We start from the raw sequence: 229927 nt of genomic DNA, 5'->3' as shown, positions 1-229927 counted from the left end.
GGCCTGAAGTTCAAGTTCGGCTACGACGACTCGCTCGACGTCGTCGGCGTCCACCTCGTCTCCGGTGTTGTCGGCACCGTGGCAATCGGCTTCCTCGCCACCCCGACCCAGGGCACCGCGGGCCTGTTCTACGGCGGCGGCACCACGCAGCTGGTCGCCCAGACCCTCGCGGCCCTGATCGCGATCGCCTTCACCGCAGTGATGACCTTCGTCATCGCCTTCCCGATCCACAAGCTCATGGGCTTCCGGGTCTCCCAGGAACAGGAGGTAGTCGGCGTGGACCTGAGCCTGCACGCCGAGACGGCGTACGAGTTCGGCGTCGGCGGCCACGGCGGCAGCTTCCAGCCGCTGCACGAACTGATCACCGGCAAGCCGCAGGAGGAAACAGTCTCCGCAGCTCCGGTGGACCCAACGTCCAACGGCAAGACGAACGCAACGGGTAAGGAAAGTGTGGGGGCATGAAACTGATCACGGCAATCGTCCGTCCGGAAAAGCTTGAGGCTATTCGCGAAGGCCTGGAAGCCTACGGTGTGCAGGGCCTCACGGTCAGCGCGGCCAGCGGCTACGGCCGGCAGCGCGGTTACACCGAGGTGTACCGCGGGGCCGAATACAACGTGGACCTCCTGCCCAAGATCCGGGTAGAAGTACTGGCCACCGACGAACAGGCGGACGACATCCTCGATGTCATCATCGCCAGTTCGAACACCGGCCGGGCCGGCGACGGCAAGGTCTGGACGATGGATGTGTTCGAGGCTGTCAGGGTCCGCACCGGAGAGCGCGGCTCGGCAGCGATCTAGCGGGCTCCCCGCTCCGGCCCCGGAACGGGAGCCGGGCACAGCGGGACCAACACAGCGGGGCCAACACAGCGGGCCGGATACCTGAAAAGGCATCCGGCCCGCTGTGTCGTTCGCGCTCAGTCGTTCCTGCTCAGCCCGGCGCCTACGCCGGCCAGTCCTCCGGGCCGGACGTCCCGGCAGGATAGTCCTCCAGCGGAACATGTCCGGCGGCCCAGGACTTCAGCACCGGCGCCAGGATGCGCCAGCAGTCCTCGGCTGTATCGGCACGCACTGACAACAGGGGATCGCCCGTGAGGACCCCTTCCAGGACTTCGCCGTACGGCAGGAGCTCGGAGGCGCTCAGCTCGGCCTGCAGCATGGCCCGGTCCAGGCGCAGAACATCGCCCGGACCGTTGACGTCGACGTCGAACTGCAGCGTGTCCGGTCCGAACCCGATCCTGAGCTGGTTGGGGGAGTCCACCCCCGTGAATCCCTTGGGCAGGTGCGGCACCGGCCGGAACGTGACCACGGCTTCCTTGCGCTTTCCGCCGAGGGCCTTGCCCGAGCGCAGGATGAACGGCACGCCCGCCCAGCGCCAGTTGTCGATCTGCACCTCGACCTCGGCCAGGGTCTCCGTGTTCCTGGCAGGATCCACCCCGCTCTCTTTGACGTAGTCGGGGATCTTGCGGCCGTCGATGGTGCCAGCGGTGTACCGGGCGCGGCGGGTGCTCTTGGCGTAGGGCGCCTTGATGCTGCTGGCACGCAGCACCGTGGCCACCGCATCACGCAGGTCCCGCTCGTCCAGGGATGCCGGCGGCTCGATCGCCAGGAGGGCCATGATCTGGAGCAGGTGGCTCTGGATCATGTCGCGGAGGGCGCCGGCGCCGTCGTAATAACGGGCGCGACCCTCCAGGGCGAGATCCTCGTCGAAGATGATCTCCACTTTTTCGATGGTCGCGCGGTTCCAGACGGGTTCGAGGAAAGCGTTCGCGAAGCGCAGGCCCAGGATGTTCAGCACCGTCGCCTTGCCCAGGAAGTGGTCCACCCGGTGGATGTGGTCCTCCGGGACCAGCGACGCCAGCGTCCTGTTCAGGTGCCGCGCGGACTCCTCGTCCGAGCCGAACGGCTTCTCCATCACCAGCCGGGTCCCGGCGGGCACGTCCTCCGGTGCCAGCGCCTCGCACGCCAGCTGGCTCACATGCGGCGGAAGGGCGAAGTAGACGGCCACGGGGCCCTCCAGCTGCGCCAGCAGCCCGGCGAGCTGCCCCTCGGCCGTGACATCGAGCTGGTGGTAGGCGCTGTCCTGGCGGATCCGCTTCAGCTCATGCTTGCCGTAGACGTCGGCCTGGGAGTTTTCGTCCGCGAAGGACTCCTCGATCCGGTCCGACCACTGCTCCGGCGTCCAGGGGTCCGATCCCGCGCCGGCCAGGGTGAGGCCATCGGCGCGGCCCCGGCCCACCAGGCGGGCCAGCCCGGGCAGCAGGAGCCTGCCGGTGAGGTCGCCCGAGGCGCCGAGGATCAGTAGGGTTTTTACAGTTGTTTGGCTGGTCACCTACGCCAGCATGCCATCTTGAAGGCGCATCTTGGTACCCTAGATAGTCGAGTCCCGTTGTCGAGGCGGTTCGTTCAGGCGAACACCAGTCACGACGCTGGCGAGCCGGACCGGCCGCCACCTGTAGATCCACTGAAAGAAGTGCACGGCGCGTGTTCAATTCACTCTCTGACCGGTTGACAGCAACCTTCAAGAATCTTCGTGGCAAGGGCCGCCTGACCGAGGCGGACGTTGACGCCACAGTCCGCGAAATCCGGCGTGCCCTCCTGGACGCCGACGTCGCCGTGCCCGTGGTCCGGGAGTTCACCGGCCGGGTGCGCGAGCGTGCCCTCGGCGCCGAGGTCTCCGGCGCGCTGAACCCGAGCCAGCAGATCGTGAAGATCGTCAACGAGGAACTCGTCGAGATCCTCGGCGGCGAGACCCGCAGGATCCGCCTGGCCAAGACTGGCCCCACGATCATCATGCTGGCCGGCCTCCAGGGCGCCGGTAAGACCACCCTGGCCGGCAAGCTGTCCAAGTGGCTCAAGGCCCAGGGCCACAGCCCCATGCTCGTGGCCTGCGACCTCCAGCGCCCCAACGCCGTCACCCAGCTGCAGGTGGTCGGGCAGCGCGCCGGCGTACCCGTGTTCGCCCCGCACCCGGGCGCCACCTCCACCGAACTCGACCGCCCGGCCGGTGACCCTGTCGAGGTCGCCCGTGCCGGTGTCGAGGAAGCCAAGCGCACCCTCCACGACGTCGTGATCGTGGACACCGCCGGCCGTCTCGGCATCGACGCCGACATGATGGAGCAGGCGCGCCAGATCCGCCGGGCGATCGTCCCCAACGAAGTCCTGTACGTGATCGACTCCATGATCGGGCAGGACGCCGTCAACACCGCCATGGCGTTCGACGAGGGCGTCAACTTCACCGGCATCGTGCTCTCCAAGCTCGACGGCGACGCCCGCGGCGGTGCCGCGCTTTCTGTCACATCGGTGACCGGCAAGCCGGTCATGTTCGCGTCCACCGGTGAGGGCCTGGACGACTTCGAGCTCTTCCACCCGGACCGCATGGCCTCGCGCATCCTCGACATGGGTGACGTCCTGACCCTGATCGAACAGGCCGAGAAGTCCTGGGACAAGGACGAAGCCGCCCGGATGGCGAAGAAGTTCGCCGACCAGGAAGACTTCACCCTGGACGACTTCCTCGCCCAGATGCAGCAGATCCGCAACATGGGCTCCATGAAGAAAATGCTCATGATGATGCCCGGCGCGCAGAACATCCGCCAGCAGCTCGAGCAGTTTGACGAGCGCGAGATCGACCGCGTCGAGGCCATTGTCCGGTCCATGACCCCGCACGAGCGCGTCGCGCCGAAGATCATCAACGGCTCCCGCCGCGCCCGCATCGCCCGCGGTTCCGGCGTGCACGTCTCCGAGGTCAACGGTCTGCTGGAGCGCTTTGCCCAGGCCCAGAAGATGATGAAGAAGATGGCCGCAGGCGGCGGCATGCCCGGCATGCCGGGGATGCCCGGCATGGGCGGCGGCGGGCCCCGCAAGGGAGCCAAGGCCGCACCCAAGAAGAAGGCCCGCTCCGGCAACCCGGCCAAGGCGGCACAGGAACTGCGCGACGCCGAGGCGCGGCGTGCGTCCGGCGCCAAGGCCCTGCCCACCGGAGCGTCGTTCGGCCAGCAGGGCGGCGACTTCGATCCGTCCCAGCTGAACCTGCCCAAGGGCTTCGACAAGTTCCTCGGCGGCAGCAAGTAGCCACAGCTGCTGGGGGCCGCCGGAACTGTGTCGCCCGGCGGCATCAGCACCGACGTGCCATAGGGTTAGACCATGTTCAAGCAGCGCGTAGTCTTCGTCCATGGGGATGGCAGTTTCGGCGCCGCCGCGTGGCCCCGGCAGCACGGGATGGCGCTTGAATACGATGCGCTGTTCCTGCGGCGGCACGGCTTCGATGCTGTCGCGGAACCGCTCGCAACCAACTTCGCCGCCGACGCCGCAATCGTGCTCGCATCGCTGGCAGATGACGGCCGCGGCGAGGCCGGCGGCCATGTGGTGGCCCATTCGCAGGGCGCCATCGCCGCGATGATGGCCGCCGTCGAGCGTCCCGACCTGGTCCAGTCCCTGACCCTCGTGGAACCGGCCTGCCTGTCCCTGACAGCGGAGCTCCCGGCTACCGCCGCGCACCGGGCCCTCATGCAGCCGCTCTTTGACGTCCGGCACAACCTCAGCGACGACGACTTCCAGCGCGAGTTCATCCGCCGGGCGTTCTCGGCCGACGCCCCGGGGGCCACCACGCCGGAGGCCCTCCGCGCGGCGCGCCGGCTCCGCCTGCAGGCCCCGCCGTGGGAGGCCCCGCTGCAGATCGTGCCGGGCGTGCCGACGCTGGTCCTGACCGGCGGCTGGGAACCGCTGTACGAGGAAATCGCCGGCTACCTGCGCGAGACCGGCGCCCTGCACCGCACTGCGGCGGGAGGGCACCGGCCCCAGGATTCACCCGACGGGGACCGGGCCATCCGCTCGTTCATCGCCGAGGTCAGCCGGCTCCAGCACGCACGGGCGTCCTAGGAGCGGGCACTTCCGCCTGCGGCAGGTTCTCCCACGGAGGGCTCCGGCAGGTAGACCTTGCCGCCGGCCGCCAGGAACTCGCTGCTCTTTTCCCGCATTCCGGCCGCCATCTGCGCCAGGGCCGCCTGCGAGTCTGCTGAACCGTACTCATCCCGGATGTCCTGGCTGATCCGCATCGAGCAGAACTTCGGCCCGCACATCGAGCAGAAGTGGGCCGTCTTGGCCGGCTCCGCGGGGAGCGTCTCATCGTGGAACGCCTCGGCGGTCACCGGGTCCAGGGACAACGCGAACTGGTCCCGCCAGCGGAACTCAAACCGTGCCTTGGACAGGGCGTCGTCGCGTTCGTGGGCGCCGGGGTGGCCCTTGGCGAGGTCGGCGGCGTGGGCCGCGATCTTGTACGTGATCACGCCGGTCTTCACGTCATCCTTGTTCGGCAGCCCGAGGTGTTCCTTGGGCGTGACGTAACAGAGCATGGCAGTGCCGTAGCGGGCAATCTCGGTGGCGCCGATCGCCGAGGTGATGTGGTCATAGCCCGGTGCGATGTCCGTGACCAGCGGCCCGAGCGTATAGAACGGGGCCCCCTTGCAGAGTTCCTGCTGGCGCTCCACGTTCTCCCGGACGAGGTGGAAGGGCACGTGTCCCGGGCCCTCCACCATGACCTGCACATCGAACTCCCAGGCCCGCTGGGTGAGCTCGGCCAGGGTGTCCAGCTCGGCAAACTGCGCCGCGTCGTTGGCGTCCGCCGTCGCTCCGGGCCGCAGCCCGTCACCGAGGGAGAACGCGACATCGTACTTCGCGAAGATTTCGCAGAGCTCATCGAAGTGGGTGTAGAGGAAGTTCTCCTGGTGGTGAGCCAGGCACCAGCCGGCCATGATGGAACCGCCGCGGGAGACGATGCCGGTGACCCGGTTGGCCGTCAGGGGCACGTACCGCAGCAGTACCCCGGCGTGGATGGTCATGTAGTCCACGCCCTGCTCGCACTGTTCGATCACGGTGTCCCGGAAGATCTCCCAGGTCAGGGCGTTCGCCTCACCGTTGACCTTTTCCAGCGCCTGGTAGATCGGGACCGTGCCGATCGGGACGGGGGAGTTGCGGATGATCCATTCGCGGGTCGTGTGGATGTCATCGCCGGTGGAGAGGTCCATCACGGTGTCCGCGCCCCACTGGGTGGCCCACTGGAGTTTGTCGACTTCCTCGGCGATGGAGCTGGTCACGGCGGAGTTGCCGATGTTGGCGTTGATTTTCACCAGGAACGCCTTGCCGATGATCATCGGCTCGGATTCGGGGTGGTTGACGTTGTTGGGAATGATCGCCCGGCCGGCCGCCACCTCGCTGCGCACGAGCTCCGCATCGCAGTTCTCGCGCAGCGCGACGAACCGCATTTCCTGGGTGATCACCCCGTCACGGGCATAGCGCATCTGCGTGACGGTCTTGCCCTCGACGGCGCGTCGCGGCACCGGGCGCCCGCCCCGCCACTCGGCCGACGCCGCGCCCCGGCGCACGGCCGACTTGCCGTCGTCGAGCAGCTCCCGCTCCCGGCCGGCGTAGGGCTCGGTGTCCGCCCGCGCCTCAATCCAGGGGGCCCGGAACGGCTCCAGCCCGAGGACCGGATCGCTGCCCGGGCCCGCCGTGCGGTAGACCCGGAACGGCGGGTTTTCGACGCCGCCCGGAGACGGTTCCAGGGCAATCTCGGTCACCGGGACGCGGATGCCGTGGTCCGCGTCCGTGGTGAAAGCCAGGGAGTGGGACTTCAGCGACTGCGTGGTGGCCGCAGACTCGTTGAGGGCGGGCCGCTTTGAGACAGGCTGGCTGTGGACAGGGCTGTGCTGTGTTTCTGTGGTGCTCAAAGGATTACTCACTTCCTTCGCCGGCATTACCCGGACAGGTTCAACGGTCGCAGGCCGCGTCAGCCCGATCTCAGCCCCTGCAGGGGCACCCGTGTGGTCGTAGATGAAGCTACCACGTGCCGCCGGATGGCGGTCCAGTGTGACGCGGCGCATGGATTGCCGGGGGATTAGGCTTGATGCCATGACCGGCATCATCGAGTTCAGCGGCCCCGTCCTCACCGCGGCTGATCAGGAACGCCGCGGGCTCTGGTCGGTGGACGGCAGGCTGACGTTCCGCCGGCCTGCCGCGGCGCCGGACCTGGTCCTGGACGGCTGGGTCATCCCGGGACTGGTCGACGCGCACTGCCACATCGGGCTCGGCCCGGGCGGGGACGTCTCCGAGGACACCGCGGAAGCCCAGGCCCTGGCAGACCGCGACGCCGGGACGCTCCTGGTCCGCGACGCCGGCGCCGTCCACGACACCCGCTGGCTCCAGCGGCGCGCGGACCTTCCCCGGATCATCCGCGCCGGACGGCACATCGCCAGGACCCGGCGCTACCTGCGGGGCTTCGCCGTCGAGGTGGAGCCGGGGGATCTCGTCGAAGCCGTGCGGAAGCAGGCCCTGGCCGGCGACGGCTGGGTCAAGCTCGTGGGGGACTGGATCGATCGCGACGCCGGCGACCTCGCCGCCAGCTTTCCCGCCGGGACACTCAAGGACGCCGTGCAGGCCGCCCACGATGAGGGGGCCCGCGTCACCGCGCACTGCTTCGCCGAAGACACCCTGGATGACATGCTCGACGCCGGGATCGACTGCATCGAGCACGCCACCGGGCTGCTGCCGCGGCATCTCCCGCGTTTCGCCGGGCAGGGCGTTCCAATCGTTCCCACACTGATCAACATCGCCACGTTCCCGGACATCGCCGCCCAGGCGCAGGCCAAATTCCCCCGCTATGCGGCCCACATGCGCTCGCTGTGGGAGCGGAGGGCGGAGCGGATCCTCGAGGCCCACGAGTCCGGGGTGTCCATCTATGCCGGCACGGACGCCGGCAGCGTGATCAGGCACGGCCGGATTGTGGACGAGGTCCGGGCCCTGCACGCGGCCGGTCTGACCGCTTCGGCCGCCCTCGACGCCGCCAGCTGGTCTGCGCGAACGTGGCTCGGGACGGACGGCATCACCGAGGGAGCCGGTGCCGACGTCCTGGTGTGCGCCGCGGATCCCAGGCAGACCCTGGACACCCTCGCGGAGCTGCGGCACATCGTGCTGCGGGGCAGGCTCGTCCGTTAGGAATAAATTGAAGCTTCAAGTAATTTAATGAGTATGCAGAGTCACCGAAAGCCGGTGGCCACAGAACCCCGGAGCGTTTCAATGACCGCAGAAACCAGCACCCAGGATCTCCTTCCTGCCGAACTCACCATGGGCACGGTGATGCTCAAGGTCGGCGACATGAAGCTCATGACCGATTACTACCAGCGCGCCCTCGGCCTGGAGACTGTGGCCGAACAGGACGGCGGGCTCTATCTGGGCCGCCGGCAGAAGCCGCTGGTGCACCTCGCCCCCGCCCCCGGCTTGAACCTTCCGTCCCGCGGTGAGGCCGGCCTCTTCCACACCGCACTCCTTTTCGAGGACCAGCACTCCCTCGCGGCCACGGTTGCCACCGCGGCCCAGTATGAACCCCAGTCCTTCACCGGGAGCGCGGACCACCTCGTCAGCGAGGCCTTCTACTTTAACGACCCCGAGGGCAATGGCATCGAGCTGTACTGGGACCGGCCGCGGGAGGCGTGGTCCTGGGAGGGCAAGAACGTCGTGATGGACAGCCTGGCGCTGCCGCCGCAGCGCTACCTGCAGCAATTCCTGACCGAAGAATCCGTGACCGGCCAGCGCGACGCTGCCGCCGGCGTCGGCCACGTCCACCTGCAGGTGGGCGACGTCCAGTCCGCGCAGGAGTTTTACGTCGGCACACTCGGCTTCGAGAAGACCGCGGGCTGGCACGGCCAGGCGCTGTTCGTCTCCGCCGGCGGCTACCACCACCACATGGCCATGAATGTGTGGAACAGTCGCGGCGCCGGCCCCCGCCGCGACACGCTGGGCCTGGGCGAGGTGCTCATTGAAGTGCCGTCCGGTGACGACGTCGGAGCCCTGGCCGACCGCCTGAAGGTCGCCGGCGTCGCCGCGCACCACACCGGCGCCGAGCTGCGCTTCGAGGACCCGTGGCGCAACCGGATCCGCGTCGCCGTGCGCTAGCCCCAGCCTTCAGGGACATGCCCAGCGCGGCCGCCCAGCGATGGACATAGTGCCTTTATGTCCAGTGGCCGAGGCCAGGGGAGGGCATGTCCGCGGGCGGCGCGGGATGGCCGGGCTGGAAGTGGACATGTCCTTTCGTGGCTGACAGGGCCGCGGTGCATGTCCCTTTGGGGCGGCCAGCGTTGGACATGGCCTCTAGTTGGACATAGTGCCTTTATGTCCAGCGGGCGCGGCCACGGGAGGGCATGTCCGCGGGAGACGGCGCGGGATGGCCGGGCTGGAAGTGGACATGTCCTTTCGTGGCTGACAGACCGCGGTGCATGTCCATTCTTGGCGGCCACCAATGGGTATAGAGGCTTTATGTCCAGTGGCCGAGGCCACGGGAGGGCATGTCCGCGGGCGGCGCGGGATGGCCGGGCTGGAAGTGGACATGTCCTTTCGTGGCTGACAGGGCCGCGGTGCATGTCCATTCTTGGGGGCCACCAATGGGTATAGAGGCTTTATGTCCAGTGGCCGAGGCCAGGGGAGGGCATGTCCGCGGGCGGCGCGGGATGGCCGGGCTGGAAGTGGACATGTCCCCCTGTGGCTGACAGGACCGCGGTGCATGTCCCTTTGTCGCCGCCAGCGTTGGACATAGTGCCTTTATGTCCAGTGGCCGCGGCCGGCGGAGGGCATGTCCAGTCCGGGCGCTCAAGGCACGCTAGGCTGAAGCGACGCCAAAACCAGCGGTCCACGTGCCGCCGAACCCTAAAGGACTAGCTGCATGGGATTCACCGAAATCTTTGTGTCCACCCACGAAGACGCCCTCAAGCGCGCCGGCGCCCTCGAGAGCGGCGGCCCGGCCGCCCCCGGCGCCGTCCGCATCCCGGATATCAGCGACTTCGAGGTGGAACGGCTCGGCGACCTCGCCGGAGTGGCAGTGCACGCCCCGGGCGCGGACTACGAGCTGGCAATGGTGGACGTGGCCAGCGATTCGCTGCTCGGCGTCCCCGCCGCGATGGTCCGCACTCTGGCGGAACTGCTCAGCTACGAAACCGAAGGCGAGGGCGACGTCCTCGAGGACGTCGCAGTCAACTGGGCCGCCGAGGAGGACATGCCCTTCGGTCCCGACGAGGCCCGGGCCTACGTCCGCCGGATCGCGGAGCTCGCCGCCGCGGTGGACCCCGCCACCAGGTCCGGGCTCTACGTCTGGACCTCCTGAGCCGGCCTGCCCGGGTGTTCTGGGGTGCCCTGCCCGGGCGCCGCAACGGACCCGGATCGCCGTTCCCGGGCTGCGCCCTCGGCGCCGGGGCCGTGTCAAGTCGAAATCCCGCCGGTGATCTGGCACAATGAACAGGTACTCGATCTGCGTGGCCCCTCTCTCCGCGTCCGGATCTTGTCCTTTAGAACCCCCTAGTATGGCCCGCCCCACGGGTGCAGAACGCCGGGCTCGACCCCGTTTCAGAAACAGGAGTGACCACAAAAGTGGCCGTAAAGATTCGCCTTAAGCGCTTTGGCAAGATGCGCGCACCGTACTACCGCATCGTCGTCATGGACTCACGCTCCAAGCGTGATGGCCGTGCCATCGAAGAGATCGGCAAGTACCACCCGACCGAAGAGCCCTCGTACATCGAGGTCGACACGGACCGTGCCCAGTACTGGCTCGGCGTCGGCGCACAGCCGTCCGAGCAGGTTGCCGCGATCCTCAAGATCACCGGTGACTGGCAGAAGTTCAAGGGTCTCCCCGGCCAGGAGGGAACCTTGAAGACCAAGGCTCCCAAGGCTGCCTTCGTTACCCCGGAAAAGGGTTCCGTGATCATCCCGGAAGCCATCACCAAGAAGGCTAAGAAGGACGAAGCTGCCGAGGCCCCCGCCGACGCCGCCGAAGCAGAGACCACCGAGGCTGAGTAAATTGCTGGCAGAAGCGCTCGAACACCTGGTCCGCGGGATTGTTGACAGCCCCGAGGACGTCAAGGTCAGTGCGAAGAACAACCGCCGCGGGGAAACCCTCGAGGTGCGCGTTCATCAGGACGACCTCGGACGGGTGATCGGCCGGCAGGGCCGGACCGCACGCGCACTGCGCACTGTGGTTGCGGCGCTGGCGGACGGCGAGCCGGTCAGGGTCGACGTCGTCGACACGGACCGCCGCCGCTAAGGCGTTCAGCACTACTTGTCTTTAGCCCGGCCCCTTCACCAGACAATGGTGGAGGGGCCGGACTGTTTTCCACGCAAACAAGCCCCGACCAACCCGAACAGAGGACCAGATGCAGCTCCAGGTGGCACGAATCGGCAAACCCCACGGCATCCGCGGTGAAGTGACCGTCCAGGTGCTGACCGATGCGCCCGGCGACCGGTTTGTCCCCGGCACACAGTTCATCGTGGAACCCGCCTCCGCGGGGCCGCTGACCGTAATCAGTGCCCGGTGGAACAAGGACATCCTGCTGCTGGCATTCGAGGAGATCGAGACCCGCAACGAGGCCGAGGGCCTCCGCGGCGCCAAGCTGTTCATCGAGACCGAGGACATCGGCGCCGACGACGACGATGAGGGCTGGTACGAGCACGAGCTCGTCGGCCTGGACGTCCGCGTGGGCGGCAAGGTGGTCGGCAAGGTCTCCGCACTGCACACCCTGCCAGTCCAGGATCTGCTCGTGGTCACCACGGCCGAGGGCGCGGAAATCCTGGTCCCGTTCGTGGAACAGATCGTGCCCGAGGTCAACGTGGGCGATAAGTACGTCGTCGTCACCCCGCCGCCCGGACTCTTCGAGGTCAACGCCGACGAGACCCCTGAGCAGCCGTCCGCTGACAAGAAGGACACCGTGACCCCTGAGGCCACCGGCGCCCAGAATCGGGAAGAGCAGGGCAACGCGTAGATGAGAATCGACGTCGTCAGCATCTTTCCGGAGTACCTGGCCCCGCTGGAACTGTCCCTGATTGGCAAGGCCCGCCAGGACGGCCTGCTGGACCTGCGCGTCCACGACCTCCGCGACTTCACGACCGACCGGCACCGGACGGTCGATGACACGCCCTACGGCGGCGGCGCCGGCATGGTCATGAAGCCCGAGCCGTGGGCGCAGGCCCTCACCGCCGTGGCGGAGACCGGGGAACCCGGATCGGGCAAGCCGGTGCTTATTGTCCCGTCGCCGGCCGGAGAGCGGTTCACCCAGGCCACCGCGCATCAGCTCGCGGAGGAGGCCCAGCTGGTCTTCGCCTGCGGCCGGTACGAGGGTATCGACGAACGGGTCCTGGAATGGGCGGCGGAGCACTTCACGGTGCGCCCGATGAGCCTGGGGGACTACGTCCTCAACGGCGGCGAGGTCGCCGTGCTCGCCATGGTCGAGGCGATCGGGCGGCTGCTGCCCGGCGTCGTCGGCAACCCCGAATCCCTTGTGGAGGAATCCCACTCCGATGGGCTGCTCGAGTACCCCGTCTACACCAAGCCCTCCAGCTGGCGGGACCGGGACGTCCCGGCGGTGCTGCTGAGCGGCAACCACGGCAAGATCGCCCAGTGGCGGCGGCACGAGCAGTACCGTCGTACCGCCGAACGCCGCCCCGACCTCCTGGCGGAATTCGACGCCGGCAAGCTGCCCCGCGCGGACCGCACGGCGTTCGCCGACCTGGGGTACGACGTCGTCGACGGCCGGCTCAAGCGGCGTCCCGACGCCTAACCGCCGGGATTGAGCTAATAACCGCCGGGATTGGGCTAACCGGCACCGAATGTGGCAAAATTAGTCCTTGTGCCTGCTGGGTTGCGAACCTGCCACAGGGGGAGCGCCACCAACAGCCCGGCACCCCGGTCCCGTCTATTCCTGACAGGGCCGGATTGACAAACTTTCGGCGGAAATTTCCGGGCCGCATGCGCCCCCGGGCATGTCCGCCGTAACCCAACGTGAGTGACCTGTGGCGTTCACCAGGAGTGGATCAATGCATATCCTCGATTCCGTAGATGCAGCCTCGCTGCGCACAGATGTTCCCGAGTTCCGCGCGGGTGACACCATCAAGGTTCACGTGAACATCATCGAAGGCAAGAACTCCCGCGTCCAGGTCTTCCAGGGCTTCGTCCTGGGCCGCCAGGGCGATGGCGTCCGCGAAACCTTCACCGTCCGCAAGGTCTCCTTCGGTGTCGGCGTGGAGCGTACCTTCCCGGTACACTCCCCGATCATCGACAAGATCGAGCTCGTCTCCAAGGGTGACGTGCGCCGCGCCAAGCTTTACTACATGCGTAACCTGCGTGGTAAGGCCGCGAAGATCAAGGAAAAGCGCGACTTCCAGACCGCAAAGTAAGTCTTCCCAGACTTCCAACGCAGTCTTCCACCGCGGGTCCACGGACCGTACCCGGCGCGTCAGCTAACGCGGCGCCGGAACCATCCGCAACAGCGCACATTAGTTCACAACAGCGCCAAGGGATACGGAACATGGAACAGCCAAAACGCCAGCCCAGGAAACCGGGCTGGCGTTTTGCGTTGCCGGCGCTGGTCCTCGCGGTGGCCATCAGCGCCGTGGTCCGCTCGCTGTGGCTGGACATCTACTTCATCCCGTCCGCGTCCATGGAACCGCTCCTGCGCACGGGGGACCGGATCCTGGTGTCGCGGACCGGCTTCCAGGGCCAGCCATTGAGCCGGGGCGACGTCGTCGTCTTCGACGGCCGCGGCTCCTTCGCCCCGCTGAACAGCGGCAACGGCCCCGTGGTGGACGCCCTGGCCGAAGCCGGACGCTGGCTGGGCCTTGCCGGCAGCGACACCACGTACGTTAAGCGCGTCATCGGACTGCCCGGGGACCGCGTGGTGTGCTGCGACGCCGGCGGACGGCTCACAGTCAACGGCCAGCAAGTTGCGGAACCCTATGTGTATCCGGGGGACACCCCGAGCCAGACGAAGTTCAGTGTCGAGGTGCCGTCCGGGCGGCTGTGGCTCATGGGGGACCACCGCTCCATGTCGGCCGATTCCCGAAGCCTCCTCGGTGCCCCCGGCGGCGGCATGGTGCCGCTGGAACGCGTCATTGGCCGGCCGGTACAGATCATCTGGCCGCTTGATAGATTTGCAGCAGTAGCGCGGCCCGGACCGGCCGCGACAACGACGACGACGAACGGACAGTAGATGCCCGAGACAGAACCGCGCACTCCTGATCCGCAGGGCCAGGACCTGCCCCGGGTTACCTCCTCGGCGATTCCCGACGAGCGGCAGCCCGAGCACTCCACAACCCGGCTGCCCCAGGCCCGGGTCGATGACCCGCACGCCCACGATGCGGGCCGTCCTGCCGGGACCGGTGCGGGCGGTGCTGCCGGGACCGGTGCCAGCGCGGCGTCAGAGGGCGAAAGCGCCGCGGCATCGCGTGCCGACGGCTCCGACCGGTCCGGCCGGTCCGACCGGTCCGTAGGGGAGCGTTCTGCCGGGCCCGCCCACGCAGGCGGTCACTCCCGGCGCGCCAGGAAGGCCAAAGCCCGGGAAGGGCGCAGCCCGCTCTTCCTGTGGCTGAAAGAGGTGGCCACGGTGGTCATCGTGGCGATCGTGCTGTCCTTCCTGATCAAGACCTTCCTGTTCCGGGCTTTCTACATCCCGTCCGAATCCATGGTCAACACCCTGGATGTCAATGACCGCATCTTCGTCAACCTCCTCGTGCCGCAGCCCATCGCACTTGAACGCGGCGACGTCGTCGTGTTCAGGGACAGCCAGGGCTGGCTCGCCCCCGCCGAGCAGAAGACGAAGGGGCCGTTCACGTGGGTGCAGGACGGGCTGACGTTCGTCGGCCTGCTTCCGGACAACTCGGAACAGCACCTGGTCAAGCGGGTCATCGGTCTCCCCGGAGATCACGTGGTGTGCTGCGACGCGGGCGGGCAGCTCACCGTCAACGGCGCGCCGCTGAACGAGAAGTACATCAACTCCGCGGAGATTCCCCAGGTCCGCGACTTCGACGTCGTCGTGCCGGCCGGCAAGGTCTGGGTCATGGGCGACAACCGCAACCACTCCGCAGATTCCCGCGCACACATGGACACCAACGGCGGCTTCGTCGACGAGGCCGATATCGAAGGCAAGGCTGCCGTCATCGCGTGGCCGCTGAGCAGGATTTCGGCACTGGATAACTATCCGGACGTGTTCCGCGCCGTGCCGGCACCGGCCGGAAAGTAAGCTGCCCGCCATGTCCGATGCCCCCACCCTCGACTACGAACGCCGCTTCCGCCGCTCCGGCGCGCGGCTGCTCGCCGGCATCGACGAGGTCGGCCGCGGCGCCCTCGCCGGGCCCGTCAGCGTGGGGATCGCCGTCGTGGACCTGCAGCGGCAGAAGCTCCTGGCCGATGTCCGGGACAGCAAGCTGCTCAAGGTCGCGGACCGGGAGCGGCTGGTGCCGCTCGTCCGGGCCTGGAGTGTTGCCTCTGCCGTCGGTCACGCGTCCGCGAACGAGATCGATGAACTCGGAATCATCGGCGCATTGCGGCTCGCCGGCAACCGGGCCTGGTTCGCGGTGCTCGCCACCGGCGTCACGCCCGAGGTGGTCCTGCTGGACGGCAGCCACAACTGGCTCTCGCCCGATCTCCAGCCCTCACTGTTTGACGACGGACCCGCCGAACCGGGCTGCGACGCCCCGGTGCACACGCTCGTGAAAGCCGACATGCAGTGCCTCAGCGTCGCCGCCGCCAGCATCATCGCCAAGGTGGAGCGCGACACCATGATGAGCGAGCTGCACACCGAATACCCGGCCTACGGCTGGGACGAGAACAAGGGCTACGGCACCGCCGCGCACAAGGAAGCCCTCCGCGTTGCCGGGCCCACGCCGTACCACCGGGTCAGCTGGCAGCTGCTCTAGCCTGCCGCTGCTCTAGCCTGCCGCTGCTGGCAGAGCGGCACCGTCGCGCCGCCGGCCGGTCACGTGGCGCGCGGCCGGCGCCGGATGGTGCAAGATGGAACCATGAGTGCCGAGGACCTTGAAAACTATGAAACCGACATGGAGCTACAGCTCTACCGCGAATACCGCGACGTCGTCGGGCTGTTCAGCTATGTGGTCGAGACCGAGCGGCGTTTCTACCTGGCCAACCACGTTGACCTGCAGGCCCGCAGCGCCGACGGCGAGGTCTACTTCGACCTGACGCTCCAGGACGCCTGGGTGTGGGACGTCTACCGCTCCGCCCGGTTCGTCAAGAGCGTCCGCGTCATCACGTTCAAGGACGTCAACGTCGAGGAACTGCCGCGCAGCGAGGAACTCGCCCTGCCCAAGGTCGAGGACCTGGGCAACTAAACCCGGATTGCCAGCGTCGGTTCCTGGCGCCGTTTCCTGGGCTCCGTTTCCAGTCCCTGCTTCCTAGCCCCTTAGCGGCGCAGGATTCCCGTTGCGGTCCAGGGCAATGCCCTGCTGCCGCAGCAGGTCCAGCACACTCTCGGGATACGAACTGCAGCCATCCGGGCTTGCGGGTCCCCGCTCCGCCGCGTGGTCGGACGCTGTGTCGCTGATACCGATGGTTGCGACTGCCGCCTTCCATCCGCCGAGCACCTCGAGTTGCCGGGGGACCCACACATTGGCCGCACCGTTGACGTAGTCCCACACTTTGGGGTGGACGCCCGGGCCCAGATAGATGCCACCTTCCGCCGCCCGGGTGACGAGTGTGGGCAGCGGCAGGACCCCCATCAACTGCGCAGCCTGATGCTCGGACATGTTCCACGGCGCTTCGTCGAAGTAGTACCAGCTCGCTGCACAAATGCCATAGAGCTTCGGACCGAACTGCGCGTAGTTGAGGTAGAGCTCCATGATCCGTTGATGGGTCAGGGTGAGGCTGAACTCGGTCGCAAGGCCTGCCTCCAGGCCCTTCCTCAGGGCGTTCGGTTCGGGCCACAGGAAGATGTTCTTCACGAGCTGCTGCGGGACCGTGGAACCGCTCGGGTCATCCTTGCCCTGCAAGTAGGCGACGGCTCTGTCGCGGAAATCGTCCAAGGAGAACGCGCCAACCCGCGTTCCCAGCTGCTGGTCTTCGTGGGCGACGGCCGAGGCGATGACGTAGCGGCTGATGTGATCCAGGGACACGTACTGGTAGGCGATCGGGCCGCCGTTCTCCAGCATGTAGGCAGTCCGCGGGGGAGTGAACCAGATGAAAGAGACGGTGGCCAGCTCTGTGGCTACCACCATGGCGAGGGCAAGCTTGAGGATCCTGGCGAGGAGCCGTCGCACCCGGTGCCCGGGCTTCCTTTCCCGCCCTGCGGGCGCTTTTGGCTCGCGCCCTGCAGGCTCGCTCCCTAGTGGCCCGCTCGCTAGTGGCCCGCTCGCTATTGGCTCGCGGCCCAGCGGGTCGCGGCCTTGGGAGCCGCGCCCAAGAGGCCCGCGGCCTGCAGAATCGCGGGCTGCCGGAGGCCGGGCGGGGGCAGCCGGCCCATCCGGCTCGCGGGGCGGATCCGTGGCCTGCTCGGTTCCCGGCGGCGGGGCCTCCGCCAGCGGAGCCGCACGGTGTTCCATACGCCGATCCTTTGGGCCGATCCTTTGGAGCGAATGCGGGCGCCCCAGCTGAATGTGCGGGGGTTGGAAAAAGCCTAGGCGGCCCGGGCGGTTATTGGCTACGTTTCGTTGCCTGACAAACGCCTCAACACGTCCCGTCAATGCCGCCACGACTTTGACCACCGGCCGAGCTTGCCCAGCAGCCGCCCTGAGCCCACCCTGGATCCGCCTGACTGGCCGCCTCCGGCAGGATGGATTCGGCGAAGTTTCCCACATAGCCAAAGTCGTCCCTGTGCTCGTTCCTGGTGGCGCTTCACGCTGGAAGCATGAGAGCCAAGGATGTGCTGGGCCGGCGCGGGGAGGAACTCGCCGCCGGGTATCTTGAATCGCTCGGCATGCGCGTGGTGGAGCGCAACTGGCGCTGCCCGGAAGGCGAGATCGACATTGTCGCCCTCGACGGCGGCGCGCTGGTCATCGCGGAAGTGAAGACCCGGAGGTCCCTCGCGTACGGGCATCCCTTCGAGGCAGTCGGTGCGGACAAACTGGCCCGCCTCCACCGTCTTGCGGCCGCGTGGTGCCGCGTCCAGGGGCTGCGCATGCCGCCCTGCCGCGTGGACGTGATCGCCGTGCTTGACGACGGCGTCGGGGAGCCCGCAGTAGAGCACCTCAAAGGGGTGGGGTAGGTGGCTCTGGGCCGGACCTATTCCGTCGCCCTCGTGGGCCTCAACGGGTACATCGTGGAGGTCGAGGCCGACATCGGCCAGACCCTGCCGGCGTTCGTGATCCTGGGCCTGCCGGACGCCTCGCTCAACGAGGCCAAGGAACGGATCCGCTCAGCGGCCCATAACTCGGGGATCCCGCTGAGCCGCCGGAAGATCACCGCAAACCTCATCCCGGCGTCGCTGCCTAAACGCGGCTCCGGCTTTGACCTCGCTATCGCCATGGCCGTCCTGCTGGCGGCGAACGACATCCGGCCAACGGGCCGCACCGTCTTCATCGCCGAACTCGGGTTGGACGGCAGGCTGCGGCCCGTGCGGGGCATCCTCCCGGCCGTGATGGCCGCTGTACGGGCCGGTTACCCTGAGGTCGTCGTGGCCCGTGCCAACGTGGCCGAGGCCGAACTCGTCCCGGGCGCACAGGTCCGGGGCTATGCCACGCTGGCCAGGCTCGCCTTCGACTGCGGCGCGGATCCGCAGGACCTGGCGCTCGACTTCCAGCCCGAGCCCGAGGACGCCGATTTACCCGGCACCGGCGGCAGTCCCGCGCTGGCACCGGACATGTGCGACGTCTCCGGCCAGGAAGCGGCGCGCCGGGCCCTGGAAGTGGCCGCCGCCGGCGCCCACCACCTGCTCCTGACCGGACCGCCGGGTGCCGGCAAGACCATGCTCGCCGAGCGGCTGCCGGGCCTGCTGCCTGACCTGGGCGACACCGAGGCCATGGAGGTCACCGCCATCCACTCCCTGTGTTCGCTGCCGTCCGCTTCCGTGCAATTGCTGCGCAGGCCGCCCTACGAGAACCCGCACCACACGGCGACGGCGGTGGCCATCATCGGCGGCGGGTCCGGGCTGCCCCGGCCCGGGGCAGCCTCCCGGGCGCACCGTGGAGTGCTTTTCCTGGACGAGGCCCCGGAGTACGACCGCGGTGTCTTGGACGCGTTGCGGCAACCGCTGGAAAGCGGCGAGCTGGTCATCCACCGCTCGGCCGGAGCCGCGGCCTATCCTGCCCGGTTCCAGCTGGTCCTCGCGGCGAACCCGTGCCCCTGCGGCAAGGCGACGGGGAAAGGCGTTGACTGCATCTGCACCCCCACCATGCGCCGCCGGTACCAGGCCCGGATGTCCGGACCCCTGCTGGACAGGGTCGACATCCAGCTTGAGGTGGAGCGGGTCTCGCTCGCCGCCTTCGGCCAGGCAGCCGCCGAGGAAACGACTGCGGTCATTGCCGAACGGGTCCGGGCTGCCCGGAACCGTCAGCTGGAGCGGCTGCTGCCGTTCGGGATGGAGACGAACTCGCAGGTGCCGGGGCGGCTGCTGCGCGGAGTCCTGCGGCTCGATGCGCCCACGACGCGCATCCTGGACTACGCACTGGAGCGCGGTGTCCTGACCGCACGCGGCTACGACCGCGTGCTCCGCTTGGCTTGGACCCTTGCTGACCTGTCCCGTCGCGACGTGCCGGACGCGGACGACGTCGGGCAGGCGCTCGGCCTCCGTCAGGCCGCCGCGGCCTCCCCGTGAGTCCGCCGGCACCACCCCGCACCAATCCCACAACCGAACCCCGCACCCGAAGCCTGCCCCCGAACCCTGCACCCCGCGAAAGGAACCACGATGAGGGATGACGAACGGATAGCCCGGGCCGCCCTGTCCCGTTTGTTCGAGCCGCAGGATGCGGTGGCACTTGCACTGGTGCAGGCCGCGGGAGCGCAGGATGCCTTGCGGATTGTTAGCGGCGGCCTCACCGCCGGTCCGGAGCTTGAGCGGGAAATCACCGGAATCCTGGCTGACAGCGGTTCCGGCAGCAGCTGGTCGGGGCTAGGCGGGGCGCTGCGGCGCTGGGCGCCGCGACTGCCGGACCTCGCCCCCGAACGGGACCTGGCCACCATGCAGCGGCTCGGAGGACGGATCATCATTCCCTCGGATGAGCTGTGGCCGCGGCAGCTTGCGGACCTCGGCCTCCAGGAGCCCTTGTGCCTGTGGTGGCGCGGCGTGGAGCAGGAGCTGCCCACGGCGGCCCGGTCCATAGCACTGGTGGGCTCCCGGGACAGCACCAGCTACGGTGCTTCCGTGACGGGGGATCTCGCGTATTCGCTGGCCCAGCGGGGCTTTACCGTCGTCTCCGGCGGCGCCTACGGGATTGACGCCCACGCTCACAGGGCGGCCCTGGCCGGATCCGCCGGCGGCGTGCCCACCATTGCCGTGATGGCCGGGGGAGTGGACCGCTTCTACCCTGCCGGCAATGAGGACTTGCTCCGGGCCGTGGCGGACCATGGCGCCGTCCTGGCCGAGGTCCCGCCCGGCTCCGCGCCCACGCGTTACCGCTTCCTGCAGCGCAACCGCCTCATAGCGGCGCTGGCCGCCGTCACCGTGGTGGTCGAGGCCAGGTGGCGCTCCGGTGCCCTCAACACGGCCCACCATGCCGAAAGCCTGGGCCGGGCCGTGGGTGTCGTACCCGGATCCATCCATAGCGCCAACTCCGCCGGCTGCCACAGACTGCTCCGGGAAGGCGGGGCCGTCTGCGTCACGGATGCGGGGGAAATCGCCGAGCTCGCCTCCCCGAGCGGAGAGTCCCTGCCCCCGGACAAGCCCGGCAGGACGGAGGCCCACGACGGCCTCACGCTTGAGGACCTGATCCTGCTCGATGCCCTGCCGCTGCGGGCCACCAGTTCGGTCGAGAAGCTGGCGTCAGTGGCGGGCCTGAGCCCTGAGTCGGTCCGCGCAGGACTTGGCCGGTTGGGGCTGTTGGGTCTCGCCGAATCGCATCAGGGCGGCTGGAAACGCTCCGGGAAAGCGAGCTGACCCGATGAACGCTGCCGGCATGACGCGGCTCGCCGCCCGGCTCCTTGAATGCGGCCGGATTACTGCCAGAGTAAGAGCGTGTCTATCCAGAAACTCCCCACCGCGTTGGACGGCGCAGCCGCACGCTTCGGCCGTTATCTGGAGGCCGAGCGCGGACGGTCTGCCCATACGGTGCGCGCTTATTGCTCCGACATTGAAAGCCTGCTCGCGCACGCCGCGACCGAGGGGGTCCAGGACCTTGCCGGGCTGGAACTGGGAACCCTGCGACGCTGGCTTGGCGCCCAGAGCGAGTCCGGCAAGTCCCGCGCCACTCTCGCCCGCCGTGCCGCGACCGCCCGGGCCTTCACCGCCTGGGCTGTCCGCGAGGAACTGATCGAAGCCGACCCGGCCCTGCGCCTGAAGGCCCCGAAGCGGGAGAAGACCCTCCCCGGCGTCCTTCACCAGCAACAGGTGCAGCGGCTCGTGGCCGGCGCGGAAGCCGCCTCCGCCGAGGGAGATCCGCTGGCGTTGCGCAACCGCGCCATGCTGGAACTGCTCTACGCCACCGGTGTCCGGGTTGGCGAGCTGGCCGGCATGGATGTGGACGACCTCGATCCGGACCGCAGGACCTTGCGGGTGCTCGGCAAGGGCAACAAGGAACGCACAGTTCCCTACGGGCTGCCGGCGGCGCTCGCCGTCGACGACTGGCTCCGTCGTGGCCGGCCGGCCCTCGCCACCGGGACCAGCGGCCCGGCCCTCTTCCTGGGCGCGCGCGGCGGACGCATCGACCAGCGCCAGGTCCGCAGCGTGGTCAAGGACATGCTCGAGGGGCTGGGGGATACCGCCGCCACCGGGCCGCACGCCCTGCGGCACTCGGCGGCGACGCACCTGCTTGACGGCGGGGCGGACCTTCGTGCCGTCCAGGAAATCCTCGGCCACAGTAGCCTCGCCACCACGCAGATCTATACCCACGTGTCAGTTGAGAGGCTCCGCCAGAGCTATCAGCAGGCGCACCCGCGGGCCTGAGGATCGGGACGCAGCTCGCCCGCGGCCCCGGCCCGACAACCCGTGCGGCGCGCCGGAAAAGACGCGCCGAATCCTACTGGCGTAATTAGGAGGGGTAGGGCAGAATAAAACTCACGCCCGGGAAGTTTCAAGTTGAGCTTGAAGCTGGAATGCTTCACGTCCCAGCTTGGAACCCGGTTGTATATTTGTAGTCTGGCAGGGACCGCCGGCATGATTTCGGATCCGCGCAACAGACAGACATCCAGGCAGAGGTCGTTGGGGAAGACGTACCTACAGCTATGGAGGATGGAATGTCTGTTGCACTGACCCGAGGTGTGTTGTTCGTTCACTCGGCCCCGACTGCCTTGTGCCCCCACGTCGAGTGGGCCATAGGGTCTGTCGTGGACAAGCGGACGGACCTGGAGTGGACCGCTCAGCCTGCCGCGCCCGGAATGTTCCGGGCCGAGCTGTCGTGGACCGGAACCCCGGGCACGGGGGCTCAATTGGCGTCCGCTCTGCGCGGCTGGGCGCACCTGCGCTATGAAGTGACCGAAGAACCGAGCCAGGGCGTCGACGGCGGACGCTGGTCGCACACCCCGGAGCTCGGGATCTTCCACGCCACCACCGATGTCCACGGCAACATCATGGTGTCCGAGGACCGCATCCGCTACGCCTACGAATCCGGCGCCGGCGACCCCTCGGCCGTCTATCACGAACTCTCGCTCGCCCTGGGCGAAGCCTGGGACGAGGAATTGGAGCCCTTCCGGCACGCCGCCGAAGGCGCCCCCGTACGCTGGCTCCACCAGGTCGGCTGAGGCAGGCACCAGGGGCAAAATCGCAGCATTATCCATAGCTAGGCTCCGCATCGCAGATGGCGGCAGTGTTCACGAACGCTGCCGCCATCTGTCATTCCGGCAGCCGCCACACGATCTGCCGCAGGACCGTCCCAGCGCCTGGCCCCCATGATGGGTCCGATCAGCAGCTGCGCGGAAGACCCTGCCGGTGACGACAGGGCGCTCAAAGCCGAGCCCGCCGGTGCGGACATCTGCCGCTTCAGCCAGGCCTCAAACGAGCGATGGCGGCAATGTTCCAGGGAACATTGCCGCCATCGTTCTTGTAGCGGGGGGGTGCGGTGCGACTACACGCTGCGGACCGCGATCACGGCGTTGTGGCCGCCGAAGCCGAAGGAGTTGCTCAGTGCGGCGATGCTGCCCGCCGGCAGGTCCCGGGCGGTCGTGACGACGTCGAGCGGGATTTCCGGATCCTGGTTCTCCAGGTTGATGGTCACCGGCGCCTTGCGGTCGTAGATGGCCATGACGGTCAGCACGGCTTCCACGGCACCGGAGGCGCCGAGCAGGTGCCCCATCTGCGACTTGGTGGCCGAGACCGCAACGCTGTCCACGTGCTTGCCCAATGCGGCTTTGAGGGCCGCGTACTCGGGCTTGTCGCCGACCGGGGTGGAGGTGGCGTGCGCGTTGACGTGCACGACGTCTTCGGGCTGGATCCGGCCGTCGAACATGGCAGCCTTGAGCGCGCGGGTGGCGCCGAGGCCCTCGGGGTCCGGGGCGGTGATGTGGTACGCGTCGGCGGTTACGGAGGTGCCGGCCAGTTCGGCGTAGATCCGGGCGCCGCGGGCCAGGGCGTGTTCCTCGGCCTCGAGGACCAGGGCGCCGGCGCCCTCGCCCATGACGAAGCCGTCACGGTCACGGTCGTAGGGGCGTGAGGCGTGCTCGGGATCGTCGTTGCGGCGCGAGAGGGCCTGCATGGAGGCGAAGGCGGCGATCGGCATCGGGTGGATGGCGGCCTCGGCGCCGCCGCAGACCACGACGTCGGCCTTGCCGGCGCGGATCAGGTCCAGGCCCATGTGTACGGCCTCGGTGCCGGACGCGCAGGCGGAAACGGGGGTGTGGGCGCCGGCGCGGGCACCCAGGTCAAGGCTTACCGCCGCAGCCGGGCCGTTGGGCATCAGCATGGGAACGGTCATCGGCAGGACGCGGCGGGGGCCCTTTTCGCGCAAGGTGTCCCACGCATCCAGGAGGGTCCAGACGCCGCCGATCCCGGTGGCGAAGGCCACCGCGAGGCGGTCGTGGTCGATCTCGGTGATGCCGGCGTCGGCCCACGCCTCGCGCGCGGCGACAACCGCGAACTGGGTGGAGGGGTCCATACGTTTGGCTTCGACCCGGCTCAGGACCTCGAGGGCCGGCGTGGTGGCGCGGGCGGCGAAGTGGACAGGCAGTTCGTATTTTGCCACCCAGTCGTCCTCTAGGGTGTGCGCGCCGGAGACGCCCTTGAGCGCGTTCTTCCACATCGTGGGGACATCGCCGCCGATGGGTGTGGTGGCACCCAGACCGGTAATGACTACTTTGCGTGCCATGGGATCACTCTCTGTCGGTGCGCCTGCCGTATCCGGAACCGCGAACGGGATGGCCGGGGCCTGCGAGGGGAAAACTCTGTGGTGGTGCTCTTGGTGGTGGTGCTGGTGGTCCGGTCCGGGCGCTGCTGCAGCGCCCGGACCGGCCACCGGGTCCGCCGTTTTGCCGGCGGAAGCCAGACTTAGGCCTGGGCGTTGGCGATGAAGCCCACGGCGTCGCCGACGGTCTTGAGGTTCTTGACTTCTTCGTCCGGGATGCGGACGCCGAACTTCTCTTCGGCGTTGACGACGATGGTCATCATGGAGATGGAGTCGATGTCCAGGTCTTCGGTGAAGGACTTGTCCAGTTCGACTGCCTCCGGGGCCAGGCCGGTCTCCTCGTTGACGATTTCCGCCAGGCCGGCCAGGATTTCTTCGTTGCTAGCCATTGATGGCTCCTTTTCTAGTTGTTGCCCTCGGCTGCCGGTGGAATGCCGGCCGTCGTGGGCGGAAATGATTCAAACCGAGGGGTTCGGCTTGGTGCGGGAATGCGTGGTGTGCGCAGCAGGACCTCAAAACCAGGACATGCGGTGCAAGGGTGGAACAGGCGGAACGTATTTAGTTCGGGAAAAGGGGTGGCCGCCTAGGGAAGCACGATCACCTGGGCGCCGAAGACCAGTCCGGCTCCAAAGCCGATCTGCAGCGCCAGCCCGCCGCTGAGCTCGGGGTTTTCCTCAAGCAGACGGTGGGTGGCCAGGGGGATGGACGCCGCAGAGGTGTTGCCGGCGTCGGCGATGTCACGGGCAATCTTGACGGTCTCGGGCAGCTTCAGCTTCTTGGCCATCTCGTCGATGATCCGCATGTTGGCCTGGTGCGGGATGAAGGCGGCGAGGTCCTCGGCCTGGATGCCGGCAGCGTCCAGGGCCTGCTGCGCCACCTTGGCCATCTCCCACACGGCCCAGCGGAAGACGGTCTGGCCGTCCTGGCGCAGGGTCGGCCAGAGGGAGGCGTCAGTCACGGCGGCTTCCTCGTCGCTGACAGCGGCGCCGTGCTTGCCGGTCAGGGCGAGTTCGCGGATGTCCAGCATGGAGTGGGTCATGCCGATGGCATCCCACTTGCTGCCGTCCGAGCCCCAGACCGACGGGCCGATGCCCGGCGTGTCGGAGGGGCCGATCACGACGGCGCCCGCGCCGTCGCCGAGCAGGAACGAGATGGTCCGTTCGGTATTGTCGATGACGTCAGAGAGCTTTTCGGCACCGACCACCAGGACGTACTTGGCCGCACCGGAGCGCACCAGGGCGTCACCCTGGGCGATGCCGTAGCAGTAGCCGGCGCACGCCGCGGAGATGTCAAAGGCCGGGGCGGGCGTCGCGCCGAGGCGGTCGGCCAGGCTTGCGGCAGCCGACGGCGTCGCGTACGGGTGGGTGACTGTGGATACGATCACGGCGCCGAGCTGGGAGGCCTCGATGCCGGCCTTCTGAAGTGCCTCGCGGGCGGCGCCCTCCGCCATGTCGATCACGCTGACATCGGCGGGCGCGCGGTGCCGGGTCACGATGCCCGTGCGCTGGCGAATCCATTCATCCGAGGAGTCAATCCACTGGCACACGTCCTCGTTGGTCACGATCACGCTGGGCCGGTAGGCACCGACACCCATGATGCGGGTGTTTTCCTGAACGGGCGCCTGCTTCAGAGTGGGAACGCTCATGCCCCTCCCTCCAGTTCTGCAAATAGGGCCAGGGCCGCGGAAAGATCGTCCGGGGTCTTGACGGTGACGGTCTTGACCCCGGGCATGCCGCGCTTGGCGAGTCCGGCCAGGGTGCCGGCGGGAGCCAGTTCGATCACGCCGGTCACGCCGCGCTGCACCATCGTGTCCATGCAGCGGTCCCAGCGGACCGGGCGGGAGACCTGGGCAATCAGGCTGTCGACAACGGCGTCACCGTTGGTGACTTCCGCGCCGTCGAAGTTGGACAGCAGCGGCACCTGCGGGTTCCGGGGATGCAGCGACGGGCGCAGGGCCTGCAGGGCGGCAGCGGCCGGGGCCATGTGCGAGGTGTGGAACGCGCCCGCAACCTTCAGCGGAATGACCCGGGCCTTGGCCGGCGGGTTCTCGGCGAGGGCCTTGAGCTGGTCAAGGGTACCGGCGGCCACCGTCTGGCCCGCGCCGTTGACGTTGGCGGCGGTGGCCCCGGAAGCCTCAATGGCTGCCAGGACGTCCGCGGGATCGCCGCCGACGACGGCACTCATGCCGGTCGGGGTGGCGGCAGCCGCGGCTGCCATGCTGTTGGCGCGTTCGCGGACGAACGTCATGGCTTCAGATTCCGTCAGGACGCCGGCCAGCGAGGCCGCGGTGATTTCGCCGACGGAGTGGCCGGCGAGGAGCACCGGAAGCGAGCTGAGTTCGACGTCGAACAGGGACTTTGCGGCCACGAGGCCTGCGGCGACGATCAGGGGCTGCGCGACGGCAGTGTCCTTGATGGTTTCCTCATCCGAGGTGGTTCCGTGGGCGGTGAGGTCGATGCCTGCTATTTCGCTGAGGGAGGCCAGGAGGCCTGCGACGGGTGGCAGTTCCAGCCAGGGGGCCAGAAAACCAGGGGTCTGGGAGCCCTGTCCAGGGCAGACGATTGCAAGCACGTAACCAGCTTTCCAAATTACCGCGTGAAGATTCGTGTTTTCATGCACCAAGCTCACTGGGTCAGTTTGTAGGAAGTCTACAACGGATTATGACCCGTTGCGGGGAGGCTGACGCTCGGCAGGGGCCTTCGGCGGGGCCGAAAGCCGGCCCACCACGAGGGCGGTCTGGAGCACGAACGCCTCCCGCGGCAGGAGCGGATCCCAGCCCGTGACGTCACAGACGCGCTTGAGCCGGTAGCGCACCGTGTTGGCATGGACGAAGAGTTCCCGGGCCGTCGCCTCGAGTGAATGGCCCAGTTCCAGGTACGTGCCCAGGGTTTCCACGAGCCCGTTGGAGGCGGCCAGCAGGGGGCGGTAGATGTTCTTGACCAGGGAGCGGCGGGCCGCGTCGTCGCCGGAGATCACGCGCTCGGGGAGCAGGTCGTCGGCCGCCACCGGGCGCGGCGCGGAGGGCCACGCCCGGGCCGCGGTGAGGCCGGCGAAGGCCGACTGGGCGGAACCGCTGGCCTCCAGGAGGGACCCGGCCTCGGGCCCGTAGACCACCGGTCCGGGCGCGAAGAGCTCGCTGAGTTTCAGGTATGCGGTTTCCCGGTCCTGGACCCCGCCGAGGATCAGGATGAGGCGGTCGCCCTGGATCCCCACGAGGGCGTCCTCGGCAAAGCGTCCCGCGGTGCGGCGCAGTTCGCTGACGTAGCTGGCGCTTGGTTCGGAGGGAGAATTTCCGACCATCACGGTGAAGCGTTCCTGCGCTTTCCAGCCCAGGGCCGCGATCCTGGACCGCAGCGCGTCCGTGTTCTCGCCGCGGAGGATGGCATCGACAATCAGGGCTTCCAGGCGGGTGTCCCAGGAGCCGCGGGATTCCGCGGCGCGGGCATAGACGTCGGCGGCGGCGAAGGCGACTTCCCGCGAGTAGCGCAGCACGGCTTCGCGGAGGGCCGACTGGTCCGCTTCCGGGGCGATGACCGGGACCTGGTCCTCCACGACTTCCACGACGATCCGGATGAGCTGGAGGGCCTTCTGGAGGCTGATGGAGCGGGTGAGCTCGGTGGGCGCGGTGCCAAAGACATCGGAGAGGATCCACGACGGGGAGCTGGGCCGCTCGTACCAGGTGACAAACGCGGCGATGCCGTTCTGGGCCACCATGCCCAGGGCGGAGCGTTCGTCGGAGTTCAGCCGGCTGTACCACGGCAGTGATTTCTCCAGCTGGCGGAGCGTCGTCGTCGACAGCTGGCCCACGCTGGCCCGGAGTTTCTTAAGCGTCTCGGCCTTCTCTGGCGTCATCGCCCTCGAGGCCGGTTTGCGTTTTTCGGGAGTGGTGATCGGCTCTGCCATGCATCGAGCATACGGGGCGCGCCGTCCAAGCTCCATTTGTGCGAAGGCTACAACTGCCGTTGTCCTGCGTCACAGCGCCCCCGGAGGGAGATGGTGAGGCAGCGACGGCGGCAGGTAGTGCTCGATATGGGGAGCGGGATGGTGGGGGAGGCGGGAGGGAAACGGTGCGGTTAAACGCCCGACGGCGGTCCCCACTTTTCGGTGGGAACCGCCGTCGAACGCGGTGCCTGGCCTCGCAGCCCGGGCGGTGCCCCGGTTAGGAGTCGCCGCCCGCATTGCCGGTGGTGCCGGCGTTCACGTTGAGCAGACGGTACTTCTCGATCGCCTGGGCCGGAGCCTGGGCATCGACTTCGCCGCGGCGTGCCAGCATCTGCAGGGAACGGACCACTACCGAGTGGATGTCGTTCTTGAAGAAGCGGCGGGCTGCGGCGCGGGTGTCGGAGAAGCCGAAGCCGTCCGCGCCGAGCGAGGCGAACTCGTTCGGGAGGAACTGCCGGATCTGGTCCGGGACGGCTTTCATGTAGTCGGTGACCGCCACGATGGGTCCGGTGGCGCCGGCGAGCTGCCGGGTGACGAACGGGACCCGGGCGGGCTGACCGGGGTTGAGGAAGGCTTCCTCCTCGGCGGCCATGGCGTCGCGGCGCAGTTCGCTCCAGGACGTCACGGACCAGACGTCGGCGGAGACGCCCCAGTCCTCGGCGAGGATCCGCTGGGCTTCCAGCGCCCACGGCACGGAGACACCGGAGGCCAGGATCTGCGTGCGCGGGCCGTCGATTTTGGCCGGTGCGAGCAGGTAGATGCCCTTGGTGATGCCTTCGACGTCGAGCTCAGCCGGGGCTGCCGGCTGGGAGATCGGCTCGTTGTAGACCGTGATGTAGTACATCAGGTTCCGGTCGGTGGAGTCCGGACCGTACATCCGTTCGAGCCCGTCGCGCATGATGACGCCGATCTCGTAGCCGTAGGCGGGGTCGTAGGTAACGACGGCCGGGTTGGTGGCGGCGAGGATCGGGGAGTGGCCGTCGGCGTGCTGCAGGCCTTCGCCGGTCAGGGTGGTGCGGCCGGCGGTGGCGCCGATGATGAACCCGCGGGTCATCTGGTCCGCGGCGGCCCAGAAGGAATCGCCGGTGCGCTGGAAGCCGAACATCGAGTAGAACACGTAGATCGGCACCAGCGGTTCGCCGTGCGTGGCGTAGGACGTGCCCGCGGCCGTGAACGCGGCGACGGAGCCGGCCTCGTTGATCCCGGCGTGCACGATCTGGCCGGAGATGGACTCCTTGTAGGCCAGGACGAGGTCGCGGTCCACGGAGAGGTAGTTCTGCCCGTTCGGGTTGTAGATCTTCGCGGTCGGGAAGAACGCGTCCATGCCGAAGGTGCGGGCCTCATCGGGGATGATCGGCACGATCCGCTGGCCGAAGTTCTTGTCCCGCATGAGGTCCTTGAGCAGGCGCACGAAGGCCATGGTGGTGGCCGCCAACTGCTTGCCGGAGCCGCGGTTGGCGACTTCGTAGGCCTTCTCGTCCGGCAGTGTGATCTCAGTGTGCTTGGAGCGGCGTTCGGGGACGAAGCCGCCCAGGGCGCGGCGGCGTTCCATGAGGTACTGGATCTCGGGGGCGTCGGGGCCGGGGTGGTAGTACGGGGGCCGGTAGGGGTCGGCTTCGAGCTGGTCGTCGGTGAAGGGGATGCGCAGGTGGTCGCGGAAGGCCTTGAGGTCCGCGAGGGTGAGCTTCTTCATCTGGTGCGTGGCGTTGCGGCCCTCGAAGTGGGTGCCCAGGCCGTAGCCCTTGACCGTGTGGGCCAGGATGACGGTGGGTTTGCCCTTGAACTCGGTCGCGGCCTTGTACGCGGCGTAGACCTTGTTGTAGTCGTGCCCGCCGCGCTTGAGGTTCCAGATCTGATCATCCGTGAGGTCCTGGACGAGTTCCTTGGTCTGCGGGGTCTGGCCGAAGAAGTGCTCGCGGACGAACGCGCCGGACTCGGCCTTGTAGGTCTGGTAGTCCCCGTCGACGGTCTCGTTCATGACCTTGACCAGGGAGCCGTCCCGGTCCCGGGCGAGCAGGTCATCCCACTCCCGGCCCCAGACGACCTTGATGACGTTCCAGCCCGCGCCGCGGAAGAACGCCTCGAGTTCCTGCATGATCTTGCCGTTGCCGCGCACCGGCCCGTCCAGGCGCTGGAGGTTGCAGTTGATCACGAAGTTCAGGTTGTCCAGCTTGTCGTTCGCGGCGAGCTGGAGCAGGCCGCGGGACTCGGGCTCGTCCATTTCACCGTCGCCCAGGAACGCCCAGACCTGCTGGTCGGAGGTGTCCTTGATGCCGCGGTTGTGCAGGTACCGGTTGGACTGGGCCTGGTAGATCGCGTTCATCGGCCCGATGCCCATCGAGACCGTGGGGAACTCCCAGAACCCGGGCATCAGCCGCGGGTGCGGGTAGGAGGACAGGGCGTGGCCCTCCTTGGACTTCTCCTGCCGGAACCCGTCCAGGTCCTCCTCGCTCAGCCGGCCCTCCATGAAGGCCCGGGCGTACATGCCGGGGGAGGCGTGGCCCTGGAAGAAGACCTGGTCCCCGCCGCCGGGGTGGTCCTTGCCGCGGAAGAAGTGGTTGAAGCCGACCTCGTACAGGGTCGCGGCCCCGGCATAGGTCGAGATATGCCCGCCGACCCCGATGTCCGCCCGCTGCGCCCGGTGCACCATGACCGCGGCGTTCCAGCGCAGCCACGCCCGGTACTTCCGCTCGATCTCCTCGTCCCCCGGGAACGGGGCCTCCTGGTCCACCGGGATCGTGTTGACGTAATCCGTGGTGGTGACCATCGGAACACCCACGCTCTGCGCCCCGGCCCGCTGAAGCAGGCTGCGCATGATGTACCGGGCACGCTCCGTGCCCTGTTCCTGAATCAGGGTATCCAGGGACTCCAGCCACTCGGCGGTCTCTTCCGGATCACGATCAGGCAGCTGGTTTGTCAACCCGCTGAGGATATGGGAGGTATCTTCTCCTGCAGCCACGTCCAACCTCTCTTTGAGCGCATCTATCGGCACCCTCAGCTCCGGGCAGGGTGACTGCCTGGCGTGAACGCGACGTGTGCGACATATCGGTTACAACAGCCCGGTCGTATGCGCCGGGCAAGGTCCAATCACGGTACGCCTGCCTGTGTCAGCAGGGCGGTTGCCCGCGCAGGCGTAGTCGTCATCAGCCACTCTAGCCGTGCGAGCTGACGGATGCGTAGCCGCCGCATGGACCCTCCGTCGTATTTCACGGGCATACTGGTTGTGTGACCAAGCACTGTCCTGCAGCGCTTGGATCGCCCTGTGTGACGCAGAATATGGCGGATCGCGGGGCCAACAGCTTGAAGCGAGGGCTCAAAGGGTGTTGGCTTGGAGTAATGGAAATCACTAGTGCCGTTGAAAACATAAAGCACTTCACAAAGCATAGGAGCAACACGTGAGCGAGGCCGACGCCGCCACTTCGGTAAATGTGGCGGAGAAACTGGGTTTCAAAGACGGGGACCTGATTCAGGAATTCGGTTATGACGAGGACGTCGACTTCGACTTGCGTGACGACATCGAAGATCTCACGGGCTCTGAGCTTCTGGATGAAGATGATCACGAGGTTGTCGATGCCGCCATTTTGTGGTGGCGGGCCGGCGACGGAGACCTCGTCGACACCCTGGTCGATTCGCTGACCACTCTTACGGAGGGTGGCGTTGTATGGGTCTTGACGCCCAAGTCCGGCCGGGTCGGCTACGTGTCGCCGGCGGACATTCAGGACGCCGCGCCCACCGCGGGACTGCACTACACCACCTCCGCCGGCGTCTCGAAGGACTGGAGCGCCACCCGGCTGGTCACGCGGAAGAACAAGTGACTCAAGCGGTCCAGTACGGTGCCACTGCGGGGGCTGCCGATGCGCTGCCCGCCGGCGCGATCCCTGGTGCCGGCCGTGTGCCGGCCGTCGGCGATCCCGCACCGGACTTCGAGCTCGCCAACCAGTTTGGCGAACCGGTCCGGCTCTCAGACTTGCGCGGGCGCAACGTCGTGGTTGTCTTCTATCCCTTCGCCTTCTCGGGCATCTGCACCGGTGAACTGTGCGAAATCCGGGACAACCTGGGGCTCTTCGAGAATGCCGAGGCCACCGTGCTGGCAGTCTCGGTGGACAGCAAGTTCGCCCAGCGGGCCTACGCCGAGAAGGAAGGCTACAGCTTCGACCTGCTCGCCGACTTCTGGCCGCACGGCGCCGTCGCGTCGGCCTACGGGGTGTTCGACGCCGACAGCGGCATGGCACTGCGAGGCACCTTCATCATCGACGCGGCGGGAATTGTCCGCTACATCGTGGTGAATCCCCGCGGCCAGGCCAGGGACCTTGCCGAATACCGGGCCGCCCTGGCGGGACTCGGCGGGAACTGAGCCGTTGAGGCAGCGCAGACCAGGAATCGGCATGACTGGTTTTGCCAGCCTCCCGCCGGTCACGGCTGCCGGGACCGGCGGCGATACTTCAGCGGAACTCCGGTCAAGCGAGCTCGAGGTCCTGCAGGGGATCCACGGGCTCCTTGCCGGGGGACGGTTCGCGGTGCTGACCGGTGCCGGGCTGAGCACGGATTCGGGCATCCCGGACTACCGCGGGCCCGGCGCCGCCCCACGCGCCCCCATGACCTACCAGGAATTCATCGGCGAACCGGAAAACCGGCAGCGCTACTGGGCCCGCAACCACATCGGCTGGTCGCATCTGCGCCGTGCGGACCCCAATGAGGGCCACGCCGCGGTGGCCCGGCTGGAGCACCGCGGGCTGCTCACCGGACTCATCACCCAGAACGTGGACCGTCTCCACGAGGACGCCGGCAGCATCAACGTGGTGGACCTGCACGGCCGGTTCGACCAGGTGGTGTGCCTGGACTGCCACCGGCGGTACAGCCGCCGGCTGTTGGCCGGGGTCCTGGAGGAGCTCAACCCCGGGTTCCTGGAACAGGCTCAGGCCGCCGGGGTAATTGAAATGGCTCCCGACGCCGACGCCACAGTCGAGGACGCCGGGCTGATCGGGTCCTTCGTCGTCGCCCGCTGTCCCGCCTGCGGGGGAACCCTGAAGCCGGACTTCGTGTACTTCGGAGAAAACGTGCCCAAGGACCGGGTGGAACGCTCGTACGCCATGGTCGACGCGGCCCGGGCCCTGCTGGTCGCAGGCTCGTCCCTCACCGTGATGAGCGGCCTGCGTTTTGTCCGCCACGCGGCGAAACAGGGCAAAGCCGTGGTCATCATTAACAGGGGGGTGACCCGCGGCGACAATCTCGCCACCATCAAGCTTGATGCCGGCGTCAGCGGGGCACTGACCTGGCTCGCCGCCGAGCTGCCGCCCCTGTAGGGGCAGCGGGACGGGACGGGCGCTTGGCGATTGGCGCTGGGCCGGGGACATCCGGTACAGTAGCTGTTCGTTGGTTGAAGCGCTGAGGCGCGGATTCCACGGTTTGGGTCTTTAGCTCAGCTGGTAGAGCGCCACGTTTACACCGTGGATGTCATCGGTTCGATCCCGGTAGGACCCACCAATTTCTCTAACCCCGTCGGTCTGGATAATTCCCGGACCGGCGGGGTTTTTGCGTCCACGCCGGGCGTGTCGAATTCCGTAGAGTTCCGGCCGGGTTCCGTATTGTCATGGGCGCCCAGTTTCCGCTGATGCCGCTGCGCAGCGTCGTTGAGGGGCGACTCCGCAGCGTCACTGACGGCGAGGGCGTGAGCTTTGACCCGAAGGTTGAGCGGGTGATTCAGGGAACTCGGAACACTCTTGGGATCGGGGACGATGCGATCCTGAACCGGACGAAGATCACCATGCGCGGACGTAATCTGCAGCTGGTGATCGGGCGTAACGTCCGCTTCAAGAGCGGGGCTGTCTCCATGCCAGGCAACGGGTCCACCCTTGTCTTCGGGGACAACACCACGCGGGAATCCGGCTCGACCATCGTTGGCAGCGGGGAGTCCGTGACTATTGGACGGGACTGCATGTTCTCCAACGACATCATGATCCGCAACGATGACAGATGCGGCATATTCGATGCCGGCACTCAGCAGCGAATCAATGCTCCGCGGCCCTTCGTGATCGAGGATCATGTGTGGATCGGGAACGGCCCCCGGGTGATCAAGGGCGCCGTCCTTGGATCTGGCATGGTGCTCGCCCGGGCGTCAGTCCTCAGCGGGAAAGCTGAGCCCCGGGCGGTCTACGCGGGGTCCCGGCTCGCAAGCTCAGGGCCAACGTGAACTGGTCCCGCACGCCAGATTTCGGCGACATCCCCGAAGAGTACGCCGTCAGCGACCTGGGCTAGCGCACTAAGCCGAGCGGCAGGCTGGCGCTTGCCATGGGCGCTGCCGGCGTCACCCGCGGGGATAGCTACCGGGTAGAGTTAGGTGATTTGTTCAGCACCGAGAGACCCCTGGGGGATCACCATGTTCTACGGCGTCACACGCTACAGCCTCTTCTCGCCCGGATCGCCGTCGTGGAAGACGTCACGGAGCGGGGTATTCAAGACCCAGGAGGACTACAAGGACTATCTTTTCTCGGAACAGCGCCTGCAGATGCGGGCCGACGTGTTCTTCGGGAAGTCCGTGCCCGCGCTTGCCGCCATGGCGTCGAACCATGACTACAAGCACTTCGTCCTGTATTCCGAGCTGCTCCCCGAGCGCCACAAGCAACTGCTGTTCGCTGCCGCCAGTGAACACCCCTTCCTGATCCCCGTGGAGTGGAACAAATCCGTCCGCGGAACGGGGATCGAGGAGGTCACCCCCCTCATCGAAGAAGATCTTGCCGGCAAATTCGCGGCGGACGACGACGTCCAGCCGGTGATGTGGTTCCGCCTCGACGACGACGACGTACTCGCCGCGGACTACCTGACGTGCCTGGAAACGTACCGGTCCGCGAATCACATCGGAATGGCGATCTCCTTCGGTCTGGGTCTGACGGCGTACCGGGGGGAGCACGAGCTCGTGAATCTTCGGGAGTTCTATCACCCGAAGTCCGCACAGGGAATGGCGTTCGTGTCCGCCTTCGACCCGAGCCGGGGACGCTTCACCGCGACCAGGCCTGGCCATCACCACAAGGTTGATACCGTGATGCCGACGATTCTGGACTCGAGGGATCACATGTTCTTTCAGATCCGTCACGGGGACCAGGACTCGACGCTGAACGCGACCCCCCATGAACGCGTTGCGGACTCGCTGGCGCGTCTTGAGAAGCTGCCGGTGGTGCGGGCCGCGGACGTTTCCGCCGAAAAATGGCCGAGCCTGATCGGCGATATGGTTGCCGGCGAGTCTGTATTGCATGAGCTGTCGGCGCCTGGTGCTGAACCCCTGCAGCTCACGGCGGAGACGGTACTCAAGTTTCCGCTGAAAGCGGATGCGGGGCTGATTGAGTTTGAATTTGAGTTCGAATCGGCCGCGAACCTTCAGGGCGGCTTCGCGGAGGTCTCCTACCACCTCGAGGGCGCCGATGAACTGGATGAATCCACTCTGGGGTTGAAGCGGAATTCCAAGCTCGGTCTGAGCCGCCAGGCATGGTCCCGCAAATCAAACGGGCTGGTGCGCCACAGCATACTCATGCCCGAGGGCGTCAGCATCTCCGGTATCACGCTGACGGGCAAGAACCATCAGCCGGCAGACGTCTTCATCCGCCTGCGCCAGCCTCGCGTCGTGGCCGTGCACGCCGACTGAGGATTCATCCCGGAGTTACTGGCCCCGGGACTCCGCCGCCGGTCCGGGCTCCCAAAATGTCCGAGCTCCGCCCTAGTGTGACGGGAATGGAGCACGTGACAGTTAAGACAGGCCCGGACGGGCGGCCGCAGGCCGTCGTCCGCGGCGGCAGGGAATGGTTGATCGGGGCCGAGCCGGTCCGCTGGTTCGAAAGGGTCAGCTGGTGGGAGGCAGAGCGCCGGATGCCGAAAGGACTGAGCCGCGTTGACGTCGAGGTGTGGCAGGTCCAGGCAAGGCTTGGCCGCAACCGCGGATCGGCCCTCACCACCATGGAACTGATCCGGGACGGCCTCGGCGGCGGCTGGCGGCTCCGGGACGAAGTCGCGGACGCCGCCTAGGCTTCGGGCACCGGAACCGGGCTAAATCCGGGCATTGGAAAAGCCTTCCACCGCGACTATTGGGGGATGCCGCGGTGGAAGGCTTGTTATGAATATACCGTGAACATTTGGAAATGTGAAACACGCCAGCGGGGTTACGGACGGCCGAAATACCCCAATCGATGGCCTAATCACGGGCCCGGAGTCCCTTCCGCCTAGGATGTGTCCATGACCGCCACGAGTGCCCGCCGCATAGCCAGAGTCCGCCCTGTTGCCCCTGTTGCCGAGGATGAATATTTCTTCGTCGCCAACGACGCACCGGATTTTGACAGTGAGGCAGGCAAAGTGTGGACCGTGACCTGCACCCCGTTCCCTGCGTCCGCGGCCAACGCCGGCAGCCGGCCGCGCAGCGGATGGGAAAACGGCGCGAAGGTGAACGAAACATCGTTCACCTTCCTGGCGCCCAGCACCCCGGCCAACGTCCTGGGCATGGCGCACAATACCGGCCGCGCAGGCCGGGACCTTCCGCCGCAGGCTTTCCACAAGGCGGCGACAAGTGTGGTCGGCCCGGGCGATCCAGTCGAACTCCGGCCGGGCGTGGGCCGCGTCGAGCCCGAGGCTGAACTGACAATCGTCGTCGGGCGCAAGGCCCGCGGGTTGACTCCGGCCAACGCAACAAGCGTGATTCTGGGGTACACCATCGGCAATGATGTCTCCGCCAGGGACCTGCAGGAATCCGACGAGTTGTGGATCAGTGCCAAAAGCCAGGACACGTTCACGCCCGTGGGGCCATGGATCGTCACGGACCTGACCGGGGAGGACCTGGCGATCGGAATCCGGCACAACGGGGCGGAGCTTAGAGCTGCCAGTTCCGCCGATCTCGGCTGGAAGGTGGAGGAAATCCTTACCTATCTGACCTCCTTCATGACGCTTCACCCTGGCGATCTCGTGCTGACGGGATTCCCCGCCGCGTGCGCGCCAATCGTTCCCGGCGACACTGTCACCTGCCATATTGCAGGTATCGGCGAACTCACGAATCCCGTCGTGGGCGCCGCCTGACGGCCGGCGGTCCGGCCGGGAATGCTGACGTTCCAGCAGGGACCGGAAGTGGGCGGTCCGTTCGGGTCCGGAGTGACGGCACCAGCCATTATGATGGTTACTGTTCAGCTGACTGGACGGCATTCGAATGAGTGGCGCGGCGACTGGCGCGCGATACCTGAAGGAGAATCATGGCCGATTCCCGAGTTTCCCGACCCTCCGACGGATTGGGCAGCACATCGCCCGCACCGGCCGTCACCCGTGCCGCTGCCGTTCTGGAGGCGCTGGCCGCGTCCGCGACCGGACGCCTCACGCTGAGTGACCTGGCAAGGGAGCTGGGAATCCCGAAGTCCTCAACATCCAACCTCCTCCTCGCCCTCGAAGAAGCCAGGCTCATCCACCGCCAAGGCGCGGAGTTCACCCTTGGGCGCAAGCTGGTCGAGCTGGGCGCGGCGTACCTCAGCCGCCTCGACGAGGTCCAGGAGTTCTACCGGTTCTGTGAACAGGCACCGACGCTGTCGGGGGAGACCGTCCGCATCGCCATGCTGGACGGCACCAACGTCATCTATCTCGCCCGCTATGAAGGCCATCCGGCAGTCCGTCTGACATCCAACATCGGCGACAAGATGCCCGTGTCCCTATGCGCCGTCGGCAAGGCCCTTATTGCGCGGCTGCATGACCACGACGTCGACGAGATGTTCCCGGACGACGCCGAGCTGCCGGTCCTGACGCCGAAATCCCTGCGGACGGGCGCCGAGCTCAAGGCGCAGCTCGCCGTCATCCGAGAGCGCGGTTACGCCTTCGAGGACGAGGAGTCCACGACCGGCGTAGTCTGCCTGGCCGTGGCCGTTCCGACCCGCGGGGCCCACGGTCCAAGTCTGGGCCTGTCGGTGACCGCGCTGAAGGCGACCTACTCGGACGAGCAGGGCGCCATGATGGTGAAGGAACTGCAGGACCTTGCCAGGTCCCTCGGCAATCCCATGGGCTAGCAACCCCCTGAACGGCCACCCTGGGGCATGCAGTCTCAGGTGCTGGACCGGCATCACTGGCAGCCCTGGAGCGGGCCAAGAATAAATCTGATTACTCGTTGGCTAGTCGATCACTATGCTGTACGCTGTTCAACATAGTGATCGACTCTTTAGGGGTTGCTCACATCCCACCAGGCCAACGGGGGTCTGGAGTGTTCTTGAGGGAGTGCTTGTGACAACTAGTACTAATACACCGCTCGCTGAAGCGGACGGCGCCGTCGTCGATCCGGAGCAGCTGCGACGGGCAACGCTTGCCAGCTCTGTAGGCTCCGCGCTGGAGTACTACGACTTCTACATCTACGGCCTGGCCTCGGCCCTGATCTTCGGCCCGCTGTTCTTCAAGCCGCTCGGCGAAGACGGAGCCCTGATCGCATCGTTCGCCACGTACGGGGTCGGCTTCGCGGCCCGGCCGTTTGGCGGCATGGTCTTCGGGTACATCGGCGACAGGTTCGGCCGCAAAATGGTCCTCATCCTCACCATCGGCCTGATGGGGTCTGCCAGCTTTGCCATCGGCCTGCTGCCGACCTACGAACAGGCCGGCATGCTGGGCGCCGTTCTCCTGGTGACGCTGCGCATTCTGCAGGGACTGGGCGCCGGAGCAGAACAGGCCGGCGCCACCACGTTGATTTCCGAGGTCTCACCGCGCCGACGCCGCGGATTCTTCGCGTCGCTGCCGTTCGTCGGCATCCAGCTGGGCACACTGCTCGGCGCCGGAACGTTTGCCCTCATTGCCATGGCCGACAAGGCCGTGCTGGAGGGCTGGCTGTGGCGGGTGCCCTTCCTGGCCAGCGTGATCCTGATTGCAGTGGCCATCTTCATTCGGCTCCGGCTGAAGGAGACCCCGGTCTTCCAAGAGCTCGAGAAGCACAAGAATGTGGTCAAGAATCCCATCGGCCAGCTGTGGAAGCACTCCAAGAAAAACGTCCTGATCGGCATCGGCCTGCGGATGGGTGAGAACGGAAATTCCTCGATCTACTCCGCCCTGCTCATCGCATTCCTGGCGGCCAAGGACGGCGTCTTTCCCGGCGACAAGTTCATCGGCCCGGTGGGCCTGCTCATCGCCGCAGGCTTCGCCGCCGTCATGGTGATCACGTTCGGCGCGCTCTCCGACAGGTTCGGCCGCGTGCCCGTCTACCGCTACGGTGCGCTCTTCCAGGCTGCCATCGCGCTGCCGGCGTTCTATCTGGTGACGCTGGGCAACGTCACGCTCGTGTGGATTGTCATGGTGGTGGGCATCGCCCTCGGTGTTCAGTCCATGCTTGGCCCGCAGTGCCCGCTCCTGCCCGAACTCTTCGGCTCGCAGTACCGGTTCACCGGCGTGGCCATGAGCCGGGAGCTCTCCGCCGTCCTGGCCGGCGGCCTGGTTCCCCTGGTGGGCGCCGCGCTGCTGGCCGCCACGGACCACTCCTGGCTGGTGCTCGCCATCTACTCGCTGGTGCTGGCACTGATCTCGTTCGGCACCACGTTCTTCACACCGGAGACGGTGGGACGCAACCTCCTCCTGACGGAGGATGCGCACTAGAAGTACCCGCAGGACCAGCGCGACCGGCAAGTCCAAAGGCCGCGGCCCCTTCCGACAGGAGGAGGCCGCGGCCTTTTTGCGCTGCGGAGAGTGCCTGGCGACGCGCAAAATACCCAGCGCGACCGAATACGGGTGTCGCAGGGCGGGAAGTGTGTCGGCGGGCGGTGGGTGTGTCGCGGGGCGGGCGGTGTGTCGGCGGGCGGTGGGTGTGTCGGGTGGCGGGAAGTGTGTCGGCGGGCGGTGGGTGTGTCGGGTGGCGGGAAGTGTGTCGCCGGGCAGTGTGCGCGTCGCCGGGCGGAACATGCTCGCCCGGCAGGAAGCGCGCGCCGTGCACACCCCGACGCAAAGGGCGGCCCCTCCGTTTCCGGAGAGGCCGCCCTTTGCATGTTGCGTGGTGACGGTCGGTGGCTCAGTAGATCATTGACCAGGTCGGTTGGTGACTCAGTAGAAGTGGACCGTGTCCACGAGGTGGGGAAGTTCGCCGCCGTCGAGATGCGTCCGCAGGTTGCTGCAGAAGCGTTCGGCGATCAGCCGGTTTTCGGCCGCGCTGAGGGCCGAAGTGTGCGGGGACACCATCACCCGGGGGTGGTTCCACAGCGGGCTGTCCTGCGGGAGCGGCTCCACGGCAAACACATCGAGGCAGGCGTAGGACACCTGCCCGTTTCCGAGCGCTTCCAGGAGTGCCTCTTCGTCCACGACCGTCCCGCGGCCCACGTTGACGAACACCGTTCCGGGCTTCATGGAGGCGAAGACTTCGCGGCCGAAGAGCTTCTCGGTGTACGGCGTGCCGGGAAGGGTGTTGACGACCGCGTCGGCCGCGCCCAGCAGGCCGGCGAGGCCGTCATTGCCTGTGACTTCCTCGATGCCCTCGATGGGCTCCACGGTCCGCTTAGTGCCGCTGACATGCATGCCCAGGGCGCGGGCAATCCGTGCGGTCTCGAGCCCGATCTCGCCCAGCCCGGTGACCACCAGGCGGGAGCCGTTGACCAGCCGGGTGGGGGTGCGGAGCTCGGGCCAGACCCTGGCCGCCTGGTCCTGCGCCAGTTCCGCGCTGCGCTTGAAGCCGTTGAGGATGCCGAGGGCGGCGAATTCGGCCAGCGGCAGGGCGTGCACCCCGGCCGAGGTGGTGACCTTGAATTTCTGCAGCGTCGCGGCATCCAGGCCCGAGGCCTTCACAGCGCCGCCGGCACCGGCCGCCATGGCGTGGATCCACTCCAGCCGGGGGTTGCTGGCGGCAATCCGGGCAAGACCAGCCGGGCTTTCGTTGGGGAAACCGTAGAGGACCTGGGCCTTGTTGAGCATGTCCCAGTAGCGCTCTTCCTGTTCCGGAGTCCGGCGGAAGTCCGGATCCCCTGAATGGTCCGCGGGAAAGCGTTCCGGCGGCAGGAGCTCGGGTTCGTAGAGGACGGTTACGGAGGGGTCTACGGCGCGGATGCGTTCCACTAGCTCTGCTTCGAGCGGGACGGCGATCGCGACGGTGGTTTTGGTCGTCATGGTGTTCATCATACTGAATGGAGGCTAGAATGCTGAACAGATTTCCAAGATTAACCAGGACAGACCAGCCACGACGAAGTGAGGCAGCATGGATAGGAAGCGCAAGGAAGCCGGCTTTGTCGGCCTTGGGCTGATGGGCGCGCCCATGGCCGCAAACCTCCTCGCGGCAGGATGGGCCGTTAGCGCCTGGAACCGCTCACCGGCGGCGCTTGAGGAGTTCGAGGCCCTCGGCGGCTCCCGGATGGCCGGGGTCGCGGAGCTGCGGGACAAGCCGGTCATTGTTTTCATGCTCCCGGATCTGTCCTACATCGAAGACGCGAGTGCCGGGCTGCTTGCCTGCTGGACCGCGGAGCCGCCCGCCCCCGGAACCGCCGTGGTGGTCATGAGCAGCGTCTCGCCGTCGGCAGTGAAGAACTTCGGCGCGCGGGTCGCGGCGGCAAGCGGCGGCAACGCCGTCGTCGTCGATGCTCCCGTCAGCGGCGGCACCCAGGGCGCGGCGGACGGAACCCTCGCCATCATGACCGGCGCCAGCGAAGAGGACTTCCAGCGGCTCCAGCCGCTCTTCACCGCGATGGGCAGCACCGTGCGACGGCTGGGACCGCTGGGTTCGGGCTCGCTCGCCAAGGCGTGCAACCAGCTCATCGTGGGAACCACGACGGCGGCGCTCGCCGAGGCCGCGGAACTCGCCGAACGCTCCGGCATGGACGTCGCCGCCCTCTATGAGGTGCTCGCCGGCGGACTGGCCGGCAGCCGGGTCCTGGACATCGTGGGGCCGCGGCTCGCCGCGAAGGACTATGAGCCTACCGGCCCGGCCAAATTCATGCACAAGGACCTGTCCTTCGTGCTCGACAGTGCCGCAGCCGCCGGCGCCGCTGTTCCGATGGCCACGGCGGGCGTCGGGCTCTACGCGGAGCTGAAGCGTCAGGGACTGGGGGACCGGGACCTCGCCGTCGTGCGGCAAACCATCTCGAATCTCAGCGGCATCAACACAACAGACAACACAGCAGTCACGACCAATTGAGGATCAGCGAACCATGACTTCACTTTTTGACCTGACGGGGCGTGTGGCCCTGGTGACCGGTTCGAGCCGGGGGATCGGCAATGCGCTGGCCCGGGCGTTGGCGGATGCGGGCGCCACGGTGGTGCTGAACGGCATCGATCCGGAGCGGCTTAAGGCTGCGGAGGCGGCGATGGCGGCCGGGTACGCGCCGGGCCGGGTGCGCGGCTGCGCTTTCGATGTCACGAGCGACGCCGAGGCCGCCCGGGGTATCGCCTGGGTGGAGGAGCATGTGGGGCCGCTGGAGATTCTGGTGAACAATGCCGGGATCCAGCACCGGGTCCCGATGCTTGAGCTTGACGTGGCGGACTGGGACCGGGTGATCGCCACGGACCTGACCGGTGCCTTCCTGGTGGGGCGGGAGGCGGCGCGGCGCATGATTCCGCGGGGCCGGGGGAAGATCATCAACATCTGTTCGGTGCAGACGGACCTGGCCCGGCCCACGATCGCCCCGTACGTTGCGGCGAAGGGCGGGCTGCGGAACCTGACCCGGGCGATGACCGCGGAGTGGGCCGGGTCGGGGCTGCAGATCAACGGGATCGCGCCGGGTTATATCCACACCGAGATGACGCAGAACCTCGTGGATGACGAGGGGTTCAACGCCTGGATCCTGGGCCGGACGCCGGCGCACCGGTGGGGGACGGTGCAGGACCTGGCCGGGCCCGCGGTCTGGCTCGCCTCGGCCGGCTCGGACTTCGTGAACGGCCAGACGATCTTCATCGACGGCGGAATGACGGTGGTGGTCTGATGTCCAGCAGCACAGCCCGGCCCGAGCCGGTCCTGCCCGAGCCGGTCCTGAACTTTTCCGTCCTGCCCGAGCCGGTCCTGCCCGAATCTGTCCTGCCTGAATCTGTCCTGCCTGAATCTGTCCTGCCTGTGTCGGGCCCGGCGGTGGTGGCCCACGCCGCGGGCGACCTCCGGATTGAGGATGTCGCGCTGGCGGCCCCGGGCGCGGGGGAGGCGGTCGTCGAGGTGGCTTTCGGCGGTATCTGCGGCTCCGACCTGCATTACTGGCTGCACGGCGCAGCCGGGGAATCGGTCCTGAGGGCGCCCATGATCCTGGGGCACGAGATCTCCGGCACCGTGGTCCGGGCGGCCGCGGACGGCTCGGGGCCCGGCGCGGGGACCCCGGTCGCGGTCCATCCGGCCACGCCGGGCCCGGGTGCGGCACGCTATCCGGCGGACCGGCCCAACCTGTCGCCGGGCTGCACGTACCTGGGCAGTGCCGCGCGCTTTCCGCATACGGACGGCGCGTTCAGCCGGTATGTGAACCTGCCGGTGCGGATGCTCCGGGCGCTGCCGGCGAGCCTTGACCTGCGCACGGCGGCGCTGATCGAGCCCGCCAGCGTCGCCTGGCACGCCGTCGCCCGGGCCGGGGATGTGGCGGGCAAGACCGCGCTCGTGATCGGCAGCGGCCCCATCGGCGCCCTGGCCGTCGCGGTCCTGAAGCGCGCCGGGGCGGGCCGGATCGTCGCCGTCGACATGCACGACCGGCCGCTGGAAATCGCGCGTGCGGTGGGGGCCGACGCGGTCCTCAAGGCCGGTGACGCCGGGGCGATCGCGGCCGTGGAGGCCGACGTCGTGATTGAGTCTTCCGGCAGCCACCACGGCCTGGCCTCGGCCGTCCAGGGCGCGAGCCGCGGCGGCCGGGTGGTGATGGTGGGCCTGCTGCCCACCGGCCCGCAGCCGGTCCTGATCTCCCTGGCCATCACGCGGGAACTGGAGCTGGTGGGCTCCTTCCGCTTCAACGACGAAATCGACGACGTCATAGCGGCCCTTGCCGACGGATCCCTGCACATCGACCCGGTCATCACGCACACCTTCACGCTGGACCGCGGGCTGGAGGCGTTCGAGGTGGCCCGGAACTCGGCAGTGTCCGGAAAGGTGCTCCTGGACTTCAATCCGGTCCCGGCGTGAGGAGCACGGCTGCGGCGGGGGCCGCCGTCGTTGCCTTAGTGGCGCTGGAGCGGGACAAACACCCGGGGCTGGTTCTTCCAGCTCGGTTCCATCTCGGAGATGGTCTCCCGCATGATCCGGTTCGACGCCTCACGCGCGGCGGGGGCATCCCCGGCGGCGATGGCCTCGGCGACGTCCACGTGCCACTGCAGCGCCGTCTCCCGCGGGTGGTCCGGCATCAGGCCATGAGCGGTGCGGCCGGTCAGGGTTTCGGTCACCTGGCCCACCATGTTGGCGAACATCTCGTTGCCGGAGCCGGTCAGCAGCAGGGAGTGGAAGAGGATGTCCAGCTCGAGGAACCGGGGCACGTCCCCGGCCTGCCCGGCGTCGCGCATGGCGTGCGAGATTTCCACGAGCTCCTCGCGCAGTTCCTGGGGGGCGTTGGCCGCCGCAAGTTCGGCGGCTACCGGTTCGACGGCGGTACGCAGCTCGGCCAGGGAGCGCAGCTGCGCTCCGCGGCCTTCACCGGCCAGGCGCCAGCGGATCACGAGCGGGTCGAAGGGGTTCCAGCGGCTGGAGGGCAACACCCGGATGCCCACGCGCTTGATGGTCTCAACCAGGCCCAGGGACTGCAGCACGCGGACCGCTTCCCGGACCACCGAACGGGAGACCTTGAGCTCGTCCTCGAGGTGCTCAGCAAGCATGACGTGACCGGCCGGAAGTTCGCCCGCGACGATCCGGGTCCCGAGGTGCTCAACGGCACGGTGATGGAGGCTGGTTGACATAGTCGTAAGCATAATGCTGCAGGACACGTCCGGGCCGACCGGCAGGGCCGGGCCCGGTGATCATAGACTGTTTGTGACGCGCAGTATTCCGCTACGTGGGCGCTGCTTTCCCGCAGCCCGCGGAAATACATATGGTTTATAGACAGCCACTGATCCTCAAGAGCGGGTTCCGCCCCATGCGGCACTGCCTGCCCGAGTCCTAGATGAACGTCGTACAAGAAATCGCCGTGCATACATGGTGTAAAGAAATGAATTGGAGTTTTGATGTCAGCACACATCGGTGTCACCGGCCTCGCGGTGATGGGGGCCAACCTCGCACGCAACCTGGCCCGGAACGGCTTCACCGTTGCCCTGCACAACCGGTCCGTGGAAAAGACAGACGCCCTCCTGGCAAAGCACGGTGACGACGGCGACTTCGTCCGCACCGAGACGTTGCAGGAGCTCGTCGACTCGCTGGAGAAGCCGCGCCGGGTCCTGATCATGGTCAAGGCCGGCAAGCCGGTGGACTCCGTGATCGAGCAGCTCGAACCGCTGCTGGAGCCCGGCGACATCATTATCGACGCCGGCAACTCGCACTACGAGGACACCCGCCGCCGCGAGGCCGCCCTGGCGAAGAAGGACCTGCACTTCGTCGGCATCGGCGTCTCCGGCGGCGAGGAGGGCGCCCTCAACGGCCCCTCGATCATGCCGGGCGGTTCCAAGGAGTCCTACGACGCCCTCGGCCCGCTGCTGGAAAAGATCGCCGCCCACGTCGACGGCAAGCCGTGCTGTGCCTGGATCGGCACCGACGGCGCCGGACACTTCGTCAAGATGGTCCACAACGGCATCGAATACGCCGACATGCAGGTCATCGGCGAGGCCTTCGATCTCCTGCGCTCCGGCGCCGGCATCGAACCGGCCGATCAGGCCAAGATCTTCGAAGAGTGGAACAAGGGCGAGCTGGCCTCCTTCCTGATCGAAATCTCCGCCGAGGTCCTCGGCCACGTCGACGCGAAGACCGGCAAGCCGTTCGTCGACGTCGTGGTGGACGCCGCCGGCCAGAAGGGCACCGGCCGCTGGACGGTCATCTCCGCGCTGGAGCTCGGCTCCCCGGTCTCGGGGATCGCCGAGTCCGTCTTCGCCCGCGCCCTGTCCTCCCAGGCCGAGCAGCGCGTGCTGGCCCAGGAACTGCTCGCCGGCGGCGAGGCCGCCGTCGAGGTCCCCGAAAGCTTCGTCGAAGACGTCCGCCAGGCGCTCTACGCCTCCAAGCTCGTCTCCTACGCGCAGGGGCTGGACATGCTCACCTCAGCGGCCAAGGAATACGGCTGGGACCTGAAGCTGGATGAAATCGCCTCGCTGTGGCGCGGCGGCTGCATCATCCGCGCCGAACTGCTCAAGGAGATCACCAAGGCGTACGCCGCGGCGGAGAAGCCGGCCAACCTGCTCTTCGCGCCGGCCTTCACCAAGGCGATCGCCGAGGTCCTCCCGGCCTGGCGCCGCGTGGTGGCCACCGCGGTCCAGCTCGGCATCCCGGTGCCGGTGTTCTCCTCCTCGCTGGCCTACTACGACGGCCTGCGCCGCAAGCGCCTGCCCGCCGCCGTGATCCAGGGCCAGCGCGACCTCTTCGGCGCCCACACCTACGGCCGCGTCGACGCCGAGGGCACCTTCCACACCCTCTGGGGCGAGGACAAGTCCGAGATCGCGGCAGTCGACACCCACTAGCCCGTACCGTTTCAGACCCGACGGCCGGCTCTTCCCAGTTACTCTGGGAGGCGCCGGCCGTTCGTGTTTCCGAACGGCACCTGTCCAAGGCGTTAAGCGCTCAAGGAGTTCACCCCCATGCCCCAGCCAGTAGCGTTTGTCACCGGTGCCTCCACCGGGATCGGTTTTGAAACCGCGAAGAAGCTCGCCGCCGCCGGCTTCACGGTCTATGCCGGTGCCCGCCGGGTCGAGAAAATGGGTCCCCTGAAGGCTTCCGGCGTCAACGTGGTGGCCCTGGACGTGACGGACGAGGACTCGATGAGCGCCGCCGTCGGGGAGGTGCTGGCCGTGCACGGCCGCATCGACGTGCTGGTCAACAACGCCGGCTACGGGACGTACGGTTCGCTCGAGGAAGTGGAGCCGGCCGAGGGGCGGCGGCAGTTCGACGTCAACGTCTTCGGCCTGGCGCGCATGACGCAGCTCGTGATCCCGGCCATGCGGGCCGCCCGCACGGGGCGGATCATCAACGTCTCCTCGATTGGCGGGAAGATGCACGAGCCGCTGGGCACCTGGTATCACGCGACGAAGTTCGCCGTGGAGGGCTTGAGTGATTCGCTGCGGCTCGAACTCAGGCCGCACGGCATTGACGTGGCCGTCATCGAGCCCGCCGGGACGCAGACCGAGTGGGGCGCCATAGCGGCGCAGGGGCTGCTGGCCAGCTCCGGGCATGGCCCCTACGCGGCCCAGGCGAAAGTGGTGGCGGCGGCGCTGGGCACCACGGAGAATGCCGCGACGTCGACGCGGCCGGAGCTGGTGGCGGATGCGATCCTGCACGCCGCGACCGCGCGGCGGCCCCGGACACGCTACCCGGTGGGTGCCAGCGCGCGGGGGATCCTGCTGCTGCGCCGCCTGCTGCCGGACCGGGCGTTCGACGCCGTTCTCTGGAACATCTACAAGCGGTTCCCGGGGTAGATGTCCGGCGCGGCGGGACGGCCCTGGGCTGTCGGCGAACGGCGGGCAGCTTGCCTTCGGGAAAGCTGCCCGCCGCGCCGAGAGACCTAGATGCGGTATTCGATCAGGTATTCGGCCGGGTCGACGGCGGGCTTGGTCTCGCGCTGGGCGTCACGGTGCCGCCAGGTGGCCGGCACGCCGGTGACGATGGATTCGGCGGGGGCGTCTTTGACCACCACGGCGTTGGCCCCGATGGCGCTGTCGCGGCCGATCGTGATGGGTCCCAGGACCTTGGCCCCGGCGCCGATCACCACGCGGTCCTCGATGGTGGGGTGGCGTTTGATCTTGGCGAGCGAGCGGCCGCCGAGGGTCACGCCGTGGTAGATCATGACGTCCTCGCCGATCTCGGCGGTCTCGCCGATCACCACGCCCATGCCGTGGTCGATGAAGAAGCGCCGGCCGATCGTGGCACCGGGATGGATCTCGATGCCCGTGAGGAACCTGGCCAGCTGGGAGATGAGCCGGGCCGGAAACCGCAGTGCCGGGTTTTGCCACAGCCGGTGCGTCAGGCGGTGGAACCAGATCGCGTGCAGGCCGGAGTAGGCGAAAAAGTTCTCGAAAGAACCCCGCGCCGCCGGGTCGTGGGACCGGGCGGCGTCGAGGTCTTCCTTCAGTCTTGCGAAGAAGCTCACAAAGACCTTTCTGGGGAATCGTGGGGCAGCGGCCGGGACTTAGCCGCGGATGTCGTCGTACAGCACGGTGGAGATGTAGCGCTCACCGAAGTCGCAGACAACAGCAACAATAAGTTTACCGGCGTTCTCCGGGCGCTTGGCGAGTTCCAGGGCCGCCCAGACGATGGCGCCGGACGAGATGCCGCCCAGGATGCCTTCCTTGATGCCGAGTTCGCGGGCAACGCGGACGGAATCCTCCAGCGTGGCGTCGATGACCTCGTCGTAGACGTTCGTGTCAAGGATGTCGGGGACGAAGTTCGCGCCGAGGCCCTGGATCTTGTGCGGGCCCGGGGCTCCGCCATTGAGAATGGGGGAGTCCTTCGGCTCGACGGCGATGATCTGGACGTCCGGCTTGCGCTCCTTCAGGACCTGCCCCACGCCGGTGACGGTGCCGCCGGTGCCGACGCCGGCGACGAAGATGTCCACCAAGCCGTTCGTGTCCGTCCAGATTTCCTCGGCCGTGGTGCGGCGGTGAACCTCCGGGTTGGCCTCGTTGGCGAACTGCTGGGCCCAGATGGAGTTCTCCGTGTTGGCCACGATCTCCTGGGCCTTCTCCACGGCGCCGCGCATGCCCTCGGAGCCGGGGGTCAGGACGATCTCGGCACCGTATGCGCGCAGCATGACCCGGCGTTCCGTGGACATGGTTTCCGGCATGGTGAGGATGACCTTGTAGCCGCGGGCCGCACCCACCATGGCCAGGGCGATTCCGGTGTTGCCGGACGTGCCTTCCACAATGGTGCCGCCGGGCTTGAGGGCACCGGACTTCTCGGCAGCATCGATGATGGCGACGCCGATCCGGTCCTTGACGCTGTTGGCCGGGTTGTAGAACTCCAGTTTGACGGCCACGGTGGCGTCCAGGCCTTCGGTCAGCCGGTTGAGCCTGACCAGCGGAGTTCCGCCTACCAGCTGGGTTACATCGTCATAGATCGGTGCCATGTATGTATGCCTGTCTTTGAAGAGGGATAACTGAGGTCAGCCTAACGAGCGCGTACGGACCCTAGCTAAGCATTAAGCCATGCAGAGTAATATTTCCTCGCCTTGGCCAGCTTCGGATTGATGATCACCTGGCAGTAGCCTTGCTCGGGGTATTTGGCGAAGTAGTCCTGGTGGAAATCCTCGGCCACATGGAACCTCGGCAGCCGGCTGACCTCGGTGACGATCGGGTGCCGCCACAGGGCCTGGTTCCGTTCGATCGATTCCTCGAACAGGATCTTTTCCTCGGTGGTCTCGTAGAACATCGAGGAACGGTACTGGGTTCCGACGTCATAGCCCTGCCGGTTCAGCGTGGTGGGATCGTGGAGGGCGAAGAACATGTCCAGGATGACCTCGGCGGGGATGACGTCCTCGTCGAACGTCACCGCCACCACCTCGGCGTGTCCTGTGGTGCCGGAGCAGACGGAGTAGTAGTCGGGGTTGGGGTCGTGGCCTCCGGTGTAGCCCGAAATGACCGAGCTGACACCCTTGGTTTTCTGGTAGACGGCGTCGAGGCACCAGAAGCAGCCTCCGCCGAGGACAAAAGTTCTCATGATCTCTTCAATGGTTCGCCGGCCCCGATGATTCCCCCGTCCGTCTTACGAGATTCTTACAAGTGACGGGGCAGGCGGCGGATAGGGTAAAAATGGGGGTATGGAACCTGTGAACACCGATGTTTCAGCTGAGTCCGACGCCGCCGCTGCCGCCGCTGCCGCCGCTGCCGCCGTCGACGGCGATACCGGCACCGGGGAGGCCCCCGGCACCGCGACGCTGGGGATGATCCAGCTGGCGGTGGAGGAACTCTGGCCCGAATCACTGGCCGAGGACTGGGACGAGGTGGGCCTCGTGGCGGGCCACCCGGGCGCCGAGGTGCACCGGGTCCTGTTCGCAGTCGATCCGACCACCGACGTCATCGAAGAAGCCATCGAATTCGGCGCCGAGCTGCTCATCACGCACCATCCGCTGCTGCTCAAGGGCGTGACGAGCGTCGCGGCGAACACGGCCAAGGGCAAGGCCGTGCATCGCCTCATCGAGTCCGGAACGGCGCTGCTGACGGTGCACACGAACGGTGACTCCGCCGTCGGAGGCGTCTCGGACGTCCTGGCCGATGCGCTGGGACTGCAGAATGTGGCCCCGCTGACCCCCGCCGCGAACGGGCTCCCCGAGGAAGGCATCGGCCGGGTCGGTGACCTCGAGGAGGTGCTGACCCTGGGGGATTTCGCGGCCCGCGTTTTCGGGATCCTGCCCTCCGTGGCCGGCGGCGTCCGCGTATCCGGGGACCGGGACGGGCTGGTCCGGCGCATTGCCGTGTGCGGCGGCGCCGGCGACTCCCTCTTCGGCGAGGTGCGGGCCAGCAACGCGGACGTCTACCTGACGGCCGACCTGCGCCACCACCCGGCGTCCGAAGCCCGGGAGGCGGCCGTCAATGACCGGCCCTACCTGATCGACGTGTCACACTTCGCCAGCGAATGGCTGTGGCTGCCTGCCGCCGCCGAGGCGCTGGGCAATGTGCTCGCCGACCAGGGCCACGACGTCGAGATCCGGGTCAGCACCACCAACAGTGATCCGTGGGACTTCATTCTGACTCCGGGCGGGGACTAGAGTCTAGGAAGCGCCGGTACGGTGCCCGGCTCCGGCCGGATTGGATTTAGCGGAGGTAAATAGTGGCCAAGGCAGCACCGGCGGAACAGTTGAAGTTGCTCGAATTGCAGGGACTCGATGCCAAGCTCAAGTCCTTGTCCAACCGCCGACGAAGCCTTGAAAGCGACTCCCGGATCACCGACCTGGAAGCGGCCCTCAGCGTGGCCAACGGCGAACTTGGCGCTGCCAAGGTGGCCGTCCACGACGCCGAACTCGAGCTCAAGCGCTCGGAGGCCGACGTCGAGCAGGTTGCCTCCCGAATCGAACGCGACGAGGCGAAGCTCAACAGCGGCACGGGCCTGTCCAAGGACCTCGTGGCCCTGCAGCGCGACCTCGTGTCCCTGAACAAGCGCCGCTCCGACCTCGAGGACGTCGAGCTTGAGGTCCTGGAACGGCTCGACTCGCTCCGCGCCCGCCAGGCCGCGCAGCAACGGATCGTCGATGACATCCAGGGCTCCTTCGGCTCCATCCGCGCCGAACTGGACGAACAGCTGGCCGAGATCGACGCCGAAGCCACCGTGGTGCGCGGGCAGCGTGCCGAGTTCGCCGCGGGACTCGACGCAGGAATGCTCGCCGTCTACGAGAAGACCCTGGCCAGGCGCGGCGTGGGCGCGGCGCGGCTGTTCCACGGCACCTCCGAGGGCTCCGGCATGCAGCTCAGCCCGGGCGACCTCGCCGAGATCAAGGCCGCCGCCGAGGACGACATCGTCTTCTGCCCGGACTCCGGCTGCATCCTGGTGCGCTCCGCCGAGTGGGCCTAGCCACCCAACTGACTAGCAGCAGGGGCCGTTTTGAGGGCTCAGAACGGCCCCTGCTGCTAGCTAGTTGGGCAGGATGATGTTCAGGGTGTGCGGCTTCCGGGCCGTGCCCTCCACGAGCTCGGCGACCCACTTCTCGGCCGCCGCTTGTCCCAGCTGCGCGGGCGTCGAGGGCGCCTTGCCCCTGCGGCTGAGCAGATGCCGCGCCAGTTCGCCGCGGGTGTGCTTCGCGAAGTGGCTGACCACCTTGCGCACGCCGCCGGTCTCGGTGAAGACGTTCACGGCCACCGTCTGTTCCGGCGGGGGAGTCCAGGCCGCGGCGTAGGTGCTGGACCGGCAGTCCACCAGCAGCTCGCCCGCGGTGGCCGGCGCCAGGGCATCGTTCAGTTGCGGCTTCCAGAACGAGGCGAGCCGCCCGACGTCGGGCAGTGCGGTCCCCATCGACAGCCGGTAGGCCGGCACGCGGTCCGCGAAGCGGATGGCGCCCCACAGGGCGGAGATCACGAGCACGGATTCGTCGGCCTTCTTCCGCTGCGCCGGGGTCAGGGAGTCGTAGCCGAGGGCGTCGTAGAGCACGCCGGAATACACCTGATGGGCCGGGGCGGCGGGTTCGGCGTGCAGGCGGGTGTTGCGTTCGACGTCGGCACTCAGCGACGCGCCGACGCCCAGGAGCGCCAGGGCGTCCTTGTGGGCGCTGACTGTCCCGAGCGCGTCAAGGACCTTGGCCCGGGCGCTGTTGAGGTCCGGAAAGCTCAGGGTGGTCCAGTCGGCGGCGTCCCCGCCGGTAGCGGGGGTCTTGCCCTCGGAGGGCGGCAACAGAATTAGCACCGTACGATCTTACCGGCGGCCGCCTGGCCGGGACGTGGGGCCGATGTCCCGGGCACGGATCAGCCGAGATTCCTGGCCAGGAAGCTCACGACGTCGGGCAGGACCCGCCGCCAGTAGGCCGCCTCATGGGCGCCGGGCAGGAACCCGCCCTCGAGCGGACCGGGGAGGTCGCCGACGTAGTCCTGGACGGTGGGAAGCAGATCGTCTTCGGTGCCGCAGTCAATCCGTTTTGGCAGAGACGCCAGTTGCGGCCGGAGGGCGAAGACGTCATTGGCGGCAAAGTCATCCGGGCTGTCGAACGCATGCTCCCGGGTCGCGTCGTACCGGGCCCAGACGGCGGGGCTCATCGCCGCCACGGCGCGGAGGCCGGGGACCTTCCCCTGCGAGGCGAGCAGCAGCGCCCCGAATCCGCCCATGGACAGTCCGAACAGCCCCACCCTGGCGGTATCCAAGCCCGACCCGGCGAGGAGGGGCAGGAATTCGGTCAGCAGCATTGACTGTGTGTCGGTTCCGTCCGCCCGGGCGTGCCACCAGGAATCGCCACCGTCGACCGCCGCGATGGCGAACGGCGTGCCGCCTCCGTCCACGTGGCGCTGCAGGACCGCCTGGGCGCCGAGTTCGGCGAAGAGGAAGCCATTGCCGCTGCCGGTGCCATGCAGGAAGACGGCCACCGGAAGCTTTCCCGCGCCCGCTTCGGCGCCGGCCCCGGCTTCCGGGGAGGCGGACGCGGATGCCGGGGAGGCCGCGGCGGATGCCGGCACGGCGACGGACCAGCCCGTGGGAAGCCCTGGGCGGAACGCAGAGACGAACGAGCCCGTCCGGAGCCCCGCCTGCGGGCCCGCGGCGACGGTCCCGAAACTCACTCCGGGATCCGGCGTCCGGTGCCCGGCCGCCGGGGCGCAAGATGTCAGCGCTGCGGCGCCCAGCAGTCCGGCACCGAGTTCCAGCATCTGGCGGCGTCCCAGCCGCGGCCTCTCCATCGTCCGATCATAGGCGTCCCGGCCGGGGCTACGCGGCCTTGATCGGTGCCGCCGGCGTCGTTGACGGTGTCGGTTCCGTTGGCGTCGTCACCGGCGCCGCCGGCGCCTGAGCCGGGACCGTCGCCGCTGCTGCGGCCGCAAGCCCTGCCTTCGCCGCCTGGTCCTCGCGCGTCAGGAAGGCGCCCAGTTCGGCAATGGTGCTCATCAGGGGTGCGGGGAAGACGACGGTTGAGTTCTTGTCCACCCCGATCTCCACGAGGGACTGCAGATTGCGCAACTGCAGGGCGACAGGGTGGGCCATCATCGTGTCGGATGCCGCGCCGAGGGCCACGGCCGCGATGGCCTCGCCTTCGGCCGAAATGATCTTGGCCCGCTTCTCCCGCTCGGCCTCCGCCTGCCGGGCCATCGCCCGCTTCATGCTGTCCGGGAGTTGGATGTCCTTGAGTTCGACGAGGGTCACCTCGACGCCCCATTCCAGCGTCAGGGCGTCCAGGATTTCCCGGATGTCGCTGTTGATGCGCTCGGTCTCGGACAGTGTCTGGTCCAGGCTGTGGCGGCCGACCACCTTCCGCAGGGTGGTCTGGGCGATCTGGTTGATGGCCGCCCCCACGTCTTCAATCGCCACGACGGACTTCACGGCGTCGATCACCCGGTAGTAGGCCACTGCCGAGATGTCGACACTGACGTTGTCCTGGGTGATGATCCCTTGCGACTGGATCGGCATTGTCACGATCCGCAGGCTCACCAGCTGAAGCCGGTCCACCACGGGGATGATGAACCGCAGGCCCGGCATCCGGACTGCGACCACCCGGCCCAGCCGGAACAGGACGCCCCGTTCGTATTGGCGCACAATCTTGATCGACATCCTGGCCAGGACAAGCACCAGGACGATGGCGAGCAGCCAGATGATGACGGCGGTCCAGTTCATCGAGATCGTTTCCTTGACTAGCAGGAATCTTCCTCCAATTCTCCCACCGGCCGCCCCAAAAGGCCCCGGTGGGGCGGCGATGCCGGGGGAGACCGTAGAATGAACAGCGGATGGGTTGACCAGGCGGCCGCGCGTCACGCAAGTGGCTCGAGGAACGTCCGGGCTCCGCAGAGCAGGGTGGTGGGTAACGCCCACTCGGGGTAACCCGCAGGCCAGTGCCACAGAGAACAGACCGCCTGCGTGCGGCGTGTGCTTGCACAGGCCGCTGGGCAGGTAAGGGTGAAACGGTGGTGTAAGAGACCACCAGCTTCCCGGGTGACCGGGAAGGCTAGGTAAACCCCACCCGGAGCAAGGCCAGACAGGGCACGATTGAGGGCTGCTCGCCCGAGTGCCCGGGTAGGCCGCTGGAGGGCGTCGGCAACGGCGTCCGTAGATGGATGGCCGCTACTCCCGCGCCGGCAACAGCGCGGGAACACAGAACCCGGCGTATCGGTCAACCCATCCACCCACCGGCCGCCGGGAGTCCCCGTATTCGGAGCGCGATTCGGCCGACACAGGCTGCGGGCCGGGGGTCGCGCGCCTGCACGGATGCAACCTTGGGGAAACCTTGAGGCATGCTTGACTTCATCCCGGCGAGACCCGACACTTCAATGAACGCTTCAGGTAACGGTGCATTGAGCGATGGTTGAGGAGTCATAGTGCCGGACGATGCAGCATACGACTATGTGATCGCCGGGGGTGGCACAGGCGGCAGCGTCCTGGCCGGCAGACTTACCGAAGACCCTTCGGTGCGGGTGCTCCTGCTCGAGGCAGGAAGATCCGACCGCCATCCGTTCATCCACATGCCCGCGGGCTTCCCTAGATTAAAGGGAGGCCCGTATCAGTGGGCCTACAACAGCGTTCCGCAAAAGAACAACAACGGCCGCACCATCCCGCTCCCGCAAGGACGCGGTCTTGGCGGCGGCGGCTCCATCAACTCCCAGGTCTTCACGCGGGGCGTGGACGAGGACTACGACGGGTGGGTGGCTGACTACGGTTGCGAGGGCTGGTCCGCCGCTGAGGTGGCCAAGTACTTCGTCCGCTCGGAGTGCAACTCACGACTCTCAGGACCCCACCACGGAACCCAGGGGCCGCTCGGCGTCTCGGACCTCCTGAGTCCGCACACGCTCTCGGCGGCGTTCGTGCAGGCCGGCCAGGAGTTCGGGCTACCGTACAACAGCGATTTCAACGGCGCCGAACAGCACGGCGTCGGTTTCTACCAGACCACCACCAAGAACGGCCGCCGGTGCAGCGCTGCGGTGGCCTACCTGAAACCCGCGCGCAGGCGGCGCAATCTCACGGTGCGCGTGAACGTGACGGTATCGAAAGTGGTCATCAAGAAGGGCCGCGCCGTCGGCGTCGAGACGATCGAAGACGGAGTGGCGCGCACCTACAGCGCCCGGCGCGAGGTAATCGTCGCCAGCGGCGCTTTTGGATCTCCGAAGTTGCTCCAGCTTTCAGGCATTGGCGACCCCGCGGACCTCACTGCCGCCGGTATCGAGGTGATCCATGCGCTGCCGGGCGTCGGGAAAAACCTGCAGGACCACCTGGACCTGGACATCATCTACGAACTCACCGAGGACCACAGCCTGGACCGGTTCAACCGCGTGCGCCCGGCGACAGTCATGGCCGGTCTCGAGTACCTGGCCTTCCGCTCGGGACCGTTCGCGTCCAACCTGGTCGAGGCCGGCGGCTTCAGCTACGCCAACAAGGACGAGAAGACCCCGGACCTGCAGTTCCACTTCCTGCCCGCCGCGCGGTCCGAGACGGGCATAGCCACGCTGCAGCCCGGCTTCGGCATGACGCTGAACTCCTACTTTCTGCGCCCCCGCAGCCGGGGGACAGTGCGGGTCGCCTCGGCAGATCCCGCGCAGTTACCGCTCATTGATCCGAATTTCCTCGCCGACGACTACGACCTCGAGATGACAATCGCCGGCGTGCGGCAGAGCCGCGAGATCATGGCGCAGTCGTCAATGGTCCCGTTTATTAGGGCGGAGCACATCGGCGACGGGTCGCGGGTGGCAACCCGCGACGAGTACGTGAACTTTGTGCGCTCCTTCGGGCGGACCTCTTACCACCCGGTCGGCACCTGCGCCATGGGCGCCACCGACGATTCCGTCGTCACTCCCCGGCTGATGGTCCACGGGCTGGAGGGACTGCGGGTGGTCGACTCCTCGATCATGCCCCGCCTCATCAGCGCCAACACGCAGGCGCCCACCATCATGATCGCGGAAAAAGCTGTGGACATGATTCTGGAGGACGCAGCCAGGCTAATGCCCGGAGTGAGTGGTCTCGCCGGCTCCTCCGTGGGCCCGGACGGTGTGTGAGTCATTTCACGCACAACCGGGCACCGGACCCCGCCGTGCCGCCCTTAGAATTGATGGTGAACGTAGAAGTTCCGCCGCCGGGCCTGCGTTCGCAGCCGGCGGTTTTGCTTTGCGCTCATTGAGGCGCCCGGGGTGGACCGAATCCCCGCCGGCGCCCAGGTACCGGACACCCTCCGGCGGCCGACTTCCCCCTACGAGGACGTAGGGGGTGGATTCTAGGAAGGTAGTTCTGTGAGCCAGACGTCAGATTCTTGTCTTGATACGTGGATGGGCCGCGAGGCACTCGCCGAGGCCATGATCCCCGTGATCGGCCGGCTGTACCGCGAAAACAACGTGGTGACCTCCATTCACGGGCGCAGCCTGATCAACAAGTCCACCATGAACATCCTCAAGGCACATCGTTTCGCCCGCCGGATGAGCAAAGAAGAACTGCGCCTCGAGGAGACGGCCCCGCTGTTGGAGGCACTCACCAAGCTGGACCTTGGCGCCGCGGCGATCGATATCGCCCGCCTGACCGAGAAGTACCGCGCCGAGGGCGAGGGCGTGAGCCTGGATGAGTTCCTCCGCGAGGAACTCGCCGAGGTTGTCGGCAAGCGCGGCGGCGATGACCGCACCAGCACCGACGTCGTCCTCTACGGCTTCGGCCGGATCGGCCGGCTCCTGGCCCGCCTCCTGATCGAAAAGGCCGGCGGCGGCCACGGCCTGCGCCTGCGCGCCATCGTGGTGCGCCGCGGCTCGGACAACGACCTCGCCAAACGCGCCAGCCTGCTGCGCCGCGACTCGGTCCACGGCTCCTTCGAAGGCACCATCAAGGTGGACCTCGAAAACGACACCATCACCGCCAACGGCGTGCAGATCCAGGTCATCTACTCGGACAACCCCGCCACGGTCGACTACACCGCCTACGGCATCAAGGACGCCCTGGTGGTGGACAACACCGGCCGCTGGCGCGACGCCGAGGGCCTGTCCCAGCACCTGCAGAGCAAGGGCGTCTCCCGGGTGCTGCTCACGGCTCCGGGCAAGGGCGAGCTGAAGAACATCGTGCACGGCATCAACCACGGCACGATCACCGATTCGGACACGATCGTCTCGGCCGCGTCCTGCACCACCAACGCCATCACGCCGGTCCTGAAGGCGATCAATGACCGCTACGGCGTGGTCCACGGGCACGTCGAGACGGTCCACTCCTTCACCAACGACCAGAACCTGATCGACAACTTCCACAAGGGCGACCGCCGCGGCCGCTCCGCCGCGCTGAACATGGTGATCACCGAGACCGGTGCCGCCAAGGCCGTGGCCAAGGCGCTGCCCGAACTGCTCGGCAAGCTCACCGGAAGCTCCATCCGCGTCCCCACCCCGGACGTGTCCCTGGCCATCCTGAACCTGAGCCTGGAGAACGGCACCACCACGGACGAAGTCAACGACTACCTGCGGGAAATGTCGCTGCACTCGGACCTGCGCAAGCAGATCGACTACATCGATTCGCCGGACGTTGTCTCCACGGACTTCGTCGGCTCGCGCCGCGCCGGCATCGTCGACGGCCTCGCTACCATCTCCAACGACAAGAACCTCGTCCTGTACGTCTGGTACGACAACGAGTTCGGCTACAGCTGCCAGGTGGTCCGCGTCATGGAGGAAATGGCCGGCGTCAACCCGCCGTCCTTCCCTGCAAAGGACGCCACCTCCATCCTCGAGGCCGCCGGGCTGCCCGCACAGGTCTAGGTGCAGTAACCCGGCGGGGCCTTCGTCCCTGACCCGGACTTGTTCCTCCTTTCCCGGCCGATGTACTGGAATCGGCCGGGAAAGGGAACCACAATGGAGCCATGGAACAGAACCCGGCTATTGAACACGAGACCACCCTGGAACACGCGCTGGACGTCGCACGGAGCAACGCGAAAGAAGCGAAACGGCTCCTTGACGACGCCGTCGCCAAACGCCAGACCGGTGAGGTCAACGACGACCGGGTGAACCAGCTCCAGTCACTGCTTGATCTGGCCAACGAAGACCTGAAACGGGTCACGCGGGAACAATAGCCCGCGGCTGCCCGGCCACCGGTCCTCAACACTGTGGACAATGTCCTTGGTGTCAGAGCGCCGGCGTAGGCTCAGGACGTGCAACCGGATCGGTGTCCGCAGGTATTATCATGACCGTCACGTGGACGGAATTCCGCCGCGCCCGGCGCCGCTCCCTCCAGGCCTGGCTTCTCCTCGCCGTGGCCGGCCTGGCCGTCCTCGGCGGCCTGGCGTGGTTCTTCACGGCCGGCCAGTTTGCCGCCGCGGAGCCGCAGGTTGCCGGCCCCAGCGACGCTCCCGTGCTTGCGGGCGGGTGGATGAGCCCGGTCGACGCCGTCCGGACCGTCCCCGAGGCAAGCGCCGCAAGTCTGCTGGACACACTTCCGGTCAAGGGCCGGGCAGCCAGGGACACCTACGACCGGAGCGCGTTCGGCCAGGCCTGGCTCGACGCCGACCGCAACGGCTGCGATACCCGCAACGACATCCTCCGCAGGGACCTGGAGGCAGCCGAATTCGTGACCGGGTCAGGGTGCCAGGTGGCCGGCGGCACCCTCCGGGAACCGTACACCGGCCGGACGATCGCGTTCCGCCGGGGCGCCGAGACCAGCGCCGCCGTGCAGATCGACCATGTCGTGGCGCTCGGCGACGCCTGGCAGAAGGGGGCCCAGCAGCTCACCGCACAGCAGCGCGAACATCTGGCCAACGACCCCCTCAACCTGATCGCCGTCGACGGCCCCGCCAACCAGGACAAAAGCGCGTCCGACGCCGCCACTTGGCTGCCGCCTAACAAGGCGTTCCGCTGCCACTACGTTGCCCGCCAGATTTCCGTCAAGGCAGCCTACCTGCTGTGGGTCACGCCCACAGAGAAGGAGGCGATGAAGCGCATCCTCGGATCCTGCCCGCAGCAGCAAAGCATCGTTCCACGCTGACTGCACCGTGCTCCGTACACCCAGACCATGTATTGCCGTGCCTCTTGCCGCCATGCCCTCACTGGGTCAGGCACGGGCCTCGGTGCCGGCCGGCTGGAGTGCTGCCCGGGACGTTTTCCTCTGGCAGCCCGGACACGGCCGCGATGTGCTGGCAGTCCGGCGGCAGCAGCGCGGCGCTCAATGCGGGGGAGAGGCACAAGGATGACCGGGACCAAGAGGCTGGCGTTCGGACGGCTGGGGCTTCCGGGCACGAGCTTCGGGAGGCTGGCACTGGCGCTGGCAGTGTTAGGACCGGTCCTGATCATCGGGATCGGCTGGCTTGGCATTGTCCTGGGCGTGAACCTGGGCACGACAAATGAATATCACGCTTTGAACTCCGTCGGATGGTTTGTCACCGTCATGGTGACGGTGATCGCAGTGGTCCTATGGACCGACCTACTCTGGGGCCGCGAGGATTCCGCCGCCGTCGGAGTGGCCACTGTGCTTTATTCGATCCTGCTGATCATGCTCGTTCCCCTGGCAATAGATGCCGCCACCGGCGCACCTCTCCTCTGACGCGTCAGGCGTCTGACTCGGTCAACGGCTGCGGCCTACGGCTCGAATGGCCGGACCGCGAGTTCTGCCTCGAGCCGTTCGACGTCGTCGCGGCGGCACAGCTCTGTGGCCGTCGTCGTCACGGTGGCGGTCCCGGCGGCGACGGCGGCCCGGAACGCGTCCTCCAGGCCGCGGCCTTGTGCGAGCCGGAGCACGAAGGCCGCCAGGAAGCTGTCGCCCGCGCCCACCGTGCTCCGGACCCGCACGTGCGGCACCGGCAGCCTGAGGGTTCCGGACTTTGATGCCAGCACTGCTCCTTCTCCGCCCAGCGTCAGGGCAACGTGCTGCGCCGACCCGTCGGCCACGAGGGACGACGCGGCCGCGACCTGGCTCTCGTCGGTGTCCAGGGTCCCGCCGACGAGTGCGGCGAGTTCCCGCCGGCTCGGTTTGACCAGGAAGACCCCCTCTGCCAGCGCCGCGGCGAGGGAGGGCCCCGAAGCGTCCACAACGCACCGTGCCCCGCGCTCGTTCGCCAGCCGGGCAACCTGGGCATAGAAGTCGTCGGGAACGCCTTTCGGCAGGCTTCCGCTCGCGACAACATATCCGCCCGCCGGGACGGATTCCGCGACAATCGCCAGGCATCTGCGCCATTCCTCCTCGCTCAGTTCGGGACCCTCAAGGACAAAGCGGAACTGTTTTCCGGTCGTCGTTTCATCGACCGTGAAGTTCTGGCGTGTGCTGCCGCTGATTGGCACCAACAGAGTGGGGATGCGCTCGGCTTCGATCAGCCGGCGGTAAGCCTCGCCGGTCGGACCGCCGGCCGTATAGGCCGCGATGGTCTGCCCTCCGAGCCGGTGCACAACCCGTGCCACGTTGACCCCGCCGCCGCCCGGGTCCAGCCGGCTGGTGTGGCACCGGAGCTTGTGCTCGCCAATGACCTGGTCGGTGACCGTGCTGACGTCCAGGGCAGGGTTTACCGTGAGCGTGAGGATTGGCTGCATCGCCGTCGGCACCGGGAATTCCATGGCCCAAGCATAGGAGCTCCGCCGGTCCCGGCCCCCGGGCTGGAGGGCCCTTGTAGGCGTTGTGCTGTCCGGCGAGAATGGGCGCTGCGGGACAAGCCGCCACGCCGGAGCACGGGGACGGGAAACATGGCACATCGCACGGGTGATTCGGGCAAGGGGCGCGCCGGTCAGAAGAAGGGCTCCGGAGGTTCCGCGCGGAAGCGGGCCCGGCTGGCGGTCGGCCTCTACGAGGCTGAACTCCTGCGGCTCCAGGCCGAGCTGGTAGGTCTCCAGGAGTGGGTCCGGAGCACCGGCGCACGCGTCCTGGTCATCTTTGAGGGCCGGGACGCAGCGGGCAAGGGGAGCGCGATCAAGCGGGTCACCGAGTACCTGAATCCGCGGTTCGCCCGCATCGTTGCGCTGCCGGCACCCACGGAACGCGAACGCGGTGAGTGGTACTTCCAGCGCTATGTGGCGCACCTTCCCGCCGCCGGGGAGATCGTCCTGATGGACCGCTCGTGGTACAACCGCGCCGGCGTCGAACACGTCATGGGCTTTTGTACCCCGGCCGAACACAAGCGCTTCATGGCGCAGTGCCCGGTCTTTGAGCGCCTGCTCATCCAGGACGGCATCCTGCTCTTCAAGTACTGGTTCTCGATCAGCCATGCCGAACAGGAACGGCGGTTCAGGTCCCGCCTGGATGATCCCATGCGGCAATGGAAGCTCTCGCCGATGGACCGCGAGGCAATCCTGCGCTGGGAAGACTATTCGCGGGCCAAGGACGACATGTTCGTGCAGACGGACACGGCAGAATCACCGTGGTACGTGGTGGAAGCCGAAGACAAACGCCGGGCCAGGATCAACCTCATTGCCCATTTGCTCTCCAGCATCGACTACACCGAAGTGCGGACTGAACCGGTGACCCTGCCGGAGCGGCCGAAGGCCGTCAACTACACGCGGCCGCCGCGGGAGCTGTTCCACTATGTGCCGGACTACGCGGCGAGCCTGGAAAATCCGGGGGAGGCTTAGCCGAGCGCCCGTCCCGGAATGCGCGGCCCGGCAATTCGCGGTCTGGAAATTCGCGTTCTGGAATCACGGTCCGGAATCACCGTCCGGGGTCAGGGTCCGGACTTCACGGTCCGGTGCGTGCCGCAAGGCGGCGGGCCGGGTAGGGTACCGGCATGGATATCATTCTGGTTCCCGGATTCTGGCTGGACGCGACATCGTGGGCGGAGGTGACGCCGCCGCTGGTCGCGGCAGGGCATGCAGTGCACCCGCTCACGCTGCCTGGACTGGAATCGGTGGACGCCCCGCGGGCAGGCATCGGCCTGGCAACCCACATCGGCGCCGTCGTCGCCGCGATCGATGCGTTCGCCGACCCGGTTGTCCTGGTGGGACACTCGGGCGGCGGCGCCATCATCCACGGCGCGGTTGACGCCCGCCCCGGCCTGGTGGCCCGCGCCATCTATGTTGACAGCGGACCCCTGGGGGACGGCGGGGTCATCAACGACGAACTCCCGACCGACGGGGACGCCATCCCGCTGCCGCCGTGGGAACTCTTCGAGGACGAGGACCTCACGGACCTGACCGAGGAACTGCGGACCATGTTCCGCGCCCGTGCCATCCCGCAGCCGCGCGGGGTTGCCCAGGACAAGCAGCAGCTGCGTGACGAACGCCGCTACGACGTCCCGGCCACCATCATCGCCTGCGAATTCCCGTCCGCCCTGCTGACGGAGATGATTGCCGGGGGCCACCCCTACGTGGCCGAACTCGCACGCATCCGCGACGTCGACTACGTGGACCTGCCCACCGGGCACTGGCCGCAGTTCACCAAGCCCGCCGAGCTCGGCGCCGCGATCCTGGCGGCCGTCGAACGCACTTCGGGGAGCTAGCCGGCCGGGTTCACTTCCGAACTAGGGAAAATCCGCGGAGATTCCCCACCTTTGGACCCCGACGGCGGCCCGTCCCGCCAAACCGCCGTCGAATTCCGCCGCGCCGATGTCAAAGGTGGGGGAATCCGCGCACCCTGGAGCACATCCACGCCCTGCCTCCCGCCGCCTTCACTGTTGTCTGGTCGGGTCAGTGGCCGAACGGGTCCGGGTCCACGCCCGGCATCCAGGTCAGGCCGGGAACGCCCCAGCCGCTCCGTTTGGCCTGTTTCATGGCCTTGCGCGCATAGCGGTCGATGAGCCGGTCCACGTAGAGCTTGCCGTCGAGGTGGTCGTACTCGTGCTGGATCACCCGGGCAAACCAGCCGGTCGCCTCGAATTCCACCGGCTTCCCGTCGCCGTCGAAGCCCTGGACCCTGGCCCATTCGGCCCGCTTGAGCGGGTACTGGCCGCCCGGGAAGGACAGGCAGCCTTCCTCTTCATCGTCGGGGTCCGGCAGTGCGCCGGACACCTTGGAAAGGGTCAGCACAGGGTTGACCACGACGCCGGTGGGCGGGGCGCCGTCGTCGTTGTCGTACTTGTACACGAAGAGACGCTTGCCAACCCCCACCTGGGGGGCGGCGAGCCCGACGCCGTTGGCGGCGTCGTTGGTCTCGAACATGTCGGCAATCAGGGTGCGGAGCCCGTCGTCGAAGACTTCGACTTCCGCGGCCCGGCGGTGGAGCACGGGCTCGCCCCAGATTGTGATGGGCAGGACGGTCATGTCAGGAAGGTTCCTCGGGTGCTGTCGGAGAGGGGCGGGTCAGCCGGCGATGGTGCGGCCGACGACGTCACGCATGATTTCGTTGGTGCCGCCGAAGATCGTCAGCAGCCGGGCGGCGAGATAGGCCTGGGCCACCGGGTATTCCAGGATGTAGCCGTAGCCGCCGTGCAGCTGCAGGCAGCGGTCCGTGACGGACTTGGCGCGCTCGGAGGCCCACAGTTTGGCGCGGGCCGCGCCGGCGGCGTCGAGCTCCCCGGCGTTGAAGGCCAGGATGGCCTGGTCGACGTAGGTTTCGGTGACCTCGACCTCGGTGAGGATGTCGGCGAGTTCGAAGCGGCTGTTCTGGAAGTCGATGATCCGTTCGCCGAACGCGTTGCGGTCCTTCGTGTAGCTGACGGTCGCCTCGTAGACGGCGCGCACGACGGCGGAGCTGGCCACCGCGATCGCCAGGCGGCCCTGGGGGAGCTGTTCGGCCGCGTACTGCAGCCCCTTGCCCTCCTCGCCCACCAGGTCGGCATGCGGGACGCGGACGTTGTCGAAGAACAGTTCCGCCGTGTCCGAGGCCTTCAGGCCCATCTTGTCCAGCTGTTTGCCGGTGTTGTAGCCCTCGCCCTTCTGAACCATGAAGAGGGAGAACGAGTCGTGGTTTCCGCGTCCGGTGCCGCCGTCGGTGCGGGCCAGGACCAGGGAGGCGTCGCCGGAGATGCCATTGCCGATGAACGTCTTCTGGCCGCTGATCAGCCAGTCGTCGCCGTCGCGCACTGCCTTGGTGCGGATGCCGCGCAGGTCGGAACCGGCGCCGGGTTCGGTCCAGGCGATCGAGGTGACCTTTTCGCCGGAGACCATGGCCGGCAGCCAGCGGGCCTTGAGGTCATCGGAAGCGTAGGCCAGCAGGTGGGGGAGGACCATGTCATCATGCAGGTGGAACGCCAGACCGACGGCGAGGTGGTTGCTTTTGGCGAATTCTTCGTCGAGCACCGCGCGGAAACGGTAATCGCTCATGCCCATGCCGCCGAACTCCTCCGGCACGGCCAGGCCCAGCAGGCCCTGTTCACCGGCCGCAGACCACAGCTCACGCGACATCATGTGGTCTTCGTCCCACTGGGCGTAGTGGGGGGCCACCGCGCGCGCGTTGAACTCCGCGGCCATCTCGCGGAACATCTCGTGGTCTTCTTCAAAGAGCTTGCGCTTCACTGCGTTTCCTTCCAATGACAGTTCCTGGGACGACTGCGCCGAACGCCTGATCTTGCACAGCCGCTCTGCGCAGGCCGGCGATCCTGCGCAGAGAACGACAAAGACAAGACAACGGCACAGACAACAAAGGCCGCACCGGATATCCGGTGCGGCCTTTGAAAAGGTCGGACAATCACTGCCGTCCTTCATGAGGGTGAGCGACGGGGGTTGAACCCGCGACCTCCTGGACCACAACCAGGCGCTCTGCCAACTGAGCTACGCCCACCATGTGCCGTATCAGGCCCTCCGGCGAACCGGCTGACTGGAAAGGCAACGACAAATAGCTTACCTGTTGTTCGGGGGTGCTTTTGCCACTTTTGCGATTTTCACCAAAATTTCCGCGAAACGTGGCGCAGATTACTTTTCGGCAGGCTCGTTTTCGGCAGGCTCGGCTGCGTCGCCGCCCATGACGCGCTTGGCGATTTGCTGTGCCGTGGCACTGTCCGGTCCGGGCGCGGGGACGAACACGGCCTCCCGGTAGTAGCGGAGTTCGTCGATCGAATCCTTGATGTCGCCCAGGGCGCGGTGCCCGCCCAGCTTGGCGGGGGACTGGAAGTACGCCCGGGCAAACCAGCGGCGGGAGAGCTCCTTGATGGTGCTGACGTCGATGACCCGGTAGTGCAGGTGCTCCACGACGTCGGGCATGTCCCGGACCAGGAACACGCGGTCGGTGCCCACGGAGTTGCCGCCGAGCGGTGCCTTCTTGGGGTCCGGCACCCATTTCTTGATGTAGTCCAGCACGGCGGCCTGCGCTTCGGCCATCGTCTTGCCGTTCGGCAGCTCCGCCAGGAGGCCGGACCGCGTGTGCATGTCGCGGACGAAGTCGTTCATCTGGGCCAGCGCGGCGTCGTCGGGCTTGATGACGACGTCGACGCCGTCACCCAGGATGTTGAGTTCGGAATCCGTCACGAGGGCTGCCACCTCGATGAGGGCGTCGTTTTTGGTGTCCAGGCCGGTCATTTCGCAGTCGATCCAGACGATGCGTTCGTTAGTTATAGGCACCCGCCCAGCCTACCGTTCCGACGCCACGGAGCCGTCCGGTGCTAGGATTTCCGGTACGCGGCCGTCGATTTATTTCGTGAACGTATTTCGCAAACGCGGCGCCCCGGGCCGGATTGTTCGGCCGGCTGTGGGCGGAATTTTGACCCACAACAGATTGGACGATTCTGATATGACGGCGCCTGTGCCTGCGGCGGGGGAAACGGCTGCCGGTATCTCCCGCCCGTCCTTGTCCCGGAAGTCTGAGTCCCCCGCGTCGTCGTCCGGCCCTGCCCTGTCCGGCACTGCCCTGTCCGGCACCGCTGTGTCCGGCACTGCTGTCTCCGGAACTGCGCGGGTAGACGACGTCGACAATCCCCGGTCTCCGATCCTCGCCGGGTTCCTGGGTTCGCTGTTCATGACGATCGGTTCCATCGGCGTCGGTTGGCTCGCCCCGGTGTCCGAGCTCCGCCGCGTCCCGCTGTTTATCTGGATGCGCACTGAGGCCATTGGCGTGGCCTTGTCCATTGTGCTGCTGGCCTTTGGCGGCATGCTGCTGGTCCGCGCCTGGCTGCGGCTCGGCCAGCGCGTCCGCGTCTGGGGAGCCGGTGCCCGCAAGGCCACGCTCCAGGCGACGGTGGCGTGGGGCCTGCCGCTGATGTTCTCCGTGCCGCTGTTCAGCCGCGACGTCTACGCCTACATCGGCCAGGGCCGGCTCATGGTGGAGGGTTTCAACCCCTACGAGAACGGCATTTCGGCCCTCTCCAACTACTTCCAGCTCGGCGCCGACAAGATGTGGACCGAGGCTCCCGTCCCGTACGGCCAGCTCTTCCTGTGGATCGAACAGTTCGTGGTCTGGGCCACCAACGTGCACCCCGAAGGCAGCATCATGCTCTTCCGGTTGGCGGCGCTGGTGGGCATCGTCCTGTGCGTGATCTACGTGCCCAAGCTGGCCGAACTCCACGGAGTGAACCCGAACCGCGCCCTGTGGCTGACGGCGGCCAACCCGCTGTTCCTCACCAACTTCATCGCCAGCGTGCACAACGACGCGCTCATGATCGGGCTGGCCCTGGCCGGCCTGTATTACTGCGCCACGCGCCGGGTCATTCTCGGCATCGTGCTCGTCACGCTGTCCATCTCGGTCAAGCCCATCACGATCGTCTTCCTGCCGTTCATCGGCCTGCTCTGGGCGGGGAAGAACGCGAGCTGGCCGCGCAAATTCGTCTTCTGGGGCCTCACGGCCGGCATCAGCCTCGCCCTGCTGTATCTCATGAGCCGGGTCAACGGCTTCGGCTTCGGCTGGATCAACGGGCTGTCCGCCCCGGGCAGCATCTGGATCTGGTACGCGCCCGTCGGCCTGATGGGCCTGATCGTCGCCTCGATTTCCAACGCGTTCGGGCTTGACGGCTGGGGCCTCGCCAAGTGGGCATTCGACGCCGGCAAGCTGGTCGCCGTCGGGATCGTCGCCTGGCAGATCTTCCGCGGTGACTACGACCGCCTGATGCGCCGGCTCACCCTGGCGTTCGCCGCCGTCGTGCTCCTGTCCCCGATGATCCAGTCCTGGTACATCGTCTGGCTCATTCCGCTGTTTGCCGTCACAGGCATCCGCGACGACTGGCAGGTCAAGGCGCTCTACTTCATCGTGTCCTTCTTCATGGTCTACGCGATCTCGGACCAGCTGGATGTGTTCCCGTACCTGCAGACCGCGGACCTGGGACTGGCCCTGGCGCTGGCCCGCAACGCCGCGGCCATCATCGCCCTGTTGTTTGCCCTGTACCTGATCTTCCTGGATCCGAAGACCAAGCTGCTGTTCAGCAAATCGGACGAGCCCGTCACGACGCGGCCCATCATCTAGGCCGGCAGGTTCCGCAACGCTTCCTTGCGGGAGAGCGGGCTCAGCTGTTCCCCATGCCGCTGCACGAACGCCCGCACCCAGTCCGGATCGGTCCTGGCGTACTGGCGCAGCGCCCACCCGATCGCCTTGCGGATGAAGAACTCCGGATCGCCCAGATTGGCCTCGATCACCGTGGCCAGGAGGGCCGTGTCCGTGGCGGTTTTCGCCCCCAGCTGCGCCGTAATGGCGGCCCGCCGGATCCAGAAGTCATCATCCCTGCTCCAGCTCCCCAGCACCGGGACCAGTTCTGCCCGGTGTGCCTGCAGGAGCGCGCCCAGCCGGTGCGCCACCCCGTCCACGAGGTCCCACCAGGCCCCGGTGCGGATGATTTCCTCGTACAGGGCCAGCATGCTGAGCTCCCCGGCCGCGAGCTTCAGCCCGGTGAGCTCGATCGCGGCGTAGCGTTCCTCACGGCAGCCGGCGTTCCGCCACAGCGCGAGCACCGTGTCCTGCAGGTCCGCCAGACCGGCCGGCGGGTGCTCGGCGGCTGCGGCCTTGACGATCCTGCGGACCTCCGGAACCCGCACGCCCAGGAACGGCATCTGCGATTTCATGTACGCCTGCGCCCCGGCAGCGCGGCCGGGATCGGCCGCGGCCCGCAGCCGGCCGCGGATCGCTGCGATCAGTTCCGTGGTGGCCATAAGGCCACTGTAGACATCCAGGGGCGGGCCTTAGAGTTGAACCCAGCAACCCGTGGCGCCGCGCCGGAAGGAATCCCATGTCCATGATCAAGACTCCCGAAGAGATCGCACTCATGCGCGAGGCCGGCCGGGTGGTCGCCAACACGCTGGTCCGGGTCAGGGACGCCGCCGCCGTTGGTGTCTCGCTCAAGGAACTCGACGAGGTCGCCGCCGCCTCCATCGCCGACGCCGGTGCCACCCCGGCGTTCCTGAACTACCGGCCGCGCTGGGCGTCCGTCCCGTTCCCCGGGGTCATCTGCGCAAGCGTCAATGACGCCGTCGTCCACGGCATTCCCAACGACTACCGGCTTCAGGACGGGGACCTGCTAAGCGTGGACTGCGGCGCGTTCCTGAACGGCTGGTGCGGCGATGCCGCCGTCAGTTTCATCGTGGGAACCCCGGACCCGGTGGACCAGGCCCTCATCGACGCCACGGACGCCGCACTGGCCCGGGGGATCGACGCGGCGAGGATCGGGAACAAGATGGGGGATCTGGCCTACGCGATCGGCGGGGCAGCACGCCGGGCCGGCTACGGGCTGCTCGCCGACCACGGTGGCCACGGGATCGGCAAGACCATGCACGCCGAGCCGCACGTGCCCAACGACGGCCGGCCGGGCCGCGGCATCAAACTGACCGAGGGCCTGGTCATCGCCATCGAACCGATGCTGATTCTGGGCCGCAAGGACGACTACTACCATGATGACGACGAGTGGACCCTCCGCACCGCGAACGGGCGCCGCGCCGCGCACAGCGAGCACACCGTTGCCATCACGAAGGACGGCCCGGTCATCCTGACGCTGCCCTGAGCAGCCAGTCAGGCGGACGACGGCGTGCCGGTGCCGGCCGGGGAAGCCGTCAGGCGGACGACGGCGCGTCCGGGCACCGCGGCGCTGACCACGTCGAATCCCGCGGCGAGGAAGAGCCCCAGGGTGCCGTGATAGAGGTCCGCCGGGGCCGCCTTGGGCCGCTGTGCCGGATCGACCGGATAGCCCTCCACAGCCTTTGCCCCGTTGGCGAGGGCGTGCCCGACGGCGGCTGTGAGCAGCGCCCGCGCCACGCCGGTTCGGCGCTGGCCGGGGGCGACGACGAAACAACTGACGGCCCACACCTGGTTTGCGTCAGGATCCCGGACCGCCTCGGGGGCCGCCGCCAGGACCTTCGAGCGCAGGATCCGTGGATAACACCCGCGAGGCTCGACGGCGCACCAGCCCACCGGAGTCCCTCCCCGGAAGGCCAGGACCCCCGGAGGCGGGGCATCGCCGTCGAACTTGTCCCGCAGCTGGGCCTTCCGCTGCTCCGGGGTGGACTCGGACCACTGGGTTCCGGTCACGGCAAAGAAGCGGCACCAGCAGCGGGACGGTTCGCCGCGGATGCCGAAAAGACGCTCGACGTCGGGCCAGTCCGCCGCGGCGGTGGTGACGGCTGCCTGGCTCCGGGATTCCGCGTCACTCATGGAAAAAGGCTAGCGCCTGCCGGCGTCAGCGGGTGCCCGTGCCCGGGCTGGTCCGTCGGCTGACGCGCTGACGGTGTGCGGCGAGCCGCAGCTGAATGATCCGGGCGGCACCGGCGATCGCGACCAGCACACCGCCGCCGACCGCTGCGATGAACAGGGCAATGCCGAGCGGGACCGACCCCTGGAGGCCAAAGAACTTCACCAGCACATATTCCTGGTTCTGCAGGATGAAGGCGATGAGCAGGATCAGCACCACCAGCGCGCAGGCAACCGCGGCCCAGACCATCCCCGCGCGGGTGACCTGCCGCGTTTCCGGGGCGGGCGCGGGCTTGGGGGTTTCTGCGCGGGCAGTTTCCACCTGCGGCGGGGTCGTGCCGGCAGCCGGAGTGCCGGCAACGGGAGTCCCGGAATCCGGATCGGGGCTGCCTGGCACCCCGGCAGTGTAGCCGGGCCCGGCGGACCCGGGCGTGATGTCAGCGTCCCCCGGCTTCCGGGTGGTCATGTTCGGGGTGGTGATGGTGTCCTCGGGATTGCCGGGCTCGGAGCTGCGGGGTGTCTGGGTCATGGCGGCCGTACCTTTCGGTTGCGGGCAGGGCACCCGGGCGTTCCCGGGCGGCCTGCCTGTCCACTCAATACTAAGCGTGCTGATGGCTCGCGGGGCATGCGGGACATGCGGGACGCGGGCGCGTCCGGGCCCGGATGTGGCCCGGATCCGGCCCTGCCGGGGCTGCGGATGTGGGCCCGGATGTGGGCCCGGACAGCGCGTGGGTCAGGAGGGCCGCCCCGTCGCCGTGGCACGGCCTGGGCAGTCCTCGGAAATACCGACGGGCGGCCGCCTGGGCCGGCCAAACCCGCCGGGGGTTATGGGCGGCCCGGGCTGTTGGCACCGGCCCGGACTCGGTATAACGTCACAGCCAAGGGAAAGCCTTGATGAGGAGGCGCGGCCGTGACCATTATTGACAACGCCGTCTATGTGGACGGTCGCCGGACCGCCGATCCGGAAGACCTCGAGGAGACGTATTTCCTCCTGCGGCAGCGCCAGGGCATGGCCTGGATCGGGCTCTACCGGCCGGAGCCTGACGAACTGCGTTCGGTGGCGGAGGAATTCGACCTGAGCCATCTGGCCGTGGAGGATGCGCTCGCCGGCCACCAGCGGGCGAAGCTGGAGCACTATGGCGAGACGTTGTTCCTGGTGCTGCGGCCCGCCCGGTACTTGGATGATGTGGAAAAGGTCGAGTTTGGCGAGATCCATGTTTTTGCCGGCCCGGACTTCGTGGTTACTGTCCGCCGGGCCGAGTCGCCCGATCTGGCCAAAGTGCGCCGGCGCATGGAGTCCGAGCCGGAGTTCCTGGCGCTCGGACCGGATGCCGTGCTGTACGCCATTCTGGACCAGGTGGTGGATGAGTACGAGCCGGTGGCGGCCGGGCTGGAAAACGACATAGATGAAATCGAAGATGATCTGTTCGCCGCCGATCCCGGGGTGTCGCGCAGGATTTACGAACTGTCCCGCCAGGTCATCACGTTCCAGCGCGCGACGGCCCCCCTGTCCGGGATCCTGCAGACGCTCATGGCCGGCGGCCCGGACGGCGTGCCGGACCCTGAGCTGCAGGACCATTTCCGCGACGTCCTGGACCACGCCCTCAGGCTCGGGGAGCGGGTGTCAGCCTTCCGTGCGCTGCTTCAGAATGCGCTGGCCGTGAACGCGGCCCTCGTGGCCCAGCGGCAAAACGACGAAATGCGCCTCCTGACGGAGTCCAGCTTCGCCCAAAACGAACAGGTCAAGCGGATTTCGTCGTGGGCTGCGATCCTGTTCGCCCCGACGTTGATCGCGTCGATCTATGGCATGAACTTCCGGGCTATGCCGGAGCTCGACTGGATTTTCGGCTATCCGATGGCGCTGGGGCTCATGCTCGGCATGGGTGCGATTCTGTTCCTGGCGTTCAAGCACAACAAGTGGATCTGACGCCCGGCCGCCGGCGGCACAGCATGTTTTGTGACGTAGGGAGGCAAAGTCAGACCGGATCCGGCTGACACCACGAACCACATCAAGGAGAACGGAATGGGCGCCTCTGACGAACTCGCCGCCATCGAAGCGCGGCTCACAGAGGACGAGAACGAATATGCCGGCCGGGTCGTCGACCAGAACGTCCGCGACCGGCGATATCTCCTTGCCCTCGTCCGGGACCAGCAGGCCCGACTGGATGAGCTTACGGCCAGGCACAACGGGTGTGCCGCCGCCTCCGAGGGCTTGGACTGCCCGCCAGGCGCATGATGCCAGGTGCCACCGGCGGTGCACCGGCCCTGCGCCGTTTCCAGTGTGGGAGGTGGGTTCGGCGGCGATTCGGCGGGTTCCGGTGGAACGTACCCGAGGTTGGAGCAGGAAACGGCCCTGACCTTGCGTTGTCGCAGGTCAGAGCCGCTCTCTTGTGCCCCAGGAGGGAATCGAACCCCCGACCGGCGGATTAGAAGGCCGCTGCTCTATCCCCTGAGCTACTGGGGCACGCTGGATCCCGCCGGCTGCTGCCGGGGGACGCCTCCAAAAGTTTACAGTGCCGGACGGCCGGTGACGGTCAACACCGGCGGATGTCCTGTCCTGCAGGCGGGACCATTCCCCAACACATCGCCGGCACCGCCGCCGGCGGCCGGTTTTCCACATGGCACAGTCGGCCCCTCCCCAGCCGCGGTCCGCGGCAGGATGCTGGAACTGCCCGCCAGGGCACGACAATTCGAGACAGGACATGAGAATGAGCGACAACATTACGGTCCGTGGCTTCGTCGCCTCGGAGATCAGAAGTGCAACCACTCCCGGCGGGGTGGCCACGGCGTCATTCCGGCTCGGCGCCACCGAGCGCCGCTACGACCGCGCCTCCAGCACCTGGGTGGATGGCAACACCAACTGGTTCACTGTCCAGGGGTACCGGCAACTGGCCGGCAACATCGGCTGCAGCGTCCGGAAAGGCCAGCGCGTCATCGTTGTTGGCAGGCTCAAGATGCGGAGCTGGGAAAAGGACGGCCGGGTCTATCACGTCGCCGAGATCGATGCCGAGTCCGTCGGCCACGATCTCATGTGGGGCTCTGCCAACTTCACGCGCTCGGCAGCAGGAAACCTCTCAGCCGCCGGGTCGGGAGCCCCCGGTGCACCCGCGGCGCCCGGCATCGGGGATGGCGACGGCAGCGGGCTGCCGACGGATGCCGGCGACGGCGGGGATGCCGGCGCGGACGGTGGTGAAGGCGCGGACGGCGCCGGGCTCCACACGACGTTCATCAATGACGCGAACGGCGAGGAAGAGGAGGTGGACGAGCAAACCGGCGAGCTGAAGGAGGCCGCAGCTTGAATCCCGGGGAACTGCGGGACGACACTGCGGGTCGACTAGACGGACAACTGCGGAACAACGCTGCTGGCCAGGGTCCGGCTGCCCACCGGCCGGGCACCCACAGGTCCGGCTGCCGATGCTGCAGGTGCCGCCGGGCGTGACGGCGGCACCTGCGCCGTCGCCCGGACGCGCAACGGCCGCGTTACCGTCAGCGTGCTGCCGCCTGGCCTCAGGCGGCTGCCTTGTGGGCATCGAGGGCTGAACTGTGCCGTCCACGTCGGTCCGGGGCTGTCCGGCGACGTCAAAGGGCCGATCCCGGGCTTCCGGAATGTGAGTTATCCCGGCCGAACCACTAGATTTGTAGGCATGGCGGAATTTATCTACACAATGACCAAGGCCCGTAAGGCTGTCGGCGAAAAACTCATCCTCGATGACGTAAGCATGTCCTTCTTCCCGGGGGCCAAGATTGGCGTTGTCGGCCCGAATGGTGCCGGTAAGTCCACCATTCTGAAAATCATGGCAGGCCTGGACACTCCCTCCAACGGCGAGGCCCGGCTGAGCCCCGGCTACACGGTCGGCATCCTGCTGCAGGAGCCGCCGCTGAACGAAGACAAGACCGTCCTGGGCAACGTCCAGGAAGGCGTCGGCGAGATCTACGGCAAGATCCAGCGCTTCAACGAGATCTCCGAGGAAATGGCCAGCCCGGACGCTGACTACGATGTCCTCCTCGAGGAAATGGGACAGCTGCAGGAAGCGATCGACGCGGCCGACGCCTGGGACATCGATTCCCAGCTGGAACAGGCCATGGACGCCCTGCGCTGCCCGCCGGCCGATGCCGACGTCACCCTGCTCTCCGGTGGTGAGCGCCGCCGCGTCGCCTTGTGCAAGCTCCTGCTGCAGAAGCCGGACCTGCTGCTGCTCGACGAGCCCACTAACCACCTCGACGCCGAGAGCGTGCTGTGGCTTGAACAGCACCTCTCCAGCTACGCAGGTGCCGTCCTCGCCGTGACCCACGACCGTTACTTCCTGGACCACGTGGCCGAATGGATCGCCGAAGTGGACCGCGGCCACCTGTACCCCTACGAGGGCAACTACTCCACGTACCTGGAGAAGAAGCGTGCCCGCCTTGAAGTCCAGGGCAAGAAGGACGCCAAGCAGGCCAAGCGCCTCACCGAGGAACTCGAGTGGGTCCGCTCCAACGCCAAGGGCCGCCAGACCAAGTCCAAGGCCCGTCTGGCCCGCTACGAGGAAATGGCTGCCGAGGCAGACCGCACCCGCAAGCTCGACTTCGAGGAGATCCAGATCCCGCCGGGCCCGCGTCTCGGCGGACTTGTTCTGGAGGCCAAGGACCTCCAGAAGGGCTTCGATGACCGCACGCTGATCGACGGCCTGTCCTTCACCCTCCCGCGCAACGGCATCGTCGGCGTCATCGGCCCGAACGGCGTCGGCAAATCCACCCTGTTCAAGACCATCGTGGGTCTCGAACCGCTCGATGGCGGCGAACTAAAGATCGGCGATTCCGTCAAGATCTCCTACGCCGACCAGAGCCGCGGCGGCATCGACCCCAACAAGACCCTGTGGGAGGTCGTGTCCGACGGTCTCGACTACATCCAGGTCGGGCACGTCGAAATGCCGTCCCGCGCCTATGTTGCCGCCTTCGGCTTCAAAGGCCCTGACCAGCAGAAGAAGGCCGGAGTGCTTTCCGGCGGTGAGCGCAACCGCCTGAACCTTGCGCTGACCCTCAAGCAGGGCGGCAACCTGCTGCTCCTTGACGAACCGACTAACGACCTCGACGTCGAGACGCTCAGCAGCCTCGAAAACGCCCTGCTCGAATTCCCGGGCTGCGCCGTCGTCGTCTCGCACGACCGCTGGTTCCTGGACCGCGTGGCCACACACATCCTCGCGTACGAAGGCGACGAGGAGAACCCCTCCAAGTGGTATTGGTTCGAGGGCAACTTCGAGTCCTACGAGGAGAACAAGGTCGAGCGACTGGGCCCGGACGCGGCCAAGCCGCACCGCGTGACGCACCGCCGCCTCACCCGCGACTAAGCACGTCCCACAGCGCCACGACAAGGCCGGCTCTCCGCCCCCGGGGAGCCGGCCTTGTGTGTGCCGGTGGACAACCCGGAACCGGCCAGGGGAACGAAGCGTTGAAACCTGTTGCCTGCAGGGGGATCGTGTGGGAGCGTCGAAGTGATCCCGTCGCCCGGGCGACGACGGGCGACAGCGAAGGAGCACGGCATGGGACTGATCCATATCGACCTGTTCACCACGCTCGACGGCGTCGCGCAGGCGCCCGGCGGCCCGGAGGAGGACCCTGCCGGCGGTTTCGCATTTGGCGGCTGGCAGGCACCCCTCTTAGACGAGGTCGTCGGCGAGCAGGTCAAGTCCGGGATGGCGGGGATGGACGCGCTGCTGCTTGGCCGCCGGACCTACGACATTTTCGCCGGGTACTGGCCTCACGCGGACGGTGAGATCGCGCGGCTGTTCAACCGGCTCCCGAAATACGTGGCCTCGCACCGGACGCCGGCCCTCGAGTGGGCCGGCTCCACACTGCTGGGTCCTGATGTCATCGCCGCCGTACGCGAACTGCGCGACCGGCACGAGAACACCCATGTCATCGGCAGTCTCAACTTCGTGCAGACCCTGTTCGCCGAGCGGCTCTTCGACCGGCTCACGCTCTGGGTGTATCCGATCCTCCTCGGCAGCGGAAAGAAGGTCTTCGCCGACGGGGTGGTTCCGACGAACCTCAGACTCATCGAGCCGGTCGTCGCCTCGCCGAAGGGTGCGGTATTCCAGCGCTACGCGCTCGCCGATGGCACGCCCGGCGTCGGCGATATGTCGGCCGTCGGCCAGGAGGGCTAGGGCGCCCTAGCTGCGGTCGGCCTTTCGCATCTGGTGCTGCAGGACTCTGAACTAGATGGCGGTCTGGACGGCGCCCTGCGCTGTGTCCTTGAAATCGTCGTTCTTGAGCTCGTTCGGGACCCGGACCATGCCTTCCTGCGCCACCGTTGCCACGTGCCGGCCGTCCCGGCTGAAGATCCTCCCGGTGGCAAGGCCCCGCGCGCCCTGGGCGCTGGGGGATTCCTGGACGTACAGGAGCCATTCGTCGACCCGGACCGGGCGGTGCCACCACATGGCGTGGTCCAGGCTCGCCACGGACATCCCGGGGGTAATCCAGCTCATCCCGTGCCTGCGCAGAACCGACTCCAGCAGGGTGTAGTCGCTCGCATAGGCCAGGGCCGCCCGGTGCAGGCCGGCGTCGTCGGGCATCGGACCGAACGTCTTCATCCAGACGGCGTTGCGTGCTTCCCTGGGCCCCTCGGCCGAGACGTAGAGTGCCGGATCGACATGGCGGATATCGAAGGGCCGCTCGTAGGCCCAGTGCCGGGCCACGGGGTGATCGAACTTGCCCAGGAGGTCGGCCGTGCTGGGCAGCGATTCGGGGTCCGGGATGCCAGCCGGCATCTCGGACTGGTGCTCGATGCCTTCGTCCTCGGCCTGGAAGGAGGCGATCATGGACAGGATGGGCATTCCCTCCTGATAGGCATGGACCCGGCGGGCCGAGAAGGACCGGCCGTCGCGCAGGCGCTGCACGCCGAAGGTGATCGGCTTGTTGGCGTCTCCCGGCCGCAGAAAGTAGCCGTGCATGGAGTGCACGCTGCGGTCAGCATCGACAGTGCGGCTTCCGGCGACGAGGGACTGCGCCAGGACCTGGCCGCCGAAGACGCGGTGCCTGGGCTGCTGCTGCGAGGGACCCATGAAGATGTCCTCGTCCGTCCGTGCGCCCTCGAGCTCGCCGAGGTTGAGGAGCTGGATGAGCGAGGAGGTGGGGTCCTGCGTGGGGAGCCCCTGCAGTCCGGCTTCGGCTTCAGTCATGGTCTGACTCTAGACGGCCCCGTGACACTGCTCAAAAAGCCTCATGACACTGCTCAACAGCCGGCACCGCTGAAAGGAAGCGCAGCCGGTAGAGTCGGTGGTGTGTCTGATGTCCTAACCCAGCCCCTGCAGTTCACCGATCCCCGCGACCTCGCCGACCTGCGCACTTTCGCCACCCGGGCCAAGTCCATTGACGACGGCGCCATCAGGCTCCAGGCCGCGGGCCCGGTCCTGGCCGCCTACGTCTGCGTGCTGCGGCCCCGGCTCCTCGGCGAATCCACCCCCACCATCCTGGGCCTGCGGACCATGGCGCTGGCGCGGCCGGCGGACACCGACGTGACCGTGCCGCTGTCCGCGGTCCTGGACCGTCTGGCACGGGCGGGGGAACACGACGTCGAACTTCCCGTTCCGGCGGTGACCGTCAGCGAGTCGTGGGCCGGGATCGGCGCGCCGCGGACCGGCTGGGAGCTCCTCGGCACGCTGGGGGACACCGTCCTGCGGGACGCCGCCGAGACCGGCATCCGAGAGATCGCTGCGGTCATCCCGGACAAGCCGGGCGCGCTGATCGTCAACAATGCCCGGGCGGCCGTCTGGGGCCGGGAACTGCCCGACGCCGGCGGTCTTCCGGCCGGCGCCGCGTTCGCTGCACTGACCCTGGGCTTCCTGGCCGACGGCGAGCAGCGGCTCTTCCGGGCCGGGCGGTGGTTCCGCCTCAGCGGCACCCGCGGCCATGTACTGGTCCGGACAGGTTCCGGGCTCTAGGACCATGCGCCGGTGGAGGCGGATTTCCGGCCCTGCTCTTTCGGCTGTCCCGGTCCGGACGTCCCTGCCATACTGAGCGCATGAGCGGTCTATTGGTGCTGGATCCTGCGATTGAGCGACACGTCGGCTTTAATGACGCGTTGCATCCGGACCGCGCCTGGATCCGCATGCTCCGCTTCGCCGTCGGAGTCTTCGTGCTGATCGCCCTCGGCCAGAAGACCTATGACGCCACGCAGCCCGGCAACGACGTAGACGTCTTCCAGCTCTACTCGGAATTCACGGTCCAGTCGAACTTCGTCCTGGGACTCGTGCTCATCGCATCCGCCGTCCGGCCGCGGAGCCGGCTGCCGGGGTGGTGGGACCATGTGTTCGGCGCGCTCGTCTTCTATCTGGTGATGACGGGGATCATCTACGCGGTCCTCGTGGCCCCGCCGGGCGAGCCGTGGTGGAGCTGGGACATGTACTGGCCCCAGCTCGCGCACCACCGCCTGGCTCCGCTATTCGTCGCCCTCGACTGGCTCCTCGTGACGAAGACCGTGCGCGGCAAATGGTGGCGTCCGCTCCTATGGCTCGGCTACCCAGTCGCCTTCCTCGTTTTCTCCTGGGGGCGCGGGGCGATCGACGGCTGGTACGTCTACGACTTCCTCGATCCGACGCTGGACGGCGGGTGGGCAGCCGCGCTGGCGACGACGGCGCAGGTGCTCGTCGCGTTCCTCGTGGTCTCGGTCCTCGTGCATTTCACCGGCAACCGGCGGTGCGCGCTCGCCGCGGGCCGGGAACGGCGCCAGGCACCGGACCGCACTGTGGCGTGAGTTCGCCCTTGGGGTGCGGGCACCTGTTCTTCGGCATGGCCCCGGGCATCGAGGAGCCGCTGGAGCCGGGCCGCGCGGTGACGTAGGCGCACCGATCCGCCACGCAAATGCAGTTGCGATCAGCACCTTGCGAACCCATACCCGGCAGGGTATTCTTTCTCACAGAAAGACCCCGGAGACATTCCCCCAAGTGCCTCCGGGGTCTTTCCCTGTCCCGGTCGTTCCAGACCGCGCTCAGGCCTCCGAGGGGCTGTTCACCATGGAAAGGGCCGCCCGCTCCATGTAGTCCCAGAGCGTTCCCTCGTACAGCGGCGGCAGCTCCAGGGCATCCACCGCGGCACGCATGTGAAACAGCCAGCGTTCCTTGGCCTCCGGTGTCACCCGGAATGGCATGTGGCGCATCCGCAGGCGCGGGTGCCCGCGCTCCTCGCCGTACGTCGTCGGGCCGCCCCAGTACTGTTCCAGGAACATCAGGAAACGCCGCTTCGCGGGGCCGAGATCCTCTTCCGGGTACATGGCGCGCAGCAGCGGATCGGTCGCGACGCCGTCGTAGAAGACGTCGATGAGCTTCACGAAGGTCTCGTGGCCGCCCACGGCGTCGTAGAAGTTGTCCGTGTAGCCGGGCTGGCTGAACGGATCGTTCTGCAGCAGCTGCCTGGGCTGGCTTGGTTCTCCGGCGCTGGGAATCGTCATGTCTCTATTCTCCGGCCTGCTGCGGCGTGGAATCGGCCTCTGCGGCCGGCGGGGCAGACGGCGCGATGTAATTGCCCTGGGAACGGTTGCCCACCCGCAGGATTTCGCCGTTGCGCAGGTACCAGATGGTGCCGTCCTCGGCGCGGACCCGCGTGATCCGCAGGTTCATGGCCTCGACCGTGCCCACCACCTCGGAGGTTTCGATGACATCGCCGATCCCGTACTGGTCCTCGAGCGTGATGAAGATGCCGGCCAGGAAGTCGCGGATCAGCTGCTGGGCGCCGAAGCCGATGGCGATACCGAGGATACCGACGCTGGTCAGTAGCGGTGCAATGTCCACGTTCAGGTATTTGAGCACGTACACGATGGTGAGGACGGCCACCAGGACGCCGACAACGCTATTGAGCAGTGCACCAATAGTGTGGGCCCGCTGGACCCGGCGCTCGTGGTCCAGTGCCCGCAGAGCGGGAGACACCCAGCGGAAATGCCGCTTCTTGAAGAATGTGCTGCCCTCGGCGACACGCTTGGTGATACCGGCGATCACGAAGGACGCCAGCAGCCACACGGTGACGCCGATCCCCAGGGCTATCAGGGCGCCCGGCAGATTGACTGCCGAAATGTCCGGCGGAGTGATGGGATCTGCTGTTGTCATGCTGTACATCGGTGTGGCTTGCTCCTTGATGCTGTTTCCTGCGGGGCTGTTGTTTGCCCTGGGGCTGCTGTTAGCAACCTGCTGGCGTTCGCCGGCCGCATAACGCTCTGTTCTCTTTCAACATTAGCGCCGTACCGTGGCACCCATGCGCATCCTGGTCCTTGGCGGTACGGCCTTCCTCTCTGCCGAAATAGCCCGGTGGGCCATCATGGCCGGGCATGATGTCACCTGCCTGGCCCGCGGGACCCTCGCCGGCCCGCCCGCCGGAGCCACGTGGGTGCGGGCGGACCGCTCGCAGGGGACGGCCGCCTATGCGCCGGTGGCCGCGGGACCTTCAGGCCCGGCGCGATGGGACGCCGTGATCGACGTTTCGCGGGATCCCGTCCAGGCCCGCGAGGCGCTCGAAGTGCTGGCGGGAACGGCCCGGCATTGGACCGTCATCTCCAGCTGCTCGGTCTACGCGGACCATTCGGTTGCCGGCGCGGCCGAAGATGCGCCGGTGCTTCCGCCGCTGGCTCCGGGCACGGAACTGACGATGGAAAACTACGGCGAAGCAAAGTCCGCGATAGAACACTGGGCGCTCGGGCTGGCACGGGACAAGGCGCACCTCTGCCGCGCCGGGCTGATCGGCGGACCCGGCGACGGCTCGGACCGCTACGGATACTGGCCGGCCCGCTTCGCCCGGGATGACGGTCCCGTCCTGGTCCCGGACATCCCTGCCGACCCCACCCAGGTCATCGACGTCCGCGACCTCGCGGCCTGGGTGGTGGCCGCGGCGGAGACCCGCGTCACCGGGGCACTGAACGCCGTCGGCGAGATCGTGCCGTTTGCCGCCTATCTGGAGGCCTGCCGGCGGCTCACCGGCGCGAAGGCCACGGTGGTGGCCGTCCCCGGGGACTGGCTGGCAGGGCACGGCGTGAACTACTGGGCGGGCCCTGATTCGCTGCCGCTGTGGCTGCCGCCCGGCCACGACGGCTTCGCCGCCCGGAGCAACAGCGCCGCCCTCGCGGCAGGACTGTCGCTGCGGCCCTGGACGCAGACACTGCACGACACTCTCGAGGACGAACGCCGTCGCGGTCTGACCCGGGAGCGCAAGGCGGGCCTGGGGCCGGAAAAGGAGCGGACGGTCCTGGCCGCTTTCAGGGATCAGCCGGCCTGAGGCTCCACCGCTGCCGTGGGCTCGTGCAGCACCGGGAAGTTGACGCTGCGGGCGATAAAGCAGACCTTGTTTGCCTCGGTGTGGAGCTCCGCCAGGACGCCCGGGGCCACCGGCTCCGCCACCGTGACACGGGGCTTCAGCGTGACGGACTCAAATTGCCCGCTGCCGTCCCGGTTGGTCCGCATCAGCCCCTCGGCCCGGTCCTGGTAGGCCGTCACCACCACGCCGTGCTTCACGGCCACGTGCAGGAAGGAGAGCATGTGGCACTGCGAAAGCGCGGCCAGGAGCAGCTGCTCGGGGTTGTAGCGCTGGCGGTCCCCGTGGAAGGTCGGATCAGCCGAGCCGCGCAGCACCGGCAGTCCGGGGATCTCGACGTCGTGGTCCCGGGAATACCCGCGATACGAAGAGGTCCCGGCCCCGAGGTTCCCGGTCCAGCGGACAGTTAGCGCATAGCGGTGTTCGTCTAGGCTCATGACTCCAGCCTAGGACACGTCCCCGCCCAACTGGCTCGCAGCAAAGGCCGTTATGGGGGTCCAAAACGGCCCCTGCTGGTAGCTAGTTGGGAGGGCGTCCTATCGGGCGTCGGGGGAGTGTCCTAGCCGACGTCGGCCTGGCGGGCCCGCAGGGCGCGGACCACGCCGTCGCGGTTTTCCAGCATCATCCGGCGCAGAGCGGAGCTGTCCTCCGGCAGCGAGGCCAGGAACTCATCCGTGCGGTCCACGGTGGCCTGCGTGGTCAGCTGGGCCGGGTACAGCCCGACGACGATCTGCTGGGCCAGCGCGTGCGTGCGGTTGGCCACGATCCCCGGGACGGACTCGAAGTACTTCTCGGCGTACGGCTCCAGGAGGGAGGTGTCCAGGACCCGGGTGAAGCCGGTCACCGCGGAGCCCTGCAGGGCGTTGGACAGATCGCCCTTGACCACAATGGATTCCCAGGCCTCGGCCTTCGCCTCGGGCGTGGGGATGGCCGCCTTCGCGAGGGCCGCCGCGTTCTGGCCGGTTGAAGTGTTGTCGTGCGCCAGTTCCTCCTCGATCCCCTCCTGTCCGGCGCGCCCGCCGGCCACGAGGGATGTCAGCAGCTCCCACCGCAAGTCCTGGTCCACGGTCAGCCCGTCGAGGACGCGCGAGCCGTCCAGCAGCCCGGCCACCGTGTCCAGCTGCCCGGCGCTGCGGGCCAGCAAGGCGTAGGACTTCACGAACTGCAGCTGGGCGTCGGAGCCGGCGGCAACCGCCGAGGCGAGGTCCCAGAGCGTGTCGGCCGCGGCCACGGTGGTGGCTTCCTGGTGCTCCTCGGCCACGTAGAAGGTCAGCGTGGTGGCGAGCTGCCGAAGCTGGACCAGAATGACGGAGGAATCGGATTCCTCGGCAATGTTGGCGAGGATCAGGTCGACGTAGCCGCGGGCCGGGGTTTCACCGTCGCGTGCCCCGTCCCATGCCGAACCCCACACGAGGGTGCGCGGGAGGCTCTGGCTGAAGTCCTTCAGGTGGGCCGTTGCGGTGACGAGGGACGCCGGGTCCAGCCGGACCTTGGCGTAGGCGAGGTCGTCGTCATTGAGCAGGATGAGGTCGGGCCTGGCAAGGCCGGCCAGGGCCGGTACCTCGGTGCGCTCGCCGTCGACGTCGAGCTCCACGCGGTGCACGCGCTCCAGCTTGCCGGCGCCGTTGAGGTTGTAGAACCCGACGGCGAGGCGGTGCGGCCGGAGTGTCGGCTCGCTCTCGATCGCCGACTGCACGATGGCAAACGAGCCGATGGTGCCGTCCGCGTCCGCCGAGATTTCCGGAGTCAAAGTGTTGACGCCGGCGGTCTCCAGCCAGAGCTGCCCCCACTTTTCGAGGTCGCGGCCGCTGGCCTTCTCGAGTTCGGCCATGAGGTCGCTGAGCTCGGTGTTCTGCCAGGCGTGCTTGCTGAAGTACTCGCGCACGCCGGACATGAATTCCTCCGGGCCCACCCAGGCGACGAGCTGGCGAAGCACCGAGGCGCCCTTGGCGTAGGTGATGCCGTCGAAGTTCACCTCGACGTCCTGCAGGTCGTTGATCTCGGCGAAAATCGGGTGCGTCGTGGGCAGCTGGTCCTGCCGGTAGGCCCAGGACTTCTCCATGGAGGCGAACGTGGTCCAGGCGTGGTCAAACTCGGTGTTCTCGACGGCGGCCAGGTGGGACATGTACTCGGCGAAGGACTCGTTGAGCCAGAGGTCGTTCCACCAGCGCATCGTCACGAGGTCACCGAACCACATGTGCGCGAGCTCGTGCAGCACCGTGATGGCCCGCCGTTCCACCTGCGCGTCCGTGACCTTGCCGCGGAAGACATAGCCCTCCAGGATGGTCACTGCCCCGGCGTTCTCCATGGCGCCGGCGTTGAACTCCGGCACGAAGAGCTGGTCGTACTTCTCGAACGGGTACGGGCAGCCGAACTGGGCCTCGAAGAACTCGAAGCCCTGCCGGGTGAGTTCGAAGATGTTGTCCGCATCGAGGTACTGCATGAGCGACTTGCGGGCGAAGATGCCCAGCGGCGTGACCTTGCCCTGCGCCGACGTGACCTCGCTGCGGACCGACTGGTACGGCCCGGCGATCAGCGCCGTGACATAGGACGAGAGCCGCGGGGTGGGCGTGAACTCCCAGACGGAGCGGGCGCCGCCGTCGTGGCCGGGGATGGTCTCCACGGGCACCGGGGTGGGGGAGTTGGAGACGACGTCCCAGTGCGAGGGGGCAGTGACGGTAAACGTGAAGCTCGCCTTGAGGTCGGGCTGTTCGAACACGGCGAACATGCGCCGCGAATCCGGGACCTCGAACTGGGTGTACAGGTAGACCTCGTTGTCCACCGGGTCCACGAAGCGGTGCAGGCCCTCGCCGGTGTTCATGTACGGCGCATCGGCGATGACGAGAAGGTGGTTCTCGGCCTCCAGATCGGGCAGCTGAATACGTACGCCGTCGGAGACCTCGGCCGGATCGAGCTCCCGGCCGTTAAGGCTGACGCTGTGCACGGCGTGCGTCACGGCGTCGATGAAGGTCGAAGACCCCGGCTTGGCGCTGAACTTCACGGCCGTGGTGGATCCGAAGACCTTCTCGCCGCGCGTCAGGTCCAGGCTGACGTCGTAGGACTCGACGTCGATCAGGGCGGCGCGCTCGCGGGCTTCGGCGCGGGTCAGATTCATACCGGGCAAGGGGGCCTCCAGAAGAAGTCGGATACTGCCGGCCGGCCGCAGCCGCCGGCGATACTGTGAAATTATTCTTTCACGACACCGGCCCGTGGCAAGTCAGCCCGCCCACAAAGTCTTGCGCCGCGACGTCTCCGGCCACGGGTTCGCAGCTCCGGCCAGGGGCAGCCCGTCCCGCAACTGGCAGGCCCGCCGCACCGCCGGCCCGCCGAGGTGCAGGCCCGCCGCACTACCGGATCGCGGCACGTGCTGCCGGGGGTAGCGTTGGAGCATGGGAAAGTTCCGGGACTCAGTCGATGTCAGGGCGCTGCGCTTTGCCATCGGATTCCCCCTGATGCTGGCGGCCGGATTCGTGGTGTGTGCCTTTCTGGTGCGGCCTGATCTGCCCGAGCCGCTGGCCGTCCGCTGGACCGACGCCGGTGCCGCCGACTTCGCGCCGTTCGCCGCGGTCACGGGGGCCGGTGCCGCGCTGATCGTGGTGGTCGGCTGGGCGGTGCTGCTCCAAGCCGTGCCGCTGTCCCGGCCGGCGATGATGCGCCGCATCATGATGGGCGCCGGCTTGTCCATGAGCCTCTTCGTCACCACCGTCCTCGCCGCCATGCTCGTGGGCCAGCTGGGACTGTCCGACGCGCGGGGATCCCACGTGGATGCCTCCGTCCTGGCGCTCGGCAGCGGCGCGGCCGTCGGCCTGGGCTTCGTCATGGGCTTTGTCTTCAAGGCCGACGAGCGCTGGTCTGTCGATGACGACCTCGCCATGCGGCAGGCCCTCGAACGCGAACAGGACCCGGACCTGGCCCGGGACAGCGTCAGGCTCTGGGTCCACGCCCGCAGCTCGATCTTCGTCATGCTCGGCATTGCCACGCTCCTGCCCTCCGCCCTCCTCACCATTGCCGTACCCTGGCTGGCCGTGCTCCTGGTGACCGTCGGATTGCTGGCTGCGGCGTTCCTGTTTGCCCGGATCAGCGTTGACCGCAGCGGGCTGCGGGTCTTCGCGGCCGGGTTCGTCCGGGTCATGGACGTTCCGGCTGCGGCCATCGACGCCGCCACGCCTCGGGACGTCAGGGCCGGGGACTACGGCGGGTGGGGATACCGGATCCACGGCAACACCACGGCTCTGCTGGTCAGCAGCGGCCCCGCCGTGGTCATCGACCGCGCGGACGGGCGCCGTCTGGCGGTCAGCAGCGGAACCGCGGTCTCGGCGGACAACCTTGCCCGCACCCTTTCCCGGGTGGCGGCCAGGGCCCGGCGGAACGGGGAGACACCCGCTGTGTGACACCCGCCGTGTAACACAGGCGTGTAACACGGGCATGTAACACGACAGCCCGGTGGGGAGCCGGGTCCCGTGCGGCACCTTCCCGGAAGACCCGGCCTAGTAGGCTTGGACCAGCCCCCAACCGCCCCCGGCCGCCGCCCGGCGCCGCAACTGAACGGAATCGCCGTGACCACTTCTGACTTCCCGCGCGTGCACATTGCCACCGACCACGCCGGCATGGAGCTCAGCGCCCACCTCGTCAGCCACCTCAGCGCCAAGGGGTATGAGGTGGTGGACCACGGGCCCAAGGTCTACGACGCCCTGGATGACTACCCGTCGTTCTGCATCAACGCCGCCCTCGCCGTCGTCGCTGACCAGGAAGCCGGCACCCACGCCCTGGGCATCGTCCTCGGCGGCTCCGGTAACGGCGAGCAGATCGCCGCCAACAAGGTCAAGGGCGTGCGCGCCGCGCTGGCCTGGAACCTGTCCACGGCGCAGCTCGCCCGCGAACACAACGATGCCAATGTGGTTGCCGTCGGCGGCCGCCAGCACAGCGTGGACGAAGCAACCGCCATCATTGAGGCCTTCCTCACGGAGCCGTTCAGCAACGACGAACGCCACGTCCGCCGGATCGGCAAGATCGCCACCTACGAGCGCACCGGCGAGGTTGTTGAGTAGTGCCGGAAGGGCACTCCGTCCACCGGCTGGCGCGCCAGTTCGGTGACGTTTTCACCGGGGAGAGGCTGAGCGTCTCGAGCCCGCAGGGACGGTTCGCGCCCGGCGCCGCCCTGCTGGACGGCCACGTCATGGAGGCCGCGACCGCCCACGGAAAGCATCTGTTCCTCGAGTTCGACCACGGCGTGGTCCTGCACGTCCACCTCGGCCTCTACGGCGCCTGGGATTTCGGCGGGGATGCCACCTTCCGCGGCTCGTCCAGCATCGGCGCACCCCGGAAGGTGGGGGAGCGGGAAATGTTTGACGACGACGCCGAACCCGCCGGGGCCGTGCGTGCCGCCACATCGGCGGCTTCCCCTGCATATGCGGGGCCGCCGGCACCCGTGGGCGCCGTCCGCGTGCGCCTGGTGAGCGGACATGGCTGGGCGGATCTGCGCGGCGCCACCACGTGTGCGGCGATCACGGGGGCCGATGCGGCGGCAGTCCTGGCCCGCCTGGGTCCGGACCCGCTGCGCAACCTGCCCGGGGACCGGGACGCCTTCGCCGCCGCCCTGGGCCGAAGACGCACGCCCGTCGCGACCCTGCTCATGGACCAAAAGGTGATTGCCGGCGTCGGGAACGTCTACCGTGCCGAACTGCTGTTCAGGCAGCGCCTGAACCCCTGGCTCCCCGGGGCCGGACTGTCTCCGGAGGCCGCGCGCCGGCTTTGGGACGACACCGCGGCCATGATGTCCGACGGCGTCCGGGACGGCCGGATTATTACGACGCCGCCGCAGTACTGGACCGGCTACCCGGGCCCGCCGGCCGGCGTGCTTCCGGAACCGCAGGAGGCGCACTTCGTCTACCGACGGCACGGCCTGGACTGCCGGGACTGCGGGACCCCCGTGGCGCTCACGGAGCTGGCGGCGCGGAAACTGTACTGGTGCCCGCAATGCCAGCAGGCCTGAGCCGGCATGTTCCGCGGCATCAATCAGTCATGTGGGCAGGCACGGATGCCGATCATGGGGGCGGGGCCTGAGAAAGAGGAAGGACGCCCGGAATCCCAGGAAAAGTGCAGGAAAAGCGCATGAAAAAGCCCCTCCGGAGAGGGGCTTTTTTGTTGCCTCGCGGCTGTTGTGGAGGGGACGACGGGAATCGAACCCGCGTAATCAGTTTGGAAGACTGAGGCTTTACCATTAAGCTACGTCCCCAGGGTGATGCCGGATTTTTAGTCTTGCGACAGCAAGAGCATTTCCAGCAAAACTTCCGGGCGGCTGTTCAAGCCGGATACAACTAAACCTAATGCAGGGCCCCGGTGTCAAATGTGCAAATTGGCACAGTATGACCGTAGACTGTTCTGTGCACTTACGGGGTGTAGCTCAGCTTGGCTAGAGCGCCTGCTTTGGGAGCAGGAAGTCGCAGGTTCAAATCCTGTCACCCCGACTCTGCAAGCACTGCCAGCACGTGGCAATGCAGAACCCCATCCCCCCACACCAGGAGTACTTAGACTGTGAAGAGCGCTGTCGAGAACCTCACCCCCACGCGGGTCAAGCTCAATGTTGAGGTCCCCTTTGAGGAATTGAAGCCCAGCATCGCAGAGGCATACAAGACTGTTGCTTCGCAGATCCAGGTCCCCGGTTTCCGCAAGGGCAAAGTCCCCTCCAAGCTCATTGACCAGCGCGTTGGCCGCGGCTACGTCCTGGAGACGGCCATCAACGAAGGCCTCAACGGCTGGTACCAGGCCGCCGTGCAGGAAACCGGCATCCGCCCGCTGAGCCGTCCCGAGGTTGAGATCACCGAGGTTCCGGACCCGTCCGCCACCGACGGGGAGCTCAAGTTCCACGCCGAGGTTGACGTCCGCCCGGAGATCGAACTGCCCGACTACGCCGGCATCAAGGTTGAGGTGGCCGCCGCTGAGTCCTCCGACGCCGACGTCGACAAGGCCCTGGACGAGCTCCGCGGCCGCTTCGGCACCCTGAAGTCCGTCGACCGCCCCGCCGCCGATGGTGACTTCCTCACCATCGACATCGCTGCCTCGATCGACGGCGCAGAGGTCGACTCCGCAGCCGGCCTGTCCTACCAGGTTGGCGCCGGCACCATGCTCGAAGGCCTCGATGAGGCCGTCACCGGCCTCAGCGCCGACGAGGACGCCATCTTCGACACCACCCTGGTGGGCGGCGACCACGCCGGCGAATCCGCTCAGGTCAAGGTCACCGTCAAGGCCGTCAAGGAGCGCGAGCTCCCCGTCGCCGACGACGACTTCGCCCAGCTCGCCAGCGAATTCGACACCCTCGCCGAGCTCCGCGAGGACCTCGCCAAGCAGGCCGCCGAGTCCAAGGTTGTGGAGCAGGGCGTTGAGGCCCGCGACAAGGTCCTGGACAAGCTCGTTGAGCTCGTCGCGGTTCCCGTCCCGGAATCGATCGTCGAAGAGCAGCTGGAGCAGCACTTCAGCGCCGAGAACGCCCACGGTGAAGGCGAGCACGACACCGAGGAGCACCGCGCCGAGGTCAAGGCCAACACCGAGCGCGCTTTCCAGAACGAGATCATCCTTGACGCGATTGCCGAGAAGGAAGAAGTCAACGTCAGCCAGAACGAGCTGATCGACTACATCGTCACCACCGCCAGCCAGTACGGCATGGACCCGAACCAGTTCGCCCAGATCATCGACCAGAGCGGCCAGGTTCCCATGATGGTTTCGGAGGTCCGCCGCCGCAAGGCGCTGGCCGTCGTCCTGGGCCAGGCCGAGGTTACGGACTCCGAGGGCAACAAGGTTGACCTCAGCGACTTCGTCCGCCCCGGCGACGAGGCTGCTCCGGCCGCCGAGTCCGTTGAGGAAGAAGCTTCCGAGGAAGCAGCAGCCGCCGAGGCCACGCCGAGCGATGATCCCGCAGCTGTGAAGTTCTAGCATCACCTCTGACGGCCCCCGGATCACCGATCCGGGGGCCGTCTGTTTTAAGCCCGCTCGGCCGCTCCTCCGGGACCCGCCCCGCGGGGTCCGGCCAGTCGTGCGCCGTCAGCGAACAGCCCCGCGCCTGCGCACAAACGGTCCGTGAAAACCGTTAGTGTCCATGTAGGAAAGTTCAGTGATGTCGTTCAGTGACGTCACCGTCGCCAGCGAGAGGTAAGTACATATGTCACAGCAAGCAGGGGCACCCCGGATGGCCACGGTCGATCCGGCAGCCCAGGATAACTACATTTACAACCGCCTGCTGAAAGAGCGCATCATCTGGCTCGGCTCCGAGGTCCGCGACGAGAACGCCAACGCGATCTGCTCGCAGCTCCTGCTGCTTTCGGCAGAGAACCCTGAGAAGGACATCTACCTCTACATCAACTCGCCCGGCGGCTCCGTGACCGCCGGCATGGCCATCTACGACACCATGCAGTTCATCCCGAACGATGTAGTCACCGTGGCGACCGGCCTGGCCGCGTCCATGGGCCAGTTCCTGCTCTCCTCCGGCACCAAGGGCAAGCGCTACGCCACCCCGAACGCCCGCATCCTCATGCACCAGCCCTCCGGCGGCATCGGCGGCACGGCGTCGGATATCAAGATCCAGGCCGAACTGATCCTGCACATGAAGAAGGTCATGGCCGAGCTCACCGCGGACCAGACCGGACAGAGCGTGGCGACCATCCTCAAGGACAACGACCGCGACAAGTGGTTCACGGCAACTGAAGCCCTGGAATACGGCTTCTTCGACAAGATCGCCGCGCACGCGGGATCTGTGGCCGGTGGCGGCGGAACCAACGCCAACGGCAACGCCGGCGGTTCTGCCGCAGGCACACCCACCGAGAACTAACCGGCAGGTAGCGAGAAATGACTTCAGGAGCAATGAACATGAACTACAATTTCGGATCGACTGCCGGTAACCTGCCGAGCAGCCGCTACGTCCTGCCGCAGTTCGAAGAGCGCACTCCGTACGGCTTCAAGCGCCAGGATCCCTACACCAAGCTGTTCGAGGACCGCATCATCTTCCTCGGTGTCCAGGTGGACGACGCCTCGGCCGACGACATCATGGCGCAGCTGCTGGTGCTGGAGTCCACCGACCCGGACCGCGACATCACCCTCTACATCAACTCGCCGGGCGGCTCCTTCACCGCCATGACCGCGATCTACGACACCATGACGTACATCCGGCCCGAGATCCAGACCGTCTGCCTGGGCCAGGCGGCCAGCGCAGCTGCCGTGCTGCTCGCGGCCGGCACGCCGGGCAAGCGACTGGCCCTGCCGAACGCCCGGGTCCTGATCCACCAGCCGTCACTCTCCGGCGGCCAGGGTGGTCAGGCGTCCGACCTGGAGATCCAGGCCGCCGAAGTCATGCGCATGCGCGCCTGGCTTGAAGACACGCTGGCCAAGCACTCCGGCCGGACGCCGGAAATGGTCAACAACGACATTGAGCGGGACAAGATCCTCACTGCCGCCGAGGCCATGCAGTACGGCCTCATCGACCAGGTCCTGGATTCCCGCAAGATCAAGCCCCAGGCGATCACGCGCTAATCAACAAACTACGACGCCGGTGCGGCACCTTCACAAGGCCGCACCGGCGTCCGCTTTCCACCCAACAGGCCCAAAGTGACCTAGAGTGGAACATGTCACAGCCAGCAGCAAGCTACTAAAGGGGTTCACACATGGCTCGGATTGGCGAGAGCACTGATCTGCTGAAGTGTTCTTTCTGCGGAAAGAGCCAGAAGCAGGTTCGCAAGCTCATTGCCGGGCCCGGCGTCTACATCTGCGACGAGTGCATCGAACTCTGCAACGAGATCATCGAAGAAGAACTCGCCGAAGTAGCCGACCTGGGCAGTTTCGAACTGCCCAAGCCCCGCGAGATCTTCGATTTCCTGCAGGAATATGTGATCGGGCAGGAACCCGCCAAGCGTTCCCTCGCCGTCGCGGTGTACAACCACTACAAGCGGATCCAGGCCGGCCATGCGCCCAAGAGCGGCAGCCTCGCCGACGGCGTGCACCACGACGACGTCGAGATCGCCAAATCAAACATCCTGCTGATCGGCCCCACCGGCTGCGGCAAGACGTACCTGGCCCAGACCCTGGCCCGCCGCCTCAACGTCCCGTTCGCTGTGGCCGATGCCACGGCCCTGACCGAGGCCGGCTACGTCGGCGAGGACGTCGAGAACATCCTCCTTAAGCTCATCCAGGCCGCCGACTACGACGTCAAGAAGGCCGAACAGGGCATCATCTACATCGATGAGATCGACAAGATCTCGCGCAAGAGCGAAAACCCGTCCATCACCCGGGACGTCTCGGGCGAGGGCGTGCAGCAGGCGCTCCTGAAGATTCTCGAGGGCACCGTCGCCTCGGTCCCGCCGCAGGGCGGCCGCAAGCACCCGCATCAGGAATTCATCCAGATCGACACCACCAACGTGCTCTTCATCGTGGCCGGTGCCTTCGCGGGGCTTGAGGACATCATCGGCTCCCGCTCCGGCCGCAAGGGCATCGGCTTCGGCGCCCCGCTCAACGAGGTCAAGAACACCACGGATTCCTACGGCGAGGTCATGCCGGAAGACCTGCTCAAGTTCGGCCTGATCCCCGAATTCATCGGCCGGCTGCCCGTCATCACGACAGTCTCGAACCTGGACCGTGCGGCGCTCATCCAGATTCTGTCCACGCCGAAGAACGCCCTCGTCAAGCAGTACCAGAAGATGTTCCAGCTCGACGGCGTCGAACTTCTCTTCGACGAAGAGGCGCTGAACATGATCGCCGACCAGGCGCTGGAACGCGGCACGGGCGCCCGCGGGCTCCGGGCAATCATGGAGGAAGTGCTGCTACCGGTCATGTTCGACCTCCCCAGCCGCGATGACATCGCCAGCGTCGTCATCACGTCCGATGTGGTGGCCAAGAAGTCCCAGCCCACGATGATCGCCCACGACGTCGTGGCCAAGCGCCGGAATAAATCCGCTTAGTTAGTCGCTAGACACCAGTGGTGCGCCATGAGTGCGCCATGCCCCGAAGACTTTCCCGAGGAGACCACCTGTGTCTGAAACTGCTCCCAACAAGGCCGATTTCTGGTTCGACCCGATGTGCCCCTTCGCCTGGGTCACCTCCCGCTGGATCGGCGAAGTGGAAGAAGTCCGCGACATCAAGACCGAATGGCACGTCATGAGCCTCGCCGTGCTGAATGAGGGCCGCGAGGAGCTGCCCGAGCAGTACAAGGAGTTCATGAAGAAGGCGTGGGCCCCGGTCCGCGTCATCACTGCCGCTGCCGAACAGCACGGTGCCGAGTACATCAAGCCGCTCTACGACGCCATGGGCACCAGGATCCACAACGAAGGCATCAAGGACATCGACGAGGTCATCGCCAAGTCGCTGGCCGAGGCGGGACTGCCGGCCGGACTTGCCGCGGCAGGCCAGTCAGAGGACTTCGATGCTCAGCTGCGGAGCAGCCACGAGGCCGGCATCTCCCTCGTCGGCCAGGACGTCGGAACGCCCGTGGTGGCCTTCAACGGCACCGCGTTCTTCGGCCCCGTCCTGACCCGCATCCCGCGCGGCGAAGAGGCCGGACGCATCTGGGATGCCACCGTGACTCTGGCATCCTTCCCGTACTTCTTCGAAATCAAGCGCAGCCGGACCGAAAGCCCTGTTTTCGCCTGATCCTTCCGCCGCCGCCGGCACCCTCCACGGGCAGCCAAAGGCCGTCCAAAAGCGCGTCCAGGGGCCGGGAAGAATTACTGTGATGTAATTCTTCCCGGCCTCTTGCGCACGGCGTGGCCGAGGACCACAATTGAACTTACCCACTTCGAAAGAAGCGGGACGCAGGAACCAAAGATTCAGTGACACTCATCCGACGCAGCCTTCGGCAAAGTCAGATGATGGCTACCGGTGACGAGGTAGGAAGACCTGAACATCTAAGGATCCCGCCAGATTGTCTAAGACGTCACGTGGCAATCGAAAAGTCGAAGCCCCACCAACGGCTAACGCTGATGGGGCTTCCCCTTTGCCCAAAAATAGCTTGCCCCAATACGGCTAACCCCAAAAATAGTTTGCCCCAAAACAGCTTGCCCGAAACTGGTCAGGGTGTGCCTGTGAGTAGTGTCCAGAGTAACGAAGCCATTGCGGACTACGCCCTGCTCTCCGACTGCCGCTCCGCGGCCCTGGTCAGCGCCGCGGGATCCGTGGACTGGCTCTGCTTTCCGCGCTTCGACAGCCCCTCGGTGTTCGGACGGATCCTTGGCGAGGATGCGGGGTTCTGGTCGGTCCGGCCGGCGGGAAAACATACCTCAACCCGCCGCTACCTCGGGCCCACCATGGTGCTGGAAACCACCCACACTTCATCTGACGGCTGCCTGGTCGTCACGGATGCCCTCGCCTTGGGGGACGGAAGAAGGGGGCATGATCTCGGGGCCGATTCGCCTGGCACGTTGCTGCGTCAGCTGTCCTGTGTCCAGGGCTCCGTCGACGTCGACATTGTTTTCAGCGCCCGGCCGAACTATGGCCTGTCCCGGCCGCGCCTGAGCGCAGTGGACGGAGGCATCGAGATCAGCGCGGGGACGACGGTGCTGTCTTTCTCGACGGCGGTGTCCTTCTCGACGGCGGTGGCGTTCCGGCTCGGCGGGGACACCGCGCTGACGCGGGTGACACTCCACGCCGGGGACGTTCTTGGATTCGCCCTCCACTGCAGAGTTGCCGGGGACGGGGATCCGGTCTTCTGGAGCCAGACGGACATCGCCCGGCGCCTCGAGGACACTGTCCAGGGCTGGACCAGCTGGTCCGGGATGCACCAGAACTACCGCGGCCCGTGGCAGGACCTCGTCTCCGCGAGCGGACGGATCCTGCAGGCGCTGAGCTTCTACCCCACCGGCGCCATCGTGGCTGCCCCTACGACGTCCCTGCCGGAGGTGGCCGGCGGCACGCGGAACTGGGACTACCGGTACACGTGGATCCGCGACGCGAGCATGACCCTGCAGGCGCTGTGGGTGGCGGCCTGCCCGGACGAGGCGGGGAAGTTCTTCCAGTTCCTTGCGACGGCGGCAGCCCGCCAGCTGGCAGGCGGTGAGGAACTGCAGATCATGTTCGGCGTCGGCGGGGAACGGGAGCTGCCCGAACGGGAACTGGACCACCTGCCGGGCTGGCGCGCCAGCGCCCCGGTCCGGGTGGGGAACGGCGCCTGGAACCAGCGCCAGCTCGACGTCTACGGCGAACTGCTCGACGCCGCCGCCCGGCTGCCGGAATATCTCGCGGACCTGGCCCCGGAAACGCGCCGGTTCCTCGCGGACGCCGCGGATGCCGCCGCCTCACGCTGGCGCTCCGCCGACCACGGCATCTGGGAGGTCCGCGGCGAGCCGCGCCACTACCTGCACTCCAAGCTCATGTGCTGGGTCGCCGTCGACCGTGCGATCTCCCTCGCCGGGCTCCTCCAGGCAGCCGAACGGGTGCCGCGCTGGAAGGCGGTGCGGGCAGAGATCGCGGCGTCCATCCGGGCTGAGGGCTGGAATGAGGGAGCGAACGCCTACACCCAGGCCTACGGTTCAGAGGACCTCGACGCGTCCGCCCTGCTGCTCGCCATCGCAGGGTTCCTCCCCGCGGATGACCCCGGTTTCCTGGCCACACTTGAGGCGATCGAGGAGCGCCTCACGGACCGCCGCGGCCTCGTCTACCGCTACCTCGCGGACGACGGCATCCCGGGGGACGAGGGCACCTTCCTTCTGTGCACCTTCTGGCTTGCCCAGGCACTCGCTCTCGCCGGACGCACGGAACGCGCCCGCGCCGTCTTCGAGCGCGCCGCCGGTTTCGCGACGGACCTGGGCCTGATGGCCGAGGAAGTCGCGCCTGACAGCGGCGAGCTGCTGGGAAACTTCCCCCAGGCATTCAGCCACATCGGCCTCGTCAATGCCGCCTGGGCGATCAGCGAGGCGGAACGGCAGAGCCGGGGCTCCGGCGCCTAGCAGCGCAAGGCCGGCAGAGGAAGGGCGGCACAGGACGAAGGCCGGCACACGAAGGCCGGCACAGGACGAAGTCCGGCGGCACAGGGCCGGAGGAACAAGTCCGGCGGCGCAGGGCCGGAGGAACAAGTCCGGCGGCGCCGCTGTTGCCTTCAATGACAGGGCAGTAATCCCGGTGCCGTGATGTCCAGACATCCCGCCGGCTGTGTCCTGTGACCTGTGTCCACCACCTGCGACCATTGGAGCCCCATGCCCATCACGGCCCATCTTGACCTGAACCTCAAAGCGGAAGCCCTGTCCACGGCCCCGGACGTGCTCCGCGACATCCTCGCCGATACCCGGGCGTTTGAGGGCTGCCTCGGTGTCGATGTGCTGGTCGACAGCAAGGATCCGGCGCACTTTCTCGTGGTGGAACAGTGGGCGTCGCTGGAGCACGACGCCGCCTACCGCGCCTGGCGCGCGGGTGACGGAGCGAGCGGACTGGGAGACCTGCTGGCCGGACCGCCGGTGCTGACGCACTTCGAGACGTCCTTCGAGCTCTGAAGCGCCCCCGGAAAGCAAAGACCCGATCAACACACAGCGAGGGCCCTCCGCCCGGCATCAGTCGGGCGGAGGGCCCTCACGTGTTTACGGCAGCCGGCGGCCGTTACGCCCGGGCGGGCTCCTCGGGGGCTGCCAGCACCACGTCGCCGACGGCCAGTTCACCCTCGCCGGCCACGAGCGCGATGTCACGCGCATTGGCCGCAGCCTTGAGGTCGGCCAGGCCCGCCTTCAGCTGGGTGATGATCCCCTCCGGGGCCGTGATGACGGCGGAGAGCACCTCGGTGCGCTGCTTGACCTTGGCCTCGGACTTGGCCTTGCGGATGCCGCTGAGGGCGGTGCCGACCGTCGCCAGGAGGGTCGTGTCGCCGTCGGTCCCGACGGCGGAGGGCCACTGCGCGCGGTGCACGGAACCCGTGCGCCACCAGCCCCAGACTTCCTCCGTGGCGAACGGCAGGAACGGCGCGAACAGCCGCAGGAGGGTGTCCAGGCTGGTCGCGAGGGCCGCCAGCACGGACGCCTGCTGCTCCTCGCCGGCGGCACCGTAGGCGCGGTCCTTGATCAGCTCCACATAGTCATCGGTGAAGTTCCAGAAGAAGCTCTCCGTGATCTGCAGGGCCCGGGCGTAGTCGTAGCTGTCGAACGCCCTGGTGGCCTGCTGGACGACGTCCGCGAGCTGGGCCAGGACGGCCCGGTCCAGGGGGTTGCTCAGCACGGACAGGTCCCCGGATACCACCGAGTCCTCGGTGGCGCCCAGGTTCAGGACGAACTTGGAGGCGTTGAGCAGTTTGATGGCCAGGCGGCGGCCGATCTTCATCTGCGCGATCTCGTAGGCCGTGTCCGCGCCGAGCCTGGCCGAGGCGGCCCAGTAGCGCACAGCATCGGAGCCGTATTCCTCCAGCACGTCCGTGGGAACAATCACGTTGCCCTTGGACTTGGACATCTTCTTGCGGTCCGGGTCCAGGATCCAGCCGGAGATCGCCGCGTGCTTCCACGGAGCGGTCTTCTGCAGCGCGTCGGCGCGGACGGCGGAGGAGAACAGCCAGGTCCGGATGATGTCGTGCCCCTGCGGGCGCACGTCGAACGGGTAGACCTTGGCGAAGAGCGCCTCGTCGGTGCTCCACCCGCCCACAATCTGCGGGGTCAGCGAGGATGTGGCCCACGTGTCCAGGACGTCCGCGTCGCCGGTGAAGCCGCCCGGCGCATCGCGCTGGTCCTCCGCGTAGCCGGGGGCGGCGTCGGCGGCAGGATCCACGGGGAGCTGGGCGTCCGCGGGCAGGATCGGGGCGTCGTAGTCGGGGTTGCCGTCGGCGTCCAGCGGGTACCAGACCGGTACCGGCACGCCGAAGAAGCGCTGGCGGGACACGAGCCAGTCGCCGTTAAGCCCGGAGATCCAGTTCTCGTAGCGCGAGCGCATGAAGGCCGGGTGGAACTCGATCTCGTTGCCGCGGCCGATCAGCCGTTCGCGGCGGTCCTCGTCACGGCCGCCGTTGCGGATGTACCACTGGCGCGAGGTCACCACCTCGAGGGGCTTGTCGCCCTTTTCGAAGAAGTTCACCGGGTGCATGATCTTCTTGGGCTCGCCGTCGAGCAGTTCTGCGGCAGCCAGGCGCTCCACTACGCCTTCCTTGGCGCTGAAGACGGTCTTGCCGGCAATTGCCGCGAAGTTGGCGCGGCCTTCCTCGGTGGTGATCCATTCCGGCGTCTCGCCGATGATGCGGCCGTCGCGGCCCACGATCGCGCGGGTGGGAAGCTGCAGTTCGCGCCACCAGGTGACGTCGGTGAGGTCGCCGAAGGTGCAGACCATGGCAATGCCCGAGCCCTTGTCCGCCTTGGCGAGCGGGTGGGCCTTGACTTCCACCTCGACGCCGAACAGCGGAGAGGTGACCTTCTTGCCGAACAGCGGCTTGTAGCGCTCGTCGTCGGGGTTCGCCACGAGCGCGGCGCAGGCGGCCAGCAGCTCGGGGCGGGTGGTCTCGATGAAGATCTTCTCGCCCTCGGCGGTGAAGAAGGGGTAGCGGTAGTAGGCGCCCGCGACTTCGCGGTCCTCCAGCTCGGCCTGGGCCACCGCGGTGCGGAAGGTGACATCCCACAGGGTGGGCGCCTCGGCCATGTACGCGTCCCCGGCGGTCAGATTGGCCAGGAAGGCGCGCTGGGAGATCGCGCGCGACTTGTCATCGATGGTCCGGTAGGTCAGGTCCCAGTCCACGGAGAGGCCCAGGGTCTGGAAGAGGTGCTCGAAGACCTTCTCGTCCTCGACCGCGAGCTCTTCGCACAGCTCGATGAAGTTCCTGCGGGAGATGACGTCGAAGTCGCGCTGGTTCTTGGCGGGCTCGGCCGGCGGGCGGTAGCCGGCGTCATAAGCGATCGCCGGATCGCAGCGCACACCGTAGTAGTTCTGCACGCGGCGCTCGGTGGGCAGGCCGTTGTCGTCCCAGCCCATGGGGTAGAAGACGTTCTTGCCGGTCATGCGCTGGTAGCGGGCCAGGACGTCGGTCTGAGTGTAGGAGAACATGTGTCCGACGTGGAGGGACCCAGATGCCGTGGGCGGGGGAGTGTCGATCGAGTAGACCTGTTCCCGGGTGGTCTCCGGGTTGAACTTGTAGGTCCCTTCCTCAAGCCAGCGCCGCGTGAGCGCCTCTTCCAGCCCCTCCAGGGCGGGCTTGTCCGGAACGTTGATGGGGGCGGTGGTGGGCGTGTCTGTACCCTGATTGTCTTCAGCCATGGGTCAATTCTTCCACGGCACGCAGGGCTGACCTGCAGTAGCATGCGCAGATGGACAATTCGCCGGGAAGTTCGGCCGGAATCTTCGCGATCAAGCGCGTCTATGACGCCCCTTCCGACGACGACGGCTGCCGGGTTCTGGTGGACCGGCTCTGGCCGCGGGGCGTGAGCAAGGAACGGGCCCGGCTGGTGCTCTGGCTCAAGGATGTGGCGCCGTCCCCGCCGCTGCGCAAGGAGTTCGCGCACATGCAGGAACGGTTTGCGGACTTCCGCGCGGCCTACGAAGCGGAGCTGGACACCAATCCGGCCGTGCAGACGCTGTACGGCCTCGCGGCGGAGCACGGGAAAGTGACGCTGCTTTACGGCGCGCGGGACCCGGGGACCAACCACGCGCGGGTGCTGCAGGAGTTCCTGCACCACGAAAGGAAATGAGCCCGGCATTGCCGTTACTGTGGTGCCATGACTGAGGGAATCGGCAACAACGTAAAAGGCAACAACGCAGCAGAAGCCACCACAGAAGAAGGCACTGGAGCGGAAGCCACCGCAGCAGGAGTCAAGACTGCAGTCGTCACCGGCGCCAGCACCGGAATCGGCGAGGCTACCGTCCGTGCGCTCCGTAAGGAAGGCTGGACCGTGTTCGCCGTCGCCCGCCGCGCCGACCGGCTCGAAGCGCTGGCCGCCGAAACCGGCGCCGTCGCGCTTCCCGCCGATGTGACCGACGACGCCGATGTGACCCGGCTGCTCGACCAGGTGACGCGGGCAGGCGGCATCGACACCCTGATCAACATCGCCGGCGGCGCCCGCGGCGCCGACAAGGTGGCCGACGCGAAGACCGATGACTGGGAATGGATGTACCAGGTCAACGTGCTCGGCAGCATGAAGCTGATCCGCGCGTTCCTGCCCATGCTGCGGGCCTGCGGCGAGGGCACCGTGCTGAACCTGACCTCCACCGCCGGATACTCGGCCTATGAGGGCGGCGGCGGCTACAACGCGGCCAAGTTCGCCCAGCATGCCCTGACCGGCGCCCTGCGGCTCGAAGAGGCCGAACACAATGTCCGCGTGATCGAGGTGGCCCCCGGCATGGTCTACACCGAAGAGTTTGCGCTCAACCGCCTCGGGGACCAGGACGCGGCCGCCAAAGTCTACGCGGGCGTCGAGAAGCCGCTCACCGCCGGGGACGTCGCGGACGTGGTCCGCTACGCCGTCTCCGCCCCGCACCACGTCAACCTGGACGAGATTGTGATCCGCCCGGTCGCCCAGGCCTCCAACTTCAAGGTGATCCGCAAAAGCCCGTAGGGCTCAGGGCCAGGTGCGGGGGCCGGAACGTCCGCCGGCGACACCGGACGTTCATCGTGGCGTGGTGCGGCGCTCAGGATGCCCACGTTGGCCGAGGTCTTCGGGTTGGCTGACGCCTACCGGGCCGCACCGGTGAAGTTCAACATCGAAACCAAAGTGGAGGCCGGCGCGCCAGAGGAGACGGCACCGCGCGAGCAGCGCGTCGACGCCGCACTCCGCGAAATTATGGCGGCCCATATGCAGGGCCGTGTCTGAAGTGAAAGCTTCGACTGGGGTTCGTTGCGCCTGGTCCAACAGCGTGCTCCCCAGATCCGCACCGTGGCCTTGACCCACAAGGACTTCCTCCAGGCGGGCCAGCCCGGCAAATCGCCGTGGCTCGGCGGAATCGACGCCGACGACGTCGGCGGTGACCTCGTCGCGGCAGCCTCCTGGCTTGGCTTCGACGCCATCTCTCCGTGCACGGCACGCCGCGGAACGGCGCCGTGACCGATCCGGACTGCGTTCCCTACGTCACCGCCGAGATGGTCCGGCGTGCCCACGCGGCAGGCATGCAGGTCATCCCGTGGACCGTTGATGACAAGCCCACAATGCGGGCGCTTATCGGCGCCGGCGTGGACGGGCTGATCACGGATTACCCGGACCGCCTGCGGGACATGATGACCGAGTCCGGCATGAAGCTGCCGCACAGTTTCGAGCTCGAACCCGGTCACTGAGCCCGGGCCGGCCACGGGGGAGGGTGGGGTGCCGCGGCGCCCACCCACCTTGTGCGCTGTTGGCCAGGGCGGGTGGCGCGGCGATCTTTTGGGCGCGGAGCTCAGCCGCCGGCCGGCACGGTCAGCGTGGCCAGTACCGCGGCGTGGTCCGAGCCCGCCACGGGCACTACCGCATAGCCGCGGGTGGGCACCTGCGGGCTGGTCACGACGTGGTCGATCACCACGCCCGGCAGCGGCGGGCCGGCCTGGGGCCATGTCGGAACCAGACGCGCCAAAGCCGCGGCCCCGGCGTCGACGAGGGGGCCGCCGGGGACGTTCCCCCCGGGGCCGCCGGCCAGCATCTGGCGGAACTCGGCGTGGTCCAGGGTGGCATTGAAGTCGCCCAGCAGCAGCACGTTTCCCGGGCGGGCCGCGACGCGCCCCAGGGCCGCGAGTTCGCTCCGCCACTGCCCGGACCGGCCCCACACCGGAGCCTTGGTGTGCACGTTGGTCACGGTGAGGGAGACCGGCCGGCCGCCGCCGGCGCCCGGATCCCCGCCCGCTTCAACGCCCGGATCCGTGTTCAGACCGGTGCCAAGGTCCACCCGAACAGTGGGCATATGGAAGGCGGAACCGTCCACGGAGTCCAGCGGAGCGATCGGGCGGGAGGAGTAGACGCCGCCGCCGCCCGCGCCGTCAACCGCCCGGCTGACCCGGTGCGGAAGGAGCGTGCCCAGCCCCTGGGCATCCAGCCGTCTTTCCAGGGCGGGCGAGAGCTCCTGGACGGCAAGCAGTTCGACGCCGTTCTCGCGCACCAGGCGGACCACGTCCGCGGCGTCCGCCTGGCCCTTCCACGCGTTGAGCGTCATGACCTTCAGCTCGGCGGCGGGCAGCTGGCCTGTGCCCTGCCGCGTGCCGTGTTCCCGGCCCGAGGCCTGTTCCTCGCCCTGCGGCGGATCAGCCTGCCCTGCCAGGAACCTGTCCGCCACCCGGTCCGGCGGGAACAGCCACAGCAGCTGGAGGGCCAGAAGGGCGCCGGCCGGGAGCGCCGCCCAGGGGCGCCGTGCCGGCAGCGCCAGCAGGAGGGCCGCACCGGCAGGAAGCACGAACCAGGGCGTGAAGGCCACGAGCTGCACCACGGGTGCCGGCCACGGCACCGGGACGGCCCGGAAGACGGACACCACCGCCACCGGCGCGGCGCACAGGGCCGAGGACACCTGCCAGCGGCGGCTCGGGCTGCGGCGCTTCACGGGTGGGCCCGAAACGGCCGGGGGACGTTCATGGCAGCAGTCTATGCAGCCGGGGCGCCGGCGTCGCCCCTGGCAGCGGACTTTGGTGCGCTGTGAAACGCCGTATTTTCTCCGGTACCATCGACTTAGCAGCTTTGACCCGGCCATCACCGGTGAGCTTCCGGAAGAACACCCTCGCGTGCGGTGGAGACTCAGTCGCCACGTGCGCCTCGGCCAGTAGAACCGGACGGGTAAGCCCGTCACAGCAGTAATGAGCGGCCGACGCCGGTGCAGCCCCTTTCCCGAAAAGGTGCACATCCGGTGGCGGTAAGTGAGGTGGTACCGCGGTGCCGGTGCTGTCGCAAGACAGTGCAGGAGCCGTCCTCGCATCCTGAATGAATACATGTGTTCACCGCTCAACCCAGGATGTCGAGATGACTTATTACCCCAAGGCCTCCGCCGCAGGCGCCGGCTCCACCACCTCTGCCTCCACCGCCTCCGGTGTGTCGGCCTCCGTGAAGTTCCCGGAGATCGAAGAGCGCATCCTCAAGTACTGGGACCAGGACGGCACCTTCCAGGCCAGCATCGACCAGCGGGATTCTGACCTCCCCGGCGGACAGCCCGGCAGCAACGAATTCGTGTTCTACGACGGCCCGCCCTTCGCCAACGGCCTGCCGCACTACGGCCACCTCCTGACCGGCTACGCAAAGGACCTCGTGGGCCGGTACCAGACCCAGCGCGGCCGCCGCGTGGAGCGCCGCTTCGGCTGGGACACGCACGGCCTGCCCGCCGAGCTGGAAGCCATGAAGCAGCTGGGCATGACGGACAAGACCCAGATCGAGGCCATGGGCATCGACAAGTTCAACGACGCCTGCCGTGCCTCCGTCATGAAGTACGCCGACGAGTGGAAAAGCTACGTCACCCGCCAGGCGCGCTGGGTGGACTTCGAGAACGACTACAAGACTCTCAACGTCGAGTACATGGAGTCCGTGCTCTGGGCCTTCAAGCAGCTCCACGAAAAGGGCCTGACCTACAACGGATACCGCGTCCTGCCGTACTGCTGGAAGGACGAGACGCCGCTGTCCAACCATGAGCTGCGCATGGACGATGACGTCTACAAGAACCGCCAGGACCAGACCGTCACCGTCACCTTCCCCATCACGGCAGGAGAGTCGGAGCTGTCCAGGCAGCTCGCCGGGGTGCAGGCGCTCGCCTGGACCACCACGCCCTGGACGCTGCCCACGAACCTCGCGCTCGCCGTCGGGCCCGCCATCAGCTACGTGGTCCTGCCGGCCGGCCCGCACGGCATCAAGGCCGCCGCGGCCGATGCCCCCGTCACGGGCAGCTTCCTGCTCGCCGCGGACCTCCTGGGCACCTATGCCAAGGACCTCGGCTACGGCGACGGCGCCGAGGGCGCGGCCGCCGCTGAGGCTGCCGTCACCTCCCGCCACACCGGCGCCGAGCTCGAGGGCCTGGGCTACGAGCCGCTCTGGGACTACTTCCACGACGCCGAGAAGTACGGCACCGAGAACGCCTGGCGCTTCCTCGTGGCCGACTACGTCACCACCACCGACGGCACCGGCATCGTCCACCAGGCCCCCGCCTACGGTGAAGACGACCAGAAGGTCTGTGAAGAGGCCGGCATCCCCGTGGTCCTCTCGGTGGACGAGGGCGCCAAGTTCCTGCCGCTCTTCGGTCACGGCGACCTCGCCGACATCGCCGGGCTGCAGGTGTTCGAGGCCAACAAGCCCATCACCCAGGTGCTCCGCGCCCAGGGCCGCCTGGTCCGCCAGGCCAGCTACGAGCACAGCTACCCGCACTGCTGGCGCTGCCGCAACCCGCTGATCTACCGCGCCGTGTCCTCCTGGTACGTCGAGGTCACCAAGTTCAAGGACCGGATGTCCGAACTGAACCAGGAGATCAACTGGATCCCCGGCAACGTCAAGGACGGCCAGTTCGGCAAGTGGCTCGCCAACGCCCGCGACTGGTCCATCAGCCGCAACCGCTACTGGGGCAGCCCCATCCCGGTCTGGCAGTCCACGGACCCGGACTACCCGCGCACCGACGTCTACGGCTCCCTCGCCGAGATCGAGGCCGACTTCGGCCGCCTGCCGCTGAACAACGACGGCCAGGTGGACCTGCACCGCCCGTTCATCGACGAGCTCACCCGCCCGAACCCGGATGACCCCCGCACCCCGGAGGAAGGCCAGTCCGTGATGCGCCGCGTCGAGGACGTCCTGGACGTCTGGTTCGACTCCGGCTCCATGCCCTACGGCCAGGTGCACTACCCGTTCCAGAACGAGGAATGGTTCGACACCCACAACCCGGCGGACTTCATCGTCGAGTACATCGGCCAGACCCGCGGCTGGTTCTACATGCTGCACATCCTTTCCACCGCGCTGTTCGACCGGCCGGCCTTCCGCAACGTCATCAGCCATGGCATCGTCCTGGGCTCCGACGGGCAAAAGATGTCCAAGAGCCTGCGCAACTACCCGGACGTCTCCGAGGTCCTGGACCGCGACGGCTCCGACGCCATGCGCTGGTTCCTGATGTCCAGCCCGATCCTGCGCGGCGGCAACCTCGTGGTCACCGAGCAGGGAATCCGCGACGGCGTCCGCCAGGTCATCCTGCCGCTGTGGAACGTGTACAGCTTCTTCACGCTGTACACCAACGCAGCCGGTGGAACCGGTGGACAAGCGAAGGGCTATGACGCGAAGCTGCGCTACGACGGCTACGCCGACACCCTGGACCAGTACCTGATGGCCAACACCGGCGACCTGGTCCGGAACATGACCGCCCAGCTGGACGGCTACGACATCTCCGGTGCCTGCGACGAACTGCGCGGCTACCTGGACATGCTCACCAACTGGTACGTCCGCCGCAGCCGCCAGCGCTTCTTCGACGAGAACGTCGACGCCTTCGACGCGCTCTACACCGCCCTGGAGACCGTCTGCCGCGTGGCTGCGTCCCTGCTGCCGCTGGTCTCCGAGGAGATCTGGCGCGGCCTTACCGGCGGCCGCTCCGTGCACCTGGCCGACTGGCCGGACGCTGGGCTGTTCCCGGCCAACGCTGACCTGGTCGAGGCGATGGACCGGGTGCAGCAGATCTGCTCCACCGGCTCCTCGCTGCGCAAGGCCGCGAACCTCCGCGTGCGCCTGCCGCTGCAGGAACTCACCGTCGTGGCACCCGGCGCGGACGCGCTGGGAGGCTTCGCCGCCGTCGTCGCCGATGAACTGAACCTGCGCTCGGTTCGCCTGCTCGACGCCGGGAACGCCTCCCCGGAGGAGTTCGGCATTGAGCAGAAGCTCGTGGTCAACGCCCGGGCCGCCGGCCCGCGTCTGGGCAAGAACGTCCAGCAGGCCATCAAGGGCTCCAAATCCGGCGACTGGTCCATCAGCGAAGCCGGCGTGGTCACCGCCGGCGGCCTCGAGCTCGAGCCGCAGGAATACACGCTCGAAACCGTCGTGGCCGAGGCCGCAGCAGGCGAAGGATCACGCGCGGCCGCAGTGCTCCCCGGAGGCGGCTTCGTGGTGCTCAACACCGAGGTCACCCCCGAACTGGAAGCCGAAGGAACTGCGCGGGACGTAATCCGAGTAATCCAAGAGACTCGCCGCAAGAGGGAGCTATACGTCAGCGACCGCATAAACGTCACCGTGCTGGGTGATCAAAGCATCGGAGATTCAATCGCTGTTCACGGGCAACTGATCAAGACGGCTACGCTGGCCGACGAGCTCGTGTGGAAGTTCGGCGGAGGTGCCAACATGGACCTCGCGAAATTCGAAAGCCAGCTTCCTGGCGAGCCCGGCGAAATGGAACCTAGCCTCACCAATCCGTGGGGCGGACTGGACTCTGTACTCCCAGGCGGTCGCTCCGTTTCCGTAATACTTGAGAAAGTTGGAGCTTAAGCCATGACCGACGAATTCTCCGTAGAAAGCGTCTACGCCGAGCTCCTGGGCCGGGCCCCGGAAAACAAGATGGAGCCGCGGCTCGCCCCGCTGTACCGGGCCATGGAGATCCTGGGGGAGCCGAATAAGGCGTTCCCGATCATCCACGTCACCGGGACCAACGGCAAGACGTCCACGGCCCGGATGATCGAGGCCGGACTCCGCGCCCACGGCCTGAGCACCGGCCGCTACACGAGTCCGCACCTGTCCAAGGTCACCGAACGGATCAGTATCGACGGCGCCCCGGTGCCGGACGAGACCTTCGTGCGGATCTGGGACGAGATCCGGCCCTACCTGCAGATCGTGGACAGCGAACTCGAGGCCCAGGGCCAGCCCCGGCTGACCTACTTCGAGTGCCTGACCATCCTGGGCTTCGCGGTGTTCGCGGACCAGCCGGTCAACGTCGCCGTGATCGAGGTTGGCCTGGGCGGCATCACGGATGCCACGAACGTCGGCGACGGCCAGGTCTCCGTGGTCACCCCGATCTCCCTGGACCACACGGACCTGCTGGGCGACACCACCGGGGACATCGCCTACGAGAAGGCCGGCATCATCAAGCCCGGCGGCTTCCTCATCAGCGCGGCGCAGCCGGTCGACGCGGCCCAGGTCCTGCTGGAGAAGGCCAAAGAGCTCAACGTGCCGTTCCGCTTCGAGGGCGTGGAGTTCGGCGTCGAAAACCGCACTGTCGCGGTGGGCGGCCAGATGGTCACCATCCAGGGCATCGCCGGCCGCTACGAGGACCTGCTGGTGCCGCTGCACGGCGCGCACCAGGCCGAGAACGCCGCCGTCGCGATCGCCGCGCTGGAGGCGTTCTTCGGCGGGGAGAAAGCGATCGACGCCGAGATCCTGCAGGAGGCCTTCGCCTCCGTCACGTCCCCGGGCCGGCTCGAGGTGGTCCGCACCGCGCCGACCATCATCGTGGACGCCGCACACAACCCGGCAGGCATCCGGGTTTCCGCCGAGGCCATCCACGAGGCCTTCAACTTCACCAAGCTCGTGGTGGTGGTCGGCGTCCTGCGGGAAAAGGATGCGGAGGAGATCCTCCGCCAGCTCAAGGAATCCCTGGGCGGCCTCGCCACCGAATACTGCTTCACCCAGTCCAACTCGCCCCGGGCCGTCCCGGCCGAGGACCTGGCCGAGATCGCGGCCGACCTGGGCTTCGGCGAGGAGAACATCCATGTCGCGGAGAAGCTTGACGACGCCATCGAATGGGCCGTGGAACGCGCCGAGGCCGATGACGAGCCCGCCGGCGGGGTCCTTGTGACCGGTTCCATCACGCTCGTTGCCGATGCCCGGATCCTGCTCGGAAAGGCGGACGCGTAAGCGATGGCCAGACTCACCAAAGCCCAGCGCGAATGGCGCCCGGGCATGCCCAAAAAGCGGCGCTCCACCAAGGTCATGTTCGCCTCAACGGTCCTGCTGCTGGAAGCGTTCGTGGTGCTCTTCGGCACGCTGGCCGTCTTCGGACTGCACCGGAACGAATTTCCGCCGGCCGTGGTCTTCTCAGTGGGGATCGGACTGTGCCTCGTGTTCGTCTTCACCTGCGCGGTCCTGTCGAAACCGTGGGGAGTGGCCCTGGGCTGGATCCTGCAGCTCGTCCTGATCCTGTCCGGCATCGTGGAGCCGGCCATGTACCTCGTCGGCGCCCTCTTCGCCGTGGCCTGGTGGTACGGGATCCGGACCGGCATCCGGATTGACCGGGAAGCGGCCCAGCGGGAGCGCGAACAGGCCGAATGGGAAGCGGCCCACCGCGCCGACAACGGGCCCGACGCCGGTGCCCGGAACGCGTAGCCCGAACCCCGTAGACTTGACTCGAACCCCACCCCAACACATTGGAGCAGCTGTGAGCATTGAGCGCACCCTCGTCCTGATCAAGCCCGACGGCGTCGCCCGCAACCTGTCCGGCGCCATCCTCGGCCGGATCGAAGCCAAGGGCTACACCCTGGCCGAGCTCAAGAAAGTCCACGCGAGCCGCGAGCTGCTGGAACAGCACTACGAGGAGCACGTCGGCAAGCCCTTCTACGAGCCGCTGGTTGAATTCATGCTCAGCGGCCCTGTGGTCGCCGCGATCTTCGAGGGCCACCGCGTGATCGAGGGCTTCCGTTCCCTCGCCGGCACCACGGACCCGACGACGGCGGCGCCCGGCACCATCCGCGGCGACTTCGGCCGCGACTGGGGCCTGAAGGTGCAGCAGAACCTGGTCCACGGCTCGGATTCCGTGGAGTCCGCCGAACGCGAGATCAAGATCTGGTTCTAGGACGTCCGGTCCGGGGCTTCCGGACCCGCGCCTCACCGAGGCAACAGTTAAGGCCAATGTTCATGTTGAACATTGGCCTTAACTGTTGCCTCATCTCTCACTGATGGTGCTTTTGCGCGCTCAGTAGCCGGACGTCCCGATGAACACCTGGATGAAGGCGAAGAAGATCGTGGCGACAACGGCGACGTAGAGCAGCGCCGTGATGATCCAGCCTGCGTCGCCCAGGACCTTTGTGGGGCCCGCGGGCAGCGGGATCACGCCGTGGGAGATGTTGCGCACGGTCACCCAGACGAACAGCGGGATCATGACGGCCCAGACGATCATGCAGAACGGGCAGAGAATGTGGATGGCGTACAAGGCCTGGGACCAGAGCCAGACCACGAACGCGAAGCCCAGCGTCACGCCCGTCTGCAGCCCCAGCCAGTACCACCGGGCGAATTTTGCGCCGGCCAGGATGCCCATGGCCGTCGTGATGATCACCGCGAAGGCGACAATGCCGATGAACATGTTGGGGAACCCGAACACGGAACTCTGCGGAGTCTGCATGACCTGGCCGCAGGAGATCCACGGATTCACGTCACAGACCGTGACGTGGTTCGGGTCCTTCAGGACCTCCAGCTTCTCCAGCACCAGGGCACCGGAGGCGAGCCAGCCGATGACGCCGGTGATCAGCAGGAGCCAGGCGAACGGGCGGTCGCGGGTCATCGTGGGAAACGACCGGTCCGCGGGAACCGGCCCGGAACCCGGGTGGTGCACGGCCGCGTCGCCGGCGGTGCTGGAGATGCTGGGCATGGAATATGAGTCCTTTTAGTCGGGTGCTTCTGGCCCCGATTGTAACTCCGCTGGCTGGGTGGCGCCGCAGAAGAAGCCACAGGACGAGCCGCAGCGCGAGCCACGGAACGAGCCGCGGGCCACCTCGCAAAACGGCGCAGCGCACGCCGCGCCCCTGCCGTCCCGCAGTTCCCTGGGCACTCGCAGCGCCGCCTACGCCAGCTTTGACGGCTGTTGTGAGACAATGATCGTGGCTGGAACCCGATCCACATCCGGATTCCGGTCCGGCGATTTTGTTTCAAGACCGCCAATGATGAGCAGGGAGCTGAGGATCCGCTGATTCCAGCTGTCCCGCAATGCCATTGGACGGCACCTGGTTGTGGCGTGTAGGTCAACGGGTTCCAAAACAATCTCGCCGGCCCTCCAGGGCTGCCGCACCCCACTGCCGGTGCGAACCTGAGGGTATCCAATTGACTTCTGTCAATGCCTGCGGGTGTTGACGCATATTTGCCCCAACGGGCGCCGAATGTGGCGGCGCATCAGGGGCAGGAGTGTCGCCACATATGGATAATGACCAGGTAGTAGCCGGTAACGAAGAACTAGTGGTTGCCGGGCAAGAGCAAGAAAATGGGGCAGCGGAAGCTCCGGTAGCGCCGAAGAGGGCCGTCCGGACCCGCCGCAAGGCGCCCGTCCCGAAGGTCGACGACGCGGCAGCCGCTGAGGCCGCGGCTGAAGCCGCGGCCCTGGCCGAGGCGGCCGGCTCGGATGAACCCGTCGCCGTCGAAGCCCGTGCGGCAGCCGGTGAAGCAGCCGGTGAAGTAGTCAGTGAAGCGGCGGCCCCCAGGGCAAAGGCACCCGCACGGCGCACCCGTGCCCGCAAGCCTGTTGCCGCCCCGGAGCCCCTGCCGGCCTTCGCCGAAGAACCCGACGCCGGTGCGTCCGACGCCGGTGCGGCTGCGGCCGAAGCCGGCGAGCAGGTCGCGGGCCATGACGCCGCGGACCATGGCCCCGAGAAAGACAATGGCCCCGAGAAGCCGGTCCGGCGCCGGACCAGCCGTGCGAAGGCTGCCCCGAAGTCCGCGGAGGCTCCCGCGGCCCCGGGCGAGGCAGCAGTCGAGGCAGCCGTCACCGAAGCAGTCGCCGAAGCTGCCGCCGCCGACGAAGAAGCCCCGGCGGAAGCAGCAGCCGTGAACGCTAAGGCCGCGGCGGAAGCACAGCCGGCGGCGGCACAGCCGGAAGAGCCGAGGGACCAGCCCGCGGAAAACCCCGCCGCGTCCCTGTTCATGGAACCCGGAGCCCTCACGTCCGTGATCTTCCAGGCCCCCGACCTCAGCACCGTGGTGCGTCCGGCACCCGTTGCGGCAGCAGCGGAGGCCGAGGAAGAAGAGGGCGACGAGGACGCCGGCAGCCGCCGTCGCCGTCGCAGCCGCGGCCGGCGCGGCCGCATCCGCACCTCCGCCGAGCCCGACACCGATGGTGAAGGCTCCGAGGAAGAGGGCGACGAAGGCCAGGAAGGCGTCCTCGAGGACGGCGTGACCTCGCGCCGCCGTCGCCGCCGCCGCCGCGGTGACCAGGATCTCGAACTCACCGGCGGGGGAGACGACGACCCGCCCAACACCGTGACGCGCGTGCGCGCCCCGCGTGCGCTGGCTGAGGCTCCGGTCAACAACCGCGTCACCTCGGTCAAGGGCTCCACCCGGCTCGAGGCCAAGAAGCAGCGCCGGCGCGAGTCCCGCGACACCGGCCGCCGCCGCACCGTCATCACCGAGGCCGAGTTCCTGGCCCGCCGCGAATCCGTGGACCGGCAGATGATCGTCCGGCAGCGCGATGACAGAATCCAGATCGGCGTCCTCGAGGACGGCGTCCTGGCAGAGCACTTCGTGTCCAAGACCCAGCAGGATTCCCTGATCGGCAACGTGTACCTGGGCAAGGTCCAGAACGTGCTGCCCTCCATGGAGGCTGCCTTCGTGGACATCGGACGCGGCCGCAACGCCGTCCTGTACGCCGGCGAAGTGAACTGGGACGCCGTCAACCTCGAAGGCAAGCAGCGCCGGATCGAAAACGCGCTCAAGTCCGGCGACTCCGTCCTGGTCCAGGTTTCCAAGGATCCGGTCGGCCATAAGGGCGCCCGCCTCACCAGCCAGATCTCGCTGCCCGGCCGCTACCTCGTGTACGTTCCCGGCGGCTCCATGACCGGCATCTCCCGCAAGCTGCCCGACGTCGAACGCAACCGCCTCAAGCGGATCCTCAAGGACCGCCTGCCCGAGGACGCGGGCGTCATTGTCCGCACCGCGGCCGAAGGGGCGTCCGAGGAAGAGCTGACGCACGACATCAACCGGCTGCGCGCGCAGTGGGAAGGCATCGAGAGCCAGTCGAAGTCCACGAAGGTCCTCGCTCCCGAGCTGCTCTACGGCGAACCTGACCTCACCATCAAGGTGGTCCGCGACGTCTTCAACGAGGACTTCTCCAAGCTGATCGTCTCCGGCGAGGAAGCGTGGGACACCATCGAGGCCTACGTCACGTACGTGGCACCTGACCTCGTGGGCCGGCTCGAGAAGTGGACCAAGGACACGGACATCTTCGCTGCCTGGCGCATCGACGAGCAGATCCACAAGGCCCTGGACCGGAAGGTCTTCCTGCCTTCGGGCGGATCCCTCGTGATCGACCGGACCGAGGCCATGACGGTGGTGGACGTCAACACCGGCAAGTTCACCGGCTCCGGCGGCAACCTCGAAGAAACCGTCACCAAGAACAACCTGGAAGCGGCCGAGGAAGTCGTCCGGCAGCTGCGCCTGCGCGACATCGGCGGCATCATCGTGATCGACTTCATCGACATGGTGCTCGAATCCAACCGCGACCTCGTGCTGCGCCGCATGGTGGAGTGCCTGGGCCGGGACCGCACCAAGCACCAGGTGGCCGAGGTGACGTCGCTGGGCCTCGTGCAGATGACGCGCAAGCGGATGGGCACGGGTCTGCTGGAAGTCTTCGGCGAGCAGTGTGAAGCCTGCGCGGGCCGCGGCATCGTCACGCACGACGAACCGGTCGAGCACCGCCGCGCCAACACGGTCGCCGCCGAGCACTACGTTCCGCGCACCGAAGCCGCCCAGCCTGCTGCGCGCACCGATCGCAAGAGCCGCCGCCGCGGCCGGGGAGGCCAGGGGCCGGAGACCATGCCGTCCACGCCGGCCGCGGTCCACCACGAGCCCACCGAGGCCGAACGCCACGCCAAGGCCGAGGCCACGCGTGCCGCGCTGGCGAACATCGCCGCCGCGGCGCACGCCGCGCACCTGCATGACGGGGAAGCCGCTGCCGCCAGTGAAGCGGGGGCCCGCCAGGCCGCCGTCGACGCCGTCACGAAGCTGGCCGCCACGGAGGAAGCTGCCGGCCGTCCCGCGACCGTGCTGACGTTTGGCGGCGAGCAGGTGGCCCTGCCGTTCGTCGAGCACGCCGAGGACACGCAGGCACCGGCCCTGACCCTGGACCTGCTGACCGAGGCCTTCGCCAACCTGGGCGACGCCGAGGCCGGCAAGCCGGCCGGGACGGACGCCGGCCAGGCAACGGCCGCCGCCGCACCGCAGGCCACCGCACCGGCAGCAGGGCGCACCACCGAGGCACCGGCCTCCCGGGCAGCGGACAGCGCGACTCCGCGTGGCCGCCGCGGGCGCCGCAACCGGAGCGCCAGCCGCGCCCAGGGGGCAGCCAACGAGACCTCCGTGGAGCATCGCGAGGCAACGCGGCCGGCTGCGGCCGGGTCGGTTCACGAAGCCAAGGCACCTGCCGCGGCCAGGCCGGCCGCTCCGGCCGGCAACGAGCCGATCATCCTTGGCGTCGGCGTGCCGGCCTCGGAGCTGTAAGCCTGAGCTGTAATCCTGTACGACTGAGCACTACTTCGATTCAGCACTAGCCCTGCCGGCCGCTTCTGCGGCTGGCAGGCCGGCGGGTTCTGGCCGGAACGGACGTAACATACGTCCGCTCCGGCCCGGGCCCGCCCTGCCGTTAACGGTTCAGCCCGGGCGCAACGGATAGGCTGGAGCACTGACACGGGGTGCCGCGCATCGGGCCGGCTGAGATCCAGACCCGTTGAACCTGTCCGGTTAGCACCGGCGAAGGGATGTCTGACGTGCCCGCAACATCGAATCCGTCCGAATTTCTGTCCAGCGAATTTCTGCCGACCAATTTCCTTCCGGCGAACGTCCCGCCCTCCGGGCCGCACCCGGCCGCGCCGCTCCGCATTCCCCGCGTGCTGGCCATCGCCGGCTCGGACCCGTCCGGCGGCGCCGGCATCCAGGCGGACCTGAAGAGCATCGCCGCCAACGGCGGCTACGGCATGGCCGCCATCACGGCCCTGACGGCGCAAAACACCCAGGGCGTGCGTGCCGTTCACGTGCCCCCCGCGGCCTTCCTCACCGCGCAGCTGGACGCCATCAGCGACGACATCGGCATCGATGCCGTCAAGATCGGCATGCTCGGCGACGCCGCGGTGATCGACGCCGTCCGCAGCTGGCTGGAAAAGACGCGCCCCGCCGTCGTGGTCCTGGACCCGGTGATGGTCGCCACCAGCGGCGACCGGCTCCTGCAGGAACCGGCCGAGGCCGCCCTGCAGGCCCTCCTGCCGCTGGCGGATCTCATTACCCCGAACCTCGCCGAACTTGCCATCCTGCTCAAGGAACCCGTCGCGGCCGATTGGCCGGAGGCCCTGGCACAGGGCAAGCGGCTGGCCGCCCAGACCGGCACCACCGTCCTGGTCAAGGGCGGGCACCTCCAGGGCGCAGACCCCCAGAACGGAGACCTCCACAACGGAGACCTCCACAACGGACGGCCGGGCGCCGACGCCGGGAACGGCACTGACGGGGACGGCACTGACGCCGGCTGCCCGGATGCGCTGGTCAACACCGGGGGCCTGCTGGGCCGGGAGACCGTGGTGGTGCCGGGGGAGCGGATCGCCACGCGCAACAGCCACGGCACCGGCTGCTCCCTGTCCTCGGCCATGGCTACCGTGCAGGCCCGGGTGGGGGACTGGGAAGCGGCGCTCCGGGAGGTCAAGCCGTGGCTGCTGGGCGCGCTCCGCGAAGCCTCGGTCCTGGAGGTGGGCACCGGGAACGGCCCGGTTCACCACTTCCACCACATGCAGGAATTCACGCGCGGCCCGGCGGAAGGCGAGTTCGCCGCAGCCCTCCGGGCAGGGGCCGCGGCCGATCTTGAGGCCATCTACGCCCTGGAGTTCATCCGCGGCCTGGCTGACGGAACCCTGCCCGAGCACGAGTTCGCGTATTACCTCGCCCAGGACGCCATCTACCTCAACGGCTACTCCCGTGTCCTGGCCCGCGCCGCCGCCCTGGCCCCCACCGAGGCCGAGCAGCTGTTCTGGGCCCGCTCGGCGCAGACATGCCTGGAAGTCGAATCCGAGCTTCACCGCTCCTGGCTCAGCACCCGCCCCACGGCACCGATCCTCGGCCCGGTCACCAAAGCCTACGTGGACCACCTCCTGGCCGCCTCGGTGTCCGGCAGCTACGGGGTGCTCGTGGCGGCAGCCCTGCCGTGCTTCTGGCTCTACGCCGAAGTCGGCGCCACCCTGCACCGGGAGTTCCTGGCCGGCGGCGCACCCGGGGCGCACCCCTACGCCGACTGGCTGCGGACGTACGCCGACGAGGACTTTGCCGCCGCGACCCGTCAGGCCATCGCGTACACCGACGCGGCGGCCCGGCGGGCATCCGCGAGCGAGCGGGAGGCCATGGCCCTGGCCTTCCGGCAGTCGTCGCGCTACGAAGTGGACTTCTTCGACGCGCCGAGGCTGCACGCCTGACACCAGCGGGCCGTTCCAGCCGGTAGGATAGTGGGGCACGGTTCCGGAAGTCGTGGCGGCTTCACCGCGTTGGGGTCCTGGTTAAGACAAAGTGTTGAGACAATGTCGAGATCATGGATTCGAGACGCTGTGGCGCCTATCACGGACTACCGCCGGAACCAGCCTCATTTGCGGCCGAAGGCAAAATTAGCGTATTCTAGATCTTCGGTGCTTACGCCAACACTTGGGTTATGACCCTGAGAACTATCCGCTTGGAATTCCAGTCGGATTTGTTCCGGGGGTAGCTCATGGATTCCCCCGGGGAATCCACCGGCGTTGAGGCACAGCGTGAGCCGGTCCAAACAATTTGGCCCCAGGTTCCGCACGCAAATCTAGTAATAAACGTCGAGAGAAGTGAGTTCCCCAGTGGTGTACGCGATTGTCCGCGCAGGCGGCCGCCAAGAGAAGGTTTCCGTTGGAGACTTCGTTACCCTGAACCGCGTCCCCGGTGGAGCCGGCAGCACCTTTGAGTTGCCCGCACTGCTCCTGGTGGACGGTGACAAAGTCACGTCTGCTGCTGCGGACCTGGCCAAGGTAACGGTTACGGCTGAGATCCTCGAAGACCTCCGTGGTCCGAAGATCGTCATCCAGAAGTTCAAGAACAAGACCGGTTACAAGAAGCGCCAGGGCCACCGTCAGGAATTGACCAAGGTCAAGATCACCGGTATCAAGTAACTTTCGTTACTGTTCAGGTTCCAGCAGATTCCCCAGAATTTTTGAAGGCAGGCATTTCAAATGGCACATAAAAAAGGCGCGAGTTCCACTCGCAACGGTCGTGACTCCAACGCCCAGTACCTCGGCGTCAAGCGCTTCGGCGGCCAGGTAGTTTCCGCAGGCGAGATCATCGTCCGCCAGCGCGGCACCCACTTCCACCCGGGCGCCGGCGTAGGCCGCGGCGGCGACGACACCCTGTTCGCCCTGACCCCCGGCGCCGTCGAGTTCGGCACCCGCCGTGGTCGTCGCGTTGTGAACATCGTGACTGCTGCAGCTGCAGAGTAACAACAAGTTCTAAATCGGTGGGGCGGGCCATTAGGTCCGCTCCACCGGTGTTTTAACCGCATTACAATCAACTTGGGCCTTTCTGGGGTCCGGGAACAGCACTGAGGAGATCCACGTGGCTAGCTTTGTAGACCGGGTAGTACTGCACGTATCCGGCGGTACCGGCGGCCATGGCTGTGTCTCCGTGCACCGCGAGAAGTTCAAGCCCCTCGGCGGCCCCGACGGCGGCAACGGCGGCAACGGCGGCGACGTCATCCTGCGCGTCGACCCGCAGACCACCACCCTCCTGGACTACCACCACGCCCCCCACCGGCACGCCACTAACGGCGGTCCCGGCATGGGCGACTGGCGCGGCGGCAAGAACGGCGAGACCCTGATCCTTCCGGTGCCCGTGGGCACCGTAGTGAAGTCCAAGTCCGGCGAAGTCATCGCCGACCTCGTGGCAGAAGGCGACGAATACATCGCCGCCGCCGGGGGCATCGGCGGCCTCGGCAACGCCGCGCTGTCCTCGCAGAAGCGCCGCGCCCCGGGCTTTGCGCTGCTCGGCATCGAGGGCGAATCCAGCGACGTCGTCCTGGAACTGAAGTCCATCGCGGACATCGCCCTGGTCGGCTTCCCCTCCGCCGGCAAGTCCAGCCTCATCGCCGCGATGTCCGCCGCCCGGCCCAAGATCGCCGATTACCCCTTCACCACCCTCATCCCCAACCTGGGCGTCGTCCAGGCCGGTGAGGTCCGCTTCACCATTGCTGACGTTCCCGGCCTGATCGAAGGCGCCAGCGAAGGCAAGGGCCTCGGCCACCACTTCCTGCGCCACGTCGAGCGCTGCGCCGCCCTCGTGCACGTGCTTGACTGCGGCACGCTCGAATCCGACCGCGACCCGCTCTCCGACCTCGCCATCATCGAGGCCGAGCTGGAGAAATACGCCGTGGACATGAGCTACAGCGGCTCCGACGGCGAAGTGGTCCCGCTGAACCACCGCCCCCGCCTGGTGGCCCTGAACAAGGTGGACCTGCCGGACGGCAAGGACATGGCCGAGTTCGTCCGCCCGGAACTGGAATCCCGCGGCTACAAGGTCTTCGAGATCTCCGCGACGAGCCACGAGGGCCTCCGCCAGCTCGGCTTCGCCATGGCCGAAATCGTCAAGGCCGCCCGCGACGCCGTCGCCGCGACCCCGCCGAAGGTGCATGCCCCCGTGCTGCGCCCCCGCGCCGTCAACGAAACCGGCTTCACCATCCGCCGCGAGGAAAAGAACCTTGAGCCGCTCTTCCGCGTCCTCGGCGACAAGCCCGTGCGCTGGGTCAAGCAGACCGACTTCACCAACGAGGAAGCGATCGGCTACCTCGCCGACCGCCTGGCCAAGCTCGGCGTCGAAAATGAACTGTTCAAGCAGGGCGCCAAGCCCGGCGACATGGTGGTCATCGGCGAGGACGACGGCGTCGTCTTCGACTGGGAGCCGACCATGATGGCCGGCGCCGAGCTGCTCGCCTCACCGCGCGGCACCGACGTGCGCTTCGCCGACATCGGCGACCGCCCGACGCGCGGCCAGAAGCGCGACGAGCAGCAGGAGCGCCGCGACGCCAAGGCCGCCGCCCGCGCCGAACTCGAAGCCGAACGCAAGGCCGGCATCTGGACCGAATCCGTCAGCGGCCGCCGGGCTCGGCAACCGCTCAAGGAGAGTGGGCTGGGCGCAGCCGATGACGAGTAAGACCGTCGTCGAGCACCGGTCGCAGCCGCTCAGGCCCCACAACATCAGTGCTCAAAACGTCAACGCCGAAGCCCTCAAGGCCCCTGACCGCTCCGCGCTGTCCGGAGCCCGCCGGATCGTCGTCAAGGTGGGCTCGTCCTCACTGACGTCCATCAAGGGCGGGATTTCGGAAGAGGCCCTGACAAACCTCGCCGACGCCCTGGCACACAAGCGCAACGCCGGCACGGAAATCATCCTGGTGTCCTCCGGCGCGATCGCCGCCGGCCTCGCCCCGCTGGGACTCGAGAAGCGCCCCCGCGACCTCGCCACCCAGCAGGCGGCTGCCAGCGTGGGCCAGGGCCTGCTGATGGCCCGGTACACCCACGCGTTCGGCGCGCACGGCGTCACCGTCAGCCAGGTGCTGCTGACCGCGGATGACTTCATGCGGCGCAGCCAGCACACCAACGCCTTCCGCGCCCTGGACCGGCTGCTGAACCTCGGCGTCGTCCCGGTGGTCAACGAAAACGACACCGTGGCCACGCACGAGATCCGCTTTGGCGACAACGACCGCCTCGCCGCCCTCGTGGCCCACCTGGTCCGCGCCGACGCGCTGGTCCTGCTGTCCGACGTCGACTCCCTGTACGATGGGCCGCCGTCGCACGGCGCCAAGCGGATTCCGCACGTCTCCGGCCCCCACGACCTCGACGGCGTCTCGATCGGCAGCGCCGGCAAGGCCGGTGTGGGCACGGGCGGCATGGCCACCAAGGTCGAGGCCGCCGGCATCGCCGCGGGTTCCGGCATCCACGCCCTCGTGACGTCCACGCCCAATGCGGCAGCGGCGCTGGCGGGGGAGGACGTGGGAACGTGGTTCTCGGTCAACGGCGCCCGCAAGCCCATCCGGCTCCTGTGGCTGGCGCACCTGGCGTCGGTACAGGGCACCTTGGTGCTCGACGACGGCGCGGTCAGGGCCGTCCGCGACCGCCACACCTCGCTGTTGCCGGCCGGGATCGCCGCGGTCAAGGGCAACTTCGAGGCCGGCGACGCCGTGGAGATGGTTTCCACCGATAACACCGTGATTGCGCGGGGACTAGTGAACTACTCGGCCGCCGAGCTGCCCCAAATGCTGGGCCGCTCCACCCGGGAGCTGGGCAAGTCGCTGGGCCGCGGTTATGACCGCGAAGTTGTTCATGTTGACGATCTGGTGCTGGTCTAGGTCCCCTGCTCGCCTAAACTGGAAGCATGACTGAGGCCCTGACTTCCGCTTCCGCGCCCGCTGCCGAGCCCGCCGTTAACGTCCCGGCCGGCACTCCCGTGCCCGCCGAGGGCTTCGGCGCCGCACCGGATCCTGCACCCGCGGGGGCACCGGCCACTCCGGCGGACGTCGAAACTGCAGTTCACGCGATCGCCGACCGCTCCCGTCACGCGGCCCGCAAGATGGCGCACGCCAACCGGGCCTGGAAGGACCGGGGCCTGCGCGCCATCGGCAAGGCGCTCCTGGAACACAAGAACCACATCCTTGCCGCCAACGCCAAGGATGTTGCGGCCGGCCGGTCCAGCGGCACCGGTGCCGCCCTGCTGGACCGCCTGACCCTGACCGAGCAACGCATCACGGCCCTCGCCGCGGCACTGGAAAACCTCGCTACCCTGCCCGACCCGGTCGGAAACGTGGTGCGGGGCCAGACGCTCCCCAACGGGCTTCGCCTCCGCCAGGTCAACGTGCCCATGGGCGTGATTGCTGCGATCTATGAGGCCCGCCCCAATGTCACGGTCGACATCGCCGGACTGGCCCTCAAGAGCGGAAACGCCGTGATCCTGCGCGGCGGATCCGCAGCCGCCGCCACGAACGCCGCTCTCGTCACGATCCTCCGGGATGCGCTGGAATCGGTGGGGCTGCCCGCCGACGCCGTCCAGTCCGTGGACCAGTTCGGCCGCGACGGCGCCAACGCCCTCATGCGGGCACGCGGCCGCGTGGACGTGCTCATTCCCCGCGGCGGCCGCGAGCTCATCCAGACCGTCGTGACGAACTCCTCCGTACCGGTCATCGAGACCGGCGAGGGCAACGTCCACATCTTCCTGGATGCCTCAGCCGGCGAGGAAATGTCCGTCGACATCCTCCTCAACGCCAAGACCCAGCGGCCCAGCGTGTGCAACACAGTGGAGACGCTGCTGGTGCACTCGAAGTCCACCGTCCTGCCCGCCGTCGCCGCCGCCCTGCGGGCCGCCGGGGTCAGGCTGCACGTTGACCAGCGCGTCCGCGCCGCACTGCCGGCGTCGATCGAAACCGTGCCGGCCACGGACGAGGACTGGGCCACCGAATACATGGATCTGGACCTGGCCGTGGCCATGGTGGACAGCCTGGACGAGGCCGTCAGGCACATCCGGAAGTGGTCGACCGGCCACACCGAGGCGATCCTGACCAATGACCTCGCCAACGCCGAACGCTTCATCGCGGAAATCGACTCGGCAGCCGTGATCGTGAACGCCTCCACGCGCTTCACCGACGGCGGCGAGCTCGGCCTGGGCGCCGAAGTGGGGATTTCCACCCAGAAACTTCATGCCCGGGGCCCCATGGGACTGACGGAGCTGACCACCACCAAGTGGATCGTGCAGGGCGAGGGCCAGATCCGGGGCTAGCAACGCTGTAACATGGAACGGAAGACCGGAACGGCGGACACCTCCGCCGTTGTTAAATTTTGAACTCATTAGGGGAGAACATGCTGTCGCAGCAGATCGCCACTTTCGTCGCCGCCGTTGGCGAATCAGGCCACGAGGAACTCGCGCCGCTCATTGCACCGCCGTTTGTCATTGGCGGCACCATGTTCGCGATCCTGGTCGTGCTGCTGTTGATCACGCTGTCCTACTCCAACCTGGGCAGGCGCCACGTGGCCGTCGAGGAGCACTCGGACCCGCACCGCCAGCACCCGAACAAGCACGATCACGGCCAAGGTCACTAATATTTCCGCCACCATGAGGCAGCGCGGCGCCCAGCGCCGCCTGCGTCTGGGTGTGATGGGCGGCACGTTCGATCCGATCCATCACGGACACCTTGTCGCGGCCAGCGAGGTCGCGGCGAAGTTCGAGCTCGACGAGGTCGTGTTCGTCCCCACCGGCCAGCCCTGGCAGAAGATGGCCAAGAAGGTCAGTGAGGCCGAGCACCGGTACCTCATGACAGTCATCGCCACGGCTTCGAATCCCCGCTTCACCGTGAGCAGGGTGGACGTGGACCGTCCGGGGCCGACCTACACGATTGACACCCTGCGCGACCTCAGGACCCTGCGCCCGGATGCCGATCTCTTCTTCATCACCGGCGCGGACGCCCTGGCCCAGATTCTGTCCTGGAAAGACATCGATGAACTCTGGTCCCTCGCCCACTTTGTGGGGGTCACCCGGCCGGGCCACGTTCTGGACGGCATGGGCCGCAAGGACGTCAGCCTCCTGGAGGTCCCGGCCATGGCTATTTCCTCCACGGACTGCCGCACGCGGGTGGCCGAAGGCAACCCGGTCTGGTACCTCGTTCCGGACGGAGTGGTCCAGTACATCGCAAAGTACGGCCTGTACCACACGCGTCACGATGCGGTCCGCCTCGATGCCGGACACGCTGAGGCCCATCGCGCCCGCAACGGCGGGGCAGGGGTTGACCCCGTGCAGGGCGATCCAGCACAGCACGATCCAGCACAGCACGATCCAGCCCTTGAGATAACCCAACCAGCCAGCACTGAATGAGTTTGCCATGAGTCAGGAACAGCCTCCCATCCGCAGCCGCCGCGAACTGCGGCAGGCCAGAGATGAACGCCTGGATACTGCCGGACCGGGCGAGCCGACCGAGGCCGAAATCACCGGCCGGAACCGTCGGGTGGCCGATGCTCCCGTGGACTCTGTCCCTGGCGGCGCGGAGCGGTCCTCGCAGGTCCGGGCACGGGACCGTGCCGCGTTGCGCACCATCAAGGAACTGGCTGAGAAGGAAGGCCATCTGGCAGGGGGAGGGCCGCCCACCCGGCGCCAGCTGCGGCTTCTGCAACTCGCGACCGAGACCGCCCCCGCCACCCAGGCCAACACGATTGTTCCGGCCTCGCCCCGGACCCGGGCCAACCCGGTGGTTCCCCCGGCCCGGAAAGATGCAGCCGGGAAGGATGCAGCCGCGAACGCGGCACAAAAGGACACGGCACAAAAGGACGCGGCACAAAAGGACACGGCACAGAGGAACGCCGCCCCGACTGACTCCGGCCCCCGGGCCCCCATGGCTCCCGCGGCGGACGGCGTCGTGCCCGGCGGCAAGGCACCCGCGGGCATGACCGTGGAACAGGCACTGGCCGCCCGCGAACTCCTCGCGGAGCAGGCCAAGAACCAAGTGGCCAAGATGGAGCACATCTCAGCCACGGATCCCGACGCCGTCGATCCGGCCGTGCTGGCCGAGCAGATCGCCCTGGCCGAGCGCGCCGCGATCCTGAACCGTCGCGCCGCCGCCAAGCAGAAGCTCGCAGAACAGAACAGCCAGCCGGCGGCGCCGCGCAACGATCCTGCCACGGCCAACAACCTGGCCATGGTGACACCCCTGGAATTTGAGAAGGTTCCCGGCGTGGAGCGGCCCGTCATGAAGCGCCCTGCCACGTCGTACGTTCCGGTCGTGACCAACCCGGGTCCCCGGGTGGACGCGCCACGGAAACCCGGACTGCGGCGCCCCGGGCTGACCCGCAAAGGGACTGCGGGCCCTGCCGCCGGGCGGGCCGGTGTCCTGGCCCGGGCCGAAGCAGCCGCCAAGGCCGAAACGGCACGTCCGGTAAGCGCTGCGGCGATTTCCGCGGGGGAGGCCGACGAGAACTTCGTGGGCGGAGAACCGGTGGCCGCGAATTCGGCCTACGGGCTCGATCCCCTGGATGCGGCTACGGCCGGCCTGGGCCGGGCGCGGCGCCTGCGCATGCTGCAGCTCGGCGTCCTGGCCCTGGGGATCGTGGCCCTCATCGCCGGCATCACATTGATCGTCACCGGGCTGGCCCGCTAGGACTGGGGCTGCCAGCCGTGCACGCAGCAGCGGAACGTCCCCCGGCTACCGGGCTCCGCTGTCAGAGGCAGTCCTCGCCGAAGCGCCAGCCCCGTGCAGGATTCCCACGTCAGGTATTGACCACACAGTTTCATCGCAGGAAATTTTCATCACAACAGATTTTCATCACAACAAGGAGTCCCATGACTGCAACCGATTCATCCATCACCACCGCCCGCCACGCAGCCCGCGCTGCCTCGGAGAAGCTTGCCGAGGACATCGTGGCCCTGGACGTCAGCGAACGGCTCGCACTGGCCGACGTCTTCCTGATCGCCTCGGCCCCGAGCGAACGCCAGGTCAACGCGATCGTGGACGGCATCGAGGACGAACTCGCCAAGTTTGACCAGAAGCCCGTGCGCCGCGAAGGCCGCTCCGGCGGACGCTGGGTCCTGCTGGACTACTCGAACGTCGTCATCCACGTCCAGCACGAGGAGGACCGCGTCTTCTACGCCCTGGAACGCCTCTGGAAGGACTGCCCCGTCGTCGATCTCCAGCTCGGCGACGACGCCTCCGCCAAGGCCACCGCCAGCACCGACGCGGAGTAGCAGCCCGCGCACCGGCCGGCCCGCCGGAGCGAAACGGCGGCGAATATGCCCGATTTGGAATTTTCGGAAGGGCTGTTCTAAGATATTTGAGTTGCTTCGGAGAGATCCGGAGAAAGAACCGGAACTTTGCGCCTCATTAGAGGCCATCGGAGCAGCGAAAATTCGGGGCTGTGGCGCAGCTGGTAGCGCACCTGCATGGCATGCAGGGGGTCAGGGGTTCGAGTCCCCTCAGCTCCACCGGACAATCCGCCGGAATCGAAAGATTCCGGCGGATTTTTTCTGCCCGGATTCGCACCCGGTTTCGGGGCTATAGGACAAAACGTGGGTTATGGGACAAAACGTGTGTAAATGCCGGGCGTGTCAGGTGCGTCCTGCCGAGTTCCGCGCCCACTTTTGTGCCCGTATTGGTGCCTGGGTTTCGTGTCTTCTTTCGCTCCCGGTTGTCGTGCCTGGTGTGACGCCGCGCCGGCTGGCAGGGGTGTTGGGGCGGTGAATGTGACGGGTCGGTGCGCCGATTGGCGGAAGCGGCGATTGTGGTTTAGGCTATTCAGGTTGCTTCAGGGAAGACGAGACTTCCCGGCAAATGAGGGGCTGTGGCGCAGCTGGTAGCGCACCTGCATGGCATGCAGGGGGTCAGGGGTTCGAGTCCCCTCAGCTCCACCAACGAAGGGAACCACCGGAGACGGTGGTTCCCTTTTTTGTGCCCTAACTTTGTGGCTTAACTCTGTGCCCTGGCGTGCCCGCTTTGCGCCCGGGGCATCGGCGGCCGGCTTCGAATGGCGCATCCGTCAAGACTGTCTCATGACCGGACGTCACAAACAGTCATTTAAGGTCTTCTAAGCGAGCGGGACCTTGCTATCGTCGCTAGGAGACGGCCGCCATGCGGCTTAGCCGGAAGGCCATTTCCGGCTCCCCGACTAAGGACCATCATGAAGCGCACAGGACTTTCCGTTATCGGCCTCATTGCAGCGGCAGGACTCGCCCTCACGGGCTGCGGGTCTGCCTCCACCACGGCGGCCAGCTCCGCACCGGCGGCCGGCGCAGACACGTCCCTCAGCGACGTCAAGAGCGCTGGCGTGCTCAAGGTCGGCACGGAAGGCACGTACAAGCCGTTCTCATTCCACGCCAACGGCAGCGGTGAACTGACCGGCTATGACGTGGAGATCATCAACGCCGTTGCCGGGAAGCTGGGCGTCAAGCCGGCCTTCCAGGAAACGCAGTTCGACGCCATCTTTGCCGGCCTCGACGCCAAGCGGTTCGACGTCGTGGCCAACCAGATTTCCATCACGGACGAGCGTAAGGCGAAGTACGACTTCTCCGCTCCCTACACGGTGAGCACCGGCGTGATCGTCACCAAGGCCGACAACAACAGCATCACGTCCTTCGACAGCCTGAAGGGCAAAACCACGGCGCAGTCGCTGACGAGCAACTGGTACAAGCTGGCCCAGCAGAGCGGCGCGAACGTCGAAGCCGTGGAGGGGTGGGCGCAGGCGATCACCCTCCTGAAGCAGGGCCGTGTCGATGCCACGATCAATGACAAGCTGACGTACCTGGACTCCCAGAAGACGCAGCATGACGACAGCATCAAGATTGCCGCCGAGACCACGGACAAGTCACTGAGCGCTTTCGCCCTGCGCAAGGGATCAACCAGCCTGACCGGTGCCATCGACAAGGCCCTCGGCGAGCTCGCGGCCGATGGCACCCTGACGAAGATTTCCCAGAAGTACTTCGACGCCGACGTCTCGAAGTAGCGCTGTGGCAGTCGTCGAGGAATGCCGCGTCCGGGCATGAACATCAACTGGGAACTCGTGTGGTCATCGCTGGGACCTCTCCTCACGGGTGCGATTGCCGGCACTATCCCGCTGGCGCTGGCGTCGTTCAGCCTGGGCCTCGTGCTGGCCCTGCTGGTAGCCCTCATGCGTCTGAGCCGCAACCGCGTGGTGTCCGCGGTCGCCCGGATCTATATCTCCGTCATCCGCGGAACCCCGCTCCTGGTCCAGCTGTTTGTCATTTTCTACGGGTTGCCTTCAGTCGGAATCACCATCAGCCCCTGGCCCAGCGCAATCATCGCGTTCTCCCTCAATGTCGGCGGGTATGCTGCGGAAGTCATCCGGGCGGCCATCCTGTCCGTCCCCAAGGGACAGTGGGAGGCCGGCCACACCATCGGGATGTCACGTCACCAGACCCTGGTGCGGATCATCCTGCCGCAGGCTGCGCGGGTCTCGGTCCCGCCGCTGTCCAACACCTTCATCAGCCTGGTCAAAGACACGTCCCTGGCGTCGCTGATCCTCGTCACCGAACTGTTCCGCCAGGCGCAGCAGGTAGCGGCCTTCAGCCAGGAATTCATGCTGCTGTACTTGGAGGCGGCCGTGATCTACTGGATCATCTGCCTCGTCCTCGCCAGCGGACAATCCGCTCTGGAGAAGAGATTGGACCGCTATGTCGCCCACTGAAACCCCCGGCCCGGACGCCGCTGCCCCGGAGGCCGCCCTGCTGACCGTCAGGGGCCTGCGCAAGTCCTTTGGCGACCACGAGGTACTCAAATCCATCGACCTCGACGTCCGCCGCGGCGAAGTGGTCACGCTGATCGGGCCGTCCGGTTCAGGCAAAACGACAGTGCTGCGGTGCCTGAACGGCCTCGAAGTGCCCGACGCCGGCGTCGCCGAGTTCGCGGGGCAACTGAGAGTCGACTTTTCCACGACGGCGGCGAAGAAGCAGCTGTTTGACCTGCGGGACCGCAGCGCCATGGTGTTCCAGCACTACAACCTCTTCCCGCACAAGACCGTCCTGGAGAACGTGATCGAAGGCCCGGTCCAGGTGCAGAAGCGGCCCAAGGCCGAGGCGGTCCAGGATGCCCAGGAACTGCTGGCCCGCGTCGGGCTGGCCGACAAGGAAAAGAGCTATCCGTTCGAGCTCTCCGGCGGGCAGCAGCAGCGGGTGGGCATCGTGCGTGCGCTGGCCCTCCGCCCGCAGCTGCTGCTCTTCGACGAGCCGACGTCAGCCCTTGACCCGGAGCTGGTGGGCGAGGTCCTGACCGTCATCAAAGAGCTCGCGGACGAAGGCTGGACGATGGTGGTGGTCACCCACGAGCTCGCGTTCGCCCGCGAGGTGGCCGACGAAGTGATCTTCATGGACGGCGGCGTGGTGGTCGAACGCGGCCACCCGGACACCGTGCTGCGCGACCCTCGGGAGGAACGCACACGGCAGTTCGTGGACCGGCTGCTCAACCCGTTCTAAGGCAGAGTGCGGCTAAACTTGGGCAGGTGAACGACTCCTTGCCCCCGTGCCCCGAATGCTCCAGCGAATACACCTACGAGATGGGGGCGCTCCTGGTCTGCCCGGAGTGTGCACACGAATGGTCCGCGTCCGCGGAGACTGACACCGAGGCCAACCTCCAGGCTGAATCCGTCATCAAGGACGCCGTCGGCAACGTCCTCGCCGACGGCGACACCGTGACGGTGGTCAAGGACCTGAAAATCAAGGGCAGCTCGACCGTCATCAAGGTCGGCACCAAAGTCCGCGGCATCCGCCTGGTCAACGGGGTGGGCGACCACGACATCGACTGCAAGGTGGACGGCGTGGGTCCCATGCAGCTCAAGTCCAGCGTCGTCAAGAAGATCTGAGCGGGGGCCGGGGCATTACCGCACAGACGGCCCGCCGGGCCGACGTCGTGGTGGTGGGCGCCGGCCAGGCCGGGCTCTCCGCGGCCTACCACCTGCAGCGCCGCGGCTTGGTTCCCGCTGGTCCCTCCGAGGCCGGCGCCGGACGGCCCGCAGTGGCGGGCCGGGCTGCCGGGACCTACATCGTCCTCGACGCGGAGGAGGGCCCGGGCGGGGCCTGGCGGCACCGCTGGAAGAGCCTGCTCATGGCCACGGTGAACGGCATCAGCGACCTCCCCGGCATCCCGCAGCCGGCCGTGGATCCTGCCGAGGCCAGCTCCAGTTTCCTGACCCGCTACTTCGGCGGGTACGAACACGACCTCGGCCTGGCGATAGAGCGGCCCGTCAAAGTGCAGTCAGTGAGCCGCGAAGACGCCGATCCTGCCGGGCGATTGAAGATCACCACATCCCGCGGCGAGTGGTCTGCCCGCGCCGTCATCAACGCGACCGGCACCTGGACCAGGCCCTTCTGGCCCATCTACCCGGGCCAGGCAAGCTTCCGCGGCCGGCAGTTGCATGTGGCCGACTACGTCTCGGCCGAAGAATTCCGCGGTCTGCATGTCATTGTGGTCGGCGGCGGGATCTCCGCCGTCGGGCTGCTCGATGAGATCTCCCAAGTCACCGGCACCTCGTGGTTCACCCGCCGGGAACCGGTCTGGCGCGAGGCCGCCTTTGACCGGCAGGCGGGCCACTACGCCGTCGCCCTCGTCGAGGAGCGGGTGCGCCAGGGCCTCCCGCCGCAGAGCGTCGTGTCCGTGACCGGCCTGATCCGGACGCCGGCACTGCGCGCCGCCGCGGAGCGCGGCGTCCTTGACCGGCAGCCCATGTTCACCGCGATCGAGCCCGACGGCGTCCGGCTGGCCGACGGCGGCTTCCTGGCCGCCGGGGTGATCCTGTGGGCCACGGGATTCCGGGCCGAGCTCGACCATCTCGCCCCGCTGCACCTGCGCGGACCCGGCGGCGGCATCGCGATGGACGGCACCCGGGTTGCGGCCGAGCCCCGGGTTCACCTGGTGGGCTACGGGCCGTCCTCGTCCACCATCGGAGCCAACCGTGCCGGCCGGGCCGCCGTCGCGGGAATCCTCACACTTCTGGCCGGTTCGGGATAACGTAAAGCCTTGCAGGTACCAAGCTTGAGAAGAAACGGCGGCACAACGCGCGTGGCGGACACCAACTTCGAATCCCTCTTGGCCCGGTTGAGACGATTCCCGGATGTCGAGGCCGCCAACCTGCAGGCGTGGGACGCCACGGACAAACTCCTGCTGGACACTACCCTTGAGATGCAGGCGGCAGGCTTGCTGCGGCCCGGGGGACGGCTCACGGTCGTGGGGGACCGGTACGGTGCCCTCACGCTGGGTGCCCTGAACTCCGAGGCCCCGACGCCCGGGACGGGCCCCGTCCGGGTCCACCAGGACCTCATCACCGGCGAGCGGGCGCTCCGCGCCAACGCCGAGGCCCTGGCAATCGACGCCGGCTTCGAGCAACTCCCGCTTGGCGCCGCACTGCTGGAGGGCGCCGCCGTCGTGTTGCTCCAACTGCCCCGGTCCCTCGCGGAACTCGAGGAAATCGCCGACGCCATCGCCCGCTACGCGGCGCCCGACGTCGTCCTGCTGGCGGGTGGCCGCGTCAAACACATGAGCCTGGGCATGAACGCGGTGCTGGGACGCTACTTCGCGGACGTCCAGCCCCAGCTGGCCCGGCAGAAGTCACGGCTCCTGCTGGCCCGGCGCCCCAAGCCCGTCCCGGCAGCCCCGCCATTCCCGGTCACCGAGGTGAACGAAGAGTTGGGGCTAACGGTCTGCGCCCGGGGAGCCGTCTTCGCCGGCACCGGGCTGGATATCGGTACCAGGTTCCTACTGGACTTCCTGCCGCGGATGCCCCACGCCTCCCATGCCATTGACCTGGGCTGCGGCACGGGCATCCTTGCCGCGATGTACGCCCGTGCCAACCCGGGCGCCCGCGTCACGGCCACGGACCGGTCCGCGGCCGCCGTCGACTCAGCCCTCGCCACGGCCCGCGCCAACGCCCTGGCCGGCAGGATCGACGTGCTGCAGGACGACGCCATGAGCACGCTGCCGGATGCCAGTGCCGACCTGGTCCTGCTCAACCCGCCCTTCCATCTGGAAGCGGCCGTGCACGCCGGCGCCGGGATCAAGCTGATCGAGGCCGCCGGCAGGGTGCTAGCTCCCGGCGGGGAACTGTGGACCGTGTTCAACAGCCACCTGCACTACCGGCCGGCACTCGAACGACTGATCGGGCCGACACGCGAGGTCGGCAGGAATCCGAAGTTCACGGTGACGGCCAGCACCCGGCGCCCACAAAAGTGAAACATTCGGGTCGAAAAGCAGATGTGTGGGCGCACGCCTGCACGTAACGTACGATTCTGACAACTGCTGTGCGTGGCCAAAGACGTTTAGAGGTAACAGTGACCGAGATCCGGCAACCCTCACCGAGGCGAGGGACCAACCTACCGAAGATGGGCGATTTCAACCTCACGGTCATCCTCGACGCCATCCGCCGCGCGCCGGCCGGGCTGAGCCGGGTGGAGCTGGCCCAGATCGTCGGGCTGTCGCCGCAGACCATTTCCAATATTTCCCGCCGGCTGCTGGACCAGCACCTGATCGTCGAGGCCGGCAAGGAAGGCACCGGGCCGGGCAAGCCGCGGACCATGCTCCGGCTGAATCCCGCGGGGATGTACGCGGTGGGCGTCCATCTGGACCCGGCCGTGCTCACGTTCGTGGTGCTGGACCTCCTCGGCGCCGTCGTCAAGCACTCCCGGATCAGCACCCCGCCCGGCACGGACCCCGGGGCCGTCATTGACACCATCGCGGCGGAAATCAAGAGGCTCATCGCCGACTCCGGGGCCAACCCGGCCCGGATCGCGGGGCTGGGCGTTGCTTCCCCGGGCCCGATCGACCTGACCGAAGGCGCGGTGGTGGATCCGCCATTGCTGCCCGGCTGGGACCGGGTCCGGCTGCGGGACGCCCTCACCGAAGCCACCGGCCTGTCCACCCTGATGGACAAGGACGTGACCAGCGCCGCCGTCGCGGAAACCTGGGCCGGCGGCCCCAGCGGCGAAGGCAGCTTCGTCTTCATGTACATGGGGACCGGGATCGGCTGCGGAATTGTCCTCAACGACGAAGTCGTCCGGGGGACCTCGGGCAACGCCGGGGAGATCGGGCACATCATCGTGGACCCGGACGGCGCCCTTTGCGACTGCGGACAGCGCGGCTGCGTGAAATCCTCCGCCATTCCGCAGGTGCTCGTCGCCCAGGCCGAGGCGGCCGGGGTGCTGGACGGTGCGCGTCAGGACCGGAGTGCGCCGGAGGTCCAGGAGCGTTTTGCGCAGTTGTGCGAACTCGCCTACAGCGGCAACGAACAGGCGAAGGAGATCATCGAACGATCCGCCGTGCTCGTAGCCCGTGCGGTCTCGGCCGTCACGAACGCCCTGGACGTGGACCGGGTGGTGTTCGGCGGCCCGTTCTGGACCTGCCTGTCAACGGCCTACCTGGAGAAGATCCCCGGTTTGATCGAGGCGAACAGCGCCACCCGGCTGATCCACGGGATCGAAGTTGTGGGCACGGGCGTGGGCGAGGACGTCGGTGCGGTCGGCGCGGCCTGCCTCGTGCTGGAACACACGCTGGCTCCGCGCTCGCAGCGGCTGCTCCTGGAAGGCTAGCGGGGTTAGGGCCCGCTGGGCCCGGCCGGTTTCAGTCGATGTCCTCAATGACCGTCCCGAACGGGATGCTCTCGTCCAGGTGCGCCTGGTGGCCGGTGGGGCCGCGGTTGTAGGAGACGCGCACGCCGTGCGACTTGTCTGCAGCCGACTGCATGAGCACAGGCCGGACGGTGTTGATGAAGCTCTCGCTCTTGCCGGCGAGGTACTCCTGGTAACTGGCTGGAAGCTGGATCATGGCAAAAGGATAGTCCTGAGCAAGGGCGATGGGGAGGGGGCCGGGCAGCGTAACAAAATCGGCCCGGCCGCGAACATTATTCTGTCCGGACCCGCAGAAGGCCGTAAAGGTGCGTCTTAATTCGGACGCCGACTTGAAGGGCCCCGCTACCGCCCCTTAGAGTTCTATACAAGTTACCTCAGTAACGTGTCAGCGATCCTCCGTTGAAGGCATGCCCCAGGGCGGCCCAGGAGGGTGTGGGTGCCCCCATGTGGGCCTGACATTTGCTCACGGACAACTTCGTATCAGGCGTAACAGTCGCGGCTGCGCCCTGCTGGAGTTCCCTCCGTGTTCCCCAAACTCAATTCATTGGCGACCCGTCCCGTTTTCCGGGCATGCGCCAGTGTTCACAGCCAAGGACGCAAATGTCACCACCAAGCCTTATCGACACCCATCCCAACCTGGCCGGCGCGGCTCCCGTTGCGCTGTCCTACGAGCTGTTCCCGCCGCGGTCGGCCGCCGCCGCTGAATCCCTTTGGACCACCATCGGCGAACTGGAAGCCACGGACCCGGATTACGTGTCCGTGACCTACGGCGCCAGCGGCTCCAACCGCAGCACCGCCGTCGAGCTCATCAACCGGCTCGTGCAGGAAACGACGCTGCGGCCCTTGGCCCACCTGACCTGCGTCGGGAACTCCCCGGAGGAACTGGCGGAGATCATCGGCGAACTGCTCGACGTCGGGGTCCGTGGCATCCTCGCCCTGCGTGGCGACCAGCCCAAGGACGGCGCAACCCCGCCGCCCGGGTCGCTGCGCTACGCCCAGGACCTGATCGAACTCATCCGCCGCGTGGAACAGCGCCGCTCGGCGCTCCTGTGCGCCGGCAAGGTCGCCGTCGGCGTCGCCGCCTACCCGACCCGTCACCCGGAATCTCCCAGTGAAGCGCACGACGTCGAGGTCCTGCTGGCCAAGCAGCGCTCCGGCGCCGACTTCGCCATCACCCAGGTCTTCTTCCACACCGAGCAGTACGCCAACCTCCTGACCCGGGCACGCCGGGCCGGGGTGACCATCCCGATCATCCCCGGTGTCATGCCGCTGACCAGCCTCCGCCGGCTCGCCCGCCTCGGCGAACTGACCGGCGTGGAGCCGGCGCCGGAGCTCATCGACCGCCTCGCGGCCGCCGATACCGACGCCGAGCGGACCCGGATCGGCGTCAGCGCCACAGTGGACCTCGCCAACGCCGCCCTGGAGGCCGGCGCCCCCGGCATCCACCTCTACACGTTCAACGAGCACGCCGCCGCCCTCGACGTGCTGGACAAACTCGCACTGCCCCGACCGCGCAGCGGCAATCGGCAGGGCGGCAATCGGCAGGGTGGCAGCCGGCACGGCGCCGGGCGCATCAACGCCTCCCGGCGTGCCGCCAGTCAGCTCGCCAGCTGACCGCTCAACCGTCGTCATCTGGCAGGCTCCCGGCCTGCCGCCAGCAGCCAGCCAGCCAGCCAGCCAGCTGACCGCCCAACCTTCGTCATCTCTCGGGCTCCCGGCGTGCCGCCGGCCAGCGCTTCAGCTGACCGCCCAACTTTCGTCTTCTGTCACCGACCAACTCCAAGGACTTCCCATGACTGAACTTCCCAGCACTGAACAGCGCACCACCCCCTTCCCGTCCGCCTCGATCCTGGGCTACCCGCGCATCGGCCGCCGCCGCGAGCTCAAGAAGGCCGTCGAGGCCTACTGGGCCGGCAAAATCGACGCCGCGGCCCTGGACACCGCCGCCAAGGAGATCCAGCTCGGCACCGCCAAGCGCCTCCAGGGCCTCGGCCTGACCGAAGCCGCCGCCGTTCCCGGCACGTTCTCCTACTACGACCAGGTCCTCGACGCCGCCGCCCACCTCGGCGCCGTGCCCGCCCGCTTCGGCAACCTCCTCAACGCCGAGGGCCAGCTGGACATCGACGGCTACTTCACCCTGGCCCGCGGCAACAAGGACCAGCAGCCGCTGGAAATGACCAAGTGGTTCGACACCAACTACCACTACCTCGTCCCGGAAATCGGCCCCGAGACCCCCTTCGCGCTGACCTCCAACCGGATCGTCGAGGAATTCGAGTACGCCCTCGCCAACGGCGTCCAGACCCGCCCGTACATCGTCGGCCCGGTCACGTTCCTCCTGCTGAGCAAGGCCTCCGACGACGCCCCGGCCGGCTTCAGCCCGCTGTCCCGCCTCGAGGAAGTCCTGCCCGTCTACACCGCGCTGCTCCAGAATCTTGCCGCCGCCGGCGCCAGCTGGGTCCAGCTCGACGAGCCCGCCCTCGTGGTGGACCAGGACACCCCGGCCGAGGAAATCCAGGCCGCCGTCGCCCGCTCCTACGAGGTTCTCGCCGCCGCGGCGCAGCGCCCGCAGCTGTTTGTCTCCACCCCGTACGGTGCGCTCAACGGCCAGCTCGGCACCCTCGCCGCCACCGGGATCGACGCCCTGCACCTGGACGTCTTCAAGGGTGAGGTCCCCTCCGCTGCCGCCTTGGCCGCACTGGGCAACAAGACCCTGGTTGCCGGCGTCGTGGACGGCCACAACATCTGGCGCAACGACCTCGCGGCCTCCGCGAAGAAGATCGCCGAGCTGAAGAAGTCGGTGGCCAAGCTCGCCATCAGCACCTCCACCTCCACCCAGCACGTCCCGCACGACGTCGACGAGGAAGTCCAGCTCTCCGAGCAGTTGCGCAGCTGGCTCGCCTTCGCCGACCAGAAGGCCGTCGAGGTTGTCACCCTGGCCGGCCTGCTGACCGACGAGGCGGCCGTCCGGCCGGCCATCGACGAGGCCACCCGCGTCATCGCCTCCCGCGCCGAAGCCGAGGGCGTACGCCGCGCCGACGTCCGGGCCCGCACCGCCGCGCTGACCGACGCCGACTTCAACCGCTCCGCCTACGCGGTCCGCGAAGCCGCTCAGGAGAAGGCGCTGGACCTGCCGCCGCTGCCCACCACCACGATCGGCTCCTTCCCGCAGACCTCGGAAATCCGCACCGCCCGGGCCCGTGCCAACCGCGGCGACCTCACCACGGGTCAGTACGAGCAGCTCATGAAGGACGAGATCAAGCGCGTCGTGGACCTGCAGGAGGAGCTCGGCTTCGACGTCCTGGTTCACGGCGAGCCCGAGCGCAATGACATGGTCCAGTACTTCGCCGAGAACCTCGAAGGCTTCGACGTCACCGTGCACGGCTGGGTCCAGTCGTACGGCTCGCGCTGCACCCGTCCGTCCATCCTGTGGGGCGATGTCACCCGCAGCGCCCCGATCACGGTGGAATGGGCCAGGTACGCGCAGTCCCTGACCAACAAGCCGATGAAGGGCATGCTCACCGGCCCGGTCACCATCCTTGCGTGGTCCTTCGTCCGCGACGACCAGCCGCTCGGCGAGACCGCCAACCAGGTGGCCCTCGCCCTCCGCGACGAAATCGCCGACCTCGAAGCAGCCGGCATCAAGGTCATCCAGGTGGACGAGCCCGCACTGCGCGAGCTCCTGCCCCTGCGCAAGGCCGACCAGGCCGCGTACCTGGACTGGTCCGTGAAGTCCTTCCGCCTCTCCACCGCCGGCGCCGCCGACGCCACCCAGGTCCACACGCACCTGTGCTACTCCGAGTTCGGCGCCATCATTGACGCGATCGACGGCCTCGACGCCGACGTCACCTCGATCGAGGCCGCCCGCTCCCGCATGGAGGTCGTGCACGACCTCGAATCCCACGGCTTCGGCCGCGGCGTCGGCCCGGGCGTCTATGACATCCACTCGCCCCGCGTCCCGGGCGAGCAGGAAGTCACCGAACTGCTCAGCACCGCCGTCAAGCACGTCCCGTCCCGCCAGCTCTGGGTCAACCCGGACTGCGGCCTGAAGACCCGCGGCTACGCCGAGACCGAAGAGTCTCTGCGCAACCTGGTCACGGCCACCAAGACGGTCCGCGCCGAACTGCTGGAAGCAGCCAAGTAGCACGCCGCTGAACCCGCCAGCCGACATAACAGCCGAGCTGACATAACCTGACATAACGACGCCGGCCGGTCACCTGCAAGGTGACCGGCCGGCGTCGTACGTTCTGCGCTGTCCTTCGACCTGCGCTGTCCTGCGACCTGCGCTGTCCTGCGACCTGCGCTGTCCTTCGACCTACTCTGTCTCTGGACCCGTTCTGGGCTTGGACCTGCTCAACCCCGGGACGGGGGAGGAGTCAGGATTCCCAGAGGATTTCGTCGTCGACGACCCCGTCCTCGTCGGCGGAGGCGACCAGGACCTCGTCGGTGAAGTGCTGGCCCAGCGTGAAGTCGAGCACGAAGTAGCGTTCGGGCTGGCCGGGGTAGATGCCCACGTGGCCCAGTTTGAGCGCCTTGAGGAAGACCTCGTCGGTCAGCTGGCTCTTGTCCTCGACACCGAAGACCTTTTTGAGGTGCTCGTCCTTGATCGCGTTGCAATGGAAGTGGCGGTACTCCTGCGGGCTGGTGCCTTCCTGCGCCAGTTCCTCGGCGATCATTTCGCGGACCTGGTCCACAAGTTCGGGCAGGAAGCGCAAGCGGTAGTCAACTTTATGCATGGCCGCTTCGTCGAAATGGTCATGCGCGTTGACATTAAGGTCAAGCTCCACGGTCTGCCCCGCCAGCTCATGCGTGGCGGTGAGATTATGATCCCTTCCGTGGTTGAGCTCGACCTCGCCGAAGTGCTTGCTCGCTACCTTGTTCATATCTTCAACATAGTCCTGAAAACCGGACCATTCCAGCGTTAGGGCGGTTTTATCCGGTGCCGGAGTTCCATCCGGTAGCGGACCGCTGGAGCGGGCGCCGGGCTGTACATTGATCGGATGCAGACCGTAGCCTCACCCGTCGCCCGCGCCCGGGCCTTGTTCGACGCCGGCACGACCCGTCCGCTGGCCTGGCGGCTGGAGCAATTGCGCAATCTCCGGCGCATGCTCGGCGAACGGCACGCGGACTTCGCCGCGGCCCTCGCCAGGGATGTGGGCAAGCACCCCACCGAGGCGCAGCTCGCGGAGATCGGCTTCGTCGCCGCGGAGGCGGCCCACCTGGAGCGGCACCTGGAAGACTGGCTGCGGCCCCGCCGTGTGCCGGTGCCGCTCGCGGCGCGGCCGGCCCGGGCCTGGACCGAGCTCACTCCGCTGGGCGTGGTGCTGGTGATCGGGCCGTGGAACTATCCGCTGCAACTGGTGCTCGCCCCGCTGGCCGGGGCCCTCGCCGCGGGAAACACCGCGGTGCTCAAGCCCAGCGAACACGCCCCGGCCACCTCGGCCGCCCTGGCCCGGTGGGTTCCCGAGTACCTGGCCGGTGCCGCCGAGGTGGTCGAGGGGGCCATCCCGGAGACCGCAGCCCTCCTGGCCGAACGCTTCGACCACATCTTCTTCACCGGGGGAGAAGCAGCGGCCAAGGTGGTGATGCGCGCGGCGGCCGAGCACCTGACCCCCGTGACACTCGAGCTCGGCGGCAAGTCCCCGGCCTATGTCGATGCCTCCACGGACCTGGCCACGGCGGCCAAACGCATCGCCTGGGGCCGGTTCATGAACGCCGGCCAGACCTGCGTCGCCCCGGACTACGTCCTGGCACGGGAGGAGGTCCTGGATCCGCTGCAGGCCGAACTCATCAAAGCCGTCACGGCGCTCTTCGGCCCTGACCCGGCGGCCAGCCCGTCCTACGGCCGGATTGTCGATGACCGGCACTTCGCCCGGCTCGCGGCCCTCGCCGACGCCAGCACCGTGGTGCACGGCGGAGGACGCGACGCCGCCGCCCGCTACTTCGCGCCCACCCTGCTCCGGCCGGCGCCCGGCGACGCCGTCATGGCCGAGGAAATCTTCGGACCGCTGCTGCCGCTGGTGCCGGTGGCCGGGCTCGAGGAGGCAATCGGCCACGTGAACGGACGGGCCAAGCCGCTGGCGCTCTACGTCTTCAGCAAGGACCCGGAAACACGCCGGGCCTTCGCCGAACGGACCGCGTCCGGGGCGCTGTGCTTCGACATTCCGGCGGCCCACCTGTCCGTCCCCGGGCTGCCGTTCGGCGGAGTCGGCGGCAGCGGCATGGGCGCATACCACGGCGAACACTCCGTGCGGACGTTCTCGCACGAGCGGCCCACGCTGGACAAACCGCTCTGGCCCGACACGCTCGAACTGATCTACCCGCCCTACACCCGGACCAAGCACCGGATCATCGACGCGCTCGTCGCGCCGGTGCGGATGCGGGGCCGGAAGCGCTGAGCGTCCCGCGCCGGGCTACCCCGCCTGCTCGCCCTCCCAGTCGACGTTGACCCACCGCTGCCCCTCGTCGTCCCAGGACTCGGTGTGCCCCAGCAGGGCAATGTCCTCAAAACTGACGTCGATCCCGTGCCCGCGGAGGGTTTCACGGAGTTCCTCGGTTGCCGCGCGGACCGCGGCGGCGACTTCCCCGGGGTTGTCGGAGGCAACGGGACGGGAGGCTGAATAGGTTTGGCTCATGGACCCCATCCTTATCGATCGGGAGCCATGTGGGAACCCCTCCTCAGTCGCGGTGCCCTCAGGCCGGGCGCCCTCAGTCGCGGCGCCCTCAGCCTTGGTGCCCTCAGGCTGGTCGTACGGTCCCGAGCTTATGCATGGTCTCGGCCAGCAGTTCCACGAACAGCTGGACCTGGGCGGTCTGCTTCTCGTTGATCAGCAGGGCAAAAACATTCCGGGCGAGCCGGATCTCCGGCACATCGAGGACCACCACGCCGGCCGGGCGGTGCCGCAGCGCGAGTTCGGGGACCAGTGCGGCGCCGAGCCCTGCGGCCGCCATCTCCAGGCTGGCATGGAAATCATCGCTGTAGGCCACTACACGGGGATGCAGGTTGCAGCTCGCGAAAAGGCGCTCAATCACCGTGGCGTCGGAGGTTCCCGGGTGATGCATGATCCAGGGCATGTCCGAGAGGTGCGGGGCGGCCACCTTGGAATCCGTGCCCATTCCCCAGGCCGCCGGAAGCACCACCCGGAAGTCGTCGTCGCCGATCCACTGCCGGTCCACCGTGTGCGGCCACGCGAGGCCGGACTGCCCCACCTGGTACACCAAGGCAACGTCGAGCTCGCCGCCGGTCCGCAGGCCCTGGATGGTCTGGGCCGGCTCTGCGACCGAGACCCGCAGGTCGATGCCGAGCTTCTTCCAGGCCGGGTTCTTCAGGATCGGAGGCAGCACATAGGTGGCGAGGCTCGGGAAAATGCCCAGCCGCAGCTCCTGGCTGGTGCTTTCCTGCGCCCGCGAGGCAGCCGCCATGAGCGCCTCGATGTCGGTGAGCACCTTCGCCGCATGCCGGGTCATGACGACGGCGGCATCCGTCGGGTGGATGCTGCGCGCCGCCCGCTGGAACAGCGTGACGCCGGTGTCACGCTCCAGCGCCGACATTTGCTGGGAGACGGCCGACGCCGTGTAGCCGAGCCGCGCCGCGGCGGCCGCGAACGATCCGAGCCGGATCACTTCCACAAGGGTCCGCAGATGAACGGGGTTGATCAAGGGCTGCCCTTCGCCTGGTAGCGGGTCCACTGGAACGGGACCGGAATGGCGGGACCGGAAATCCCGCTTCATTCTATCCGGCACACCCGGGCGCTCCGCGGGCGCGTCCGAAAGGCCTGCGCCGAAAAAAATGCCAGAATCCTACTCATCCGATGCCCCGACGGCGACGAATTGCCCGTAAGACGTTTTGGACGAGACAACAGGAGCAGACCAGTGTCGCAAGCAGCAGGGATTCCGGCAGGCCGCCGGGTTGCCGTCATCGGCAGCGGGGTGGCGGGGCTGACCGCCGCATACGTGCTGAACGGCCAGGACCGGGTGACCCTCTTTGAGGCGGACTCCCGGCCCGGCGGCCACGCCCACACCCACGATGTGCCGCAGGACAATGGGCCGACCCTGGGCGTGGATACCGGCTTCATTGTCCACAACGAACGCACCTACCCCACGCTCCTGCGCCTGTTCGCCGAGCTCGGCGTCCAGACCCAGGACTCGGAGATGAGCATGTCCGTCCGCTGCGACGGCTGCGGCCTGGAGTATGCCGGCGCGCGTCCCAACGCCAGCGGCATCATTCCCCGGCCCTCCACCCTGCTGCGCGGCCGCTACCTGCGGATGCTGCTGGAGGTCACCAGGTTCCACCGCCGGGCCCGCGCCCTGCTGGCCGAACCCTCCACCGGAGCAGCCCGGGGAGAAGAACTCACCCTGGGGGAGTTCCTGGCCCGGGAGAAGTTCAGCAGCTATTTCGTCTCGCACTTCATGACCCCCGTGGTGAGCGCCGTCTGGTCCTGCGACCCCACCACGGCGCTGGCGTACCCGGCGCGCTACCTGTTCACGTTCCTGGGCCACCACGGCCTGCTCGGCGTCAAGGGCTCGCCGCAGTGGCGCACGGTCACCGGCGGCTCGCGCACCTATGTCGACAAGGTCGCCCGGACCCTGCCGGACATCCGGCTCTCCAGCCCCGTCACCGGGGTGCAGCGGCATGCCGCCGGCGTCGACATCACGTCCGTGCGGGGCACCGGGACTGTCAGCGAAACCTTTGACGCCGTCGTGATCGCCACCCACCCGGCGCAGGCCCTGCGGATGCTTGCCGATGCCTCGGCCGCCGAGAAGGACGCCCTGGGCGGCATGCCGTACTCGGTGAACCAGACGATCTTCCACCGCGACGCCGCCGTGCTGCCGGCCAGCCCCAACGCCCAGGCCTCCTGGAACTACCGCCTGCCCTCCTGCGACGCCCGCCCGGACAAGGTCCTGGTCAGCTACGACATGACCCGGCTGCAGCGGCTGGAACCCGTGGACGGCGGCCGGTACATCGTCAGCCTCGGCGAATCCGAACTCATTGACCCCGCCACGGTCCTGGACCGCATGGTCTACGAGCACCCGCAGTACACCCCGGAGTCGCTCAAGGCGCAGGAGCGGATCCTCGCCCTTGGCGATGAGCGTCTGGCGTTCGCCGGCGCCTACCACGGCTGGGGATTCCACGAGGACGGCGCCCTGTCCGGGCTCAAGGCCGCTGCCCGGCTGGGCCGCGACTGGGACCGGCTCCCGGCGTCCGGCGGCGCTGTAAATGTGCGTCCCGCGGCCGTGGACCGGGACCTCCAGCCGGCCACGGTTCATCAGGCCACAGTTCTTCAGGACACAGCGGAGGCATCATGAGCGACCCCGCCACCAGCCGCCCCGCCACCATCCGCCCCGCCACCGGCGGCCCCGCCGTCCAGCGGGCAGCCATCTACCGGACGGCCATCTCCCACGTGCGGCGCACCCCGCTGCACAACGCCTTCACGTACCGCAGCTACAGCTGGTATGTCGACATCGACCACCTGCCGCAGCTGCCGCGCCTGCTCCGGCCGCTGGCCGGCTTCCGCGTGGAGGACCACCTCGGCGACCCGGCCGGCACCCTGCGCGGCAACGTCGAACGCTACCTCACAACCCAGGGGATCCGGCCCGACGGCGGACGCATCACGATGCTCGCCAGCGCCCGCGTGTTCGGGCACGTGTTCAACCCGCTGAGCGTGTTCTGGTGCCATGACGCTGCGGGGAACCCGCGCTGCGTCGTCGTCGAGGTCCACAACACCTACGGGGAGCGGCACTGCTACCTCCTCGAAACGGACGGCGCAGGCCGGGCGAGCGTGCCGAAGGCGTTCTACGTCTCGCCGTTCAACGACGTCGACGGCCAGTACCGCATGAAGCTCCCCGAACCCGGCGACCGCCTCGCCGTGTCGATCGTCCTGGAGCGGGAGGGGCACCAGCCCTTCATCGCCACCATGGACGGCGTCCGCCACGAAGCCACCTTGCGGAACATCCTGTCCGCGGCGCTCGCGGTACCCCTCGCCCCGCTGCGCGTCTCCGCGCAGATCCGCTGGCAGGGCATCAAGCTGTGGGCACGCCGCCTGCCCATCATCAAGAGACCACACCACCCTTCACAGGAGGCAGTTCAGTGACAATGACCGAAGCGACCGGATCCGGTACGGGACGGACACCGGACACCACCCGCAACAGCGCTGTGAACGGCGCAATAAAGGGCGCAATCGACGCCGCAATAAGCGGCCCGGTTCCCTACACGGTTCCGCAGCCGCCCGTCACCATTGACGCAGCCATCTGGCCCAGCATCGCCGCGGTGCCGTCGAGCCTCAAGGCCCGCCTCGCCGGGCACGCCGCGGAGGCCATCTTCAAGGCTGCCGTGCGCAGGCTCCCGCTGGAAGTGCGCTACCCGGACGGCACAGTATTGGGTAAGCCGGCGTTGAGGCAGTCGGCGCAGGGGCAGCCCGAGTTCAGCGAGACCCCCGACGGCGGCACCTACCCTGTCATGACCATCAACCGGCCGGAGGCCTTCGCCGCCCGGCTCGGCGACGGCGGCCTGATCGGCCTGGGCGAGTCCTTCATGGCCGGCGACTGGGACGCGGACGACCTCACCGCCGTCATGGAGGTCTTCGCCTCCCGCGTCGGCACGTTGGTGCCCGAGCCGCTGCAGAAGCTGCGCGGCCTCTACCTTCCGCGCCAGCCGCGCAAGGAACGGAACACCGAGAAGAACACCCGGTCCAACATCTCCCGGCACTACGACCTCTCCAACGAACTCTTCGCCTCGTTCCTGGACAGCACCATGACGTACTCCAGCGCCCTCTTCCCCGAACGCGGAGACGCCTTGCGGACCGTGGCCTGGGACGGCCTCGCGGCCGCGCAGCAGGCCAAGATCGACCGGCTGCTGGACAAGGCCGGCGTGAAGGACGGCACCCGCGTCCTGGAGATCGGCACCGGCTGGGGCGAGCTCGCCCTCCGTGCCGCGGCCCGCGGCGCCACGGTCTACTCCGTCACCCTCTCCAGCGAACAGCAGGAACTGGCCCGCCGGCGCGTCGCCGAGGCCGGCTACGCGGACGCCGTCACGATCGAGCTCAAGGACTACCGCGCCGTGGAGGGCGAGTACGACGCCGTCGTGTCGGTCGAAATGATCGAGGCCGTCGGCTTCGAATACTGGGCCACCTACTTCCAGACGATCGAGCGCGTCCTGGCCCCCGGCGGCAAGGTGGCCATCCAGGCCATCACGATCGCCCACGACCGGCTCATGGCCACCCGCACCAGCTACACCTGGGTGCACAAATACATCTTCCCCGGCGGAGTTATCCCCTCCGTCCGCGCCATCGAGGACATCACCGAGAAGCAGACCGGGCTGCGCGTCCGCGAACGGCTCGCGATGGGCGAGCACTATGCGCAGACCCTGCGGCTCTGGGAGGAGCGGTTTATGGCCCGTGCGGACGAGGTCGGCGCCATGGGCTTCGACGCGGTCTTCCAGCGGATGTGGCTGTTCTACCTGTGCTATTCCCGGGCCGGGTTTGAGACAGGCTACCTGGACGTGCAGCAGATCGTGCTCGACCATGCCGCCACCAAGAGTGTCGCCGGCGCCACTGCCCACTCAGCCAACGCAGCCAACTCAACCAACTCAACCAACTCAACCAACTCAACCAACTCAACCAAGGGCATCGGCAAGGGAGCTGAGAAGGGAGCCGCGGCATGACGGGACAGCTCGCGGACACCATAGCCGACGTCCTGCGGCCCGTTGTCGGCGGGGAACTGCCGGTCCGGCTCGTCGTCTGGGACGGCAGTGAGGCGGGACCGTCCGGCGCGCCCGTGGTCCGGCTGAACTCGCCGGACGCCCTCCGCCGCCTGCTTTGGGCGCCGGGGGAGCTGGGCGCCGCCCAGGCCTACGTCACCGGCGAGCTCGACGTCGACGGCGACCTCAACGCCACGCTGCAGCACCTCTGGAAGGTGGCGCGGGACCGCGGCCTCGGCAGCATCCGCCCGACGCCGGCCCTGCTGGCCGGCGCTGCCCGGATCGCGGCAGCCGCCGGGGCCCTCGGCGCGCCGCCGCAGCCGCCGGCCAGCCAGGCCCGGGTCAGGGGCCGGCTGCACAGTCTGCTCCGGGACCGGGCGGCCATCAGCCACCATTACGACCTCAGCAACGACTTCTATGCCCTGATCCTGGACCCGCAGATGGCCTACTCCAGCGGCTACTGGACGGACCCCCAGGGGGAAAACACCTCCGGATACGGCCTCGAGGACGCCCAGCGGGACAAGCTGGACCTCGTATGCCGCAAGATCGGCCTGGCCCCGGGGATGCGGATGCTCGACGTCGGCTGCGGCTGGGGCTCCCTGAGCCTGCACGCGGCGCAGCACTACGGCGTCGACGTCGTCGGCGTCACCCTCTCGGTGGAACAGAAGGCGTTCATCGACGCCCGCATCAAAGAACGCGGGCTGGAGGGGCGTGTCGAGATCCGGGTCCAGGATTACCGGGAGATCCCGGACGGGCCGTTCGACGCCGTCGCGTCCCTTGAAATGGGTGAGCATGTCGGCCAGCGCAACTACCCCGTCTATGCGGCCGCCCTGTTCGGCAACGTCAAGCCCGGCGGCCGGGTCCTGGTCCAGCAGATGTCGCGGCACGGCAAACACCCCGGCGGCGGCCCGTTCATCGAGTCCTTCATCGCCCCGGACATGCACATGCGTCCGGTGGGGGAGACGCTGGGGTTCCTCGAGGACGCGGGCCTCGAGATCGAGGGGGTGCAGGGCATGCGCCGGCACTACGTCCGGACGTTGGAGGCCTGGTACGCCCGGTTCGAGGAGAACCACGACGCCGCCGCTGCCATGATGGGCGAGGAAATCGCCCGCGTCTGGCGGCTGTACCTGGTGGGCGCGCTGCGCAGCTTCGCCGAGGCCCGGATGGGCGTGGACCAGATCCTCTGCAGCCGGCCGGAGCCCCTGGGGTAGGACCGGTCAGCTGCCGGCTCGGCAGCCGGGCACGTCCCGGAGCGTCCCTCAAGTAGCTCCCAGGGTCCTCGACCGGGGCCCGGCGGCGTTCCCGTGGCGCCCGGTCACGGCGGACTGTTGGAATGCGGGTGTTAGAACAATCACGTCCCCATGAGGCGGGCACCACGGTGTCCGCCTCTTTCGTGTGCCCGGACACCAGATGTAGTGGCCGGCGCCACCGTCCGGGGTCCCCGCGGAAGCGCGCGACACGCCGTCTGCGGTGCGACACGCGGGGGTGATTAATGTGGCTAACTACTCCACAGGGTGTGGATTTCGTCCGCCAAAATGGCGGAAATCCGGACATTTGGCGGGCCCCCTCCTGTGGATTAACGGTGGGTTAAATGACATACTTGTAATACATCATCTTGGGGTCCACGTGAGGCTCTTGCACTACATGTAGTATCGACTTACAGTTCCAGCAGAGCATCACGCGGGACGGTCGGAGCCGGGGAAGCGCTCCGAAGAAGACTTTCAACTAAGGGGACAGGACCATGACCGTTACGGTTTACACGAAGCCGGCCTGCGTTCAGTGCAACGCGACCTACCGCGCTCTGGACAAGAAGGGCATCGCCTACCAGAGCGTCGATATCTCCCAGGATGCGGAGGCCCTTGAGCGCCTGAAGTCCCTGGGCTACATGCAGGCCCCGGTCGTCGTCACGGACCAGGATCACTGGTCCGGTTTCCGTCCGGACAAGATTGAAGAACTGGCGCAGGCATTCGCTGTAGCCTGAAACGCTCCGGACGCCGCTACCGGGCAAAATTCCACGGTAGATGAGGTGAGTCCCATGGTTGTAACAACTGATGATCGGGTAGCTACCACGGCTGACAGCGGGGAAGCGGTCAGCACAGCGGCTCCCGAACTAACCCACTGCAGCCTCATCTACTTTTCCTCCACTTCCGAAAACACCGCGCGCTTCGTGGCGAAGCTGGGCGTCGACGCCGCCAGGATCCCCCTCTACCCGAGGGACGCTCCGCTGGCGGCCCGGGAGCCGTACGTGCTGGTGGTGCCGACCTACGGCGGGACCGGGGGAGAGGGATCTGTTCCAAAGCAGGTCATCAGGTTTTTGAATGACCCGGGCAACCGGAAGCTGATCCGCGGAGTGATCGGCGCAGGGAACACCAATTTCGGGGACAACTACTGCATGGCCGGGGACATCATCGCCGCCAAGTGCAAGGTCCCGCACCTATATCGCTTCGAACTCATGGGGACGCCGGAAGACGTCAACCGCGTACAACAAGGATTGGAAGAGTTTTGGACACGACTGTCGCAGACACAGCAGTAACAGAGGGCGCAGGCCTGCCCAACGGCACCAGCACCGGCACCGCCGTCGCCGTTGAGAAGCAGGAACAGAAGAAGCACGAGATGCCAGCCGCGTACAAGGGCCTGGGCTACCACGAGCTGAACGCCATGCTGAACCTTTACGGCCCCAACGGAGAGATCCAGTTCGAGGCCGACCGCGAGGCCGCGCACCAGTACTTCCTGCAGCACGTGAACAACAACACCGTGTTCTTCCACGACCTCGAGGAAAAGCTCGACTACCTCGTCAAAAACGAGTACTACGAGCGCGAAACCCTCGACCAGTACACGATGAACTTCATCCGCGAGCTCTACAACCGCGCGTACAAGAAGAAGTTCCGCTTCGAGACCTTCCTGGGCGCGTTCAAGTTCTACACCTCCTACACGCTGAAGACGTTCGACGGAAAGCGCTTCCTGGAACGCTACGAGGACCGCGTCTGCATGGTGGCCCTGCACCTGGCCCGCGGCGACGAGAAGCTCGCCACCCAGATGGTGGACGAGATCATCGAGGGCCGCTTCCAGCCGGCCACCCCGACGTTCCTGAACGCCGGCAAGAAGCAGCGCGGCGAGCTGGTCTCCTGCTTCCTGCTCCGCATCGAGGACAACATGGAGTCGATCGGCCGGTCCATCAACTCCGCCCTGCAGCTGTCCAAGCGCGGCGGCGGCGTGGCCTTCGCGCTGACCAACATCCGTGAGGTCGGCGCGCCGATCAAGCAGATCGAGAACCAGTCCTCCGGCGTCATCCCCGTGATGAAGCTCCTCGAGGACAGCTTCTCCTACGCCAACCAGCTCGGTGCCCGCCAGGGTGCCGGCGCGGTGTACCTGCACGCGCACCACCCGGACATCTACCGCTTCCTGGACACCAAGCGCGAGAACGCGGACGAGAAGATCCGCATCAAGACCCTCTCGCTCGGCGTCGTCATCCCGGACATCACCTTCGAGCTCGCCAAGCGGGACGAGGACATGTACCTGTTCTCCCCGTACGACGTCGAAAAGGTCTACGGCATGCCGTTCTCCGACGTCTCGGTCACCGAGAAGTACTACGAGATGGTGGACGATTCCCGGATCAAGAAGACCAAGATCAAGGCGCGCGAGTTCTTCCAGACCCTCGCCGAGATCCAGTTCGAATCCGGTTACCCGTACATCATGTTCGAGGACACCGTGAACCGGGAAAACCCGATCGACGGCAAGATCATCATGTCCAACCTGTGCTCCGAGATCCTCCAGGTCTCGCAGCCCACGACGTACCACGATGACCTGTCCTACGACCAGACCGGCAAGGACATCTCCTGCAACCTGGGTTCGCTGAACATCGCCAAGACCATGGACTCGCCGGACTTCGGCCTGACCATCGAGACGGCCATCCGGTCCCTCTCGGCCGTCTCGGACATGTCCAACATCACCTCGGTACCCTCGATCGCCCGCGGCAACGACCAGAGCCACGCGATCGGCCTCGGCCAGATGAACCTGCACGGCTACCTGGCCCGCGAGCGGGTCCACTACGGCTCCGAAGAGGGCCTGGACTTCACGAACATCTACTTCTACTCGGTGGTGTTCCACGCTGTCCGCGCCTCCAACCTGCTGGCCATCCAGACCGGCCAGACCTTCGGCGGCTTCGAGAAGTCCAAGTACGCCTCCGGCGAGTTCTTCGACAAGTACACCGAGCAGGAATGGGTCCCGCAGACCGAGAAGGTCGCGGAGCTGTTCAAGAACATCCACATCCCCACGCAGGATGACTGGCGCGAGCTGAAGGCCTCCGTCATGGAGCACGGCATCTACAACCAGAACCTGCAGGCTGTCCCGCCCACCGGTTCGATCTCCTACATCAACAACTCCACCTCCTCAATCCACCCGGTGGCGTCCAAGATCGAGATCCGCAAGGAAGGCAAGCTGGGCCGCGTGTACTACCCGGCACCGTACCTGACCAACGACAACCTGGAGTACTACCAGGACGCGTACGAAATCGGCTACGAGAAGGTCATCGACACCTACGCCGCAGCCACGCAGCACGTGGACCAGGGCCTGTCCCTGACGCTGTTCTTCAAGGACACCGCCACCACGCGCGACATCAACAAGGCCCAGATCTACGCCTGGAAGAAGGGCATCAAGACCATCTACTACATCCGTCTCCGCCAGCTCGCGCTGGAAGGGACCGAGGTGGAGGGCTGCGTCAGCTGCATGTTGTGATCAACTGATTTAGGTTGATTTTTGCCGAGTACGACGGCGGGTGGCCGCCCGCCGTCGTACGCTTTAACTAAGAACTAACCCAACATTTAGGGGATGACATGACCGAAAAGGTCAAGCTGCTTAGCCACGTCGAGGCGATCAACTGGAACCGCATCCAGGACGACAAGGACGTGGACGTCTGGAACCGCCTGGTCAACAACTTCTGGCTGCCGGAGAAGGTGCCGTTGTCCAACGACGTCCAGTCGTGGGCCACGCTGACCCCGGACGAGCAGCAGCTCACCATGCGCGTGTTCACGGGCCTGACCCTGCTGGACACCATCCAGGGCACCGTCGGCGCCGTCTCGCTGATTCCGGACGCCCTCACCCCGCATGAAGAGGCTGTCTACACGAACATCGCGTTCATGGAGTCCGTGCACGCCAAGAGCTACTCCTCCATCTTCTCCACGCTGGCCTCCACCAAGGAGATCGACGAGGCCTTCCGCTGGTCCACCGAAAACGAGAACCTTCAGAAGAAGGCCCAGATCGTCATGGACTACTACCAGGGCGACGACCCCCTGAAGCGCAAGGTGGCCTCGACGCTGCTGGAGAGCTTCCTGTTCTACTCGGGCTTCTACCTGCCGATGTACTGGTCCTCGCGGGCCAAGCTGACGAACACGGCCGACCTTATCCGCTTGATCATCCGCGATGAGGCCGTCCACGGCTACTACATCGGCTACAAGTTCCAGAAGGGCCTGGAGAAGTGCTCCGAGGAGCGCAAGCAGGAGATCAAGGACTACACGTTTGAGCTGCTCTTCGAGCTCTACGAGAACGAGGTCCAGTACACGCACGATCTCTACGACTCCGTCGGCCTGGCCGAGGACGTCAAGAAGTTCCTGCACTACAACGCCAACAAGGCCCTCATGAATCTGGGCTACGAAGCCATGTTCCCGGCTTCCGTCACCGACGTAAACCCGGCGATCCTGTCGGCCCTGTCGCCGAACGCGGACGAGAACCACGACTTCTTCTCGGGTTCGGGTTCGTCTTATGTGATTGGCAAGGCTGTCAACACTGAGGACGAGGACTGGGACTTCTAGGCTGCTGCTGCTTCTTCTTCTGCGAGATGTCGGCCTAGCCAGCTGGAAGTCATCTTCCAAGTAGCTGCCATCAAAGCGGGCCCTGCACGGTGAATCGTGCAGGGCCCGCTTTTGCTTTGCAAGCTTTCACCAGCTCGCGGGATGATCGCGCAAGGTATTGGTGTCAGCGGACTTTTACGCGACGGGTCTTACGGCGACCACGGACCCGTCGTGCGTGTTCTTCCCGTAGCTAGCCCACCTTGGTCACAGCCGTTTGGACAGCAACACGCCGGTGGGAGTGGTCCCGGGAAGCGCCCGGGGACGGATTTCGGGGTGCGATTCTTCGCCCGGCGGGGACGGGGCCCTTGTCCTGTTCCGGGGTGGCGACTACTCTGACCTCGACCGTCTGCACTGCTGCGGGCGGTTCACCGCCTACCAGGAGGATGCCTTGAAGTTCGATCCGAACACCACAGCCGTTGTACTTATCGAATACCAGAACGACTTCACGTCCGAGGGCGGCGGCTTACATGACGCTGTTCGACCGGTCATGGAAAAGACCGACATGCTCGCCAACACGGCTCGCGTTGTCGAGGCGGCCCGCGCAGCGGGGGTTACGGTAATGCACGCCCCCATCACGTTTGCCGAGGGCTACAACGAGCTCGGCAAGCACCCGTACGGGATCCTCAAGGGGGTCGTGGACGGTGGCGTGTTCGTCAAGGGAACCTGGGGTGCGGCCATCATCGACGAGTTGGCGCCGGCAGAGGGCGACATCGTCATCGAAGGCAAAAGGGGTCTGGACACCTTCGCCAGCACAAATCTGGACTTCATCCTGCGCAGCAAAGGCATCACCACCATCGCCCTGGGCGGGTTCTTGACCAACTGCTGCGTTGAATCAACCATGCGCAGTGGCTACGAGAACGGGTACCAGGTGGTGACACTGAGCGACTGTGTCGCTGCAACATCTGTTGAGGAACACGACAACGCAATCGCATACGACTACCCGATGTTCTCCACCCCGATGACTGCCGAGGAATTCTCCAGCCGACTGTCCTAAGTTTCCAGAAGAAGCAAAGGCCGCACCGTCCGGCCCTCCTTGCACCGGATTTGCATGCCTAGAACCGGGTCGTGCCGCGCAGCCGGCGGGGGCGGCCGTCCGGGTCCATGACAAGGCGGCTCATTGGATCCGCCCAGAGACGCTGGCGGGGCGACACTGGCTCTGGAGTGTGATGACGTACGTGTCCGGCGGGTCGGGGCGAGCGGCGGCCAGCTTCATGCCAGCGGTCGAGAGCATCTGCGGTCGCGTTCCAAAGTTCGAGCCCGGCCGTCGGGTCGTGGAACTGGGGATCGTTCTGGTCCAGGCCCAGGTGTTCGGCCCAGAGTTGGAGCCGGAGCCCACGGGCCAACGGCCGGGAGGTGTCGTGGCCGCTGTCTGTGCCGGGCGCTTCCCGGTTGTCCGCAGTCGTGTCGAATACGGCGCAGGTGAGCTCGCTGTCGGTGGTCCAGGATCGGCGGTTGAAGTTGTCTGAGCCGCAGGTAAACCAGGTGTCATCGATGATGCAGATTTTGGCGTGGACGTAGATCGGAGTTCCCCAGCGGTTCTCCAGGTCAAACACGCCGACCCTGCCGGGCGCGACCCGGTGCAGCATTCTGATGGCACGCAGTTGCCCGATTCGGCTCGGCGGCCCTGCGAGAGGCCCATCCGAGTCGGGGTAACGGGGCACGACGGCAATCACCCTCAATTTTGGACTCCTTTCGAGGGCCTCAGCGATTCCGGCTGCGACCTCTGTCGACCACAGGTACTGATCTTCGACGTAGATCAGCGAGCGGGCGCGGGCGAAGGCCTTCGCGTAGGCGCGGGCGATGCTGCGCTCCCCAACAGGCGCGAACGGGAACGGGGGACGTTTCACGCCATAGGTGCGCAGCAGTTGCACGGCATGAGGGCCAGCAGGTGGCGGCGGCGGTGCAGTGGCCGGGAGCGGTTCGGGGTGACGGGGCATACGGGCCAAACGTTGCAGAAGCATCCGGTAGGGGGTGTGGCGGTCCAAGGGATGGGGGTCGTTCCATCGTTCAGCGAACACTGCCAGCACATCTCCCACCACGGGGCCGCGTAGTTCGAGGGCGGCATCGTGCCAGGGGGGTCGTTTCCCGTACCGGGAATCCATGGTCACCGGCTGCGGGTCTCCCGCGTGGTCGGCGTCGTCTCGACGGCTGTGCGAAAGGTCGATTCCGCCAACGAACGCGACGTCCCGTGACGGATCGTCACGGCGGCGGATGACGAAGAGTTTTTGGTGATGGGAGCCGAACAGGCGTACACGCTGATCCAGCAGCACCTCTCCGCCGGCGTCGTTGACCTGACGGCTTAGGAGCTCATTGGATCGGTTGCTGATTGGGGACGATACGCGCTCTCCGTGGGATCTCCAGACAAGGCCCCGCACTTCCACTCCCGCCCGGGCCAACGCCGCGAGCACGTCGCCGATCGACGGTCCGTCCGCCAGCAGCCGCTCGTCGGCGTCGCCACGCCAGTCGGTGAACCACACGCGGTCTCCCGCCTGCAGAGCCGTCAACTCCTCATGCAGCCGGGCGAAGTAGGTCGCTCCATGAATCAGAGGCCTCACCAGATTGCCCTCCGACCACGACGGCGATCCGGCACCGCCCGCGTGTACGTCTGTTGCCAGATTCCCCCGCTCAGCGCGACTCAGAAACCACGTACCAGCATCAGTGTCCACTCAGTCCTTCTTTCGGGGCCTGAGGCCAGGCCGCTAGTGTCCGGTCTCCAAAGTAGCCTACGACCGTGCTGACAGCGACCGGGCCGCAATCGCCGGGTATTGGCGGATCGCCGTAGCGCCTGGGACCCGGTATCCGGGTCCTGTGCCGGGGCAGCGGCTAGCCTTCTCTGCCGGGTAGTGAGCCTGGCGGGAATGGGACGGATAGTGAAAACCCGTTGACAGACTGACGGAGAAATCCGGGCGACCGAGACTCCAGGTCTGTCCGGGTGTACCGGGATGCAGGGGACCAGGTGTCTACAGTCCTTCTTCTCCTTCTTACGTTTCGTCGTGCCGGGAGTAGGCGGATCCGGAGGGCGTCCGTTCCAGTAGTCCGAAGTCGATCATGTAGCGGCGCAGCAGAACGACATCATCGGTATAACTGAGGAGCCGTTGATTGACCTGCTTTTCCGTTAGGTATTCGCCAGGCTCGATGGCTTGGCTGACAATCCAGGCCAGAAGTTCCCGCCGTTCGTCCATGTTGGCTGGATACCTCTCGATCCTGCCCAGGCGCATGAAGCGAGCCAATCCGGTCTGCGCCTGTCGCCGTGGTTGCTGCATGAGCAGGTTGCGGAAGATCGCCTCAGACGCCTCCAGTTCGTTACCAGCATTCCGTTCGACAAGCCCTGACTCAAGCAGGGCGGCGATGGCCCGGTTTCGCCGTCGGTCATTCAGATCAGCAGCCACGTCGGGGAGCTTGGCGCCGAGCACTATTTGCGCGTAGGCGGTCCGGGCGTCGTTGTTGGCGAGGGTGGCCACCACTCTTCGCCAGTGCGGTCCGCTCAGTCTCGTCCCTGCGGTCACAGCGTTTTCCTCACTCTGCGTCGGCCACGCCTGCGCTGGTCACCGTGTGGTTGGTCACCAGGGAAAATCGTAGTCCTGCGCGCGTGTGACGGACAGGGTCTGCGGGCGGCAGGCTGGTGACCTGCACCGTCTCGCCGACGCAGACCCGGCACACCAGCCAAGGTCCGGATGCACTAAACAATCCAGCTGGCCTGGCTCCCGGACGGGACCGCCGTTGTGCCAAACCAGATGCAGGTCGACAGGCTCCGTTGCTACAGCTCACGCCCAGAATCACCACTAGGACCCAGCGAACCCGGGTGGTTTCGCCCAAGAGACAAGTATCGTCCACTGGTGACCCGTCGGCCGCCAGGCCTATAGGCTCCGGACTCAGCCGTCATTTCGGTCAGCCGTTTCAACGCAGTGCCTGCTGGCAGCCAACTGCCCGAGGGGTCACCTGCGGCCAAGCCACGAACACGATTCAAAAGACAGACTTCGCTCATACGGTGCCAGCCATAACAGGCACTTATCAATGCAGGGGGACTTGATGCGGTTCTTAGCCCGGCTGGGACTTGTCGGCCTGCTTCTGGTGCCACTGCTGGGAACCGGCATGCTTCGCGCAGTGGTCGCACCGGCAGCCGCCGCGAGCTGCCAGCCCACCACGCCCGCACCGACCAACTCGTACCCTGGCGCCACCGTCGTGGCCGACAACTTCGAATCAGATAGCCTCGCCCCGTTCGTCGTCAACACCTCCGGAACCGGAACCGCCACCATCTCTTCGGCCCTGGCCCACACCGGCGGCTGTGCCGCCTACCTGCACGTAACCTCCGACGCCGGCTCCCTCGCCTACCTCACGGCCCCCCTGCCGGCAGGAACCCCGTCCGCCTACGCCGACGGCTGGTTCAACATCACCACGGCCGGCCTGACCGGCAGCGACGTACCCTATTTCCGGTTCTTCTCGGGAACCACGCGGATCGCCGACGTATACCGCTACAACAGCAACGGCCAGCTCTGGCTGCGAGTAACGTCACCAAACGGCACCTTCGTTTACACGCGTCTATTCTCCTCCAGCATCCCCCTCGGCTCCTGGCACCACGTCGTCATGCAGATCGTCCCCAATCTGAGCGCGACAACGATACAGGTCTGGTTTGACAGTGTCCTCGTCTATTCCAGTAACCAGGTCAGCACCGGATTCACCACCTTGTCGAGGGTGCAGCTTGGATCCGAACATGCGAGCCAGATGGGCGACAGCTATGTCGACGACGTCATCATCAAGAGCGGCGCCCAGGCGGCCCCGGCGTTCACCGCGGCCACGCCTCCCACGACTGCCACGGTCGGCGCCCCTTACACCTACACCTTTGCCGCATCGGGTAACCCGGCCCCGACGTTCAGGGTGAATTCCGGCTCCCTGCCGGCCGGGCTGAGCCTGAACACGACTTCCGGGGTCCTGTCGGGCACGCCGACGGCGGCCGGGACGGCAACGTTCACGGTTGCTGCGACGAACGGGGTCAGTCCCGACGCCGTCACCCCGTCCATCACGATCACGGTGAACCAGGCCCAGGTAGCCCCGGTGTTCACGGCGGCCACGCCTCCGACCACTGCCGCGGTCGGCGCCGCCTACACGTACACCTTCGCCGCGTCCGGTAGCCCGGCCCCGACGTTCAGGGTGAATTCCGGTTCCCTGCCGGCCGGGCTGAGCCTGAACGCCACCACCGGGATCCTGTCCGGCACCCCGACGACGGCCGGAACGGCAACGTTCACCGTCGCCGCGACGAACGGGGTCAGCCCCGACGCCGTCACCCCCTCCATCACGATCACCGTGGACACCGCCCAGGCGGCCCCTGCGTTCACTGCGGCCACGCCTCCGACGACGGCCACGGTTGGTGCCGCCTACACGTACACCTTTGCCGCGTCCGGTAGCCCGGCCCCGACGTTCAGGGTGTCCTCCGGTACGTTGCCGGCCGGGCTGAGCCTGAACGCCACCACAGGCGTTCTGTCAGGCACTCCCACCAAGGTCGCAACATGGGATCACATCGTCATCCTGGTTGAGGAGAACCAGAAGGACACCTCCATTCTTGGCAATCCCAGCGCACCGTACCTGAACTCCCTCGCCACGTCAGGTGCGAACATGACGCAGACGTTCGCGGAGGCCCATCCTTCTCAGCCGAACTATCTCGCGTTATTCTCAGGGTCTACGCAGGGGATCACGGATGACAGCTACCCGCATAGTTTCACGACTACGATGCTCGAAGGCCAGCTAAAAACGGCAGGCAAAACATTCACGGGATTCGCCGAAGGCCAGACCTCGGGAACCAACTACCTCGCTTACCACTCCCCATGGAACAACTGGGCATCCATCCCGTCATCGGAACGCCTCGATTACAGCGCATGGCCGACTGACTTCACAACGCTGCCTACGGTGTCGTTTGTTGTCCCGGACAGTTGCAACAGCATGCACGACTGCTCCATCGGCACCGGTGACACGTGGGCAATGAATCACATGGACACGTACCTGCAATGGGCGAAAACCCACAACTCACTGCTGATCACCACATGGGATGAAAACGATTCATCGGTAAGCCCGAACAAAATCGCAACCTTCTTCAACGGTGCCAACGTCCTCCCGGGTAACTACACGCAGACCATCAATCACTACAGCATGCTTGGCCTGATCCAAGACGCTTACGGGCTCCCGCGCAACGCAAACACGCTAGGCGTAGCGGCACTCGCTGCCCCATTCAGTGGAACGTTCACGGTCACCGCGACGAACGGGGCCAGTCCCGACGCGGTCACCGCACCCATCACGATCCACGTAAACCCCGCCCAGGCGGCCCCGGCGTTCACCGCGGCCACGCCTCCCACGACTGCCACGGTCGGCGCCCCTTACACCTACACCTTTGCCGCATCGGGTAACCCGGCCCCGACGTTCAGGGTGAATTCCGGCTCCCTGCCGGCCGGGCTGAGCCTGAACACGACTTCCGGGGTCCTGTCGGGCACGCCGACGGCGGCCGGGACGGCAACGTTCACGGTTGCTGCGACGAACGGGGTCAGTCCCGACGCCGTCACCCCGTCCATCACGATCACGGTGAACCAGGCCCAGGTAGCCCCGGTGTTCACGGCGGCCACGCCTCCGACCACTGCCGCGGTCGGCGCCGCCTACACGTACACCTTCGCCGCGTCGGGAAACCCGGCCCCGACGTTCAGGGTGAATTCCGGCGCCCTGCCGGCCGGGCTGAGCCTGAACACCACCACCGGGATCCTGTCCGGCACCCCGACGGCGGCCGGAACGGCAACGTTCACGGTTGCTGCGACCAACGGGGTCAGCCCCGACGCCGTCACCCCCTCCATCACGATCACGGTGAACCCGGACACGACCGCCCCTACGGCCCCCACAAACCTCTCCGCCGTGGCCGGCTCCGGCCAAATCGCCTTGGCCTGGAGTGCCAGCACCGACAATGTCGGCGTCACCCGCTACAACATTTCCCGCAACGGGGCACCCATCGGTACGGCTACCGGCACGACTTTCGCCGATGGTTCAGTAGTTTCAGGCACCACATACAGCTACACCGTCACGGCGCAGGATGCGGCCGGGAACCTCAGTGCTCCCTCGAACACCGCCACGGCCACAGCCTCCGGCGTCCGGACCATCACCGTCGACAGGATCGTAACCGCCCATCAGGGCACCAACGCCGCGACGGTCAGCGCCTCCGGCCTCACGACCACCGGAAGCAACCAGCTCCTACTTGCCTTCATCAGCTCCGACGGCCCCAGCGGCGGAGGCACCGAATCCATGCGGTCGGTCAGTGGCGGCGGCCTTACTTGGACGCTCCGCCGGCGCACCAACGCCCAGGCCGGCACAGCCGAAATATGGCAGGCCGTCTCACCCGCCCCGCTCGCGAATGTCACGATTACCGCAACCCAGAACTCAGGCACGTGGCAGTCATCCATGACGGTCGTGGCGTTCAACAATGCAGATACCACTAATGGCGCCACAGCCGGCGCCAGCGCCGCTTCCGGACCCCCGAGTGCCAGCCTCACCACCACGCGCGCAGGATCATGGGTTTGGGGCGTTGGAACCGACTGGGACGCTCCGCTTGCCCGGACCGTCGGGCCGGCCCAGACCCTGGTTGATCAGTACCTTCCCCCGGCTGGCGATACATATTGGGTGCAGCGTCAAGCCGGGCTAACAGCCACAAGCGGAACGGTCGTCGCCATCAACGACACCGCCCCCACCACCGACCGCTGGAACCTCGCGCTCATCGAAATCCGCGCCGCGCCCTAAGGCCCCACGGCGGACGTACACGTGCCAAGGCAGGGACCGTCGGCCGGGCCCGACCTGGGCCGAGACTCTCACCAAGACAGCCGCCTCACTTCCAAAAGACTGGGTGCCTATGGAACAGTGTGAGTTCTTATGAAACGGATCGGATTTCTGTCCTTCGGCCACTGGGGCGACGTCCCTGGGTCGCGCGTGCGTAGCGCGGGGGAAGCGCTCCTGCAGTCGATTGAACTGGCCGCGGCCGCGGAGGAAGTCGGTGTCGACGGAGCGTTCTTCCGGGTCCATCACTTTGCGGAGCAGCAGGCCTCGCCGTTCCCGCTCCTCGCCGCGATTGCCGTACGCACCTCACGGATTGAGATTGGCACCGGAGTCATCGACATGCGGTACGAGAACCCGCTCTACATGGCTGAGGAGGCCGCCGCCGTCGACCTCATCAGCGGCGGCCGACTGCAGTTGGGAGTCAGCCGTGGTTCGCCCGAGTCTGTGCTGGCCGGCTACGAGGCTTTCGGGCACCACCCGGCGGAGGGTGAGTCCGACGCCGACATGGCTCGCCGGCACACCGATCGTTTCCGGAGCGCCATCTCTGGTGCAGGCATGGCCAGGGGCAACCCGCAGGTCAGCGGGCACACTGGGCTGGTCCCGCTTCAGCCCCAGTCCCCGACGCTTCCTGAGCGCATCTGGTGGGGTGTCGGGAATCGTGCCAGCGCCCGATGGGCCGCGCAGCAGGGTCTGAACCTCATGTCCTCGACCCTGCTGACGGAGGACACCGGGGTTCCTTTCGATGAGTTGCAGGCAGAACAGATCGCCGGATTCAGGGAGGCCTGGGCAACGGCCGGCCACACGCGCACGCCCCGGGTATCCGTATCGCGCAGCATCATTCCGCTGATCGATGACGAATCGCGCCGCTACTTCGGGCTGCGGGCGCAGGCTGAGGCCCGGGACCAGGTGGGCTACCTCGACGGCGGCCTGGCCCGTTTTGGGCGCAGCTACATCGGTGAACCCGGCCGGCTGGTTGAGGAGCTCTCCCGGGACGCGGCCGTGGCCGCGGCGGATACCGTGCTGATCACAGTCCCCAATCAGCTTGGCGTGGATTTCAACGTCCGACTACTTGAGTCGATTTCCCGCGACGTGCGCCCGTCCTTGGGGGAGTGACGAGGGCGCCGGCTGGTACCGCTGCTGTTACGGCCTGCAATTATGCGGTCTGCAATCACTCGATCACACGCTGAGGATTAGGAGGCCGTCCGGGAAGGGTGCGTCGAGGGGCGCTGGCCGGTCCGGGTGGTCGGTTTCCGCCGGTGTCAATGGGTGCGCAGCTGTGAAGTGGTGCCAGTCCGGGAAGGGATCCGGGGGCAGTCCCCGGTCCAGGCCGGGATCCGGGGGCAGTCCCTGCTCCAGGTCCGGGCCGTGATGTGGTTTGGGGTCCGCGGGAAGTCCGGGGTCTAGGGGCAGTCCCAGATCCGGGCCGTTGTGCGTGGCCGGGGTGTGGTCTGGCCAGTGGGGTGGTTCCCAGTCCTGGTGTTCGGCGGGGTAGTGCCGTCCCGAGGGGGAGATCCAGCCGGGCGGGCTGGTTTTGCTGGCCCCGACGGGTTGCCAGGCCGAGGAGTGTTTGAGGCGGTGGTGTTTGGGGCAGGGCTGGCCCAGGTTGGCGATGCCGGTGGTGCCGCCGTCGGCCCAGGCCAGCAGGTGGTCCGCGTCGTTGTCCAGGGAGTGGTTGTTACAGCCCGTGAACGTGCAGTGGCTGTCGCGGAGCCGGAGCCAGTGCCGCTGGGCCTTGGTGACCCGGTAGCTGCTCCGGCCGATTTCCAGCGGGGCACCGTCCCGCGGGTCAACCAGGACCCGGTAGAAGGACCCGGCGCCCTCGGCGACCAGACGCCGGGCCATCGACGGCGGGATCGGCCCGTACCCGTCCAGGACGGCCGGTTCCCCGGTGACGCCGAGCAGGGACAGGACCGGGACGGTGACCAGGACCTGCGCCCGCGGCGACGGCACACCCCCACCCACACACCCGCCCATGCCCGTGCCGGTGTCCGGTCCGCCGGCCCGGCCGGTGCCGGTGGTGGTGCCGGCCGGCCCGCAGTTGGCCATGCCGTCGCCGGTGGTCCCGGTGCCGGTGTTCCCGCCGGGACTGGTGGTGGTGGTGAGGAGCCAGGTGGCGGTGATGTCGGCGCGGAGCTGGGCCAGGGTGCGGGCCTCGTCCGGGCCCTGGAGGGCGCGGGCGGCCGTGGTGGCCCGGTCCCAGATCCCGGCGGCGGTGTCGGCCGGGAGGTAGGCCGAGAGCCAGGCCATGCCGTCCCGGTCCGGGACGTACTCGACCCGCCGGTCCGCGGCGCTTCGGGCGTGGCGGGCCTCGAGGCTGTCCCGGTGGTGGCGTTCGCGCCAGGTGCGGGCCTTGGCCCGGAACCGGGACGCCGTGAGCTCCCCGGCCGGGCAGCCCCGGGCCGGGTCCGGGGCGCCGGGGTCCAGGAAGTGCGCCTCCAGCCCGGCCGCCCCGGCCCGGTCCAGGTTCTGGGTTTCGTCGATAATGACCCGGGCGTGGGCCCAGGAGATCGTCCCGGCGCCCAACGCGGCCAGGGTCAGCGGCAGCGCCGTGGTCAGGGCGTGGGCCTCGGCGAGCAGGGCCCCGGCGGCGCGTTCGCTCACGGTCAGGACACCCGCGACCTCGGCGACCAGCGCCATTTCCTGCACGGTGTGCTCCCGCGGGGACGCCGCCGGGGCCGCCAGGGCCGTGGCCGCCCGCAGATAGTCCGCGGCCAGACGCACCTTCAACGCCGCCATCCGGGCCTCCAGCCGCGCCACCCCGGCCAACCCGTCCAGACACCCCTCCGCCACATCCCGCAACGGATCAGAGCCCCGCAACGGATCGGCGTTGTGTAGCGGATCCGCGTCCCGCAAAGGATCAGCGTTGCGCGGGCCGGCGGGCTGGAACAGATCGGCATCGTCCAGTGAATCGGCGTTGCGCAGCGGATTCACCTTGCGCAGCGGATCCCCGTTGTGCGGCCGGTCGGCGCCGGGCGGATCAGCCGGGCCGGCAACGGTTCCGAGGCCGGCACCGGCGCCCGTGAAAGCAGCAACTCCGGCAACAAGCGCGGCAGCAGACGCGGCGACGGCCGCCAGGGCCTCCCTGCTTTCCGCACCCCACGCCGCCGTGTTATCCATGCCTCGATCATCTCGCGAGCCACCGACAATATGTACGAAATGGGGCTGAACCGGATTTCTCTCGTGGTTGGTGGCGCCAGGCGACGTTGAGGCTGCTGTTGACGGTCTCACGCTCCGCAACGGTGATCTGGAGAGCTCAGGCTCGCCCGGTTCCTCTGAGAGGTCGGGCGTCATTCAATTCGCCGGGAAAGTGATCTCGCACCATAGGTTGTCGGGTCCGACGTGAACCCTGGCGTCGGCGACTGGGGCATCAGCCCGGACGATGTGGGCGTTCATGGCGGTGAATGCGGCCAGCAGATTCTCGTTGGGGATGTCGCCCCATTGCTCGACTTTCCCGTAGGGGAGCATCGCGTAGGTTCCGTGATTGCCGATGGCGTTGGTGACGTAGTCCCGCGGTGTGGCGTTGTGGGAGCCGTGGTGGCCGATCTTGTAGAACGCAGGGTCTGAGACGAGGGCGCGAGCCGAAGGGTCTTGCAGGACATGCTCCCAGGCGCCCTGTTGCGAGTCGCCCACGAAGACGAGCCTGGTGCCGACGACGTCCAGAACAAGGAAGACGCTGGTGTTGTTGACGGACCGCTCGAGGATGGAAGCCGCCGCCAGAAGTTCGTTCGCGTCGTCGAGGAGCGTCTTGAGGTTGAGTGTTGCCAGAGCGCTGACGAGTTCGATGCCGATGTCGCGAGTGACGTCGTCTGGCGTGACACTAAAGATCCCGTCGAAGAGTGGCTTGGCCGGTGTCTGGTCGCCAGCGGAGCCGCTCGCGGATTCGGCATCCAGGGCCTGTTGCAAGGCGAGCCAGCGGGCCGACGCGGGAGGGTTCATCCGTTTGAGCTGATCAGGGTCACGGGATGGTCCGAGGACGTGTACGTTGACGCCCGGCACCGATGTGCGGATGACGTTGAGCTGGGCGAACTTGTCCGGGAGGTACCGTACCTTCGGGACGTTGAAGAAGTGTTTGCCGTTGCGTCCGAGCAGGCGGTCCATGGCGTCTTCATTTCCGAGCGAGTTCAAGGCCAGGGCGCTGGCAACCCCCAGAGCCAGGGTTCGTGCTTCGTCGTTTAGTGCGGCGGCCGCACGGCCGATCAGGGCGTTCAAGCTTCTCGCGGCGCGAGCGAGCCCGCTCTTCAGAACCCTGGCATCGTCGTCGGAATCGTCCTCGACGAACGGCACCCAGACTTCGCCGACGCGGACCTTTTCCCAATCGTCGTAAGCGAATCCTGTGATGTGGTCGGCATGGTGGTGAGTTGCCACGACCACATCGAGGGTGGGTGGTGTTCCTGGCGCGGCCGCCTCGGTGAGGTCGGCGATGATCGCATGAACGACGTCGAGGAGGGGCCGCGCCTTGCCCTGGCTGTGGACGCCGCAGTCCACCAGCATCCGCCAGGCCTGATCGTCCCGTTTGACGGTGGTCAGGAAGGCGTCGCCGAAGCCGACGTCGTACATGCGGACGGTGACTGAGGGAGCTGGCATTCTCAGGCTCCGTCCTGGCCGGCGTGCAGGCGAGCGAAAGACAACCGGAGCGTTGCGGGTTCGACGGTCCATGCCGAGAGCGCATCCATGTCTTCGACGTCGCCCATCCAGTCGCGGATCGACCCCAGCCGTTCGGTGCCAGCCCTATCGAATGCGAGGGCGCACTCTTTGAGGTCCCGCGACAGATCGTCGAGCTTCGCGCGGTCCGAAAGCGGCAACGGTTTGGTGACGAGGAATTCGACCCGGCCGTCCACGCGGGCGATCACAGTTGTGCCGGCGCGAACGGCTGCACGTTGAGATCGTGGGATCTGCGAACCGGCCTCGTCGGTTCGCTGATCTTTCAGGTCGTCTCGACGTTGGGCGAACTGGATGGAGACGATCGGCCGGGGTTGCCCGTCAGAGGCCCGGAGGTAGACGACACGGGCGCTGACTATCTCGATCTTCCCTGCGGCTTTGTCCAGGCCTAGTTCGTAGGCGTGTTCCACACCCCAGTTGTGAATGAGTTTCCGAAGACGCCTGCTATCGGGCTGTGAACTCAAATGCTCGGGGACCGCCCGCCCGGGGGCATCTTCCCCTGAGGACGGAGTGGTGGCGGGGTCGTCGGCGAAATAGACGGTACTGCCTGTGTCAAGATCGAGGGTTGCTTCCAAGATGAGGGGTGCCAGGTCGACGGCGTTGATCCCACCCCGGAGGTTCAGGTCCAGGGGCGGTTTGGACCAGACGAGGGACTCGTCAGCAAGGGAGGTCACCCCCGGAGGGTAGATCCCGCGCCGACGGAATGCCTCGACAAGAATTGCCCTGAGATGTGCGACGTCATCGGGGTAGAGTTCCCGGTCAGAGGTGACGATCGCCCGGACGACATCACCGAAAGTCACGTCGACGACGGGGAGGTATTCGAACGCCCGGACCACCATTTCCATGAACCTGTCGGCATTCATCGCCGCCGTGGCGGTGACGCGTTTGACCAAGTCTGGTGGGAGCGCACCCGGCGGGAGGATGCCGGTGCCCGCACTGGCGATACGCCGAAGATCGGCGATCTGCGCTTTGTAGGTGTCAATGAACGCGTCAAAGACGGCGGCGACGAAGCACGCCCCCCGATCGTGTGGTTCGACCGCTTTCAGGAATGCGTCCGGGGTGCGGGGGGATCCGATCGCGGACCTCAGTGCTGCGCCACGGCCGGTGGACTCACCAAACTCGCTTGCGAGATCCAGGAGTGCCGACCCTTGCTCGAGTGTCCCTTCCGATTTCTCCACGGCGTCGGAGACGACTTCGGGGAAGCCGAAGTGGTTGAACAGCGCAACGAGGTCGGCGATTGCCTCATGCCAGGCCAGCACGTCAGGGTGGGTCGGTTCTGAAAAGTACCTGCGCATCCGGTGCACGATGGCGTGGGTGACTTCATGGGCGATCACGTCAACGGACAGACAGGTGAATATCATCTGGCCCGGCAGGTTGGCCCCAGGGTCCCTTAGATCAGCGCGGAAGTAGCCGAACAGGACGGCCCGCCGGTCCTTGTCGAAGTATGCGTTCCGTCCTTCGAACGCATGCGGGACGAGGCGGAGCTTATCGTCGCCACGCCAGCGGAAGCGGCGGCCGCCGAATCGTTCGAATCGCTCGATCACACTCATCGCCACGGCGTAGACGACTTGCTGATGGGTTCGGGGGTCGTTTTCCGCGGGCTGCATACCTCGTTGAGCGAGGATTGCGGCGTCGTTCAGGTCAACCGGCAAATACCAGAGGTCACGAGCCGCGTCATAATCGACGACCTGCAGGAGCCTGCCGGCCGGCCCAGGCCTCAGGTCTGTTTCGAACGGGATGTCGATGGTGAGAAACCTGCCGGAGAGACGGGTCGACATCGGATCAAAAGCATACGCGCGAAGCAGTCGCCGGGCCGGCAGGACGGGCTGGGGCCGGTCCCTCTTCGCAGTAGTCACGGCTCAGCCCGGGCCGACGCCGGTAACAATGGTGGCCCGACCCAATCTGGATCGACCCAGGCTACGCTGGCCGGTGCCTTGAACGTTGGATCGTCGACGGCCCTGGTGTTCACGCTTGCATGGACAGAGGCGCCGTCGGGGACCTTCCTGTTGCGCGTGCCGAGGAAAACCCATGCCCGGCCGCGGCGGTGCAGCACCGCGGCCGCATCAGCGGCTGTGACCGTGCAGGCCGCCGCGACTGCACGGGGCCGAACCCGCATTCCCTCGGCAATGCCGCCCTCGATGATCCACTTCAAGGCGATGGTCGACAGCCGGGGCGCACGATTCCTGGTGCCCGGGTGGGTAGCCTGGCCGGCAGGTGGCTTGTCGATGAAGGTCCCTCCGACATCGCTGTGCACGCCGGCGAACCAAACCTCTTCCAAGGATCCGTCGGTGCGGGCGTGGACCAGATACTCCTTGAAAGGGGCCCGCTTCTCATTGATCGATACGGCGTGGCGGATGCGCAGGGCGTTGGGGAGTTCGCGGGTATATGGCCAGCGGATCTCCCATCGGAGGAACCCGGCGGCCTTGACAGTGTCCCAGACGCCCAGGTACTTCACCGGCACCGTCGATTTGCCGTCGACCTGCTGCCCGAACACTTCCGAGGTGAGGTGCACTTCGTCCCAGTCCAGCTTCATTTCACCGCCCCGGCGGGCATAAGTGGCGACCACATACGGAACGAGGTTTTCGGAGCCTGGACGCATCACACCGATGGCGCGAAGAATCCCCACCAGGGCGCGGGCCGTGTAGGCGCCACGGCTAAACCCGAAGATGAAGACCTGATCCCCGGGTGCCCAGTTCCGCATCAGCCAGGTATAGGCTTCCCCGAGGTTCTGCCGCAGGCCCCATCCGAAGGCAAGGCCGCCTAACCGCGAGACCGATCTAGCGAGCGGAGTCCACGCGCCTGCGGACGCGAACGTGCCGACCCCAGGGTCATAGTAGGCGATCTGCTTGGTGGGATCGGAATGATCGAGGAGGTTGTACAGCAAAAGGACGTTCGTGTTGCCCCTGGCCCGCAACTGGCCACCGGTCCCATCCAGACACATCACCAGATTCCGGGACATTTGACACCTCCCCGCCGGGAACCGCCCTCACCTGAAACCGATCATCCCCCTGGACGGGCGCCAAGGGAAGAGGGGACTACTATCTCGTCCTCGACCCGTCGGGGGAGACCGCGTGCCGGCCCGTTCCATGAGACACGGAATCCGCGGAGAGCTGCGGCATCGCCGGGCGGTCGCCCTCGCGCAGCCAGTCGTCGAAGAACGCGTCGAGTTGCTGACCCGAGGCTTTTTCCATGACGGCCTCGAAGTCTTCCGTCCCCGCCGTCGAGTCGTTGAATCGGGTCAGCCACAAACGGGCGCCCTCAAAGAACGCCGCGTCGCCGATCGTCGCGCGCAGCGCGTGGAGAGCAGCCGCACCTCGAAGATAGACCTGGCCCACGAACAGGTTGTCGCGGCCCGGGTCGGCAATGTTGAGCGCCCAGCGGTTGTTCTTGTCGAGGTAGGCCACCGCGTCCGCGAACTGCTCCGGCATCGTGGCCGTGCCCTGGTGCTCGGCCCACAGCCACTCGACGTACGTCGCCCAGCCCTCGTTCAGCCAGATGTCCTTCCAGTCAGACGGACTCACCGAGTTTCCGAACCACTGGTGCCCGAGTTCGTGCACCACGGTGTATTCGTCTGCGACCTCCGAGTAGACCGGCCTCGTCTGCGTCTCAAGCGCATAGCCGACCGTGTCGTCGTCGACGATCGCGCCGAACGACTCGAACGGGTACCGCCCGAACCGGCCCTCCAGGAAGGTGATCATTGCGGGCTGCTGTGCGAGTGACGCATTGGTTTCCGCCAGTGCCGCGCCCGTCACGCCGGCGTCGATCGCGTTGATGATCGGCAGCCCGCGCGGACCCACCTCGCGGGACAGGGCAAAGTCGCCGACGCTCGCCGTCGACAGGTAGCTGGCCATCGGTTCCGAGGCCTTCCAGGTCCATGTCGTCCACCCGGCCTTGGTCACCGGGCGGCCGACGGGCAGCCCGTTCGCCACGGCCGTCTTGCCGTCCGGCACCGTGATGCGGAACGTGTAGGTTGCCTTGTCTTCGGGGTCGTCGTTCACGGGGTACCAGGTCGCCGCGCCCTCGGGTTCGTTCACGACCATGGCGCCGTCAGCGGTCGTGACCCACCCGTAGAGTGCCCCGGTGGTGTCGAGCGGCCGTCCGGTGACTCCGCCGTACTCAATGACGATCGTCGTCGTCTGTCCCGACTTCAGCTTCGGCTGCAGACCGACGGTGAGTTCCCAGATGCGGTTCGCGTCGTCCTGCTGCTGTGACCACCCGGCACGGTCGCTGCCCTGCGGCTTCCCGTGCGTCGCGGCCCTGCCGTCGACCCGGACCGACGTGACGCCGAGGCCGCGGAGGTCGAAGTTGAGGGACTGCAGGTCCTGCGTCGCGCGCAGTGTGACGGTCGCGACGCCGCTGAGGCGGCCTTCGAGCACCGCGGCGTCCGACGGCGGCGCGTAGCGCAGGGCGAGGTCGTAGTGCAGGACGTCGTACCCGCCGTTGCCGGCGTAGGGGAAATATGCGTCGCCGCTGCCGGATGCGCCCGCTACGTAGCGGGGTCCGTCGTGTGCGGGGGCGGCCTGCGCCGCGCCGCTGATCGCCCCGGACCCGGCCGCCGCCAGCACCAGGGCAATCGCCATGTGGCGTAGGCGTCCATTTCTTTGCCTGTCCCTGTGCCCAGAGGCGACATTCGTTCCGTGTGCCGGGAGCTGGTGTTCGATCATCTGCAGGTCCTTTCCGCTCACTAGTCTGGACATCCGAGGGTGATCATGACCGGAGGCATGCGGGTCTGTGGAATGTGGCCCATGATCCTCACAGATCCTCGGAAAACCTTGGGCCCGCTTGAGGAGATCCGGTAGAGATCCGGGGGAGATCCGGCAAAGTTCCGTGTAGTCGCTTTATCCAACGACGTGGACAGGGCGGACGACGGCGGTGCCGTCGCCGCAAGATTACGGAGACGGCACCGCCGCCAAGGCCGGGACCAACGCCTAGCGGGCCGGCCGCCCGTAGGTTTCGAGGAGCCGCAGCCAGACCTCGTTGACCGTGGGGTAGGCCGGAACAGCATGCCACAGGCGGTCGATCGGGACTTCTGAGACCACCGCGATTGTCGCGGCGTGCAGCAGTTCGCTCACGTCCGGACCGGCGAAGGTCACGCCGAGCACGACCTTTCGCGTTTCGTCGACCACCATCCGGGCGGTGCCCGTGTAGCCGTCGGCCCGCACGCTGGCACCGGCGACGTGCCCGATCTCGTAGTCGACCACCCGGATGTCGAAGCCGCGCTTGCGCGCATCGGCGGCGGTGAGGCCCACGGAGGCAATCTCCGGGTCGGTAAACGTGACCTGCGGCACCGCCTCGTGGTCGGCGGTGGCCACATGGGTTCCCCATGGCGCGTCCGATACCCGTGCTCCGGTGGCCCGGGCGGCGATGACATCACCCGCCGCGCGGGCCTGGTACTTCCCCTGGTGGGTGAGAAGGGCCCGATTCGTCACGTCGCCGGCCGCGTAGAGCCAGTCAAAGCCCGGAACCAGCATGGTGTCGTCGGTCTCAATCCAAGCCCCGGGTGTGAGGCCGATCGAATCGAGGCCGATGTCCCGGGTACGGGGGGTGCGGCCGGTTGCCACGAGGACTTCCTGGGCGGTGATCGAGCTCCCGTCCCCGGTTTCGAGGGTGACGCCGCTTTCGTCGCGGGAAACGCGGGTGGTTTTCGTCTCAAGCATTACGGTGACACCTTGGCCGCGAAGGGCGTCCGCGACCAGATCGCCGGCGAAGCGCTCCATGCCTGAGAGCAGCCCGCTGCGGGAGACAAGGGTTACCGCCGTCCCAAAAGCGGCGAAGGCCGTCGCCATCTCGGTGGCAACTACGCCGCCGCCAATGATCGCCAGGCTTTCAGGAACAGCCTTGATGCTGGTAGCCTCCCGGCTCGTCCACGGCCGGGCACCAGCCAGCCCGTCGATGTCGGGAAGGAGGGCATCTGATCCCGTCGTGATGGACACGGCCTGGCGGGCGGTGAGCACCGTCGTCGAACCGTCCGGGCCCGTGACGGTGACTTCCTTTGTGCCGGTGAGCCGGCCGTGACCGCGCACCAGCGCAATGCCGGCGCTTTCGAGCCACTTCACCTGCCCGCCGTCGGACCAGTTACTGGCGAATGAGTCCCGGCGAGCCAGCACGGCTTGCACGTCGAGTTGACCGGTCACGGCCTGCGCGGCCCCGGGAACCCGACGGGCCGCGCGCAGCACCTGGGCGGAGCGCAGCAGCGCCTTTGAGGGCATGCATGCCCAGTAAGAGCACTCGCCCCCGACGAGCTCGCCTTCGACAATCACCGCGGTCAGGCCGCCCTGGACTGCGCGGTCGGCGATGTTCTCGCCCACGGCACCGCCGCCGAGCACGATCAGGTCATATTCTGCTGAACCGTCTGTTGAACCGCTTGGGGTGCTCATCGCCCGGGCGCCCGGGTGTTGATTTCCTGAAGAGACCAGGTGTTGCCGTCCGGGTCGCTGAAGGTGGCAAAGGACTGGTAATCGGCGCGTTCGGGGTGTGGTCCGGCAACGCGGTGCTGGTTGTCGCGGTGGAAGATGAATCCCTTCGCGTAGTGGAATACCTCGGAGACGTCAACGCCCTTTTCCACAAGGTCGGCCCGGGCGGCGAGGATATCCTTCACGGCGAAAATCTGATTCTGGAGCGACCCGGGTGTGGCAGCGGTGATGCTCTTGCCGATGATGATGGATGCTTCCGACCCGGGAGGGGTCAGCTGCGCCACCCGGTACTCGTCGCTTGCGATGTAGTCGATATCGAGGCGGAATCCGAGCGATTCGTAGAAGGCCTTGGCCCGGTCGACGTCCGAAACGGGAACGAACAGTACTTCAAGCTTCAAATCCATGGTGTTGCATCCTTTTGGTGAGTTTCGTGAGTTGGGTGTGGTTGTTTTTGTCGGCACCAGCCGGTGCCGCTGCCTGGGTGGGTGGTGCTAGCCGGCGGTGAGCCGGTGGCCTGCTTCGGCGAGCGTGCGGGTCATGTGTTCCGCGTACCACTGCGGCCATTCGGTGTCGTACACCCCGCCCAGGACTTCGGTTTCGTAGATGCCGTGGGCGGTCGCGGCCTTCTTTAGTGCGTCTGTCAGTACCTCGGTGATGGGCTGTCCCATGGGGGTTCCTTTCGGTCGGTAGTGGGGGTCTAGCCGCGTCACCGGTTCAACTGGTAACGATACTGGCATGCGATTGCGTCACCTGTCAAGGAGGTGATTCGCCTTAGGGCACCCAGGCAGCTAGCTTGACATTTTGGTAGTCAGCAAGCTACGCTCTAGCTACTACAACTGGAAGTCAGGCAGGTGGCTCTATGTCAATCAAACTCAAAGGCGCGCTCGAGGACCGGGGCGCCTGGCGGATGGAGAACTGCTCCATCGCCATGACGATGGAGATCATCGGTACGCGGTCATCCATGCTCATCCTGCGGGAGGCCATCTACGGCACCACCCGATTCGACGACTTCGTGCGACGGACAAAAGGCACGGATGCCATAGTTTCGGCCCGGCTCAAGCAGCTTACGGATCTTGGCCTCTTCGAAAAGCGTCCCTACCAGGAAGAGGGCAAGCGGAAGCGCTATGAATATGTCCTGACGCCGAAGGGTGCAGATCTCATGCCCGCGGTGTTCGCGCTGATGCAGTGGGGCAACCGGTATTTGCAGTCCGACGACGGTGGCCCGCTGCGGCTCGTGAAACGCGGCACGGACATTCCAGTCGTCATCGGACCCCATGCCGAATCGGATGCGCAACTCGGGTTCGACGATCTCGAAATCGCCGCAAACGGCGACTGGATCGAGCAAGGGCGCGCCTGACCAGTCAGCGCCGCGCTGCCCCGGACGCCGGAGCTCAGCACACAAATCAACCACGTTGCCGGAGGATCGTTGGCCGGCAGAACAGAAGTCCTCAAATGTCAGCTATTGCATCCCTCGAAACTCGTACACCGGCCGCGCGCCGTCGCTCCAGGCTTCCTTCCGGGGCAGCCTTCGCGGGGAACGCGGTCACCTTCATCAGCCTGTACCTGGCGGCGGGCGCACCGACGCCCCTGCTTCCCTTCTACCAGGAGCAATGGCATTTTCCCGCCGCGGTCCTGACCCTGGCGTTCGCTGTCTACGCGATCGGTTTCCTTGCCGCCATGCTGACTGTCGGTTCACTATCCGACCATGTCGGCCGGCGGCCCGTGCTGATCGGAGCACTCCTCGTTCAGCTCGCGGCGACCCTGATGTTCCTCGTGGCCCCGGACATCGGGTGGGTGATTGCCGCCCGCGTCGTGCAGGGCCTCGCCACCGGCGCCGCCACCAGCGCATTCACGGCCACCCTCGCCGAACTCGCCCCGCCGAACCGGAAAAGGCTGGGCAGCATTCTTGGCAGCGTCGGCATGACCGCAGGACTCGCTGTCGGCGCATTGCTTGCCGGGTTCGCCATCCAGTTCACACCCGAGGCGAACACGATCATCTTCACCGTCCTCACGATCGTGACGGTCCTGGGAATTGTCGTTGTCGCGCTCTCGCCTGAGAGTGTGACCCGCACACCCGGAGCGTTGCGTTCCCTGATTCCGCGCGTCTTTGTTCCGCCGGCCGCCAGCAAGGAATTCGCCGCCGCCGCCCCCGTGATTGCCGCCGTCTGGATGCTCGCGGGCCTGTCCCTCGGGCTCGCGCCGACCATCGTACGCAGTGTCTTCCACCTCAACAGCGGACTGGTCAACGGCCTCAGCGGCTTCATCGCGCCGGCGACGTCGGCCGTGGTGGGAGTCGCTTTCGCCCGGTTCAGCCCCCGGCGCGGAATGACAACCGGAATTTACTCATCCATCGCCGGGACCGTCGTCATCGTGGCCGCCGTGCTGTCGGGAAGCCTCGCGCTCATGATCGCCGGGCTGGTCGTCATGGGCATCGGCTTCGGCGCTGCGTTCTCCGCCTCGCTGCGTCTGATCATGCCGCTGGCCGTCCCTCAACAGAGGGCGGGCATCGTCGCAGCCATTTACGTCGTCGCCTACATCGCGTTCGGCCTGCCCGTCATCATCGCGGGCCAGTTGGCCGCTCCGCTGGGCCTCCTGCCGACGGTCGTCGGATATGGGGGCGCGACCGTCGCCCTCGCACTCGTCAGCCTTGTCGCTCAAATGCGCATCAGCCGCGGCCGGCAAAAGTGAAGGAACATTTCAGACTGCCATCTGCGGCACACGTAACGAAGGGACCGGCATCATGAACACGTCCACGACGAATCAATCCCGCTTCGATATCACCGCACTGCCACTGCCCGTCATCCAAGCCCCAATGGCGGGCGGCCCCTCTACCCCACAGCTTGCGGCCGCCGTGAGCTCCGCCGGAGGACTGGGGTTCCTGGCCGCGGGATATAAAACGGCGGACAGTATGGGCGCCGAGATCAAGGCTGTCAGGGACCTCACCGACGCCCCGTTCGGCGTCAATCTCTTCGTCCCCCAGCCCCCGATAATCCGGCCTGACGTCCTAGAGCAATACGCACATTCCCTCGCCTCCGACGCATCCCGCCTGCAGGTGACCCTCGGCGATCCCAGACACGATGATGACGACTGGCAAAACAAACTCGACGTCCTCTACGAGCTGGCCCCCGCCGTCGTGTCGTTTACCTTCGACGTGCCGGAGGCGGGCATCATCACCGCGTTGCAGGAACGGGGGGTGTCAGTGACCGTGACGGTCACCTCGCGTGCCGAAGCGAAGCTGGCGATGGCCGCCGGGGCGGACATGCTCTGCGTCCAGGGACCTGAAGCTGGCGGGCACAGGGGTACTTTCGATCCAACCGCGCCCGCAGGAGTCACCCCCCTGCACGTGCTGCTCAACGATTTGTCCAGCCTGGAGATCCCGTTGATTGCAGCAGGTGGCATTGTCACGGGGGCAGATACGCGGGCTGCGCTTTCGCGGGGTGCCGTGGCAGTCCAGGCCGGCACCGCCTTCCTCAGGGCAGACGAAGCTGGCACCGGAGCCGTGCACCGGGCCGCACTTTCCTCTGGTCAATTTACGACGACGGCCGTCACCAAGGCCTTCTCCGGCAGATATGCGCGGGGTCTGTACAACGACTTCATGCGGCAGCACGACCCCGAGGCGCCCTTCGGATATCCGGAAATTCATCACCTGACCCGTCCCCTGCGGGCCGCAGCAGCCGGGGCCGGTGATTCCCACCGTGTTAACCTCTGGGCGGGCACAGGGTTTAACCGCTCCATGGTCGGCTCGGCCCGATCCATCCTTGCCCGGCTCGCCACCTGAGCGCAGGCTTCAGCGCACCGTCCGCCGAAGCGCGGCGGCTATTTTCCGGCTACCGAAGCCGGTTTGTCCGCCCTCTTGCGAGCCCGGTAGGCGGCAGCCTTCATCTTGTTGCCGCAGGGGTCCATGGCACACCACTCCCGGCGCGCGCCACGGGACCGGTCAATGTAGACCCGGGTGCACTCATGGTTCGCACACTCCTTGAGCAGCGGCGCATCGGACCCGCTGAGGACCTCGATAGCGTGACGTGCCACGCTCGATAGCGCCTGGGCCGGGGTTCCGTCGGTCCGCCGGCCAAGGGGCGTGAGCTGCTGAACGACGGGCGGCGTGCGGGCGGCATCGTTCACGATGGAGAGGGCGTCGCTGTCATAGTCACCCCCATCAACTCTGGCGTGAACGAGTGAGTAGATGGCCTCCCGCATCACGATGGCCTCGTCGAGGTCGGCCCGCTGGCATTTTGTGTCCCCGTCGATAATGCCGGATTCACGGAACCAGTCATCCAGGCTCTCAGGCGACGAAAGCATTTCGAGCGGCGTCCCGAGCCGTGAGCGAACTGTTGCGGCGAAGTCGAGGGCCGGATTTCCGCAGACGAATGAATGTTTCATGTCACCAGTTTGACAGGTGACGATCCATTATGCAACGATCGTCACCTGTTCAACCAGTGACGACGCCCGGCGGAACAGGACACGTCTACTCGAACTGGCATGTCGCAGTTATCTCATCCACCGTGCATCTACTGATTGGAATATGAAATGAAAAAGGTCCTCTTGGTCCTCACCGGAGCCACCTTCTGGGAGTTGAAGGACGGCTCGAAGCATCCGACCGGATTCTGGGCGGAGGAGTTCGTGGTCCCCGACCGCATCTTCCGGGAGGCGGGCCTGGAGGTGACCATCGCCACGCCGGGCGCCGTCACCCCTGTTGCGGACGAGTTCAGCCTGGTGCCGGAGACGAACGACAACGACAACGAGAAAGTCGAGGAATTCCGCGCCTACCTCGCGGACTCCAAGGAGAACCTGGCTGCCGCCGTCGCGCTCGAGGAGGTCGATCCCGGCGAGTACGACGTCATCTTCGTCCCTGGCGGACACGGTCCCATGCAGGATCTGTCGACCAACACCGACATCAAGCGGATTTTCGAGGCAACGCTCGATGACCCGACTAAGGTTGTCGCCTCTCTGTGCCACGGTCCCGCTAGCTTCAGCACAGCCACCCGTGACGGGCAGTGGCTGTTCAAGGGCCGGCGCCTCACCGCGTTTCTCGATGAGGAAGAATCCCAGGTTGGCTTCGCCGACAAGGCACCGTGGCTTCTGGAATCCCGCCTCCGCGAGTATGGCGCGATCTTCGAATCCGGGCCCGCCTGGGGTTCGTTCGTCGTCGTCGACGGCAACCTCGTGACCGGACAGAATCCCGCATCGGCTGAGGCAGCAGCCAAGGCTGTTCTCGATCTGGCCGCCCGGGTCTGATCCTGCCCTCTCTCACCGGCGCCGGCAGCGCACCTGCAGCTGCCGGCGCCGCCAGCAACACCCTTTCCGAGGACACAACATGAGCAAAACCCGAGCATTGGTCATCATCACTAGGGCAACAACATGAGCGAGAAAACAGTCGTTATCACTGGTGCCTCACAGTAGCGGTCAATCTCACCGGATTTTTCCATGTCAGCCAAAGGGCTGTCGCTCTGATGGAACAAGCGGGATCCGGACACATCATCAACATCACCACCACCCTGGCCGACCAGCCGAGCACAGACGTGCCGGCGATGCTCGCCGCCCTGACAAAGGGCGGGCTGAATTCGGCGACGAAGTCCCTTGCCACCGAGTACGCAAGCCGCGGGATTCGGGTCAACTCCGTATCCCCAGGTGTCATCAAGACCCCGATGCACCTGGCTGAAACTCACGCGCAGCTTGCGGGGCTGCATCCTATGGGCCGTTTGGGGGATATCGACGAGATTGTCCATGCCGTCGTCTTTCTCGAAGAAGCCGAGTTCGTTACCGGTGAAATCCTCCACGTCGACGGCGGCCAGCACGCCGGACGATGACCACACACCTCCACTTAAGAACGGATTGATCAGTCATGCCTATTGTCACCATTGACATCACACGAGAAGGATCGACTTCGGCTGCGGCAACAGCCACCGCCGCCGAAAAGGCCGCCATCATCAAAGGCGTCAGCCACGTGTTGCTAGACGTCCTGAACAAGCCCCTCGCCTCAACGTATGTCGTGATCAATGAAGTGGACACGGATAACTGGGGGTGGGGCGGACTACCCGCACTCGAGTACCGGCAGGCTCTGCGCGACGAAGCGTCGAAGGACGGGCACTCGTAGCAAGGGCCCGAGCGGCCAGGCCCGAACGCCGCCGCAGGCTCACGCGATGGTCAGCTTATTCTGCGAGGTCCGGCCTGCGATTCTGGGGCGATGCCTCCGACGGGCTGGTCCCGGTCCAGGTTGGCGCTTGAAACATCTGGAACAGGGTTCTTCGGCAGTTGTTCGTGTTCGTGCCTCCCAGCTTCCGCCGGCCGGTACAGGCGGCACAATGCCGGACGTGTTCATCGGCCACGATCTCGTCCCGGACAATGTGGCCCTCCCGTGCGAGGGACGGATGAGTGCCGTGCCGCCCCACGACCTCCAGCAGACATCCCGGGAAGCGGCCGCATCATCATGGGCGCCCGCGGCGCCCTGACGGGCGGGGGCTAGGCGACGTTGGTGCTCGGGGTGCCGGGGCCGGCGTTGATGGCCGCCGCCACCAGGCGGTCAAAACTCGCGGTCCCGTTCTCGGGCGGGACCACGGTGAAGACCGCAACCCATTTCTCGGGGGCATTTTTCTCCAGTGTGGAAGCCCGGGCAACATGCAGGTGCAACCCGGCGACGCCGCTGACAGGGAGCGGAAGCTTCTCGCCGCTCTTGGCCATGCGCCGGAATTGCCTGACCGACAGTTGGTCGCCCGGGCTGTGCGTCACCTCGGCGAGGGTCTCGTTGATCCTCGTGGTCAGCCCCCGCATGAACCGTCTCCGGGCCGAGACCGAGCGCACCGTGAGAAGCGCCGCGAAGCAGAGCGTAAACAAGACCACGGCGCCGAAACTTCTCAGGCCGGACAGGAAGATCATCAGGAACAGGCACAGGATCAATCCCAAAATGCTGGACATGATGAACTTTGTCACGGGGTTTTCGCCTGGTTGCTTTGACCAACGGACAAGAGCGACGGTGTTCTTGCGGGGCTGATCGCGCCTTGAAATTTCCATGATTAGTACCCCTTCACTTCGATCAGCGCTTCGGCCAGGATGATTGCCTCGCGTGCTTCCTTGAGATCACCCAGCAGCCCCATATCGGGGATGGTTCCGGCGGCAACGGTGGAGCCGGCGAGGTCGGAAAAGATGCCGCTCAACTCTTCGCGGTCCTGTGACAGCATCCGGGACGACGTCAGCTTGATCCTGCTCAGCTCAAGCTCCAGCAGTGACTTGTCGATGGCCTCGCGACGGCGTTGGATGACCGCAAGCTTTTCCGTGACGCGCTCGACACGGCCGCGGAGCATTGATTCCATTTTTCCTGCCACGACGTGGAGTTCGCACAGCGCCGTATAGGACTGCGGCGACCCGGAGTGCGCGGCGAGCTGCTCACTGACGTAGTGGCGCCGTCGTTCCCATTTCCGGACGGCGGATTCATAAGGTTCCACGAGCAGCGAGACGGCTGCCAGGGCCTTGTCCAACGACCCGGCCCGGGTGGTCAGGCTGGTTGTGGCGGCGTCCAGCCTCGCCAGGAAGGCGTCGTAATTGTCGTAAGGGCGCGTGTTATCGGTAGTCACGAGCCACTCGCGCGCGGTGGCGCGATTCCCCTCGCCGGAAATTGCCCCCGTCTCTCATGGCAAGAGGATAGGGGCTCGGAGCCCGCTGGCATAGGGTGCGGGCGTGGATTCGGGCCGCATCGGGCCGGTTTCACCGGCACAGCGCACGGTCAGCACCGGGGTAGCAGGGCATCGGGGTCCTGCCGGGCGCCGATCCGGGCGTGCGCGTCATGGACTCGGGCGGCGTCGGGAAGGCTGCCGTGGGGTAGTACCCGGCGACCTCCATCATGTAGTTCGCCCATTGCGGGCCGGCAAGCATGTACCCGTCGATGGCTTTGTAGAACGTGCCGTTGACGGTGATGTTCTGGCCCGGCCGCTTCTGGCCTTCCAGGGCATCCCCGAAGAAGGATGCGGTCGCTATGCCGCTGGTGTATCCCACCACCCAGGTGGCGCCGTTGGTATTGGAGGTGCCGGTCTTGGCCGCGACCGGGAATCGGGTTTGGACCTTGGGCTTGATGTAGACGCCGGACCCGCGCTTCAGCACGTCCTGCAGCACGGAGTTGACGCCGCGGGCGACCTCGGGTTTGAACGCATCACGGCAGGCGCTGGACTCGGCAGGTAGGTTTCGTCCGGAGGCGTCGGTTACGGCCACAATCGCAATCGGTGCGCAGTACTTGCCGTCATTGGCGAACGTGGCAAACGCGTTGGCCAGATGGAGCGGCGCCACCCCGATGGCGCCCAGCAGATTGCCGAGCTGGTGCATGTTAATTTGGGCGTTGTCGACGCCGCTGTGGAGCCCCGCGGCGTCGACCATCTTCTGGATGCCGCAGAAGTCGAGTTGGGCGGCCTCGGCGAAGGTGGCGGTATTGATGGAGTTGTACAGCCCGTAGTCCACGCGCATGCGGCGGTAGTACCCGGCGTCGTTGTTCTGGAGGTCGTCCGCCGCGCCGAGGCTCTTTTGGCTGGTGCTGTAGGCCCCGAGCACCCTGCCGCAGCTTGACCTCCAGCGGAACCCGAGCGGATAGGAGCGCCGGGATGCGTCGACTATGGCGGCCAGGGACTTGCCTTCGTTGAGCCACTCCGCGAACGTGAACGGCTTCATGGTGGAACCGGGCTGGAACCCGCCGGCGCCGTTCAGGTCATTGCCGTTGGCATCCTTGGAATCGACATTGAAGTTCAGCTGAGTATCGAATTTCCCGGGCGCCGGGAGGAACACGGTGTTTTGCGCCATCGCCAGGATCTTGCCCGTGCCGGGGGCGATCGAGACCAGCGACGCGCCCCACTTGTCCGGGTTGGCCCCGGCCGTGGCATCGACCTGGGCCTGCGCGGCCAGCTGCAGCCGGCTGTCCAGCGTGGTGCTGATGGTCAGGCCGCCGCGAAACAGCTTCCTCTCGCGCTCGGCCATGTCGGCGCCGTAGGCCGGGTTGTTGAGGATGAGATGGGACACGTAATCGCAGAAGTACGGCGCCATTTCCGCTCCGGCGCAACCCTGACGCCCCGGGGTGATCTTCAGATCCACCGGGGCGGCGACGGCGGCATCGTGCTCGGTCCGGGAGATCGCGCCGTAGCTGAGCATTCGGTCGAGGACCTGGTTGCGCCGCTGGATGGCGTTTTCCGGATGGACGGCGGGATTGTAGAAACTGGGGCTGTTCACGAGGCCGGCGAGCAGCGCAGCCTGCGGCAGGGTGAGGTCCATGGCCGTGGTGCTGAAGAAGTAGCGGGACGCCGCTTCAATGCCGTACGCGTCCCGGGCGAAGAACACGATGTTGAGGTAGCCCTCGAGGATCTGGTCCTTCGTGTACTTCTTCTCCAGTTCAACGGCGAGCTTCATCTCGCGGATCTTGTCGGCCATGCTCTTCTGCCCGTTGAGGATAATCTGGTCGCCCCGGTCCGCCGAGACCAGGGATTCGTTGAGCACGTTGGTCACGTACTGCTGGGTCAGGGTGGAGGCCCCCTGCCGGCTGCCGCTGCGCAGGTTGGACACCAGCGCCCGGACAATCCCCTGGGGGTCGATCCCGCCGTGCTCGTAGAAGCGGCGGTCCTCGATCGCCACGATTGCGTCCTTGATGTAGTGCGACATCTGGTCGAGCCGGACCTTCACCCGGTTCTCCGCATAGAAGGTGGCGATTGGTTTCCCGTCGGCGCTGAGCACCCTGGTGGACTGCGACGGCGGATCAACGGTCAGTTCCGACGGAAGGCTGTTGAACAGGACAATCGATTCCTTGACGGCGACGCCGGCACCGGCCACGGTAGGGACCAGGAGACTGGCGGCCAGGACGCCGCAGACCGCGCTAGCGGTCAGGAAGCCGAAAAGCCGCCACAGGGTCGCGGCGAGTCGGGATCGGGTGCGTTTCCTGGGCGCCATGGTGCCTGAGCAGCTAGGTCAAGGAGTCGATGGCGACGGTGACCGCGAGCATGAGCGGAACGTCCTCGCCCGCCGCGATTTCGACGCCGTACGAGTCACGCACGCGGAACCACTTCTTCGAGATCGTGGCGACGGTGCGGCCGTCGCGCTCGATCTCGTACTCGTGATCGACGATGTTGCCGTGCGCCTTCATGTCGGCGCCGTCCTTCACATCGATGGTGAAGCGGTCCCGGAGCCCGATCAGCGCCTTGTGCACGGTCGCGGCGGTGTCGCCGCCGCGTTCGACGGCGACCTTGTCCCGGAGGGAGAGCTTGCGCTCCTGGATGCGCGCCACCTCGGTTCCCGAGGAGTCCTCCAGAACGAACGTGTCGCGGATGCGCAGAGCCTTGCCGTCGACCTTGTAGACGCGTCTGCCTTGGTCGTCTTCGATCCAGAAGTCATCCCCGATCGACAGCAGCTTTTCGCGCATCTGAAACCGCTCGCCTGCGGGCTCGTCACGCCGGTGGTGCAGTAGTCCCATGCCCTGACCATAGGGCCGCTTCGCCGGCGGGCGCCTCACCCGAACCGGATGGTCCGCGGGAGGCGCCGGGATCATTCTACGAATCCGCGGACTTTGGCTCCGAAGCAGCAGCAACGTCCTTAAGTGCCGGGACAATAAGTGCCGGGACAACCGGGAAGTCTGCCGGTATCCGTCGGAGACGGGGAGCTTCGTCACGCGGCCCCTTCGGCGGAGAGGAGCCCGCGGGGTTGTCCAACGCCTCCGCAATGATCTGGACGATGTGGCGGGAGCCGAGTCCGGCCAGATCGGCCACCTGGGTGCGGCAGGAGAACCCGTCGGCCAGGAGGACCCGGTCCGGGGCAGCCGCGATCTTGCCCAGAATTCCCTGTTCGGCAATGGCCACGGAGACGTCATAGTGGCCCTTTTCCATGCCGAAGTTGCCGGCCAGGCCGCAACATCCACTGGAGACGTCCACGTCGCACCCCATGGACTGCAGGAGCTCCAGGTCCTTCCCATAGCCCATAACGGCGTTCTGATGGCAGTGCGGCTGTGCGAGAATCCGTTCCCCGCTGGCAGGTGGCTGCCAGTTGATGGACGTGAGGAATTCCGAGACGGTCCGGGTCCGGGCTGAGACCTGCCGGGCGCGTTCGTCGCCGGGCAGCAGTTCGAGCAGGTCCGAGCGCAGCACCGCCGTGCAGGACGGTTCGAGTCCGATCACGGTCCGGCCGTCGGCTACATGCGGGTACAGGACGTCGAGGGTCTTCCTCAGGGCTGCCTTGGCCGCGGTCAGCTGTCCGGTTGAGATCAGGGTCAATCCGCAGCACGCACCGGGGCCGGCAATCTCGATGTCACATCCTGCGGCCTGCAGAACCTTGACCGCGGCGAGGGGGACCTCGGGGCTCAGCGCGTCCGAGAACGAATCCACCCAGAGCAGGACCCGGCGGGGAGGGGCGGCCGTGTCCCCTGCCGGGCCGGCGGCAGCCGCCGCGACCCTCCCGGGGTTCAACGCCGCGGAACGGGCCCCCAGGGAGCGGAACGGCTCTTTGGGGAATGTCGGCAGGGACCGGCGGGGATCGGCCCCGGCCAGCCGCAGCATGGTCCGGCGGAGGATCCCGATGGAGGCAACCTTGTTGACCAGGGGGCCGAGCGGTCCGATCAGTCCCAGCCAGGCCGGCAGCCGGCCCAGCGTGTAATGGCTGAGCGGACGCAGGCGCCCCTTGTAACTCTGGTGCAGTGCCTCTGACTTGTACATGGCCATGTCGATGCCGGTGGGGCAGTCGCTGGCGCACGCCTTGCAGCTCAGGCACAGGTCGAGGGCCTCATGGACCTCCGGGGACTTCCAGGACATCTCCACGATGCCGCCATTGAGCATTTCCTGGAGTACGCGGGCCCGGCCCCTTGTCGCGTCCTTTTCGTCCTTGGTGGCGAGGTACGAGGGGCACATGAACCCGCCGTCCTCGCGGAGATCGGCCCGGCATTTGCCCACACCCACGCAGCGGTGCAGGGCGTTGGTGATGTTGCCGCCGTCGTGGGCAAACGCGAAACCGTCCGAGGCCAGCAGGTTGCCGGCCTGCGGCCGGCGCAGGTGTGAATCGAAGGGCTCCGGATTGATGATCACACCCGGGTTGAAGATGTCCTGGAGGTCGAAGAGTGCCTTGAACCCGGCCATCGCGGCCAGGGCCCTGGACGAATACATGGTCTTCAGCAGTTCGCCGCGCGCCCGGCCATCGCCGTGTTCCCCCGAAAGCGAGCCGCCGTACTTGGCGACGAGGTCCGCCGCGGCCGTCAGGAAGCGCCGCATCACACCGGTGTCGCCGTCCAGCGGGAAGTCGATCCTGACGTGGACGCAGCCGTCACCAAAGTGGCCGTAGGCCAGCCCTGAAACGTTTTCGCGGGCCATGAGCAGTTCAAGGTCACGAAGATAATCGCCCAGATGTTCGGGCGGGACGGCCGAGTCCTCCCAGCCCGGCCATGCCTGGTTTCCGGCGGCGGTCCTGCCGGCCAGGCCGGCGCCGTCGGCGCGGATCTGCCACAACCGTTTGGCCTCCGGTCCGGCCGGAAGGACCAGCGAGTCGATGGCACCCGCGTCCTGGACCATCCGCTCGGCGGCCGCCACGGCCTCTTCCGACGTCGCTCCGCCCACTTCGACCATGAGCCAGCCGTTGCCGGCCGGCATGGCGGGGACGGCGTGCTCTCCTTTGGCGTTGCGGATCACGTTGACCAGCTGCGCGTCCAGGCCCTCCAGCGCCAGCGGACGGTGGGGGAGCAGGCCGGGAACCGCGTCGGCCGCGGCGGGCATGTCCGGGTAGCCCAATACGGCCAGGGCCGGGGCCGCCGCCAGCGGAACCAGCCGGATCTCGGCCTCCAGGATGATGCCGCAGGTACCTTCCGTTCCCGTCAGGGCGGCGGCGAGATTTGCGCCGTTCTCCGGCAGGAGATGCTCAAGGCTGTAGCCGGAGATCTGGCGGCCGAAGCGGCCGAATTCCAGCCGGAGGACGTCCAGGTTGGCGGTGATGAACTCATTGAGTCCCGGGACCCGGGCCGTGGCGTCTTTGCCAGAGCCCAGCTCCAGCACCTGTCCCGAACCGGTCAGCCAGCGCAGCCGGCGCACGTTATCCGCCGTCCGCCCATACGAGAGACCGTGGGGGCCGCACGCGTTGTTGCCGATCATGCCGCCGATGGTGCACCGCGTGGAAGTGGACGGATCGGGCCCGAACCGCAGCCCGTGGACGGCGGCGGCCCGCTGCAGGTCACTGAGCACAACGCCCGGCTGGACCACAGCGGTCCGGTTCCCGGCATCGATGCTGATGATCCGGTTCATGAACCGGCTGAAGTCCAGCACCAGCCCGGGCCCCACCGCATTGCCGGCGCACGATGTCCCGGCACCGCGGCCGGTGACGGCCAGCCTGTGCCGGCGCGCAATCCTGACTGCCTCGACGACGTCGTCCGCGTTCCTGGGCATGACCACCACCTGGGGTACCACCCGGTAGTTTGAGGCGTCGGTCGAATATTCCGCACGCCGACGGGTGCTGCTGTCAACGATGCCCGCAACGGCTGCGGTGAGTTCTTCGACGATCGTGTCAATGTTCATCCGTGGTGCTCTTCCTTGTCCCTGCGGCGTTGCGTGGTGGGATGTTAGTACTGCAGGGGCTTGCCGCGCAGCTCCATGGCCCGGCGGACCCGGTTCTGTGCCAGTGAGCGGGCGGCATGGTGGGTGGTGGAATCCAGCTTCTGCGCCTCTGCCAGGACGATGGCCGTGTTCTCGCGGAGCTTGTGGGAGACGGTGGTGAAGATCTGGTCCGTCTCGGGACGGAACGGCGAATACCGGGCCTCCATGGCGAAGGCGGCGCTGACGACGCCGCCGGCGTTGGCGACGAAGTCGGGCACGACTGTCACGGATGCCGCGCGCAGCGCCTGCTGTGCCGCGGCGTTGGTGGGAAGGTTTGCGCCCTCCACCACGAGCTTGGCCGAGATGCTGCCGGCGTTTCCCTCGTGGATGACATCCTGCAGGGCGGCAGGGATGGCGATTTCGGCGTCGACGAACAGCTCGGTGCCGGCCGGGACGGCCAGCTCCGGAAATTCTTTGACCAGGCTGTCGCCGAGCCGCGGCCGCATGGCCAGCAGCCGCGGGATGTCCAGCCCGGCGGGATCGTGAAGCGCGCCCTCAGCGGTGGAAATCGACACGACACTGTAGCCGAGCTCATGCAACCGGGCAGCAGTGGCATGCCCGACGGCGCCGAAACCCTGGATGGCCACGCGCTGGCCCTGGAGCCCGATGGTTGCTGCGGCCTCATCCGTCACTTCGGCAACGCCGTAGCCGGTGATGCCCAGCTGGTCGTAGGGCACGCCGCCGAGATCGTACGGAGTGCCCACCGCGGCACCGCGGTCGCCCAATTCGTCGATGATGATGGCCGCGTCGTTTTCCGTCAGCCCCATGTCCAGGCCGAAGACGTACTCGGACGGGACCTCGTTGCTCAGGGCCCGGACAAAGGAGCGGAGGATCGCTTCCTTGTGGAGGGAATTGGGATCGGCGCGGATGCCGGCTTTGGCGCCGCCGAAGAAGAGGTCGACGCCGGCCCACTTCCAGGTCATGACCCGGGCCAGGCGGGCAATCTCCTCGACGGTCACGCCGGACTGCATCCGTGTTCCGCCCTTGCCCATGCCGCGGGCGGTGTTGTCGATGACCAGCACGCCCTTCATTCCCGTTTTTGCGTCGCTGACCGTGACGATCTTTTCCGGTCCCCATTCATCCATCATGTCGAACAGACTGGTCATCGCTGGATACTCCTTGTGCGCTAAGTGATGTGGCTGAGGACTGCCGCGAAGGCGGTGCCGGCCGGACCGGCCGGCACCGCCTGCGCCGCGGTTTCTAGAGGAACTTCACGCCCTGGGCGAGAGGCAGCTGTCCCGAGTAGTTGACGGTATTGGTCGCCTGGCGCATGTAGACCTTCCACGAATCGGAACCGGACTCGCGGCCGCCGCCGGTTTCCTTCTCGCCGCCGAAGGCACCGCCGATTTCGGCCCCGGAGGTGCCGATGTTGACGTTGGCGATGCCGCAGTCCGACCCGCTGGCCGACATGAAGCGTTCGGCCTCGGCCTGGTCGTTGGTGAACACGGCCGAGGACAGGCCCTGGGGAACGTCGTTTTGGATGGCGATGGCGTCGTCGAAGTCCGTGTAGGTCATCACGTACAGCAGCGGCGCAAAGGTCTCGTCCTTGACGACGGCGGTCTGGGCCGGCATCCGGACGATCGCGGGCTCCACATAGTAGGCTCCCGGCTCGTCGTCGGCGTTCACGCGTCCGCCGCCGCAAAGGACGGTGCCGCCCTGTTCCTGTGCCGCCCTGATGGCGTCCTGCATGCCGTCGAAGCTGGACTTGTTGATCAGCGGCCCGATCAGGTTCTCCTCGTCCAGGGGCGTGCCGATGCGCAGCGTGGCGTAGGCCTTGACGAGCTTGTCCGTCAGTTCATCAACGACCGACTCGTGCACAATCAGGCGGCGCATGGACGTGCAGCGCTGGCCGGCGGTTCCGACGGCGGCGAAGACAATGCCGCGCAGGGCCAGGTCGAGATCGGCCGACGGCGCGACGATTGCCGCGTTGTTTCCGCCGAGTTCGAGCAGGGCGCGGCCGAAGCGGCGGGCCACGCGGGGGGCGATTTCCTGGCCCATCCGGACCGAGCCCGTGGCGGAGAGCAAGGCGACGCGCGGATCATCGACGATCACCTGACCGCCGGACCGGTCGGCCAGGACCAGCTTGTGCAGGTCTGCGGGGGCGCCAACGTCCGCGACGGCGCGGGCCAGCAGGGCATCGGCGGCCAGTGCGCTGAGCATGGTCATCCCCGATGGCTTCCACACGATGGTGTCGCCGCACACAAGGGCCAGCGCCGTATTCCAGGAGTAGACGGCGACCGGGAAGTTGAAGGCGGAGATGACCCCCACGACGCCCAGGGGGTGCCAGGTTTCCATGAGGCGGTGTCCGGGGCGCTCCGAGGGCATGGTCTTGCCGTAGAGCTGGCGGGACAGGCCGACGGCGAAGTCGCAGATGTCGATCATTTCCTGGACTTCGCCGAGGGCCTCGGACTGGATCTTGCCGGCCTCGGCCGTCACGATCCGCGCCAGGTCCTCCTTGTGTTCGGTCAGCAGCTCGCCCCAGCGCTTGACCAGGTTGCCGCGGAGCGGCGCGGGCACATCACGCCACGTCTTGAACGCCTCGTGCGCCTGGCCGATCATTGCGTCGATGTCCGCCGGCGTGTTGACCGGCAGGGTCATCAGGACTTCGCCGGTGAGCGGTGAGGACGCCTCGTGGGTGCCTCCGAGGGTGTCAACAGTGACGCCGCAGGCTTCCAGTGCATCGCGGACGATCGCTGCGAGTTCGGACGTTTGGGTCAGAGTTTCAGTCATCGTGATCTCCTGTGGTTGTTTGGTCTGGCGGACTGATTAGCGGGTGACGGTGATGTTCAGGCGGCGGGCCAGGTCCGCGATCGACGCGTCCTGCTGCCGCTGGTAGAGGTCGTTGGGGTCGTGGACCTCGGAACCGACAATCCGGGACATCCGGTGGATGTCGTACACGGTTCCCGGCTGGGCCTCGTCCTTTGAACCGTCCTGGGTCAGGTTTGACTGGAAGATTCCGGCGGCCGAGCGGGGGAGGAAGTCCTCGTAGACAATGGGTTCCGGGACGGCGATTCCGGCCTCTATGAGATCGGTCAGGGACACCGTGCCGGGCAGGGATGCACTGCCCGGGGCTGCGCCGTCCAGAGATGCACTGTCCAGGGCCTCTTCGTCGAGGCGGTAGGTGAAAAAGGCCAGTCCTTGCAGGGCCAGTTCCTTCTCGGTGCGGGGCAGGTGCTCCGCCCACACTCCGGCGGCGACCTCGACGCGAGTCGTTCCGGCCGGGGCCGAGGCCAGCCGGGCATCGGACTCGGCGACCATCCGGTCGTAGAGGTCGCGGCCCGCCACGGTCAAGGCAATTCCGCGGGCCTCGACTTCGCCGAAGCGCACCCGCAGTTCACCTTCGCTGGTGGACCCGTCGGCGTAGCGGAACACCCGGTTTTCACCGAGCGCCCGGAAGGACGTCTGGCGCAGGAGCAGGTCCGGCCCGTCCCAGCGCGGCGGCCCCTGGATCTCATCGATCATGCTGATGCCGCGGGCCTGCATGCGCTTGTACAACTCATCAATGTCCAGCACCCGGGGCGTGAGGTGGTTGATGTGCGTGGTGGAGACGCCGCCGATGTCGGATGCGACGGCGGAGACCGCCTCCAGCTTCTTGTACCATTCGCAGTCCACGGGGTCGCCGGAGAGTTCAAAGGCCGCGGTGGCCAGCTCCAGCAGCCGGTCGGCGTCGTCCGCCGCGAGACCGCCGTCCGCGGCGGCCCGGTCCGCCAGGGTGAGCAGTTCCTCACCGAACAGCTGCCGGGCGCCGATGAATGCGGCCAGCTCGGCGCGCAGCTCTTGGTCAAAGAACCGCGGATCCTCGGCCGCCAGCATGGAGGTGAATACGCGGAACGGATTCTTTGCCAGTTCGGCGCCATCGATCGGGCGGAAGGCCGTCGAGACCACGGGAACGGAACTGGAGGACGCATCGCGAAGGTCATAGAACCCGACCGGGTACATGCCGAAGGCCGCAAAAACGCGGGCAACCTGTGCCATCTCCTTCGGGGAGCCGACGCGGATGGCGCCGTGGCGCTCCGCCGTCACCCGTGCAATGCTTCCCAGCCGCTCGGCCTCGGCACCATGTTTGGCGACGTACGCTTCGTTGACTTCGGTGGAAACCTCCACGAGCGTGTTGTACGCGGGAACTTCCCTGCCGTACATGGCGGAGAGCCGGCGCGCGAACTCGGCACGAAGTTCCCAGGTTTCAAGGGCGGTCATGGCGTGGTTCCTTTCACGGTCATTGCTGTTGAGTGGACGATGCGGCGCGGGGCGTTCTGCTCTAGATCGTTCCGCACTAGATGATGTGCACTTCTTGAATGAGCTGGTCGGCCGCGTGGAAGCGTTCGGCGGAGAATGACGTGTGGTCCAAGAAGGATTCCCGGTCCAGGTACAGGTCCCGGACGAGTTCGCCGACGGCAGGGCCCTGCAGGAAGCCGTGGCCGGAGAATCCCGTGGCGTAGTAGAAACCGCCTACTGAGCTGGACGCACCGATGAGTGCATTGTGGTCCGGCGTGTTCTCATACAGTCCGGCCCAGCCGCACTCCAGCTCCGGAGCCTCCAAAGCCGGGGCACACACGCGGGCAGCCGCGTTGAACTCCGGCAGCCATTCATGGGTGAAGTCACGGGCGAACCCAGGCTCCTGGTTGGAGTTCGAAATCCCAAGGAGCATGCCGTTGCGGTAGTTGTGGAAGTACAGCGTGGTCGACAGGTCCAGCGTGAACGGCACTGTAGGCATGGGTGAACTCATCTGACGGGTCATGCCGATCTGCCGCCGCACCGGAACCACCGGCAGGCTCACGTTGACCATGTCGCCCACGCGCTGCGACCAGGCGCCGGCACAGCAGATGACGGCATCGGTGGTGATGGTGCCGCGGTTGGTGGTCACTGAACTGATGCTTCCGCCTGAAGCGGCCACATCCATGACCTCCGTGTGCTCAAGAATGCATACGCCCAGTGCGGCGGCCGCGTCGGCATAGGCCTGGACGACCTTCCCCGGTTCGGCAAATCCATCCTCCGGTGAGAAGGACGCGCCAACGAGGGCTTCCCGGCGCAGGAACGGGTTGATTTCCACTGCCTCTGCGGGCGAAATCATTCGGCTGGTGCTGCCAAGGCCGTTTTGGATGGCGGTGCTGCGCTCGCAGTCCAGGATTTCGGATTCGCTGCGGCACAGGAACAGGTAGCCGACCTTGCGCAGGCCGATGTCCGTGGCGAACCGCTGGCCGAAGTCCTCAAAGGCGCGCAGGCTGCGCCGGCCCAGGACAATATTGGCCGGATCCGAAAACGTAGCCCTCACCCCGCCAAGGGGCTTGGAGGACGATCCTGCGCCCAGATCGGACCGGTCTACGAGGACAATATTGCGAACGCCCGCTTCGGCCAGATGGAACGCGATGCTGGTCCCCATGATGCCGCCGCCGATGATGACGACGGCCGCGTGCGACGGCTGTTGGGTTCCGGGAGGAAGCTGGAGCGAGACCACATTTGACATTGATCGTCCTGTCTCAGTTGCGGAAGCATACCCACCGCTCTGTGGGTATCAACTATCGGTAATGGGTTATATATAACCATCTTGGGGTCCGATGTGATCTACGTCAAGCAAAATGTTCCACGGATTCTCCCGCGGGCACGCAGCGCCGGGCGGGGAGGGGAGGCGCCGAGGGGTCAGCCGGAACGGCCTGGTGTTCCCGGCTAGGGGAGCGCGTAGCTGAGGTGCTCGACCATGAGGGACTCAACCAGCTTTCGGTCGCCGGCAATCAGGGCGGCCAGGATGGGGCCGTGCTCGGCGGCGCTGGTGGCAAGCAGCCCGCGTTCGGCCAGATGGTAGGAGCCGCTGATCCGGCTCTGGTCCCGAAGGTTTTCAATGATCTTCGTCATTCGCGTGTTCCCCAGCAGTTCGACGATCGCCAGGTGAAACTGCTGGTCATGCTCTAGGTAGTCGACCATGCTCTCTGGCTTGGCTGACGCAAGCGCGGCTTCCGCCAGTTCGGTGAGCCGCGCGGCCTCGGCGGGGGAGACGCCTTGTTCGGCGACCCGGCCCACTGCGGTCACCTCGATCAGCAGGCGGAGGTCATAGACCTCTTTTTGGTCCTTCGGGGTCATCTCCACGACCCGGAAGCCGCGGTTCCGCACCACTTCAAGAAGGCCCTTCTCGCTCAGGGCCATCATGGCCTCGCGGACCGGGCTGTTGGAGACGCCCAGCTGGGTGGCCAGAGCGTTGGCTGAGTAGATCTTGCCGGGCTGCATGTCGCCGGACATGAGGGCGTGCCGGACTATGGAGGTGGCCTCGTCCTTGAGGGTGACGCGACCTTCGCCCAGTTCAGATATCCCCGCAACGGCAATTCGCTGTTCCTGCATTTCGCTCCTCAGACGGTGGTCCTCACGGCTAACACTAAGTCACAACGCGCATGCCGCCGCGAAAGGCTGTGACGATTTCCGACTTCTTTCCACACAATCCCGCGACGATTTTAGTGCTTGACATCCATGGGTAATGCATGGAGATTGGTAATCGACAATCGATAGTGTGTCATACATCACCAATTACGCCGATGTGCATCGAACCGTCGGACACCGAACAAACTTCAGCTCTGATCAAAGGGGATCATCATGAACACTCGCAAAATCTTGGTGGGCGGCACATCAATTGCCCTGCTGGCGCTCTCCCTGTCCGCCTGCGGCGGCACCGCCGAGAGCTCCGTTGCCAAGGGCTGCCAGCCGGCATCAACCTTCAAGACGATCTCCGCCGGCTTCCTGACCGTTGCCGCCCCCGAGTTCCCCCCGTTCTCGTCCGATAAGGACGGCAAACTCACCGGTGTCGACGCCGACATCATCAAGGAGTTCGCCGCCAAGAACTGCCTCGACATCAAGGTCGAGGCGACGTCCTACGCCGGGACCATCCCGGCCGTCCAGAGCGGGCGCGCCGACGTCGCCATCGGCTGCTACTACCGCACCGCCGTCCGGGCCGACATCGTCAGCCTGTCGGCTCCGGTCTACACCGACGAGATGGGGATCATTTCCGAGAGCGGGGTCAAGGACATTAAGGAGCTCGAGAGTATGAAGGTAGGCACCGTCGACGGCTACCTCTGGGTGCCGGACATGAAGAAGGTCATGGGCGCCAATCTGACCATCTACCCCAGCGCCGTGGAGATGCAGGCAGACCTCAAGGCCGGACGCATTCAGGCTGGCATCGACGGATTCGGCTCCGCCGTCCAGATGTACAAGTCCGATGCCAAATACAAGGTTGCAGGCGCCAGCGCCGACGCCCGCGTCATTGCCTCCAAGGAGCCTGCCCAGATCGGTTTCCCGATCGGCAAGGACAACGCCGACATGACCAAGGCCGTGGATTCCTCCATCGCAGCCATGAAGTCCAGCGGCAAGATCGCGGAGATCGTGAAGTCGTATGGCCTGCCCGAGTCGGCTGTCGAGACCGGTGAACCCCGCCTGGTGAAGTAGGAACGTCTCCCATACACCGTTCCGGCACCGCGAGCAAAGGAAACCGATTCCATGGATTCACCTGCCACCCCTACCTTGCCTCAACGGTCGGCACCCGCCTTCCTCGACGGCGCTGCCATCGCGTCGGCACTGACGGCGCTCGAGGCCGTGGCCGCCATGGAATCGGTCCTGGCCTCCGGGTTCGATCCCGAAACGAGCGCACCAAGGACCCGGGTGGAAACTGGCAGCGGAACGTTCATGCAGATGCCGGCGAGCCATGGCCAGTACGTCGGCACCAAACTCCTGACCATCACGCCGGGCAACGCAGCGTCCGCGTCTCCGGTGATCCAGGGACTCTACGCGCTGTTCGGCGGCGACGACCAGCGGCCGCTGGCCGTGCTCGATGGCGTCGCGTTGACCGAACTGCGGACGTCCTCCGTTTCGGTGATGGGGGCCAAGCTCCTGGCGTCGCCCGGACCTAAGCGTCTCGTCGTGTTCGGCACAGGGGTGCAGGCGTGGGCCCACATCGAGGCATTTGCCGAAATCTTTGAACTGGACAGCGTTGACATCGTCGGCCGCAACGCGGAAGCAGCGGAGCGGCTTGTGAAAAACGCCGAAGGACTCGGCCTGCCTGCCGCCGTCGCCTGTCCGGAAGCCGTACGGAAGGCCGATCTCGTCATTTGCGCGACGGCGTCGCCGACTGCCCTCTTTGACGGCGCCCTGGTGAAGGAATCCGCCGTCGTGGTGGCCATCGGGTCCCATGACAGGGAGCACCGCGAACTCGATGACGCGCTTCTGGCCAGGGCCACGGTGTGCGTGGAGTCCAGGGATTCCGCCACGCGGGAGGCCGGAGACATCATCCAGGCCCTGGAATCAGGCGCCATCGCCGGGCCGTCACACCTGGTCACCCTGGCCGACCTTGTTTTGAAACGCCGGGAGGTGGCCGCGGGCCGTCCGGCCGTCTTCAAGACCACCGGCATGCCGTGGGAGGACCTTGCGGTCGCCACCGCCCTCTATGAAGCCTGCCCCCGGCACGACTATGAGAAATGGAACAACCGATGATTGAACCCACTACCCGGACCGGAACGCCCGTGGTCCAGGTGAAGAATCTTGCCAAGGCCTACGGTTCGAACGTGGTGCTCCGTGACGTCTCTTTGTCCGTGCCGGAGGGATCCGTCACGGCCATGATCGGGCCCAGCGGCGCCGGGAAGAGCACCGTTCTGCGGTGCATGAATCTGTTGGAGCAGCCGGACAGCGGTGAAATCGAGATTGATGGGCATCGCATCAACGCCGGCAGGAAGCCCAATCCCAAGAATCTGGCAGCCCTGCGACGCAGCGCCGGCATGGTTTTCCAGCATTTCAACCTCTTTCCGCACATGACGGTCCTGAAGAACATCAGTTTGCCCCAGGAACGGGTCCTTGGACGCGGCCGCGAAGAGGCCAACGAGAAGTCCATGGAGCTGCTGAGGCGCATGGGCCTGGCCGACAAGGCGGACCAATATCCGTCGCGGTGTTCCGGCGGCCAGCAACAGCGCATCGCCATTGCCCGGGCGCTGGCTCTTGGCCCGCGGGTGATGTTGTTTGACGAGCCGACCTCGGCGCTGGATCCCGAAGTGGGGGTTGAGGTGCTCGAGGTCATGAAAGAGCTCGCGTCCACCGGCATGACGATGGTGGTGGTGACCCACGAGATGGCGTTCGCGGGAAATGTTGCCGACGAACTCGTGGTGATGGCCGACGGCGGGATCATCGAGAAGGGCGAGCCCGGACAGATACTGCAGGATCCCCAGCATGACCGCACGCGCCGGTTCCTCCGCGCCGTGCTGGAGCGCTGAGCCATGGAGATGATCCGGGCCATCGCCATCGGCTTGCCGCTCACAGTCCTCGTGACAGTTCTGGCCCTGTTGATCGGGACGGTTGTCGCACTGCCCATCGTTGCCGGGCTGCGCAGCCGCAACCGGCTAGTCTGGCTGATGTCGCGCGGGCTGGTTGACCTGTTGCGAGGGGTCCCGCCCGTGGTGTGGCTCTTCATTCTGTATTACGGCGTCTCTGTCGGCGCCATCCGGCTCACGGCATTGCAGGCCGGTGTCCTGGGCCTTGGCGTCGTGGCCGCTGCCTATCTCGCAGAGATCTTCCGTGGCGCCATCTCGTCAATTCCCAAGGGCCAGTGGGAGGCCAGCTCGGCGCTGGGCTTTCACCGGGCCACGGTCTGGAGCCTCATCATCGGCCCGCAAACGGCGCGGGCCGTCGTTCCGGCCTACACGACGTTTGCCATCGGGCTGCTCAAGGATTCCTCCATCGCCTCGTCCATCGGCGTGGCCGAGATCGTCTTCATGTCCAGCCAATACGCCCGGCAGTCCGGCGAAGGCATCATGGTGTTCTTCGTGGCTGCCGGTGTCTACATACTATTGAGCGTTCCGCTGGGACTGCTCTCGAGGCACCTTGACATCAAGATGCGGAAGGCGGTGGCCCGATGAACAACCTGGTCGATGTCGCAATCCAATACGGGCCGACACTCTTTGACGGACTCAAAGTCAGCCTCACCCTGACGCTCCTGAGCCTGGCCTTTGGACTGCCCCTGGGGCTGGTCTTCTCCTTCGGCGTGACCGCCCGCAACAAAACGTTCCGCTATCTCTCGGTGTTCTTCGTCGAAGTGGGCCGCGGCGCGCCGGCTCTGGTCCTCCTGCAGCTGATGTACTACGGCCTGCCGAACGCCGAGATCACCCTCAGCTCCATGGCCTCGGCATGTTTGGCCCTGACCTGGACGACGGCGGCCTACAGTGCCGAGCTGATCCGCGGCGGCATCCAGTCGGTGCCGCCGGGTGAAGTCGAGGGGTCCCATGCGTTGGGCATGAGCTACCGGGACTGCCTGAGGTTCGTGGTCATCCCGCAGGGATTGCGCATTGCCCTTCCTTCGCTGATGGGTTTCGCCGTACTCCTGTTTCAGGCGACGTCGTTGGCCTATTCAGTTGCCGTCCCGGAACTCATGAGCCAGGCGTACTCGATCGGCTCATCCACGTTCCAGTACCTGCCGGTGTTCATCGTCGCCGGCCTGCTCTACGCTGCCATCTCGATCCCCGCAACGTGGCTGTCCGTCTTCGCGGAACGCATGCTGAGCCGGCACCTGTAGACGATGACAGGGAGCAACCAGATGAACACACCGCAATCGGCCATAGTCGTCGGCGCCGGCATCGTTGGACTGTCGACGGCCTGGCACCTGCAGCAACGGGGGCTATCCGTCACCGTCTTGGACAAAGTCGGGCCGGCCGCCGGAGCGAGCTGGGGCAACGCCGGCTGGGTGACCCCGGGCCTGGTCATGCCCCTGGCGGAGCCGGGCGCCTGGAAGCACGCCCTGCAAAGCCTGACCGATCCGGACGCCCCGTTGCACGTGCCGCTGCGTTTCGACCCGCAGCTGTGGAAATTCCTCCTGCGATTCGCCGCGAACATGAACGCCCGGACGTGGCGGCAGACCATGTCAGCACTCCAGCCCATCACGACGGCCGTCGATGAGTCCTTCGCCGAGCTCAAGGCGCACGGCATTGCCTCACCGGTCATTGCGGCGCCCTACGTTGCAGGCTTCAGCAGCGCGGGGGCCGCCGCGGCGTTCCGGACGGAACTGGAACATCTCCACGCCATGGGCCAGAGCATCGGTGTCAGCACCCTGGCCGACGGGAACCGTCCGGCGGTGCTCTCCGACGCTGTGGCGCACGGCCTGGAGATATCCGGACAGAGCTATCTTGATCCGGGTGACTTCGTCTGGGACCTGGCCCGGGCCTTCAAAGCCTGCGGCGGCCAGATCATGGACGGCGCCACCGTATGCTCCGTTGACGCCGGGCCGTCGTCGGCAAGCGTGACGTCCGACGACGGCAACCGGCTCACGGCCGACGTCGTCGTCCTTGCCACCGGCGCTTTGCTGCCCAGGCTGGCCACTCGGTGGGGGCTGAAAATCGGCGTCCAGGCCGGCCGGGGCTACTCGTTCACCGTCGACGGCGATTGTCTGCCGGCTGGACCCCTCTACTTTCCGGAACAGCGGGTTGTCTGCACGCCCTATCAGGGGGCGCTGCGGATCGCGGGAACCATGGAGTTCCTTGATCCGGACGAGCCTCTGAATTCTGCCCGGCTTGAGTCAGTAGCGCGAGCCGTTCGTCCGCTGCTGCGGGGCATCGACTGGCCGTCTCGTCGCGACGAGTGGGTGGGCTCCCGCCCGATCACTCCCGACGGTCTGCCCGTTGTTGGCCGCCTGGCCTCGGACAGAATTTTTGCGGCCGGCGGACACGGCATGTGGGGGATGGTTTTGGGACCGGCGACGGGCAGGTTACTTGCCGAGCAAATCGTGACCGGTGCCATGCCGCGGGAAATAGCGGCGTTCAACCCGCTGCGCAGATAGGACACTCAGCCGGGGTTCCAGCGGCAAAATATCAACAATGGAGGGCAGATTCGTGCGAATTCTCGTCATCGGCGCAACCGGAGCTGTGGGGCAAAACGTGGTCCGGGCTTTGTCCGCACACCACGAAAAGGTGGGCGAAGGGCGGCTGGAAATCATCAGCGCCTCGCGCTCATCGACCGACTATCCCGTAGATTGCCGGGACGATGCCAGCGTTGAGGCACTCTTTGACCGGGTTGGGACGGTGGACGCGGTGGTCAGCACCATTGGCGGAGCCAAATGGGCGTCGGCCAGGGATGCAAGCCTGGAAACGTACGCCTCGACGGTGAACGGCAAGCTGCTGTGCCAGGTCCGCATCGCCCTGGCGGCCCGTAGCCATGTCCGGGAGGGCGGGTCCATCACCCTGACCAGCGGGATTGTCGGAAACTATGCGTTCCCGGGCGGATCGCCCAGCGCCATCGCCAATATCGGCCTTGACGCCTTCGTGAAAAGTGCCGCCGCGGAGCTGCCGTACCTGCGGTTGAACACCGTCAGCGCCACGGTGCTGGAGGAGTCCGCTGATGCCTATGCGGCGGTGTTCCCCGGCTTCGCTGCCGTGCCCGGCGCCGTGGCGGCCGCGGCCTTTGTCCGCAGCGTCTACGGTTCCGAAACGGGGCGGACGATTAAAGCCTGGTCATAGCACGGGAGCGCGTCGGTCGCCGCTGGTAACCTGAACATAATTGTTTGAGTAATCGGAGGGGCGGGCAGGCCGGTGTCTGAGGTGCAGAAAAAGCGGACCAGGCGGGCCGACGCGGTCCGGAACAAGGACGCCATCATCGATGCGGCCCTGACCTGCCTCAGCGATGATCCGGGGACTAGCATGTCTGAAATTGCGCGCGTCGCAGGAGTGGGCAGAGTGACCTTGTATGGACACTTTGCGGACCGCGAGGAACTGGTCGGTGCCGTCTTCGCCCGGACAATGGACAGTGCCGAGGCCGAACTCGCCGCCGTGGACCTTGAGCAGGACACCTGGGTATGCCTGCAGGAGCTCGTCCAGTCGTCCTGGCGGGTCCTTTACCAATTCAACTCGCTGATGGCGGCTGCCGAACGGTACTTCTCGGCCGAGCAGATCCGGGCACACCACGACAAGCCGCTTGCGCGGGTCATGGCTGTGCTAGAGAAGGGCAGGAACGAGGGGATCTTCCGGACCGATCATTCACTCACCTGGCAGGCGGCGTGTTTCTACTCCATCCTCCATGGTGCGGCCGCGGAGATCCGCGCGGGACGCCTGGCGGAGGTCGACGCGGCCAGGATCCTTCCGTCAACCATCCGGGCCCTCCTGGTCCCGCCGTCGGAACCGGCGCGCTAGGGGAGCGGCGGGCTCCCCGGGCCAAGGAACTCGCGGATTTTCGTTGCCATGGCCTTGGACTGTGTCCAGTGCAGGTAGTGGTCTCCCTCCAGGACCACCAGCTCGTGGCGCTTAACGTTGGCCAGCTGGCGTTCGTGCGCGCCGAACCAGTCCGGCTGCTCCTTCATCGTGTCCCGGGACAGGAAGTCGAGCACCGGGAGGGTGTCGGGGTACCGGACATCCCGGAGCTTCGCCGCGTTCTCGCCCACGCGGAACGTGTCGTCGGTGACGGCCTGGTTCCCGAAGTTCCAGCTGGTCATCTGGCGCATGTGCTGGCGTTCGGCCGGCGTGAAGCTGTCGCCCCCGGGTTCCCCGTAGCCAAGAGCCGTGGCCCAGCGGACCAGGCCCGTGGTCGACGGGATGTGCGCCCAGGAGTAGTCCGCTGCGGCCGCCTCCGAGGGGGCAGTCGAGCCGCTCGTGGATGCTTTGCTCGACGGGACGGTGGGGTCGATGCCGATCACCGCGGACACTTCGCCGGGATATTTGTTGGCGTAGTACAGCGTGGAAAGGCCGGCCAGCGAGTGCCCGATGAGTGTGTACGGTGCCTTGATCTCGAGCCTTGCCAGTACTTCGTGAAGTTCCTCGGAGATGTTCTCTATGGTCCGGGGCCTGGCGGCCATGTCGCTGTAGCCGTAGCCGAATCCCTCAACGGCGATGACCTGGTAGCCGCCCAGTTCCCGGATCAGCGGGGCAAAGTCCAGTCCCGGCGCCGGGGTTCCGAGCCCGCTGAGCAGCACTATCGTCGGGCCGGCATTGCCGGTTCGGGTGACGTTGACGGTTCCCCCGCTAATGCGGACTTTCTCCCCGTAGGCGGCCGCCCCGGACTTTTCCGTTTGTTCCAGGATGAGGTTCATCCCGGTGGAGGCGAGCAGCAGCCCGGTGACACTCAGCGCCACCACCCCCATCACGCGGAGGGCCCTTCTTCGCCGAGGCCGGCGACGCGGCTGGTCCGAGGCTGGGCGCGTGCGGCGGGAGGGGCGAGGCAACATGGCAGGACTCCAGGGAATGGCAGGGGCTCGTCAATAAATCGTACAGCGATGTTCGAGATAAAGCACCGCCGGCTGTGCCACAGCTTTTTGCAACCGGCTCCCACTAGATTCGGCGGATGCAACCAGCCGCGAAGATCACCCTGAGCATCAGGTCTGCCGCCTCAGCCGCTCTCTTGGCCTGCCTCCTGGCCGGCTGGCTCGTGGCGGGCCTGCCGTCGCCGGCCCGGGCAGCGGGTGCCACGTACTTCATCAGCGCCGCGGGGAGCGACAGCAATTCGGGAACCTCAAGCGCTGCGCCGTGGAGATCCCTCGCGAAGGTCAACGCGATCATCCTCCAGCCCGGCGACACCGTCAGCCTCCGCAGGGGTGACACCTGGACCGGAGGGATCGTGGTCAGCCAGAGCGGGACCGAGGCAGCACCGATCACCTTGAATGGCTACGGCAGCGGCTCTGCCCCGACGATTACCGGCGGCAAGTCGGGAAACTGCATCAGGATCAACGGCAACTTCGCCACAGTTGACGGTCTGCGCGGCGTCTCCTGCGGCTATGCGGGCATCAGCGTCACCGGCGACCACAATACGGTCCGGAACTCCAGTGCCGCCAACAATGCCGTGGGCATCAAGGCGGGAACCGGGTCTGACTTCGGAAAATACACGGCCAACGTGCTGACGAACAACAACATCATGAACGTCCTGACGCAGGGCACGAACTGTGGAACGCCCCAAGCCGTGAACTGCAGTGACGACTCCGGCGCCTCCGGCGTGCTGATCAACGGCAACGATAACGAGCTTTCCGGCAATACGGTCAGCGGTTCCACCGCGTTTTCCTACGATTACACCCGCGACGGCGGTTCTTTCGAAATCTACAACGGCAACCGGAACTATATTCACCACAATGTGTCACTGGATAACAACAACTTCTCCGAGATCGGAAGGTCCACCGGGACTGCGGACGGCAACACCTACCGGTACAACCTGGTCCGTTCGACCTGCGGCGCCAACTGCGCCCAGGCCAAGGGCCTGATCGCCCGCGGACCAGGAACGTCATTCGGACCCACGAACGGCACGGTCTTTGAGTTCAATACCGTCTACCTGAACGGTCCCCAGTCCCAGGCCGTCGTCTGCCATGCCAGCTGCCCGGCGTCGACGGTGATCCGCGGCAACATCCTGGCAGGCGTCAAGAACTCCCTGTGGATCAACGGCTCCGGCTGGACCGAACGGCAGAACGTCTTCAACGGTCCCATCAACGTCGTGCCGAACAGCACCTCCACCACGGCACCCGCGCGCTTCGTCAATGCCCCGGCCGATCTCCACCTGACGAGCACGAGCCCGGCCATCGACCGTGCCGGAGCCAGCCCTGCCGCTTTCGACCTCGCCGGAGTTGCGGTGCCTCAGGACGGTGACTGCAGCGGAGCGTCGGCCGCCGACTCAGGCGCCTATGAGTTCGACCCGCCCAACTGCTGACGCGTTGTTGCCGCCGCCACCCATCCGGGCATCAGGCTTGAATCACGTTCAATAGCCCGGCTATTGTTTTGATTCAGAACAATATCCGCGTCCATGCGGAACCGGAGTTCGGGCCGCACGCGGGGCCGCGGCGGCTGTCAGTGAGGACGAGCGAAGTGACCGAAATCCGATGGCTTGAAGCGTTCGTTGCGGTTGCCGAGGAACTCCACTTCGGCCGGGCGGCGCTGCGCCTGCACACGTCCCAGTCCCCGTTGAGCCAGACGATTCGCAAACTCGAGGCTGACCTGGGAACGCGGCTCTTCGAGCGGAACACCCGAAGCGTGGCGTTGACTCCCGCCGGCCATGCCCTCCTGCCGCGGGCCTACCGCGTACTGCAGGAGATGCGCCTGGCCCGCGAGGCCGCCCAGACGGAAGTTGCGGGCATCCGGGGCAAAATCAGAATCGGTTTCTCCGGAGCGGTCAACCACTTGACCCTTCCGCCGCTGACCCGCGCCGTGCGGCGACGCTACCCGGACATCGAATTGGACCTCACCAGCCGCGTGCGCACCGCGGACGGGCTGGCCAGCGTCGCGAATGGCACGCTGGATCTGGCCTTCGTCGGCATGCCCGAATCCCCGGTGCCCTCAGTCGCGGCCCGGCTGGTGGCCCGGGAGAGAATCGGGGCGGTGCTGCCCCTGGATCATCCGCTGGCCCAGGAGGGGTCAATACCGCTGCAAAGTCTGGCGGCCGACGACTTCATCTCGCCGCCGATGGACGGCTCGTCCTCCATGACGGAGGTGCTGCTCGCGTCGTGCATGGCGGCGGGGTTCCGGCCCCGCGTGGTTCAGGAGCTCTCGGATCCGTACATGGTGCTGACATTCGTCGCCGCTGGCGTCGGGGTCACGCTGATGAGCAGCGGCATATCCAGCATCATTCCGTCCGGCGCCACTTACGTGCCGCTGGACGACCCGCAGCACTACATGAACCACGCAATTGCCTGGTCATCCGAGAATGACTCCGCCGTCCTGGCGGCGGTCCTCGCGGTCGTCGAAGAGATCTTTCCGGACTCGCCCGGCTGAGAGTTATTGAGACTCAAATCTACATAGTGATAGATCATTTCTGTCGTGGACTTACACAGTGCCACGCAGCACACTTGTGGATGAGCCGCACACAGCGGCGGAACCTGGCCGCAGTGTCGCCGACTTCAGGAGACTGCGTGGTCACGGTTCCCGGTCACATGAAGGGAACACCATGTCAATGTCGACATCGGCGTCAGCACGGCCTCGGAACAACGCAAAAATCGCGGCGGTCTCAGGGTTTGTCGGAAGCGCTCTTGAGTATTACGACTTTTTCATCTTCGGCTCAGCGGCAGCGCTGATCTTCGGGAAGCTGTTCTTCGCCCCGGGCCCGTCGTCGATGCTGTTGTCCTTCGCCACCGTCGGCGTCGCCTACGTTGCCCGCCCGCTCGGGGCAGTCATCTGCGGCCACCTCGGCGACAAATTCGGGCGGAAGAGGGTGCTGCTCTTCACCTTGCTCCTGATGGGCACGTCGACGTTCCTGATCGGCTGCCTTCCCACCTACAGCCAGATCGGCATGGCAGCACCCGTCCTGATCGTGGCCCTGCGGCTGCTCCAGGGACTGTCCGCCGGCGGCGAATCGCCCGGCTCGAGCTCGCTCACCCTCGAGCACGCCCCCGACACGAAGCGCGCCTTCTACACGAGCTGGACCATGAGCGGCATCATGTTCGGCATCGTGCTCTCCACCCTCGTCTTCATCCCGGTGGCATCCATGCCGGAGCAGCAGCTCCTGGCCTGGGGCTGGCGCATCCCCTTCCTCGCGAGCGCAATCGTGACCGTCGTCGCCTTTGTGCTTCGGCGGCTGCTCGAAGAGCCTCCCGTCTTCGAAGAGGTGAAAGAGAACGACGACGTGGTCAAGGTGCCCCTCGTCACCTTGTTCCGCCACCACTGGCTCACGGTCCTCCGCATCACCGCCATGTCCCTGTTCACCATCATCAATACGATCGTCAACGTGTTCGCGCTCTCATACGCCACCTCGGTAGTCGGAGTCGACAAGGGACTCATGCTGGTGGTGATCGCCGTGGCCAACCTCACTGCGGTTGCCATGGGCCCCCTGGCAGGCATCCTTTCCGACCGGATCGGCCGCAAGCCCGTCTTCCTCACCGGGCTCGTGCTGCAGATCGGCATGATCTATGTGTTCTTCGCGGCACTGTCCGCCGCCAACGTAGCGCTGATCTTCCTGACCGGAATCCTGCTCATCGGGGTTGCCTACACCGGCGCGAATTCCATTTACCCCGCCTACTTCCCGGAGCAGTTCCCGGTCAAGGTCCGCTACTCCGGGATGGCCGTCAGCCTCATGTTCGGCCTGCTCCTGGCCGGGTTCGCTCCCGCGATCGCCGAACTCCTCATCGGCGGCGACAAATCCAATTGGGTGCCCGTGGCAACATTCGCGGCCGTGGCCTGCCTTATCTCCGCGATCGCCACCCTTACCGGACCCGAGACCTTCAGGACCCCGACCGCGCTGCTGGGACTGAAGAAATCCCCCAAGCGGTTCCAGGCGCCACCGGCCGGCATGGCAGAAACAGGCATGGCAGCAGCCGCCACGGCAGAAGCAGCCACGGCAGAAAAGGCACCCGTATGAGCGTCCAGACGCTGGAGAGCACGTGGGCGTTTCCTGGCCGGGTTCCCGACCGCACCCACCGGCATCTCGTCGGCCTGCTCGGTGCCGGCATCGCAGGATCGCTGACGCCCGGCCTGCACGAATCGGAAGCTGACCGGCTGGGTCTGTCCTACACCTACCGCGTGATCGACCTCGACGCTATCGGCCAGACGGCCGAACGGTCCGCCGCCCTGGTCCGGAGCGCAGCCGACCTCGGCTACGACGGACTCAACGTCACGCACCCCAGCAAGCAGCTGGTCCAGGCGGGGCTGGACGATCTCTCACCCGACGCCCGCATCCTGGGTGCCGTGAACACCATCACCTTCCACGACGGAAAAGCAGTCGGCCACAACACCGATCACCTCGGTTTCCTTGGCGGCTTCCGGGCCGGCCTGCCCTCCGCCGCCACCAACCTGGTGGTCCAGGTCGGCGCCGGCGGGGCAGGAGCGGCGGTGGCCTTCGGGCTCCTCCGCGCCGGAGCCAAACAGCTGGTGATCGCGGACATCGACCCGGCCAAGGCCGAGAGCCTCGCTGCGCGGCTTGCCCCGCACTTTCCGGACAGCGAGGTGTCCGTCACCCGCACCGACGCGGTGGCCCCGAGTCTCCTGGAGGCCGACGGACTGGTCAATACGACCCCGATCGGCATGAGCGGCCATCCAGGTCTTCCCCTCGATCCCAGGCTCATCCACTCCCGGCTCTGGGTGGCGGACGTCATCTACCGGCCCCTCGAAACCCAGCTGATCAAGGCTGCGAGGGCCCGGGGCTGCGAGGTGCTCGACGGCGGACGAATGGTGGTGGGGCAGGCCGTCGCGGCCTTTGAACTCTTCACCGGCATCCGACCCGACGCCGACAGCATGCTGGCCTCCTTCCAGGACGCGGTCCGCTCATGACCTCAGAACTGGCACCGGGCATCATCTCAAGAACGCCCGGGTCCATCGCGGAGTCGCGCTGCCTTGTCATCGGAGCGGCGAGCGGCATTGGCCTGGCAACCGCGGAACGGCTGCGGGCGTCGGGCGCCGTCGTCATCGGGGCGGATCTGCCGTCCGCCCGCTGGTCCGGCGGCCGCGCCGAATCCTCACATGCCGCCGGCTGGTCCCTTGCCATGGACGTGACGGACCCCCGGTCCGTCAGGGCGGCCGTTTCCTCGGCCTTGCGGACACTGGGCGGCCTCGACGTCGTCGTGAACTGCGCTGGCATCCTCGGCCGGGTGGCCTCGGCCCTCACCACCCCGGTCGAGGAATTCGACCGCATCCTGAAGATCAACCTGACCGGCGCGTTCATCGTCTCCCAGGCCGTCCTGCCCGCCATGGCGGAGGCGGGCTACGGCCGGCTCCTGCACATCTCGTCGACGGCGGGCAAGGAAGGCGTCATCAATATGCCCGCCTACTCTGCCAGCAAGGCCGGCATCCTGGGCCTCGTGAAGTCACTGGCCAAGGAGTTTGCCCTTTCCGGCGTCACGGTGAATGCGCTGGCCCCCGGCAATGTCATGACACCGCTTTTTCAGGAAGTCCCGGCGGAACAGCAGGCGGCACAAGCGGCCAAGATCCCGATGGGCCGGTTCGGGACGCCGGCCGAAGCGGCAGCACTCATCGAATTCATCGTTTCCCCTGCTGCCTCGTACACGACCGGATCCGTCTTTGACCTTTCCGGCGGCCGCGCCACCTACTAATGGCACTGCCGGCCCACCACAAGCAGCCCATCCCAGTCCTCCACGATCCCCGCATCAGAAAGATGGCCCTTCCGATGACCACTCCAGCACCCACAGCCCCCCGCACCCTCCGCGTTGGAATCGCGGGATGCGGCGCCATTTCCCGTAACCACCTGGCGGCATTCCGCGCCCTGGACGACGTGCAGATCGTCGGGGTGTGTGACATCGACCCGGACAGGGCCCGTGCCGCCGCTGCTGCGTGGGAAGTTCCCGCCGCCGTCGGCAGCGTCGGCGAGCTGCTGGACCTGGGCCTTGACCTTGTGTCGGTCTGCACGCCGCATCCCACCCATGAGGACGTGGTGCTGCAGGCTGCCGCGGCCGGGGTCCACGTGCTCTGCGAGAAGCCGATCGCCATCGAACTGGAGTCCGCGGAGCGCATGGTGGCAGCCTGCGACGACGCGGGCGTAAAACTGGGGGTACTGTTCCAGCGCCGGTTCTGGCCCGCGGCGCAGCGCATCCGTGCCGCGATCGACGACGGCACCCTGGGCCGGCCAATCCTGGGCCAGTGCTCGGTGATGCTGCAGCGCGAACCCGAGTACTACTCCCGTGACGCCTGGCGGGGGACCTGGGCCAGCGACGGCGGCGGGGTGCTGATGACCCAGGCCATCCACTACATCGACCTGCTGCAGTGGTTCATGGGGGACGTGGCGGAGGTCTACGGCAAGATCAGCACGTACAAGCACGGCGGGCACATCGAGGTGGAGGACTCCGCCACCGCCGTCATCACCTTTACCTCGGGGGCCATGGCAACCCTGGAGGCCTCGACGGCGGTGTCCCCGAGCCTGGGAGTGCAGCTCCGCATCACGGGGGAGACGGGCGCCTCCGCCTCCCTGACCGAGTACCCCGAAGGCAGCGACGGCCGCATGGATTTGTGGGCTGCGGGCGAGACGATCAGCACCGAGCCCGCCCACCCGGAAGGAACCCGCCCGAACGTGGATCTTGCCGCCATCAACGGCCAGCTCATCCCGCACCACGCCACCCAAGTCCGCGATTTCGTTCGGGCCCTCCGGGACGGCACGGATCCTGCCATCACCGGCCAGGACGCCACCAGGGCGCTGCGGATCCTGCTGGCCGTCTATGAGTCGTCGCACTCCGGGCTCCCGGTGCGCTTCACTGAACAGCGCACTGAACAGCGCACTGTGCAACAGACAGAGCAACATGCAGTGCAGCCGCTCGCGACGGTGGCGGGCTAGGGAATAGTGATGGAACAGAACACACGCCACAGTGCCCAGCCCCTAAGCGCCCAGCCCCTGAGTGCCCAGCCCCTCACGCTGGGCCGCAATGGCCGCACCCCGAAGACGCTCCGCAACCGGCTCGCCTCCGCCCCCATGGAACGCAACTACGGCACCACCGAGGGCGCCATCACGGACCAGTACATCGACTACCTTCTCACCCGGGCCAAAGCCGGACTGGGGCTGGTCACCACCGAGGCCACCTTCGTCCGCGCCGACGGCAAGGGCCGCACGCACCAGCTGGGGCTGCACACGGATGCGATGATTCCCGGGCTGCGCCGGCTGACCGACGCCCTGCACGCCGAAGGCGCGCTCGCCGCCGTCGAGCTCAACCACGGCGGGCGCACCGCCCAGGCCGCCGTGTCCGGGTTCAAGAACCTGGCGCCGTCGCCGGTGCCGTGCGCGACGGCGGGCGGCGAGGTTCCCCGGGAACTCACCGCCGCCGAGTGCCATGAGCTGGTGGAGGCCTACGCCCAGGCCGCCCGCCGGGCCGTGCAGGCCGGCTTCGACGTCATCAACATCCACGGCGCGCACGGCTACCTGATCCACCAGTTCATGTCGCCGATTTCCAACCACCGTACGGACGAGTTCGCCGCGCCCGAACGCTTCATGAACCTGGTCATCGATGCCGTGCGGGCAGCGGTCCCGGACACGATCGTGGGCCTGCGCGTCTCCGTGGTGGAAGGCCCCGCGGAGGGAATCAGCGCCGAACAGCAGGTGGAGATCATCGCCAGGGCGCACCTGGAACACTTGGACTTCCTGGACATCTCCGCCGGCAGTTACGAGGCCGGCGAGTGGATCGTGCAGTCCGGCGAGTGGAAACCGGGAATCCTGGCCGACTACGCCAGGGCCTACCGCCGGTTCGGGCTGCCGCTCGGCATGGCCGGCCGGCTGAATACCCCGGAGATCATCGAGAAGGTCCTCCGCGAGGGGACATGCGACTTCGTCAGCCTGGCCCGTGCCATCCACGCCGACCCCGCTTTCGTGGGCGGGGTCCTGCACGGCGGCCGCTACCGCCCGTGCATTGCCTGCAACGTCTGCATCGACAACCTGGGGCAGGGCCAGGTGACCTGCACGGTCAACCCGGCCGTGGGCCGCTCCCGCGTCCCCGTCCCCACCCCGGCCGTCCGCGACGGCTCCCACGTCCTGGTGGTGGGCGCCGGTCCGGCCGGCCTCACCGCCGCCCGCGAGCTCGCCGAAGCCGGTGCGAAGGTGACCGTGCTCGACGCCGGGACGCGCCCCGGCGGGCAGTTCGCGCTGGCCGAACGCATGAAATCCACCCCTGATTTCCACCGCTTCGCGCAGTGGTCCGCGGAGGAAAACACCCGGCTCGGCATCGACGTGCGGCTGGGCACGCACGCGGACACCAACGACACCGGCGCCTTGGCCCGCGCCACCGCGGCAGACGCCGTCGTGATCGCCATCGGCGGATTCCGGCCCGCCGCCGGGTTCCCCGGCGACGAGTCCCCGAACGTCCTGGATGTGCGCGAGTGGCTCGGCGCCCACGCGGAAATCCTTGACGCCGGCGCGGCCGGCAGCACGCCCGCAAACGCCGCCGTTCCGGAGGCCGTGACCATTTGGGGCGCCGATTCCGTCGCCATGAGCGTTGCGGACACCCTCGCGGACCGCGGGACGGCAGTGCTTCTGGTGGGCCCCCAGGACGTCATTGCCCCCGAATCCGGGCGCCGCGCCAAAATCCTCGCCGTGCCCCGGCTGACGGCCAACCCCCGGGTGCGGGTCCGGCTCGGAACGGCTATCGAGGAGTACGACGGCGCCCGTGTCCGGATCAGCGGCCCGGGCCTTCCGCCCGGCGGGGAATGGCTGGCCGCGCCGGGACCCCTGCTGGTTTCGCGGTCCGTGGTCCCGCTCGACGGTTCGGTCCCGGCGGACCTCCGCGACGCACAACTGAGCGGCACCGCCGGGGTACCGGTGACGCTGGCCGGAACCGTCGTGGACCAGACGCCGGCCACCGCCTCCAACGCCGTCAAGAGCGGCTACGACGCAGCCCAGCGCATCGCCGCGCTCCTGACGCCCGGCGCCGACAGCAAGACCATGAGCCTGAACGGAGCAGCATCATGAGCCGCACCACCCGCCCGCTACTGGGCCTCGCCCAACTGTCCCTCCTGGACACCGCCCCGCCCGAACTGCTCGGCATCGCCGCGGAAGCAGGTTTTGACTTCATTGGCGCGCGGGTCCGTCCCGTGACGGCCACCGAACGGCCCTACGACCTCCAGCCCGGTTCACCGATGGCGAGGGAGACCGTGGCCCGGATGCGGGACACCGGCGTGACCGTCCGTGACATCGAATTCCTGCTGCTGGACGGCAGCGACCAGCGGGAAGCCTGGCTGCGGATGATGGAAGCCGGGCAGGCACTGGGAGCCAGTTCCTTGACGGTTGCAGCGGCCGACCCTGACGGCTCCCGGCTGGTCCACACGCTGGCCCGGATGGCCGAGGACGGCCGCGGTTTCGGCATCGTCCCGACCCTGGAAGCGATCTCGTACCAGCCCGTCGCCTCGATTGCCCAGGCCGCGGACATCGCCCGGCAGAGCGGCTGCCGGATCGTGGTGGACACCCTGCACTTCAATCGCTTCAACGGTTTCAACCTTGTCAACGACCAGGGAGACGGGGGAAGCGGGGGAGCCGGGGCCCAATGGGACCAGCTGCGCGCCAACGCGGACCTCGTGCCCCTGCTCCAGCTGTGCGACGGACCGTCCCGGCGGCCGTCCAGCCGCGAGGAACTCGTCGTCGAATCCCGCTCGGAACGCGAGGTGCCCGGCGAGGGCGACTTCGACCTCGCCGCCGCAGTAGCCGCGCTCCCGGACGGCCTCCCGCTGAGCGCGGAGACGCCGTCGGACCGCCGGGTGGCGGAACTCGGCGAACTCGGCTGGGCGCGCCGGCTCAAATCAGGCGTGGAGTCAGTGCTGGCTGCCGCCGGCACGCGCCGGGAAGCCGGACACCTCCAGGGAGCAGGCCCCCGATGAACGGATCCAAGGACATGACGACGGCGGAGCTGACGTCCGGGGTACGCATCCCGCTCATCGGGCTGGGAACCTGGCCCCTGGCGGGCGAGGATGCCTCGGCCGCGGTGGCCCAGGCCATCGAAGGCGGATACCGGCATATCGACACGGCCGAGAACTACGCCAATGAGGCCGCTGTGGGGGAGGGGATCCGGCGCAGCGGCATCGAGCGCAGCCAACTGTTCCTCACCACCAAGTTCAACAGCGAATGGCACAGCAAAGACGGAGTGCTCGAGGCCTTCGGTCATGCCCTGAAGCGGCTTCGCACGGACTATCTGGACCTCTTCCTGGTGCACTGGCCCAACCCGGCCCAGGGGCAGTTCGTCGACGCCTGCGAGGGCCTTCAACGGCTGGTCGACGACGGGGCCATCCGGGCCTGGGGAGTGTCCAATTTCATGCCCGCCCACCTGCGGATCGTCCACGGCGCCGGGCTTCGCGTCCCGCTGAACCAGGTGCAGATCGACCCGGAGCACGGCCAGCCCGGGCAACTGGCCTACCACCGCGACCACGGTATATTGACGGCGGCCTACAGCCCGCTCGGCCGCAACGGAGCCTTCCTCAGCCACCCGGCCGTGACCGGGCCGGCCCGGGAGTTGGATAAGACACCGGCGCAGATCGTCCTGCGCTGGCACATTCAACACGGCCGGGTGGCCGTCCCCAAGTCAGCGAACCACCAGCGTCAGCGCGAGAACCTCGACGTCTTCAGCTTCGTCCTGACCCAGGGGCAGCTCGACGCCATCGACGCGCTCGAAACCGGGGCACCGCCGCGCCTGGATTCCGACACTTACTTCCACTGAAAGAGACATGACATGGCTATATCCCAAGACACTGAACGTGAACGTCCCGGCGTGGACTGTGACGTCCTGGTGGTGGGCTCCGGCGCCGGCGGGCTGTCCGCCGCGGTCACGGCCGCCTACCACGGACTGAAAGTCATTGTGGTGGAAAAGGCAGACGTCTGCGGCGGTGCCACCTCCTGGTCCGGCGGCTGGGCCTGGACCCCGGGGAACCCGCTGGCCAAGGCCGACGGCGTCAACGAGGACCGCGAGCTCTTCCGCACCTACCTCCGCCACCGACTGGGCGGGAACTACCGCGAGGACAAGGTGGACGCTTTCCTCGAGGCGGTTCCGCACATGGTGGGCTTCTTCCACGACAAGACCAGCCTGCAGTTCGTTCCGGGCGCCAAGATCAAGGACATCTACGGCAGCACGCCCGGCGCCGGGACCGGGCACCGCTCGGTGGGCCCGAAGCCGTTCAACGCCCGGCGCATCAGGCCCGGGCTGCGGGCCAAGATGCGCCACCAGCTCTACGAGACCTCGTTCCTGGGCATGGGCATCATGGCAGGCCCGGACCTCACCAAGTTCCTCTCCGCCTCCCAGGGCAATCTGCAGGGGCTGTTCCACGCCGGCTGGCGGGTGGGGCTGCACCTGCTGGATCTCCTCACGCACCGGCGAAACATGCAGCTGGTCAACGGCACCGCCCTCACCGGCCGGCTCATGAAATCCGCCGATGACCTCGACGTGGACATCCGCGTCTCCACGCCTGCCCGGAGCCTGGTTGCCGATCACACCGGCCAGGTCACGGGCGCCGTCGTGGATTCCCCCGCCGGCAGCTACACGATCAACGCCACCCGCGGAGTGGTGCTGGCCGCCGGCGGCTTCCCGAACGACGTCACCCGGCGCGCCGCGCTGTTCCCCCACACGCCCACCGGCCGCGAGCACTGGACGCTGGCGCCGAAGGAAACCACCGGCGACGGTATCACCATGGCCCAGGCCGTGGGCGCCCGCTTCGACACCGACGTGAAATCCCCGGCCGCCTGGTGCCCGGTGTCACTGGTCCCGTACCGCAACGGACGCACCGGGACGTTCCCGCACATCATGGACCGGGCGAAACCGGGCAGCATCGGGGTGCGGACGGACGGTCGGCGGTTCGTGAACGAGGCCAACGGTTACTACGACTACGTCGACGGGCTGCTCACGGCGACCCCGGACGGCGAACCGGTCGAGGCGTGGCAGATCGCCGACGCCGCGTTCGTCCGCAAGTTCCCGCTGGGAATGGCCAAGCCGCTGCCCGTGCCGCTTTTCCCCTACCTGCGCTCGGGCTACCTGAAGAAGGGCAACACGATCGAGGAACTCGCCGTTGCCTGCGGCATCAGCCCGGAAGGCCTCGCCACCACCGTGGCGGAATTCAACGAGAACGCCCGCCAGGGCGTGGATCCCGCCTTCGACCGCGGCGCCAGCGAGTTCAACCGCTACGGCGGGGACCCGAAAAACACCCCGAACCCGTCGCTGCGCCCGCTGGATAAGGGGCCGTTCTACGCCGTCAAAATCGTGCCGGGGTCCTTCGGCACCTTCGCCGGGCTCGCCGCCGACGCACGGGCGCGGGTACTGGATCAATCCGGCAAGCCCATCGCCGGCCTCTACGTCGCCGGAAACGACCAGGCCTCCGTCATGGGAGGGCACTACCCGGCCGGCGGCATCAACCTCGGCCCGGCCCTGACGTTCGGCTACATCGCCGGCCGCGACCTCGCCAACGCCACACACTACGAGGACGACGGCAGCCGGGCCCCGGAAATCTGCGCCGTGAATGTTCAGGCCGCGGACAAGCTGCGCGCCCCCGCGTAAGCCGCCAGGCCCTATCCGCCGGTGCGGCCTCCGTGCAAGCATGGGGGCTCAGCGACGATGCACCGTGAGGGGACTCGATGAAATCCAACGAACTGCTGCTGGACGCCTTCGGCCGGATCCATGAGACCGTGGCCGACGCCCTTGACGGCGTCGACGACCGGACCCTGCTCCGCCGGCCCTCAGGCAACGGAAACTCCATGGCATGGCTGATCTGGCACCTCAGCCGGGTTGAGGACGCCCAGCTCGCCGCCGTGGCAGGCCTGGAACAGGTCTGGACCTCGCAGGGTTTTGTCGGCCGGTTCCACCTGCCCCTTCCCCAACGCGACACCGGCTACGGGCATTCGAGCAGCCAGGTCGACGCAGTGCAGGCGCCGCCGGAGCTGTTGCTCGATTACTACGACGCCGTCCACCGGCAGACCGTGGAGTTCCTTCAGGCCCTCGGCGACGGCGACTTCGACCGCATCGTCGATACCCGCTGGGACCCGCCCGTCACGCTCGGGGTGCGGCTGGTCAGCACTATCGCCGATTGCCTCCAGCACGTGGGCCAGGCGGCGTACGCCAGGGGCTTGAACCCCGGGCACGCCAACGGGTAGGGGAGCCGTGCACGCCGCAGAGATCCGGCACCTCTTCCCCGGACTCGAAGGCACGATCTACCTCAATACCGCCACCATGAACGTCGGCTGCGCCCCCGCCAAGGCGGCCTACGAGCTGGCGGTCCAGCAGTGGTCCGTCGGCCGGTTCGACTGGATGGGAGCAGAGCGGGCCGGGGAAGAGGCCCGCGCCATGTTCGCGGCGATCATCGGTGCCACGGTGGAGGAGATCGCGATCGTTCCGGCCGTCAGCACAGCCGCGGGAATCGTGGCCGCCAACCTGCCGCCCGGGAAGCCGGGCGAGAACATCGTGGTCGCCGAGAACGAATTCACCTCGAACTACTTCCCCTGGCTCCTGCTCCGGGAGCGAGGCTACGAGGTCCGCTCCGTTGCACCGGCCGGCGACGGCGTGTCGGCCGAGGACTTCGGCCACGCGGCCGACGGCGGCACCCGGCTCATCGCTGTGAGCGCCGTGCATTCAGCCAACGGGTACCGGGCCGACCTGCCCGCGCTCAGCCGGGTGGCTGCCCGCTCCGGCGCCTGGTTCTTCGTCGACGCGTGCCAGGCGGCCGGCGCTGTGCCGCTGGACGTGGTGCTCGACGGCGTCGATTTCCTGGCCGCGGCCAGCCACAAGTTCCTGCTCGGCTCGAGGGGCATGGGCTACCTCTACGTCCGTCGCGGGCTGCTGGACCGTCTCCGGCCCATAGTGCCCGGCTGGAAGGCCGCCCGAATTCCGAGCGAGAGCTTCTACGGGCCCCGCATGGACCTGTCGCCTACCGCGTCGAAGCTCGATGCCTCGCTGGCGTGGTTTCCGGCCCTGGCCGAGCAGGCGGCGCTCGGCATCTTCGGCCGGTTCGGGATCACGGCCCTGCTCGACCGCAATACCCTGCTCGCCCGGCGCCTGGCGGAAGCGCTGGCGGCGCAGGGGTCCTCCTTCCGACCCTTCGCCGAGGAGCACCGCTCCACCATTGTCTCCGTGCCGGTGACGGACCCGGAGGCCGTCATGGCGCGCTTCCGCCAGGCCAACGTCGTCGCGTCGGTGCGGGAAGGCAGGGTCCGCCTGTCGGTGCACTTCTACAATCTCGAAGAAGAACTCGATCGCGTGGCCGAGCTCATTGGACACGGGTGAGCGGCTCCACAATCTCGCGGGCCTGCCAGGCGGCGTCGAAATGTACACAACGTCAACGTCCGGGTCAGCCACAGGATCCTCGTAGCTTCCAGGGGCGAGGGATGTGAAACCGGCCCGCGAACTCCGCCGCCGTCGCCAGCTTCCGGGAACCCACAGCGTTAACCAAAGAGCCGCCGTCGACCAAGTCTGAGGTTTGCAGCCCCGCGATGAACCCTGTGCGGAGAATTCCCCACCGGACAGCGGGCGTGGAGACATCGGCGGTGCTGAGTGTGGCGTTGTCTGACCTGCGGCGGGGTTCCGCTCAGCAGGTGGTCACGAAAGGGTCGGGGACGTTGGGAGCGTCCACAGCCTCCGGCGGACATGTTTGTATCCTCAGCCCGGCGGCCGGGCCTTAGGGCGTGAGCGGTCCCCGCAGCACGCGGAGGGCGAAGGCGGTGTCACCTTCGATTACCCCGGCGGTCTGGAGATCGGATCGGCCCCAGAGGCCGAGGTACATCACGGGCAACGGGGCGGTAACCGTTGCCACGGCGGGGCCCGGGCCCAGTGTCCAGTTCCTGGCTCCGGGCACATGGAAGGTCACAGCCTTGTCCGGGTGCGGCATCCGGTCCAGCCGCAACTGGCGCGGCGTGAACATGGTCAGGACTTCGTCGACCCCGTCGAGCATGAAGTCCTCGCCGAGGGCGGGGATCTCCAGGCCAAGTGCCTGGCAGGCGTCGATGAGGTGGATGGCGTGTTCATGCGCCTGCCGCCGAAGCCAGAACCCGGCCGTGCGCGGCGGCGGTCCGAAGTTCCAGCACCGTTTCCCGGGATCAAGTGCCGTCATCGTTGCGAGGAACGGTGCCGCGCCCTCGAGAAACCATCCGGCGGCTCCCTTTGCCGGCGGAGGCGGTTCCGCCACGAACGTGCCCCCGCGAACCACCGTCGCGGCCCACCGCTCGATGGAACCGAGATGCCCGAACAGTTGGTCGAGCGTCCAGCCGTGGCAGGCCGGCACGGGGCGGGCCAGCATGTCCTCCGGCTGGCGGGCGAGCGTGCACAGACGGTCCAGGGAGGCGGCCAGCTCGGCCAGATAGCGATCAGGCGACATGGGATGAGCCTAATGCGACACCGGCGCGCGGGCTGCGCGCGCCATGCGGCTGCCGGCCGTCAGGGCCGTGCCCGCCGCGGCCACCGCGGCTAGTGATGGTCGGCCGCGGAGTCAGCGGAGTCAGGGTCCCTCAATCGGCCGAGCTGCACCCGGGTCTTGTCCACGTTGTCATCAGGCAGCGCGTCGCCGTGCCGATGGATGATCTTCCACTCGCCGTTCTCGCGCCGGAAGATGGTGGTGACTCTCAGGGAGTAAGGCAGGGGTTCGGCCCCGCCGATCGATGCGGTCGTATGCTCGATGCCCACGATGTACGCGAGGTCCCCGCTGGCCCCTGACGCTGTGACGTCGTACTCGAACGATGTGCAGTTCGAAAACCTGGAGGCGAGCTCGTCGAACGACGCCGAGACCTCCGCCGGCCCGACCCTGGTCATGACTGCACCGAAAAGTGTCACCGGGTCCTTGGTGGACCACAAACTTTGCCGGGGACTGGCATCGCCGTTGTGCAGTGCGGTCTCGGCCGCCGTCAGGGGCGGTAGGACTGCGGCCACAAAAGCTTCTGATTCGTCCACGGTGCTCCCTCCGTTCCGGCCCCGGCATCAATTATCCGAAGCCCCGCCAGGCGTGGCAAGGGTCCACCAGACACGGGTCGTGGCCACACAGTGGCGCAAACACGCAGGCAGCAGCGGACAACCATTCCGGCGCGCCGACACTTGCGGCCCATGCCCGGTCCCCGCGTCCCCGGTCTCCGCGTCATGGTGCGGCGCCCCCTGGGCACCTCCGGGGAAGCAAGTAGGCACTCGGGTTCCCCGGCGCAGCCCGCAAGTAGCGCCCGAAATAAAGCGAGAGCCGCCCCCGAAAAGACGAGTAGGCCCCACTCGCGCGCTAATCATGCCCCGATTCTAGGCTCCTTTGTACTGGGTTAATAAAGTCAATGTAGTGGTCAGAAACGGGTCTCAGCCATGCATGATCAAACAGAACTTCGGGTGTCGTCTGGCCATTCCAAGGGCCGTCTTCGCGGTGGACGCATGGGCGGGTCTCCACACCTGCGGAAGCACCGGACCGTCACGATCCACGCACCCTCGACCCAGCTCCGCCCGTGGTCCCGGGGCGCCTGGGCTTCCCTGCTGTCGGCATCCCTTGCATTTGCCGGGCTGTCCATCGGCGAGACCGCCGCCGCGGACGTGGGGACCATCGCCACCGATTCGCTGCGGACCAGCTGGGACAAGGACGAACCCGGGCTCTCGCCGTCGGCGGTCGCGTCATCGAACTTCGGCAAACTCTTCTCCGCGACGGTCGACGGGCAAGTCTATGCCCAGCCGCTCGTCGTGGGCGGCACCGTGATTGCCGCTACGGAGAACAATGCCGTCTACGGGCTGGACGGCGCCACTGGTGCGGCAAAATGGACCCGCAAACTCGGGCCGGCGTGGCCGGCGTCGACCGTTCACTGCGGTGACCTCACGCCGAACATCGGAATCACGTCGACGCCGGTCTACGACCCGGCGACGAAAAGCGTCTTCCTGCTGGCGAAGACGAATGACGGGGCAAGCAAACTGCTCCCGCACTGGTATATGCACTCCCTCGATGTGGCAACCGGCGCGGAGAGGCCCGGGTTCCCCGTCACAATCGAAGGCGCCCCGACCAATGACCCCACACGCCCGTTCAACCCGATGACAGCGATGCAGCGCCCGGGACTGCTGCTCCTGGACGGCGTGGTCTATGCGGGATTTGCCAGCCACTGTGACTACACCCCCTTCGTCGGCTATGTCGTCGGTGTATCGACCGCCGGACGTCAGACGACGATGTGGGCGACCGAATCAGGCAACGCCAACGCGGAGGGCGGAATCTGGCAGTCCGGCGGAGGGCTGGTGTCCGACGGTCCCGGCCAGATCCTGCTCACCACAGGGAACGGCATCTCCCCGAAGCCGGGCCCGGGTTCGAAGCCTCCCACCACCCTGGCCGAGGCGGTGGTCCGGCTCCGGGTGGGCAGCGACGGCAACCTCAAAGCCACCGATTTCTTCAGCCCGGCCGACAACGCGAAACTGAACCGAAACGACGCCGACCTTGGGTCCGGGGCTCCCATCGGGATCCCGGACGGCTACGGCACCGCGGACCATCCGCACCTGATGGCGCAGATCGGCAAAGACGGCACGCTGTACCTCTTGGACCGGGACAACCTGGGCGGCATGGCGCAGGGGCCCGGCGGAACCGACGCCGTCCTGGACAAGGCCGGTCCGTACAGCGGAGTGTGGGGCAAGCCCGCATTTCTCGGCACCACCAACGGTGGATACCTCTACGTCGTCGAGAGCAACGGGTACCTCCGGGCGTTCAAGCTCGTGCCTGGCGCCAATGGCGGGATCAGCCTCGCCGCCGTCGGGACCTCCGCCGGCACGTTCGGGTTCAGCTCCGGCTCGCCCGTGGTGACGTCCTCCGGCAAGGACGGGTCCTCCGCCCTGGTCTGGGTGGTCTATGTCAGCGCGGGGACCGGGGCAGATGCCGAACTGCGTGCCTACCGGGCCATGCCTGACAGCACGGGCAACCTCAAGGAAGTCTTCAGCGCCCCACTGGGCATAGGGGCCAAGTTCTCCTCGGTGGCTACTGACAAGGGCCGCGTGTATGTGGGCACCAGGGACGGGCACGTCCTGGGCTTCGGCGCCCCGACAACGTCAGCGGTGGGGGCAAAGGACACCGACCTCGGCAACGTCAAGGTGGGTTCCTCCGTGACCGGCAGCGTGACGATCACCGCGTCGCGGGCGGTAACGGTCAGCTCCATCACCACGCGCGCTCCGTTCTCGATCGGAACCACGCTCACGCTGCCCCGGAAATTGGCGAAAGGCGGAAGCATGACGGTGCCCGTGACCTTCTCCCCGACGGTTCCGGGCCAGGCGGACGGCACACTGACGGTCAAGACGGCCGACGGCGAGACCGACCTCCTCGGCGTCCACGGCGTTGGCACGAAGGAGGGCCTGGGCGCGACTCCGGCCTTGGTCCAGTTCACCGACGTCCCGACCAAGACAGTCAGCCGGCAGACGGTCAACATCGTCAATACGGGCACGACCGTCGCCAAGATCACCGGCGTCAGGCTGCCGACGAACACGCAGCTCCGCGTCGACCCCGCCACGGTGCCGGCCATTGGGCAGACGATCCAGCCTCTCTCCTCGGTTGCGGTGTCCATGACGTTCAGCCCAACGTCGGCGGATCCGGTGACCGACTCACTCGTCGTCACCAGCGACCGGGGAGGCGTGACCGTCAAGGTGAGCGCGACCGCCGTCTCAGGAGCGGCGCACCTGCAGATGCCGCGCACGCTGGACTTTGGTGACGTCCCGGTCGGGACCTCCGTTACCAGGGCGTTCGAGATACAGAACACCGGCAACATCCCGATGATCATCACCAAGGCGAAAGCGCCACAGGGGGTCTTTTCAACCACCACACCCATTGCCGAGGGGCTGAAGATTCCCGCGGGTGAATCCGCGTACCAGTCCGTGACCTTCACGCCCACGGCCTTCGGGCAGGCCGGGACAACGGAAACCTACTACCTGATCACTACCGATGACGGCCAGGGTGCGCTGAAGGTGATGCTGACCGGGAAAGGCACCGACGACCCGATCGCGGCCTACGCCTGGCAGACCAACGCCGGCCGCCCTAGTTCGGCGCTCGGCCGTTCGCTGACCTTGGAGTACGCCGTGGCGGGAGGAAAGTGCCAGGACTATGTCAGAGGGATGATCTGCTGGTCAGCCAAGACCGGGGCGCATGGGGTCATCGGTGAGATCAACAAACGCTACAAGGCCGCCGGCGGTCCCGCCGGGATCCTGGGCTTCCCGACGTCCGAGCAAAATGTATCGCCGGACGGGGTGGGGCTTTACAGCCACTTCGCCGGATCGGGCGGGGCCTCGATCTACTTCTCGCCGACGACGGGAGCGCATTTTGTCCTGGGGGCGATCCGATCGAAATGGATGGCACTGGGCGCGGAAACAGGACCGCTGGGCTATCCGATCAACGATGAGAAGGGCACTCCGGACAGGCTGGGACGGTACAACCACTTCTCCGGAGCAGGCGGGGCATCGATCTACTGGTCGAAGGCTACGGGGGCGCACTCCGTGACGGGTGAGGTCCGGGCCAAGTGGGCGTCACTGGGCTGGGAGACCGGCCTTGGCTATCCGACCTCCGATACTACGAAGTCCGCGGACACGGTGGGCCTCTACAACCACTTCTCCCGTGCGGGCGGAAACTCGATCTTCTGGTCACCAACGACCGGGGCGCACTTTGTGATGGGCGCTATCCGGTCCAAGTGGGCGGCGCAGGGCTGGGAGACCGGCCCGCTGCGCTACCCCACTACGGACGAGAAGGGCGCCCCGGATAAGGTGGGGCGGTACAACCACTTCTCCGGTGGCGGCGGGGCATCGATCTACTGGACCCCGACTACCCGGGCGCATCCGGTGACCGGCGCGATCCGGTCCAAGTGGGCGTCACTGGGCTGGGAGACGAGCCGGCTGGGCTATCCTACCAGCGACTCATACACGGTTTCCGTGGGCCGGGCAACGGATTTCCAGAACGGGCGGCTGACGTGGAACGCAACGACCAAGAGAGTTATCGGATAGCGGCAGCGCGCGTCAGGTCAGGAACTTCCGGATCAGTTCGGCCGTCTCCCGGGCCCGTTCCAGGTGCGGCATATGCCCGGTCTTCTCGAAGAGATGCGTCGTGGCGCCGGGCAGCAGCCTGCGCGCCTCGGCCAGGTGCCCGACCGGCAGGATGAGGTCCGAGTCGCCCCACAGGATCAGCACGGGTTTTTCTGCGGCGGCCACCTCGGCGAGCAGGCGGGCCCGCCACGTCCGACGGATCCCCCGGAACGTTCCGAGGTCGCGGACGACTTCGCGGAAGGCCCGCATGGCGCCCCGCTGGGTCCCGCGGGCCAGACTCGCAGCGATACGGTCCCGGGAGACGAAGGCGCGGTCCACGAAGAGTGCACGCTCTGTCTGACAGGCGGTCTTCCGGGTCGGCCTGAGCAGGACCCTGCCGACCACAGGCAGTGCGATCAGCCGCAGCGCCGGTGTCACGGTGGCGCCGAAGCCGGCGCTGTTGATCAGCACCAGGCGGCGCACCTTGTCCGGCCGCACCACGGACAGGCGCATCGCGACGGCGCCGCCAAGGGAGTTCCCGACGACGTCGACGGCGCCCAGTTCGCCGTCGGTATCCAAGGCATCCAGGAACCGGGAGACCCACGCGGCCAGCGTCTCGAGTGTGTGCCGTCCGGGCAGTGGGGTCGAGCCGCCGAACCCGGCGAGATCCACGCTGATTACCCGACGGCCGGCCTCCAGCAGCCGGTGCTGGTCGTCCCAGTCGGCCAGGCTCCGGCCGATGCCGTGCAGTAAGAGGACCGGGGGCCCGGTTCCCGTGTCGCGGTAGCGGGCCGGGCGGCCGTCCACGGCGATCGTCCGGGGTGCGGCCAGCGCGGGGTGCGCGCTCATGAGGCTGCGGCCCGTTCGGGGGTGCCCGATCGCGGCGTGGCGGAGCGTCCGCTAAACCGAAGGCCCTTGCCGTGAAGCCTGCTGAGCCGGAACATCCTGACATCGCGCGGGTAGTTCTGGTGCAGCCGCCACGGCGCGTGCCCGCCCTGCTTGGGCATCTGGTCGATGCCGCGGCGGATGTAACCGGAGGTGAGATCGATCAGCGGCCTGAGGTCACCGACGTCGGCAGGAGCCACCGGCGTCACCGTCGTGTGGCGGCTCCGGTCAAGGTGGCGCAGGATCCGCGCAACGTAGTGCACCACGAGATCGATCTTCAGAGTCCAGGACGCGTTCGTGTAGCCGATCGCGAAGGCCAGGTTCGGGACATCTGCCAGCATCATGCCCTGATAGGTGACCTTCTGCGACGGGTCGACCGGGACGCCGTCGACCCTCAGGTCCATGCCGCCGAAGAGCAACAGATTCAGGCCGGTGGCAGTCACCACGACGTCGGCGGCCAGTTCGGCGCCCGACGCAAGACGGATCCCCGCCGGCGTCAGGGTATCGATCGTGTCTGTGACGACGTCGGCGCCGCCGGACCGGATCGCCTTGAAGAGGTCGCCGTTGGGCACAATGCACAGCCGCTCGTCCCAGGGGTTGTACTTCGGCTGGAAGTGCTTCTCGACGTCGTACCCCGCCGGCAGGCGCTTCATCACCTGATGCCGGAGGATGCTCTTCATCTTCTCCGGACTCCGCCGGCTGATCTGGTAGCTCAGCAGTGCCCGCGCGATGCCCTTCCAGCGCGAGACGACGCCGGCCAGGCGCCGGGGGACGTGCCGCGAAACGAGGGTGTCGAAGCCGGCGTCGGTGTCCGGGAGGACGGCCATGTAGCCGGGGGAGCGCTGCAGCATGGTGACGTGTTCCGCGGTGCAGGCCAGTGCGGGCACTAATGTGACGGCGGTGGCGCCGCTGCCGATCACGACGATCCGCTTACCGCTCGCATCGAAGTCCGCCGGCCAGTGCTGCGGGTGGATGATCGGGCCGGCGAAGCTTTCCTGGCCGGGGAACTCGGGACTGTAGCCCTCGTCGTAGCGGTAGTAGCCGGAGCAGACGAAGAGGAACGAGCACGTGATGGTCACGGAAGGCCCGGCGTCCCGGATGACCTCGACCGTCCAGAGCGAGGTTTCCGAGGACCAGTCGGCACCCGCCACGCGGTGACCGTAGCGGATCAAACGGTCAACGCCGTAGGCGGAAGCGGTCTCGCGCACATACTGCAGGATGGACCGCCCCGGGGCGATCGACGTCGACGTCTCCCACGGCCGGAAGGAATAGCCGAGAGTGAACATGTCGCTATCAGACCGAACCCCCGGGTAGCGGAAGAGATCCCAGGTGCCGCCGCTGGATTCACGGGCCTCTAGTAGTGCAATCGTCTTTGAGGGGAAGGCGGTTGTCAGGCGGCACGCCGCACCGATGCCGGAGAGGCCGGCTCCCACAATGAGGACGTCGAGATGTTCGGCGATGACGGTGCTCCCTGATAGGTGCGGGCCGGTGGGTGACTGCCCTAGTCCCCGCAGTTTATGAACAGGGCGTCGATTCAGTCAACACCCTGTCGAGAGGGTGCTACGCTGACCCCATGAACCTACCGGCCCCGACAGAAACCGCTTCGGCTGCCTCCACGCCGGCTGCGCAGGGTGCGCCCGCTGCTGCCCTACACGCTGCCCCTAACCGGGGCCGCCGGGCCGCCCGGCTGTCCGGCGATGAACGCCAGCGGGCCATCCTCATGGCGGCAGAGCGGCTGCTCGGTGAAAAGGACTTCGCGGACGTCACGATCGACGACCTCGCGCGCGGCGCCGGCATCTCGCGGCCGACGTTTTATTTCTACTTCGCCTCGAAGCAGGCTGTCCTGCTGGCACTCCTCGACCAGGTGGCGCACGAGGCCGAAAAACGGACGGCCGAGGTCTTCGCCGACCTCTCCACGGCGCCGTCGGCCGCATGGCGCAAAGCAATCGAGGCCTTCGTCGGGACGTTCGCGGAGCATCGGGGGGTCTCGGTAGCCGCCGCGGGTGCGCGCTCCTCGGAGCCGGAACTCGCCGCAGAGTGGGCCACCCTGACGAACCGCTGGATCGACGCCACGGCGGCTGCCATCCAAGATGAACGTGACCGCGGCGCCTCGCCGGCCGGCCCGGAGCCGCGGCTTCTGGCCAGTGCGCTCAATCTGCTCAATGAGCGCGTCATTACGGCGGCCCTCACAGGACTGGATCCGGCCAGACCTGATCAGATGGGACGGGATCAGATGGGACAGGATCAGATGGGACAGGCAGGTCCGGCAGCAGCACTCCCGGGCGGCGGCGGGGAAACCGTCGGGGAGACCGTCGAGACCCTGCTGCACATTTGGCTCACCAGCATCTATGGAGCGGTGCCGGCCGGGCCCTGACCTTTCAGCCCCGCGGACGCCTCCCCGGGGAGTGCCCCGGGATGGCTACCGGGATTTTGCACACCCGGAGCTCGTGCGCAGCCGATGTCGAAGGAGAAATCATGCTCGCAGGCCGACTGAACGTCGCGACCGCCACATTCGCCGTGCAGGAAGTGCCGGACCCGGAGGCCGGGCAGGGTCAGGTCCGGATCGCCGTCGCCGCGGCCGGCGTCTGCCTCTCTGATGTCCACCTCATCGAGGGGATGCTGAAGCCGCAGTACCTTCGGGGCGATACCGTGACGCTCGGGCACGAAGTCGCCGGAGTGATCGACCAGCTTGGCGACGGCGTCCAGGGATTGCGGCTCGGCCAGCGGGTCCTCCTCCAGGCCGGCGAAGAGCGCGGCGGCACGGTCCTGACCCGCGGCGTGGACTACGACGGCGGCTGGGCCCAGTACGCGGTAGCGTCCGCCGGCACGGTTGTTCTGCTGCCGGACGATCTCCCCTTTGAACAGGCCTGCTTCATCCCCGACGCCGTCTCGACGCCGTGGGCGGCCATCACCTCGACGGCCCGGACCCAGCCTGGAAAGCCTGCCGGAATCTGGGGCGTGGGAGGACTCGGGGCACACGCGGTGCAGTTGCTCCGCCTCGTGGGCGCCGCCCCGATCATCGCCGTCGACCCGCTTGAGGCGGCACGCATCCGCGCGCTCGAGTTTGGTGCCGACGCCGCCCTTGACCCCAACGACGCCGGATTCGCCGCGGCCATGAAGAATGCGACGCGCGGCCGCGGGCTTGCCACAGCGTTCGACTTCGCGGGGGTGCCGGCGGTCCGGGAACAGGCGGCGCGGTCCCTGGGCGCCGGTGGCAAGCTGGTGCTCGTGGGTCTGGCGGATCAGCCGCTGCATGTGAGCAACGGGACGCTGTTCAGCTACCTGCGGCAGCAGATCCTTGGCCACTACGGCTCGGCACCCACGGATGTGACCGATCTCGTCGCCCTGTTCGACCTGGGCCGGATCGAGTTCTCTCGTTCTGTCAGCCGCGTGATGCCGCTCGCCGAGGCGGCCGAAGCCGCACGGATGCTTAGCGAGAAGGACGGCAACCCGATCCGGATCGTGCTCAAGCCGTAGCCGCCCTCAGTCGTCCCGCTCGCGCGCCAGGCGCCTCGCGCCAGTTCCTTGCCCGGCCGGACCGGGAGGGTCTGGAACCGGGTGCGTGTGGCGGCGTACATTGACGATGGGGCATGCCGACAGCCGGCCCTTGCGGAGCTCCGGCAACGAGGCTGTGCATGTGATCGTGCATGAGATTTTGCATGAAATGGTGCGCGAGACCCCCACCGCACACAGGAGTGACCAGATGAGTGAAGCCATCCAACGCCTGCTGGCTGCCATCAATGCCCACGACCTCGAGTCAGCAGCCGCGTTGTTCGATGAAACGTACAGGAGCGCGCAGCCGGCTCATCCGGCCAGGGCATTTGTCGGCCGGTCACAGATGCACGCGAACTGGGCAGCAATGTTCGCCGGCATTCCCGACCTTCGCGTAGAAGTGGTCCGATCGGTGGATGACGGCAACACCACGTGGAGCGAATGGTCCTGGACCGGCACTCGCACCGACGGGCAGCCGTTCGACATGCGCGGCGTCACGATCTTCGAGATCGAGGACGGCCTCATAACGGCGGGTCGGCTGTTCATGGAAGAGGTCGAGCAGGAAAACGTGGGCATCGCCGAGGCAGTCCAGGGGCTGTCGGGCCGCCTCCCGGGTCAGCCGACCGACCGTTGACTGAACTCTCCGGCACTTCGACGTCGCCGGCGTCGTTGCGGGTCAGGTGAGCGGCCGTCGCACCGGCGGCAGCACCGCTCCCGCCGGCAAAGGAGACCTTACGGCGCTAAGACGTCATGTGGACGAGCTACCGGGTACTTCACGCCAGAAGTGATTTCTACAGCTGCCGGCACTCGAGTGGCGGGTGCGAGAGGTCACCCGGTGCGGGTGAGGCGGCGCACCACACCGGGGGCACACGATGGAACTGCGGCAATCCGTCGGATCGCCTTGAACCCAATGAGAAACGGAGGTCATCAGCATGGCTGAGTCACTGGATGAACTAGGGCCGGTGGACTGGCTCGTCGTGGAGTTCCCCGGCCCCGACTTTGGCAAAGGCCAGATCGCCCCGTACCTGGAGGACCTGGTCAACCGTGAGCTTGTCAGGGTGCTCGACATGGTGTTCCTGAGGAAGACCGAGGACGGCACGCTCGAGACGGCAGAGATCTCCGACCTCGACCCGAGCGAGCTCGGCGAGGTGCGCACGGCCGAGGCCGACCTGGCCATGGTGCTCTCTGAGCAGGACGTCATGGACCTGGCGGAGACGATCCAGCCCGGCCACTCCGCCGCGGTGCTCGTCTGGGAGAACCAGTGGGCTGCCCCGTTCGGCGCGGCCGTCCGCAAGGCCGGCGGCCAGCTCGTGGCCAGCGGCCGGATCCCGACCCAGGCCGTCATCGCCGCGTTCCAGGCCGACGCCGACGCCGAGGCCCAGTCGCCCGAAGGAATGAAGGAAGGAGCCTGACATGCCACTGGCAGCACGACGCAGGCGCAGGACCGCCGCCGCCGTAGGCGGGGCCGTTGTGGTCGCCCACGGGATTAACCGTCGCGGTGACCGGCGGGAGGACCGCCGGGATGACCGCGGCGACCGCCGGGAAGACCGCCGCGACCGCCGCGACTGACAACCGCGACTGACGCAACAGAGCCGGCCTCCGGCTCTCGCTGTGCGCATGACCCTTCCGGGGTCATGCGCACAGCACACCCACCGAGCACCCACCGAGCACCCACCGAGCGCACTTCCCCGGCAACTCCGGGGATTCTTGCGATCCAACACAGGGCCAGCGCAGGGCCAATACAGCGCAGCCCCGATGAGCCGCATCCCTTGCCGCGAGGCGTCCTTCGGAGGAGGATGATCGGCACCCAGGAGGCCCGACATGATCCAGCTTGGCAAGTATGAGAAGTATCTGATTGAGGAATTCTTCGACGATTACCGCTCCGGTGCCATGAGCCAGCGCACGTTCACGCGTCGGGTGGCCTTCATTACGGGCAGCATGGCGGCGGCGTCGGCGGCGATGCTCCTGGTGGGCTGCACGCCCGATGAACTTCCCCGCAGCACCGAACCCATGCCGACGCCATCGTCATCCTCGCCAGGCACGGGGCCGGGCCCAAATGCCTCCTCCGGGGGCGCGGTGCCCGGGGCCAAGAGCCCGCTGTCCGTCCCCGAGGGCGCGTCCGGAATCACGACGTCGACGGTGCGGTTCCCTGCGGGCGGCACCGAAATCAGCGGTTACCTCGCCCGGCCGGAGCAGGGTTCGGCCGGTCCCGCCGTGCTGATCTGCCACGAGAACCGCGGACTGACGCCGCATATCCAGGACGTGGCGCGCCGCTACGCAAAAGCCGGGTACGCGGCACTGGCCCTGGACCTGCTGAGCCGGGAAGGCGGAACAGCGGGCATGGACCCGGACGCAGTGCCGGGGGCGCTGACGAAGGCCGGATCCCAGCGCCACGTCTCCGACTTCGCCGCAGGATTCGACTACCTGAACGCCCAGGACTTCGTTGACCACGGGCGGATCGCCATGAACGGGTTCTGCTTTGGCGGCGGCATCACCTGGCAGGCGGCGACGGCGCTCCCCGGGCTGAAGGCCACGTCGGCGTTTTATGGCCCCGCACCCGATCTGGACAAGGTTGCGGCCATCAAGGCGGCCGTTCTTGGCGTCTACGCCGAACTCGACCAGCGGATCACCGGGGCCATGCCGGCGCTGCGGGATGCCCTGGCTAAAACCAACGTCCGGCACGAGCTCAAGGTCTATCCCGGGGTCGACCATGCGTTCCACAATGACACCGGGGAGCGGTATAACCAGGAACAGGCCACCGCCGCATGGAACGACACCCTGGCTTGGTTTGGCAAGTACGTCTGAGGGCGTGGTGCCGCATCCGGACTGTTCTTCCGAGCGGAATTGAGCCTGCCGCGGCAGTTCCGCCTTCCAGGCATCACAGGCACCAGGAGGAGTGATGTTCGCAAAGCGGGCGGCTGCGGCCCTGACGGCGGCAGGCGCATTGGCTCTGGCCGGGTGCGGCTCCCCGGCTGCCCTGGACCGGCAGGCGGCCCTGACGGGCATATCCGACGGGACCCAGGCCGCCGTCGTCCGCGGCTGGGGGCCGGTGGTGGCGGGGGATGAGTTCAACTACTCAGGGCGGCCTGACCCCACAAAATGGAAGGTGTACGACGGTCCGGGGCATGGGGGCAAGGGGATCCGCAGCCCGAAGGCCTGGGCCGTGGGAGGCGGTGTAGCGACGGTCAGCGGCGACGCGGCGGGCACTACAGGCGGCATGTCCGCCAAGTTTGCCCAGCAGCGGTTCGGCCGCTGGGAAGCCAGGATGCGGACCAATGCGCGGGATACGCAATATCATCCCGTCGTAATGCTGTGGCCGAACAACAACAAATCTCCCACTTGCGCCGAAATCGACTATGCGGAAGGCACCGCTGACACCACCAAGATCAAGTTCAACCTGCACCACGCCTGCCGCGGCCCGAACTTCCAAACCCGGGCCGAACGGTCGATCGATACGACTCAATGGCACAACTACGCCGTGGAATGGACTCCCGCGGGGATCACCGGATACCTCGATGGGTCAGTATGGTTCAGCGACACGAACCCCGCACATCAGCCCACAGTGGGGATGCACCAATCGGTGCAACTGGACTGGTTCCCCAACGGGAACCCCACCAAACCCAGTCAAATGCAGGTCGACTGGATCCGCGTCTACAAGTGAGCGCCGTGGAACCGAGCGCGAGGGATTGAGCGCCTGAACCCTCGATCACTCTCCGGAGGCTACGTCCGGCCAGATCTGGAGTGCAGCGCCGGACGTTCCCTCAAAGGGCCCCGCCACAGCTTTCAACGCGGCGAGGTGCTCCGCCAGGGCCCGTTCCGGGTGCCCGGGATGCGCAGCAATTTGCCGGCGAAGCAGCTCACGCGCTTTGTCATGTTCCGGCGCGGTGTCGGCGAGGACCGCCTCGATGATTCTGGCGGCCTGATGTCGGATTCCTGCGGCATCGGCGGCATGCTCCGCGCCGGATGCCAAATCAACGGGTTCCTGTTCCTGCGGGCGTCCGGGAGTGGACGACGGCTCCACCGACATGGGCTATTCCTTTGATCATCGTTCCGGCTGAGCCCGGAACCGGTTTTCCGCCTTCCCCCCATCCCGGGTATGGACCCCGGATCTGAAGGCGGACCACCGTGCACACCATATAACGGCGCCCGGCGCCCAAACCCAACGGAGGCGAAGTTTTTGCCAAGGTGATGCACAAGTTACGGCGCGGGGCCCGGAGCGAGCCCGCATCCACCGTCGCCAGCCCATCCTTTTCCCTCCAGGGCCCGTATTGGTCATCTCCCCGAAAAGACATGGAAATACTCGCCGAGTAGCCTCGCACCATGGATTCCGTTCGGAAAGGTAATACATCATGCGTGTTGGACTGATCCGGGTGATGACGACGTCGGACCGCCGCCTGCTCAACGCCCACGGGAGGATCCTGCAGGAAGCCTTCGGATTTACCGTTACCTCCCGCTGCATCCCGGACCAGCCGTCCGGAGTCTATGACCAGGCGTCGCTTGCAGCCGCGGCACCCAAAGTTGCCCTGCTGGCGAGGGAAATGGCCGGCGACGCCGATGCCCTGATCATTAGTTGCGCGTCGGACCCCGGCCTGGCGGCAACCCGCGCGGCCGTGGATATCCCGGTCATCGGAGCTGGCTCCGCTGCCGCGGCAGCGGCACAGACTTTTGGCGGAAGGATTGGCGTGCTGGGACTCGGAGCCCATGTGCCGGGCCCTATCTCAGACGCATTGGGCGAACGCATGCTGCTCATCGACGGCGTGGGACACGTCGAGACACCCGACGCATTCCTGATGCCGACCGGGATCTTCGACACCCTCGCCGCGGCGCACATGCTCGTTGATGCCGGCGCCGACGTCATCGTCCAGGCCAGCACGGGCCTGAGCAGCATCGGCATGGCAGAGGTGCTCCGCCGCCGCCTTGGTATTCCGGTCATCGACGCGGTGACAGCAGCCGGCTCCATGCTCGTCTCGGCCGTGCTTGCCCGCGAACTGCAGGAGGTTTGAATTCCGGAGGTTTGAATTCCGGAGGTTTGAATTCGGGGGTTTGAATTCGGGGGTTTGAATGCGGGGGGTTTGAATTCGACGCCGGGGACATCCCGCCGGCGTCGGCCGGCCAACGACAAGGCACTCATCACCAAGGCAGCCCCGCGTCCCAAACGGGACGCGGGGCTGCCTTGGTGATGAGTTGGTCCTACGCAGGGACGCCTACTTGTAGACGCGGACCCAGTCGACCTGCATCTGTGAAGGTTTCGTGGCTGATCCGTCGGGGAACCAGTCCAACTGCAGCGTCTGGTGCATGCCGACGGAGGGAAGATGCGCCGGGTTTGTGTCGGAGAAGGTCTTCACGCCGTCGATGTATCCGGTGATGCCGGCCGGAGTCCACTCCACGGCGTAGTTGTGCCACTGCGTGGTGTCGATGGTCTTGGCCGCGGTGGTCTGGAAGTTCGATCCGCTGCAGGCATAGTGCAGGAAGAACTTGATTTGGGCCGTGTTGGTGCTGCCCTCGGCGTAGTCGATCTCGGCGCAGTTGGGCGAGGTGCTGTTGGGCCACAGGATCAGCACCGGGTGGTACTTCGGGTCCCGGGCGTTGGTCCGCATGCGCGTTTCCCACTTGCCGTATTTTTGTTGCGCAAATTTGGCCGACATGCCGCCCGTGGTGCCGGCCGAATCGCCGCTGACCGTGGCCACCCCGTTGGCAACGGCCCACGCCTGCGGGCTCCGCACGCCCTTGCCGGCATGCCCGGTTCCCTTGAAGACGCTCCACTTGGTGGAGTCCGGGGCGCCCGTGTTGGAGAACTCGTCACCTGCAACAACTGCACCCCAGCCCCGTGCCGTCGCGGCTTGCGAGCCGTCGCCGGTCGCTGCGACGGCTGCCTGGGCCGTAACGGGGGCGGCGGCCGGCGCGGCCGGCGTCGAACCCGTAGCGGCTGCCGCTTGTGCGCCACCGGCCCCCGCGGCGATCGGCGCGGCGCCGGGCGCGGCGGCAGGCGCTTCAGCCGCAGCGGCGGGAGCAGCGTCGGCCCCGGTCTCCCCGGCAGCGGCGGCTGCGGCAGCAGGCTTGGTGGCAGACGCAGCGGCCGCCGCCTTAGGTGCTGTGGCCGCCGAGGACGTGGAGGCCGCGGCGGGGCGCGAGGGCTCGCTGGCCGCTGAAGGAGCAGCGGTGCCCGCCGTGGGCGCCACGCTGCACCCGGTCAGGGACAGCGCGCCGACGGCCAGCGCAAGGACTATTTGATTGAAGTGCTTTGGCTTGAACTCTTCTGCCGTGAATTCTTCTTGCTTGAACTGTGCTTTTTTGAACGGTGTTTGCTTAAACAACGGACCCCTCCGGGCTTTGTGACTGGCGCACCTAATCGTCGCTGCGAGGGCGGCGGTGGGTGCGGGAAGCTTCATCCGGCCCCTGCCGCAAGGGCACGGGCGAGCAGACGCCGAACGGCGCAACCGGGCCCGGGTGAGGGCAGCCCGGGGGCCCTGCATTCGGGCCTGGCCTTCACGGCCAGGGCCCAACGTTACTCGATCGTTACCTTGGCCCGCAAACCTCCAGTCATGCGGCCGGCGGTTTGGCCGCGGGGATCCGGCGCGTACCCCGTGACCGCACCCATGTCATTCTCCGGGCGGGAAAGCGTAGGCGGCAGCAATCTGTGCCGGGGCAGCGCCGTAGGACAAGAGGATCTCGTCATGCGCTTTCAGCGGGAGGTCCCGGATGCCGGCGTCGTACTTCTGGCCGTTCACGTAGAGGGTCCAGCCGTCCAGCGGTCCCGCCCCCGTGCCCGGGGCGCCGCTGCCTCCGAGGACGCCCCATTCCGTCAGGAACTGCCCGAGGGTGAAGACCCGGCCCGCGGTGGGGGACTCGATGTGGACCACGCCCGTGGTGTCGTGGGTGTGCAGCGCTGAGATGCCGTTGGGCCTGTGGTCCGGTCCGGCGGTGATGCCGATATTGGCCGGCACCGCGACGGGCTTGCCGTCCTTCAGTACGTCCAGATGAGCGTGATAGTGGTCGACATTGCCCTCTGCTGTCAGCACCTCAAGGCCGGCCTGGGCGATCCGGCCGGGCGCCCCTGCGGTGTCCAAGGCAAAGTCGGCGGCCGCCGCCGGCGCCGGGGCCTGGGCCGACGGCGCGGTGGACGGCGCGGGGGCAGCGCACGCCGCCACCCCCAGCGTCACGGCGGAAAGTGCGACGGCGAGTGACAGCTTGGTGTGCATGGTTTCGTGAACCGCTTTCGATCGGAGACCTGACCTGATCAGTCTAGGCAGACCGACAGGCAGTCGGACAGGCAGCCGGACAGGCAGACGGGGACACAGGCGGGACAGACGGGCGAGTCAGAGGGACCCTTCGAAGGGGCCGCTCAGGACGGGTTGGTACCGCGTTTCCGCCGCGGGCAGTGAGGGGCAAGAATGGACCCGTGAGTGATGCTGGCGAATTCATTGACGCCGCGCTGCAGCAGGAGAGTTCCTGGAGCCGTGCGGACGAACTGCAGTCCCGGCTGGGAAAGGAACCCGGGGGCAGCGGGCTCCGGGTTTACGGCGCCTCCGTGGGTGCGGTGCGGGGAACCATCCGCAACGCCGGCCGCCGCTATCCCGGGCTGTCCCGTGATGAGATCACAGCGCTGAGCTCGGAACTGTGGGCGTTGCCGGTTTTCGAGCGGCGCCTGGCCGCGGTGGTGCTGCTGCAGACGAATGTGTTGCTGTTGACCAACTCCGACCTCACCCGGCTGGAGGGCTTCATCCGGGAGGCGAGGGTGCGGGACCTCGTGGACCCGCTCGCAGTCGACGTCGTCGGCCCCCTAGTGAACGGACTCGACGTACTGAGCCGGGTGCGGGCCGACAGCGTGCTGGACCGGTGGGTGCGTGAGCCTGACGCCTGGCTGCGCCGGGCCGCGCTGCTCTCGCCGCTGCTGGCGCTGCGCGCGGGCGCAGGGGACTGGGACAGATTCGTCCGCCACGCCGTTTCCGTGCTCGACGGGACCTCCGGGAGGTTCACTTCCGAGGCCGACGCCGACGCCCTCACCGACGGCGCGGTGGTCCGGGAGGCGGTTTCCCGGGTCCTGGCGGAGATGGCGAAGAAGAGGCCCGAGCTGCAGTTCACGTCCGCCCGAGGGTGACCGGTCCGCCCCGGCAGCGGCTGCCCGCGCCCTCGCTCAGCCTTGGGGATCGCCCGGGTCGCCTGGGCCGACAATGGTGCCGGCCCCGCCGGATTTTCCGCCGGAATTCGCGGGAAGCGCGAACGTCCTGGCCGCCCGTGAACCGGCAACAGCGCTCGCGGCGATGGTGACCAGTGCGCCCACCAGCAGCGCGGCGGCCTCGCCGGGGAGCAGCACCTGCAGCTGCGTCCCGATGCTCGCCGCCGCCACGGGCACGCCGAGCTGGGCCGCGGACAACACCCCGAGGGGCAGCGGGAGCCCGAGGAACACCAGGCCGGCGTGCGTCAGCAGCGTCCCGGCACCCAGGGCCAGGCCCAGACCAATCATGTCCGGATGCCCGGCCAGGTCCCTCAGCGTCAATGAGGCTCCCAGCCAGACGAAAAACACCGGCCCCAGGAAGCCGTCGCTAAGGGCGAACAGCTGCCGGGCCAGCCGCCGCGGTTCGCCGACGGCGGCCACCACCAGGCCGAAGGAAAAACCCGCCATCATCACCGACACGTTGCTGAAAGTCGCCACGCCGGCCATTGCAAACAGCGCCGCCAGTTGGAACCTCAGCTCGAGGGCGAACTTGCGGTTTTCCGAGAGACGGTGCACGCGCCCGCGGATGCCCTTGTCCTCCAGCCAGCGCAGCGCGACATAGAGCGCCACCGCACAGCCGGTCACGGTGAGTGCGCCGAGCGCCGCCCGGCCGGCGTGGGGCGGATCCACCAGGAGCGGCAGCGCCACAATGCAGGCGATGTCGGCGATTGCCACCTGCGCTGTCATGGCGACGACATCGGGTCCGCCCAGGCGCAGCGAATCGACGATTGGAAGGACCAGGGCAGCCGAAGAGGACGCCAGCAGCACGACGTAGAGCGGGGCATGACCAGTCCCGAAGAGCAGGCCGATGCCGGTGCCGACTGCCACCGCCGCCGCCGCCGCCGCCGTCGCCCGGCGGGCCCCCTTGCCGAGGGCGGAGCGGATCTGAGGATCCCTCACGGGAACGTGGGTTCCGGCCACAAACATCATCAGCGCGAACCCGATGTTGGCCAGCAGGCTAAACGTCGGATCGGAGGGGTCCACGAGGGCCAATCCCGACCGCCCGATCACGATGCCGGCGAGCAGTTCACCCAGCACCACAGGCAACCGCCAGCGCACCGGCAGTGCCAGCAGCGGGCCGGCCAGTGCGACGACGGCGATCAGCGCCAAGGACAGGAACGTCACGGCTCGCCGCTGCAGGCCGGCCGTTGGACTGTCGGGCAGGCAAGCGCGACCGGGATGGCGGTGATGCCGGCCGTCGGCTCCTTCATCATGGAATGAGATTAGTCCCCTCTGCGGTGCCGTGCGCCAACTGTGCCGTGCGTCTAAGGTGCCTGCGTCTAAGGTGCAGTCCGCCGCTCCACTACCGCATACGCCTTCCCGTCCAGGAAGGCCCAGTCATTGACCACCATGAACCCGAGCGCGTCCACCCGGTCGTTCAGGACGTGCTCGTCGAAGCCGCCGTCCCGCGGTTCAGCATCCCAGGTGGACACGTGGACGTCCCCGCCGTCCAGGATCAGCAGTTCGGTGTTGACGTCGAAATCCTCCTGGGGCTGGTTGCTCAACTGGCAGATGGCGACACAGTGGCTGTTCATTTCGGGCCTCCGCTTCGAAGGTGGTGCTGGTGGCATCATCCTATGTGCGAAAAGCCGTGGCGCCCTACGGGCATTTGCCGGCCGGCACCGTGGCCTCCGTTACCTTAATGTGACATTCGGGTGCGGTTCGCGCTACCGTGGACATGTGCCTGTTGTCTCCGATACGGGCGCTCCCCAGCCGATTGCCTAACTCTGCCGCGGCCCGGGGGTAACTCGCATCAACGACCGGCAGAGACGGGGAAACCACTTTTGGCCTGCTGATAGATGCAGGTCTTGGGGTGAAGCCGCACAGCGCCCGCAACGACGGGCCCTTGAGTGCGGCCGGGTGACTCCCATCCGAATCCGACAGCTCACCTCGCAGGCATTGGGAGAGGCTACATCCATGTCTTCAATCCGTACTTTTGCGCGCCATGCCACCGTCCTCGCCGCCGCATCCGGCCTGGTCCTCACCAGCGGAATGGCAGCCAACGCTGCCGCGGCACCTGCGAAGCGCGACTCCGCTCCGGCGTCCACTCTGGACGTCAAGGGACTCGTCAGCGCGCCGGTCAGCGCCGATTCAAGCGTCAAGATCAGCTTTGACCGCCCCGCGGTGGCCACGGTCGCCGCTCCCGTCATCGAACAGCCCAAGGCTATTGCCGCGGCTCCCGCAGTGGCTCCCGCAGCGCCTGCGGCGGCACCGAAGGCAACCGTGCAGGTGCAGGCTGCTCCGGCCGCCGCCCCGGCTGCGGCGCCCGCCGGTGGCCGGAACGCCATCATGCTCTCGGCCGCCTACAGCCAGCTGGGCATCACCCAGGACTGCACCGCCATGGTGGAAAAGGCCCTGGGCGCAGCGGGCAAGCCCGTCGGCGACATCGGCCCCCGCGCCTTCCTTGGCCTCGGAACCATTGTGGCGACCCCGCAGCCCGGCGACATGGTGGTCCAGTCCGGCCACGTCGGCATCTACGCCGGCAACGGCCAGGTAGTCAGCGGCGGCATGAACGGCGTCAACGCGACGATGGTCCACCCGCTGTCCTGGCTCACCGCCACCGGCGGCGTGACCTTCGTCCGGGCCTAAGCCCGCAGGGGCCAAACAGTCCCCCCGGGATTAGCCAGACCGGAAAGACCGGCGATCGAATTCCCTTGGGGGCAAGCGATCGCCGGTCTTTCCTATGTCCGATTACTATGGGTCAGGTTGGCCTGGGC

The 229927-nt window shown here is 67.1% G+C and carries 208 protein-coding genes, 7 tRNA genes, 1 other RNA gene, 1 pseudogene and 3 riboswitches (1 of these 220 running past the window's edge); of the genes and pseudogenes, 147 read left to right on the top strand and 70 right to left on the bottom strand.

Annotated elements, in window-relative coordinates:
• A protein-coding gene (locus LDO15_RS13965; RefSeq protein ID WP_223979582.1) for an ammonium transporter crosses the window boundary here: on the top strand, positions 1 to 462 show its 3' end. The gene continues 903 nt to the left of window position 1, outside the view; only the last 462 of its 1365 coding nucleotides appear in the window; its start codon lies off the left edge, out of view; the stop codon is at positions 460 to 462.
• On the top strand, positions 459 to 797 hold the full coding sequence (locus LDO15_RS13960; protein ID WP_028276847.1) for a P-II family nitrogen regulator: 339 nt from the start codon (positions 459 to 461) through the stop codon (positions 795 to 797). Before LDO15_RS13965 ends, LDO15_RS13960 begins: the two co-directional genes overlap by 4 nt.
• Positions 798 to 939: 142 nt before the next feature.
• Here LDO15_RS13960 and LDO15_RS13955 read toward each other — a convergent pair whose 3' ends face one another.
• A complete protein-coding gene (locus LDO15_RS13955) occupies positions 940 to 2328 on the bottom strand; it encodes a glucose-6-phosphate dehydrogenase (RefSeq protein ID WP_223979581.1) in 1389 nt (462 codons plus the stop codon).
• 152 nt (positions 2329 to 2480) lie between these two features.
• On the opposite strand from LDO15_RS13955, the gene ffh reads away from it, so the two are divergent.
• Positions 2481 to 4067 (top strand): signal recognition particle protein, encoded by a 1587-nt coding sequence (gene ffh / locus LDO15_RS13950; RefSeq protein WP_223979580.1) that lies wholly within the window; start codon positions 2481 to 2483, stop codon positions 4065 to 4067.
• A gap of 72 nt (positions 4068 to 4139) precedes the next feature.
• On the top strand, positions 4140 to 4874 hold the full coding sequence (locus LDO15_RS13945; protein ID WP_223979578.1) for an alpha/beta hydrolase: 735 nt from the start codon (positions 4140 to 4142) through the stop codon (positions 4872 to 4874).
• On the opposite strand, the gene thiC is transcribed toward LDO15_RS13945, so the two are convergent.
• Positions 4871 to 6721: a phosphomethylpyrimidine synthase ThiC gene (thiC, locus tag LDO15_RS13940; RefSeq protein ID WP_276572923.1), complete on the bottom strand. Its 1851-nt coding sequence runs from the start codon at positions 6719 to 6721 to the stop codon at positions 4871 to 4873. The two genes, LDO15_RS13945 and thiC, sit on opposite strands and share 4 nt — an antisense overlap.
• A riboswitch (TPP riboswitch) is annotated at positions 6717 to 6824 on the bottom strand. (Overlaps the previous gene by 5 nt.)
• A 78-nt stretch (positions 6825 to 6902) precedes the next feature.
• Between thiC and LDO15_RS13935 the strand changes: the two genes are divergently transcribed.
• The 12 genes from LDO15_RS13935 to LDO15_RS13880 all read left to right on the top strand — a co-directional run bounded on the left by LDO15_RS13935 (position 6903) and on the right by LDO15_RS13880 (position 16148).
• Positions 6903 to 7985, top strand: coding sequence for an amidohydrolase family protein (locus LDO15_RS13935; RefSeq protein ID WP_223979576.1), 1083 nt, complete (start codon positions 6903 to 6905; stop codon positions 7983 to 7985).
• An 81-nt stretch (positions 7986 to 8066) separates the two neighbouring features.
• On the top strand, positions 8067 to 8942 hold the full coding sequence (locus LDO15_RS13930; protein ID WP_223979574.1) for a VOC family protein: 876 nt from the start codon (positions 8067 to 8069) through the stop codon (positions 8940 to 8942).
• Between the two features lie 763 nt (positions 8943 to 9705).
• Positions 9706 to 10143 carry a hypothetical protein gene (locus tag LDO15_RS13925; RefSeq protein WP_223979572.1) on the top strand — a complete coding sequence of 146 codons (438 nt, stop codon included), beginning with the start codon at positions 9706 to 9708 and terminating at the stop codon, positions 10141 to 10143.
• A 263-nt stretch (positions 10144 to 10406) separates the two neighbouring features.
• A complete protein-coding gene (rpsP, locus tag LDO15_RS13920) occupies positions 10407 to 10832 on the top strand; it encodes a 30S ribosomal protein S16 (RefSeq protein ID WP_026266438.1) in 426 nt (141 codons plus the stop codon).
• A gap of 1 nt (position 10833) precedes the next feature.
• Positions 10834 to 11076: an RNA-binding protein gene (locus tag LDO15_RS13915; protein WP_018773450.1), complete on the top strand. Its 243-nt coding sequence runs from the start codon at positions 10834 to 10836 to the stop codon at positions 11074 to 11076.
• Between the two features lie 109 nt (positions 11077 to 11185).
• Entirely contained in the window at positions 11186 to 11791 is a 606-nt protein-coding gene (gene rimM, locus LDO15_RS13910) for a ribosome maturation factor RimM (protein ID WP_223979570.1), read from the top strand.
• A complete protein-coding gene (gene trmD / locus LDO15_RS13905; RefSeq protein WP_223979568.1) occupies positions 11792 to 12586 on the top strand; it encodes a tRNA (guanosine(37)-N1)-methyltransferase TrmD in 795 nt (264 codons plus the stop codon).
• Positions 12587 to 12842: 256 nt separating this feature from the next.
• On the top strand, positions 12843 to 13202 hold the full coding sequence (gene rplS, locus LDO15_RS13900) for a 50S ribosomal protein L19 (protein ID WP_091256284.1): 360 nt from the start codon (positions 12843 to 12845) through the stop codon (positions 13200 to 13202).
• A 131-nt stretch (positions 13203 to 13333) separates the two neighbouring features.
• Positions 13334 to 14014 (top strand): signal peptidase I, encoded by a 681-nt coding sequence (lepB, locus tag LDO15_RS13895; RefSeq protein WP_223979566.1) that lies wholly within the window; start codon positions 13334 to 13336, stop codon positions 14012 to 14014.
• Entirely contained in the window at positions 14015 to 15043 is a 1029-nt protein-coding gene (gene lepB, locus LDO15_RS13890) for a signal peptidase I (RefSeq protein WP_223979564.1), read from the top strand.
• Positions 15044 to 15053: 10 nt separating this feature from the next.
• Positions 15054 to 15719: a ribonuclease HII gene (locus tag LDO15_RS13885; RefSeq protein WP_223979563.1), complete on the top strand. Its 666-nt coding sequence runs from the start codon at positions 15054 to 15056 to the stop codon at positions 15717 to 15719.
• Between the two features lie 102 nt (positions 15720 to 15821).
• The gene (locus LDO15_RS13880; protein ID WP_018773443.1) at positions 15822 to 16148 is read left to right on the top strand and encodes a DUF2469 domain-containing protein; all 327 of its coding nucleotides are present in this window, start codon (positions 15822 to 15824) and stop codon (positions 16146 to 16148) included.
• 63 nt (positions 16149 to 16211) lie between these two features.
• On the opposite strand, the gene LDO15_RS13875 is transcribed toward LDO15_RS13880, so the two are convergent.
• Positions 16212 to 17072 (bottom strand): transglycosylase domain-containing protein, encoded by an 861-nt coding sequence (locus LDO15_RS13875; RefSeq protein WP_223979562.1) that lies wholly within the window; start codon positions 17070 to 17072, stop codon positions 16212 to 16214.
• Positions 17073 to 17659: 587 nt separating this feature from the next.
• On the opposite strand from LDO15_RS13875, the gene LDO15_RS13870 reads away from it, so the two are divergent.
• From LDO15_RS13870 to LDO15_RS13850, 5 genes are all read left to right on the top strand, one after another.
• Entirely contained in the window at positions 17660 to 18016 is a 357-nt protein-coding gene (locus LDO15_RS13870) for a YraN family protein (RefSeq protein WP_223979561.1), read from the top strand.
• Complete coding sequence (locus LDO15_RS13865; RefSeq protein ID WP_223979560.1) at positions 18017 to 19564, top strand: YifB family Mg chelatase-like AAA ATPase; 1548 nt, start codon at positions 18017 to 18019, stop codon at positions 19562 to 19564.
• Positions 19565 to 19654: 90 nt separating this feature from the next.
• Positions 19655 to 20842, top strand: coding sequence for a DNA-processing protein DprA (gene dprA, locus LDO15_RS13860; RefSeq protein ID WP_223979559.1), 1188 nt, complete (start codon positions 19655 to 19657; stop codon positions 20840 to 20842).
• Between the two features lie 78 nt (positions 20843 to 20920).
• A complete protein-coding gene (locus LDO15_RS13855) occupies positions 20921 to 21847 on the top strand; it encodes a tyrosine recombinase XerC (protein ID WP_223979558.1) in 927 nt (308 codons plus the stop codon).
• Between the two features lie 290 nt (positions 21848 to 22137).
• On the top strand, positions 22138 to 22641 hold the full coding sequence (locus LDO15_RS13850) for a DUF3145 domain-containing protein (RefSeq protein ID WP_026266435.1): 504 nt from the start codon (positions 22138 to 22140) through the stop codon (positions 22639 to 22641).
• Between the two features lie 323 nt (positions 22642 to 22964).
• Here the strand turns inward: LDO15_RS13850 and fabF are convergent, their stop codons facing one another.
• The 6 genes from fabF to aceE form a co-directional block, all read right to left on the bottom strand.
• Entirely contained in the window at positions 22965 to 24200 is a 1236-nt protein-coding gene (gene fabF / locus LDO15_RS13845) for a beta-ketoacyl-ACP synthase II (RefSeq protein ID WP_223979557.1), read from the bottom strand.
• Positions 24201 to 24379: 179 nt separating this feature from the next.
• On the bottom strand, positions 24380 to 24625 hold the full coding sequence (locus LDO15_RS13840; RefSeq protein WP_120954578.1) for an acyl carrier protein: 246 nt from the start codon (positions 24623 to 24625) through the stop codon (positions 24380 to 24382).
• Positions 24626 to 24819: 194 nt separating this feature from the next.
• Positions 24820 to 25881: a beta-ketoacyl-ACP synthase III gene (locus LDO15_RS13835; protein ID WP_223979555.1), complete on the bottom strand. Its 1062-nt coding sequence runs from the start codon at positions 25879 to 25881 to the stop codon at positions 24820 to 24822.
• Positions 25878 to 26807 (bottom strand): ACP S-malonyltransferase, encoded by a 930-nt coding sequence (locus tag LDO15_RS13830; RefSeq protein ID WP_223979553.1) that lies wholly within the window; start codon positions 26805 to 26807, stop codon positions 25878 to 25880. Before LDO15_RS13830 ends, LDO15_RS13835 begins: the two co-directional genes overlap by 4 nt.
• A gap of 87 nt (positions 26808 to 26894) precedes the next feature.
• Positions 26895 to 28139 carry a helix-turn-helix domain-containing protein gene (locus LDO15_RS13825; protein ID WP_223979551.1) on the bottom strand — a complete coding sequence of 415 codons (1245 nt, stop codon included), beginning with the start codon at positions 28137 to 28139 and terminating at the stop codon, positions 26895 to 26897.
• Positions 28140 to 28395: 256 nt separating this feature from the next.
• Positions 28396 to 31137 carry a pyruvate dehydrogenase (acetyl-transferring), homodimeric type gene (gene aceE / locus LDO15_RS13820; protein WP_223979549.1) on the bottom strand — a complete coding sequence of 914 codons (2742 nt, stop codon included), beginning with the start codon at positions 31135 to 31137 and terminating at the stop codon, positions 28396 to 28398.
• Positions 31138 to 31573: 436 nt separating this feature from the next.
• Here aceE and LDO15_RS13815 point away from each other — a divergent pair, with 436 nt between their 5' ends.
• From LDO15_RS13815 to LDO15_RS13770, 10 genes are all read left to right on the top strand, one after another.
• A complete protein-coding gene (locus LDO15_RS13815; protein ID WP_120949872.1) occupies positions 31574 to 31993 on the top strand; it encodes a DUF3052 domain-containing protein in 420 nt (139 codons plus the stop codon).
• Between the two features lie 44 nt (positions 31994 to 32037).
• Entirely contained in the window at positions 32038 to 32532 is a 495-nt protein-coding gene (locus tag LDO15_RS13810) for a peroxiredoxin (protein ID WP_223987379.1), read from the top strand.
• Positions 32533 to 32536: 4 nt separating this feature from the next.
• Positions 32537 to 33481, top strand: a complete 945-nt coding sequence (locus LDO15_RS13805) for an NAD-dependent protein deacetylase (protein ID WP_223979547.1) — start codon at positions 32537 to 32539, stop codon at positions 33479 to 33481.
• A 105-nt stretch (positions 33482 to 33586) separates the two neighbouring features.
• Positions 33587 to 33662: transfer RNA gene (locus LDO15_RS13800), tRNA-Val, on the top strand.
• A 106-nt stretch (positions 33663 to 33768) separates the two neighbouring features.
• The gene (locus LDO15_RS13795) at positions 33769 to 34368 is read left to right on the top strand and encodes a hypothetical protein (protein WP_223979545.1); all 600 of its coding nucleotides are present in this window, start codon (positions 33769 to 33771) and stop codon (positions 34366 to 34368) included.
• A gap of 186 nt (positions 34369 to 34554) precedes the next feature.
• The gene (locus LDO15_RS13790; RefSeq protein ID WP_223979544.1) at positions 34555 to 35814 is read left to right on the top strand and encodes a glycosyltransferase; all 1260 of its coding nucleotides are present in this window, start codon (positions 34555 to 34557) and stop codon (positions 35812 to 35814) included.
• An 86-nt stretch (positions 35815 to 35900) separates the two neighbouring features.
• Positions 35901 to 36191: a hypothetical protein gene (locus LDO15_RS13785; protein ID WP_223979542.1), complete on the top strand. Its 291-nt coding sequence runs from the start codon at positions 35901 to 35903 to the stop codon at positions 36189 to 36191.
• A 207-nt stretch (positions 36192 to 36398) separates the two neighbouring features.
• The gene (locus LDO15_RS13780) at positions 36399 to 37229 is read left to right on the top strand and encodes a fumarylacetoacetate hydrolase family protein (RefSeq protein ID WP_223979541.1); all 831 of its coding nucleotides are present in this window, start codon (positions 36399 to 36401) and stop codon (positions 37227 to 37229) included.
• A gap of 170 nt (positions 37230 to 37399) precedes the next feature.
• Positions 37400 to 38197 (top strand): IclR family transcriptional regulator, encoded by a 798-nt coding sequence (locus LDO15_RS13775; RefSeq protein WP_223979540.1) that lies wholly within the window; start codon positions 37400 to 37402, stop codon positions 38195 to 38197.
• Between the two features lie 211 nt (positions 38198 to 38408).
• Complete coding sequence (locus tag LDO15_RS13770) at positions 38409 to 39758, top strand: MFS transporter (RefSeq protein ID WP_223979539.1); 1350 nt, start codon at positions 38409 to 38411, stop codon at positions 39756 to 39758.
• 441 nt (positions 39759 to 40199) lie between these two features.
• Here LDO15_RS13770 and LDO15_RS13765 read toward each other — a convergent pair whose 3' ends face one another.
• Positions 40200 to 41264, bottom strand: coding sequence for a D-2-hydroxyacid dehydrogenase (locus LDO15_RS13765; RefSeq protein ID WP_346655961.1), 1065 nt, complete (start codon positions 41262 to 41264; stop codon positions 40200 to 40202).
• A gap of 76 nt (positions 41265 to 41340) precedes the next feature.
• Here LDO15_RS13765 and LDO15_RS13760 point away from each other — a divergent pair, with 76 nt between their 5' ends.
• The 3 genes from LDO15_RS13760 to LDO15_RS13750 are packed head-to-tail and all read left to right on the top strand — an operon-like array spanning position 41341 to position 44226.
• Positions 41341 to 42273, top strand: coding sequence for an NAD(P)-dependent oxidoreductase (locus LDO15_RS13760; RefSeq protein ID WP_223979537.1), 933 nt, complete (start codon positions 41341 to 41343; stop codon positions 42271 to 42273).
• Positions 42274 to 42286: 13 nt separating this feature from the next.
• The gene (locus LDO15_RS13755; protein WP_223979536.1) at positions 42287 to 43057 is read left to right on the top strand and encodes an SDR family oxidoreductase; all 771 of its coding nucleotides are present in this window, start codon (positions 42287 to 42289) and stop codon (positions 43055 to 43057) included.
• The gene (locus LDO15_RS13750) at positions 43057 to 44226 is read left to right on the top strand and encodes an L-idonate 5-dehydrogenase (protein ID WP_223979535.1); all 1170 of its coding nucleotides are present in this window, start codon (positions 43057 to 43059) and stop codon (positions 44224 to 44226) included. The genes LDO15_RS13755 and LDO15_RS13750 overlap by 1 nt, the downstream gene beginning before the upstream one ends.
• Before the next feature lie 35 nt (positions 44227 to 44261).
• Here LDO15_RS13750 and LDO15_RS13745 read toward each other — a convergent pair whose 3' ends face one another.
• Complete coding sequence (locus LDO15_RS13745) at positions 44262 to 44990, bottom strand: FCD domain-containing protein (protein ID WP_223979533.1); 729 nt, start codon at positions 44988 to 44990, stop codon at positions 44262 to 44264.
• A gap of 264 nt (positions 44991 to 45254) precedes the next feature.
• Here LDO15_RS13745 and gndA point away from each other — a divergent pair, with 264 nt between their 5' ends.
• On the top strand, positions 45255 to 46691 hold the full coding sequence (gene gndA, locus LDO15_RS13740; protein ID WP_223979531.1) for an NADP-dependent phosphogluconate dehydrogenase: 1437 nt from the start codon (positions 45255 to 45257) through the stop codon (positions 46689 to 46691).
• A gap of 117 nt (positions 46692 to 46808) precedes the next feature.
• Positions 46809 to 47642 (top strand): oxidoreductase, encoded by an 834-nt coding sequence (locus tag LDO15_RS13735; RefSeq protein WP_223979528.1) that lies wholly within the window; start codon positions 46809 to 46811, stop codon positions 47640 to 47642.
• Positions 47643 to 47728: 86 nt separating this feature from the next.
• Here LDO15_RS13735 and epsC read toward each other — a convergent pair whose 3' ends face one another.
• The 3 genes from epsC to msrA all read right to left on the bottom strand — a co-directional run bounded on the left by epsC (position 47729) and on the right by msrA (position 49878).
• On the bottom strand, positions 47729 to 48313 hold the full coding sequence (epsC, locus tag LDO15_RS13730) for a serine O-acetyltransferase EpsC (RefSeq protein WP_091253804.1): 585 nt from the start codon (positions 48311 to 48313) through the stop codon (positions 47729 to 47731).
• A 39-nt stretch (positions 48314 to 48352) separates the two neighbouring features.
• Positions 48353 to 49288 (bottom strand): cysteine synthase A, encoded by a 936-nt coding sequence (cysK, locus tag LDO15_RS13725; RefSeq protein ID WP_223979526.1) that lies wholly within the window; start codon positions 49286 to 49288, stop codon positions 48353 to 48355.
• A 65-nt stretch (positions 49289 to 49353) separates the two neighbouring features.
• Complete coding sequence (msrA, locus tag LDO15_RS13720) at positions 49354 to 49878, bottom strand: peptide-methionine (S)-S-oxide reductase MsrA (RefSeq protein ID WP_223979524.1); 525 nt, start codon at positions 49876 to 49878, stop codon at positions 49354 to 49356.
• 100 nt (positions 49879 to 49978) lie between these two features.
• Between msrA and LDO15_RS13715 the strand changes: the two genes are divergently transcribed.
• A complete protein-coding gene (locus LDO15_RS13715) occupies positions 49979 to 50926 on the top strand; it encodes a Nif3-like dinuclear metal center hexameric protein (protein ID WP_223979522.1) in 948 nt (315 codons plus the stop codon).
• 62 nt (positions 50927 to 50988) lie between these two features.
• On the top strand, positions 50989 to 51726 hold the full coding sequence (locus LDO15_RS13710) for a C4-type zinc ribbon domain-containing protein (protein WP_223979520.1): 738 nt from the start codon (positions 50989 to 50991) through the stop codon (positions 51724 to 51726).
• Between the two features lie 60 nt (positions 51727 to 51786).
• Here the strand turns inward: LDO15_RS13710 and LDO15_RS13705 are convergent, their stop codons facing one another.
• The 3 genes from LDO15_RS13705 to LDO15_RS13695 are packed head-to-tail and all read right to left on the bottom strand — an operon-like array spanning position 51787 to position 54459.
• Complete coding sequence (locus tag LDO15_RS13705; RefSeq protein ID WP_223979518.1) at positions 51787 to 52551, bottom strand: peroxide stress protein YaaA; 765 nt, start codon at positions 52549 to 52551, stop codon at positions 51787 to 51789.
• A gap of 59 nt (positions 52552 to 52610) precedes the next feature.
• Complete coding sequence (locus LDO15_RS13700) at positions 52611 to 53531, bottom strand: alpha/beta hydrolase-fold protein (RefSeq protein ID WP_223979516.1); 921 nt, start codon at positions 53529 to 53531, stop codon at positions 52611 to 52613.
• 28 nt (positions 53532 to 53559) lie between these two features.
• The gene (locus tag LDO15_RS13695) at positions 53560 to 54459 is read right to left on the bottom strand and encodes a slipin family protein (RefSeq protein ID WP_223979515.1); all 900 of its coding nucleotides are present in this window, start codon (positions 54457 to 54459) and stop codon (positions 53560 to 53562) included.
• A 111-nt stretch (positions 54460 to 54570) separates the two neighbouring features.
• On the opposite strand from LDO15_RS13695, the gene rnpB reads away from it, so the two are divergent.
• The 6 genes from rnpB (at position 54571) to LDO15_RS13665 (ending at position 60321) form a co-directional block, all read left to right on the top strand.
• Positions 54571 to 54964, top strand: an RNA gene (gene rnpB, locus LDO15_RS13690) — RNase P RNA component class A.
• Positions 54965 to 55157: 193 nt separating this feature from the next.
• Entirely contained in the window at positions 55158 to 56825 is a 1668-nt protein-coding gene (locus LDO15_RS13685; RefSeq protein WP_223979514.1) for a GMC family oxidoreductase N-terminal domain-containing protein, read from the top strand.
• 267 nt (positions 56826 to 57092) lie between these two features.
• Positions 57093 to 58547: a glyceraldehyde-3-phosphate dehydrogenase gene (locus tag LDO15_RS13680; RefSeq protein WP_263428398.1), complete on the top strand. Its 1455-nt coding sequence runs from the start codon at positions 57093 to 57095 to the stop codon at positions 58545 to 58547.
• A 101-nt stretch (positions 58548 to 58648) separates the two neighbouring features.
• A complete protein-coding gene (locus LDO15_RS13675) occupies positions 58649 to 58858 on the top strand; it encodes a hypothetical protein (protein ID WP_223979512.1) in 210 nt (69 codons plus the stop codon).
• Between the two features lie 110 nt (positions 58859 to 58968).
• Entirely contained in the window at positions 58969 to 59766 is a 798-nt protein-coding gene (locus LDO15_RS13670) for an HNH endonuclease family protein (RefSeq protein WP_223979511.1), read from the top strand.
• A 201-nt stretch (positions 59767 to 59967) separates the two neighbouring features.
• Positions 59968 to 60321 carry a hypothetical protein gene (locus LDO15_RS13665; protein ID WP_223979510.1) on the top strand — a complete coding sequence of 118 codons (354 nt, stop codon included), beginning with the start codon at positions 59968 to 59970 and terminating at the stop codon, positions 60319 to 60321.
• A 35-nt stretch (positions 60322 to 60356) separates the two neighbouring features.
• Here LDO15_RS13665 and LDO15_RS13660 read toward each other — a convergent pair whose 3' ends face one another.
• The gene (locus LDO15_RS13660; RefSeq protein WP_223979508.1) at positions 60357 to 61325 is read right to left on the bottom strand and encodes a 1-phosphofructokinase family hexose kinase; all 969 of its coding nucleotides are present in this window, start codon (positions 61323 to 61325) and stop codon (positions 60357 to 60359) included.
• 126 nt (positions 61326 to 61451) lie between these two features.
• Between LDO15_RS13660 and ppk2 the strand changes: the two genes are divergently transcribed.
• Together ppk2 and LDO15_RS13650 are read left to right on the top strand one after the other, a co-directional pair.
• A complete protein-coding gene (gene ppk2, locus LDO15_RS13655; RefSeq protein WP_223979506.1) occupies positions 61452 to 62333 on the top strand; it encodes a polyphosphate kinase 2 in 882 nt (293 codons plus the stop codon).
• Between the two features lie 152 nt (positions 62334 to 62485).
• Positions 62486 to 63196: an alpha/beta hydrolase gene (locus LDO15_RS13650; protein WP_223979504.1), complete on the top strand. Its 711-nt coding sequence runs from the start codon at positions 62486 to 62488 to the stop codon at positions 63194 to 63196.
• A 187-nt stretch (positions 63197 to 63383) separates the two neighbouring features.
• Here the strand turns inward: LDO15_RS13650 and def are convergent, their stop codons facing one another.
• From def to orn, 4 genes are all read right to left on the bottom strand, one after another.
• Positions 63384 to 63956: a peptide deformylase gene (gene def, locus LDO15_RS13645; protein WP_223979502.1), complete on the bottom strand. Its 573-nt coding sequence runs from the start codon at positions 63954 to 63956 to the stop codon at positions 63384 to 63386.
• 39 nt (positions 63957 to 63995) lie between these two features.
• Positions 63996 to 65150: an acyl-CoA dehydrogenase family protein gene (locus tag LDO15_RS13640; protein WP_223979500.1), complete on the bottom strand. Its 1155-nt coding sequence runs from the start codon at positions 65148 to 65150 to the stop codon at positions 63996 to 63998.
• Between the two features lie 192 nt (positions 65151 to 65342).
• A tRNA-His gene (locus LDO15_RS13635) sits at positions 65343 to 65415 on the bottom strand.
• Positions 65416 to 65546: 131 nt separating this feature from the next.
• Positions 65547 to 66149, bottom strand: coding sequence for an oligoribonuclease (gene orn, locus LDO15_RS13630; protein ID WP_263428397.1), 603 nt, complete (start codon positions 66147 to 66149; stop codon positions 65547 to 65549).
• A gap of 211 nt (positions 66150 to 66360) precedes the next feature.
• Between orn and mptB the strand changes: the two genes are divergently transcribed.
• Positions 66361 to 68022, top strand: coding sequence for a polyprenol phosphomannose-dependent alpha 1,6 mannosyltransferase MptB (gene mptB, locus LDO15_RS13625; protein WP_223979498.1), 1662 nt, complete (start codon positions 66361 to 66363; stop codon positions 68020 to 68022).
• Here mptB and LDO15_RS13620 read toward each other — a convergent pair.
• The gene (locus tag LDO15_RS13620) at positions 68019 to 68702 is read right to left on the bottom strand and encodes a DNA alkylation repair protein (protein ID WP_223979497.1); all 684 of its coding nucleotides are present in this window, start codon (positions 68700 to 68702) and stop codon (positions 68019 to 68021) included. The genes mptB and LDO15_RS13620 overlap by 4 nt on opposite strands.
• A 77-nt stretch (positions 68703 to 68779) precedes the next feature.
• Here LDO15_RS13620 and map point away from each other — a divergent pair, with 77 nt between their 5' ends.
• Complete coding sequence (gene map, locus LDO15_RS13615) at positions 68780 to 69547, top strand: type I methionyl aminopeptidase (protein ID WP_223979496.1); 768 nt, start codon at positions 68780 to 68782, stop codon at positions 69545 to 69547.
• Between the two features lie 8 nt (positions 69548 to 69555).
• On the opposite strand, the gene LDO15_RS13610 is transcribed toward map, so the two are convergent.
• Together LDO15_RS13610 and LDO15_RS13605 are read right to left on the bottom strand one after the other, a co-directional pair.
• Entirely contained in the window at positions 69556 to 70194 is a 639-nt protein-coding gene (locus LDO15_RS13610) for a GNAT family N-acetyltransferase (RefSeq protein WP_223979495.1), read from the bottom strand.
• 25 nt (positions 70195 to 70219) lie between these two features.
• On the bottom strand, positions 70220 to 70759 hold the full coding sequence (locus tag LDO15_RS13605; RefSeq protein WP_223979494.1) for a lipopolysaccharide assembly protein LapA domain-containing protein: 540 nt from the start codon (positions 70757 to 70759) through the stop codon (positions 70220 to 70222).
• A 381-nt stretch (positions 70760 to 71140) separates the two neighbouring features.
• Here LDO15_RS13605 and LDO15_RS13600 point away from each other — a divergent pair, with 381 nt between their 5' ends.
• Both LDO15_RS13600 and LDO15_RS13595 read left to right on the top strand, forming a co-directional pair.
• Positions 71141 to 72157, top strand: coding sequence for a magnesium and cobalt transport protein CorA (locus LDO15_RS13600; protein WP_223979492.1), 1017 nt, complete (start codon positions 71141 to 71143; stop codon positions 72155 to 72157).
• 96 nt (positions 72158 to 72253) lie between these two features.
• The gene (locus LDO15_RS13595) at positions 72254 to 72466 is read left to right on the top strand and encodes a hypothetical protein (RefSeq protein WP_223979490.1); all 213 of its coding nucleotides are present in this window, start codon (positions 72254 to 72256) and stop codon (positions 72464 to 72466) included.
• Between the two features lie 155 nt (positions 72467 to 72621).
• Here LDO15_RS13595 and LDO15_RS13590 read toward each other — a convergent pair.
• Positions 72622 to 72694: transfer RNA gene (locus tag LDO15_RS13590), tRNA-Arg, on the bottom strand.
• 244 nt (positions 72695 to 72938) lie between these two features.
• On the opposite strand from LDO15_RS13590, the gene LDO15_RS13585 reads away from it, so the two are divergent.
• The 3 genes from LDO15_RS13585 to LDO15_RS13575 all read left to right on the top strand — a co-directional run bounded on the left by LDO15_RS13585 (position 72939) and on the right by LDO15_RS13575 (position 76373).
• Positions 72939 to 73529, top strand: a complete 591-nt coding sequence (locus LDO15_RS13585; protein ID WP_223979488.1) for a single-stranded DNA-binding protein — start codon at positions 72939 to 72941, stop codon at positions 73527 to 73529.
• 345 nt (positions 73530 to 73874) lie between these two features.
• The gene (gene ettA / locus LDO15_RS13580) at positions 73875 to 75557 is read left to right on the top strand and encodes an energy-dependent translational throttle protein EttA (RefSeq protein ID WP_223979487.1); all 1683 of its coding nucleotides are present in this window, start codon (positions 73875 to 73877) and stop codon (positions 75555 to 75557) included.
• A gap of 192 nt (positions 75558 to 75749) precedes the next feature.
• Positions 75750 to 76373 (top strand): dihydrofolate reductase family protein, encoded by a 624-nt coding sequence (locus LDO15_RS13575; RefSeq protein WP_223979486.1) that lies wholly within the window; start codon positions 75750 to 75752, stop codon positions 76371 to 76373.
• A 51-nt stretch (positions 76374 to 76424) separates the two neighbouring features.
• Here the strand turns inward: LDO15_RS13575 and LDO15_RS13570 are convergent, their stop codons facing one another.
• Positions 76425 to 77387: an acyl-CoA thioesterase II gene (locus tag LDO15_RS13570; protein WP_223979485.1), complete on the bottom strand. Its 963-nt coding sequence runs from the start codon at positions 77385 to 77387 to the stop codon at positions 76425 to 76427.
• Between the two features lie 102 nt (positions 77388 to 77489).
• Between LDO15_RS13570 and LDO15_RS13565 the strand changes: the two genes are divergently transcribed.
• Positions 77490 to 78149: a hypothetical protein gene (locus tag LDO15_RS13565; RefSeq protein WP_223979484.1), complete on the top strand. Its 660-nt coding sequence runs from the start codon at positions 77490 to 77492 to the stop codon at positions 78147 to 78149.
• Positions 78150 to 78229: 80 nt separating this feature from the next.
• Complete coding sequence (locus LDO15_RS13560) at positions 78230 to 78961, top strand: Pr6Pr family membrane protein (RefSeq protein ID WP_223979483.1); 732 nt, start codon at positions 78230 to 78232, stop codon at positions 78959 to 78961.
• A 234-nt stretch (positions 78962 to 79195) separates the two neighbouring features.
• Here the strand turns inward: LDO15_RS13560 and LDO15_RS13555 are convergent, their stop codons facing one another.
• Complete coding sequence (locus LDO15_RS13555; protein WP_223979482.1) at positions 79196 to 79654, bottom strand: globin; 459 nt, start codon at positions 79652 to 79654, stop codon at positions 79196 to 79198.
• Positions 79655 to 79658: 4 nt separating this feature from the next.
• Complete coding sequence (locus tag LDO15_RS13550; protein ID WP_223979481.1) at positions 79659 to 80315, bottom strand: mechanosensitive ion channel domain-containing protein; 657 nt, start codon at positions 80313 to 80315, stop codon at positions 79659 to 79661.
• A gap of 136 nt (positions 80316 to 80451) precedes the next feature.
• On the opposite strand from LDO15_RS13550, the gene LDO15_RS13545 reads away from it, so the two are divergent.
• Entirely contained in the window at positions 80452 to 81465 is a 1014-nt protein-coding gene (locus LDO15_RS13545; protein ID WP_223979479.1) for an epimerase, read from the top strand.
• Here the strand turns inward: LDO15_RS13545 and LDO15_RS13540 are convergent.
• Positions 81453 to 81938: an OsmC family protein gene (locus tag LDO15_RS13540; protein WP_223979477.1), complete on the bottom strand. Its 486-nt coding sequence runs from the start codon at positions 81936 to 81938 to the stop codon at positions 81453 to 81455. The two genes, LDO15_RS13545 and LDO15_RS13540, sit on opposite strands and share 13 nt — an antisense overlap.
• A 122-nt stretch (positions 81939 to 82060) precedes the next feature.
• Positions 82061 to 84616 (bottom strand): aminopeptidase N, encoded by a 2556-nt coding sequence (gene pepN / locus LDO15_RS13535; RefSeq protein ID WP_223979475.1) that lies wholly within the window; start codon positions 84614 to 84616, stop codon positions 82061 to 82063.
• Positions 84617 to 84890: 274 nt separating this feature from the next.
• Here pepN and LDO15_RS13530 point away from each other — a divergent pair, with 274 nt between their 5' ends.
• The 3 genes from LDO15_RS13530 (at position 84891) to LDO15_RS13520 (ending at position 87493) form a co-directional block, all read left to right on the top strand.
• Positions 84891 to 85892: a hypothetical protein gene (locus tag LDO15_RS13530; protein ID WP_223979473.1), complete on the top strand. Its 1002-nt coding sequence runs from the start codon at positions 84891 to 84893 to the stop codon at positions 85890 to 85892.
• 165 nt (positions 85893 to 86057) lie between these two features.
• Entirely contained in the window at positions 86058 to 86549 is a 492-nt protein-coding gene (locus LDO15_RS13525) for a ribose-5-phosphate isomerase (RefSeq protein ID WP_223979471.1), read from the top strand.
• The gene (locus LDO15_RS13520; RefSeq protein ID WP_223979470.1) at positions 86549 to 87493 is read left to right on the top strand and encodes a DNA-formamidopyrimidine glycosylase family protein; all 945 of its coding nucleotides are present in this window, start codon (positions 86549 to 86551) and stop codon (positions 87491 to 87493) included. The genes LDO15_RS13525 and LDO15_RS13520 overlap by 1 nt, the downstream gene beginning before the upstream one ends.
• A gap of 169 nt (positions 87494 to 87662) precedes the next feature.
• On the opposite strand, the gene LDO15_RS13515 is transcribed toward LDO15_RS13520, so the two are convergent.
• Positions 87663 to 87736, bottom strand: a tRNA-Gly gene (locus LDO15_RS13515).
• 157 nt (positions 87737 to 87893) lie between these two features.
• Here LDO15_RS13515 and LDO15_RS13510 point away from each other — a divergent pair.
• The 8 genes from LDO15_RS13510 to LDO15_RS13475 all read left to right on the top strand — a co-directional run bounded on the left by LDO15_RS13510 (position 87894) and on the right by LDO15_RS13475 (position 95960).
• Positions 87894 to 87968 (top strand) — tRNA-Pro (locus tag LDO15_RS13510).
• A gap of 67 nt (positions 87969 to 88035) precedes the next feature.
• The gene (gene tig / locus LDO15_RS13505) at positions 88036 to 89430 is read left to right on the top strand and encodes a trigger factor (protein ID WP_223979468.1); all 1395 of its coding nucleotides are present in this window, start codon (positions 88036 to 88038) and stop codon (positions 89428 to 89430) included.
• Positions 89431 to 89683: 253 nt separating this feature from the next.
• A complete protein-coding gene (locus LDO15_RS13500; RefSeq protein WP_223987376.1) occupies positions 89684 to 90322 on the top strand; it encodes an ATP-dependent Clp protease proteolytic subunit in 639 nt (212 codons plus the stop codon).
• A 38-nt stretch (positions 90323 to 90360) separates the two neighbouring features.
• Positions 90361 to 91020, top strand: a complete 660-nt coding sequence (locus LDO15_RS13495; RefSeq protein WP_223979466.1) for an ATP-dependent Clp protease proteolytic subunit — start codon at positions 90361 to 90363, stop codon at positions 91018 to 91020.
• Positions 91021 to 91151: 131 nt separating this feature from the next.
• Positions 91152 to 92441: an ATP-dependent Clp protease ATP-binding subunit ClpX gene (gene clpX / locus LDO15_RS13490; RefSeq protein WP_223979464.1), complete on the top strand. Its 1290-nt coding sequence runs from the start codon at positions 91152 to 91154 to the stop codon at positions 92439 to 92441.
• Positions 92442 to 92511: 70 nt separating this feature from the next.
• A complete protein-coding gene (locus tag LDO15_RS13485; RefSeq protein WP_223979462.1) occupies positions 92512 to 93129 on the top strand; it encodes a DsbA family protein in 618 nt (205 codons plus the stop codon).
• Between the two features lie 431 nt (positions 93130 to 93560).
• Positions 93561 to 95420 carry a glycoside hydrolase family 15 protein gene (locus LDO15_RS13480; RefSeq protein ID WP_223979460.1) on the top strand — a complete coding sequence of 620 codons (1860 nt, stop codon included), beginning with the start codon at positions 93561 to 93563 and terminating at the stop codon, positions 95418 to 95420.
• Between the two features lie 246 nt (positions 95421 to 95666).
• On the top strand, positions 95667 to 95960 hold the full coding sequence (locus LDO15_RS13475) for an antibiotic biosynthesis monooxygenase (protein ID WP_223979458.1): 294 nt from the start codon (positions 95667 to 95669) through the stop codon (positions 95958 to 95960).
• A gap of 103 nt (positions 95961 to 96063) precedes the next feature.
• On the opposite strand, the gene valS is transcribed toward LDO15_RS13475, so the two are convergent.
• On the bottom strand, positions 96064 to 98682 hold the full coding sequence (gene valS / locus LDO15_RS13470) for a valine--tRNA ligase (protein ID WP_223979456.1): 2619 nt from the start codon (positions 98680 to 98682) through the stop codon (positions 96064 to 96066).
• 50 nt (positions 98683 to 98732) lie between these two features.
• On the opposite strand from valS, the gene LDO15_RS13465 reads away from it, so the two are divergent.
• The 5 genes from LDO15_RS13465 to LDO15_RS13445 all read left to right on the top strand — a co-directional run bounded on the left by LDO15_RS13465 (position 98733) and on the right by LDO15_RS13445 (position 100690).
• The gene (locus tag LDO15_RS13465) at positions 98733 to 99113 is read left to right on the top strand and encodes a DUF488 family protein (RefSeq protein ID WP_223979454.1); all 381 of its coding nucleotides are present in this window, start codon (positions 98733 to 98735) and stop codon (positions 99111 to 99113) included.
• 27 nt (positions 99114 to 99140) lie between these two features.
• Complete coding sequence (locus tag LDO15_RS13460; protein WP_223979452.1) at positions 99141 to 99977, top strand: SDR family oxidoreductase; 837 nt, start codon at positions 99141 to 99143, stop codon at positions 99975 to 99977.
• A gap of 78 nt (positions 99978 to 100055) precedes the next feature.
• Positions 100056 to 100232: a hypothetical protein gene (locus LDO15_RS13455; RefSeq protein WP_223979450.1), complete on the top strand. Its 177-nt coding sequence runs from the start codon at positions 100056 to 100058 to the stop codon at positions 100230 to 100232.
• A gap of 63 nt (positions 100233 to 100295) precedes the next feature.
• Positions 100296 to 100463, top strand: coding sequence for a hypothetical protein (locus LDO15_RS13450; RefSeq protein WP_223979448.1), 168 nt, complete (start codon positions 100296 to 100298; stop codon positions 100461 to 100463).
• Positions 100460 to 100690: a glycerophosphodiester phosphodiesterase family protein gene (locus LDO15_RS13445; protein ID WP_223979446.1), complete on the top strand. Its 231-nt coding sequence runs from the start codon at positions 100460 to 100462 to the stop codon at positions 100688 to 100690. The genes LDO15_RS13450 and LDO15_RS13445 overlap by 4 nt, the downstream gene beginning before the upstream one ends.
• 101 nt (positions 100691 to 100791) lie before the next feature.
• On the opposite strand, the gene LDO15_RS13440 is transcribed toward LDO15_RS13445, so the two are convergent.
• Positions 100792 to 101919 (bottom strand): endonuclease/exonuclease/phosphatase family protein, encoded by a 1128-nt coding sequence (locus LDO15_RS13440; protein WP_223979444.1) that lies wholly within the window; start codon positions 101917 to 101919, stop codon positions 100792 to 100794.
• A gap of 413 nt (positions 101920 to 102332) precedes the next feature.
• Here LDO15_RS13440 and ileS point away from each other — a divergent pair, with 413 nt between their 5' ends.
• The 4 genes from ileS to ndk are packed head-to-tail and all read left to right on the top strand — an operon-like array spanning position 102333 to position 108099.
• Positions 102333 to 105803 carry an isoleucine--tRNA ligase gene (gene ileS, locus LDO15_RS13435; protein ID WP_223979442.1) on the top strand — a complete coding sequence of 1157 codons (3471 nt, stop codon included), beginning with the start codon at positions 102333 to 102335 and terminating at the stop codon, positions 105801 to 105803.
• A gap of 3 nt (positions 105804 to 105806) precedes the next feature.
• Positions 105807 to 107165 (top strand): folylpolyglutamate synthase/dihydrofolate synthase family protein, encoded by a 1359-nt coding sequence (locus LDO15_RS13430; RefSeq protein ID WP_223979440.1) that lies wholly within the window; start codon positions 105807 to 105809, stop codon positions 107163 to 107165.
• A gap of 3 nt (positions 107166 to 107168) precedes the next feature.
• Complete coding sequence (locus LDO15_RS13425; protein ID WP_223979438.1) at positions 107169 to 107633, top strand: DUF4233 domain-containing protein; 465 nt, start codon at positions 107169 to 107171, stop codon at positions 107631 to 107633.
• A gap of 52 nt (positions 107634 to 107685) precedes the next feature.
• Complete coding sequence (ndk, locus tag LDO15_RS13420) at positions 107686 to 108099, top strand: nucleoside-diphosphate kinase (RefSeq protein WP_223979437.1); 414 nt, start codon at positions 107686 to 107688, stop codon at positions 108097 to 108099.
• Between the two features lie 120 nt (positions 108100 to 108219).
• On the opposite strand, the gene LDO15_RS13415 is transcribed toward ndk, so the two are convergent.
• Positions 108220 to 108891, bottom strand: a complete 672-nt coding sequence (locus LDO15_RS13415) for a vitamin K epoxide reductase family protein (RefSeq protein WP_223979434.1) — start codon at positions 108889 to 108891, stop codon at positions 108220 to 108222.
• 542 nt (positions 108892 to 109433) lie between these two features.
• Here LDO15_RS13415 and LDO15_RS13410 point away from each other — a divergent pair.
• The 20 genes from LDO15_RS13410 to LDO15_RS13315 all read left to right on the top strand — a co-directional run bounded on the left by LDO15_RS13410 (position 109434) and on the right by LDO15_RS13315 (position 130316).
• Complete coding sequence (locus LDO15_RS13410; protein WP_223979433.1) at positions 109434 to 112724, top strand: Rne/Rng family ribonuclease; 3291 nt, start codon at positions 109434 to 109436, stop codon at positions 112722 to 112724.
• A 177-nt stretch (positions 112725 to 112901) separates the two neighbouring features.
• A riboswitch (TPP riboswitch) is annotated at positions 112902 to 112999 on the top strand.
• Positions 113000 to 113101: 102 nt separating this feature from the next.
• Positions 113102 to 114673: a bifunctional hydroxymethylpyrimidine kinase/phosphomethylpyrimidine kinase gene (locus tag LDO15_RS13405; RefSeq protein WP_223987373.1), complete on the top strand. Its 1572-nt coding sequence runs from the start codon at positions 113102 to 113104 to the stop codon at positions 114671 to 114673.
• A 405-nt stretch (positions 114674 to 115078) separates the two neighbouring features.
• Positions 115079 to 115387 carry a 50S ribosomal protein L21 gene (gene rplU / locus LDO15_RS13400; RefSeq protein ID WP_018773353.1) on the top strand — a complete coding sequence of 103 codons (309 nt, stop codon included), beginning with the start codon at positions 115079 to 115081 and terminating at the stop codon, positions 115385 to 115387.
• Positions 115388 to 115447: 60 nt separating this feature from the next.
• On the top strand, positions 115448 to 115711 hold the full coding sequence (rpmA, locus tag LDO15_RS13395; protein ID WP_120949928.1) for a 50S ribosomal protein L27: 264 nt from the start codon (positions 115448 to 115450) through the stop codon (positions 115709 to 115711).
• A 115-nt stretch (positions 115712 to 115826) separates the two neighbouring features.
• A complete protein-coding gene (obgE, locus tag LDO15_RS13390; RefSeq protein ID WP_223979432.1) occupies positions 115827 to 117416 on the top strand; it encodes a GTPase ObgE in 1590 nt (529 codons plus the stop codon).
• A 43-nt stretch (positions 117417 to 117459) separates the two neighbouring features.
• Complete coding sequence (gene proB / locus LDO15_RS13385) at positions 117460 to 118608, top strand: glutamate 5-kinase (protein WP_223987370.1); 1149 nt, start codon at positions 117460 to 117462, stop codon at positions 118606 to 118608.
• A gap of 26 nt (positions 118609 to 118634) precedes the next feature.
• On the top strand, positions 118635 to 120029 hold the full coding sequence (locus LDO15_RS13380) for a glutamate-5-semialdehyde dehydrogenase (protein WP_223979431.1): 1395 nt from the start codon (positions 118635 to 118637) through the stop codon (positions 120027 to 120029).
• 80 nt (positions 120030 to 120109) lie between these two features.
• Positions 120110 to 120349 carry a hypothetical protein gene (locus tag LDO15_RS13375; protein ID WP_223979430.1) on the top strand — a complete coding sequence of 80 codons (240 nt, stop codon included), beginning with the start codon at positions 120110 to 120112 and terminating at the stop codon, positions 120347 to 120349.
• 55 nt (positions 120350 to 120404) lie between these two features.
• A complete protein-coding gene (gene nadD / locus LDO15_RS13370; protein ID WP_263428396.1) occupies positions 120405 to 121118 on the top strand; it encodes a nicotinate-nucleotide adenylyltransferase in 714 nt (237 codons plus the stop codon).
• A gap of 7 nt (positions 121119 to 121125) precedes the next feature.
• Positions 121126 to 122394, top strand: coding sequence for a hypothetical protein (locus LDO15_RS13365; RefSeq protein ID WP_223979428.1), 1269 nt, complete (start codon positions 121126 to 121128; stop codon positions 122392 to 122394).
• A 182-nt stretch (positions 122395 to 122576) separates the two neighbouring features.
• On the top strand, positions 122577 to 122978 hold the full coding sequence (rsfS, locus tag LDO15_RS13360; protein WP_223979427.1) for a ribosome silencing factor: 402 nt from the start codon (positions 122577 to 122579) through the stop codon (positions 122976 to 122978).
• A 164-nt stretch (positions 122979 to 123142) separates the two neighbouring features.
• Positions 123143 to 123215 (top strand) — tRNA-Ala (locus tag LDO15_RS13355).
• Between the two features lie 350 nt (positions 123216 to 123565).
• Positions 123566 to 123641 (top strand) — tRNA-Ala (locus LDO15_RS13350).
• A gap of 266 nt (positions 123642 to 123907) precedes the next feature.
• On the top strand, positions 123908 to 124729 hold the full coding sequence (locus LDO15_RS13345; RefSeq protein ID WP_223979424.1) for an amino acid ABC transporter substrate-binding protein: 822 nt from the start codon (positions 123908 to 123910) through the stop codon (positions 124727 to 124729).
• A gap of 36 nt (positions 124730 to 124765) precedes the next feature.
• On the top strand, positions 124766 to 125431 hold the full coding sequence (locus LDO15_RS13340) for an amino acid ABC transporter permease (RefSeq protein ID WP_223979422.1): 666 nt from the start codon (positions 124766 to 124768) through the stop codon (positions 125429 to 125431).
• Positions 125418 to 126215 carry an amino acid ABC transporter ATP-binding protein gene (locus LDO15_RS13335; RefSeq protein WP_276572922.1) on the top strand — a complete coding sequence of 266 codons (798 nt, stop codon included), beginning with the start codon at positions 125418 to 125420 and terminating at the stop codon, positions 126213 to 126215. The genes LDO15_RS13340 and LDO15_RS13335 overlap by 14 nt, the downstream gene beginning before the upstream one ends.
• A 26-nt stretch (positions 126216 to 126241) precedes the next feature.
• Positions 126242 to 126601, top strand: coding sequence for a zinc ribbon domain-containing protein YjdM (locus LDO15_RS13330; protein WP_223979421.1), 360 nt, complete (start codon positions 126242 to 126244; stop codon positions 126599 to 126601).
• 47 nt (positions 126602 to 126648) lie between these two features.
• Positions 126649 to 127746, top strand: coding sequence for an NAD(P)-binding domain-containing protein (locus LDO15_RS13325; RefSeq protein WP_346655960.1), 1098 nt, complete (start codon positions 126649 to 126651; stop codon positions 127744 to 127746).
• A gap of 51 nt (positions 127747 to 127797) precedes the next feature.
• Positions 127798 to 128964, top strand: coding sequence for a class I SAM-dependent methyltransferase (locus tag LDO15_RS13320; RefSeq protein WP_223987361.1), 1167 nt, complete (start codon positions 127798 to 127800; stop codon positions 128962 to 128964).
• A gap of 149 nt (positions 128965 to 129113) precedes the next feature.
• Entirely contained in the window at positions 129114 to 130316 is a 1203-nt protein-coding gene (locus LDO15_RS13315) for an ROK family transcriptional regulator (protein WP_223979419.1), read from the top strand.
• A gap of 31 nt (positions 130317 to 130347) precedes the next feature.
• Here the strand turns inward: LDO15_RS13315 and LDO15_RS13310 are convergent, their stop codons facing one another.
• Positions 130348 to 130551, bottom strand: a complete 204-nt coding sequence (locus LDO15_RS13310; protein WP_223979418.1) for a hypothetical protein — start codon at positions 130549 to 130551, stop codon at positions 130348 to 130350.
• Between the two features lie 404 nt (positions 130552 to 130955).
• Here LDO15_RS13310 and LDO15_RS13305 point away from each other — a divergent pair, with 404 nt between their 5' ends.
• Positions 130956 to 131969 carry a methylenetetrahydrofolate reductase gene (locus tag LDO15_RS13305; protein WP_223979415.1) on the top strand — a complete coding sequence of 338 codons (1014 nt, stop codon included), beginning with the start codon at positions 130956 to 130958 and terminating at the stop codon, positions 131967 to 131969.
• A gap of 178 nt (positions 131970 to 132147) precedes the next feature.
• Positions 132148 to 134496: a 5-methyltetrahydropteroyltriglutamate--homocysteine S-methyltransferase gene (gene metE, locus LDO15_RS13300; RefSeq protein ID WP_223979413.1), complete on the top strand. Its 2349-nt coding sequence runs from the start codon at positions 132148 to 132150 to the stop codon at positions 134494 to 134496.
• A gap of 232 nt (positions 134497 to 134728) precedes the next feature.
• Here the strand turns inward: metE and LDO15_RS13295 are convergent, their stop codons facing one another.
• Entirely contained in the window at positions 134729 to 135235 is a 507-nt protein-coding gene (locus tag LDO15_RS13295) for a DUF2004 domain-containing protein (RefSeq protein ID WP_223979411.1), read from the bottom strand.
• A gap of 117 nt (positions 135236 to 135352) precedes the next feature.
• Here LDO15_RS13295 and LDO15_RS13290 point away from each other — a divergent pair, with 117 nt between their 5' ends.
• A complete protein-coding gene (locus tag LDO15_RS13290; protein ID WP_223979409.1) occupies positions 135353 to 136750 on the top strand; it encodes an aldehyde dehydrogenase family protein in 1398 nt (465 codons plus the stop codon).
• A 15-nt stretch (positions 136751 to 136765) separates the two neighbouring features.
• Here LDO15_RS13290 and LDO15_RS13285 read toward each other — a convergent pair whose 3' ends face one another.
• Both LDO15_RS13285 and LDO15_RS13280 read right to left on the bottom strand, forming a co-directional pair.
• Positions 136766 to 136987, bottom strand: a complete 222-nt coding sequence (locus LDO15_RS13285; RefSeq protein WP_223979407.1) for a hypothetical protein — start codon at positions 136985 to 136987, stop codon at positions 136766 to 136768.
• Between the two features lie 103 nt (positions 136988 to 137090).
• Positions 137091 to 138011: a LysR family transcriptional regulator gene (locus tag LDO15_RS13280; RefSeq protein ID WP_223979406.1), complete on the bottom strand. Its 921-nt coding sequence runs from the start codon at positions 138009 to 138011 to the stop codon at positions 137091 to 137093.
• Between the two features lie 213 nt (positions 138012 to 138224).
• Here LDO15_RS13280 and LDO15_RS13275 point away from each other — a divergent pair, with 213 nt between their 5' ends.
• From LDO15_RS13275 to LDO15_RS13235, 9 genes are all read left to right on the top strand, one after another.
• Positions 138225 to 139658, top strand: a complete 1434-nt coding sequence (locus LDO15_RS13275; RefSeq protein ID WP_223979405.1) for an FAD-dependent oxidoreductase — start codon at positions 138225 to 138227, stop codon at positions 139656 to 139658.
• Positions 139655 to 140443, top strand: a complete 789-nt coding sequence (locus LDO15_RS13270; protein ID WP_223979404.1) for a DUF1365 domain-containing protein — start codon at positions 139655 to 139657, stop codon at positions 140441 to 140443. Before LDO15_RS13275 ends, LDO15_RS13270 begins: the two co-directional genes overlap by 4 nt.
• Positions 140444 to 140445: 2 nt before the next feature.
• Positions 140446 to 142011 carry a class I SAM-dependent methyltransferase gene (locus tag LDO15_RS13265; RefSeq protein ID WP_223987358.1) on the top strand — a complete coding sequence of 522 codons (1566 nt, stop codon included), beginning with the start codon at positions 140446 to 140448 and terminating at the stop codon, positions 142009 to 142011.
• Positions 142008 to 143258 (top strand): cyclopropane-fatty-acyl-phospholipid synthase family protein, encoded by a 1251-nt coding sequence (locus tag LDO15_RS13260; RefSeq protein ID WP_223979403.1) that lies wholly within the window; start codon positions 142008 to 142010, stop codon positions 143256 to 143258. Before LDO15_RS13265 ends, LDO15_RS13260 begins: the two co-directional genes overlap by 4 nt.
• Positions 143259 to 143788: 530 nt before the next feature.
• Positions 143789 to 144028 carry a glutaredoxin-like protein NrdH gene (nrdH, locus tag LDO15_RS13255; RefSeq protein ID WP_223979402.1) on the top strand — a complete coding sequence of 80 codons (240 nt, stop codon included), beginning with the start codon at positions 143789 to 143791 and terminating at the stop codon, positions 144026 to 144028.
• Positions 144029 to 144082: 54 nt separating this feature from the next.
• Positions 144083 to 144580, top strand: coding sequence for a class Ib ribonucleoside-diphosphate reductase assembly flavoprotein NrdI (gene nrdI / locus LDO15_RS13250; protein ID WP_223979401.1), 498 nt, complete (start codon positions 144083 to 144085; stop codon positions 144578 to 144580).
• 80 nt (positions 144581 to 144660) lie between these two features.
• On the top strand, positions 144661 to 146781 hold the full coding sequence (gene nrdE / locus LDO15_RS13245) for a class 1b ribonucleoside-diphosphate reductase subunit alpha (protein ID WP_223987355.1): 2121 nt from the start codon (positions 144661 to 144663) through the stop codon (positions 146779 to 146781).
• Between the two features lie 98 nt (positions 146782 to 146879).
• A complete protein-coding gene (gene nrdF, locus LDO15_RS13240) occupies positions 146880 to 147854 on the top strand; it encodes a class 1b ribonucleoside-diphosphate reductase subunit beta (RefSeq protein WP_223979400.1) in 975 nt (324 codons plus the stop codon).
• Positions 147855 to 148107: 253 nt separating this feature from the next.
• Positions 148108 to 148887, top strand: a complete 780-nt coding sequence (locus LDO15_RS13235; RefSeq protein WP_223979398.1) for a cysteine hydrolase — start codon at positions 148108 to 148110, stop codon at positions 148885 to 148887.
• Between the two features lie 58 nt (positions 148888 to 148945).
• On the opposite strand, the gene LDO15_RS13230 is transcribed toward LDO15_RS13235, so the two are convergent.
• Together LDO15_RS13230 and LDO15_RS13225 are read right to left on the bottom strand one after the other, a co-directional pair.
• Positions 148946 to 150559: a phospholipase D-like domain-containing protein gene (locus LDO15_RS13230; protein WP_223979396.1), complete on the bottom strand. Its 1614-nt coding sequence runs from the start codon at positions 150557 to 150559 to the stop codon at positions 148946 to 148948.
• Between the two features lie 315 nt (positions 150560 to 150874).
• The gene (locus LDO15_RS13225; protein ID WP_223979393.1) at positions 150875 to 151399 is read right to left on the bottom strand and encodes a DUF2087 domain-containing protein; all 525 of its coding nucleotides are present in this window, start codon (positions 151397 to 151399) and stop codon (positions 150875 to 150877) included.
• A gap of 523 nt (positions 151400 to 151922) precedes the next feature.
• On the opposite strand from LDO15_RS13225, the gene LDO15_RS13220 reads away from it, so the two are divergent.
• Entirely contained in the window at positions 151923 to 155657 is a 3735-nt protein-coding gene (locus LDO15_RS13220; RefSeq protein WP_223979391.1) for a putative Ig domain-containing protein, read from the top strand.
• A 129-nt stretch (positions 155658 to 155786) separates the two neighbouring features.
• Entirely contained in the window at positions 155787 to 156803 is a 1017-nt protein-coding gene (locus tag LDO15_RS13215; protein WP_223979389.1) for an LLM class flavin-dependent oxidoreductase, read from the top strand.
• Between the two features lie 63 nt (positions 156804 to 156866).
• Here LDO15_RS13215 and LDO15_RS13210 read toward each other — a convergent pair whose 3' ends face one another.
• From LDO15_RS13210 to LDO15_RS13175, 8 genes are all read right to left on the bottom strand, one after another.
• Positions 156867 to 158807 (bottom strand): HNH endonuclease signature motif containing protein, encoded by a 1941-nt coding sequence (locus LDO15_RS13210; protein ID WP_223979387.1) that lies wholly within the window; start codon positions 158805 to 158807, stop codon positions 156867 to 156869.
• 174 nt (positions 158808 to 158981) lie between these two features.
• A complete protein-coding gene (locus LDO15_RS13205) occupies positions 158982 to 160274 on the bottom strand; it encodes a hypothetical protein (RefSeq protein ID WP_223979384.1) in 1293 nt (430 codons plus the stop codon).
• A gap of 2 nt (positions 160275 to 160276) precedes the next feature.
• Complete coding sequence (locus LDO15_RS13200; protein WP_223979382.1) at positions 160277 to 162127, bottom strand: hypothetical protein; 1851 nt, start codon at positions 162125 to 162127, stop codon at positions 160277 to 160279.
• 74 nt (positions 162128 to 162201) lie between these two features.
• Positions 162202 to 163308, bottom strand: coding sequence for a DUF2235 domain-containing protein (locus tag LDO15_RS13195; RefSeq protein WP_223979380.1), 1107 nt, complete (start codon positions 163306 to 163308; stop codon positions 162202 to 162204).
• A 79-nt stretch (positions 163309 to 163387) separates the two neighbouring features.
• Complete coding sequence (locus LDO15_RS13190; protein WP_223979378.1) at positions 163388 to 164929, bottom strand: M1 family metallopeptidase; 1542 nt, start codon at positions 164927 to 164929, stop codon at positions 163388 to 163390.
• Positions 164930 to 165277: 348 nt separating this feature from the next.
• On the bottom strand, positions 165278 to 166726 hold the full coding sequence (locus LDO15_RS13185; protein WP_223979376.1) for an NAD(P)/FAD-dependent oxidoreductase: 1449 nt from the start codon (positions 166724 to 166726) through the stop codon (positions 165278 to 165280).
• Positions 166723 to 167166, bottom strand: a complete 444-nt coding sequence (locus tag LDO15_RS13180; RefSeq protein ID WP_223979374.1) for a VOC family protein — start codon at positions 167164 to 167166, stop codon at positions 166723 to 166725. The genes LDO15_RS13185 and LDO15_RS13180 overlap by 4 nt, the downstream gene beginning before the upstream one ends.
• Positions 167167 to 167253: 87 nt before the next feature.
• Positions 167254 to 167430 (bottom strand): hypothetical protein, encoded by a 177-nt coding sequence (locus tag LDO15_RS13175; protein WP_223979372.1) that lies wholly within the window; start codon positions 167428 to 167430, stop codon positions 167254 to 167256.
• A gap of 191 nt (positions 167431 to 167621) precedes the next feature.
• Here LDO15_RS13175 and LDO15_RS13170 point away from each other — a divergent pair, with 191 nt between their 5' ends.
• The 3 genes from LDO15_RS13170 to LDO15_RS13160 all read left to right on the top strand — a co-directional run bounded on the left by LDO15_RS13170 (position 167622) and on the right by LDO15_RS13160 (position 170540).
• The gene (locus tag LDO15_RS13170) at positions 167622 to 168119 is read left to right on the top strand and encodes a helix-turn-helix domain-containing protein (RefSeq protein WP_223979370.1); all 498 of its coding nucleotides are present in this window, start codon (positions 167622 to 167624) and stop codon (positions 168117 to 168119) included.
• A 95-nt stretch (positions 168120 to 168214) separates the two neighbouring features.
• Positions 168215 to 169450, top strand: a complete 1236-nt coding sequence (locus LDO15_RS13165) for an MFS transporter (RefSeq protein ID WP_223979368.1) — start codon at positions 168215 to 168217, stop codon at positions 169448 to 169450.
• Positions 169451 to 169613: 163 nt separating this feature from the next.
• Positions 169614 to 170540, top strand: a complete 927-nt coding sequence (locus LDO15_RS13160) for a nitronate monooxygenase (protein WP_346655959.1) — start codon at positions 169614 to 169616, stop codon at positions 170538 to 170540.
• A 38-nt stretch (positions 170541 to 170578) separates the two neighbouring features.
• Here LDO15_RS13160 and LDO15_RS13155 read toward each other — a convergent pair whose 3' ends face one another.
• On the bottom strand, positions 170579 to 171142 hold the full coding sequence (locus LDO15_RS13155) for a CGNR zinc finger domain-containing protein (RefSeq protein ID WP_223979364.1): 564 nt from the start codon (positions 171140 to 171142) through the stop codon (positions 170579 to 170581).
• A gap of 147 nt (positions 171143 to 171289) precedes the next feature.
• Between LDO15_RS13155 and LDO15_RS13150 the strand changes: the two genes are divergently transcribed.
• From LDO15_RS13150 to LDO15_RS13140, 3 genes and pseudogenes are all read left to right on the top strand, one after another.
• Complete coding sequence (locus tag LDO15_RS13150; RefSeq protein ID WP_223979362.1) at positions 171290 to 171997, top strand: type 1 glutamine amidotransferase domain-containing protein; 708 nt, start codon at positions 171290 to 171292, stop codon at positions 171995 to 171997.
• A gap of 191 nt (positions 171998 to 172188) precedes the next feature.
• Positions 172189 to 172569, top strand: a pseudogene (locus LDO15_RS13145) (SDR family oxidoreductase); the annotation flags it as partial.
• Positions 172570 to 172604: 35 nt separating this feature from the next.
• Positions 172605 to 172856 carry a 4-oxalocrotonate tautomerase family protein gene (locus LDO15_RS13140; RefSeq protein ID WP_223979360.1) on the top strand — a complete coding sequence of 84 codons (252 nt, stop codon included), beginning with the start codon at positions 172605 to 172607 and terminating at the stop codon, positions 172854 to 172856.
• A 365-nt stretch (positions 172857 to 173221) separates the two neighbouring features.
• On the opposite strand, the gene LDO15_RS13135 is transcribed toward LDO15_RS13140, so the two are convergent.
• From LDO15_RS13135 to LDO15_RS13090, 10 genes are all read right to left on the bottom strand, one after another.
• Entirely contained in the window at positions 173222 to 173674 is a 453-nt protein-coding gene (locus tag LDO15_RS13135) for a hypothetical protein (RefSeq protein WP_223979358.1), read from the bottom strand.
• A 98-nt stretch (positions 173675 to 173772) separates the two neighbouring features.
• Complete coding sequence (locus LDO15_RS13130) at positions 173773 to 174330, bottom strand: hypothetical protein (protein ID WP_223979356.1); 558 nt, start codon at positions 174328 to 174330, stop codon at positions 173773 to 173775.
• A 130-nt stretch (positions 174331 to 174460) separates the two neighbouring features.
• Positions 174461 to 176674 (bottom strand): transglycosylase domain-containing protein, encoded by a 2214-nt coding sequence (locus LDO15_RS13125; RefSeq protein ID WP_223979354.1) that lies wholly within the window; start codon positions 176672 to 176674, stop codon positions 174461 to 174463.
• A 13-nt stretch (positions 176675 to 176687) separates the two neighbouring features.
• Positions 176688 to 177194, bottom strand: coding sequence for an LURP-one-related family protein (locus LDO15_RS13120; protein WP_223979352.1), 507 nt, complete (start codon positions 177192 to 177194; stop codon positions 176688 to 176690).
• A gap of 76 nt (positions 177195 to 177270) precedes the next feature.
• The gene (locus LDO15_RS13115) at positions 177271 to 180264 is read right to left on the bottom strand and encodes an FAD-binding and (Fe-S)-binding domain-containing protein (protein WP_223979350.1); all 2994 of its coding nucleotides are present in this window, start codon (positions 180262 to 180264) and stop codon (positions 177271 to 177273) included.
• Between the two features lie 44 nt (positions 180265 to 180308).
• A complete protein-coding gene (locus tag LDO15_RS13110; RefSeq protein ID WP_223979348.1) occupies positions 180309 to 181448 on the bottom strand; it encodes a Glu/Leu/Phe/Val dehydrogenase dimerization domain-containing protein in 1140 nt (379 codons plus the stop codon).
• Positions 181449 to 181542: 94 nt separating this feature from the next.
• Complete coding sequence (locus tag LDO15_RS13105) at positions 181543 to 183072, bottom strand: aldehyde dehydrogenase family protein (protein WP_223979345.1); 1530 nt, start codon at positions 183070 to 183072, stop codon at positions 181543 to 181545.
• A 36-nt stretch (positions 183073 to 183108) separates the two neighbouring features.
• Positions 183109 to 184539: a DUF1338 family protein gene (locus LDO15_RS13100; RefSeq protein WP_223979343.1), complete on the bottom strand. Its 1431-nt coding sequence runs from the start codon at positions 184537 to 184539 to the stop codon at positions 183109 to 183111.
• Between the two features lie 76 nt (positions 184540 to 184615).
• Positions 184616 to 185806 (bottom strand): FAD-binding oxidoreductase, encoded by a 1191-nt coding sequence (locus LDO15_RS13095; protein WP_223979341.1) that lies wholly within the window; start codon positions 185804 to 185806, stop codon positions 184616 to 184618.
• A gap of 200 nt (positions 185807 to 186006) precedes the next feature.
• Positions 186007 to 186672, bottom strand: a complete 666-nt coding sequence (locus LDO15_RS13090) for a GntR family transcriptional regulator (protein WP_223979339.1) — start codon at positions 186670 to 186672, stop codon at positions 186007 to 186009.
• A 249-nt stretch (positions 186673 to 186921) separates the two neighbouring features.
• On the opposite strand from LDO15_RS13090, the gene LDO15_RS13085 reads away from it, so the two are divergent.
• From LDO15_RS13085 to LDO15_RS13050, 8 genes are all read left to right on the top strand, one after another.
• Complete coding sequence (locus tag LDO15_RS13085; RefSeq protein ID WP_116768333.1) at positions 186922 to 187767, top strand: transporter substrate-binding domain-containing protein; 846 nt, start codon at positions 186922 to 186924, stop codon at positions 187765 to 187767.
• 51 nt (positions 187768 to 187818) lie between these two features.
• A complete protein-coding gene (locus tag LDO15_RS13080; protein WP_223979337.1) occupies positions 187819 to 188808 on the top strand; it encodes an ornithine cyclodeaminase family protein in 990 nt (329 codons plus the stop codon).
• A complete protein-coding gene (locus LDO15_RS13075; RefSeq protein ID WP_276572921.1) occupies positions 188805 to 189578 on the top strand; it encodes an amino acid ABC transporter ATP-binding protein in 774 nt (257 codons plus the stop codon). The genes LDO15_RS13080 and LDO15_RS13075 overlap by 4 nt, the downstream gene beginning before the upstream one ends.
• A 3-nt stretch (positions 189579 to 189581) precedes the next feature.
• Positions 189582 to 190220, top strand: a complete 639-nt coding sequence (locus LDO15_RS13070; RefSeq protein ID WP_223979336.1) for an amino acid ABC transporter permease — start codon at positions 189582 to 189584, stop codon at positions 190218 to 190220.
• Entirely contained in the window at positions 190217 to 190873 is a 657-nt protein-coding gene (locus LDO15_RS13065; protein ID WP_223979335.1) for an amino acid ABC transporter permease, read from the top strand. Before LDO15_RS13070 ends, LDO15_RS13065 begins: the two co-directional genes overlap by 4 nt.
• 21 nt (positions 190874 to 190894) lie before the next feature.
• On the top strand, positions 190895 to 192130 hold the full coding sequence (locus LDO15_RS13060; protein ID WP_223979334.1) for an FAD-dependent oxidoreductase: 1236 nt from the start codon (positions 190895 to 190897) through the stop codon (positions 192128 to 192130).
• A gap of 37 nt (positions 192131 to 192167) precedes the next feature.
• Positions 192168 to 192806, top strand: coding sequence for a short chain dehydrogenase (locus LDO15_RS13055; RefSeq protein WP_223979333.1), 639 nt, complete (start codon positions 192168 to 192170; stop codon positions 192804 to 192806).
• A 180-nt stretch (positions 192807 to 192986) separates the two neighbouring features.
• Positions 192987 to 193475: a TetR/AcrR family transcriptional regulator gene (locus LDO15_RS13050; protein WP_263428152.1), complete on the top strand. Its 489-nt coding sequence runs from the start codon at positions 192987 to 192989 to the stop codon at positions 193473 to 193475.
• Here the strand turns inward: LDO15_RS13050 and LDO15_RS13045 are convergent.
• A complete protein-coding gene (locus tag LDO15_RS13045) occupies positions 193472 to 194419 on the bottom strand; it encodes an alpha/beta hydrolase (RefSeq protein WP_223987346.1) in 948 nt (315 codons plus the stop codon). The two genes, LDO15_RS13050 and LDO15_RS13045, sit on opposite strands and share 4 nt — an antisense overlap.
• Positions 194420 to 194619: 200 nt before the next feature.
• Between LDO15_RS13045 and LDO15_RS13040 the strand changes: the two genes are divergently transcribed.
• From LDO15_RS13040 to LDO15_RS12985, 12 genes are all read left to right on the top strand, one after another.
• On the top strand, positions 194620 to 195966 hold the full coding sequence (locus LDO15_RS13040; protein ID WP_223979332.1) for a hypothetical protein: 1347 nt from the start codon (positions 194620 to 194622) through the stop codon (positions 195964 to 195966).
• 155 nt (positions 195967 to 196121) lie between these two features.
• Positions 196122 to 197024, top strand: a complete 903-nt coding sequence (locus LDO15_RS13035) for a LysR substrate-binding domain-containing protein (protein WP_223979331.1) — start codon at positions 196122 to 196124, stop codon at positions 197022 to 197024.
• Between the two features lie 172 nt (positions 197025 to 197196).
• A complete protein-coding gene (locus LDO15_RS13030; RefSeq protein WP_223979330.1) occupies positions 197197 to 198603 on the top strand; it encodes an MFS transporter in 1407 nt (468 codons plus the stop codon).
• Positions 198600 to 199511 carry a shikimate dehydrogenase gene (locus tag LDO15_RS13025; protein ID WP_223979329.1) on the top strand — a complete coding sequence of 304 codons (912 nt, stop codon included), beginning with the start codon at positions 198600 to 198602 and terminating at the stop codon, positions 199509 to 199511. Before LDO15_RS13030 ends, LDO15_RS13025 begins: the two co-directional genes overlap by 4 nt.
• Positions 199508 to 200290, top strand: a complete 783-nt coding sequence (locus LDO15_RS13020; protein WP_223979327.1) for an SDR family oxidoreductase — start codon at positions 199508 to 199510, stop codon at positions 200288 to 200290. Before LDO15_RS13025 ends, LDO15_RS13020 begins: the two co-directional genes overlap by 4 nt.
• 74 nt (positions 200291 to 200364) lie before the next feature.
• Positions 200365 to 201522: a Gfo/Idh/MocA family oxidoreductase gene (locus LDO15_RS13015; RefSeq protein WP_223979326.1), complete on the top strand. Its 1158-nt coding sequence runs from the start codon at positions 200365 to 200367 to the stop codon at positions 201520 to 201522.
• A 9-nt stretch (positions 201523 to 201531) separates the two neighbouring features.
• Positions 201532 to 203640, top strand: coding sequence for an FAD-dependent oxidoreductase (locus LDO15_RS13010; protein WP_223979324.1), 2109 nt, complete (start codon positions 201532 to 201534; stop codon positions 203638 to 203640).
• Positions 203637 to 204542, top strand: coding sequence for a TIM barrel protein (locus tag LDO15_RS13005; RefSeq protein ID WP_223979322.1), 906 nt, complete (start codon positions 203637 to 203639; stop codon positions 204540 to 204542). Before LDO15_RS13010 ends, LDO15_RS13005 begins: the two co-directional genes overlap by 4 nt.
• Positions 204539 to 205375 (top strand): aldo/keto reductase, encoded by an 837-nt coding sequence (locus tag LDO15_RS13000; RefSeq protein WP_223979321.1) that lies wholly within the window; start codon positions 204539 to 204541, stop codon positions 205373 to 205375. The genes LDO15_RS13005 and LDO15_RS13000 overlap by 4 nt, the downstream gene beginning before the upstream one ends.
• 12 nt (positions 205376 to 205387) lie before the next feature.
• Positions 205388 to 207199 carry an FAD-dependent oxidoreductase gene (locus LDO15_RS12995; protein ID WP_223979320.1) on the top strand — a complete coding sequence of 604 codons (1812 nt, stop codon included), beginning with the start codon at positions 205388 to 205390 and terminating at the stop codon, positions 207197 to 207199.
• A 77-nt stretch (positions 207200 to 207276) separates the two neighbouring features.
• The gene (locus tag LDO15_RS12990; RefSeq protein ID WP_223979319.1) at positions 207277 to 207792 is read left to right on the top strand and encodes a DUF664 domain-containing protein; all 516 of its coding nucleotides are present in this window, start codon (positions 207277 to 207279) and stop codon (positions 207790 to 207792) included.
• Between the two features lie 7 nt (positions 207793 to 207799).
• Positions 207800 to 208918 carry an aminotransferase class V-fold PLP-dependent enzyme gene (locus LDO15_RS12985; protein WP_223979318.1) on the top strand — a complete coding sequence of 373 codons (1119 nt, stop codon included), beginning with the start codon at positions 207800 to 207802 and terminating at the stop codon, positions 208916 to 208918.
• 391 nt (positions 208919 to 209309) lie between these two features.
• Here the strand turns inward: LDO15_RS12985 and LDO15_RS12975 are convergent, their stop codons facing one another.
• On the bottom strand, positions 209310 to 210005 hold the full coding sequence (locus LDO15_RS12975; RefSeq protein WP_223979317.1) for a maleylpyruvate isomerase family mycothiol-dependent enzyme: 696 nt from the start codon (positions 210003 to 210005) through the stop codon (positions 209310 to 209312).
• 89 nt (positions 210006 to 210094) lie between these two features.
• A complete protein-coding gene (locus LDO15_RS12970) occupies positions 210095 to 210574 on the bottom strand; it encodes a nuclear transport factor 2 family protein (RefSeq protein ID WP_223979316.1) in 480 nt (159 codons plus the stop codon).
• A 456-nt stretch (positions 210575 to 211030) separates the two neighbouring features.
• On the opposite strand from LDO15_RS12970, the gene LDO15_RS12965 reads away from it, so the two are divergent.
• Positions 211031 to 214600 carry a choice-of-anchor D domain-containing protein gene (locus LDO15_RS12965; protein WP_223979315.1) on the top strand — a complete coding sequence of 1190 codons (3570 nt, stop codon included), beginning with the start codon at positions 211031 to 211033 and terminating at the stop codon, positions 214598 to 214600.
• A gap of 12 nt (positions 214601 to 214612) precedes the next feature.
• Here the strand turns inward: LDO15_RS12965 and LDO15_RS12960 are convergent, their stop codons facing one another.
• The gene (locus tag LDO15_RS12960; RefSeq protein ID WP_223979313.1) at positions 214613 to 215467 is read right to left on the bottom strand and encodes an alpha/beta fold hydrolase; all 855 of its coding nucleotides are present in this window, start codon (positions 215465 to 215467) and stop codon (positions 214613 to 214615) included.
• A complete protein-coding gene (locus LDO15_RS12955; RefSeq protein ID WP_346655958.1) occupies positions 215464 to 216789 on the bottom strand; it encodes an NAD(P)/FAD-dependent oxidoreductase in 1326 nt (441 codons plus the stop codon). The genes LDO15_RS12960 and LDO15_RS12955 overlap by 4 nt, the downstream gene beginning before the upstream one ends.
• Positions 216790 to 217076: 287 nt before the next feature.
• Here LDO15_RS12955 and LDO15_RS12950 point away from each other — a divergent pair, with 287 nt between their 5' ends.
• The 7 genes from LDO15_RS12950 to LDO15_RS12920 all read left to right on the top strand — a co-directional run bounded on the left by LDO15_RS12950 (position 217077) and on the right by LDO15_RS12920 (position 222656).
• The gene (locus tag LDO15_RS12950; protein ID WP_223979309.1) at positions 217077 to 217877 is read left to right on the top strand and encodes a TetR/AcrR family transcriptional regulator; all 801 of its coding nucleotides are present in this window, start codon (positions 217077 to 217079) and stop codon (positions 217875 to 217877) included.
• Between the two features lie 101 nt (positions 217878 to 217978).
• Positions 217979 to 218980 carry a zinc-binding dehydrogenase gene (locus LDO15_RS12945; protein ID WP_223979307.1) on the top strand — a complete coding sequence of 334 codons (1002 nt, stop codon included), beginning with the start codon at positions 217979 to 217981 and terminating at the stop codon, positions 218978 to 218980.
• Positions 218981 to 219140: 160 nt separating this feature from the next.
• On the top strand, positions 219141 to 219629 hold the full coding sequence (locus tag LDO15_RS12940; RefSeq protein WP_223979305.1) for a nuclear transport factor 2 family protein: 489 nt from the start codon (positions 219141 to 219143) through the stop codon (positions 219627 to 219629).
• Positions 219630 to 219927: 298 nt separating this feature from the next.
• A complete protein-coding gene (locus tag LDO15_RS12935; RefSeq protein WP_223979303.1) occupies positions 219928 to 220407 on the top strand; it encodes a DUF6325 family protein in 480 nt (159 codons plus the stop codon).
• Between the two features lies 1 nt (position 220408).
• The gene (locus tag LDO15_RS12930; RefSeq protein ID WP_167467810.1) at positions 220409 to 220564 is read left to right on the top strand and encodes a hypothetical protein; all 156 of its coding nucleotides are present in this window, start codon (positions 220409 to 220411) and stop codon (positions 220562 to 220564) included.
• 252 nt (positions 220565 to 220816) lie between these two features.
• Positions 220817 to 221800, top strand: coding sequence for a dienelactone hydrolase family protein (locus tag LDO15_RS12925; RefSeq protein ID WP_223979301.1), 984 nt, complete (start codon positions 220817 to 220819; stop codon positions 221798 to 221800).
• A gap of 94 nt (positions 221801 to 221894) precedes the next feature.
• Complete coding sequence (locus tag LDO15_RS12920; RefSeq protein WP_223979300.1) at positions 221895 to 222656, top strand: glycoside hydrolase family 16 protein; 762 nt, start codon at positions 221895 to 221897, stop codon at positions 222654 to 222656.
• A gap of 45 nt (positions 222657 to 222701) precedes the next feature.
• Here the strand turns inward: LDO15_RS12920 and LDO15_RS12915 are convergent, their stop codons facing one another.
• Positions 222702 to 223022: a hypothetical protein gene (locus tag LDO15_RS12915; protein WP_223979299.1), complete on the bottom strand. Its 321-nt coding sequence runs from the start codon at positions 223020 to 223022 to the stop codon at positions 222702 to 222704.
• 322 nt (positions 223023 to 223344) lie between these two features.
• Between LDO15_RS12915 and LDO15_RS12910 the strand changes: the two genes are divergently transcribed.
• Positions 223345 to 223998, top strand: coding sequence for an aspartate/glutamate racemase family protein (locus LDO15_RS12910; RefSeq protein ID WP_223979298.1), 654 nt, complete (start codon positions 223345 to 223347; stop codon positions 223996 to 223998).
• A gap of 201 nt (positions 223999 to 224199) precedes the next feature.
• Here the strand turns inward: LDO15_RS12910 and LDO15_RS12905 are convergent, their stop codons facing one another.
• Entirely contained in the window at positions 224200 to 225309 is a 1110-nt protein-coding gene (locus tag LDO15_RS12905; protein ID WP_223979297.1) for a glycoside hydrolase family 16 protein, read from the bottom strand.
• A 285-nt stretch (positions 225310 to 225594) separates the two neighbouring features.
• Positions 225595 to 226194, bottom strand: coding sequence for a DUF4430 domain-containing protein (locus tag LDO15_RS12900; protein ID WP_223979296.1), 600 nt, complete (start codon positions 226192 to 226194; stop codon positions 225595 to 225597).
• Between the two features lie 200 nt (positions 226195 to 226394).
• Here LDO15_RS12900 and LDO15_RS12895 point away from each other — a divergent pair, with 200 nt between their 5' ends.
• Positions 226395 to 227093, top strand: a complete 699-nt coding sequence (locus LDO15_RS12895; RefSeq protein ID WP_223979295.1) for a DNA alkylation repair protein — start codon at positions 226395 to 226397, stop codon at positions 227091 to 227093.
• Positions 227094 to 227129: 36 nt separating this feature from the next.
• On the opposite strand, the gene LDO15_RS12890 is transcribed toward LDO15_RS12895, so the two are convergent.
• Positions 227130 to 228335, bottom strand: coding sequence for a cation:proton antiporter (locus LDO15_RS12890; RefSeq protein ID WP_223979294.1), 1206 nt, complete (start codon positions 228333 to 228335; stop codon positions 227130 to 227132).
• Between the two features lie 155 nt (positions 228336 to 228490).
• On the bottom strand, positions 228491 to 228745 hold the full coding sequence (locus LDO15_RS12885; protein WP_223979293.1) for a hypothetical protein: 255 nt from the start codon (positions 228743 to 228745) through the stop codon (positions 228491 to 228493).
• A gap of 173 nt (positions 228746 to 228918) precedes the next feature.
• Positions 228919 to 229123, top strand: a riboswitch (cyclic di-AMP (ydaO/yuaA leader).
• Positions 229124 to 229127: 4 nt separating this feature from the next.
• Between LDO15_RS12885 and LDO15_RS12880 the strand changes: the two genes are divergently transcribed.
• Complete coding sequence (locus LDO15_RS12880; RefSeq protein WP_223979291.1) at positions 229128 to 229799, top strand: hypothetical protein; 672 nt, start codon at positions 229128 to 229130, stop codon at positions 229797 to 229799.
• Positions 229800 to 229927 lie beyond the last annotated feature (128 nt).

The organism is Arthrobacter sp. NicSoilB8, from assembly GCF_019977355.1.
GTDB lineage: Bacteria > Actinomycetota > Actinomycetes > Actinomycetales > Micrococcaceae > Arthrobacter.
Note: the sequence above shows the minus strand (reverse complement) of the source record. Positions and strands in the feature narration are given on the sequence as shown.

Bases quoted from the DNA above. Each gene is read 5' to 3' on its own strand.
- LDO15_RS13960 (WP_028276847.1), top strand. From the start codon at position 459: ATGAAACTGATCACGGCAATCGTCCGTCCGGAAAAGCTTGAGGCTATT.
- LDO15_RS13945 (WP_223979578.1), top strand. From the start codon at position 4,140: ATGTTCAAGCAGCGCGTAGTCTTCGTCCATGGGGATGGCAGTTTCGGC.
- LDO15_RS13935 (WP_223979576.1), top strand. From the start codon at position 6,903: ATGACCGGCATCATCGAGTTCAGCGGCCCCGTCCTCACCGCGGCTGAT.
- LDO15_RS13930 (WP_223979574.1), top strand. From the start codon at position 8,067: ATGACCGCAGAAACCAGCACCCAGGATCTCCTTCCTGCCGAACTCACC.
- LDO15_RS13925 (WP_223979572.1), top strand. From the start codon at position 9,706: ATGGGATTCACCGAAATCTTTGTGTCCACCCACGAAGACGCCCTCAAG.
- rimM (WP_223979570.1), top strand. From the start codon at position 11,186: ATGCAGCTCCAGGTGGCACGAATCGGCAAACCCCACGGCATCCGCGGT.
- trmD (WP_223979568.1), top strand. From the start codon at position 11,792: ATGAGAATCGACGTCGTCAGCATCTTTCCGGAGTACCTGGCCCCGCTG.
- rplS (WP_091256284.1), top strand. From the start codon at position 12,843: ATGCATATCCTCGATTCCGTAGATGCAGCCTCGCTGCGCACAGATGTT.
- lepB (WP_223979566.1), top strand. From the start codon at position 13,334: ATGGAACAGCCAAAACGCCAGCCCAGGAAACCGGGCTGGCGTTTTGCG.
- lepB (WP_223979564.1), top strand. From the start codon at position 14,015: ATGCCCGAGACAGAACCGCGCACTCCTGATCCGCAGGGCCAGGACCTG.
- LDO15_RS13885 (WP_223979563.1), top strand. From the start codon at position 15,054: ATGTCCGATGCCCCCACCCTCGACTACGAACGCCGCTTCCGCCGCTCC.
- LDO15_RS13880 (WP_018773443.1), top strand. From the start codon at position 15,822: ATGAGTGCCGAGGACCTTGAAAACTATGAAACCGACATGGAGCTACAG.
- LDO15_RS13870 (WP_223979561.1), top strand. From the start codon at position 17,660: ATGAGAGCCAAGGATGTGCTGGGCCGGCGCGGGGAGGAACTCGCCGCC.
- dprA (WP_223979559.1), top strand. From the start codon at position 19,655: ATGAGGGATGACGAACGGATAGCCCGGGCCGCCCTGTCCCGTTTGTTC.
- LDO15_RS13850 (WP_026266435.1), top strand. From the start codon at position 22,138: ATGTCTGTTGCACTGACCCGAGGTGTGTTGTTCGTTCACTCGGCCCCG.
- fabF (WP_223979557.1), bottom strand. From the start codon at position 24,200: ATGGCACGCAAAGTAGTCATTACCGGTCTGGGTGCCACCACACCCATC.
- LDO15_RS13840 (WP_120954578.1), bottom strand. From the start codon at position 24,625: ATGGCTAGCAACGAAGAAATCCTGGCCGGCCTGGCGGAAATCGTCAAC.
- LDO15_RS13835 (WP_223979555.1), bottom strand. From the start codon at position 25,881: ATGAGCGTTCCCACTCTGAAGCAGGCGCCCGTTCAGGAAAACACCCGC.
- LDO15_RS13825 (WP_223979551.1), bottom strand. From the start codon at position 28,139: ATGGCAGAGCCGATCACCACTCCCGAAAAACGCAAACCGGCCTCGAGG.
- LDO15_RS13795 (WP_223979545.1), top strand. From the start codon at position 33,769: ATGGGCGCCCAGTTTCCGCTGATGCCGCTGCGCAGCGTCGTTGAGGGG.
- LDO15_RS13790 (WP_223979544.1), top strand. From the start codon at position 34,555: ATGTTCTACGGCGTCACACGCTACAGCCTCTTCTCGCCCGGATCGCCG.
- LDO15_RS13785 (WP_223979542.1), top strand. From the start codon at position 35,901: ATGGAGCACGTGACAGTTAAGACAGGCCCGGACGGGCGGCCGCAGGCC.
- LDO15_RS13780 (WP_223979541.1), top strand. From the start codon at position 36,399: ATGACCGCCACGAGTGCCCGCCGCATAGCCAGAGTCCGCCCTGTTGCC.
- LDO15_RS13775 (WP_223979540.1), top strand. From the start codon at position 37,400: ATGGCCGATTCCCGAGTTTCCCGACCCTCCGACGGATTGGGCAGCACA.
- LDO15_RS13765 (WP_346655961.1), bottom strand. From the start codon at position 41,264: ATGATGAACACCATGACGACCAAAACCACCGTCGCGATCGCCGTCCCG.
- LDO15_RS13760 (WP_223979537.1), top strand. From the start codon at position 41,341: ATGGATAGGAAGCGCAAGGAAGCCGGCTTTGTCGGCCTTGGGCTGATG.
- LDO15_RS13755 (WP_223979536.1), top strand. From the start codon at position 42,287: ATGACTTCACTTTTTGACCTGACGGGGCGTGTGGCCCTGGTGACCGGT.
- LDO15_RS13750 (WP_223979535.1), top strand. From the start codon at position 43,057: ATGTCCAGCAGCACAGCCCGGCCCGAGCCGGTCCTGCCCGAGCCGGTC.
- LDO15_RS13745 (WP_223979533.1), bottom strand. From the start codon at position 44,990: ATGTCAACCAGCCTCCATCACCGTGCCGTTGAGCACCTCGGGACCCGG.
- gndA (WP_223979531.1), top strand. From the start codon at position 45,255: ATGTCAGCACACATCGGTGTCACCGGCCTCGCGGTGATGGGGGCCAAC.
- LDO15_RS13735 (WP_223979528.1), top strand. From the start codon at position 46,809: ATGCCCCAGCCAGTAGCGTTTGTCACCGGTGCCTCCACCGGGATCGGT.
- cysK (WP_223979526.1), bottom strand. From the start codon at position 49,288: ATGGCACCGATCTATGACGATGTAACCCAGCTGGTAGGCGGAACTCCG.
- msrA (WP_223979524.1), bottom strand. From the start codon at position 49,878: ATGAGAACTTTTGTCCTCGGCGGAGGCTGCTTCTGGTGCCTCGACGCC.
- LDO15_RS13715 (WP_223979522.1), top strand. From the start codon at position 49,979: ATGGAACCTGTGAACACCGATGTTTCAGCTGAGTCCGACGCCGCCGCT.
- LDO15_RS13700 (WP_223979516.1), bottom strand. From the start codon at position 53,531: ATGGAGAGGCCGCGGCTGGGACGCCGCCAGATGCTGGAACTCGGTGCC.
- LDO15_RS13695 (WP_223979515.1), bottom strand. From the start codon at position 54,459: ATGAACTGGACCGCCGTCATCATCTGGCTGCTCGCCATCGTCCTGGTG.
- LDO15_RS13680 (WP_263428398.1), top strand. From the start codon at position 57,093: ATGGGCCGCGAGGCACTCGCCGAGGCCATGATCCCCGTGATCGGCCGG.
- LDO15_RS13675 (WP_223979512.1), top strand. From the start codon at position 58,649: ATGGAACAGAACCCGGCTATTGAACACGAGACCACCCTGGAACACGCG.
- LDO15_RS13670 (WP_223979511.1), top strand. From the start codon at position 58,969: ATGACCGTCACGTGGACGGAATTCCGCCGCGCCCGGCGCCGCTCCCTC.
- LDO15_RS13665 (WP_223979510.1), top strand. From the start codon at position 59,968: ATGACCGGGACCAAGAGGCTGGCGTTCGGACGGCTGGGGCTTCCGGGC.
- LDO15_RS13660 (WP_223979508.1), bottom strand. From the start codon at position 61,325: ATGGAATTCCCGGTGCCGACGGCGATGCAGCCAATCCTCACGCTCACG.
- ppk2 (WP_223979506.1), top strand. From the start codon at position 61,452: ATGGCACATCGCACGGGTGATTCGGGCAAGGGGCGCGCCGGTCAGAAG.
- LDO15_RS13650 (WP_223979504.1), top strand. From the start codon at position 62,486: ATGGATATCATTCTGGTTCCCGGATTCTGGCTGGACGCGACATCGTGG.
- def (WP_223979502.1), bottom strand. From the start codon at position 63,956: ATGACCGTCCTGCCCATCACAATCTGGGGCGAGCCCGTGCTCCACCGC.
- orn (WP_263428397.1), bottom strand. From the start codon at position 66,149: ATGACCGGCCTGGACACCAAAAACGACGCCCTCATCGAGGTGGCAGCC.
- mptB (WP_223979498.1), top strand. From the start codon at position 66,361: ATGACGGCGCCTGTGCCTGCGGCGGGGGAAACGGCTGCCGGTATCTCC.
- LDO15_RS13620 (WP_223979497.1), bottom strand. From the start codon at position 68,702: ATGGCCACCACGGAACTGATCGCAGCGATCCGCGGCCGGCTGCGGGCC.
- map (WP_223979496.1), top strand. From the start codon at position 68,780: ATGTCCATGATCAAGACTCCCGAAGAGATCGCACTCATGCGCGAGGCC.
- LDO15_RS13610 (WP_223979495.1), bottom strand. From the start codon at position 70,194: ATGAGTGACGCGGAATCCCGGAGCCAGGCAGCCGTCACCACCGCCGCG.
- LDO15_RS13605 (WP_223979494.1), bottom strand. From the start codon at position 70,759: ATGACCCAGACACCCCGCAGCTCCGAGCCCGGCAATCCCGAGGACACC.
- LDO15_RS13595 (WP_223979490.1), top strand. From the start codon at position 72,254: ATGGGCGCCTCTGACGAACTCGCCGCCATCGAAGCGCGGCTCACAGAG.
- LDO15_RS13585 (WP_223979488.1), top strand. From the start codon at position 72,939: ATGAGCGACAACATTACGGTCCGTGGCTTCGTCGCCTCGGAGATCAGA.
- ettA (WP_223979487.1), top strand. From the start codon at position 73,875: ATGGCGGAATTTATCTACACAATGACCAAGGCCCGTAAGGCTGTCGGC.
- LDO15_RS13575 (WP_223979486.1), top strand. From the start codon at position 75,750: ATGGGACTGATCCATATCGACCTGTTCACCACGCTCGACGGCGTCGCG.
- LDO15_RS13570 (WP_223979485.1), bottom strand. From the start codon at position 77,387: ATGACTGAAGCCGAAGCCGGACTGCAGGGGCTCCCCACGCAGGACCCC.
- LDO15_RS13560 (WP_223979483.1), top strand. From the start codon at position 78,230: ATGAGCGGTCTATTGGTGCTGGATCCTGCGATTGAGCGACACGTCGGC.
- LDO15_RS13555 (WP_223979482.1), bottom strand. From the start codon at position 79,654: ATGACGATTCCCAGCGCCGGAGAACCAAGCCAGCCCAGGCAGCTGCTG.
- LDO15_RS13550 (WP_223979481.1), bottom strand. From the start codon at position 80,315: ATGTACAGCATGACAACAGCAGATCCCATCACTCCGCCGGACATTTCG.
- LDO15_RS13545 (WP_223979479.1), top strand. From the start codon at position 80,452: ATGCGCATCCTGGTCCTTGGCGGTACGGCCTTCCTCTCTGCCGAAATA.
- LDO15_RS13540 (WP_223979477.1), bottom strand. From the start codon at position 81,938: ATGAGCCTAGACGAACACCGCTATGCGCTAACTGTCCGCTGGACCGGG.
- pepN (WP_223979475.1), bottom strand. From the start codon at position 84,616: ATGAATCTGACCCGCGCCGAAGCCCGCGAGCGCGCCGCCCTGATCGAC.
- LDO15_RS13530 (WP_223979473.1), top strand. From the start codon at position 84,891: ATGGGAAAGTTCCGGGACTCAGTCGATGTCAGGGCGCTGCGCTTTGCC.
- LDO15_RS13500 (WP_223987376.1), top strand. From the start codon at position 89,684: ATGGCCACGGTCGATCCGGCAGCCCAGGATAACTACATTTACAACCGC.
- LDO15_RS13495 (WP_223979466.1), top strand. From the start codon at position 90,361: ATGAACTACAATTTCGGATCGACTGCCGGTAACCTGCCGAGCAGCCGC.
- clpX (WP_223979464.1), top strand. From the start codon at position 91,152: ATGGCTCGGATTGGCGAGAGCACTGATCTGCTGAAGTGTTCTTTCTGC.
- LDO15_RS13475 (WP_223979458.1), top strand. From the start codon at position 95,667: ATGCCCATCACGGCCCATCTTGACCTGAACCTCAAAGCGGAAGCCCTG.
- valS (WP_223979456.1), bottom strand. From the start codon at position 98,682: ATGGCTGAAGACAATCAGGGTACAGACACGCCCACCACCGCCCCCATC.
- LDO15_RS13465 (WP_223979454.1), top strand. From the start codon at position 98,733: ATGGACAATTCGCCGGGAAGTTCGGCCGGAATCTTCGCGATCAAGCGC.
- LDO15_RS13460 (WP_223979452.1), top strand. From the start codon at position 99,141: ATGACTGAGGGAATCGGCAACAACGTAAAAGGCAACAACGCAGCAGAA.
- LDO15_RS13455 (WP_223979450.1), top strand. From the start codon at position 100,056: ATGCCCACGTTGGCCGAGGTCTTCGGGTTGGCTGACGCCTACCGGGCC.
- ileS (WP_223979442.1), top strand. From the start codon at position 102,333: ATGACTTATTACCCCAAGGCCTCCGCCGCAGGCGCCGGCTCCACCACC.
- LDO15_RS13430 (WP_223979440.1), top strand. From the start codon at position 105,807: ATGACCGACGAATTCTCCGTAGAAAGCGTCTACGCCGAGCTCCTGGGC.
- LDO15_RS13425 (WP_223979438.1), top strand. From the start codon at position 107,169: ATGGCCAGACTCACCAAAGCCCAGCGCGAATGGCGCCCGGGCATGCCC.
- LDO15_RS13415 (WP_223979434.1), bottom strand. From the start codon at position 108,891: ATGCCCAGCATCTCCAGCACCGCCGGCGACGCGGCCGTGCACCACCCG.
- LDO15_RS13410 (WP_223979433.1), top strand. From the start codon at position 109,434: ATGGATAATGACCAGGTAGTAGCCGGTAACGAAGAACTAGTGGTTGCC.
- rpmA (WP_120949928.1), top strand. From the start codon at position 115,448: ATGGCACATAAAAAAGGCGCGAGTTCCACTCGCAACGGTCGTGACTCC.
- LDO15_RS13380 (WP_223979431.1), top strand. From the start codon at position 118,635: ATGACTGAGGCCCTGACTTCCGCTTCCGCGCCCGCTGCCGAGCCCGCC.
- LDO15_RS13375 (WP_223979430.1), top strand. From the start codon at position 120,110: ATGCTGTCGCAGCAGATCGCCACTTTCGTCGCCGCCGTTGGCGAATCA.
- nadD (WP_263428396.1), top strand. From the start codon at position 120,405: ATGGGCGGCACGTTCGATCCGATCCATCACGGACACCTTGTCGCGGCC.
- LDO15_RS13365 (WP_223979428.1), top strand. From the start codon at position 121,126: ATGAGTCAGGAACAGCCTCCCATCCGCAGCCGCCGCGAACTGCGGCAG.
- rsfS (WP_223979427.1), top strand. From the start codon at position 122,577: ATGACTGCAACCGATTCATCCATCACCACCGCCCGCCACGCAGCCCGC.
- LDO15_RS13345 (WP_223979424.1), top strand. From the start codon at position 123,908: ATGAAGCGCACAGGACTTTCCGTTATCGGCCTCATTGCAGCGGCAGGA.
- LDO15_RS13340 (WP_223979422.1), top strand. From the start codon at position 124,766: ATGAACATCAACTGGGAACTCGTGTGGTCATCGCTGGGACCTCTCCTC.
- LDO15_RS13335 (WP_276572922.1), top strand. From the start codon at position 125,418: ATGTCGCCCACTGAAACCCCCGGCCCGGACGCCGCTGCCCCGGAGGCC.
- LDO15_RS13315 (WP_223979419.1), top strand. From the start codon at position 129,114: ATGGGCGATTTCAACCTCACGGTCATCCTCGACGCCATCCGCCGCGCG.
- LDO15_RS13310 (WP_223979418.1), bottom strand. From the start codon at position 130,551: ATGATCCAGCTTCCAGCCAGTTACCAGGAGTACCTCGCCGGCAAGAGC.
- LDO15_RS13305 (WP_223979415.1), top strand. From the start codon at position 130,956: ATGTCACCACCAAGCCTTATCGACACCCATCCCAACCTGGCCGGCGCG.
- metE (WP_223979413.1), top strand. From the start codon at position 132,148: ATGACTGAACTTCCCAGCACTGAACAGCGCACCACCCCCTTCCCGTCC.
- LDO15_RS13295 (WP_223979411.1), bottom strand. From the start codon at position 135,235: ATGAACAAGGTAGCGAGCAAGCACTTCGGCGAGGTCGAGCTCAACCAC.
- LDO15_RS13290 (WP_223979409.1), top strand. From the start codon at position 135,353: ATGCAGACCGTAGCCTCACCCGTCGCCCGCGCCCGGGCCTTGTTCGAC.
- LDO15_RS13285 (WP_223979407.1), bottom strand. From the start codon at position 136,987: ATGAGCCAAACCTATTCAGCCTCCCGTCCCGTTGCCTCCGACAACCCC.
- LDO15_RS13270 (WP_223979404.1), top strand. From the start codon at position 139,655: ATGAGCGACCCCGCCACCAGCCGCCCCGCCACCATCCGCCCCGCCACC.
- LDO15_RS13265 (WP_223987358.1), top strand. From the start codon at position 140,446: ATGACCGAAGCGACCGGATCCGGTACGGGACGGACACCGGACACCACC.
- LDO15_RS13260 (WP_223979403.1), top strand. From the start codon at position 142,008: ATGACGGGACAGCTCGCGGACACCATAGCCGACGTCCTGCGGCCCGTT.
- nrdH (WP_223979402.1), top strand. From the start codon at position 143,789: ATGACCGTTACGGTTTACACGAAGCCGGCCTGCGTTCAGTGCAACGCG.
- nrdI (WP_223979401.1), top strand. From the start codon at position 144,083: ATGGTTGTAACAACTGATGATCGGGTAGCTACCACGGCTGACAGCGGG.
- nrdE (WP_223987355.1), top strand. From the start codon at position 144,661: ATGCCAGCCGCGTACAAGGGCCTGGGCTACCACGAGCTGAACGCCATG.
- nrdF (WP_223979400.1), top strand. From the start codon at position 146,880: ATGACCGAAAAGGTCAAGCTGCTTAGCCACGTCGAGGCGATCAACTGG.
- LDO15_RS13220 (WP_223979391.1), top strand. From the start codon at position 151,923: ATGCGGTTCTTAGCCCGGCTGGGACTTGTCGGCCTGCTTCTGGTGCCA.
- LDO15_RS13215 (WP_223979389.1), top strand. From the start codon at position 155,787: ATGAAACGGATCGGATTTCTGTCCTTCGGCCACTGGGGCGACGTCCCT.
- LDO15_RS13210 (WP_223979387.1), bottom strand. From the start codon at position 158,807: ATGGATAACACGGCGGCGTGGGGTGCGGAAAGCAGGGAGGCCCTGGCG.
- LDO15_RS13205 (WP_223979384.1), bottom strand. From the start codon at position 160,274: ATGCCAGCTCCCTCAGTCACCGTCCGCATGTACGACGTCGGCTTCGGC.
- LDO15_RS13200 (WP_223979382.1), bottom strand. From the start codon at position 162,127: ATGTCGACCCGTCTCTCCGGCAGGTTTCTCACCATCGACATCCCGTTC.
- LDO15_RS13195 (WP_223979380.1), bottom strand. From the start codon at position 163,308: ATGTCCCGGAATCTGGTGATGTGTCTGGATGGGACCGGTGGCCAGTTG.
- LDO15_RS13190 (WP_223979378.1), bottom strand. From the start codon at position 164,929: ATGGCGATTGCCCTGGTGCTGGCGGCGGCCGGGTCCGGGGCGATCAGC.
- LDO15_RS13185 (WP_223979376.1), bottom strand. From the start codon at position 166,726: ATGAGCACCCCAAGCGGTTCAACAGACGGTTCAGCAGAATATGACCTG.
- LDO15_RS13180 (WP_223979374.1), bottom strand. From the start codon at position 167,166: ATGGATTTGAAGCTTGAAGTACTGTTCGTTCCCGTTTCGGACGTCGAC.
- LDO15_RS13175 (WP_223979372.1), bottom strand. From the start codon at position 167,430: ATGGGACAGCCCATCACCGAGGTACTGACAGACGCACTAAAGAAGGCC.
- LDO15_RS13170 (WP_223979370.1), top strand. From the start codon at position 167,622: ATGTCAATCAAACTCAAAGGCGCGCTCGAGGACCGGGGCGCCTGGCGG.
- LDO15_RS13165 (WP_223979368.1), top strand. From the start codon at position 168,215: ATGTCAGCTATTGCATCCCTCGAAACTCGTACACCGGCCGCGCGCCGT.
- LDO15_RS13155 (WP_223979364.1), bottom strand. From the start codon at position 171,142: ATGAAACATTCATTCGTCTGCGGAAATCCGGCCCTCGACTTCGCCGCA.
- LDO15_RS13150 (WP_223979362.1), top strand. From the start codon at position 171,290: ATGAAAAAGGTCCTCTTGGTCCTCACCGGAGCCACCTTCTGGGAGTTG.
- LDO15_RS13140 (WP_223979360.1), top strand. From the start codon at position 172,605: ATGCCTATTGTCACCATTGACATCACACGAGAAGGATCGACTTCGGCT.
- LDO15_RS13135 (WP_223979358.1), bottom strand. From the start codon at position 173,674: ATGTCCAGCATTTTGGGATTGATCCTGTGCCTGTTCCTGATGATCTTC.
- LDO15_RS13125 (WP_223979354.1), bottom strand. From the start codon at position 176,674: ATGGCGCCCAGGAAACGCACCCGATCCCGACTCGCCGCGACCCTGTGG.
- LDO15_RS13120 (WP_223979352.1), bottom strand. From the start codon at position 177,194: ATGGGACTACTGCACCACCGGCGTGACGAGCCCGCAGGCGAGCGGTTT.
- LDO15_RS13115 (WP_223979350.1), bottom strand. From the start codon at position 180,264: ATGAACATTGACACGATCGTCGAAGAACTCACCGCAGCCGTTGCGGGC.
- LDO15_RS13110 (WP_223979348.1), bottom strand. From the start codon at position 181,448: ATGACCAGTCTGTTCGACATGATGGATGAATGGGGACCGGAAAAGATC.
- LDO15_RS13105 (WP_223979345.1), bottom strand. From the start codon at position 183,072: ATGACTGAAACTCTGACCCAAACGTCCGAACTCGCAGCGATCGTCCGC.
- LDO15_RS13100 (WP_223979343.1), bottom strand. From the start codon at position 184,539: ATGACCGCCCTTGAAACCTGGGAACTTCGTGCCGAGTTCGCGCGCCGG.
- LDO15_RS13095 (WP_223979341.1), bottom strand. From the start codon at position 185,806: ATGTCAAATGTGGTCTCGCTCCAGCTTCCTCCCGGAACCCAACAGCCG.
- LDO15_RS13090 (WP_223979339.1), bottom strand. From the start codon at position 186,672: ATGCAGGAACAGCGAATTGCCGTTGCGGGGATATCTGAACTGGGCGAA.
- LDO15_RS13085 (WP_116768333.1), top strand. From the start codon at position 186,922: ATGAACACTCGCAAAATCTTGGTGGGCGGCACATCAATTGCCCTGCTG.
- LDO15_RS13080 (WP_223979337.1), top strand. From the start codon at position 187,819: ATGGATTCACCTGCCACCCCTACCTTGCCTCAACGGTCGGCACCCGCC.
- LDO15_RS13075 (WP_276572921.1), top strand. From the start codon at position 188,805: ATGATTGAACCCACTACCCGGACCGGAACGCCCGTGGTCCAGGTGAAG.
- LDO15_RS13070 (WP_223979336.1), top strand. From the start codon at position 189,582: ATGGAGATGATCCGGGCCATCGCCATCGGCTTGCCGCTCACAGTCCTC.
- LDO15_RS13065 (WP_223979335.1), top strand. From the start codon at position 190,217: ATGAACAACCTGGTCGATGTCGCAATCCAATACGGGCCGACACTCTTT.
- LDO15_RS13060 (WP_223979334.1), top strand. From the start codon at position 190,895: ATGAACACACCGCAATCGGCCATAGTCGTCGGCGCCGGCATCGTTGGA.
- LDO15_RS13055 (WP_223979333.1), top strand. From the start codon at position 192,168: ATGGAGGGCAGATTCGTGCGAATTCTCGTCATCGGCGCAACCGGAGCT.
- LDO15_RS13050 (WP_263428152.1), top strand. From the start codon at position 192,987: ATGTCTGAAATTGCGCGCGTCGCAGGAGTGGGCAGAGTGACCTTGTAT.
- LDO15_RS13045 (WP_223987346.1), bottom strand. From the start codon at position 194,419: ATGGGGGTGGTGGCGCTGAGTGTCACCGGGCTGCTGCTCGCCTCCACC.
- LDO15_RS13040 (WP_223979332.1), top strand. From the start codon at position 194,620: ATGCAACCAGCCGCGAAGATCACCCTGAGCATCAGGTCTGCCGCCTCA.
- LDO15_RS13030 (WP_223979330.1), top strand. From the start codon at position 197,197: ATGTCAATGTCGACATCGGCGTCAGCACGGCCTCGGAACAACGCAAAA.
- LDO15_RS13025 (WP_223979329.1), top strand. From the start codon at position 198,600: ATGAGCGTCCAGACGCTGGAGAGCACGTGGGCGTTTCCTGGCCGGGTT.
- LDO15_RS13020 (WP_223979327.1), top strand. From the start codon at position 199,508: ATGACCTCAGAACTGGCACCGGGCATCATCTCAAGAACGCCCGGGTCC.
- LDO15_RS13015 (WP_223979326.1), top strand. From the start codon at position 200,365: ATGACCACTCCAGCACCCACAGCCCCCCGCACCCTCCGCGTTGGAATC.
- LDO15_RS13010 (WP_223979324.1), top strand. From the start codon at position 201,532: ATGGAACAGAACACACGCCACAGTGCCCAGCCCCTAAGCGCCCAGCCC.
- LDO15_RS13005 (WP_223979322.1), top strand. From the start codon at position 203,637: ATGAGCCGCACCACCCGCCCGCTACTGGGCCTCGCCCAACTGTCCCTC.
- LDO15_RS13000 (WP_223979321.1), top strand. From the start codon at position 204,539: ATGAACGGATCCAAGGACATGACGACGGCGGAGCTGACGTCCGGGGTA.
- LDO15_RS12995 (WP_223979320.1), top strand. From the start codon at position 205,388: ATGGCTATATCCCAAGACACTGAACGTGAACGTCCCGGCGTGGACTGT.
- LDO15_RS12990 (WP_223979319.1), top strand. From the start codon at position 207,277: ATGAAATCCAACGAACTGCTGCTGGACGCCTTCGGCCGGATCCATGAG.
- LDO15_RS12975 (WP_223979317.1), bottom strand. From the start codon at position 210,005: ATGTCGCCTGATCGCTATCTGGCCGAGCTGGCCGCCTCCCTGGACCGT.
- LDO15_RS12965 (WP_223979315.1), top strand. From the start codon at position 211,031: ATGGGCGGGTCTCCACACCTGCGGAAGCACCGGACCGTCACGATCCAC.
- LDO15_RS12960 (WP_223979313.1), bottom strand. From the start codon at position 215,467: ATGAGCGCGCACCCCGCGCTGGCCGCACCCCGGACGATCGCCGTGGAC.
- LDO15_RS12955 (WP_346655958.1), bottom strand. From the start codon at position 216,789: ATGTTCACTCTCGGCTATTCCTTCCGGCCGTGGGAGACGTCGACGTCG.
- LDO15_RS12950 (WP_223979309.1), top strand. From the start codon at position 217,077: ATGAACCTACCGGCCCCGACAGAAACCGCTTCGGCTGCCTCCACGCCG.
- LDO15_RS12945 (WP_223979307.1), top strand. From the start codon at position 217,979: ATGCTCGCAGGCCGACTGAACGTCGCGACCGCCACATTCGCCGTGCAG.
- LDO15_RS12935 (WP_223979303.1), top strand. From the start codon at position 219,928: ATGGCTGAGTCACTGGATGAACTAGGGCCGGTGGACTGGCTCGTCGTG.
- LDO15_RS12930 (WP_167467810.1), top strand. From the start codon at position 220,409: ATGCCACTGGCAGCACGACGCAGGCGCAGGACCGCCGCCGCCGTAGGC.
- LDO15_RS12925 (WP_223979301.1), top strand. From the start codon at position 220,817: ATGATCCAGCTTGGCAAGTATGAGAAGTATCTGATTGAGGAATTCTTC.
- LDO15_RS12920 (WP_223979300.1), top strand. From the start codon at position 221,895: ATGTTCGCAAAGCGGGCGGCTGCGGCCCTGACGGCGGCAGGCGCATTG.
- LDO15_RS12915 (WP_223979299.1), bottom strand. From the start codon at position 223,022: ATGTCGGTGGAGCCGTCGTCCACTCCCGGACGCCCGCAGGAACAGGAA.
- LDO15_RS12910 (WP_223979298.1), top strand. From the start codon at position 223,345: ATGCGTGTTGGACTGATCCGGGTGATGACGACGTCGGACCGCCGCCTG.
- LDO15_RS12900 (WP_223979296.1), bottom strand. From the start codon at position 226,194: ATGCACACCAAGCTGTCACTCGCCGTCGCACTTTCCGCCGTGACGCTG.
- LDO15_RS12885 (WP_223979293.1), bottom strand. From the start codon at position 228,745: ATGAACAGCCACTGTGTCGCCATCTGCCAGTTGAGCAACCAGCCCCAG.
- LDO15_RS12880 (WP_223979291.1), top strand. From the start codon at position 229,128: ATGTCTTCAATCCGTACTTTTGCGCGCCATGCCACCGTCCTCGCCGCC.